At 68.0% G+C, this 176,910-nt stretch carries 185 protein-coding genes, 3 tRNA genes and 2 pseudogenes; 99 read left to right on the plus strand and 91 right to left on the minus strand.

Annotated elements, in window-relative coordinates:
* Nucleotides 1–122 precede the first annotated feature (122 nt).
* The gene (locus DVH23_RS12140) at nucleotides 123–1,307 is read right to left on the minus strand and encodes a pyridoxal-phosphate dependent enzyme (RefSeq protein WP_114577705.1); all 1,185 of its coding nucleotides are present in this window, start codon (nucleotides 1,305–1,307) and stop codon (nucleotides 123–125) included.
* A gap of 136 nt (nucleotides 1,308–1,443) precedes the next feature.
* Between DVH23_RS12140 and DVH23_RS12145 the strand changes: the two genes are divergently transcribed.
* Complete coding sequence (locus DVH23_RS12145) at nucleotides 1,444–1,635, plus strand: hypothetical protein (protein WP_114577706.1); 192 nt, start codon at nucleotides 1,444–1,446, stop codon at nucleotides 1,633–1,635.
* Nucleotides 1,636–1,686: 51 nt separating this feature from the next.
* Entirely contained in the window at nucleotides 1,687–2,955 is a 1,269-nt protein-coding gene (locus tag DVH23_RS12150) for an NAD(P)/FAD-dependent oxidoreductase (RefSeq protein WP_114577707.1), read from the plus strand.
* On the opposite strand, the gene DVH23_RS12155 is transcribed toward DVH23_RS12150, so the two are convergent.
* Entirely contained in the window at nucleotides 2,952–3,653 is a 702-nt protein-coding gene (locus DVH23_RS12155) for a metallophosphoesterase (protein WP_114577708.1), read from the minus strand. The genes DVH23_RS12150 and DVH23_RS12155 overlap by 4 nt on opposite strands.
* 142 nt (nucleotides 3,654–3,795) lie before the next feature.
* Here DVH23_RS12155 and DVH23_RS12160 point away from each other — a divergent pair, with 142 nt between their 5' ends.
* Nucleotides 3,796–4,578 carry a MarR family transcriptional regulator gene (locus DVH23_RS12160; RefSeq protein ID WP_114577709.1) on the plus strand — a complete coding sequence of 261 codons (783 nt, stop codon included), beginning with the start codon at nucleotides 3,796–3,798 and terminating at the stop codon, nucleotides 4,576–4,578.
* A 108-nt stretch (nucleotides 4,579–4,686) separates the two neighbouring features.
* A complete protein-coding gene (locus DVH23_RS12165) occupies nucleotides 4,687–5,106 on the plus strand; it encodes a hypothetical protein (RefSeq protein ID WP_198667920.1) in 420 nt (139 codons plus the stop codon).
* Nucleotides 5,107–5,228: 122 nt separating this feature from the next.
* Here the strand turns inward: DVH23_RS12165 and DVH23_RS12170 are convergent, their stop codons facing one another.
* The 8 genes from DVH23_RS12170 to DVH23_RS12205 form a co-directional block, all read right to left on the minus strand.
* Nucleotides 5,229–5,855, minus strand: coding sequence for a J domain-containing protein (locus DVH23_RS12170; RefSeq protein WP_198667921.1), 627 nt, complete (start codon nucleotides 5,853–5,855; stop codon nucleotides 5,229–5,231).
* 67 nt (nucleotides 5,856–5,922) lie between these two features.
* On the minus strand, nucleotides 5,923–6,693 hold the full coding sequence (locus tag DVH23_RS12175; RefSeq protein ID WP_114577710.1) for a proteasome assembly chaperone family protein: 771 nt from the start codon (nucleotides 6,691–6,693) through the stop codon (nucleotides 5,923–5,925).
* Nucleotide 6,694: 1 nt separating this feature from the next.
* A complete protein-coding gene (locus DVH23_RS12180; RefSeq protein ID WP_114577711.1) occupies nucleotides 6,695–6,883 on the minus strand; it encodes an RNA-protein complex protein Nop10 in 189 nt (62 codons plus the stop codon).
* A 4-nt stretch (nucleotides 6,884–6,887) separates the two neighbouring features.
* Nucleotides 6,888–7,688, minus strand: coding sequence for a translation initiation factor IF-2 subunit alpha (locus tag DVH23_RS12185; RefSeq protein ID WP_114577712.1), 801 nt, complete (start codon nucleotides 7,686–7,688; stop codon nucleotides 6,888–6,890).
* Nucleotides 7,685–7,897, minus strand: a complete 213-nt coding sequence (locus DVH23_RS12190; RefSeq protein ID WP_114577713.1) for a 30S ribosomal protein S27e — start codon at nucleotides 7,895–7,897, stop codon at nucleotides 7,685–7,687. The genes DVH23_RS12185 and DVH23_RS12190 overlap by 4 nt, the downstream gene beginning before the upstream one ends.
* Nucleotides 7,898–7,899: 2 nt before the next feature.
* Complete coding sequence (locus DVH23_RS12195; RefSeq protein ID WP_114577714.1) at nucleotides 7,900–8,181, minus strand: 50S ribosomal protein L44e; 282 nt, start codon at nucleotides 8,179–8,181, stop codon at nucleotides 7,900–7,902.
* A 150-nt stretch (nucleotides 8,182–8,331) separates the two neighbouring features.
* Nucleotides 8,332–10,065, minus strand: coding sequence for a carbamoyltransferase C-terminal domain-containing protein (locus tag DVH23_RS12200; protein ID WP_114577715.1), 1,734 nt, complete (start codon nucleotides 10,063–10,065; stop codon nucleotides 8,332–8,334).
* 69 nt (nucleotides 10,066–10,134) lie between these two features.
* Entirely contained in the window at nucleotides 10,135–11,322 is a 1,188-nt protein-coding gene (locus tag DVH23_RS12205) for a Xaa-Pro peptidase family protein (protein WP_114577716.1), read from the minus strand.
* Nucleotides 11,323–11,408: 86 nt separating this feature from the next.
* On the opposite strand from DVH23_RS12205, the gene aroA reads away from it, so the two are divergent.
* On the plus strand, nucleotides 11,409–12,698 hold the full coding sequence (aroA, locus tag DVH23_RS12210) for a 3-phosphoshikimate 1-carboxyvinyltransferase (protein WP_114577717.1): 1,290 nt from the start codon (nucleotides 11,409–11,411) through the stop codon (nucleotides 12,696–12,698).
* A gap of 48 nt (nucleotides 12,699–12,746) precedes the next feature.
* Nucleotides 12,747–13,832, plus strand: a complete 1,086-nt coding sequence (locus tag DVH23_RS12215) for an aldo/keto reductase (RefSeq protein ID WP_114577718.1) — start codon at nucleotides 12,747–12,749, stop codon at nucleotides 13,830–13,832.
* On the opposite strand, the gene DVH23_RS12220 is transcribed toward DVH23_RS12215, so the two are convergent.
* Nucleotides 13,833–14,747, minus strand: a complete 915-nt coding sequence (locus DVH23_RS12220) for a type II CAAX prenyl endopeptidase Rce1 family protein (RefSeq protein WP_114577719.1) — start codon at nucleotides 14,745–14,747, stop codon at nucleotides 13,833–13,835.
* 147 nt (nucleotides 14,748–14,894) lie between these two features.
* On the opposite strand from DVH23_RS12220, the gene DVH23_RS12225 reads away from it, so the two are divergent.
* Entirely contained in the window at nucleotides 14,895–15,515 is a 621-nt protein-coding gene (locus tag DVH23_RS12225; RefSeq protein WP_114577720.1) for a class I SAM-dependent methyltransferase, read from the plus strand.
* Nucleotides 15,516–15,593: 78 nt separating this feature from the next.
* On the opposite strand, the gene DVH23_RS12230 is transcribed toward DVH23_RS12225, so the two are convergent.
* The 4 genes from DVH23_RS12230 to DVH23_RS12245 form a co-directional block, all read right to left on the minus strand.
* A tRNA-Arg gene (locus DVH23_RS12230) sits at nucleotides 15,594–15,666 on the minus strand.
* 50 nt (nucleotides 15,667–15,716) lie between these two features.
* Complete coding sequence (locus DVH23_RS12235) at nucleotides 15,717–16,046, minus strand: hypothetical protein (protein ID WP_114577721.1); 330 nt, start codon at nucleotides 16,044–16,046, stop codon at nucleotides 15,717–15,719.
* A 104-nt stretch (nucleotides 16,047–16,150) separates the two neighbouring features.
* Nucleotides 16,151–17,161: a TIGR03557 family F420-dependent LLM class oxidoreductase gene (locus DVH23_RS12240; RefSeq protein ID WP_114577722.1), complete on the minus strand. Its 1,011-nt coding sequence runs from the start codon at nucleotides 17,159–17,161 to the stop codon at nucleotides 16,151–16,153.
* A 74-nt stretch (nucleotides 17,162–17,235) separates the two neighbouring features.
* Complete coding sequence (locus DVH23_RS12245) at nucleotides 17,236–17,778, minus strand: D-lyxose/D-mannose family sugar isomerase (protein WP_114577723.1); 543 nt, start codon at nucleotides 17,776–17,778, stop codon at nucleotides 17,236–17,238.
* Between the two features lie 91 nt (nucleotides 17,779–17,869).
* Between DVH23_RS12245 and DVH23_RS12250 the strand changes: the two genes are divergently transcribed.
* Nucleotides 17,870–19,147 (plus strand): DNA double-strand break repair nuclease NurA, encoded by a 1,278-nt coding sequence (locus DVH23_RS12250; protein WP_114577875.1) that lies wholly within the window; start codon nucleotides 17,870–17,872, stop codon nucleotides 19,145–19,147.
* 25 nt (nucleotides 19,148–19,172) lie between these two features.
* Here the strand turns inward: DVH23_RS12250 and DVH23_RS12255 are convergent, their stop codons facing one another.
* The 3 genes from DVH23_RS12255 to DVH23_RS12265 all read right to left on the minus strand — a co-directional run bounded on the left by DVH23_RS12255 (nucleotide 19,173) and on the right by DVH23_RS12265 (nucleotide 20,251).
* Entirely contained in the window at nucleotides 19,173–19,346 is a 174-nt protein-coding gene (locus DVH23_RS12255; RefSeq protein WP_114577724.1) for a DUF1059 domain-containing protein, read from the minus strand.
* Nucleotides 19,343–19,741 carry a carboxymuconolactone decarboxylase family protein gene (locus tag DVH23_RS12260; RefSeq protein ID WP_114577725.1) on the minus strand — a complete coding sequence of 133 codons (399 nt, stop codon included), beginning with the start codon at nucleotides 19,739–19,741 and terminating at the stop codon, nucleotides 19,343–19,345. The genes DVH23_RS12255 and DVH23_RS12260 overlap by 4 nt, the downstream gene beginning before the upstream one ends.
* Nucleotides 19,742–19,900: 159 nt before the next feature.
* On the minus strand, nucleotides 19,901–20,251 hold the full coding sequence (locus DVH23_RS12265) for a hypothetical protein (protein WP_114577876.1): 351 nt from the start codon (nucleotides 20,249–20,251) through the stop codon (nucleotides 19,901–19,903).
* A gap of 176 nt (nucleotides 20,252–20,427) precedes the next feature.
* On the opposite strand from DVH23_RS12265, the gene DVH23_RS12270 reads away from it, so the two are divergent.
* Nucleotides 20,428–22,206, plus strand: coding sequence for an ATP-binding protein (locus tag DVH23_RS12270; RefSeq protein WP_114577726.1), 1,779 nt, complete (start codon nucleotides 20,428–20,430; stop codon nucleotides 22,204–22,206).
* A gap of 18 nt (nucleotides 22,207–22,224) precedes the next feature.
* On the opposite strand, the gene DVH23_RS12275 is transcribed toward DVH23_RS12270, so the two are convergent.
* Nucleotides 22,225–22,470 (minus strand): amphi-Trp domain-containing protein, encoded by a 246-nt coding sequence (locus DVH23_RS12275; RefSeq protein WP_114577727.1) that lies wholly within the window; start codon nucleotides 22,468–22,470, stop codon nucleotides 22,225–22,227.
* A 146-nt stretch (nucleotides 22,471–22,616) separates the two neighbouring features.
* On the opposite strand from DVH23_RS12275, the gene DVH23_RS12280 reads away from it, so the two are divergent.
* Nucleotides 22,617–23,444: an NAD(+)/NADH kinase gene (locus tag DVH23_RS12280; protein WP_114577728.1), complete on the plus strand. Its 828-nt coding sequence runs from the start codon at nucleotides 22,617–22,619 to the stop codon at nucleotides 23,442–23,444.
* 45 nt (nucleotides 23,445–23,489) lie between these two features.
* On the opposite strand, the gene DVH23_RS12285 is transcribed toward DVH23_RS12280, so the two are convergent.
* Nucleotides 23,490–24,917: an ATP-binding protein gene (locus tag DVH23_RS12285; protein ID WP_114577729.1), complete on the minus strand. Its 1,428-nt coding sequence runs from the start codon at nucleotides 24,915–24,917 to the stop codon at nucleotides 23,490–23,492.
* Between the two features lie 116 nt (nucleotides 24,918–25,033).
* Here DVH23_RS12285 and DVH23_RS12290 point away from each other — a divergent pair, with 116 nt between their 5' ends.
* Both DVH23_RS12290 and DVH23_RS12295 read left to right on the plus strand, forming a co-directional pair.
* The gene (locus tag DVH23_RS12290) at nucleotides 25,034–25,402 is read left to right on the plus strand and encodes a universal stress protein (RefSeq protein WP_114577730.1); all 369 of its coding nucleotides are present in this window, start codon (nucleotides 25,034–25,036) and stop codon (nucleotides 25,400–25,402) included.
* Nucleotides 25,399–25,965, plus strand: a complete 567-nt coding sequence (locus DVH23_RS12295; RefSeq protein ID WP_114577731.1) for a GNAT family N-acetyltransferase — start codon at nucleotides 25,399–25,401, stop codon at nucleotides 25,963–25,965. Before DVH23_RS12290 ends, DVH23_RS12295 begins: the two co-directional genes overlap by 4 nt.
* A 5-nt stretch (nucleotides 25,966–25,970) precedes the next feature.
* Here DVH23_RS12295 and DVH23_RS12300 read toward each other — a convergent pair whose 3' ends face one another.
* Complete coding sequence (locus DVH23_RS12300) at nucleotides 25,971–26,429, minus strand: universal stress protein (protein WP_114577877.1); 459 nt, start codon at nucleotides 26,427–26,429, stop codon at nucleotides 25,971–25,973.
* A 162-nt stretch (nucleotides 26,430–26,591) separates the two neighbouring features.
* Here DVH23_RS12300 and DVH23_RS12305 point away from each other — a divergent pair, with 162 nt between their 5' ends.
* Both DVH23_RS12305 and DVH23_RS12310 read left to right on the plus strand, forming a co-directional pair.
* On the plus strand, nucleotides 26,592–27,059 hold the full coding sequence (locus tag DVH23_RS12305) for a universal stress protein (RefSeq protein WP_114577878.1): 468 nt from the start codon (nucleotides 26,592–26,594) through the stop codon (nucleotides 27,057–27,059).
* 47 nt (nucleotides 27,060–27,106) lie between these two features.
* A complete protein-coding gene (locus tag DVH23_RS12310; protein ID WP_114577732.1) occupies nucleotides 27,107–28,306 on the plus strand; it encodes a DHH family phosphoesterase in 1,200 nt (399 codons plus the stop codon).
* 1 nt (nucleotide 28,307) lies between these two features.
* Here the strand turns inward: DVH23_RS12310 and DVH23_RS12315 are convergent, their stop codons facing one another.
* From DVH23_RS12315 to DVH23_RS12330, 4 genes are all read right to left on the minus strand, one after another.
* Nucleotides 28,308–28,991: a hypothetical protein gene (locus tag DVH23_RS12315; protein ID WP_114577733.1), complete on the minus strand. Its 684-nt coding sequence runs from the start codon at nucleotides 28,989–28,991 to the stop codon at nucleotides 28,308–28,310.
* 129 nt (nucleotides 28,992–29,120) lie between these two features.
* The gene (locus DVH23_RS12320) at nucleotides 29,121–29,537 is read right to left on the minus strand and encodes a DUF5807 family protein (protein ID WP_114577734.1); all 417 of its coding nucleotides are present in this window, start codon (nucleotides 29,535–29,537) and stop codon (nucleotides 29,121–29,123) included.
* 42 nt (nucleotides 29,538–29,579) lie between these two features.
* Nucleotides 29,580–30,014: a hypothetical protein gene (locus DVH23_RS12325; protein ID WP_114577735.1), complete on the minus strand. Its 435-nt coding sequence runs from the start codon at nucleotides 30,012–30,014 to the stop codon at nucleotides 29,580–29,582.
* Between the two features lie 5 nt (nucleotides 30,015–30,019).
* Nucleotides 30,020–30,430, minus strand: a complete 411-nt coding sequence (locus tag DVH23_RS12330; RefSeq protein ID WP_114577736.1) for a 30S ribosomal protein S6e — start codon at nucleotides 30,428–30,430, stop codon at nucleotides 30,020–30,022.
* Between the two features lie 156 nt (nucleotides 30,431–30,586).
* Between DVH23_RS12330 and DVH23_RS12335 the strand changes: the two genes are divergently transcribed.
* The 6 genes from DVH23_RS12335 to DVH23_RS12360 all read left to right on the plus strand — a co-directional run bounded on the left by DVH23_RS12335 (nucleotide 30,587) and on the right by DVH23_RS12360 (nucleotide 36,497).
* Complete coding sequence (locus DVH23_RS12335) at nucleotides 30,587–31,210, plus strand: TetR/AcrR family transcriptional regulator (protein WP_114577737.1); 624 nt, start codon at nucleotides 30,587–30,589, stop codon at nucleotides 31,208–31,210.
* The gene (locus DVH23_RS12340; protein ID WP_114577738.1) at nucleotides 31,203–31,958 is read left to right on the plus strand and encodes a hypothetical protein; all 756 of its coding nucleotides are present in this window, start codon (nucleotides 31,203–31,205) and stop codon (nucleotides 31,956–31,958) included. Before DVH23_RS12335 ends, DVH23_RS12340 begins: the two co-directional genes overlap by 8 nt.
* A 49-nt stretch (nucleotides 31,959–32,007) precedes the next feature.
* Nucleotides 32,008–33,276, plus strand: coding sequence for an MBL fold metallo-hydrolase (locus tag DVH23_RS12345; RefSeq protein ID WP_114577739.1), 1,269 nt, complete (start codon nucleotides 32,008–32,010; stop codon nucleotides 33,274–33,276).
* 136 nt (nucleotides 33,277–33,412) lie between these two features.
* Nucleotides 33,413–34,564 (plus strand): N-methyl-L-tryptophan oxidase, encoded by a 1,152-nt coding sequence (gene solA, locus DVH23_RS12350; RefSeq protein WP_114577740.1) that lies wholly within the window; start codon nucleotides 33,413–33,415, stop codon nucleotides 34,562–34,564.
* 24 nt (nucleotides 34,565–34,588) lie between these two features.
* On the plus strand, nucleotides 34,589–35,995 hold the full coding sequence (locus DVH23_RS12355) for a hypothetical protein (protein ID WP_198667922.1): 1,407 nt from the start codon (nucleotides 34,589–34,591) through the stop codon (nucleotides 35,993–35,995).
* A gap of 85 nt (nucleotides 35,996–36,080) precedes the next feature.
* A complete protein-coding gene (locus DVH23_RS12360) occupies nucleotides 36,081–36,497 on the plus strand; it encodes a hypothetical protein (RefSeq protein ID WP_114577741.1) in 417 nt (138 codons plus the stop codon).
* A gap of 368 nt (nucleotides 36,498–36,865) precedes the next feature.
* On the opposite strand, the gene DVH23_RS12365 is transcribed toward DVH23_RS12360, so the two are convergent.
* Nucleotides 36,866–38,833: an aconitate hydratase gene (locus DVH23_RS12365; RefSeq protein ID WP_114577742.1), complete on the minus strand. Its 1,968-nt coding sequence runs from the start codon at nucleotides 38,831–38,833 to the stop codon at nucleotides 36,866–36,868.
* A 168-nt stretch (nucleotides 38,834–39,001) separates the two neighbouring features.
* Between DVH23_RS12365 and DVH23_RS12370 the strand changes: the two genes are divergently transcribed.
* From DVH23_RS12370 to DVH23_RS12380, 3 genes are all read left to right on the plus strand, one after another.
* Nucleotides 39,002–39,484 (plus strand): deoxyuridine 5'-triphosphate nucleotidohydrolase, encoded by a 483-nt coding sequence (locus DVH23_RS12370; RefSeq protein ID WP_114577743.1) that lies wholly within the window; start codon nucleotides 39,002–39,004, stop codon nucleotides 39,482–39,484.
* Nucleotides 39,485–39,982: 498 nt separating this feature from the next.
* Complete coding sequence (locus DVH23_RS12375) at nucleotides 39,983–40,426, plus strand: hypothetical protein (RefSeq protein WP_114577744.1); 444 nt, start codon at nucleotides 39,983–39,985, stop codon at nucleotides 40,424–40,426.
* Between the two features lie 41 nt (nucleotides 40,427–40,467).
* Nucleotides 40,468–41,364 (plus strand): decarboxylating 6-phosphogluconate dehydrogenase, encoded by an 897-nt coding sequence (locus DVH23_RS12380; RefSeq protein ID WP_114577745.1) that lies wholly within the window; start codon nucleotides 40,468–40,470, stop codon nucleotides 41,362–41,364.
* A gap of 90 nt (nucleotides 41,365–41,454) precedes the next feature.
* On the opposite strand, the gene DVH23_RS12385 is transcribed toward DVH23_RS12380, so the two are convergent.
* Both DVH23_RS12385 and DVH23_RS12390 read right to left on the minus strand, forming a co-directional pair.
* Nucleotides 41,455–42,066 carry a DJ-1/PfpI family protein gene (locus DVH23_RS12385; RefSeq protein WP_114577746.1) on the minus strand — a complete coding sequence of 204 codons (612 nt, stop codon included), beginning with the start codon at nucleotides 42,064–42,066 and terminating at the stop codon, nucleotides 41,455–41,457.
* A 39-nt stretch (nucleotides 42,067–42,105) separates the two neighbouring features.
* Complete coding sequence (locus DVH23_RS12390; RefSeq protein WP_198667923.1) at nucleotides 42,106–44,262, minus strand: beta-glucosidase; 2,157 nt, start codon at nucleotides 44,260–44,262, stop codon at nucleotides 42,106–42,108.
* Between the two features lie 89 nt (nucleotides 44,263–44,351).
* Here DVH23_RS12390 and DVH23_RS12395 point away from each other — a divergent pair, with 89 nt between their 5' ends.
* The 4 genes from DVH23_RS12395 to DVH23_RS12410 all read left to right on the plus strand — a co-directional run bounded on the left by DVH23_RS12395 (nucleotide 44,352) and on the right by DVH23_RS12410 (nucleotide 48,187).
* Nucleotides 44,352–45,203, plus strand: coding sequence for a YqcI/YcgG family protein (locus tag DVH23_RS12395; protein ID WP_114577747.1), 852 nt, complete (start codon nucleotides 44,352–44,354; stop codon nucleotides 45,201–45,203).
* The gene (locus DVH23_RS12400) at nucleotides 45,200–45,784 is read left to right on the plus strand and encodes a cysteine hydrolase family protein (protein WP_114577748.1); all 585 of its coding nucleotides are present in this window, start codon (nucleotides 45,200–45,202) and stop codon (nucleotides 45,782–45,784) included. The genes DVH23_RS12395 and DVH23_RS12400 overlap by 4 nt, the downstream gene beginning before the upstream one ends.
* Nucleotides 45,785–45,953: 169 nt before the next feature.
* On the plus strand, nucleotides 45,954–46,550 hold the full coding sequence (locus DVH23_RS12405; RefSeq protein ID WP_114577879.1) for a 2Fe-2S iron-sulfur cluster-binding protein: 597 nt from the start codon (nucleotides 45,954–45,956) through the stop codon (nucleotides 46,548–46,550).
* Nucleotides 46,551–46,618: 68 nt separating this feature from the next.
* Nucleotides 46,619–48,187 carry an MATE family efflux transporter gene (locus DVH23_RS12410; RefSeq protein WP_114577749.1) on the plus strand — a complete coding sequence of 523 codons (1,569 nt, stop codon included), beginning with the start codon at nucleotides 46,619–46,621 and terminating at the stop codon, nucleotides 48,185–48,187.
* Here DVH23_RS12410 and DVH23_RS12415 read toward each other — a convergent pair.
* Nucleotides 48,184–50,664, minus strand: a complete 2,481-nt coding sequence (locus DVH23_RS12415) for a DNA topoisomerase I (RefSeq protein WP_114577750.1) — start codon at nucleotides 50,662–50,664, stop codon at nucleotides 48,184–48,186. The genes DVH23_RS12410 and DVH23_RS12415 overlap by 4 nt on opposite strands.
* A gap of 267 nt (nucleotides 50,665–50,931) precedes the next feature.
* Here DVH23_RS12415 and DVH23_RS12420 point away from each other — a divergent pair, with 267 nt between their 5' ends.
* The gene (locus DVH23_RS12420) at nucleotides 50,932–51,315 is read left to right on the plus strand and encodes a hypothetical protein (RefSeq protein ID WP_232833755.1); all 384 of its coding nucleotides are present in this window, start codon (nucleotides 50,932–50,934) and stop codon (nucleotides 51,313–51,315) included.
* 126 nt (nucleotides 51,316–51,441) lie between these two features.
* Nucleotides 51,442–51,891 carry a universal stress protein gene (locus DVH23_RS12425; protein ID WP_232833756.1) on the plus strand — a complete coding sequence of 150 codons (450 nt, stop codon included), beginning with the start codon at nucleotides 51,442–51,444 and terminating at the stop codon, nucleotides 51,889–51,891.
* Nucleotides 51,892–51,962: 71 nt separating this feature from the next.
* On the opposite strand, the gene DVH23_RS12430 is transcribed toward DVH23_RS12425, so the two are convergent.
* Nucleotides 51,963–53,012: a glycoside hydrolase family 88 protein gene (locus tag DVH23_RS12430; protein WP_114577751.1), complete on the minus strand. Its 1,050-nt coding sequence runs from the start codon at nucleotides 53,010–53,012 to the stop codon at nucleotides 51,963–51,965.
* 117 nt (nucleotides 53,013–53,129) lie between these two features.
* Between DVH23_RS12430 and aroE the strand changes: the two genes are divergently transcribed.
* From aroE to arsB, 4 genes are all read left to right on the plus strand, one after another.
* The gene (gene aroE, locus DVH23_RS12435) at nucleotides 53,130–53,927 is read left to right on the plus strand and encodes a shikimate dehydrogenase (protein WP_114577752.1); all 798 of its coding nucleotides are present in this window, start codon (nucleotides 53,130–53,132) and stop codon (nucleotides 53,925–53,927) included.
* A 201-nt stretch (nucleotides 53,928–54,128) separates the two neighbouring features.
* On the plus strand, nucleotides 54,129–54,524 hold the full coding sequence (locus tag DVH23_RS12440; protein ID WP_114577753.1) for a metalloregulator ArsR/SmtB family transcription factor: 396 nt from the start codon (nucleotides 54,129–54,131) through the stop codon (nucleotides 54,522–54,524).
* Nucleotides 54,521–54,958, plus strand: coding sequence for a low molecular weight phosphatase family protein (locus tag DVH23_RS12445; protein WP_114577754.1), 438 nt, complete (start codon nucleotides 54,521–54,523; stop codon nucleotides 54,956–54,958). Before DVH23_RS12440 ends, DVH23_RS12445 begins: the two co-directional genes overlap by 4 nt.
* A 30-nt stretch (nucleotides 54,959–54,988) precedes the next feature.
* The gene (gene arsB / locus DVH23_RS12450) at nucleotides 54,989–56,149 is read left to right on the plus strand and encodes an ACR3 family arsenite efflux transporter (RefSeq protein WP_114577755.1); all 1,161 of its coding nucleotides are present in this window, start codon (nucleotides 54,989–54,991) and stop codon (nucleotides 56,147–56,149) included.
* A 31-nt stretch (nucleotides 56,150–56,180) separates the two neighbouring features.
* Here arsB and gatB read toward each other — a convergent pair whose 3' ends face one another.
* Nucleotides 56,181–57,680 carry an Asp-tRNA(Asn)/Glu-tRNA(Gln) amidotransferase subunit GatB gene (gene gatB / locus DVH23_RS12455; RefSeq protein WP_114577756.1) on the minus strand — a complete coding sequence of 500 codons (1,500 nt, stop codon included), beginning with the start codon at nucleotides 57,678–57,680 and terminating at the stop codon, nucleotides 56,181–56,183.
* A gap of 108 nt (nucleotides 57,681–57,788) precedes the next feature.
* Between gatB and DVH23_RS12460 the strand changes: the two genes are divergently transcribed.
* From DVH23_RS12460 to DVH23_RS12470, 3 genes are read left to right on the plus strand one after another with little or no spacing between them, the layout of a single operon-like run.
* Nucleotides 57,789–58,100 (plus strand): hypothetical protein, encoded by a 312-nt coding sequence (locus DVH23_RS12460; protein WP_114577757.1) that lies wholly within the window; start codon nucleotides 57,789–57,791, stop codon nucleotides 58,098–58,100.
* Between the two features lie 33 nt (nucleotides 58,101–58,133).
* Nucleotides 58,134–61,709: a chromosome segregation protein SMC gene (gene smc / locus DVH23_RS12465; RefSeq protein ID WP_114577758.1), complete on the plus strand. Its 3,576-nt coding sequence runs from the start codon at nucleotides 58,134–58,136 to the stop codon at nucleotides 61,707–61,709.
* Nucleotides 61,702–62,805, plus strand: coding sequence for a ScpA family protein (locus DVH23_RS12470; protein ID WP_114577759.1), 1,104 nt, complete (start codon nucleotides 61,702–61,704; stop codon nucleotides 62,803–62,805). Before smc ends, DVH23_RS12470 begins: the two co-directional genes overlap by 8 nt.
* On the opposite strand, the gene mtnP is transcribed toward DVH23_RS12470, so the two are convergent.
* Entirely contained in the window at nucleotides 62,802–63,656 is an 855-nt protein-coding gene (gene mtnP / locus DVH23_RS12475) for an S-methyl-5'-thioadenosine phosphorylase (RefSeq protein ID WP_114577760.1), read from the minus strand. The two genes, DVH23_RS12470 and mtnP, sit on opposite strands and share 4 nt — an antisense overlap.
* A 121-nt stretch (nucleotides 63,657–63,777) precedes the next feature.
* Here mtnP and DVH23_RS12480 point away from each other — a divergent pair, with 121 nt between their 5' ends.
* Together DVH23_RS12480 and DVH23_RS12485 are read left to right on the plus strand one after the other, a co-directional pair.
* Entirely contained in the window at nucleotides 63,778–65,088 is a 1,311-nt protein-coding gene (locus DVH23_RS12480) for a digeranylgeranylglycerophospholipid reductase (protein WP_224828587.1), read from the plus strand.
* Nucleotides 65,089–65,172: 84 nt separating this feature from the next.
* Nucleotides 65,173–66,612, plus strand: a complete 1,440-nt coding sequence (locus tag DVH23_RS12485) for an MATE family efflux transporter (protein WP_114577761.1) — start codon at nucleotides 65,173–65,175, stop codon at nucleotides 66,610–66,612.
* A 10-nt stretch (nucleotides 66,613–66,622) separates the two neighbouring features.
* Here DVH23_RS12485 and DVH23_RS12490 read toward each other — a convergent pair whose 3' ends face one another.
* Nucleotides 66,623–67,315: a phosphoribosyltransferase gene (locus tag DVH23_RS12490; protein ID WP_114577762.1), complete on the minus strand. Its 693-nt coding sequence runs from the start codon at nucleotides 67,313–67,315 to the stop codon at nucleotides 66,623–66,625.
* A gap of 97 nt (nucleotides 67,316–67,412) precedes the next feature.
* Here DVH23_RS12490 and thiC point away from each other — a divergent pair, with 97 nt between their 5' ends.
* Nucleotides 67,413–68,852, plus strand: coding sequence for a phosphomethylpyrimidine synthase ThiC (gene thiC / locus DVH23_RS12495; protein WP_114577763.1), 1,440 nt, complete (start codon nucleotides 67,413–67,415; stop codon nucleotides 68,850–68,852).
* A gap of 288 nt (nucleotides 68,853–69,140) precedes the next feature.
* On the opposite strand, the gene DVH23_RS24260 is transcribed toward thiC, so the two are convergent.
* The gene (locus tag DVH23_RS24260; RefSeq protein WP_174811710.1) at nucleotides 69,141–69,284 is read right to left on the minus strand and encodes a hypothetical protein; all 144 of its coding nucleotides are present in this window, start codon (nucleotides 69,282–69,284) and stop codon (nucleotides 69,141–69,143) included.
* Between the two features lie 53 nt (nucleotides 69,285–69,337).
* On the opposite strand from DVH23_RS24260, the gene DVH23_RS12500 reads away from it, so the two are divergent.
* On the plus strand, nucleotides 69,338–70,654 hold the full coding sequence (locus DVH23_RS12500; RefSeq protein ID WP_114577764.1) for an RNA-guided endonuclease TnpB family protein: 1,317 nt from the start codon (nucleotides 69,338–69,340) through the stop codon (nucleotides 70,652–70,654).
* 59 nt (nucleotides 70,655–70,713) lie between these two features.
* Nucleotides 70,714–71,208: an AAA family ATPase gene (locus DVH23_RS12505; RefSeq protein ID WP_114577882.1), complete on the plus strand. Its 495-nt coding sequence runs from the start codon at nucleotides 70,714–70,716 to the stop codon at nucleotides 71,206–71,208.
* 30 nt (nucleotides 71,209–71,238) lie between these two features.
* Here the strand turns inward: DVH23_RS12505 and DVH23_RS12510 are convergent, their stop codons facing one another.
* The gene (locus DVH23_RS12510) at nucleotides 71,239–72,255 is read right to left on the minus strand and encodes a hypothetical protein (protein ID WP_114577765.1); all 1,017 of its coding nucleotides are present in this window, start codon (nucleotides 72,253–72,255) and stop codon (nucleotides 71,239–71,241) included.
* A 684-nt stretch (nucleotides 72,256–72,939) separates the two neighbouring features.
* Here DVH23_RS12510 and DVH23_RS12520 point away from each other — a divergent pair.
* The 4 genes from DVH23_RS12520 to metG all read left to right on the plus strand — a co-directional run bounded on the left by DVH23_RS12520 (nucleotide 72,940) and on the right by metG (nucleotide 79,412).
* The gene (locus tag DVH23_RS12520; RefSeq protein ID WP_114577767.1) at nucleotides 72,940–73,482 is read left to right on the plus strand and encodes a GrpB family protein; all 543 of its coding nucleotides are present in this window, start codon (nucleotides 72,940–72,942) and stop codon (nucleotides 73,480–73,482) included.
* Between the two features lie 135 nt (nucleotides 73,483–73,617).
* Complete coding sequence (locus DVH23_RS12525; protein WP_114577768.1) at nucleotides 73,618–74,520, plus strand: PhzF family phenazine biosynthesis protein; 903 nt, start codon at nucleotides 73,618–73,620, stop codon at nucleotides 74,518–74,520.
* Between the two features lie 228 nt (nucleotides 74,521–74,748).
* A complete protein-coding gene (gene ppsA, locus DVH23_RS12530; protein ID WP_114577769.1) occupies nucleotides 74,749–77,091 on the plus strand; it encodes a phosphoenolpyruvate synthase in 2,343 nt (780 codons plus the stop codon).
* 239 nt (nucleotides 77,092–77,330) lie between these two features.
* Complete coding sequence (metG, locus tag DVH23_RS12535) at nucleotides 77,331–79,412, plus strand: methionine--tRNA ligase (protein WP_114577770.1); 2,082 nt, start codon at nucleotides 77,331–77,333, stop codon at nucleotides 79,410–79,412.
* Between the two features lie 317 nt (nucleotides 79,413–79,729).
* Here the strand turns inward: metG and DVH23_RS12540 are convergent, their stop codons facing one another.
* From DVH23_RS12540 to DVH23_RS12555, 4 genes are all read right to left on the minus strand, one after another.
* Nucleotides 79,730–80,056, minus strand: coding sequence for a CTP synthetase (locus DVH23_RS12540; protein ID WP_114577771.1), 327 nt, complete (start codon nucleotides 80,054–80,056; stop codon nucleotides 79,730–79,732).
* Between the two features lie 2 nt (nucleotides 80,057–80,058).
* Nucleotides 80,059–80,976, minus strand: coding sequence for a glutamine-hydrolyzing GMP synthase (guaA, locus tag DVH23_RS12545; RefSeq protein WP_114577772.1), 918 nt, complete (start codon nucleotides 80,974–80,976; stop codon nucleotides 80,059–80,061).
* Nucleotides 80,976–82,622, minus strand: a complete 1,647-nt coding sequence (gene pyrG, locus DVH23_RS12550; protein WP_114577773.1) for a glutamine hydrolyzing CTP synthase — start codon at nucleotides 82,620–82,622, stop codon at nucleotides 80,976–80,978. Before pyrG ends, guaA begins: the two co-directional genes overlap by 1 nt.
* A 61-nt stretch (nucleotides 82,623–82,683) precedes the next feature.
* Nucleotides 82,684–83,277 (minus strand): alpha/beta hydrolase, encoded by a 594-nt coding sequence (locus tag DVH23_RS12555; RefSeq protein WP_114577774.1) that lies wholly within the window; start codon nucleotides 83,275–83,277, stop codon nucleotides 82,684–82,686.
* Between the two features lie 108 nt (nucleotides 83,278–83,385).
* Here DVH23_RS12555 and DVH23_RS12560 point away from each other — a divergent pair, with 108 nt between their 5' ends.
* A complete protein-coding gene (locus tag DVH23_RS12560; protein ID WP_114577775.1) occupies nucleotides 83,386–84,213 on the plus strand; it encodes a PspA/IM30 family protein in 828 nt (275 codons plus the stop codon).
* Between the two features lie 86 nt (nucleotides 84,214–84,299).
* Here DVH23_RS12560 and DVH23_RS12565 read toward each other — a convergent pair whose 3' ends face one another.
* A complete protein-coding gene (locus DVH23_RS12565) occupies nucleotides 84,300–84,653 on the minus strand; it encodes a hypothetical protein (protein ID WP_114577776.1) in 354 nt (117 codons plus the stop codon).
* Nucleotides 84,654–84,976: 323 nt separating this feature from the next.
* Complete coding sequence (locus tag DVH23_RS12570) at nucleotides 84,977–85,510, minus strand: inorganic diphosphatase (protein WP_114577777.1); 534 nt, start codon at nucleotides 85,508–85,510, stop codon at nucleotides 84,977–84,979.
* A gap of 234 nt (nucleotides 85,511–85,744) precedes the next feature.
* Between DVH23_RS12570 and DVH23_RS12575 the strand changes: the two genes are divergently transcribed.
* Complete coding sequence (locus tag DVH23_RS12575) at nucleotides 85,745–86,101, plus strand: PadR family transcriptional regulator (protein WP_114577778.1); 357 nt, start codon at nucleotides 85,745–85,747, stop codon at nucleotides 86,099–86,101.
* Here DVH23_RS12575 and DVH23_RS12580 read toward each other — a convergent pair.
* Nucleotides 86,098–86,739, minus strand: a complete 642-nt coding sequence (locus tag DVH23_RS12580) for a rnhA operon protein (RefSeq protein WP_114577779.1) — start codon at nucleotides 86,737–86,739, stop codon at nucleotides 86,098–86,100. The genes DVH23_RS12575 and DVH23_RS12580 overlap by 4 nt on opposite strands.
* A gap of 37 nt (nucleotides 86,740–86,776) precedes the next feature.
* Nucleotides 86,777–87,367, minus strand: a complete 591-nt coding sequence (rnhA, locus tag DVH23_RS12585) for a ribonuclease HI (RefSeq protein WP_114577780.1) — start codon at nucleotides 87,365–87,367, stop codon at nucleotides 86,777–86,779.
* A 159-nt stretch (nucleotides 87,368–87,526) separates the two neighbouring features.
* Between rnhA and DVH23_RS12590 the strand changes: the two genes are divergently transcribed.
* Entirely contained in the window at nucleotides 87,527–88,492 is a 966-nt protein-coding gene (locus DVH23_RS12590; RefSeq protein WP_114577781.1) for a transcription initiation factor IIB family protein, read from the plus strand.
* Nucleotides 88,493–89,112: 620 nt separating this feature from the next.
* Here DVH23_RS12590 and DVH23_RS12600 read toward each other — a convergent pair.
* The 4 genes from DVH23_RS12600 to DVH23_RS12615 form a co-directional block, all read right to left on the minus strand.
* On the minus strand, nucleotides 89,113–90,201 hold the full coding sequence (locus DVH23_RS12600) for a hypothetical protein (protein ID WP_114577782.1): 1,089 nt from the start codon (nucleotides 90,199–90,201) through the stop codon (nucleotides 89,113–89,115).
* 281 nt (nucleotides 90,202–90,482) lie between these two features.
* Nucleotides 90,483–90,872: a hypothetical protein gene (locus tag DVH23_RS12605; protein ID WP_114577783.1), complete on the minus strand. Its 390-nt coding sequence runs from the start codon at nucleotides 90,870–90,872 to the stop codon at nucleotides 90,483–90,485.
* Between the two features lie 63 nt (nucleotides 90,873–90,935).
* Nucleotides 90,936–91,241 (minus strand): hypothetical protein, encoded by a 306-nt coding sequence (locus tag DVH23_RS12610; RefSeq protein WP_114577784.1) that lies wholly within the window; start codon nucleotides 91,239–91,241, stop codon nucleotides 90,936–90,938.
* The gene (locus DVH23_RS12615; RefSeq protein WP_224828884.1) at nucleotides 91,238–91,576 is read right to left on the minus strand and encodes a winged helix-turn-helix domain-containing protein; all 339 of its coding nucleotides are present in this window, start codon (nucleotides 91,574–91,576) and stop codon (nucleotides 91,238–91,240) included. The genes DVH23_RS12610 and DVH23_RS12615 overlap by 4 nt, the downstream gene beginning before the upstream one ends.
* A gap of 94 nt (nucleotides 91,577–91,670) precedes the next feature.
* Here DVH23_RS12615 and nreA point away from each other — a divergent pair, with 94 nt between their 5' ends.
* Nucleotides 91,671–92,969, plus strand: a complete 1,299-nt coding sequence (nreA, locus tag DVH23_RS12620) for a DNA repair protein NreA (protein WP_114577785.1) — start codon at nucleotides 91,671–91,673, stop codon at nucleotides 92,967–92,969.
* Nucleotides 92,966–93,547 (plus strand): annotated as a pseudogene (locus tag DVH23_RS12625) (YjiH family protein); the annotation flags it as partial. The gene nreA and the pseudogene DVH23_RS12625, both read left to right, overlap by 4 nt.
* A 37-nt stretch (nucleotides 93,548–93,584) precedes the next feature.
* On the opposite strand, the gene DVH23_RS12630 reads toward DVH23_RS12625, so the two are convergent.
* Nucleotides 93,585–94,229 carry a helix-turn-helix domain-containing protein gene (locus tag DVH23_RS12630; RefSeq protein WP_114577786.1) on the minus strand — a complete coding sequence of 215 codons (645 nt, stop codon included), beginning with the start codon at nucleotides 94,227–94,229 and terminating at the stop codon, nucleotides 93,585–93,587.
* A gap of 85 nt (nucleotides 94,230–94,314) precedes the next feature.
* Here DVH23_RS12630 and hutU point away from each other — a divergent pair, with 85 nt between their 5' ends.
* The 3 genes from hutU to hutI are packed head-to-tail and all read left to right on the plus strand — an operon-like array spanning nucleotide 94,315 to nucleotide 98,287.
* Nucleotides 94,315–96,078, plus strand: coding sequence for a urocanate hydratase (gene hutU / locus DVH23_RS12635; protein WP_114577787.1), 1,764 nt, complete (start codon nucleotides 94,315–94,317; stop codon nucleotides 96,076–96,078).
* Nucleotides 96,075–97,025 (plus strand): formimidoylglutamase, encoded by a 951-nt coding sequence (gene hutG, locus DVH23_RS12640; protein ID WP_114577788.1) that lies wholly within the window; start codon nucleotides 96,075–96,077, stop codon nucleotides 97,023–97,025. The genes hutU and hutG overlap by 4 nt, the downstream gene beginning before the upstream one ends.
* Nucleotides 97,022–98,287: an imidazolonepropionase gene (hutI, locus tag DVH23_RS12645; RefSeq protein ID WP_114577789.1), complete on the plus strand. Its 1,266-nt coding sequence runs from the start codon at nucleotides 97,022–97,024 to the stop codon at nucleotides 98,285–98,287. The genes hutG and hutI overlap by 4 nt, the downstream gene beginning before the upstream one ends.
* A gap of 20 nt (nucleotides 98,288–98,307) precedes the next feature.
* Here hutI and DVH23_RS12650 read toward each other — a convergent pair whose 3' ends face one another.
* The 8 genes from DVH23_RS12650 to DVH23_RS12685 form a co-directional block, all read right to left on the minus strand.
* Nucleotides 98,308–98,577: a HalOD1 output domain-containing protein gene (locus DVH23_RS12650; protein ID WP_114577790.1), complete on the minus strand. Its 270-nt coding sequence runs from the start codon at nucleotides 98,575–98,577 to the stop codon at nucleotides 98,308–98,310.
* A 107-nt stretch (nucleotides 98,578–98,684) separates the two neighbouring features.
* Complete coding sequence (locus DVH23_RS12655; RefSeq protein WP_114577791.1) at nucleotides 98,685–99,176, minus strand: Lrp/AsnC family transcriptional regulator; 492 nt, start codon at nucleotides 99,174–99,176, stop codon at nucleotides 98,685–98,687.
* A 62-nt stretch (nucleotides 99,177–99,238) separates the two neighbouring features.
* Nucleotides 99,239–99,574: a hypothetical protein gene (locus tag DVH23_RS12660; protein ID WP_232833758.1), complete on the minus strand. Its 336-nt coding sequence runs from the start codon at nucleotides 99,572–99,574 to the stop codon at nucleotides 99,239–99,241.
* A 183-nt stretch (nucleotides 99,575–99,757) separates the two neighbouring features.
* A complete protein-coding gene (locus tag DVH23_RS12665; protein ID WP_114577792.1) occupies nucleotides 99,758–100,453 on the minus strand; it encodes a type II CAAX prenyl endopeptidase Rce1 family protein in 696 nt (231 codons plus the stop codon).
* Nucleotides 100,454–100,460: 7 nt separating this feature from the next.
* Nucleotides 100,461–100,751 carry a DUF5789 family protein gene (locus DVH23_RS12670; protein ID WP_114577793.1) on the minus strand — a complete coding sequence of 97 codons (291 nt, stop codon included), beginning with the start codon at nucleotides 100,749–100,751 and terminating at the stop codon, nucleotides 100,461–100,463.
* 42 nt (nucleotides 100,752–100,793) lie between these two features.
* Nucleotides 100,794–101,300 carry a metal-dependent hydrolase gene (locus tag DVH23_RS12675; RefSeq protein ID WP_114577794.1) on the minus strand — a complete coding sequence of 169 codons (507 nt, stop codon included), beginning with the start codon at nucleotides 101,298–101,300 and terminating at the stop codon, nucleotides 100,794–100,796.
* Nucleotides 101,297–101,911 carry a GNAT family N-acetyltransferase gene (locus tag DVH23_RS12680; RefSeq protein ID WP_114577795.1) on the minus strand — a complete coding sequence of 205 codons (615 nt, stop codon included), beginning with the start codon at nucleotides 101,909–101,911 and terminating at the stop codon, nucleotides 101,297–101,299. Before DVH23_RS12680 ends, DVH23_RS12675 begins: the two co-directional genes overlap by 4 nt.
* A gap of 39 nt (nucleotides 101,912–101,950) precedes the next feature.
* The gene (locus DVH23_RS12685; RefSeq protein ID WP_114577796.1) at nucleotides 101,951–102,463 is read right to left on the minus strand and encodes a CinA family protein; all 513 of its coding nucleotides are present in this window, start codon (nucleotides 102,461–102,463) and stop codon (nucleotides 101,951–101,953) included.
* Between the two features lie 115 nt (nucleotides 102,464–102,578).
* Here DVH23_RS12685 and DVH23_RS25030 point away from each other — a divergent pair, with 115 nt between their 5' ends.
* Entirely contained in the window at nucleotides 102,579–102,713 is a 135-nt protein-coding gene (locus DVH23_RS25030; RefSeq protein ID WP_255565247.1) for a hypothetical protein, read from the plus strand.
* Here DVH23_RS25030 and DVH23_RS12690 read toward each other — a convergent pair whose 3' ends face one another.
* Nucleotides 102,714–103,733 carry a low specificity L-threonine aldolase gene (locus DVH23_RS12690; protein ID WP_114577797.1) on the minus strand — a complete coding sequence of 340 codons (1,020 nt, stop codon included), beginning with the start codon at nucleotides 103,731–103,733 and terminating at the stop codon, nucleotides 102,714–102,716. It lies immediately after the preceding gene.
* Nucleotides 103,734–103,858: 125 nt separating this feature from the next.
* Here DVH23_RS12690 and DVH23_RS12695 point away from each other — a divergent pair, with 125 nt between their 5' ends.
* The 4 genes from DVH23_RS12695 to DVH23_RS12710 all read left to right on the plus strand — a co-directional run bounded on the left by DVH23_RS12695 (nucleotide 103,859) and on the right by DVH23_RS12710 (nucleotide 107,755).
* The gene (locus DVH23_RS12695) at nucleotides 103,859–104,941 is read left to right on the plus strand and encodes an aminopeptidase (RefSeq protein ID WP_114577798.1); all 1,083 of its coding nucleotides are present in this window, start codon (nucleotides 103,859–103,861) and stop codon (nucleotides 104,939–104,941) included.
* A 196-nt stretch (nucleotides 104,942–105,137) separates the two neighbouring features.
* On the plus strand, nucleotides 105,138–105,548 hold the full coding sequence (locus DVH23_RS12700; RefSeq protein ID WP_114577799.1) for a universal stress protein: 411 nt from the start codon (nucleotides 105,138–105,140) through the stop codon (nucleotides 105,546–105,548).
* 332 nt (nucleotides 105,549–105,880) lie between these two features.
* Nucleotides 105,881–107,083, plus strand: a complete 1,203-nt coding sequence (locus tag DVH23_RS12705; protein WP_114577800.1) for a thioredoxin domain-containing protein — start codon at nucleotides 105,881–105,883, stop codon at nucleotides 107,081–107,083.
* An 81-nt stretch (nucleotides 107,084–107,164) separates the two neighbouring features.
* The gene (locus DVH23_RS12710; protein WP_114577801.1) at nucleotides 107,165–107,755 is read left to right on the plus strand and encodes a hypothetical protein; all 591 of its coding nucleotides are present in this window, start codon (nucleotides 107,165–107,167) and stop codon (nucleotides 107,753–107,755) included.
* A 168-nt stretch (nucleotides 107,756–107,923) separates the two neighbouring features.
* Here DVH23_RS12710 and icd read toward each other — a convergent pair whose 3' ends face one another.
* Entirely contained in the window at nucleotides 107,924–109,201 is a 1,278-nt protein-coding gene (gene icd, locus DVH23_RS12715; protein WP_114577802.1) for an isocitrate dehydrogenase (NADP(+)), read from the minus strand.
* Nucleotides 109,202–109,287: 86 nt separating this feature from the next.
* Nucleotides 109,288–110,919, minus strand: coding sequence for an alkaline phosphatase family protein (locus DVH23_RS12720; RefSeq protein ID WP_114577803.1), 1,632 nt, complete (start codon nucleotides 110,917–110,919; stop codon nucleotides 109,288–109,290).
* Nucleotides 110,920–111,027: 108 nt separating this feature from the next.
* Between DVH23_RS12720 and DVH23_RS12725 the strand changes: the two genes are divergently transcribed.
* The 4 genes from DVH23_RS12725 to DVH23_RS12740 all read left to right on the plus strand — a co-directional run bounded on the left by DVH23_RS12725 (nucleotide 111,028) and on the right by DVH23_RS12740 (nucleotide 114,521).
* Nucleotides 111,028–111,771 (plus strand): prephenate dehydrogenase/arogenate dehydrogenase family protein, encoded by a 744-nt coding sequence (locus tag DVH23_RS12725; protein ID WP_114577804.1) that lies wholly within the window; start codon nucleotides 111,028–111,030, stop codon nucleotides 111,769–111,771.
* On the plus strand, nucleotides 111,768–113,198 hold the full coding sequence (locus DVH23_RS12730; protein WP_114577805.1) for a small ribosomal subunit Rsm22 family protein: 1,431 nt from the start codon (nucleotides 111,768–111,770) through the stop codon (nucleotides 113,196–113,198). The genes DVH23_RS12725 and DVH23_RS12730 overlap by 4 nt, the downstream gene beginning before the upstream one ends.
* A gap of 43 nt (nucleotides 113,199–113,241) precedes the next feature.
* On the plus strand, nucleotides 113,242–114,057 hold the full coding sequence (gene surE, locus DVH23_RS12735; protein WP_114577806.1) for a 5'/3'-nucleotidase SurE: 816 nt from the start codon (nucleotides 113,242–113,244) through the stop codon (nucleotides 114,055–114,057).
* Nucleotides 114,058–114,152: 95 nt separating this feature from the next.
* On the plus strand, nucleotides 114,153–114,521 hold the full coding sequence (locus DVH23_RS12740) for a hypothetical protein (protein WP_114577807.1): 369 nt from the start codon (nucleotides 114,153–114,155) through the stop codon (nucleotides 114,519–114,521).
* 84 nt (nucleotides 114,522–114,605) lie between these two features.
* Here DVH23_RS12740 and DVH23_RS12745 read toward each other — a convergent pair whose 3' ends face one another.
* A complete protein-coding gene (locus DVH23_RS12745) occupies nucleotides 114,606–115,787 on the minus strand; it encodes a bifunctional oligoribonuclease/PAP phosphatase NrnA (protein ID WP_114577808.1) in 1,182 nt (393 codons plus the stop codon).
* Between the two features lie 163 nt (nucleotides 115,788–115,950).
* On the opposite strand from DVH23_RS12745, the gene DVH23_RS12750 reads away from it, so the two are divergent.
* Entirely contained in the window at nucleotides 115,951–116,652 is a 702-nt protein-coding gene (locus DVH23_RS12750) for a phosphoglycerol geranylgeranyltransferase (RefSeq protein WP_114577809.1), read from the plus strand.
* Between the two features lie 565 nt (nucleotides 116,653–117,217).
* Here the strand turns inward: DVH23_RS12750 and DVH23_RS12755 are convergent.
* Nucleotides 117,218–118,180, minus strand: a complete 963-nt coding sequence (locus DVH23_RS12755) for a MoxR family ATPase (RefSeq protein ID WP_114577810.1) — start codon at nucleotides 118,178–118,180, stop codon at nucleotides 117,218–117,220.
* 81 nt (nucleotides 118,181–118,261) lie between these two features.
* On the opposite strand from DVH23_RS12755, the gene DVH23_RS12760 reads away from it, so the two are divergent.
* Nucleotides 118,262–118,717 carry a Tfx family DNA-binding protein gene (locus DVH23_RS12760; RefSeq protein ID WP_232833759.1) on the plus strand — a complete coding sequence of 152 codons (456 nt, stop codon included), beginning with the start codon at nucleotides 118,262–118,264 and terminating at the stop codon, nucleotides 118,715–118,717.
* Nucleotides 118,718–118,864: 147 nt separating this feature from the next.
* Nucleotides 118,865–119,380, plus strand: a complete 516-nt coding sequence (locus DVH23_RS12765) for a hypothetical protein (RefSeq protein ID WP_114577812.1) — start codon at nucleotides 118,865–118,867, stop codon at nucleotides 119,378–119,380.
* An 85-nt stretch (nucleotides 119,381–119,465) separates the two neighbouring features.
* Here the strand turns inward: DVH23_RS12765 and DVH23_RS12770 are convergent, their stop codons facing one another.
* From DVH23_RS12770 to lrpA1, 4 genes are read right to left on the minus strand one after another with little or no spacing between them, the layout of a single operon-like run.
* Nucleotides 119,466–120,443: a succinylglutamate desuccinylase/aspartoacylase family protein gene (locus DVH23_RS12770; RefSeq protein ID WP_114577813.1), complete on the minus strand. Its 978-nt coding sequence runs from the start codon at nucleotides 120,441–120,443 to the stop codon at nucleotides 119,466–119,468.
* Nucleotide 120,444: 1 nt separating this feature from the next.
* Complete coding sequence (locus DVH23_RS12775; protein ID WP_114577814.1) at nucleotides 120,445–121,002, minus strand: NAD(P)/FAD-dependent oxidoreductase; 558 nt, start codon at nucleotides 121,000–121,002, stop codon at nucleotides 120,445–120,447.
* Nucleotides 121,003–121,062: 60 nt separating this feature from the next.
* The gene (locus tag DVH23_RS12780; RefSeq protein WP_114577815.1) at nucleotides 121,063–121,554 is read right to left on the minus strand and encodes an SRPBCC family protein; all 492 of its coding nucleotides are present in this window, start codon (nucleotides 121,552–121,554) and stop codon (nucleotides 121,063–121,065) included.
* Between the two features lie 42 nt (nucleotides 121,555–121,596).
* Nucleotides 121,597–122,025, minus strand: coding sequence for an HTH-type transcriptional regulator LrpA1 (lrpA1, locus tag DVH23_RS12785; RefSeq protein ID WP_114577816.1), 429 nt, complete (start codon nucleotides 122,023–122,025; stop codon nucleotides 121,597–121,599).
* A 205-nt stretch (nucleotides 122,026–122,230) separates the two neighbouring features.
* Between lrpA1 and DVH23_RS12790 the strand changes: the two genes are divergently transcribed.
* Nucleotides 122,231–122,596, plus strand: a complete 366-nt coding sequence (locus tag DVH23_RS12790; RefSeq protein WP_114577817.1) for a group 1 truncated hemoglobin — start codon at nucleotides 122,231–122,233, stop codon at nucleotides 122,594–122,596.
* Between the two features lie 115 nt (nucleotides 122,597–122,711).
* Entirely contained in the window at nucleotides 122,712–122,906 is a 195-nt protein-coding gene (locus tag DVH23_RS12795; RefSeq protein WP_114577818.1) for a hypothetical protein, read from the plus strand.
* Between the two features lie 51 nt (nucleotides 122,907–122,957).
* Here DVH23_RS12795 and DVH23_RS12800 read toward each other — a convergent pair whose 3' ends face one another.
* From DVH23_RS12800 to aroC, 4 genes are all read right to left on the minus strand, one after another.
* Entirely contained in the window at nucleotides 122,958–123,728 is a 771-nt protein-coding gene (locus DVH23_RS12800) for a hypothetical protein (RefSeq protein ID WP_114577819.1), read from the minus strand.
* Nucleotides 123,729–123,878: 150 nt separating this feature from the next.
* Nucleotides 123,879–124,811: a thiamine pyrophosphate-dependent enzyme gene (locus tag DVH23_RS12805; RefSeq protein ID WP_114577820.1), complete on the minus strand. Its 933-nt coding sequence runs from the start codon at nucleotides 124,809–124,811 to the stop codon at nucleotides 123,879–123,881.
* A gap of 2 nt (nucleotides 124,812–124,813) precedes the next feature.
* A complete protein-coding gene (locus DVH23_RS12810; RefSeq protein WP_114577821.1) occupies nucleotides 124,814–126,712 on the minus strand; it encodes a 2-oxoacid:acceptor oxidoreductase subunit alpha in 1,899 nt (632 codons plus the stop codon).
* A gap of 121 nt (nucleotides 126,713–126,833) precedes the next feature.
* On the minus strand, nucleotides 126,834–127,985 hold the full coding sequence (aroC, locus tag DVH23_RS12815; RefSeq protein WP_114577822.1) for a chorismate synthase: 1,152 nt from the start codon (nucleotides 127,983–127,985) through the stop codon (nucleotides 126,834–126,836).
* Nucleotides 127,986–128,121: 136 nt separating this feature from the next.
* Between aroC and DVH23_RS12820 the strand changes: the two genes are divergently transcribed.
* On the plus strand, nucleotides 128,122–128,475 hold the full coding sequence (locus DVH23_RS12820) for a hypothetical protein (RefSeq protein ID WP_114577823.1): 354 nt from the start codon (nucleotides 128,122–128,124) through the stop codon (nucleotides 128,473–128,475).
* A gap of 111 nt (nucleotides 128,476–128,586) precedes the next feature.
* On the opposite strand, the gene DVH23_RS12825 is transcribed toward DVH23_RS12820, so the two are convergent.
* From DVH23_RS12825 to DVH23_RS12835, 3 genes are all read right to left on the minus strand, one after another.
* Entirely contained in the window at nucleotides 128,587–129,420 is an 834-nt protein-coding gene (locus tag DVH23_RS12825) for an NAD(P)-dependent oxidoreductase (RefSeq protein ID WP_114577824.1), read from the minus strand.
* A 25-nt stretch (nucleotides 129,421–129,445) separates the two neighbouring features.
* Nucleotides 129,446–130,327: a dihydrodipicolinate synthase family protein gene (locus DVH23_RS12830; protein WP_114577825.1), complete on the minus strand. Its 882-nt coding sequence runs from the start codon at nucleotides 130,325–130,327 to the stop codon at nucleotides 129,446–129,448.
* A 69-nt stretch (nucleotides 130,328–130,396) separates the two neighbouring features.
* Nucleotides 130,397–131,674 carry a hypothetical protein gene (locus DVH23_RS12835; RefSeq protein WP_114577826.1) on the minus strand — a complete coding sequence of 426 codons (1,278 nt, stop codon included), beginning with the start codon at nucleotides 131,672–131,674 and terminating at the stop codon, nucleotides 130,397–130,399.
* 164 nt (nucleotides 131,675–131,838) lie between these two features.
* Here DVH23_RS12835 and DVH23_RS12840 point away from each other — a divergent pair, with 164 nt between their 5' ends.
* The gene (locus tag DVH23_RS12840; RefSeq protein WP_114577827.1) at nucleotides 131,839–132,975 is read left to right on the plus strand and encodes an FAD-binding oxidoreductase; all 1,137 of its coding nucleotides are present in this window, start codon (nucleotides 131,839–131,841) and stop codon (nucleotides 132,973–132,975) included.
* A 201-nt stretch (nucleotides 132,976–133,176) separates the two neighbouring features.
* Here the strand turns inward: DVH23_RS12840 and DVH23_RS12845 are convergent, their stop codons facing one another.
* Nucleotides 133,177–133,467 (minus strand): hypothetical protein, encoded by a 291-nt coding sequence (locus DVH23_RS12845; RefSeq protein WP_114577828.1) that lies wholly within the window; start codon nucleotides 133,465–133,467, stop codon nucleotides 133,177–133,179.
* A 356-nt stretch (nucleotides 133,468–133,823) separates the two neighbouring features.
* Between DVH23_RS12845 and DVH23_RS12850 the strand changes: the two genes are divergently transcribed.
* Together DVH23_RS12850 and DVH23_RS12855 are read left to right on the plus strand one after the other, a co-directional pair.
* Nucleotides 133,824–135,251: a sugar porter family MFS transporter gene (locus DVH23_RS12850; RefSeq protein ID WP_114577829.1), complete on the plus strand. Its 1,428-nt coding sequence runs from the start codon at nucleotides 133,824–133,826 to the stop codon at nucleotides 135,249–135,251.
* Nucleotides 135,252–135,429: 178 nt separating this feature from the next.
* Nucleotides 135,430–135,807 (plus strand): hypothetical protein, encoded by a 378-nt coding sequence (locus DVH23_RS12855; RefSeq protein ID WP_114577830.1) that lies wholly within the window; start codon nucleotides 135,430–135,432, stop codon nucleotides 135,805–135,807.
* A 562-nt stretch (nucleotides 135,808–136,369) separates the two neighbouring features.
* Here DVH23_RS12855 and DVH23_RS12860 read toward each other — a convergent pair.
* A tRNA-Ala gene (locus DVH23_RS12860) sits at nucleotides 136,370–136,441 on the minus strand.
* Between the two features lie 222 nt (nucleotides 136,442–136,663).
* Between DVH23_RS12860 and DVH23_RS12865 the strand changes: the two genes are divergently transcribed.
* Genes DVH23_RS12865 through DVH23_RS12880 form a run of 4 tightly spaced genes read left to right on the plus strand, consistent with a single transcriptional unit; the run spans nucleotide 136,664 to nucleotide 139,182 of the window.
* Nucleotides 136,664–137,131: a 30S ribosomal protein S15 gene (locus tag DVH23_RS12865; RefSeq protein WP_114577831.1), complete on the plus strand. Its 468-nt coding sequence runs from the start codon at nucleotides 136,664–136,666 to the stop codon at nucleotides 137,129–137,131.
* Nucleotides 137,132–137,138: 7 nt separating this feature from the next.
* A complete protein-coding gene (locus DVH23_RS12870; protein ID WP_114577832.1) occupies nucleotides 137,139–138,272 on the plus strand; it encodes an exonuclease in 1,134 nt (377 codons plus the stop codon).
* On the plus strand, nucleotides 138,269–138,559 hold the full coding sequence (locus DVH23_RS12875; RefSeq protein ID WP_114577833.1) for a KEOPS complex subunit Pcc1: 291 nt from the start codon (nucleotides 138,269–138,271) through the stop codon (nucleotides 138,557–138,559). Before DVH23_RS12870 ends, DVH23_RS12875 begins: the two co-directional genes overlap by 4 nt.
* Nucleotides 138,556–139,182 carry a 30S ribosomal protein S3ae gene (locus DVH23_RS12880; protein WP_114577834.1) on the plus strand — a complete coding sequence of 209 codons (627 nt, stop codon included), beginning with the start codon at nucleotides 138,556–138,558 and terminating at the stop codon, nucleotides 139,180–139,182. Before DVH23_RS12875 ends, DVH23_RS12880 begins: the two co-directional genes overlap by 4 nt.
* 45 nt (nucleotides 139,183–139,227) lie before the next feature.
* Here the strand turns inward: DVH23_RS12880 and DVH23_RS12885 are convergent, their stop codons facing one another.
* Nucleotides 139,228–139,662, minus strand: coding sequence for a plastocyanin/azurin family copper-binding protein (locus DVH23_RS12885; RefSeq protein WP_114577835.1), 435 nt, complete (start codon nucleotides 139,660–139,662; stop codon nucleotides 139,228–139,230).
* A gap of 90 nt (nucleotides 139,663–139,752) precedes the next feature.
* The gene (locus DVH23_RS12890; protein ID WP_114577836.1) at nucleotides 139,753–139,998 is read right to left on the minus strand and encodes a hypothetical protein; all 246 of its coding nucleotides are present in this window, start codon (nucleotides 139,996–139,998) and stop codon (nucleotides 139,753–139,755) included.
* A 207-nt stretch (nucleotides 139,999–140,205) separates the two neighbouring features.
* Here DVH23_RS12890 and DVH23_RS12895 point away from each other — a divergent pair, with 207 nt between their 5' ends.
* Both DVH23_RS12895 and DVH23_RS12900 read left to right on the plus strand, forming a co-directional pair.
* Nucleotides 140,206–141,522: a HEAT repeat domain-containing protein gene (locus tag DVH23_RS12895; RefSeq protein WP_114577837.1), complete on the plus strand. Its 1,317-nt coding sequence runs from the start codon at nucleotides 140,206–140,208 to the stop codon at nucleotides 141,520–141,522.
* Nucleotides 141,523–141,547: 25 nt separating this feature from the next.
* Nucleotides 141,548–142,096, plus strand: coding sequence for a hypothetical protein (locus DVH23_RS12900; protein ID WP_114577838.1), 549 nt, complete (start codon nucleotides 141,548–141,550; stop codon nucleotides 142,094–142,096).
* Between the two features lie 4 nt (nucleotides 142,097–142,100).
* Here the strand turns inward: DVH23_RS12900 and DVH23_RS12905 are convergent, their stop codons facing one another.
* Entirely contained in the window at nucleotides 142,101–144,002 is a 1,902-nt protein-coding gene (locus DVH23_RS12905; RefSeq protein ID WP_114577839.1) for a DHH family phosphoesterase, read from the minus strand.
* Between the two features lie 364 nt (nucleotides 144,003–144,366).
* Here DVH23_RS12905 and DVH23_RS12910 point away from each other — a divergent pair, with 364 nt between their 5' ends.
* The 5 genes from DVH23_RS12910 to DVH23_RS12930 all read left to right on the plus strand — a co-directional run bounded on the left by DVH23_RS12910 (nucleotide 144,367) and on the right by DVH23_RS12930 (nucleotide 147,866).
* On the plus strand, nucleotides 144,367–144,867 hold the full coding sequence (locus tag DVH23_RS12910) for a Mov34/MPN/PAD-1 family protein (protein WP_114577840.1): 501 nt from the start codon (nucleotides 144,367–144,369) through the stop codon (nucleotides 144,865–144,867).
* 75 nt (nucleotides 144,868–144,942) lie between these two features.
* The gene (locus DVH23_RS12915; RefSeq protein WP_114577841.1) at nucleotides 144,943–145,371 is read left to right on the plus strand and encodes an adenylyltransferase/cytidyltransferase family protein; all 429 of its coding nucleotides are present in this window, start codon (nucleotides 144,943–144,945) and stop codon (nucleotides 145,369–145,371) included.
* Nucleotides 145,372–145,414: 43 nt separating this feature from the next.
* Nucleotides 145,415–145,831, plus strand: a complete 417-nt coding sequence (locus tag DVH23_RS12920) for a cobalamin B12-binding domain-containing protein (protein ID WP_114577842.1) — start codon at nucleotides 145,415–145,417, stop codon at nucleotides 145,829–145,831.
* The gene (gene meaB, locus DVH23_RS12925; protein WP_114577843.1) at nucleotides 145,828–146,871 is read left to right on the plus strand and encodes a methylmalonyl Co-A mutase-associated GTPase MeaB; all 1,044 of its coding nucleotides are present in this window, start codon (nucleotides 145,828–145,830) and stop codon (nucleotides 146,869–146,871) included. The genes DVH23_RS12920 and meaB overlap by 4 nt, the downstream gene beginning before the upstream one ends.
* Nucleotides 146,872–146,945: 74 nt before the next feature.
* Nucleotides 146,946–147,866: an alpha/beta fold hydrolase gene (locus DVH23_RS12930; protein ID WP_114577844.1), complete on the plus strand. Its 921-nt coding sequence runs from the start codon at nucleotides 146,946–146,948 to the stop codon at nucleotides 147,864–147,866.
* Between the two features lie 7 nt (nucleotides 147,867–147,873).
* On the opposite strand, the gene DVH23_RS12935 is transcribed toward DVH23_RS12930, so the two are convergent.
* The 3 genes from DVH23_RS12935 to DVH23_RS12945 are packed head-to-tail and all read right to left on the minus strand — an operon-like array spanning nucleotide 147,874 to nucleotide 150,869.
* Complete coding sequence (locus DVH23_RS12935; RefSeq protein ID WP_114577845.1) at nucleotides 147,874–149,214, minus strand: PQQ-binding-like beta-propeller repeat protein; 1,341 nt, start codon at nucleotides 149,212–149,214, stop codon at nucleotides 147,874–147,876.
* A 40-nt stretch (nucleotides 149,215–149,254) separates the two neighbouring features.
* Entirely contained in the window at nucleotides 149,255–149,656 is a 402-nt protein-coding gene (locus DVH23_RS12940; RefSeq protein WP_114577846.1) for a Zn-ribbon domain-containing OB-fold protein, read from the minus strand.
* A 46-nt stretch (nucleotides 149,657–149,702) separates the two neighbouring features.
* A complete protein-coding gene (locus tag DVH23_RS12945; RefSeq protein ID WP_114577847.1) occupies nucleotides 149,703–150,869 on the minus strand; it encodes a thiolase domain-containing protein in 1,167 nt (388 codons plus the stop codon).
* A gap of 162 nt (nucleotides 150,870–151,031) precedes the next feature.
* Between DVH23_RS12945 and DVH23_RS12950 the strand changes: the two are divergent.
* The 3 genes and pseudogenes from DVH23_RS12950 to DVH23_RS12960 all read left to right on the plus strand — a co-directional run.
* Nucleotides 151,032–151,928: pseudogene (locus DVH23_RS12950) on the plus strand (M42 family metallopeptidase); the annotation flags it as partial.
* A gap of 284 nt (nucleotides 151,929–152,212) precedes the next feature.
* Nucleotides 152,213–152,473 (plus strand): hypothetical protein, encoded by a 261-nt coding sequence (locus DVH23_RS12955; RefSeq protein ID WP_255565248.1) that lies wholly within the window; start codon nucleotides 152,213–152,215, stop codon nucleotides 152,471–152,473.
* A 50-nt stretch (nucleotides 152,474–152,523) separates the two neighbouring features.
* Nucleotides 152,524–153,186 carry a plastocyanin/azurin family copper-binding protein gene (locus tag DVH23_RS12960; protein WP_114577849.1) on the plus strand — a complete coding sequence of 221 codons (663 nt, stop codon included), beginning with the start codon at nucleotides 152,524–152,526 and terminating at the stop codon, nucleotides 153,184–153,186.
* 1 nt (nucleotide 153,187) lies between these two features.
* Here DVH23_RS12960 and trkA read toward each other — a convergent pair whose 3' ends face one another.
* A complete protein-coding gene (trkA, locus tag DVH23_RS12965; protein ID WP_114577850.1) occupies nucleotides 153,188–154,525 on the minus strand; it encodes a Trk system potassium transporter TrkA in 1,338 nt (445 codons plus the stop codon).
* 76 nt (nucleotides 154,526–154,601) lie between these two features.
* Nucleotides 154,602–155,126 (minus strand): SRPBCC family protein, encoded by a 525-nt coding sequence (locus DVH23_RS12970; RefSeq protein ID WP_114577851.1) that lies wholly within the window; start codon nucleotides 155,124–155,126, stop codon nucleotides 154,602–154,604.
* Between the two features lie 82 nt (nucleotides 155,127–155,208).
* On the opposite strand from DVH23_RS12970, the gene DVH23_RS12975 reads away from it, so the two are divergent.
* From DVH23_RS12975 to hpt, 5 genes are all read left to right on the plus strand, one after another.
* The gene (locus DVH23_RS12975; RefSeq protein WP_114577852.1) at nucleotides 155,209–156,033 is read left to right on the plus strand and encodes an FAD-dependent oxidoreductase; all 825 of its coding nucleotides are present in this window, start codon (nucleotides 155,209–155,211) and stop codon (nucleotides 156,031–156,033) included.
* Nucleotides 156,034–156,075: 42 nt separating this feature from the next.
* Complete coding sequence (locus DVH23_RS12980; RefSeq protein ID WP_114577853.1) at nucleotides 156,076–156,453, plus strand: hypothetical protein; 378 nt, start codon at nucleotides 156,076–156,078, stop codon at nucleotides 156,451–156,453.
* Nucleotides 156,454–156,494: 41 nt separating this feature from the next.
* Nucleotides 156,495–157,685: a bifunctional phosphopantothenoylcysteine decarboxylase/phosphopantothenate--cysteine ligase CoaBC gene (coaBC, locus tag DVH23_RS12985; RefSeq protein WP_114577854.1), complete on the plus strand. Its 1,191-nt coding sequence runs from the start codon at nucleotides 156,495–156,497 to the stop codon at nucleotides 157,683–157,685.
* Between the two features lie 87 nt (nucleotides 157,686–157,772).
* The gene (locus DVH23_RS12990) at nucleotides 157,773–158,336 is read left to right on the plus strand and encodes a hypothetical protein (RefSeq protein ID WP_114577855.1); all 564 of its coding nucleotides are present in this window, start codon (nucleotides 157,773–157,775) and stop codon (nucleotides 158,334–158,336) included.
* 45 nt (nucleotides 158,337–158,381) lie between these two features.
* On the plus strand, nucleotides 158,382–158,954 hold the full coding sequence (gene hpt, locus DVH23_RS12995) for a hypoxanthine/guanine phosphoribosyltransferase (RefSeq protein ID WP_114577856.1): 573 nt from the start codon (nucleotides 158,382–158,384) through the stop codon (nucleotides 158,952–158,954).
* Between the two features lie 51 nt (nucleotides 158,955–159,005).
* Here hpt and DVH23_RS13000 read toward each other — a convergent pair whose 3' ends face one another.
* The 4 genes from DVH23_RS13000 to DVH23_RS13015 form a co-directional block, all read right to left on the minus strand.
* Complete coding sequence (locus DVH23_RS13000) at nucleotides 159,006–160,025, minus strand: hypothetical protein (RefSeq protein WP_114577885.1); 1,020 nt, start codon at nucleotides 160,023–160,025, stop codon at nucleotides 159,006–159,008.
* A 688-nt stretch (nucleotides 160,026–160,713) separates the two neighbouring features.
* A tRNA-Met gene (locus DVH23_RS13005) sits at nucleotides 160,714–160,788 on the minus strand.
* 60 nt (nucleotides 160,789–160,848) lie between these two features.
* Nucleotides 160,849–161,304, minus strand: a complete 456-nt coding sequence (locus DVH23_RS13010; RefSeq protein WP_114577857.1) for a GtrA family protein — start codon at nucleotides 161,302–161,304, stop codon at nucleotides 160,849–160,851.
* The gene (locus DVH23_RS13015; RefSeq protein ID WP_114577858.1) at nucleotides 161,297–162,079 is read right to left on the minus strand and encodes a glycosyltransferase; all 783 of its coding nucleotides are present in this window, start codon (nucleotides 162,077–162,079) and stop codon (nucleotides 161,297–161,299) included. Before DVH23_RS13015 ends, DVH23_RS13010 begins: the two co-directional genes overlap by 8 nt.
* 94 nt (nucleotides 162,080–162,173) lie before the next feature.
* On the opposite strand from DVH23_RS13015, the gene DVH23_RS13020 reads away from it, so the two are divergent.
* Nucleotides 162,174–164,459, plus strand: a complete 2,286-nt coding sequence (locus DVH23_RS13020) for a DUF2298 domain-containing protein (protein ID WP_114577859.1) — start codon at nucleotides 162,174–162,176, stop codon at nucleotides 164,457–164,459.
* On the opposite strand, the gene DVH23_RS13025 is transcribed toward DVH23_RS13020, so the two are convergent.
* Nucleotides 164,456–164,722 (minus strand): HAH_0734 family protein, encoded by a 267-nt coding sequence (locus DVH23_RS13025; RefSeq protein WP_114577860.1) that lies wholly within the window; start codon nucleotides 164,720–164,722, stop codon nucleotides 164,456–164,458. The two genes, DVH23_RS13020 and DVH23_RS13025, sit on opposite strands and share 4 nt — an antisense overlap.
* Nucleotides 164,723–164,812: 90 nt before the next feature.
* Between DVH23_RS13025 and DVH23_RS13030 the strand changes: the two genes are divergently transcribed.
* Nucleotides 164,813–165,718 carry an isoaspartyl peptidase/L-asparaginase gene (locus DVH23_RS13030; protein ID WP_114577861.1) on the plus strand — a complete coding sequence of 302 codons (906 nt, stop codon included), beginning with the start codon at nucleotides 164,813–164,815 and terminating at the stop codon, nucleotides 165,716–165,718.
* Nucleotides 165,719–165,760: 42 nt separating this feature from the next.
* Nucleotides 165,761–166,660 carry a type II methionyl aminopeptidase gene (gene map, locus DVH23_RS13035; RefSeq protein WP_114577862.1) on the plus strand — a complete coding sequence of 300 codons (900 nt, stop codon included), beginning with the start codon at nucleotides 165,761–165,763 and terminating at the stop codon, nucleotides 166,658–166,660.
* Between the two features lie 18 nt (nucleotides 166,661–166,678).
* On the opposite strand, the gene DVH23_RS13040 is transcribed toward map, so the two are convergent.
* On the minus strand, nucleotides 166,679–166,879 hold the full coding sequence (locus DVH23_RS13040; protein WP_114577863.1) for a hypothetical protein: 201 nt from the start codon (nucleotides 166,877–166,879) through the stop codon (nucleotides 166,679–166,681).
* A 226-nt stretch (nucleotides 166,880–167,105) separates the two neighbouring features.
* Between DVH23_RS13040 and DVH23_RS13045 the strand changes: the two genes are divergently transcribed.
* From DVH23_RS13045 to DVH23_RS13055, 3 genes are read left to right on the plus strand one after another with little or no spacing between them, the layout of a single operon-like run.
* Nucleotides 167,106–167,666 carry an HIT domain-containing protein gene (locus tag DVH23_RS13045; protein WP_114577864.1) on the plus strand — a complete coding sequence of 187 codons (561 nt, stop codon included), beginning with the start codon at nucleotides 167,106–167,108 and terminating at the stop codon, nucleotides 167,664–167,666.
* A 52-nt stretch (nucleotides 167,667–167,718) separates the two neighbouring features.
* Complete coding sequence (locus DVH23_RS13050) at nucleotides 167,719–168,633, plus strand: cation diffusion facilitator family transporter (RefSeq protein ID WP_114577865.1); 915 nt, start codon at nucleotides 167,719–167,721, stop codon at nucleotides 168,631–168,633.
* 43 nt (nucleotides 168,634–168,676) lie between these two features.
* Nucleotides 168,677–169,543: a mechanosensitive ion channel family protein gene (locus DVH23_RS13055; RefSeq protein WP_114577866.1), complete on the plus strand. Its 867-nt coding sequence runs from the start codon at nucleotides 168,677–168,679 to the stop codon at nucleotides 169,541–169,543.
* A 429-nt stretch (nucleotides 169,544–169,972) separates the two neighbouring features.
* Here the strand turns inward: DVH23_RS13055 and DVH23_RS13060 are convergent, their stop codons facing one another.
* Both DVH23_RS13060 and DVH23_RS13065 read right to left on the minus strand, forming a co-directional pair.
* Complete coding sequence (locus DVH23_RS13060; RefSeq protein WP_114577867.1) at nucleotides 169,973–171,226, minus strand: tRNA (N(6)-L-threonylcarbamoyladenosine(37)-C(2))-methylthiotransferase; 1,254 nt, start codon at nucleotides 171,224–171,226, stop codon at nucleotides 169,973–169,975.
* A gap of 58 nt (nucleotides 171,227–171,284) precedes the next feature.
* Nucleotides 171,285–172,304, minus strand: a complete 1,020-nt coding sequence (locus DVH23_RS13065) for an AI-2E family transporter (RefSeq protein WP_114577868.1) — start codon at nucleotides 172,302–172,304, stop codon at nucleotides 171,285–171,287.
* Nucleotides 172,305–172,471: 167 nt separating this feature from the next.
* On the opposite strand from DVH23_RS13065, the gene DVH23_RS13070 reads away from it, so the two are divergent.
* Both DVH23_RS13070 and DVH23_RS13075 read left to right on the plus strand, forming a co-directional pair.
* The gene (locus DVH23_RS13070; RefSeq protein ID WP_114577869.1) at nucleotides 172,472–173,194 is read left to right on the plus strand and encodes an HD domain-containing protein; all 723 of its coding nucleotides are present in this window, start codon (nucleotides 172,472–172,474) and stop codon (nucleotides 173,192–173,194) included.
* A 6-nt stretch (nucleotides 173,195–173,200) separates the two neighbouring features.
* Entirely contained in the window at nucleotides 173,201–173,743 is a 543-nt protein-coding gene (locus tag DVH23_RS13075; RefSeq protein WP_114577870.1) for a hypothetical protein, read from the plus strand.
* On the opposite strand, the gene DVH23_RS13080 is transcribed toward DVH23_RS13075, so the two are convergent.
* The gene (locus DVH23_RS13080) at nucleotides 173,738–174,514 is read right to left on the minus strand and encodes a LysE family translocator (protein WP_114577871.1); all 777 of its coding nucleotides are present in this window, start codon (nucleotides 174,512–174,514) and stop codon (nucleotides 173,738–173,740) included. The genes DVH23_RS13075 and DVH23_RS13080 overlap by 6 nt on opposite strands.
* Between DVH23_RS13080 and gpmI the strand changes: the two genes are divergently transcribed.
* Complete coding sequence (gpmI, locus tag DVH23_RS13085; protein ID WP_114577872.1) at nucleotides 174,513–176,051, plus strand: 2,3-bisphosphoglycerate-independent phosphoglycerate mutase; 1,539 nt, start codon at nucleotides 174,513–174,515, stop codon at nucleotides 176,049–176,051. The two genes, DVH23_RS13080 and gpmI, sit on opposite strands and share 2 nt — an antisense overlap.
* The last annotated feature ends 859 nt before the right edge of the window (nucleotides 176,052–176,910 follow it).

The following is a 176,910-nucleotide window of genomic DNA, read 5'->3' on the forward strand; positions in this document are numbered from 1 at the left end:
TCTTACTACCTTCTTCGACCGCCGAGGTAGTAAGGATGCCGATTCGTGCGAAAACAAGAGGTGCGGGCGCTGTATCCCCTCCCTGCTCGCTGAGGAAGGGGGCTTAGCGCCCTCAATTACAGCTAAATTCCCTTGCCCATCAGGTGGCTCCGGAGGACGTCGGCCTCCTTGTTCGCCGAGGCGGTGTTGACGATCACGACCGTTTCGTCCCCATCCCAGGTTCCCTGCTCGGCGAGTTCCCAGGCCCCGCTCGCGGCGCTCGCGGCGCTGGGCGAGAACTCCAGACCCTCGCCTTTCGCGACCGCGATCGCGGCCTCGAGGATCTCCTCGTCGTCGGTCGCGACCCCGCCGCCTCCCGATCGGGAAAGCGCATCGATGACGTGGGCTCCCGCCGTCGGGTCGGGGATCTCGATGTCGCCACAGATCGTGTCGGGGTGTTCGACCGGCTCGGGTTTGTCCGCGCCCGTGGCGACGGCCTCCGCGATCGGTGCACAGCCCGACGCCTGGGCGGCGTAGATCGAGGGAACCCGATCGACGAAGTCCAGGTCCACGAGTTCTCGAAACCCCTTCTCGATGCCGACTACGCCGGCACCGTCACCGGTCGGGACGACGACGGCGTCGGGGGACTCCCACTCCAGAGATTCGGCGATCTCGTAGGCGACGGTCTTGACGCCCTCGTGGCGGTAGGGCGTCTCGAAGGCGCCCATCGGGTACCACTCCTCGCCCTCGCTCGCGTCGGCGTACGCTTCCTCGGCCTCCCTGATCCGCCCCCCCGCGACGGTCATCTCGCCGCCGTGGACGTTCGTCATCGCCTTCGCGGTAAACCCCGAGCGGGCGGGAACGAAGACGTTCGCCGCGAGGTCGGCTCGGCCCGCGGCCGCGGCGACGGCCTGACCGTCGGTTCCCGTCGAAGCGAGGCCGACCGCCTCCACTCCGGCCTCGCGAGCCATCGAAGCGCCCAGGTAGGCGCCCCGGTCGGCGATCGACCCCGACGGATTCCGCCCCTCGTCCTTGACGAACACGCGCTCGATCCCGAGTTCGTCGGCGAGTTTTCCACAGTCGACCAGGGGGGTTCCGCCCTCGTCGGCCGTCACCGCCCGCTCGCGCGGGAGGGGGAGCAGGTCCTCGTAGCGCCACTGGCCGTTCGTGCGACGCGAGTCGAGGGCGGCCGGCTCGACGCCGATCGCGTCGTAGTCGTAGCGCGGATCGAGCACGCCCCCACACGCCGGACATCGGCCCGCTTCCGGCCCGACTTCCTCCCCGCAGTCGAGGCAGGCGAGGCCGGAAAACGCCTCGGTCGTCTCCATACCGGCCGTCCGGGCGGCGGCGACTAATCGCTGTCCATCCCCGGACGGCGCTCGCGCCGGGAGTATTGTGATCTCGGAAGGGGGCACGCATCCACAGGGAATTACCATATCAAATCTCATCACCCCCTCCGAACGAGTGGGCACCAGGGGTGACGATCCCGACCGCGGCTGTTCGAAACGAACGACCCCACGGACCGAGCGCGGACGCCGGGCGAGCGACCGGAGTCACGTCTACGCCTTCGAGAACGGCGACCTCCTCGAGCTTCCCGTCGCCTACGACGGCTTCACGCTGAAGGCGACCATCGACTCGGACGCCGGCGGCGACTGACCGGGTTGCCGCGAGGGAACGGCCCTTGGGCCCGGGCCCCGAACTGGGGCCATGAGCAACCCGCCCCAGGTCGCCGTCGTCGGCGGCGGCCTCGCCGGCCTCGTCGCCGCCCGCCACCTCGCGGCCGCCGGCGGTGACGTCACCTGTTACGAGCGTGCAGACCGGGTCGGTGGCCGCGTCCGCACCGAAACACGCGAGGGCTATCGCTTCGATCGGGGCTTCCAGGTGCTGTTCACGGCGTACCCCGCCGTACAACGCGAACTCGACCTCGCCGCCCTCGACCTCCGACGGTTCTCCCCCGGCGCGACTCTCGCCCGCCCCGGGCAGCGCTCGACGCTCGCCGACCCGCTCAGGTCGCCGAAACGGTTCCCGGCAACGCTGTTCAACACCGAGGTGACCGTCGGCGACAAGCTCCGGGTGCTCGCCCTTCGATCGCGGCTCGCGCGGACGGAGTTCGACGAGCTGTTTTCGGGTCCCGATCGATCGATCGCCGAGAGCCTCCGCGATCGGGGCTTTTCCGAGCGTTTTCTCGAGAACTTCGTCGCGCCCTTCTACGGCGGGATCACCCTCGATCGCTCGCTCTCGACCTCCGGACACGTCTTCGAGTACACGTTCAAGGCGCTCTCGGCGGGGTCGATCGCGGTTCCCGCCGCGGGGATGGGCGCGATTCCCGAGCAGCTCGCCGAACGCGCCCGGGAGGCTGGGTGCGAAATCGAGATCGGACGCGAGGTCACGGCTGTCTCGTCCGACGGGGAGGGCGCGAGGATCACGACGGCCGACGGCGACGACGTCGGGGCCGACGCGGTCGTCGTGGCGGCCGATCCCCCGACGGCCCGCTCGTTGACCGGAGTGAGATCGATCCCGACCGAGGCACGCTCCTCGGTCACCCAGTACTACGAACTCGGCGCCGACCTCGACACCGGGCGCCGGCTGGTGGTCAATCTCGAGGCGGAGGGACCGAACCACGTCGCGCCGACGACGGCGGTCGCCCCCGAGTACGCTCCCGGTGAGACGACGATGGTGAGTGCGACCTTCCTCGGCGAACCCGAAGCAAGCGACGAGGAACTCGCCGAGCGAGGGCGACGAGCCCTCGAATCGTGGTTTCCCGCCCGCCGGTTCGACGGCTTCGACCTCCGCTCGACCGTCCGGGTCCCGTTCGCGCAGTTCGACCAGCCGCCGGGATTCCGCGAGGGGCTTCCCGGCCCCCGCACGCCCGACGGACCGGTCTACCTCGCCGGCGACTACACCCGCTGGTCGTCGATCCAGGGCGCCATGGAGAGCGGACGGGAGGCGGCCCGGGCGGTCGTCGCCGACCGTTAGAGCAGCCGGCGACACTCGGCGAGAGGGGGAAACCAGAGCGTCTCGCCCTCCCCGTCGCCGACGCCCGGATGCCAGCCCCCGGCGTCGGCGACGAGCGGCGACTGGAAATCGCTCCCTGACATCCCGTTTATCGTGCTCCCGGGTGCGAGCCGGGTGAACGCGGGCAGCATCAGTACGTCCGCGCCGTCGAGGGAACCGGGTCCGTAGAGAAAGCAGGGCCGTTTCCGCCCCTCAATCTCGATGGCGGGGTGGTCGTGGCCGACGACGTACCGTTTTGCGGGTAGCTCGGGGACCTCGTGGCCGTGGGCGACCACGGTCTCGCCGTCGGCGAGGCGGTACTCGGCGTGGATCTCGCCGTCGTAGACTCCGGAAAGCATCGTGTCGTGGTTTCCGCTGACGACGACGGGCCGGGCGCCTCCGTCCTCAATCGTCTCGAGGAAGGCGACGAGATCCCTCTCGACGCCCCGCGGAACCCGCGAAAAGGAGTGGAGGATGTCGCCGGCGACGACGACCTCGGCGAGGTCGGTCCCCTCAAGGAGCGCTTCGAGCCGGTCGATGGCGTCCCGGCCCCCGCCGAGGGGAGCCTCCACCCGGGAGGCGACGTCCCGACCGAGATGGACGTCGGCGATCACGAGCGTCTCGCTATCGGGGACGTAGACGGCCCGTCCGACGGTCGACAGGCCGTCGGGATCGGTCACGGGCCGACTCCACGGGCTGTTCGGCGGGCGGCGATCGCCGGGGGAGACTGGGTGGGCGTCACTGACGGCGGGAGGCGCTCGCGGGGGATCAAGCTTCTCCCGGAGGCCTACCTTTTTGCCGGACTCGGGCGAATCAGGGGGCATGGTCGACGTCCTCGACGACAAGCGGACCGCGACGCGGTTCCGGATCCTGGTCGAGATCGCAAAGCGCCAGCCGGCGGTCAGCCAGGGCGAGATCGCCGAGGAGGTCGGCGTCACCAGCCAGGCCGTAAGCGAGTACGCCCGCGCGCTCGTCGACGACGGGTTGGTCGAGAAGGAGGGTCGCTCGCGCTACCGGGTCACCAACGAGGGCGTCGACTGGCTGTTCGGCGCCGCCGAGGACGTCAGCCGCTTCGCCGAGCACGTCACCGAGGACGTCCTCGAGGCGATGAGCGAGGACGCCGCGATCGCGGCCGACGGCATCGAGGAAGGCGAGACCGTGACGCTTTCGATCGAGGACGGCCTCCTCCATGCGACCTCCGGGGATGCGGGGCCGGCGACCGGAACCGCGACGACCGACGCCGCCGCGGGCACCGACGTCGGCGTCACCGGCTTCGAGGGCGTCATCGACCTCGAGGCCGGCTCCGTGACCGTCGTCCAGATCCCCTCGGTGCGCTCGGGCGGGAGCCGGGCGGCCGACCCGGAGGCGGTCGCCGACGCCTGCGAGGGGGCGGATCTGGTGGCCGCGGCGGGGATCGAGGCGGTCGTCGCGCTCCGGGAGGCGGGCGTCGAGCCCGCGGTCACGGTCGCCGCCGGCGAGGTCGCCGCCGCCGCGGCCGAACGGGGGCTCTCCGTCGTCGTCCTCGCGACGACCGACGCCGTCGGCCGGGTGACCGACGTGCTCCGGGACGGCGAGGTCGCCTACGAGGTCCGAGAAAGCCAGTAACGACCGAAGCGGGTCGTCGAACCACAGCCAGCAGTTCGATCCGTTCGTCGCGGTGACAGTGTCGCGCGTCGCGGATAGGACTTTACTGCAGGGGAGCCTACAGGAGATATGACGACGGCAAACTGGGTTTTTGCGGCCCTGTTGGTGCTCCAGGGCCACTTTGCGGCCTCGTACCTCGTTCCGCTGGACGGCGAGGCCCAGGAGGAGTTCGGCGGCCTCCTGGCGTGGCTCTGGCCCTGGAGCGACGGTGACGGCGGGCTGATGGGCCAACTCGCGGTGGGCGGGAACCTGCCCCTCGCCGGGCTGTTCCTCGCGATGACTTCGGCGACGCTGTTCGTCTGTGGCGCCTTGGCGGCGGTAGAGATCGGGGTCCCGTTCGGCTGGTGGCGGTTCCTGGCCGGGGGCGGAGCCGTCCTGTCGCTCACCTTGATGGCGGGCTTTTTCGGCGCCACGAAACTGCTGCCGATGATCCTCGCCGTGGCCGTGCTGTGGGCCGTGGCGACGAATTGGCTCCAGCCTCCCGGATAGGGACGGCCGCGGAAGTCGGTAACGCTCCGATCCGATTGCTCTCTGGGTTGGAGACGAATCAGTGCACCGTCGATCGCCGTACGGCAAGACGATCGGTCGGTGAATAGTCAGATCCGACCGTATCAGTCGCCCCCGCGGCCGTCGGCGTGGTCCCTGGCCGTCGCGTACGCCTCCCGGAGTTCCCGGAACGCCGCCTCGTCGCCGCCGTGGTCGGGGTGGACCTCCTTTACTCGCTCGCGGTAGGCCGACCTGACCTCCCCCGAACTCGCGGTCGTCGGCAGTCCCAGCGTGCCGTATGCGTTTCCGACCCGCTCGGCGAACGCGGATCTCGCCGGCTCCGGCGACAGGTCGGGCGTCTCGAAGGGGAGTCTCGCGCCGAGGTGGGCGACCGGCATCTCGTGTTCGACGAGGACCACCGCCGTCCCGGTCGTGTTCCGAAGCCGGAAGAACGCGTGGGCGTCGAACGTGATCGCGACGTCACGTTCGGGCAGGTAGAACGCGACCGGATGGCCCGCGATCGGGTGGTCCTCGGCGTACCGCTCGCCGATCTCGCCCAGATACTCCCGGATCTCCCGCCGCCGTCGACCCTCGCCCGAGTACCGCGGCTCGCTCGCCCGGCGGGTCGGAAACCACCGCTCGCCGAGGACGAAGAGGATCGCGGCGACGGCCGCGAAGGCGGCCCCGAGGGCGAGTCCCGCGAGTACCGCCGGCGGGATCGTCTCAAGCCCCTCGACGACGCGTCCTGGCACGGGGAGAGGTAGGAAACGACGGGTAAAGAATCGCTCGTCGCGGACCGGGAGAGGTCGAGGGTCTCGCTTACCCGATGTACCGCAGGTCGTCGTCGCTCGGTAGCTCCATCGACTGCTGTTGTTGCTCCATCTCCTGGATCTTCCCGATGACCTCCTCCATCTCCTCGGCGCGCTCGTCGAGCGAGTCGTAGCCGACCTCGAGGTCGAGGCGGTCCTCGAGGAGTTCGAGGATCGCCCGGGCGCTTTTCGGATCGACGAGATAGCCGCTGGTCTCGCCCATCAGGCAGGCGGCGTCGAACCCGCGCCGACCGCCCAGACCCAGCAGGAGGCCGCTGACGCCGACGATCCCGCCCGCGGGCTCGTCCTCGCGGAACTCGACGCCGAGTTCCTCTAACTCCTCGCGCAGGTCGGCGTCGCTTACGGCGCCGATGACGTCGTACTCCTCGATGAGTTCACCGGTCGGGACGCCCCCGAGCGCGTAGATCTCGCTCACGTCGAACTCCTCGGCGACGTCGAGGAAGGCCTCGGTCAGCGCGTAGTGGCCGGCGTTGCTCTGGGCCTGGTGGTCGCCGGTCAGCACCAGCATGTCCCGGCCCGCCTCGGGAGAGATCGCGTGGAGCTTCGCACACGTGAGCTCGGCGACCCCCTCCTCGACGCTCACCTGCGGGGGGAACTCCCGGGAGTAGAGCCGCCGGACCAGCGTCGTCTCGGCGTCGAGTTCCTCCACGAGGTGTTCGGCGGCCAGCGTCCCGACGTGGCCGACGCCGGGCAGCCCCTCGATCAGGACCGGCTCCTCTACGTCGGCCTCGGCGACCGCGTCGATCTCGAGATCGTCCATCCTACCTCCCTTCGGGGCCGCCGTACTTAAGAGAACGTCGGTACTCGCCGTGGGGGTCCGCGGGGGAAAACGGTGCTGGCGCACTGTTTTCGGCGTCTGCGCCACACTCCGGGCAGCGCTCCGCGAGGGTGTAGATCGGCCGGTCGTGGGCCTCGCGCCAGGCCGAACACACCCGAACGTCCGACTTCACGGCGTTACTCCTCGTCGGTGCGCCGCTCACGGTGGAACTCGCCGCTGCCGCCCTCGGCCTCGATCGCCGACACCGCTCGGGAGGCGCTCTCCTCTAGGGCGTCCTCGGCGGTCTTGTAGTTGGGCGCCCGGACGGTGATCCGGTACTCGGGGGCGCCGACGTAGCCCACCGAGAGTTCGACGCCCTCGGGGACCTCGCCGTTGCCCTCGGCGGCCTTCAGGGCCTCGCGGACGCCGTCGACGCCCGATGCAGAGGGGTTCTCGAGGTCGACGTAGCCGCTGACGTCGACGTAGGGCACCGAGACGTTCTCGCGGGCGGTCTCGACGATCGCCTCGCGGTCGTCCTCGGCGAGGTCGGTTCCCTCGAGGGCCTCCCGTCCGTGGATCGCCGCCTCCGAAAAGCCCTCGTACAGCGAGCCGTGAGCAGCGAGGAGTTCGTCCGCGACCTCGACGTAGCGCTCGTCGGGGACGTCCTCGCCGAAGGCGATCCCCATCCAGTTGTCGGCCTTCTGTTCGTTCTTCCACTCCTGGATCTTATCGGAGCGCTGGTGGTCGTTGACGTCCTTCAGGGAGAGGTCGATCTGTTCGTGTTCCTCGTCGACGTCCAGGACCTTGCAGACGGCGATCTGGCCCTCGCGGACGTGGTCGCGGACGTTCTTGATCCAGCCGTTTGCGACCTCCGAGATGTGGATCAGCCCGCGTTTGTCCCGGTACTCCTCTAAGTCGACGAAGACACCGAAGTCCTCGATCTCGTCGATCTTGCCGACGACGAGTTCGCCGGCGTCGGGCCATCCACTGTACTTCATTGTTCGACGGTCTCCCCGTCGGTCGGGCTCCCCGCCGAGCGCCGCTCGACGGTCTCTATTACCTCGTGGTCGATCTCGGCGTTACCGCCGGTGGGACGGGCGAGCGTCGTCCCACAGACCGCACACGCCACGTCCGAGGAGGCCTTTCCGAAGACGACCTGTTCGTTCTCGCAGTCCCCACAGCGGACGAGATAGAAGTTTCCGGCCATGATTACTCCTGGAACTCGAGACGGCCCGCGCGCCATCCCTTCCGGAGGTGGGCCTTCCCACACTCGTTGCAGCGGTACTTCAGGTCCGTGCGCTTGGTCGGCTTCTCGCCGACCGGGACCTTCGAGAACCGGCCGCTGTTCCCGATCGAACTCGACGCCCGCCGCGAGCGGCGGGTGTCCCACTTCATCCCGCTCGAGCGGCCGGTGCGGGACTTCTCTACTTCGTGTTCGTGGTGTTCGTGACAGTGCGGACAGTACGTATTGAACCGGCGTGGCATCTGCATGGGTAGTTCTTGGCCGGAGTTGGTCGTGCCCGCTTAAAACCCGTTTGGTTTTTCGCCCGCCCGCCTGCCGGCCGGCCGGCGGTCATCGGGATTCCGGGACGTTCGCCGCGGCCGTCCGGGCAGTCCCCCGGTGGTCCGACCGGCCGCGGATCAGGCCTCGAGGGCGTGTTTCTCGACGACGACGTCCTCGATGGCCAGCACGTCCAGGCCCATCCCGTAGAAGTCCTTGATCGCCTCGGTGGGCGTGTTGACGATCGGCTCGCCGTGGTCGTTAAAGGAGGTGTTGAGCACGACCGGCACCCCCGTCAGATCGCCGAACGCCGAGATGAGCCGGTGGTAGCGGGGGTGTTGGTCCTCGCGAACGGTCTGGGGCCGGGTCGTGTCGTCGCCGGGATGGAGTACGGCCTCCAGGTCCTCGCCGCGATCCGGGTTCGCGTCGTAGCCGTTGATCATGAACGGCGCGGGGCCGCCGTCGACGAGGTACTCCTCGGCGGCCGCTTCGGTCATCGAGGGCGCGAAGGGGCGCCACTCCTCGCGGTGTTTGACGTAGCGGTTGACCCGATCCCTCGATTCGACGGTCCGGGGATCGGCGAGGATGCTCCTGGCACCCAGGGCCCGGGGCCCCATCTCGAGACGCCCCTGGAACCAGCCCACCAGCGCGCCGTCGGCGAGCCGGGAGGCGACGTATTCCTCGAGGTCCTCCGGCCGATCGTAGGCGATCTTGTTCGTCTCCAGCAGCGCATCGATCTCCCGGGTGTCGTAGGCGGGCCCGAGGTAGGCGTCGGTCATCTCGGGGACGTCGGCGGGCCGGGACTCGAGCCAGCCGGCGCCCAGCGGGAGTCCGGCGTCGTGGGCGACCGGCTGGACGAACAGTTCCGAGACCGCCGGCGACTCCCGGAGCCGTTTGTTGAGCTTGCAGTTCAGGGCGACCCCGCCCGCGAGCGCGAGCCGATCGGTGCCGACGGCGTCGAGCGCCTGGACGGCGATCTCAAGGACGGTCTCCTCCAGGAGCTTCTGGGCGGTGTGGGCGAAGTCCTTCTCCCACCGGTCGAACTCCCGCTCGCTGCCCCGGTCTACCTGCTCGCGGCCGAAGGCCTCCTCGAGACGGGAGACGCCGTAGTCGGTGCCCCAGCGCTTGGTGAGCGGCGTCACGTCGTAGTCGACGCCGAACTCGACCAGCTCGCGGAGGGTTCGCTCGATCTCGGGGTTTCGCTCGCCGTAGGGAGCCAGTCCCATCACCTTCCCCTCGCCGTTGAACATCCGGTAGCCCAGGAACTCGGTGACGATCGCGAAGAAGATCCCGAGGCTGTTGGGGTGGTCGTACGTTCGCAGCCGTTTGAGGCCCCGGTCGGTTCCGTGCCAGACGACCGTCGAGTCGTACTCGCCTTTCGCGTCGATCGTCAGGACTGCGGCCTCCGAAAAGCCGGAGGGATGAAAGGCGCTTGCGGCGTGGCACTCGTGGTGGGAACGGGTTTCGATCTCGGGGACCGGCCCGCCGATGTCGGCGAGTTTGGACTCGATCTCCCGGGTGGGGAGAAACCGGCTGCGAAGCTGGGTCACGGTCACGTTCTCGAGGCCGGTCAGCTTCGGGAGCAAGCCGGGGATGGTCGCGGCGTCCCGGAGGTAGTGGGTGAGGATCTTCCGGCGGAGCGTCGGGTCGTAGGGGAGGACGATCCGGTCGACGTCGGCGAGGTCGAGGTCGCGGTAGTCGAGACACGTCCGGATCGCGCGGGTCGGAAAGGTGTCGGGCGCGTGTTTCTCGCGGGTGAGTCGCTCCTCCTCGATCCCGTAGACGAGTTCGCCGTCCTCGAACAGCGCGGCCGCGGGATCGTGTTGCCCGTAGAGACCGATCGCGGGCTTGAACGAAAGGAGGTACTCGGACACTACACCGAAGAGGGTCCGTCCCTCAAGTAAGGATTACGATCCGATGGCCGTCCGATGCGGCCCCGTCCCCTATCGCTCGCGCGATTCGGGTGCGATCGCCATCGGGTACTCCGTGAGGTTCTCGTACCCTCCCTCGGTGACGACGACGAGGTCCTCGAGACGGACGCCGCCGACGGCGGGATCGTACAGTCCGGGCTCGACCGTGATCACGTGACCTGCCTCGAGTTCGCCCCCCGACGGCGAGAGGCTCGGCCGCTCGTGGATCTCGAGACCGACGCCGTGGCCGGTGCTGTGGATGAATCCGGTCTCGGCGGCGGGATCGCTCCGGAGCGTGTCGTAGCCCGCCGCCTCGATGACGTCACACGCCGCGTCGTGGACCGCGGCGCCCGTGACGCCCGCCTCGACGCTTTCGAGGGCGGCCTCGTAGGCGTCCTCGACGACTCCGTACCGCCGTTCGATCTCGTCGTCGGCCTCGCCGCGGACGAACGTCCGGGTCATGTCGCCGAAGTATTTGGTCCGTTTGTCCCGGGGAAAGATGTCGATCACGATCGCCTCACCGGCGAGCAGCGGCCCGCTCCCGCGGTCGTGGGGATCGGCGGCGTCGGCACCGCAGGCGACGATCGTCTCGTCCAGCGCACAGCCCCGCCGGAGGAGGGCGATCTCGATCTCGGTCGTCACCCGCTCGCTCGTGAGCGGTTCGCCCTCGTGGTACAGCACTCCGTCCTCGACGTCGGCCCCGGCGAGCAGCGATTCGGCGACCGCCATCGCGGCCTCGTTGGCCCGCTGGGCGTCGTGGACGTACCCCTGCTCCTCGTCGCTCTTGACGGCCCGGATCTCCTCGACGACCCCCTCGCGGTCGACGGTCACCGAGACGCCCTGCTCGCGGAGGCCATCGGCGGTGCCCGCGGGAAAGCCGTGGGGGACGACGACGCTCCCGGCGCCGTGGTCTCCGAGAAAGCGCGCGATACACCGCACCGTCCCCTCCTCTGGACCGTGTTCTGCGACCAGCGTCCGGTAGTCGTAGTCGGCGTGTCGGGAGACGGTGTCGGCGCGTGACTCCCGACTGGCGCGGCCGTACTCGAGCCCCGAGACGAGCAGGTGGGTCCCTTCGCCGGTCACGAGCGTCCGGTAGGGGTCCGGCGCGCTAAAGCCCGAGAGGTAGTGCTGGTCGGCGTCGTCGCCGTCCTCGCTGACGAGATAGCCGTCGGCGTCCCGGTCGGAGAGCAGTTCCCGGACCGGCGAGAGGTCGATCTCCATGCCGGCCACTGGGGCGGGGGAACCATATAATGGCGCGAATCGCGGCCACCGACACCGGTATAGGCGGGCCGTTCGAGAGAGCGGGTATGTATGTCACTATCGCGCCGTCGTCAGTCGGCGGGCGGGTCCGGGCGCCCCCATCGAAGAGCTACACCCATCGGGCGATCCTCGCGGCGGGCTACGGCGAGGGCGCCTTCGTCCGGGACCCGCTCCGGAGCGCCGACACCCGCGCGACCGCCCGCGCCGTCGAGGCCTACGGCGGGAGCGTCGCCGAGCGCGAGGAGGGGTTCGAGGTCGAGGGTTTTTCGGGCGAACCCGCGGTCCCTGACGACGTCATCGACTGTGCGAACAGCGGGACGACGATGCGCCTCGTCACCGCGACCGCCGCGCTTGCCGACGGGACGACCGTCCTCACCGGCGACGGGTCGCTTCGCTCGCGCCCGCAGGGACCCCTGCTCGATGCCATCGAGGAGCTGGGGGGCGAGGCGGCGAGCACCCGCGGAAACGGTCGGGCGCCCCTGGTCGTCACCGGCCCCATCGCTGGAGGGGGAGTCTCGATCCCCGGCGACGTCTCCTCGCAGTACATCACCGCCCTGTTGATGGCCGGCGCGGTAACCGAGCGGGGGATCGAGATCGACCTGGAGACCGAGCTCAAATCCGCACCGTACGTCGAGATCACCCGCGAACTCCTCGCGGCGTTCGGGGTCGAGACGACCGAAACCGGAGGAGGGTTCGCGGTCGCGGGCGGCCAGCGCTACGACCCCCCCGAGGGAGAGTATTCGGTGCCGGGCGACTTCTCCTCGATCTCCTACCTCCTCGCGGCCGGCGCCGTCGCTGCCGCCGAGACGGTCGAGATCGAGGGCGCCCACGAGAGCGCCCAGGGCGACCGTGCCATCGTCGATATCGTCTCCGGGATGGGCGCGCCCGTCGAGTGGAATCGTGCCGAGGGAACCCTCTCGGTCTCGGCGGCAGATCTCTCGGGGATCGAGGTCTCGGTCGCCGACACCCCCGACCTCCTGCCGACGATCGCCGCCCTGGGCGCGGTGGCCGACGGCGAGACCCGGATCACGGACGCCGAACACGTCCGCTACAAGGAAACCGATCGGGTGTCCGCGATGGCGGCGGAGTTAGGAAAGATGGGCGTCGAGACGACCGAGGAACCCGACGCGCTGACCGTCCACGGTGACCGATCGACTCTCGAGGGCGCGGCCGTGGACGGTCGCGGCGACCACCGGATCGTGATGGCTCTCGCAGTCGCCGCCCTCGCCGCCGACGGCGAGACGACGATCGCCGGAAGCGAGCACGTCGACGTCTCCTTCCCCGGATTCTTCGGGACGTGGGCGGATCTCGGCGTCGATCTCGAGGAGCGAGAGTAAGGGGCGGGCCAACCGACCACGTTTCAGTCCGGACCCCGTACCGCCGCCATGCTCACCGGCTCGGCAACCTGGGACTACCGCGACGCCCGCCACGAGCGCTTCGGACGGACCCACTTCCGGCGCTACGGCGACGGCCTCGTCTCGAGTCTCGGTCTGGGCACCTACCTCGGGGAACCGACCGACGACGTGGACGAGGCCTACCGCGAGGCGATCGGGCTGGCCCTCGAGTCCGGGTGCAACGTCGTCGACACGGCGATCAACTACCGCTGTCAGCGAAGCGAGCGGGTCGTCGGCCACGCGGTAGCGGAGAGCGACGTCGGCCGCGAGGCGGTGCTGGTCGCGACCAAGGGTGGCTTCCTTCCGTTCGAGGGCGAACGTCCCGACGATCCCGGTCGATTCGTCCGCGAAGAGTACGTCGAGCCCGGGTTGGTCGATCGTGACGACCTGGTGATGGGCAGTCACTGTATCGCTCCCGACTTCCTCGACGACCAGCTCGACCGTTCGCGTGCGAATTTGGAGACCGATCCCGATCTCTACTACGTTCACAACCCCGAGACCCAGCTTCGCGAGCGCTCCCGCGAGGAGGTCTACGACCGGCTCGAGGAGGCGTTCGTCCGGCTGGAGGAACGCGCTTCCGACGGCGACCTGGGAGGCTATGGCGTCGCGACCTGGGAGGCGTTTCGGGTTCCCCAGGACCACGACGCGTATCTCTCCCTGCCGGAGGTCGTAGACCGCGCGCGTGCGGCCGCCGACCGGGCGAGAACCGGCGGAACCCACTTCCGGGCGATCCAGCTTCCGTTCAACGTCTCGATGGCCGACGCGTTCACCGTCGAGGCCCACGAGACTCCCGACGGAGAGAAGAGCGCGCTCGAGTTCGCCGCCGACGCGGGCCTCGCGGTGTTTACGAGCGCGAGCATCGCCCAGGGTACCCTCGCCGACCGGCTTCCCGAGGCCGTCGCCGCCCGACTCGGCGGCGAGACGCCCGCCGGGCGCGCGATCAACTTCGCCCGGTCGGCGCCGGGGGTGACCGCCTCGCTGGTCGGGATGCAGTCGATCGAGCACGTTCGGGAGAACCTCGAGGCCTGCGAGGAAGACCCGATGGGCGCGGCGGCGTTCGACGAGGTCTTCGAGTAGTCACCACGGCGACAGGGGTCCGCCGTCGGTGATCCGTTCGTCGGCGAGGCGGTCGTGGACGAGGCAGGCCCCGACCGCGAGGACGGCGGCCCCGATCCCGGCGACTCCGACGGGTGCGATCACCAGGTTCGGGGCGCCCGCGAGGTAGAGAACGGCGAGCCCGCCGACGGCGTTGTAGGTCCCGTGGAGGATCGTCGGCGCGAGGGCGGTCTCCGCGCGGACGGTGACGTAGGTGTAGACCGGCGCCATGGCGACGGTCGCGACGGTCATCACCGCGACCCCCACGACGGGGAACTCGGGGAAGTTGTAGCCCTGGATGATGACCGGCGCGTGCCAGACCCCCCAGACCACCCCCGTGAGAAGGGAGACCGGCCAGAACCCCAGTTCGGAGAGCTCCGAGAGGAGGAGTCCCCGCCAGCCGAGTTCCTCGCCCGCGGCCGCGAGGGCGTTGATCGTCGCCCCCGCGACCAGCGCCTGGCCGACGAAGACCGCCGCCGCGGGGACCGGCAGCGCCTCGAGTTGCTCGACCGTCGCCGCGGCGTCGGCCTCCGAGAGCCCGGCCTCGAGGAAATAGGTCGCGTAGTCGGTCGTCAGCGAGACGCCCGGGATCGCGGCCCCGACGCCGATCGTGGCCCCCAGTAGCCCGACCGGAAGGAGCCATGCAAGGACGATCCACCGGGGACGCCCGCGTGCGATCCCACAGCGCGCCCGGATCGACTCGCCACGTCGGCGGGCGACGACGATCGCGGCGACGGCAGGCCCCCACATGAACGTCACGACGAGGAGGGCGGTTCCGACGACCGTATCGAACCCGATCCCGGCCAGAAAGAGCACAAGCGCGCCGGTCCACGAGATCCCGAACGCGAGCGCGAGGAACTCCCCGACGACCCGCGTCCGTACGTCGGTCGCGTCCATATCCTCTCGCTCGAACGAGTCCGATAAAAACGTTTGGCGAACTCGACGGCGTCCGAACCGCTCGTGGCCGCGATCGGACGACGGGAGGAAGGCATACGTGACCGGTCCGTGAAACCCGCCCATGAACGATCCAGCTCGAGGGACGCGATGAGCGCTCCGGAATCGCGGCCACCGCGGACGAGCCGCCCGGTTGCCCACGTCTACGACGCCGCCTACGCGGGCGTCCCGAACTGGGACATCGGCCGCCCCCAGCGCGCGTTCGTTTCGCTTCTCGAGGCCGGTCTCGTCCGGAGTCCGGTTCTGGACGTCGGCTGTGGAACCGGCGAACTCTCCCTGTTTCTCGCCCGTCACGGCCACGACGTCCTCGGGATCGATCTCTCGGCGCTCGCGATCGGCCAGGCCAGGGAGAAGGCCCGCTGGCGGCGGGTCTCAGCGCAGTTCCTCCAGTGGGATGCCCTCCGGATCGGGGAACTCCGGGCCGCGAATCTCTCCTTTCGGACGGTCGTCGATTCGGCGATGTTTCACGTGCTGGGCGACCGCGAACGCGACCGGTTCGTTGCCGCGCTGGGCGAGGTCGTCCGACCCGGCGGGCTCTACTGCGTCCTTGGGGACGCCCGGCGGGACGAGAACGAGGTGTACGGAATCACGCCCGCGGAGATCCGGCGGCGCTTTCGCGGCGACTGGGAGGTCGTCTTCGCGAACCGGACGGTGTTCGAACGGCGCTGGAGTTCGAACCCGGCGTACGTCGTCGGCGTCCGGCGGCAATGACAGGGCGCGACGGGAGTGAGCGAACGCTTCGCGTTCGCGAGCTACGTCGCGCTCGTGAGGTGAGCGAAGCGAACCGAACGGGCGCGACGGGATTTGAACCCGCGACATCTTGGTCCGGAACCAAGAACTCTGTCCACTGAGCTACACGCCCTCACCCGAAGAGAGCGCCGGGGGACTCATAACAGTTGTTGATTCACTCGATCAAAAGGAGAGCTGGTCGTCCCGCCGGTCCTCGCCGTTTGCGGGCGGGGTCCGATCGGAGTAGAACCGCCGGCCGACCGCCCGGCTGTCGACCATCGTGAGGACCGCCTCGCGGACGTCCGCGGGCGACTCGTAGGTCTGTCCCGCCCCCTCGCCGAGGACCCCCCGGAGGGTTTCGCTTCCGTTCGGGAACTCGAGGGCGTGGTCGCCCTCGGCGGCGAGGAGGTCCTCGTCCGTGATCGGGTACGATCGCTCCTCGAGAGCGTCGCTCAAGGTCCCGAACTCGATGCCGAACTCGCGGCTCGCGGGCGTGTTTCGGTTCGGTGTCATCCCGGCTCCGTACGTCGCGGAGCCATATACGTGTGGGACCAACACCCACGGTCCTCTGACCGTCATCGAACGAGGAGAGTCACTGCGAGGGACTCGTCCGCCGGTCAGTCGAACTGCGGGAAGACCTCCTCGCTCAGGACGTCACAGAACGCCGCCTGGTCGGGGCTGTGGCTCTGGTAGACGATGTGGTTGAAGCCGGCGTCGACATACTTCTGGGTGACCTCGTGGATGTCCTCGGGGTCGGTGGTGATCGTAAACGCCTCCTTCAGGTAGTCGGGGTCGACCTTGTCGCCGTGGGCCTGGACCGTCCGGGGGTCGGCGATGTCGGCCTCGAAGAAGATCGGAAGCTGGGTGCCCCGCCAGGGGAGACACGGCCGGAGGGCAGCCTCCTCGCTGTCGGGGTCGTAGGAGACGTGGAGGTGGATCGAGCGGTCGAGTTCCGAAAACGAGGAGTTCCGGTCGGACTTCTCGACTCCCTGCTCGACCGCGGGGAACAGCTCCTCCTTGACGCGCTCTGGCTCCTCGAAGACGGTGATGTAGCCGTCACCGAGGTCGCCGGCCATCCGGGCCAGCGTCGAGCCGTTCGAGGCGATGTAGATCGGCGGCGCCTCGTCGGGGCCGGTGTAGAGGTTCGCTTCGTTCAGGTCCCAGTAGGTGCCGTCGTAATCGACGAACTCGCCTTCGAACAGCGTCCGGATGATCCGGACGCCCTCGGCGGTCCGGCGGGCGGACTCGCCGAACTCGGGCATCGGGAGCCCGAGGGGACTCTCGTTCAGGGCCTCGCCCGAGCCGAGCCCCAAGAAGATCCGGTCGGGGTAGAGCTCCGCCAAGGTCGCCAGGCGGTGGGCAACGTTCGCGGGATGGTATCGGTGGATGATCGCGCTGACGCCGGTGCCGATGACGAGGTCGTCGGTGCGTTCGAGCGCCGCCGGGAGCCACGACCAGCAGTTCCCGCCGTTGGCCGAGGAGCCGTCCTCCAGGTGGTCGAACCAGGGGTGGAAGTGATCGTTGACCCAGGCGGTGTCGAACCCGGCGTCTTCCGCGAGCTCGACCTGATCGAGACACTCCGCGGGCGAAAACTCCTCGAGGGACGCGAACCAGCCGAAGCGAACCATGTGGAATAGGGTCGCGGCGGTATCCCTATACGTGTTTCTCTCCGCGCGTCTCTCGCCGCTCGCCGATCGGGCGATCAGTAGTCGATGTTCGAGAGCCGATCGACGGCGGGATCGGTGAACACGTCCTTCTCGTCGACGCTCCGCGACGAGAACTCCGAGATCACGGCACCCTCCGGCCCGCCCCGAAACCAGTGGTTCGTATCGGGTGGGATCGTGTACTGCTCGCCCGGCTCTAAGGCGACCTCGTGGCCCGCCGTGTAGTGTTCTTCTCGTTCCGGCGGACTCACTGCCGGCTCCTCGGTCTCCTCTCCCTCGACGTAGAGGTACACTTTCCCCGCCCGACACCGGAACGTCTCGCGTTTTCCGGGGGTGCCGTCGAACGGCGGATGGCGGTGTTCGGGACAGGTCTGGCCCGGCAACTGGACGAGTTCCTTCGCACAGTAGCGGTCGGTGTTGACGTAGGTGTGGATCTGGGTCCCCACCCGCACCAAATCGTCGAACCCGAAGTCCACGATCTCGAGGCCCGCCTTCTCCTCGTCGGTGAGGACGATCCCGGCCTCCTCGATAAGTTCCAGGGCGTGGCGTCCGGCCTCCTCCCTGCTTGTGTTGGTAGCCATGATCGGGGCGACGGACGGGGAGGAAAAAAAGCCGCGGGTCCAACAGGGGAGATCGACGGGGTTTTTCCCGGCGTCGAACGTGACGGCGGATATGACGCTCGATCCGGTCCACTTCGAGGGGATCGCCGATCTCGCGGGGCGGATCGACCAAGGCGCCGACGAGCGCGACCACCGCGCGTTCGCCGAGACCGTCTGGGAGGACTTCCTCGATCCGCTCGTAGACGACCGCGGGCGGACGGTGATCGAACCCGTCGGTTCGGTCTCCCGCCACCGGGTCGACTGCGAGGCCGTCGCGCTCGCCGAACCCGCCTTCGAGAGCTGCCACGGCCTCGACGCGGGGACGATCAACCCGACGACGTTCACGAACGGCCTCGTCATCGACGTCGCCCAGGCCGCGATGGCCGCGACGCCCAGCGACCTCGACCTCCACCGCTCGAGGACCGCCGTGATGACGGTCCACGCAAGCGACGCGACCGGCGGCGTCACCGACGACGGCTGGGATCGGTTCGACGACGGTTACAGCCGTCGACGGGCGGTAAACGCGCCGTCAGGCGTCCCCCGGTTCGCCGAGGGGATCGTCCACGCGCTCGCGCTCTACTCCGCCGAGAGCGAACACGCCTTAGAACACGCCGAGGCGGTGTCGGACCTGCTCGTCTTAGACGGGCCGCTGTACCCGCGGGGGCTCCTCCGGTGGGCCGACCAACACCCCGAACTCGCCTCGCTCTTGGCGGAAGAGCCCCAACCCGAGACGGTCGTCGAAAACTACGTCCGGCTGGTCGAGCGGTTCGTCTCCCGGGACGTTCCGCTCGTCGGGTTCGTCAAGAACCCCTCGACGCGGGCGATCACGCGGACACTGCGCGGGAAAGACGGGGTGGAAACCCCCTGGACCGACGACGCGGCCTTCTTCACCCGCGTTCTGGAGCGCGGCGAGTACGTCCCGGACGTCTCCGGCGAACGCTGGGAGCGCGACCGGGAGGCGCTCACGTACACCGGCTGGTTCCGCTCGCGGGCCGGCGTCGATGGACCGATGTCGAGGGAGGGTGACGCCCTCGGGGTCGGCCGCGAGCTTGAGCCCGAGGCCTACGAAGTCACCTTTTTCGTCCTCTACGACCCCCGCGAGGACCTCGCCTACCGGATCGAGGCCCCCTACGTGTTCACCCGCGACCCCGAGGTCCGCGAGCGATTGGCCCGCCAGGTCCTGGGGGAGGTCGCCACGTCCCGGGGGCCGCCGACGATCGTCGGCAAGGCCGACGAGCTGGCCCGGATCGGCGCGGCCGAGAAGGCCTCGCTCCGGGAGGCCTTAGAGGAGCGCTTCGACACCGAAGAGGACCGCAGCTACGACGACCTCCGGTGGGAAGCCTACGACTGAGTCGTACGTTCAAAAAAGGGGCGGGTCAGACGACCTGCAGGTACTCCTCGCGGAGTTCGTCGTCGCCGACCTCCCGCCCGTGGACCTCGTGCATGTGGGTTCGTGCCAGTTTGATCGCCTCGCCTTCGTCCTCGGACTGGACGATGAACCGGCAGTCCGATTCGGCCGCCTCGCAGTCGAGTTTGTGTGCGTCCATCAGTGGGTCTCCTGGATGTGTTCGGCTATCCGTTCGGTCTCCTCGTAGAACGTTTCGAGGTCGTAGTCCTGGGCCTGGATCAGCGCGCTGTAGCGGGGCGTGTAGCTCGCAAGGAAGGACAGCTCCGCGAGTTCGTCCTCCGTCGCCCCGTGAAGCCGTGCCGCGCCCCTGTGGAAGTGCCGGCAGTACTCACAGCCGATCGCCGCCGCGACCGCGAGTCCGACAAGTTCTCGGGTCTTCGGCTCGAGCGCTGACTCCTCGAAGAGGAAGTGTCGCATGTTCGGCCACTCGGTGACCAGATCCCCCTCCGGGAGCGCCTCGAGATAGCCCGGGACGAACCCGAACGACTCCTCGATCTCCGTTCTCGTTTCGTCGTACGGTCTCTGTTCGGTTGCCATGTTCGTACCCCCGACGGCGGCCGGTAGTGTGCCCTATGCCACCGACCACCACGCTGTCTACCACGAACCGTTACTTAGCGTTTTTCGGCGAAACCGATTCATAACCGCCGCTGACCGTCGGACCGGCGATCCGGTTCCGGATTCCGGCCACGGCGGCCGTCAACGGCCGTCCGCGGAGCGAAACTCCTCCTTTGTCGTCTCGACCTCGACGGCCTCGGAGGCGACCCCGATCCGGACGAACTGGGTCCGGACGTGTTCCTTTGCCGCCTCGAGGGCCTGTTCTTTCGTGTCGAACCCGCGGGGCAGGGGGGACTCGAAGGCGATCCGGATCTCGCGGCCGTCGACGGTCTGGGTGCTCCCGCCGCTGTCGACCTCGTAGAACTCGTCGCAGATCCAGACGTAGGCGGCCTCCTCGTCGGGCGAGCCGCTAAAGGAGGGGGCCTCCTCGCCGCGCTCGTAGATCGTCCCGGTGAGTTCGGCTCCGCCCGCCCTGGCTCTGACGATGATCATCGCGCCCGGGCGCCCACCGGGTTCGGTACCGCCGCCGACTCCCGACACGACGCCGCCTCGCACGCACGACCGGAGACAGTTTCCATGGCTCGGTTCTAGCGTTCGGGGACCCAAAAGGACGATGAAATCGCGCCGGGAGGGAAACGGGTTAGTGGATCGCTCCGGATAGACCGGACATGACGGACCTGGGCGACTTCGGGGACCACACCGCAGAGGGGGCCACCCGACGGGCGGGCACCGAGGACGACGACCGATTCGAGCGGACGTCGGTCGAGCCCGCGGGCGAGGACCGGGGGATCGGCGCGCTCTGTGTCTCCCGGGGGCTTCGCGTCGCCGAGGACGGCGACGAGACCGACCTCCAGGCCTACATCACGAGCGGGAACCGATCCGGGATCCGGATCGGGAGCTACCTGATCGCGCCGTACCCCGACGGCGAGAGTCTCTTCTGTCGGATCACCGCCCTCGAGTACGCCCAGGAGTACCACGCCGACGACGCGACCGAGATCCATGCCCGACGCGCGATGCGCACCGAGGGGGTCGAGGAGGGAGACTACAAGTTCATCGCGGGGCTCGAGCCCGTCGCCGTCCTCTACGAAGACGGGGAGGACCTCAAGCGCCGGATGACCGACCGGGTTCCCAAACCCCGAACCATCGTCCGGGAGGCGAGCGACACGGAGGAGATCAAGACGGGCCTGAAGATGCCCGGCGAGGGGGTCTTCCTGGGCCATCTCGCGGTCGGCGGCCAGAAGGTCCGGACGGCGGCGACGCCGCCGACGATCGACTATCGGCTGAAAGACGACTACGAGGCCGGCGACCCGCTGGTCTTTCGTCACACCCTCGTCGCCGGCGGCACGGGGTCGGGGAAGACCCACGCCGCGAAGAACGTCCTCCGGCAATACCTGGCCGACGAGCGCCGGTATCCAATGGACGACGGCCGGACGGTGACCCCCGCAGTGGTCGTCTTCGACCCCCAGGACGAGTACGCCCAGATGCACGACGACGGCGACCTCCCCGACGACTTCGCGCGCGGACTCGATCGGGAGGGGGTCGCCCACGGCGGCCACGACGACACGACCGCGTTCGTCCCGAAGGTGAGCACGGCCGACTACGACCCGGCCCACCACCGCGCGGCGTGCGTCGAGTTCACCATCCCCTTCTCGATGGTCCACGACAACCCCTGGCTCGTCGCGGGCAGCGGGCTGAACGACAACCAGTACGGCGCGCTGACGGGCGTTCTTCTCCCCATGTTCCGCGAGCAGTACGGCCGGAACGGGACCTACGAGGAGTTCACCACCTTCCTCGACGACCCCGCACTCCGCGAGGAACTCGACGAGTCGGGCCGGGTCCACGAGGCGACCTACGACGCCGTCCGCCGGCGCGCGTACGGCTTCAGCGACGTCTTCGACCAGGACGCCCGCCCGATCACCGATCTCGTCCACGACTTCGTCCGGCCCGGCGGGCTCTCGGTCGTTCCCACCTATCACATCACGAACAGCCGGGCGACCGAGACGGTCGTGCTCGCGCTTTCTTCCCTGCTGATCGACCAGAAGCTCTCGAACGATCCCGCCCACGACCGGATCAAGGAGACGCCCCTCGTCGTGGGGATGGACGAGGCCCACAACTTCCTGACCGACGCCGACAGCGTCCAGGCACGGAAGGTCATCGGGAAGTTCACCGAGGCCGCAAAACAGGGCCGCAAGGAACGGCTGGGCCTCTTTCTGATCACCCAGGACCCCCAGGACATCGCCGATCCCGTTTTCAAGCAAGTGAACACCACCGTCGTCCTGAACCTGGGCGACGAGGACGCGATCAGGAGCGTCAACATCCCCTCGAACCTCGAGTCGAAGGTGCCCTACATGGAGAAAGGCCAGATGGTCGTCTACTCGCCCGACAACTCCGAACCCGTCGAGCTGATCGGGCTTCCACACTGTCTCACCCGGCACGGCCGGGACTGACGCCGGCCTCTCCCGCGATCACTCCCCCTCGACCGCCCAGTCGAGGACGACCGTGACGGTCTCGTGGTCGGCGCCGATCATGGGTGAGCGTTCCTCGACCGTGACGTCGTAGGTGATCGAGGCGGGCGGCGAGAGATCGACGGTCTTGTTGCCGACCCTGGGGGTTATCCCTCCCTCCGCACGGAGATCGCGGGCGAGCTCCTGGAGTCGGTCGGCGGCGTCCTCGCGGGCGATCTCCCGTTTGTCCCTGGTCTTATCGGACATGGACGAACTATCGTGGCTCGAACGGTTAAGCGATTTTTCACGGCCGGGACACTGTCATCGAACCCTGATAGGGTCGGGCGAGTCCCTCCGACCGGTCCCTGCCTGGATAGGGGCCTTTTTCCTCGCGGGGAGGGAACCCCCGCCCGATGGACCCCTCGATCGGGATCGTGGCACAGCGGGGAAACGACCGCGCCCAGGCGCTCGCGGCCTCGATCGTGGAGGCCGTCGGCGCCGACGCTCGAGCGGTCGTCGACGAGGAGACCGGCCACGTGTTGGATCGGAAGGGCGTTCCGGTGGCGGCGATGGCCGACTGCGACCTCGTCGTCAGCATCGGCGGCGACGGCACCTTCCTGTTCGTCGCCCGGGAGGCCGGCGGCGCGCCGATCCTCGGGGTCAACCTGGGCGAGGTCGGCTTCCTCAACGCCGTCGCGCCCGACGACGCCGTCGAGACCGTCGTCTCGCTGGTCGCCGACCGCCGCCGGGGCGAGCCGATCGCGGGCCGAACCGTCGACCGGCTCCGGGCGGAGGGCGAGGGGTGGGAACTCGCACCCGCGGTCAACGAGGTCGTCGTCCACGGCCGCCGGCGGGGCCACGGCGGCGGCGCCGAGATCGAGATCCGCGTCGACGGCGAGCGCTACGCCGAGAGCCACGCCGACGGCGTCCTCGTGGCGACACCGACGGGATCGACCGCGTACAACCTGAGCGAGGGCGGCCCGCTCGTCCGCCCCTCCGTCGGCGCGCTCGTCGTCACCCAGATGTGTGCGACCGAGCCGATGCCGCCACTCGTAACCGATGCCGAAAGCGAGATCGAGCTCCGCCTGACGGGCCCCGAAGGTGGGTACGCGATCAGCGACGGGCGAAACCGGCGCCGGCTCGAGTCGCCTGCGACCGTGCGGGTCGCCGTCGCGGACGATCCGATCGTCATCGCCGGTCCTCGGGGGAACTTCTTCGAAGCTCTCGAGAAGTTGGAGTAGCCGGCCGTAGACGGGGCCGTCGTCGGACCGGTGCCGCCCCGGCGGTCAGTGGTCGTGGTCGTGGCTGTGGTCGTGGCCCCCCGGCTCCCCGCCGTCGCTGGCGGCGTCCACGTCGCCGCCGGCGACGAGCGTCTCGTGGTCGCCCTCGATCATGTCCATGTTCTTCAAGTTGTCGCGCTCCTCGAAGTCGGCGACCGCGTCGAGCAGATCGTCCTGGGTCAGCGTCGTCCGGTTTTCCGTCAGTGCTTCCAACACTGCTTCCCGGAGCACCATCCGGAGGTCGCTGCCGGTGAGCCCCTCGGTGGCTTCCGCGACCGTCGCGGGGTCGAACTCGTCGATCTCCATCGCGCGGGTGATGACCCGGAGGATGTCCGCGCGCATCCCGTTGTCCGGCTTGGGGAAGTTGACGATCTCGTCGAAGCGACGCCAGGCCGCGGCGTCGAGCTGATCGGGGTGGTTCGTCGCCCCGATCAGGAGCACGTCGTCCTGGATCAGCGAGACGTTGTCGATGCTCTTCAGCAGGGTGTTGACCGCACGCTTGAGGGCGGCGTGTTCGTCGCTCCGGCGGGTCTTGGCGACGAAATCGAACTCGTCGATGAAGAGGATACACGGCGAGAGCCGTTTTGCGACCTCGAAGGTCTTGTCGACGTTCTTGGCCGTCTCCCCGAGGTACTGAGAGGTGATCATCGACAGCTTGACCTCGACGAACGGGAGGTCCATGTCGTGGGCCAGCGCGCGCGCGGTCGATGTCTTTCCAGTACCCGGAGGACCGACGAACAGCAGCTTCCCGATCTCGCGGAGGCCGATCTCGGCGAGATAGTCGCGGTGTTCGATCGCCTTCGCGATCTTGTCGATCTCGGCCTCCTGGTCGGCAGTGAGAACGATCTCCTCTAAGGTGACGTCGATCTCCTCGGGAGCCTGGATCTCCACCAGGTCGAGCATCTCCTCTTCGTCCTCGCTCTCGAAGTACTCCTCGAGGAGGCCGTCGATCCAGACCCGGTCGGCCTGGATCGGGCGGTTCATCTCGCGGGCGAGGTCGTACTCGACCTCCTCGCTCACTCCGTCCTGGCCCTCGAAGTGGGCGGCGAGCGTCGGGTTCGTGAGCAGCCGATCGGTGTCGGCACGCTCTAGGAACCAGCGTTCGGCCAGCTCGCGCTCGGTCAGCGAAATCGTTCCCGAGAACTCCTCGCGGTCGGTGAACATCAGCTCCGAGACGGCCTGCCAGGGCCGGTCGACGCCCGTGGCCGCCCGGGCGGTGGTCGTCGTCGCCGACAGCGGGCGCTCGATGCCCTGCTCCCGGGAGCGAGCCCTCGATCCCCCCTCGCTCGACTCCTCGCCTCCCTCGCTCTCCGACCCGGACCAGAAGACCCGTCGGATCCGCGGCGGGAGGTCGTTTGCGTCGAGCGATCGGTCCGCCGAATAGACGCTCGTCGTGAGCAAGAACTCGACGACGTCGAGCGCCGCGTCACTCATTCTCCGGAGCTAGCTCCCACATCGTCTTAACGCCGTCGTCCGGCGGGACGTGTGCCCCGCGCTGGCACGCGGTGGTCCGACACAACCGTTTTCTTCCGGGGGTGCGATCCGGGCATATGAACGTGTTGCTCGGGATCGCGGGCAGCGACGAGGGGATCGAGGCCCTCGAGAAAACCGTCGAGCGCACCCTGGAGGCCGGCGACGACCTCACCGTCGCCGTCGTCGACAAGCCCGAGGCCGAACGCTCCCAGGAAGCGACCGTCGAGCGAGCCGAGGTGGTCCTCGCCGAAGCCGACCTCGAGGCGACGGTCCGCACGCTGGAGGGCGATCCGGGGAGCTCGCTGGTGGACTTCGCCGAACACGGCGGGTTCGACCGGCTGGTGATCGGCGGCGGGACCGAGAGCCCGATGGGGAAGATCAGACTGGGACCCATCGCGGAGTTCGTCCTGTTGAACGCGACGACGACGGTGACGCTCGTCCGATGACCGACGGCCGTCTCTACCCCGAGGAGCCCGCCGGATCCTTCCCGACCCCGCCGGCGACTGTCGCCGACCGCGAGGGCCGGTCGATCGAGCTCCGGACGATCGACGGGGGGGACGCCGACGACCGCGAGGCCCTGGTGGAGATGTACGTCCGGTTCGATCCGACCGACAGGGCCCAGGGGATCCCGCCGACCGGCGAGGACCGCGTCAGAGACTGGATCGAGACCATCGCCCCCGAGGGGATCCACGTCGTCGCCGTCCACGAGGGGGAGGTGGCGGGCCACGCGACGCTGGTTCCCGAAAGCGATGACCCCGAGGCGATCGAGGAGCCCGCCGGGATCACCTGGGAGCTCGCGATCTTCGTCCTCGCGGCCTACCAGCAGGCCGGGATCGGGACTCACCTGCTGGAGCACTTGCTCGGCCACGCCGAAGGGCTGGGCGTCGAGCGGGTCTGGCTGACCGTCGAGCGCTGGAACGCGCCAGCGATCGGGCTCTACGAGTCCGTCGGCTTCGAGCGCTGTGGCACTGAGAGCTTCGAACAGGAGATGGCGATCCGGCTGGCGTAGTCCGGCTACACCGAGAGCACGGGCTGGCTCGCGTACGAGAGGACGTACTCGGCCGTTTTCTCCAGTACTTCGGCGGGCCGTTCGATCACCGACTCGCGGGGGATGACGATGAAGTCGGCGCCGACGGTGTCGGCGGCGTCGAGGACGACGCTGCCGGGATGGCGGGTCTTCCGGCTCGTCGAGAAGCCGTGGGTCATCGACGTCGAGAGGGGGACGCCGTAGGCGTCGGCGACGCCGCCGACCTCGTCGAGAAAGCGCTGGGCGTTGTCGGCGACCTCCCCTTCTTCGACGGTGCCCGCGTCCATTCCCTTGACGACGCCCCGGCCGAGGACGAACAGGACGTGGACCGAGGCGTCGTAGCGGTCGGCGACCGCGACGGCGAACTCGACCGCGCTCGCGGACTCCTCGCTGCCGTCGACCGGCGCGAGAACGGTCTCGACGGAAAACGGCTCCCGGTCGTCCAGATCCATGTCGGGTGATCCGAGGCCGGCCATCAAAAAGGCTCGCCCCCGCAGGGCCGGCTCCCCGTCCACTTTCGCCCGTCGAGCGCCAATCAAGCGGTCGCCGAACGGTCGCCGGCGCCGTCGTCCGTGAGGACTATGCGGGTGGCCCTCGAAGCCCGATCCATGTTCGATACGGTCGTCGTCGCCACCGACGGATCCGACAGCGTCGAGCGAGCCGTCGACGTCGCGCTCGATCTGGCCGCACGCTTCGACGCCTCCGTCCACGCCCTCTCGGTGGTCGACGAGGGCGAAGTCGACGCCTCGCCGCCCCAGCTTCGCGAGGAGCTGACGACGGCCTTAGAGACCCACGCCGAGGCCGCCCTCGGGACGGTCCGCGACCGGGCAGGCCCCGGGATCGAGACCGCGGTCCGGGAGGGCCAGCCCGCGACCGAGATCTGCGAGTACGCCCGCGCCACCGACGCCGACCTGATCGTCACCGGCACCCGCGGGCGCCACGGCGAGAACCGCCTGCTCCTTGGCAGCGTCGCCGAACGCGTCGTCCGGACTGCCCCCATTCCGGTGCTCACGGTCCGCCAGCTCGAGGAAGTCGCCGAGGACGAGTCCGCACGCGACGAACGCGCCGCGGCCTGAGCGGGGAGATCGGCGGGTTCTTGCCGCTCGGCGCCCGAGACGGGGCCATGTACGACGATCTCGTCGACGCCGACCTCCCGATCGCCCGCAAGTCGGTCGTGCCGGGCGCGGGCTTCTTCCGGCCCGACTCCGTAAGCGAGGAGGCAACCGATCAGCGGGTCCGGGCCGCACTCGACGGCGCGGAGGCCGCTGTGATCGCCGACCCCGACGCGGACGGTCTGGCCTGTGTCGCCCTGATCCGGGAGTTCTACGACGACGTGAGGGTGGTGCCCGAACCCGAGGGCGACGGAGAGGACGACGAGACTGATGGTTCCGAACCGAAGGGCGACGACGCCGAACCCGAACCCACGCCCCACCGCGTCGCGCTCGTCCCTGCCTCGCCCCACGACGTCGAGGACGCCCTCGCACGGGTCGCGGTCTACGCCCCCGAGGGGATCGATCTCTACGTCTGTGACCTCGCGCCCGATCGCTTCGAGTACGTCGAGGACGAACTCGCCGACGCGATGGCGGTCGCGGGGAGCGTCTCGTGGTACGACCACCACCAGTGGAACGATGGGGTCCCCGAGGCGGTCCGGACGGCGGGCGCCGAACTCGCCATCGGCGACTCCGAGGAGGAGTGTTCGGCCGACGTCGTCGCCCGCTCGCTCGAGTACGACTTCGACCCGGTCCACGAGGAGCTCGCGGCGGTCACCCGCGACCACGACCTCTGGCTCCGGGAGGACCCCCGCAGCGACGACCTGGCCGACTACGCCTACTGGAGCGATCCCGCCGACTACGTCGAGGTCGTCCGCGCCCACGGCGCCGACCTCCCCGAGTGGGTCGAGGCCTATCTCGCCGAGCGCCGGGTCGAGAAGACCCAGCTGATCGACCTCGCCGTCTCGCGGGCCGAGTACCGCGAGATCGGCGGCTACACCGTGGGCGTGACCTACGGCCGCTGTTCGCAAAACGAGGTCGCCGAGGCGATGCGCGAGGACGGCGCCGACGCCTCGGTGATCGTCAAGCCCGCCGGCAGCGCCTCGATCCGCGGGACCGACGCGTTCGAGCGGTGTCACGAGGTCGCCGGGCGGGTCAACGGCGGGGGCCACCCGAAGGCCGCGGGCTGTAAACCCGACATCTACGACGACGCGCTCGACTACGCGACCCACTGGACGAGCCGTGGCGCGGTCACCAAGCAGGTGATCCTCGACGCGTTCCGGGCAGTGGTCGCCGACGAAGGCGAAGCGGAAGGGAGCGACGCGGAGGCCTGAGCTACCGGCGGGCGAGCACCCGCATCACGAGCTGGAGGACGTGGACGAAGACACCGGCAACGGCGATGTAGACGCCGATGGTCTGGAGAGCGACCGATCCCCGGCGATCGCGGACCTTCCAGATCTCCCAGCCGAGTCGGAGCATGAACCCGAGGAAGATCAGGACGAAGCCGGCGAGCAACACCGGTGGAACGAACGTCCCGATCGCGACGGCGACGATCCCGCCGATGAAGGCGTAGTTCGCGTACGACCCCCAGCTCTCGAAGGACTTCGAGCGGACGTAGACGTAGCCCGCGATCACGGCCGTCAGGAGGGCGACGACGATCGCCGTGACCCCCAGGATCGGGAGCTGGGCGTCTCGGGGCGCAAAGCGGAGCACCCCGGCGCCGAAGACCCCGAACGCGAGCTGGAGGACGACCGTTCCGACGAGCGCGAGGCCCGTACTGTCCCCCGAGATTCCGCGTTCGGCGATCATCTGACCGACGGTGATCGCCGCACCGTAGACGAGGACGCCGACGATGGGGTAGGCAAAGAGGGCGTCGTTGAGCGCCGCGAGCGGCGTGGCGACGACGAGATACATCACGGCGACGTTGACCGCCATCAGGACGCTCGCGCCGCCGATGACGGTCACCTCCCGCGAGCCGAATCCTCGGCCCGTGTCGTGGGGCGTTTCGAGGGAACTCATGGCTACCGGCTATGCCGCTGTCGGGGAAAAGCCCTCGCCATGGACATCTCGAACGATCCGCCGTACGATTGCCCGGTGAAACCGTGTGTCGTCCGCGAGTTCGCCGGAGCCGACGGACGGGAGCGGAGGTCAGTCCTCGACGACCCACCGGTCCGAGTAGGACGATCCACAGGAACACTGCGCGTAGGCATGGATCACGTCGCCCTCGGCGTAGATCCCGCCGACGTCCTCGTTTCGCTCCTCGGCGAACGCGAAGACGAACTCCGGGGCGCCGTCCTCGCAGTCGGGACAGACCCCGTCCGTGAGGTCGTCGTCGATCTCGCTTTCGGTCGCCATCGCCGACCGCGCGAACTCCATCGCGCCGGTGCCGGTCGCGGCCTCGAAGGCGCTGCGCCCGCTCTCGCCGTCGACGACCATCAGGACGCCGCCCTCGACGCGCTCGCCGAACTCCTCGAGTTGTGGGTCCTCGACGAACGAGTCCGCGAGGAAAAGCGCCACGTCGTCGGGCCGTTCGGCGGCCCGGAACTCCGAGAGTACGTCGCTCATGGTCGAGAGTGCTCCCGAAGACTCAAAAAGGGCGCGAACCGGTCAGTCCTCCAGGTCCTCGGCGATCGCGGATAGGCTGTCTGCGGGGGGTTCGCGGGCCTCGTAGTAGGCCGTCTCGCCGGGCGCCCGGATCCCGTAGAGGAAGTCGGGTTCGACGATATCGAGCAGGACGGAGCCGCCCGGGCGGGCGTCGCCCTCGGCGACCCACCCGGCCAGACGATCTTCACACCCTCCGGGATCGCGGGCGTATCCCGGCGCGTCGTAGAGGCCGGGGATCCGGACGCCGTCGCCGCCCAGCGTCCGGTCGGGCCGGGCGAACAGCTCGTCCCCGTTACAGGCGACCCGAACGACCTCGCCGACGGGAAGCCGGTCAGCCTCCTCTGCGGGCACGTCGATCCGGACGCCGGTCGGCGTCTCCGCGAGGGTCGCCCGAACGGTCTCGATGGAAGGGTGGTCGCTGGCGAGTCGGTCCGCCATCCTCCTTACTCGTCGTCCGCGTCCTCGCCGTCCTCGAGACCCAACAGCTCCTCGACGTCGGTCTCGCCCCGATCGACGATCGCGGCGTTGACCTGGGCGACCGCGTCGCTTACCTCCCGACCCCGAACCGTGATCCGGCGGCGCTCGCCGTCCCGGCTCGGCTTGTAGCCCGTCTGGCGTCCCGTCATCAGGACCTCCCGGAGGGTCGCCCCGGCGACGGAGTCGTTGAGCGGTCGGCCCGCCTCGTCGGAGCCGCCCGTGATCTCCAGGGTGTAGCCGTCGAGACCGACGGAGTCGCCCTCGACCTCCTCGCCGACCGACCGGCCGAGAAAGCGGTTGGCGTCCTGGTCTTCGGCCTCAAGCTGGTACGACGTCCCGCTCTCGGGATCGCCGACGACGACAGTGAACGTTGCCATGTCCGGGACGAACGGGTCCGCGGCAAAAAGCACGTCGGATCGCCGATGGGTCGCTCCGGGACGTCGCCACGGCTCCGAGGAGCGGCGCCCGGCCCCGCCCTCGAGGAACCTGTCGTTTCGAAACGACTAAGCCCCGTCTGACCGTACAGTCAGCCAGTGACCGAACCGAGCGCCCGCGAGGAGATCATGGAGGCAACCTACGACGCGCTCTGTGACAGGGGGTACTCCGAGCTGACCGCCCGGGCGATCGCCGACCGAACCACGAAGAGCAAGTCCCATCTGTTCTATCACTACGACTCGCTCGACGACCTCGTCGTCGACTTCATCGACTACCTTCTCGAGAGATTCGACGACTGGGTCGAGACCACCCGGGAGCGCCCGCCCGTCGAGCGGCTGACGGCGTTTACCGACTGGTTTCTCTACGGTCCCGGCGACGACGAGCAGGTCTCCTTTCACACCGCCATGCTCGAGCTCCGCGCCCAGGCGCCGTACAACGACCGCTACCGCGAGCGCCTCCGGGACGGCGACCGCCGCCTCCGGGCGGTCGTAGAGGAGATCCTCGAGGCGGGGATCGAGTCGGGGCAACTCCGCGAGCACGACCCCGAGCGGACGGCCGCCCTGCTGATCGCCGCCTTCGACGGCGCGCGGGTCCGCCAGCTCACCACCGGACGCGACGCCTACCCCGCCCAGGTGCGGGAGGCGGTCGTCGCCGACCTCCTCGCGGATCTCGTGGCCGAGGGCGTCAGCCTCGACGTAGAGGGGAGCGACGGGGATGCGTGAGGTCGTCGTCGGAGGGCGGACCCGGGCGCTCTCGCCAGCCGTCGAGCGGGTCGTCGACGATGCCCTCGACTCGCGGACGGTCTCGCTCCCGACCGCGCTCACCCGGGCGAGCGCGGAAGCCGTCGGCGACGGCGGCGAGCCCCCCGGAACCGACGCGGCGAGCACGGCCGTCGCCTCGCTGTCGGGCTACGCCCACCTCCGGCGGACCCTGCTTTCGGCACCCGACCACGAGAGGCGGGCGGTCGCCCTCCTCGCCAGCGACTACCTCCTCGCCTCGGCCCACGCGGCCCTCGGGGTCGCTGCCGTCCCGCCCGACCGCCGCCGCGAGCTGTACGCGACGCTGACCGCCGGCTCGGCGGAGCTCGCGGCGGCCCTGTTCGCGGTGTCGACGGACCGTTCCGAGCGGGACGTCGATGGAGAGCCGCCGGTCGCCGCGACCCTCGCGGAGACCGGCTGTGCGCTGGGCGCGGCCGTCGGGGCCGCCTCCCGGGGGACCGTCGAGGCGATGGCCGACTACGGCCGGTCGCTGGCGACGGCCGCGGCCCGTACCGACGGGGAGGCCGCACTGGCCCGGATCGAGGCCGCCGTCTCCGACGATCACCCCGACATCGACCGGGGGCCGGCCGAGGGACCGATCGGGGACCACACGAAGCGGGCGCGGGCCGCCCTCGAGGCCCTCCCCGAGGGCGAGGCCCGCGAGCGCCTCGAGCGGGCGACCTGGGTGGTCGGGGGACGGTCGTCGGGGTGACTCCGGCGGGAACCGATGGAGGAAAAGCCCTCCACGCCCGACGGTCGGTGTGCGACTCGAGTTCCTGGGCGGGGCCCGCGAGATCGGCCGCAGCGCCGTCCTGATCGATGACGCCCTCCTGATCGATTACGGGATGGATACGGGCACCCCGCCCGCGTTCCCCGTCGGGGACGTAGAGCCGGAGGCAGTCGTCGTCAGCCACGGCCACCTGGATCACGCTGGCGCGGTTCCCGCGCTGCTGGCAGGGCAGCCCCGCCCCGAGATCCACTGGACGCCCTCGACCGCCGACCTCTGTACGGTTCTCGCCCGGGACACCCTCGAACTCCACGGCGGGAGCTACGCCTGCCCGTTCACGGAGGCCGACGTCGCCCGCCTCGCCCAGCACTCACACACCCACGGCTACGGCGAGCCCTTCGAGGCCGCGGGCTACGAGATCACGTTCTACGACGCCGGCCATATTCCGGGGAGCGCCCACGTCCTGATCGACAGCGCGGGGCGAAGCCCGCGAGAAGACGACGGCGACACCCGCCTGCTCTATACGGGCGATTTCAACACCGAGGACCAGCGCCTCGTTTCGGGGACGACCGCCCGACCCGACGCCGACGTCGTGGTCTGTGAGAGCACCTACGCCGACACGACCCGACCGCCGCGGGCGGAGATCGAGGGGGCGTTCGCCGAGCGCGTCGAGCGAACCCTCTGGGAAGGAGGGACGGCGGTCGTCCCCGCGTTCGCGATCGGCCGGACCCAGGAGGTCCTCTCGATCCTGGCCGAGGCGGGCGTCGAGTGTTACGTCGACGGGATGGGCAAACGCGTCACCGAACTGTTCGACCGGCCCCGAAACCGCGACTCGCTCCGCGACCCCGACGACCTCCGCCGGGCGAAGGGCCACGCCCGGTTCGTCTCCGGTCGGGACGGCCAGCGGGAGCGAATCGCCGACTCGAACACCGCCGTCGTCACCACGAGCGGGATGCTCCAGGGAGGGCCGGCGATGACGTACGTCCCCGCGGTCCGGGCGAACCCGACGAACCTGATCGCGCTCTCGGGCCATCAGGTCGAGGGTACGCCCGGTCGGGACCTCGTAGAGACCGGCAGCGCCGAGATCGACGGCCGGCGGATGCCTGTGAGCGCCCGGGTCGAGGCCTACGACCTCTCGGCCCACGCCGACCGCGACGGACTCGAGGCGTTCCTCGACGCCTACCGGGCGGCGACGGTCCTGACCGTTCACGGCGACCGCCCCGAGGCGTTCGCGGCCGACCTCCGCGGGGAGGGGTTCGACGCGCGGGCCCCCGAGCTGGGCGAGCGGGTCGTCGTCGAGTAGCGCCGACGTCAGGTCCGGGGACGTATCAATCGAGATTCTATTTCAGCTCCGATAGGGGTTTCGCAGGCCCCACCGAGGGCGTCCGATCGCCGGTCGGACCATAGCTATTCGTACGTGTATCCCGTAGCGCCGAGCAATGACACCGGACCGATACGACGCGATCGTCGTCGGCGTCGGCGACGCGGGGGCGGCGGCGGTTGCCCACCTCGCCGACCGTGGCGTCGACGTCCTCGGGCTCGAGCGCTTCGACATTCCACACGGCTACGGCTCATCGCCCGAGCCGGGGGCGATCCGGCTCGCAGCCGGCGAGGAGGACGTTCCCCTCTACGAGCGGGCCGTCGACCTCTGGGAGGAACTGGGCGTCGAGCGGGGCGAGCGCCTCCGCTACCGGGGCGGTGCCCTCGACGTCGGCCTCGAATCGGAACTCGAGGAGCTTGCGGCGAGCCTCGCCTCCCACGACGTCGCACACGAACGGCTCTCGGGGGCGACGCTCACGGAACGGTATCCCGCATACCGGCTTCCCGACGACGAGAGCGGCGACGGCGAGGAGTACGCCGCGATCTATCAGCCCGACGGCGGCCTCCTCCGGCCCGACCGGGCGATCGTCGCCCACGTCGAGCGCGCCCACGACGCCGGCGCGACCATCCGGGCCCGCGAGCGGGTCACCGACTGGGACCGCGTCGGCGACGACGTTCGAGTACGGACCAACCGGGACGAGTACCGGGCCGACGAGCTCGTGGTGACCGCCGGCCCGTGGACCGGCGGGATCGTCGAGGATCTCGAGGACGTTCTTCGGCCCGAACGGCGGGTCCGGACGTGGCTCCAGCCCGACTCCCCCGCGGCCTTCGCCCCCGAGCGGTTCCCTCCCTTCGCGTTCCGGACGGATGAGGGCCGCTACTACGGCGGGCCGGTCCTGGGGGTTCCCGGCTTCTCCTTTGGCCGGCGCCACCACCGCGGGGAGACCGCCGACCCGACCCATCTCGAGCGCGAGCCGATGCCCCAGGACGAGCGCGTGCTCCGCCGGTTCGCCGACCGGTACTTCCCGGGCGGAACGGGGCCGACGATGGGGCTTCGGACCTCGCTTGCGACCGCGACCCCCGACGACCGCTTTCTCGTTGGAACCCTTCCCGACGACGACCGGGTCACGGTCGCCGCCGGGCTCTCGGGGGGCGAGGCGCCCCTGGCGAGCGTCGTCGGCGAGATCGTCGCCGACCTCGTCACTGAGGGGGAGACCGACCACGGGATCGAGCCGTTCGCCCTCGATCGGTTCCCGGCGCCAAACGCTTAACGCCGACCTCGCCCAACCCCCAGTATGGCCGACGAGGAGGATCTCCCGGATCGGCTCGTTCCCAACCGGGTCGACGGCGACGAGGTCTCCCGGCGCCGACTCATCCGCGGGACGGCCGCCGCGGGCGCGACGGTCGGGAGCGCCTCGACGGCCGGCTGCACGGACCTCCTCGACGAGGAGGACGCCGACGAAACGACTCCCGAGGACGACGAGGAGGAGACACCCGACGGCGCCGCGGACGACGACGAAGGGAGTCCCGACGATGCGGACGACGGGGACGAAGCTACGCCCGAAGCCGACGACGCCGACGGGGAGACGCCCGAAGCGAACGATGACGAGGCGGCCACCCGCCAGGGGTACGTCTTCGTCTTCAACACCGGCGACATGTCCGTCAGCGTCGTCGATGCCCTGACGGACGAACTGCTGGAGACGGCCTACATCGGCGCGACTGCCTCATTTCCCGCCAACCAGTACGCGACCCGCGAGGAAGGGATCGAGACCCTCTGGCTCAACGTCGAGGGCGGGGTCAAGGGGTACGATCCCGGGACCCTGGAGGAGGCCGTCGATCTGGAGACGGGGTCGGACTCGAATTGGCAGGAGGTCACCCCCGACGGCGAGCATCTGGTGGTCAGCGCCCGCGAGCCGACCCACGCCCAGTACCGGATCGACGCCGATCCCGATTCGGAGGGCTTCGGCGAGGTCACCGGCGAGATCGACCGGGGCGAGGCCGCACCCTGTGACGTCACCATCGGCCCCGACGGCGAGTACGCCTATGTCCCCGACCTCCAGGGCGATACCCTCACCGTGATCGACGTCCCCGCCTTCGAGATCGCGGCCCAGGTCGAGGTAGACCCCGTCATGGAGGGCGCCGACGCCGCCCAGCCCTACATGGACACCGCCTCCTGGGGCGGGGAGTACCTCGCCGTCGAGTATCTGGAGGGCGATCACGGCACCGAGGGGATCTGGGACATCAGCGATCCGACCGACCCCGAGGAACTCGTCCGGCTCACCGAGGAGGACGGCATCGGCGCGGGCGGCACGACCAGCGAGTTCAGCGCCGACGGCGACCTGCTCTACCTCTTCACGCCCGACACCGAGGATATCACGGTCATCGACGTCGAAGCCCGCGAGGTCGAAGACCGCCTCGACGTCGGCGGCGAGACCTTCGCCGGCACCTGGGATCCCGGCCTCGAGAAGCTGTACGTCCCGGTCCAGACGACCGACGAGGTGGTCGTCCTCGCGGAGGGCAAGATCCACGAACGGATCGGGGTCGGCTCGGCGCCCTACGGCGCGACCGCCCGGGACGTCCGGCCCGACTCCGGTGCCATGGACCGGCTGCTCGCGACCTTTGCGAACATGGGCGTCCCGCTGGGCGGCGAGGGGACGACCTACTGCATGGGCGACTGTTACTGTCCGGGCGACTGCGACTGACCGGAGGACGATCGCCGACATCGGGAACCGGAACCCGTTGCCGGGCCTGAAACGCCTTTTCGGATTCTCCTCGTTGGTTTGTGAGATGCCTCCCGAACCGGACAACGATCCCGACCTCGACGCCCTCGAGCTGAGCGACCTCGAGGAAGAGGCGTTACACGACCTCCAGCTCGGCATCGAGTACGTCCACCGAGCCAACGGAAGCCTCCTCCAGTTCCACCACGAACTCGGCCACGCGATGGACCGCATCGGCGCCGCCGAGGAACAGCTACGCGAAGCCGGCCACAAGGAGTGGGCCGACCAGCTACGCGACGAGCACCTGCCCGCGGGGGCGATCAGCGACCGCTGGACCTACGAACTCGTCGAGGAGTTCGACGGAAGCTTCCTCCCGGACGTCGATCGCTTCGAGAGCGAGGTCCGCGACGAGTTGGCCGACGGTGTCGGTCACATCACCGAGCGCCGGCAGCAAAACCGGATCCGCGAGCGCGCCCGGCGGGACTGATATGCGTTTTCGAACGCGTGCCCTGCCCCGCGAACGGCCGGTCGGACGCGATCCACCTCGGAGCGGGTGAGCCGACGGCGCCGCGACCACCCGGCCGACGCAGTCGTTCGACCCTGATGTCGGAGATATAAGTGTTCGGTGTCCCCTTCTCGCGTATGGAGGTTCCGTCCGACGGAGCGGCATGGCCCTCGGGACCGCGATCGGTATCTCCCTCGCTTCGTTCGTCTTCGCGAATCGGACGGGCGCCGGCCCGCTATCCCGGCTTTCGGCCTCGCTGCTGTTCGGAGCGCTCGCGTTCGCCTCAGTTGGACGCTCCGTCGGTACGTCTGAGCGCCGCGGGCTCGCGGCAAAAAAGGCGGGTCAACGAATCAGTCGTCTGCCGTCGCGGCTCCGCCGGGCGCTTGCTCCTTGGTCCAGGAGAGCTTCCCGCCGGCGGCGAGGATATCGCGCTCACGCTCGGAGGCGTCGAGGTGGGCGGTGACCTCCTCGTCGCCGTTGACGCGGACGGTGAACTCCTCCTGGCCGCTCTCGACTGCCTCGCGGACGTCGTCGACGATCTCGATCTCGTCGCCCTGCTCGATCGACTCGTAGCCGTCGTCGTCGATCGAGAGCGGGACGATCCCGAAGTTGAAGAGGTTCGCCTTGTGGATCCGGGCGAAGCTCTGGGCGAGCACCCCTTCGACGCCGAGATACATCGGACAGAGCGCGGCGTGCTCTCTCGAGGAGCCCTGACCGTAGTTCTCGCCGGCGACGAGGAAGCCGCCGTCGGCCTCTAAGGCGCGCTCGGCGAAGGTGTCATCGACCCGGGAGAGGGTGAACTCCGAGAGCTTGGGGACGTTCGACCGATACATCAGGATGTCCTGGGTCGCGGGGATGATGTGGTCGGTCGTGATGTTGTCCTCCATCTTGAGGAGCGCCTCGCCCGCGAGGTTCGACTCGAGGGGATCCTTCAGCGGGACGTCGCCGATGTTCGGGCCCTTGACGAGCTCGTCGTCGACGGCCTCGTCGGGACCGATGAGGTCGGCCTTCGAGCCGTCGTACTCCTCGGGGAGCTCGAAGCCGGGGTCTTCCAGATCGCCGAGCTCGTCGGCCAGATCGCGGGGGTCGACGAGTTCGCCGGCCAACGCCGTGGCGGCGGCGACCTCGGGACTACAGAGGAAGACCTCGTCGTCCTCGATGCCCGAGCGGCCCTCGAAGTTGCGGTTGAACGTTCGCACCGAGACCGAGTCCGAGGCGGGGACGTGGCCGATTCCGATACAGGCCCCACACGTCGCCTCCGAGAAGTTGACGCCGGCGGCCATCATCTCGGCGACCCAGCCCTCGCGGGCGAGCATCTCGCTTGCCTGTTTGGAGCCGGGCGCGACGATCATCTCGGTCTTGCGGTCGATCGTCCGGCCTTCCAGCATCTTCGCCGCGGGGAGGACATCCTCGTAGGCGCCGTTCGTACAGGAGCCGACGATGACCTGGGAGACGTCGGTGCCTGCGACCTCGCTGACGGGCACGACGTTGTCGGGCATCGAGGGCTGGGCGACCAGCGGCTCGAGCTCGGAGAGATCGAGAACCATCTCGTCGTCGTACTCCGCGTCGTCGTCGGGGGTGAGCTCGACGTACTCCTCGCCGCGGCCGACCTTCTCCAAGTACTCCTCGGTGCGCTCGTCGGTCGGGAACAGCGAGGAGGTCGCGCCGAGTTCCGTGCCCATGTTGGTGATCGTCATCCGCTCGGGCGCCGAGAGGGTCTCGACGCCGGGGCCCGTGTACTCGAGGATCTTGCCGACGCCGCCCTTGACCGAGAGCCGGCGGAGCATCTCGAGGATGACGTCCTTCGCGGTCGCCCACTCAGGGAGTTCGCCCTCGAGGCGAACCTCGACGACCTCGGGCATCTCGATGTAGTAGGGTGCCCCGCCCATCGCGACGGTGACGTCGATGCCGCCGGCGCCGATGGCGAGTTCGCCGAGGCCGCCGGGCGTCGGGGTGTGGCTGTCCGAACCGAGGAGCGTCTTCCCGGGCGCGGCGAAGTTCTCGCGGTGGACGTTGTGGCAGATACCGTTGCCGGGGCGAGAGAAGTGCGCGCCGTAGGTGCCCGCCGCGGAGCGAAGGAAGCGGTGGTCGTCAGTGTTCTTAAAGTCGAACTGATAGGTCTGGTGGTCGCAGTACTGGGCGGCGATCTCGGTCTGGACCTCGTCCAGCCCCATCGCCTCGAACTGCAGCCAGACCATGGTCCCCGTCGTGTCCTGTGTGAGGACCTGGTCGATCTCGATCCCGATCTCCTCGCCGGTCTCGAGTTCGCCCTCGACGAGATGGTCGTCGAGGATTTTCTCGGTGAGCGTCTGTCCCATAGCATCCGAAATTCGGCCGTCCGTCCTGATAAATCCAGCGTGTCTCTGTCGTGGACGTCCATGTAGAACCGGGAAAACGGTCGGAACCGCCGCAATCCTTGCCGTAGAACCGAACGGACGGAAGCCGTGACGACACCCTTTTGACCCCCGCGAGACCCACTCGCGGGCATGTACCGTTCCGGCGCGTTCGTCGCCGACCACGTCTCGCCGACCGAGGACGAACAGGTCCAGCCAAACGGCGTCGATCTCACGGTCGACGTCGTCTTCGAACAGCGAGAGCCCGGCCGGATCACCAGCGAGGAGAGCCAGGTCGGCGAACGGATCGCCCGGCCCCTGGAGGAACTCGATCGAAAGGCCCCCGACACCTACTACCTGCCCGAGGGGAGCTACATCGCCCGCTACGGCGAACGCATCGCGGTCCCGGAGGGCCACGTCGGCTTCGTCTACCCCCGGTCGTCGCTGATGCGAAACTCCTGTATGCTGAACACGGCGGTCTGGGACGCCGGCTACGAGGGCCGCGGCGAGGGCCTCCTCCAGGTCCACCACGACGTCGAACTCGAGCGCGGCGCCCGGATCGCCCAGTTCGTCCTCGCGAAAGCCGACCACGAGGAACTCTACGACGGGAGCTACCAGGGCGAGCACGTCGTCTGATAGAAATTCAAGCGCATACCTCCGTCTTCAGGCGGAGGTCAAGCGACACTCGGTCCGTTTGTCCCGGAATGGTTATGACTGTGGCCCCCGTTCACACGGATGCTACGGAGTCGGTGAGATGCCGTCCCCGAACCACAAGGGGTGGCGAACCGGCGGTGGTTCGCACGGCGATGACATGGACTCCGACGGGGCCTGTTTGGCCGGGCCACAGCCCTACGAGGGAGACAAACGAGAGTTCCTCCGGTGTGTCGCCGGTTCCCTCCGAGTGCGGGTTGGAACCGAAGGACTGCGACAGTCCGAATCCGATGGTCGGATTCCCGCGTCTTCAGGCGCGGGAGGAGGTCAATCGTTCCACCGCCCTGCCGTGATCGCCCGATGGTGTAGGAGGCGATCGAACCGAAACCGCCGCGACGGCGACGGAAACGCGAACCGGCAGTTCTGATAACTCCTCTTACAGCTTTCGAAAACTACTTGGTCGATTGCTGTAAGGTGCGAACCATGAACGTACGGGGGAGGGACGTCGCCGTCTCGCTGCTCGTGGTCGGCACCGCGGCCGCGGCCGGCTACGTCATCCAGCGAGGACAGGGTCGAGCCGAGCACGGACCCTCCAGCGCGGAGGTCGGTGCCCGGGTCGTCGATGCCGAGGACGTACCCGTCGGGGCGACGGTCGTCGACGCCTCGAGCCGGCGCCTCCGGGAGCTTCCAGGCGCGGGCCGGGCGATCGACCGGGCGATAGCCGACGACGCCCGCGAGGAGTGGGCTGGCGTCGAGATCGACCGCGAGGGCGCCTGGGGAGTGGTCGACGCCCTCCACCGGTCGCTGCCCTACTACGAGGGGAGCGGCGGGGAGTACAATGGCGTCTACGTCGCCCGCGAGGACCGGGTGGTCGTGGTGGACGCGATCGGCTGGGCCCGCGTCGAGGAGTCCTCGCCCGAGGCGTAGAACCGGAAACCACTACCACCTCGAACGCGCCAGCTTTTCCCATGCAACTGGGCGTGCTCGGACTCGGACGCATGGGACGGATCGTCGCCGACCGCTCGATGGCCGCGGGCCACGACGTCGTCGCCTTCGATGTCGCCGAGGAGGCCGTCGCCGACGCCGCCGACGCCGGCGCCGAACCCGCCGACTCGATTTCCGATCTGGCGGATCGTCTGGACGGGGACAAACGGATCTGGCTGATGGTTCCGGCGGGCGAGCCGGTCGACGCCGCCCTGGCGGAACTCGAGGCCCACCTCGGAAGCCGGGACGTCGTGATCGACGGAGGGAACTCCCGCTTTCAGGACTCGGTCCGGCGCGCCGAGAGCTGTCCCGCGGCCTACCTCGACTGTGGCACCTCCGGAGGCCCCGCGAGCGCCGAGGAGGGGTTCTCGCTGATGGTCGGCGGGCCCGAGTGGGCCTACGAGGCGATGGTGCCGGTGTTCGACGCCGTCGCGACCGGCCCCGCGGGCCACGACCGGATGGGGGCCGCGGGGTCGGGCCACTACGTGAAGATGGTCCACAACGGCGTCGAGTACGCGCTCATGCAGGCATACGGGGAGGGGTTCGAACTGCTCGCCGACGGCCGCTACGACCTCGATCTCGAAGCCGTCGCCCGCACCTGGAACAACGGCGCGGTGATACGGTCATGGCTCCTTGAGCTCTGCGAGGAGGCCTTTCGGGAAGAAGGCACGAACTTGGGAACCGTCGCCGACCGCGTCGAAGGAGGGTCGACGGGGACCTGGACCGTCCAGGAGGCTCTGGAACAGGAGGTCCCCCTCCCGCTGATCTACACCGCCCTCGCCGAACGGTTCGGCTCGCGGTCGGAGGGACGGTTCTCGCGCCGGCTCGCAAACCGACTTCGGTACGGGTTCGGGCGTCACGAGGTTGCTCGGAACGACTGAGGAACGAGTAAGAGTCACGGCCGTCGAGCGGGGAGCCCCGCGACCCGCGAGACGAGGTGGCTCGAGCCGACTGCACGTACGGGAGGAGACTCAGGACCGGTAGACGTCGCTCGGCCGGTCGTGCTCGAGCGTCGTCGCCGTCGCCCGCGCGACGTCGTCGCCGCAGATCCGGGCGACGAGATGGAGTGCCAGATCGATCCCCGCGGTGACGCCGCCGGCGGTGAGCAGGTCGCCGTCGTCGATGACCCGGGCGTCGACGACCTCGGCGCCGGTTTCGCGCAGGTCCGAGAGCGCGCTCGCGTGGGTCGTGGCCGGACGGCAGTCGAGCACCCCCGCCTCGGCGAGGACCATCGCGCCGGTACAGACCGACGCGATCATCCGATCCTCCCTTCCCGCCTCGAACCAGTCGGCAAGAGCCGCCGGCAGGCGGCCGTTCTCGACGACGGTCCGGACGCCACCCTCTCCCGACGTCCAGCCCCCGCCCGGGACGACGATCAGGTCCGCCCCGCCGGACAGTTCGCCGTCCGGCTCGATCCGGAGGCCGTGGGCGCAGGTCACCCGATCGGTGGGCTCGAGCGTCCGGAGAGAAACGTTGAGGTCGCCGCCGGAGTCCCCGGCGACCGAGAAGGTTTCGTAGGGGCCGATCGCGTCTAGTTCCTCGACGCCCTCGAAGACGGCAATCGCGACGGTCGAGACGTCCATATCCTCCCGTCGGGCGGGGACACGAAGTAGCTACGGCATCTACGGCTCGATCTCGACGGCAACCGTCGTCCGGAGATCGCCCGAGGAGCGGCCGACCTCGACGGTATAGGTTCCGGGATCGACCGTCCACCCCTCCTCGCCATCCCACCGCGAGAAGGCCCTGCCCTCGAGGCCCATTTCGACCGCCCGCTCCTCGCCGGCGCCGATCTCGACGGAGGCGAAGCCGGCGAGTTCCCGGACCGGCCGGTCGTCGTTCCGGGGCGGACGGACGTAAACTTGCACGACCTCCCGGCCAGGCCGGTCGGCGACGTTCTCGACGGGTACCCGGACCGCGACTCCCGGTCCCGCTCGGTCGCCCTCGACGAGTTCGGGCTCGCCGTAGGCGAACTCGGCGTAGGACTCGCCGTGGCCGAAGGGGTAGGTCGCCTCGGCGTCGGCCGCGTCGAAGTGGCGGTAGCCGACGAAGAGTCCCTCCTCGTAGTGAGCCTCGCCGTCGACGCCCGGATACCGGCGCTCGTCGCTCGTGGGATACTCCCCCTCGGGAGCGAACGTCACCGGGAGCCGCCCGCCCGGTTCCTCGTCGCCGTAGAGGACGGCGGTCAGCGCCGCGCCGTCGGCCTGGCCGGGGTACCACGCCGCGGCGATCGCGTCGACCTTCTCGCGCCAGGGCACCTCGACGGGGCCACCGGAGTTGACGACGACGACCGTCCGCCCCCCGGCGTCGGCGACGCGGGAGACGAGTTCGTCCTGGCGGCCGGGAAGCCGGAGGTCCTCGCGATCCCGGCCCTCGGTGGTCGTGTCCCCTACGACCACGACCGCGACCTCCGCTCGCTCGGCGGCCGCGACCGCATCGTCCATTTTCGGCTCCCGGCCGTCCGACTCCACCTCCTCCTCGCCGTCGCCGTCGAACAGGTCGAACAGGTCCGCGCCCTCGACCGGTGGGAGCCCCTCCTCGACGGTCACCGAGGGCTCCCGGTCGGAGAACGCGGTCGCCGGACTGCGCTCGCGGACGGGGGTCACCGCCGAGGAGCCCCCGCCGCCGAGGGTCGCGCCGTCGACGTTCGGACCGATCAACGCGACGTCCGCGTCGTCTGCAAGCGGGAGGACCCCGTCGTTTTCGAGCAGGACCGTCCCACGGACGGCGATCCGTTCGGCGAGCGCGCGGTGGTCGTCGGTGTCGATCGCGCCCTCGCGATCCGGGCGTTCGGTCGTCGGCCGCGGGTCCCCGAGCAACCCGATCTCCTCCATCGCGCGCAGGACGCGGGCGACCATGTCGTCGAGGCGCTCGAGGGGGACCTCGCCCTCCTCGATGGCCACCGCGAGATCAGCGCCGAAGACCCCGCCCTGGTCGGGGCCGGGCATCCCGCCAGGGTCGATGGCGTCGAGGTCGGGTTCGCCCTCGTACTCGCCGAACGCCTCCCGGACCGACGTTCCGGGCATCTCGAGGTCGAGGCCGCCGTTGGCCGCGCTCGCGGCGTCCCGAGTGGCGAACCAGTCCGAGACGGTGTATCCCTGAAAACCCCATTCCTCCTTGAGAACGTCCCGGATCAGATGGGCGTGATCATTGGCGTCGATCCCGTTGATCCGGTTGTAGGCGGTCATCACGGAGCCCGCGCCGGCGTCGACTGCCGCCCGGAACGCGGGGAGGTAGAGTTCCCGCAGGGTTCGCTCGTCGACCTCGCTGCTCACGGTCACCCGATCCGTCTCCTGGCTGTTCGCGACGTAGTGTTTCGGCGTCGCGATGGCGTCCTCGCCCTGGATCCCCCGCACGACCGCCCCCGCCTGGGCCGCCGAAAGCGTCGGCTCCTCCGAGAGGTACTCGAAGTTGCGCCCGCCCTGCGGGACTCGAATGAGATTGACGCCCGGCCCGAGGACCGCGTCCTGGCCGCGGGCCTTCGCCTCGCGGGCCATCGCCGCCCCCTGCTCGCGGGCGAGTTCGGGGTCGAACGTCGCGGCCAGCGAGATCGAGGCCGGGAACGCCGTCGCCGCCAGTGGGTCCTCGAAGCCGCCCGCCCGGATCCCCATCGGCCCGTCGACCAGCCGCAAGGGCGGGACGTCAAGCCGGGGAACTCCGGGGAGGTAACCCGTCGACGTTCCCTCGGGGTCGGGTGCGCCCCGTACGAGATCCAGTTTCTCCTCGCGGGTGAGGTCGTCGAGGAGGCTCTCGACCGTCTCGCTCGTCCGGCGTCCGTCCATACCCCCGTTGGGTCCACTGTCAGGATAAATCCCGATGGTCGTGTCGAGCGGGCGAAGGATACAAGCCCGCTGCGACCCGCACGTCGAACATGGACGAAGCCGGCGCGGGGCGGCTCATGGACCAGAAGACCCTCGCCGCGTGGGTCGAATCCGGGGAGGCCCCGGACTGGGTCGGCGCTCACTGGCGGACGTTCCGTGGGGCGCTGCTGGGCGAGCGAACCGAAAACCCGTTTCCCTGTTTCTTCGGCGCCGAATCGGTCCGGGACGGCGAACCGCTCTATACAGTCGTCCCCTCGACGACCGACAAGGACGCGCTGCTCGACCTCGGCCGCGTTCTCCTAGAGTACCTCGAGGTCTGGCCCGACCACAGCGACCGTGCGTCGCTGGTCGCCTTCTTTCGCCCGCCATCTCGGGAGCTCTCGGAGGCCGAGTACCACGAAACCCTCTGGCATATCCTCCAGTTCCTCCACGTCCACGATCCCGAGCCCTGGCCCGAGGCGATCCCCACCGACCCCGACGATCCCCGTTGGGAGTTCTCCTTTTCGGGCGAGCCGATGTTTCCGACCTGCCGGGCACCCTTTTACGACGAGCGCCGAAGTCGCTACTGTCCGGTCGGTCTCGAAATTACCTTCCAGCCTCGGGCGCTGTTCGAGGGCCTCGACGTCACCGCCGACACCGAGGCCGGCCAGCGCGCCCGGGACGTCATCCAGGATCGCCTCTCGGAGTACGACGGCGTCTGTCCCCACGCCGATCTGGGCGACTGGGGCGTCGAGGGCGACCGCGAGTGGGTCCAGTACATGTTCTCGGCCGACGACGACCAGTTCCCCGAGGAGTGCCCGATCACGACCACCCGCGAGCATCCCAAGTCCGACCGTCTCCGCCGGGAGAACTCGACCGGCGAGCCCGACGGCAACGCGACCGACCCGTCGAGGGCGCGATGACCGACCGACGGAGAGGTCGGAGCGGACACGAGGGCGACGACCGCCCGGGACCGGCGCTCGTTCTCGTCGACTTCCAGCGGGGGTTCGACGATCCCTCGTGGGGCGAGCGGAACAACCCCGACGCCGAGGCGGTCGCCCGGGACCTCCTCGAGAACTGGCGCGAGCGGAGACTCCCCGTGATTCACGTCCGCCACGACTCGACCGAACCGGACTCGCCGCTGCGGGGCGATAGTTCGGGATTCGCGTTCAAGCAGGGACTCTCCCCCCGCGAGGGCGAGACCGTCTTCGAGAAACGGGTCAACGGCGCGTTCGTCGGGACCGGCCTCGAGGACTGGCTCCGCGAGCGAGCGATCGGGGAGGTCGTCGTCTGTGGACTGACGACCGACCACTGCGTCTCGACGACCGCGCGGATGGCCGAGAACCGCGGGTTCGACGTCCGCGTGGTCCGGGATGCGACCGCGACCTTCGGCCGGGAGCTGGCGGGCGAGCGGTTCGACGCCGACCTCGTCCACCGAACGGCCCTCGCCCAGCTCGAAGGCGAGTTCGCGACTGTCGTCGCGGCGGCCGACCTCCTCCGATAGGGTCGGTCGTAGTCCGTTACCGGCGATCACCCGGACGTCGGTACAACCGACCCTCTGAGTGAAACACAATACAGTTAAACCACCTGCCCCAAACGCGAGCCATATGGAGATCAGCGCACTCGGGATCGCCACGACGGTCGCCGCCGCGGGGGGCGGCACCGAAGGGACGATGGAGTTCAGCGCGACCGCGTTTCTCATCGGCGTCGCGTTGGCCGTCGGGGCCGTCGTCCTCCACTACCTGAAGGGGACGCCCTGGACCCCGAGCGAGGACCTCTCCGGGGAGGTCTTAGAGCGTCGTGCGGAGACGGTCCCCGAGACCGACTTCCCCGAGCCGATGAACCGCTCGATCGGGGGCGGCGGCGCCGTCGCGGTCGGCGGAGGCGAGGCCGGCGGCGAACTCGCCGAGGGCGAGGAGGGCGAAGGGAGCGAGGGGGACGGAGCCACCGCCTCGGGTCCCGGCGACATCCCCGAGGACGAGATCGAGTACTACGAGGTCGAGTGGGTCAAGGAAGGCGAGACGATCGAGGTCGCGAACAACGAGCCTCTCCTCGACCAGGGCGAAGAGCAGGGCTGGGACCTCCCCTACGCCTGTAGAGAGGGGTCGTGTGTCTCCTGTGGCGCCCGGGTCGACGGCGACGCGAACGACCTCGTCGAACACGACAACCAGCAGATGCTCGACGAGAACGAGATGAGCGACGGCTACGTGCTCACCTGCGTCGCCTACCCCCGCGGCGAGTTCTCGATCGAGACCAACGAGACGCCGTAGGCCGGGTTCTCTCGCACCCCCGGATCGAATCACAACGTTGATCCCCTGACGTTTCGTTTCGAAAGCCAGTGAGCGACGACGCCGACGGGCCGGACCGCGACCGGTCTACGGCGGGTTCGCCGCCGGAAAGCGACGGCCCCGACGACGAGTCGATCACCGAGGGCAGTCTCGTCCGGCCGCTGTTTCGGCTGGCCTGGCCGATCGTCGTCATCCAGCTGCTGCAGGTCACCTACAACGTCGTCGACACGCTCTACCTCGGCCGGCTGTCGGCCGACGCAGTCGGCGCGGTCAGCCTCGCTTTCCCGCTGATCTTCCTGCTGATCGCCATCGCCGGCGGGTTCACCGCCGCGGGGGCGATCCTCGTCGCCCAGTACACCGGCGCTGAGGGCGATCGCTCGGCGGGACTGGTCGCCGGACAGACGTTCACCTTCGTCGGCCTCCTCTCGGTGGTCATCGGGGTCGGCGGCTACTTCTACACCCGCCCGGCCCTCGAGCTCCTCCCGAGCGACGCCGACACGGCCGCCGAGGTCATCCCGCTGGCGGCCGACTACATGGAGGTCTTCTTCGTGGGGATCCCGCTGATGTTCGGCTTCTTCGTCTTCTCGGCGCTCATGCGCGGCTACGGCGACACCCGGACGCCGATGGTCGTGATGGCCGTGAGCGTCCTCGCGAACGTCGTCCTCGACCCCTTCTTCATCTTCGGATTCTCCGGCAACCCCCTGTTCGTCTGGCTCGACGCCGCCCCGCTCGGTGTCGACTTCGCGGCCGTCGAGGCCTCGCTGTACGGCTCGGTCGGCTTCGCGGGGTGGGGGATCGAGGGCGCCGCGGCGGCGACGATCCTCGCCCGGGGGATCGCGACCGTGATCGGGCTCTGGCTGCTCTTTGCCACCACACGCGGGCCGAACGTGGAGCTCGGACACCTGGCGCCCGACCTCGAGTTCATCGCCGACATCGTTCGCCTCGGGGTGCCGACGATGGTCGAACAGACCACGAGCGCGATGGCGATGATCACGCTGACCGCGATGATCGTCACCTTCTCGCCGCCCGTCGTGGCGGCCTACGGCCTGGGCAACCGGCTGATCTCGCTCGTCTTTCTCCCCGCGATGGGATTGGGGCGGGCGATCGACACGATGGTCGGCCAGAACCTGGGCGCGGGCCGGAGCGATCGCGCCGCACGCGCGGTCCGGCTCGCGGCCGCGACGGGCGCCGGCGTCATGTTGCTGGTCGCCGTCGTGATGGCCGTCTTCACCGAACCGATCGTGAGCGTCTTCCTCGGGGACGTGCCCGACGCCCCGGAGACGATCGCCCACAGCGTCGAGTACGTCCGAACCCGGTCGGTCGAGTTCGCCTTCATCGGCGTCACCCAGGTGATCCTCGGCGGGTTCCGGGGCGCCGGCAACACCAAGATCGCGATGGTCATCTCGATGCTGACGCTGTGGGTCGGCCGGGTGGCCAGCGTCTTCGCGCTCGTCTTCGTGTTCGGGTGGGACGAGAGCGGGGTCTGGGTCGGGATGGCCGTCGGCAATATCCTGGGTGCGATCGTCGGCGTCGCCTGGTTCTCGCGGGGGACCTGGAAGGAAGCCTACATAGACCGCGAGGAGAAAGGTCCGGCGCCGGCAGCGAGCGCCGAGGACTAAGCCTTCGCCTGCCAGCCACGCACCCGGTCGGCGCTGACCCCCTCTACGTCGTCGGCGATCGCGTCGGGGTCCGCCGTCGAGAGGTCCTCGATGCTCTCGATGCCGGCCGCCGCCAGCTTCTCGACCGTTTTCTCGCCGACCCCCTCTATGGCCTCGAGTTCCGAGCCGTTCTCTCTGGCCTGGAACTCCCGGTAGTTACAGATCGGACAGCCCAGCTCCCAGGGTTCCTCGCCGTTGTGGACGAGCAGTTCGGGGAGGTCGTGTTCCTCACAGCGGTCGTCGGTGACCTCGATCTCCCCGCGCCGCGGGAGCGGAAGCGAGTACTCGCAGTCGGGGTAGCGGGTACAGCCGACGAGCCGGGAGCCGTTCTGGAGGGTCTTGACGGCGAGTTCTCCACCCTCTTGCGTTCCACAGTCGGGACACTCCCCCAGCACTGGTCCCTCGCCGGCCTCTTCTGCCTTACAGAGCGGACAGCCATGGACGAACGTCTGTCTGCCGGCGAGCATCTTCACCTCGTGGAGCCCGTGCTCGTCGCACTCTTCTTCGAGGATGAGCGGCTTCCCCGTCGAGGGCAGGGGCAGGGTGTTCTCGCAGTCGGGGTAGCCGTCACAGCCGACGAAGTACGAACCGTGGCGGCTCCGGCGAACCAGGAGGTCCTCGCCACACTCGGGGCAGGGTCCCAACCGCTTGTCCGCCTTCAGGGACTTCCGGAGGTGGTCGCCGATCTCCTCCCGGGAGTCCGCGAGGTTCTCGAATATCTCTTCTAACATCTCCCGGGACTCCTGGGTGACGTCCTCGAGCTCGGCCTCGCCGCTCGCGATGGCGTCCATGTCGGCCTCCAGTTGGGCGGTCATCTCCTCGCTGACGACCCGGTCGGCGAACTCCTCTGCGGCCTCGACGACAGCCATCGCCAGCTGTGTCGGCCGGGGCGGATCGCTCTCGATGTAGCCCCGGTCGTAGAGCTTCTGGATGATCTCGTGACGGGTCGCCTTCGTCCCGATCCCCATCCCCTCCATCGTCTCGATGAGCCGCGACTGGCCGTATCGGCGCGGGGGCTGGGTCTCCTTGCCCGTACACTCGACCTCGCCGACGGCCAGCTCCTCCCCGACCTCGACGTCGGGGACGTAGTTCTCGCTCGTCGAATAGTAGGGGTAGACGGCGTGGTAGCCCGCCTTGACCAGCCGTTTGCCGTTCGCCTTCAGCGACCGGCCGGCGGCCTCGCTCTCGACGCGGAGGTGCTCCCAGCGGGCGTCGTCGGCGACGGTCGCGAAAAAGCGCCGGACGACGAGTTCGAACACCTTCCACTCGTCGTCGTCGACGTCGCCTCGAGTCGGAATCTCGCCGGTCGGGTGGATCGGCGGGTGGTCGGTCGTCTCCTCGTCGCCCTCGGTGGGCTCGATCTCCTCGCTCTCGAGCAGCGAGTCGGCGTCCTCACCCAGCGTCGGGTGGCCCGAGAACTCCCCCAGCAGCTCCTCGGGATCGAGGTCGTCGGGGTAGACGGTGTTGTCGGTCCGGGGATAGGTGATGTAGCCTGCGGTATAGAGGTCCTCGGCGATGCTCATGGCTCGCTTTGCCGAGATGCCGATCGCGCTCGCCGCGCGGATGAACTGGGTCGTGTTGAACGGCGCTGGCGGTGCGTCGGTCCGGCTCCGGCGGTCGACATCGACGACCGTCGCCGTCGTCGCACCCTCCAGATCGGCGGTTGCGGCGTCGGCGGCCTCCTCCTCCCAGACTCGTTCCGCCTCGTTGCCCTCCTCGTCGAGATAGAAGTACTGGGACTCGAAGTCCTCGCCGCCCTCGGTCTTTTCCAGGTCGGCGACGATCTCCCAGTAGGACTCGGGATCGAACGCCTGGATCTCGCGTTCGCGATCGACCAGCAGCTTCAGTGCGGGCGACTGGACCCGCCCCACCGAGATGAAGTCGTTGCCGAGTTGGCCTGACGACAGCGAGAGAAAGCGCGTGAGTGCAGCGCCCCAGACGAGGTCGATCGTCTGGCGGGCCTCGCCGGCGGCCGCCAGATCGAAGTCGAGCTCCTCGGGTTCGGCGAAGGCGCTCCGGACCTCGTTTTCGGTGATCGAGGAGAAGCGCACGCGACGGATCGGCATCTCCCCGTCTACCTCCCGGATGATCTCGTAGGCCTCCTTCCCGATCAACTCGCCCTCGCGGTCGTAGTCGGTCGCGATCGTCGCCTCCTCGGCCTGGCGGGCGAGGATACGGAGGGTGGCGACGATGTTTTCCTTGGTCGCGGTCTTCTCGACGCTGGCGTCGATCAACTCGACGGGTTCGACGTCGCGCCAGTCCGAATACTCGGGCGGGAAGTCGACGCCGACGACGTGGCCCGAGAGACCCACACAGCGCGTGCCCCCCCACTCGTAGACGTTGACCCCGTTCTCCCGGCTCGAGTCGTAGCTCTCCCCGCTCAGGATGTCGGCGATCCGTCTCGCAGCGTTGTCCTTCTCGGTGACGATCAGCTCCACACCGGTTCACCTCCCGGTAGCCGGCTGTCGGTCATTGGCGAGCGATACGCCCGTATCCCGCATAACCCTTTCGCCGAAACGCCGACGAAACCGGGAGACTGCGCGGGTGTGCGCGCGTTCGCGGGCGCCGGAACCGGCCGGGATTCCCGCGTCGATCGCCATGACCCGACTGCGAGTTCGACCCGGCGATTCGACCGCCGGAGGGGAACGGGGGACCCAATCTGTTTTGGCGTCAGGTGTAATAGCCGTCGGTGCGTTTCGGGGGACATGGCATCGTGGACGAACGACGGTGACCGGATGGACGCGATCTACACCCTGCTCGGTGATCGCCGGCGTCGGTACCTGCTCTATCTCCTCTCGGGAACCGACTACGCCAGCGTCCCCGAACTCGCGGCCCGGATCGCCGCCTGGGAGCGCGAGGAGCCGACCGAGACTGTCCCCGAGTCGGCGCGCCGGTCGGTCCACGTCTCACTCGTCCACACCCACCTCCCCATGCTCGCCGACCACGCCGTCGTCGACTACGACCTCCGGAGCGGCGACGTCGTTCTCGGGGAGGACTTCGAGGAAGTGGAGTCCCTCCTCGAGCAGTTCCGGTCGACCGAGGAGATCCCCGAGCCCCGGCTCTCCTCGCCGTCGGTCGACCGCCCGTAGCGCGGTCGGCCGCGTTGGGCTCCCCGCGTCCGGCAGGCTCACGACTCGCGGGCGGTTCGGCCGAGTGACCGGACCCCGGAGAAATGGTTATACGTCCGGGGTTCGCAGCGATAGTCGTGTCGAACAGTGAGTGATATCGTGATTATCCCGACGGATGGAAGCGAGTACGCGGACAACGCCGCCGACGTCGGCTTCGATCTCGCCAGGAAGTCCGGCGCGACGGTCCACGCGCTCTCGGTCGGCGACACGAGCATGACACACCGCTCGTCGATCGGCGCCGGCCCCGGGAAGACCAGCGAGGAGGTAACCGAGATCGCCGCGGAGTGGGCAGAAGAACTCGCCGAGGCCGCCCGGTCGGCGGGCCTCGACGCCGAGGCCGTCGTCAAGACCGGCATCCCCGCCGAGGAGATCGCCGACTACGCGGCCGAGACCGACGCGAGCATGGTCGTGATGGGGACGGCGGGACGGAGCGGGTTCGAGCGCCGCATCGTCGGGAGCACTACCGACAAGGTCGTCAGTACGGCGCCGGTCCCGGTCGTGACGGTCCGGCCCGACGGGGCGGTCGACGCCGCCTGATCGACCGGCGGTTTCCCTTCGGCTGCCTTCCTCGAGTCCCGAGGGCACGGATCCGTCCTGGACCCCCGTGATCAGGCGTCGATCTCCGACTCGAGGAGGCGCGTCCCGGTGATCAGGAACCAGCCCTGGCCGTAGAGGTTGACCGCCTGGGGGGCCTCGGGACCGCCGGGCATCGCCGCGTTTCGCTGGACCGCGCCGTCGTCGGTGACGACGGTCTTGGCGGCACCGATCGCGCGCTCGGCGGTCTCGAGGTAGTCGTCGTCGAGCAGTCCGCGCTCGACGGCCTCGACGAACGCGAAGGCGTACTGGAGGGTGCCCGAGGTCTCCAGGTACATGCTCGGGTCGTCGATGAGGTGGTGCCAGAAGCCGCTGCGGTCCTGGTACTCCGCCATGCTTTCGAGGTGGTCCACGAGAAGTTCCTCCAGACGGTCGCGTTCGGGGTGGTCATCGGGGACGTATCGCAGGGTATCGAGGACGCCCGTCGCGAGCCAGCCGTTGCCCCGGAGCCAGAGCGAGCCGTCCGGGTAGCTGTTGGGCGTCTCGCGCCAGATGTGTCTGTAGAGATCGGTGTGGAGATCCCGAAGGCGGTCGTCGTGGACGAGGATCTGATCGACGGCCTCGTCGATCGCCTCCGGACGGTCGGCGAGTTGGCCGTAGCGGGCCATGAACGGACACATCATGTAGACCGCGTCGATCCAGAGCTCGATCTCCTCGGTGTGATGGGAGAGTCCTCCCTCCGTGGTCCGCAGGGCTTCCTCGTGGAAGGACTCGAACTGGCGGCGACAGGCGTCGAGATAGAACTCCGGTCCATCGTTCTCGTAGACCTCCAGGGCGAGGTAGGCCACGGCGCCCGCGTCGGGTACCGGACGGAAGATCCGGTGTTCGTCCCACTCGGGGACGACGTCGATCGATCCGTAGGCCATCTGGCCCGCACTCGACTGCGAGCGGACCGCCCGATCGACGTACCGTTCGGCGATCTCGGTGTGTTCGTCGTCGTCAGTCGCGAGCAGTCCCCGAAGGACCATCGGGCGCTCGCCCTGGATGAACTCCTCGAAGTCGAGTTCGAGGGTGTAGTCGGCGACCGTCGGTACCAGCTCCTCGAGCGACCGTTGTTCGACCATGCCCGAGCGTGTGAGCGACTGGCTCATAAGTGTGGACGTCTCCGGAATCCTCGCCGGGATGTGCGCTTCGCAGGCACCGAAGCCGTTTTGGATCCCCGTTTGAGATACAGCACAGCCATGGACGTTTACGGAATCATCGGAAACCCCGTCTCCCACTCGCTGTCGCCGCCGATGCACCAGGCCGCCTTCGACGAGCTGGGGATCAATGCCGCTTTCGTCACCTTCGAGGCCGACCCCGACCGGATCGAGGAGGCCTTCGGCGGCGCGGAGGCCCTGGGCGTCTCCGGGCTGACCGTCACCCTCCCGTTCAAGGGTGACGCCCTCGCGTTTTCCGAGCCCGATGACCGGGCCAAACGGGTCGGCGCGGTCAACACGATCGACTTCGGCGAGCGCGTCCGGGGCTACAACTACGACCTCTCGGGCGCGATGCGGGCGCTCGAACATCACGACGTCGACCTCGAGGGCGCGAGCGCCGTCGTCGTCGGCGCCGGAGGAGCCGCCCGCGCGCTCGCGTTCGGGTTCGAGGAGACCGGTGCCAAGGTGGCAGTCGCGAACCGGACCGCCTCGCGCGCCCACGACCTCGCCGAGGACGTTCCCGGCGCGACCGGCCACGGACTCGACTCCCTCCCCGACCTGATGGCCGAGGCTGACGTCGTCGCCAACGCCACCAGCGTCGGGCTGGAGTCCGAGGAGTCGGTCGCCCCCGCCGACGCCTGGCACGCCGACCTGGTGGCGTTCGACGCGGTGTACACGCCCCTCGAGACTCGGTTCCTCCGGGACGCGGCGGCCGCGGGCGCGGAGACGGTCGACGGCGCCTGGATGTTGCTGTTCCAGGGCGTCGAGGCCTTCGAGACCTGGACCGGTCGGGAGGCGCCGGTCGAAACGATGAACGAGGCGCTGCGCGCACACCTTTAACTACCGCCGACGCCCCGCTACCCCGGCATCGACGACTTCCCGCGCCGGTTCTCCCGGTCTCGGTCGGGCTCGACCTCCGGACACACCCCGTCCACAGCACAGCAGCCGTCTACCCGGCGGAGTACGGGGTGCCGAGCGGCCTCGGTCCCCCCAATCCGGAGTCCACAACATCCATATGAATGAGTGTTCATCTACTCAATCATGGGACAACGATCCGAACGCCTCGAGCGCCTCGTCGACGGTCGGGAATGCGAGTGCTGTGACGACGACCTCGAGACGCACGTCGAGACCCTCGAGGGGCTGGTCGCCGCCTTCCCCCCGGACGCCGCGACGGACCGGGCGGCGCTCAAGGCCCTGGGCAACGACACCCGCTACACGATCGTCCGCCTGCTCGCCGCCGCCGGGCGCGAGCTCTGTGTCTGTGAGATCACGCCCGTCCTCGACGTCAGCGACAGCGCGGTGAGCCACGCGCTCTCGGACCTGTACGACGCCGGCCTCATCGCGCGTCGCAAGGACGGCACCTGGCACTACTACGAGCCGACCGAGCGGGCCACCGCGCTCCTCGAGGCGCTCGACGGAACCAGGGGGGAGCGATGACGGACGAGCGCCTTCGCGTGGCCTTCGTCTGCGTCCGCAACGCCGGCCGGAGCCAGATGGCGACCGCGTTCGCCGAGCGGGAGCGCCGGGAGCGGGGGCTCGAGGAAGAGGTCGAACTCCTCACCGGCGGCACTCGTCCCGCAGAGCACGTCCACGACGTCGTCGTCGAGGCGATGGCCGAGGAGGGGATCGACCTCGAAGGGCGGACGCCACGGGAGATCACGACGGCCGAACTCGAGTCCTGTACCTACGTCGCCACGATGGGCTGTTCGACGCTCGAACTCGACGCCGCGGCCGTCGAGGTCAGGGATTGGGCGCTCGACGACCCCGGCGAGGAAGGCCTCGAGACCGTCCGGGAGATTCGAGCGGAGATCCGCGGGCGGGTCCACGATCTCTTCGACGAGATCGAAGCCGAGGTGGACGGGCCTGCCTGATCCAGAGCCGGACGAATCGGGAGGAGCGGAATGAGCGACGCCACACACGTCCACGGCCCGGACTGTGACTGTGCGAGCTGTGGCGACCCGCGGTCGATGGATTTCCTCGACAAGTACCTCACCCTCTGGATCTTCGGGGCGATGGCCGTCGGCGTCGGGCTCGGTTTCGCCGCCCCGTCGGTGACGGAACCGATCCAGGACCTTCACTTAGTCGAGATCGGGCTCGTGCTCATGATGTACCCGCCGCTGGCGAAGGCCGACTACTCCCGGCTCCCGACCGTGTTCCGCAACTGGCGCGTGTTGGGGCTGAGCCTCGTCCAGAACTGGTTCATCGGGCCGACCTTGATGTTCGCCCTCGCGGTGGTCTTCTTCGGCGGCGTCGTTCCCGGCCTCCCCGCCCGTCCCGACTACTTCCTCGGACTCGTGTTCATCGGAATGGCTCGGTGTATCGCGATGGTGCTGGTCTGGAACGAGCTGGCCGAGGGCTCGACCGAGTACGTCACCGGTCTCGTCGCGTTCAACAGCCTCTTCCAGATCCTGACCTACGGGGCCTACGTCTGGCTGTTCGGGCTCTTCCTCCCGCCGCTTCTGGGCATGGAGACCCTCGTCGCCGGCATCGAGACGTTTGACGTCACGCCGGCCCAGGTGTTCCGGGCGATCGTAATCTTCCTGGGCATTCCGTTCGTCGGCGGATACCTGACCCGCTACGCTGGGACACGGGCGAGAGGCGAGGCGTGGTACGACGAGGAGGTCGTCCCGAGGATCGATCCGCTGACGCTGGTCGCGCTCCTGTTTACCGTCGTCGTGATGTTCGCGACCCAGGGCGGGGCCATCGTCGCCGCGCCCGGCGACGTGCTCCTGATCGCCGTCCCGCTGACGATCTACTTCGTGGCGATGTTCCTCGTGAGCTTCGGGATGGGGAGAGGGATCGGCGCGGACTACTCGACGACGACCGCGATCGGCTTCACCGCCGCCTCGAACAACTTCGAGCTGGCGATCGCCGTCGCGGTCGCCGTCTTCGGCGTCGGCTCGGGCGTCGCCTTCGCGACGGTCGTCGGGCCCCTGATCGAGGTCCCCGTGTTGCTCGCGCTGGTCAACGTCGCGCTCTACTTCCGGCGTCGGCTGGACTGGGGCGAAACGGCCCCACAGAAGTCGATCCCCTCCACGTCGGCCGTCTCCGAGGACGACTGACGAACGCCGTCGGAGAACCCGAATCGTCGTCTCAGCCCTCGATTTCAGCCCGGAGCAGCCGGTTGACCTCGCCGGGGTCGGCGCTGCCGCCGGTCTTGCCCATCACCTGGCCGACCAGGAAGTTGATCGCGCCGTCGTCGCCCCCTTCGACGTCCGCGACGGCCTCGGGGTTGTCCTCGATGGCCTCCTCGACCGCCCGCTGGACCTCGCCCTCGTCGGTCTTGCCGAGGTCCTCGCGGGAGACGATCGTCTCCGGATCGTCGCCGTCGTCGAGCATCCCCCGGAGGACGACCTCCTTTGCGTTCTTGGCGGTAATCTCTTCGTCGGCAACGAGGGCGATCAGTCGCCGGACCTCCGCTAACCTGTCCTCGACCGCGGTGATCTCGGTCCCGCGGTAGTTGAGTTCGCCGAGCAACTCGTCTGCGACCCAGGTCGCCGCGAGGTCGGGGTCGTACTCCCGGGCGACGTCCTCGTAGAAGTCCGCGACCTCCTTCCTCGAGGTGAGCTTCGAGGCCGCCTCCTCGCTCAGGCCGTACTCCCCCTGGAAGCGTTCGCGGCGGGCGCTGGGGAGTTCGGGGATCGAGATCTCCTCCTTCCAGTCGGCGACCCGCAGGGGCGGGAGGTCGGCCTCCTCGAAGTAGCGGTAGTCCTTCTCCTCTTCCTTCGAGCGCATCGAGACGGTGATTCCGCGGGACTCGTCCCAGTGGCGGGTCTCCTGTTCGATCGCGCGCCCGCGCTCGATCGCGTTCTTCTGGCGGGTCTCCTCGTAGGCCAGGGCCTTCTCGGCGCCCCTGTGACTCGAGATGTTCTTGACCTCGGTGCGGTTCGCGGCTTCCAGTGCGTCGGTACCGATCTCCGTGGCGTCGCCCTCGATCTCCTCGCCGGGAATCATCGAGAGGTTGGCGTCCACCCGGAGGCTGCCGTCGCGCTCGGCGTCGAACACGCCCAGATACTCGAGGACCTCGGTGAGTTCGGCGAGGAAGGCCCGGACCTCGGCGGGCGAGCGGAAGTCCGGTGCCGTCACGATCTCCATCAGGGGGACGCCGGCGCGGTTGTAGTCGACGAGGGTGTACTCCGCGCTGTCGATTCCCCCGCCGCCGCCGACGTGCTGGAGGCTTCCGGGATCTTCCTCCAGATGCGCGCGCTCGATGGTGACGGTCCGGCGGTCGCCCTCGACGGTGATCTCGAGTTCGCCGTCGGCACAGATCGGCTCGTCGTACTGCGTGATCTGGAAGTTCTTCGGGAGGTCGGGGTAGTAGTAGTTCTTGCGGTGAAATCGGGTCTCCTCGGGGATCGTCGCGTCGATCGCCTTCCCGATCCTGACGGCCGATTCGACGGCGCCCTCGTTGAGGACGGGGAGGGCACCGGGCAGACCCAGACAGACCGGACAGACGTTCTCGTTCGGTTCGTCGGCGGGCTCGGTCGGACAGCCACAGAAGATCTTCGTTTCGGTCTCGAGTTGGACGTGGACCTCGAGGCCGATGACGGTGACGAGGTCGCCTTCGCCCCGCTGGACGGTTCGAGCGGTCATTGACGCGGGTTCGAGGCGGGGAAGGGAAAAGTTACCGGAGGCGGTCCTGTAAGTCGAATTGAACGTGTCTGACTCACGTTTAAGTACGCGGACGGGTCCCTAGGCGATATGCCAGCCAATCGCGTCGAAGAGCTCGAGCGAACCGTCGAGGAGATGCAGTCGACGGTGGGAGGACTCACCGACGAACTCGTCGAGGCCAAAGAGCGGATCCGCGTGCTCGAGGCCGAACTCGACACCGACGCGCCGACGAGGGTGCCCGAGCGCCGCGAAGGGAGAGAGGATGGGGAGGACGACGTCGGCGGCGAGACGGCCCCGACCCGGACCGAATCGGTGTCGACCGAGACCCCGTTCGACGACGAGGACGAAGACGAGGAGGCGGAAACGGAAGACTCAGGTACGAGCGACATTATCGTCGCATAACCAGCGACCCGGCGGACCACGGAGCCGACGAGAATGCACATCAAGGCGCTCATCCTAGACGATTTCAAGAGCTTCGGGCGGCGGACGAAGATCCCCTTCTACGAGGACTTCACGGTCGTCACCGGCCCGAACGGCTCGGGGAAGTCGAACATCATCGACGGGGTCCTGTTCGCGCTCGGCCTGGCCCGCACGCGGGGAATCCGCGCGGAGAAGCTCACCGACCTCATCTACAACCCCGGTCACGAGGACGGCGACCGAAAGGGGGGCGCCCGCGAAGCCAGCGTCGAGGTCGTCCTCGCAAACGACGACCGCACCCTCGATCGCTCCCAGGTCGTCAGCGCCGCGGGCAGCGACGACGTCGGCGACGTAAGCGAGATCCGCATTCGCCGGCGGGTCAAGGAGACCGAGGACAACTACTACTCCTACTACTACCTGAACGACCGCTCGGTGAACCTCGCCGACATCCGGGACCTACTCGCCCAGGCCGGAGTCACCCCCGAGGGGTACAACGTCGTCATGCAGGGCGACGTCACCGAGATCATCAACATGACCCCGCGCGCCCGCCGGGAGATCATCGACGAGATCGCCGGCGTCGCGGAGTTCGACGCGAAAAAGGAAGACGCCTTCGAGGAACTCGCCACCGTCCAGGAACGGATCGATGAGGCCGAACTCCGGATCGAGGAGAAGCGAGATCGGCTCGAGCAACTCGAGGACGAACGCCGGACCGCCCTCCGATACCGCCGGCTCCGCCGGGAACGCGAGACCTACGAGGGCTACCGGAAGGCGAGCGAACTCGAGGACAAACGCGAGGACCTAGAGCAGGCCCGGAGCCGCGTCTCCGGACTCGAGGAAAAACTCGAAGAACGCCGGCGGGAACTCGACGAGCGCCAGGGAGCAGTGGTCCGCCTCCAGGAGGACTTGGAGGACTTGAACGCCGAGATCGAGCGCAAGGGAGAGGACGAACAGCTCCGGATCAAAGGCGAGATCGAGGAGGTCAAAGGCGATCTCTCCCGACTCGAAGACCGGATCGAATCCCACGAAGAGAAGATCGAGGACGCCGAGGGAGACCGGCGGGAGGCGTTCGTCCAGATCGACCGGAAACAGGAGCGTCTCGAGGAGCTGGAGGGAGAGACTCGCGAGATAAAGCTCCAGAAGGCCTCGATCCGTTCGGAGATTCAAGAGCGCGAGGAGCGGTTGGAGGAACTCGAAGCCGAGATCGAGGCGGTCGACACTGCCTTCGACGAGTTGAAGGACAATCTGGCCGACCGGAAGGAAGTCCTCGAGGAGGCAAAGACCGAGCGAAACGAACTCCAGCGCGAGCAGGACCGCCTCTTGGACGAGGCCCGGCGGCGATCGAACGCCGTGACCGAGGCCGAGGAGGCGATCGAGGAGGCCGAGGCGCGGCTTCCCGAACTCGAGGAGCGCCGCGAGGACCTGGAGCGGGAGCTCTCGAAGGCCGAGACGAACCGGGAGAACATCGCAGAGGTCGTCTCCGACCTCACCGCCGAAAAACGCCGGCTCCAGAGCGACGTCGACGAACTCGACGACGAGATCCAGGCCGCCCAACAGGAGTACGCCGAGCTCGAGGCGAACGCCGAGGAAAGCGGCGACTCCTCCTTTGGCCGCGCGGTGACGACGATCCTCAACGCCGGGATGGAGGGCGTCCACGGCGCGGTCGCCCAGTTGGGGACCGTCCCCAGCGAGTACGCGGTCGCCTGTGAGACCGCAGCAGGGGGTCGGCTCGCGAACGTCGTCGTCGACGACGACGGCGTCGGCCAGCACGGGATCGACTACCTCAAATCCCGGAACGCGGGCCGGGCAACCTTCCTCCCGATGACCGAGATGCACGAGCGGGGGCTCCCGCAGGCGCCCTCGGACCCAGGGGTCGTGGACTTCGCGTACAACTTGGTCGAGTTCGACCCCCAGTACGCGGGGATCTTCTCCTATGTCCTCGGGGACACCCTCGTCGTCTCCGACATCGAGACCGCCCGGTCGTACATGGGCGACTACCGGATGGTCACCACCGACGGCGATCTCGTCGAGAAAAGCGGCGCGATGACCGGCGGCTCCCGGAAGGGCTCTCGGTACTCCTTTACCGGCGGCGGCGAGGGGCAGTTAGAGCGCGTCGCCGCCCGGATCACCGAACTCCAGGAGGAACGCAAGGAGGTACGCGACGATCTCCGGGACGTCGAGGAACGCCTCGACGACGCCAGAGAACGCCGGAGCGACGCCGCCGACGAGGTCCGGTCGATCGAGAGCGAACTCGAGCGCGTCGCCGAGGAACGCGAGGAGCTCGAAGAGGAGATCGAGGAGTTGGAGGACGAACTCGAAAAGCTGGAGGACGAACGCGAGGAGGTCGACGAGCGGATGACCGAGATCTCGGGGGAGATCGACGAAAAGACCGGGGAGATCGAGGCGTTGGAGGACGAAATTGCCGACCTGGAGGAAGAACTCGCGGACTCGAAGATTCCTGAGCTCACCGCCGAGATCGAGGACATCGAGGGCGAGATCGACGACCGCGAGGGGCGGATCGACGAACTCGATGGCGAACTGAACGAGTTGCGCTTAGAACAGGAGTACGCCGAGGAAGCAGTCGAGGAGCTCCACGACGAGATCGAGACCGCCCAAAACCGGAAGGCGGAGCTAGAGGAGCAAATCGAGGAGTTCGAGGACGGGATCGAGGAGCAACGCGAGCTCTTGGACGAAAAGCGGGAGGCCGTCGCCGACCTCGAGGAGGAGCTGACCGAGCTCAAAGGGGAACGCACGGAGCTCAAGGAGGAACTCGCCGGGGCCAAGGAGGCCAGGGACGACCAGCAGGACCGGGTCACCGAACTCGAGGGCAAACTCGAGAGCTACCGCGGCCGGGTCCGGAGCCTGGAGGGCGAGATCGAGGATCTGGAGGTCGAAGTCGGTGAGTACGACGCCGAGGAGGTTCCCGATCACGAGACGGTCGTCGAGATGCTCGAGTTGCTCGAAGGCGACATGGAGGCCCTCGAACCCGTCAACATGCTCGCGATCGAGGAGTACGACGAGGTCAGCGAGGATCTGGAGAGCTTAGAGGAGGGTCGGGCGACGCTGGTCTCCGAGGCCGACGCGATCCGCGATCGGATCGACCGCTACGAGGCCCGGAAGAAGGAGACGTTCATGGAGAGCTACGAGGCGATCGCGGGCTACTTCACGGAGATCTTCGAGACGCTCTCGGAGGGGACCGGCAGTCTCCAGTTGGAAGACGAGGCCGATCCCTTCGAGGGCGGACTGACGATGAAGGCCCAGCCCGGCGACAAGCCGATCCAGCGCCTGGACGCGATGAGCGGCGGCGAGAAATCGCTGACCGCCCTCGCCTTTATCTTCGCGATCCAGCGACACAACCCCGCTCCGTTCTACGCTCTCGACGAGATCGACGCCTTCCTCGACGCGGTCAACGCCGACCGGGTCGGCGAGATGGTCGACGACCTGGCCGAGGAGGCCCAGTTCGTCGTCGTCTCCCATCGCTCCGCGATGTTGGATCGCTCGGAGCGCGCCATCGGCGTCACGATGCAGGAGAACAACGTGAGCGCGGTGACCGGGATCGATCTGAGCGGGGAGATGGAGGTTCCGGCCGATGACTAGGGAGCCACGTAGTGGCTCCAATAGGCCGAGCGGCGAGGGTACCGAGCCGCGAGAGAGGGAGTCGCGCAGCGACTCCAGTAAGTCGAGTGGGGAACGGAGTGAGCCGCGAGAAAGGAAGTGGCTGAGAGCGGACGGCTCGGGTCGGCCCGACGACGCGACGGGCGAGGACGCCGACGACTCGGAGGAGATCCCGCTCTCGATCGCCGGCCACGAGGAGCGCGAGCCGCCGGGAGAGGGGACGGCCCTCGAGTTCGACGCGGGCTCCGAGGAGTCCGAAACTGAGGGCGAGGACGCCGACGGGGAAGACGTCGAACCCGTCGAGCTCCTGGTCTCGCTCGCGAAGGAGGGCGAGATCGACCCCTGGGACATCGACATCGTCCGGGTCACGGATCGCTTTCTCTCGGCGCTCGACGAGGCCGATCTCCGGACGTCGGGGCGGGCGCTCTTTTATGCAAGCGTCCTTCTGCGGATGAAAAGTGACGTGTTGTTCGACCCCGACGAACCCGACGAGGAGGAGCTCCCGCCGTGGGAGGCCCCGATGGGCGGGATGGAAGGTGGCGAGCCCGCCGACGCCGGAGGCTTCGATCCGGTCGAGCGCCTCGAGGCCGAGATGGATCGCCGGCTCGAGCGAAAACAGGCCCGGGGAAGCCCCGAGACGCTCGACGAACTCGTCCGGGAGCTCCGGGACGCAGAGCGGGGGTCGTGGTGGAAGGAGTCCCGGACCTACGACACCAGTGACTCCCCGCAGGGGTACAGCCGCGGGACTCAGGAGCTGAGTTACCACTCCGGCGACGAACTCCGGGTGGACGAGGAGCCCACGGCCGACGACGTCACCCACACCGCCCACGGCGAGGACATCGAGGACGTGATCGAGGACGTCGAGGGAGCCCTCGAAACCCAGTACGAGCGCGGGCGCTCGGAGGTCCTGTTCGCCGAGATCGCCGAGGTCGGCGGCTCGCGGGTGATGAGCTACCTCGCCGTGCTCTTCTTGGCCCACCGGGGACGGCTCCACCTGGACCAGGACGAACTGTTCGGCGACCTCTGGGTCCAGCAGGCGCCGACCGAGGCCGACCCCGAGGAAGCGATCGCCGGTTAGTCGAGGTACTCTCCGGCGAGCAACTCGACCCGATCCTTCGTTTCGTCGGGAATCGCCTCGGTCGGGGTGTTGATCGTTCCCTCGAGGGCCGTCCAAGCGTCGCTCTCGAAGTCGGCGGGCATCGTCCGGATCGCGCGCTCGATGGTCGCGTTCATCGCCTCGCGGTTTTCCGCGGCGTTCTCCAAGACCTCCCCGAGGGTGACCTCGGAGTCCTCCTTCCAGACGTCGTAGTCGGTGATCCCGGCGACGGTCGCGTAGCTTATTTCGGCCTCGCGGGCGAGTTTCGCTTCGGGGATCGCGGTCATGCCGACGACGTCCCACCCCTGGGAGCGGTAGAACTCGCTTTCGGCGCGCGTCGAGAACTGGGGGCCCTCGATACAGACGTAGGTACCGCCCTCCTCGATCCCGGTTTCGGTGGCCTCACGGGCGCTCTCGGCGAGATGGGAGGCCAGCGCGGGGCAGTAGGGTTCGGCAAACCCCATGTGGACGACCATCCCGTCGCCGAAGAAGGTGGGTGTGCGGTGTTTAGTCCGGTCGAACGTTTGGTCAGGAATCACGAGGGTTCGGGGCGGGAGGTCCTCTCGAAGGCTGCCGACGGCGTTCGTCGAGATCACGCGATCGACGCCGAGGGACTTCAGCGCGTAGACGTTCGCGCGGTAGGGGACCTCGGTAGGGGTGTGGCGGTGGGCCTCGCCGTGTCTCGGGAGAAAGACGACCTCCCGGCCCGCCAGGTCGCCGATCGTCGCCTCGTCGCTCGGCTCGCCGTAGGGCGTCGAGACCGACTCCGTCCGGGTGTTCTCGAGTGGGAGCGCCTCGTAGACGCCGCTGCCGCCGATCACGCCGATGGTCATGGCCCATCCTACCGAGTCCGGGAAGTAAACGCTACGGGTCACTGTCCTCGCAACCGGAACAATTTACGTGGGGGATCGCAAACGGGCGGACATCGACGGACGCGTGAGCCGAGTTTAATCCATGACCGAGACATATGACGCAGTGATCGCCGGTGCGGGACCTGCGGGGGGACAGTGTGCCCGCGACCTCGCGGCCCGGGGCTACGACGTGGTGGTGTTGGAGACCGAGTCCGAGGACGTCTTCCCGAAGACGAGCAACAAATCGACCGCGGGAACGTTCCCCTCGACGATGGCCTCCTTCGGGATTCCCGACGAGGTGGTGATGAACTTCACCGACAGCGTCGTCATCGAGTCGCCCAACGACCACTACCGGACCGACCAGCCCGGCGCCGTCCTCGAGTTCGCCGACTACAAGAAGTGGCTGGTCGCCGAAAGCGAGGTCGACGGCGCGGAGTACCGCTTCGACGCCCGGGCGACGAGGCCGATCGTCGAGGACGGTGACGTCGTCGGGGTGACGTACAACGGCAGCGAGGAGGTCAGAGCCGAGGTGGTCGTCGACGCGACGGGACCGGGCGCGCCGCTGGCGAAGGCTCTGGACGTCACCGACTTACAGCGGGACCGCCAGGCGATCGGCATCGAGTACGAACTCGAGGGGATCGAGATCGACCACCCCGACTTCGCGGACCTGACCGGCGCGATGATGCTCCGGCTGGATCACGACCTGGCGCCCGGCGGCTACTCCTGGATCTTCCACACCGGCGGGAGCGAGGCCAAGGTCGGGCTCTGTTACATCCAGAACGACCGGTATCGCGAGCAGTCCCGCGAGGGGTTCGTCATCGACGACTACCTCGAGTACTGGCTCGATCGTGACCCCCGCTTCGCCGAGGCCGACCGTCTCGAGGGCAAACAACACCGTGGCTCGGCCCACATCCAGCCTCCCGGGAAGATGACGACAGATAGCTTCATCGCGATCGGCGACACCGTTCCGACGGTAGACCCCCTCTGGGGCGAGGGGATCGACAAGTGCATGCGCTCGGGCCGGGCCGCCGCAATCACGATCGATCGCTGTCTCTCCCGGGCCACGCCGGATACCTCCGCCTCCGAGACCGCGATCTACAACCAGCTCTGGCGCGACACCGTCGCCCCGAAGGTCCGGGCCCGACTCCTGATGACCGAACTCCTCTATCTGGCCGGAAACGACCGCTACGACCGGCTGATGGCCGACCTCCGGCGACTCGACTCCGAGACCCTCGCGGCGGCGAACTCCGCCAACCTGCGGGGGATCCTCTCGCTGTTGCACGTCGACGACGCCGACCTCCTCCGACGGTTCGCCCGCGAGCGGATCGCCGAGCACTCCGAGGCCCTCCCGGACGCCGCCGATCTCCCGGCGCCGGTCGCCCGCGTCGTCGGCCGTCTCTCCTCGCTGCGGTAGCTCTCCCCGTCCTCGTTTTCGGCGTATGTGGCGTGATACCAACTCCTGCGAGCGTTGAAATACCCGCCCCGTCTCCTGAACCCTATGGCCTCCGGGGAGCACGCAGAGGAGTTGACCGAGGGGACTCTCCTGAAGCCGATGGTCCGGCTGGCGTGGCCCCTCGTCGTGATCCAGCTCCTGCAGGTCGCTTACAACGTCGGCGATACGTTCTGGCTGGGGATGCTCTCGGAGACGGCGGTCGGCGCGATCAGCCTCGCCTTTCCGCTCATCTTCCTGTTGATCTCCGTCGGCGGCGGCTTCACCGCCGCGGGCGCGATCCTGATCGCCCAGCACACCGGCGCCGAAAGCGGCGAGGACGGACTGATCGCGGGCCAGACGCTCTCCGTTATCTCGCTGGTCGCGATCGTCCTCGGGATCGCCGGCTACTTCGCGACCGATCCGATGCTCGCCCTGTTGCCCGCGGACGCCGAGACCGCAGTCGAGATCGTTCCCCAGGCGGCGGCGTACATGCGCGTGTTCTTCCTCGGGCTCCCCTTCCTCTTCGGTTTCTACGTCTTCGTTTCGCTCATGCGGGGCTACGGCAACACCCGCGCTCCGATGCGCGTGATGGCCGTCAGCGTCGCGATCAACCTCGCGCTCGACCCCCTCTTGATCTTCGGGGTCGGACCGCTCCCGGCCCTGGGGATCCAGGGCGCGGCCGTCGCGACCGTCGCCTCGCGGGGCGTCGCGACCGCGATCGGATTTTATGTACTCTTTGCGACCGACGTCGGGCCGGCGATCAAGGCCGAACACCTGTGGCCCCGTCTCGAGTACGTCGGCGAGATCACCCGGCTGGGCGTGCCCACTGCTCTGGAACAGTCGATGAGTTCGCTCGCGATGATCTCGCTGACGGCGATGGTCGCGACGTTCCCGCCGGCAGTCGTCGCCGCCTACGGGCTTGGCAATCGGCTGATCTCGCTCGCCTTTCTCCCCGCGATGGGGATGGGACAGGCGACCGATACGATCGTCGGAAAGAACTTGGGCGCGGGCGAACCCGAGCGCGCCGCGCGGGCGACCTGGGTCGCAGGCGGGGTGGTCGCGGCGGTGATGCTCGCGGTCGCGCTCGTCGCCATCGCGGTCCCCGAACCGATCGTCGGCGTCTTCATGATGGCCGACACGCCGGGAGCGGCGGCGACGATCGACTACGGCGCGACCTACCTCCGGTTCGCCGCCACCATGTTCGTCTTCATGGGCGTCCTCCAGGTGATCCTCGGGGCCTTCCGGGGCGCGGGTAACACGAAAACCGCCCTCGCCTTCTCCGTGGTCACCCTCTGGATCGCCCGCGTCCCCGTCACCTACTACCTCGTCTTCGTGGCGGGGTGGGGGACGACGGGGATCTGGCTCGGGGTCGTCGTCGGCGATATCGTCGGTGCGATCGCCGCGATCGCCTGGTTCCGGCGGGGCACGTGGAAGGAGTCGCTCGTCGAGAGCGGAGGAGAGCGCGATTCGACCGACTCGACCACCCCGGCCGATCCGACCGACTGAGCGAGACCGGCTACGCGAGGCGCCACTCGCCGGGCGCGGCCATCTCGATCTCGCCGCGGCGTTCCATCTCGGTCAGGATCTCCGAGAGCCGGTTGGGCTGGGCGATCTCCATGCTGATCCGGTCGATGTCGTGGAACTCCGCGAGTAGGCCCCGGATCTCCTCGTCGGAGAACTCCTCGCCGTCGGCGCGTTCGATCGCCGTCGAGACCAGATCGACCATGTCCTCGATGAAGTTCCAGGGGTAGACGACCCAGGTCCACTCCTCTAACCGCTCGCCGACGTAGTCGGGTTCGAACTCGCTGGTTCCCAGGAGCTGGAGCGTTGCCGTCCGCACGTCGCCGGCGTTCCGGTCGGTGACGTACTCCTCGGCCCGCCGGATCGAGCCGCCGGTGTCGGCGATGTCGTCGATGATCAGGACGTCCTTGTCCTCGACGCTGCCCTCGGGCATCGGGTACCGGATCGTCGGCTCGCCGCTTTTCTCGGCGGTGCCGACGTAGTGTTCCATCTTCAGGCTCGTCAGATCGTCGAGACCGAGGAAGTCACAGAGGCATCGCCCGGCGAACCAGCCCCCGCGGGCGAGCGCGACGATGACGTCCGGCTCGAACTCGTCGCGGCGGACCTCGTCGCTGACGTCCCGACAGAGCCCGTAGATGTAGTCCCAGTTCGTGATCGTACAGTCGAAGTCCTCGGGGAGGTCGGCCATTCTCGTGGCCGGACCGAGGGCACGAGCCCCCTTAACTGGGGGTGAAGCCGCCGACCGAGGACCGGATTTATTATCCAGTAATACAATCGAGTTATCGATGGCACGAACCCAACTGGAGGCCGCCCGGGATGGGGAGATCACGCCGGAGATCGAACGCGTCGCCGACCGCGAGAACCGCGACCGCGAGTTCGTCCGCGAGCGCGTCGCCGCGGGCGAGGCGGTGATCCCGGCCAACCGGAATCACGGGACCCTGGATCCGATGATCATCGGCGCCGACTTCGCGACGAAGGTCAACGCCAACATCGGCAACAGCGAGGAGACGAGCGACCTGGAGGGCGAACTCGAGAAGCTCCACGTCGCGGTCCACCACGGCGCGGATACGGTGATGGACCTGGGCACCGGAAGCGATCTCGACCGGATCCGGGAGGCCAACGTCGCCCACTCGCCGGTACCCGTCGGGACCGTCCCCCTCTACGAGGCCGTCAAGCGCGCGGGCGATCCGGAGGATCTCACGACGGACCTGCTCCTCTCCGTGATCGAGAAACAGGCCGAACAGGGCGTCGATTACATGACGATCCACGCGGGGATCCTGCTCGAACACCTCGCGCTCACCGAGGGCCGAAAGACGGGGATCGTCTCGAGAGGTGGGTCGATCATGGCCGCCTGGATGGAGGCCCACGGCGAGCAGAACCCCCTGTTCCAGATATTCGAGGAGATCTGCGGTATCTTTCGGGAGTACGACGTCACGTTCAGCCTCGGCGACAGCCTCCGGCCGGGCTGTCTGGCCGACGCCTGTGACGAGGCCCAGTACGCCGAACTCGATACGTTGGGGGCGCTCACCCAGGTCGCCAGAGAGCATGGCGTCCAGGTCATGGTCGAGGGACCGGGTCACGTCCCGATGGACCGGATCGCCGAGAACGTCGAGCGCCAGCGGGAGGTCTGTGACGGCGCGCCGTTCTACGTCCTCGGGCCGCTCGTGACCGACGTCGCGCCGGGGTACGACCACGTTACGAGTGCGATCGGGGCCGCGATCGCCGCCCGGGAGGGCGCGGCGATGCTCTGTTACGTCACCCCCAAAGAACACCTCGGGCTCCCCGAGCGCGAGGACGTCCGGGAGGGGCTCGCGGCCTACCGGATCGCCGCCCACGCGGGCGACGTCGGAAACGGCCTGCCGGGCGCCCGCGACTGGGACGACGCCCTCTCGGAGGCCCGCTACGCCTTCGACTGGTCCGAGCAGTTCGAACTCTCGCTCGATCCCGAACGCGCCCGTTCCTACCACGACCAGACGCTCCCCGGGGATAACTACAGGGAGGCGCGCTTCTGCTCGATGTGTGGCGTCGAGTTCTGTTCGATGCGGATCGACCAGGACGCCCGCGCGGAGCGAGAGGAGGGGGAACTCGAGGAACTGAACGGAGAGACCGATCTCGCGGAGTCGTCGGCTGCGGAGGTCAACCTCCCGCCCGTGGGCACCCACGAAACGGGGGGCGATCTCGATCGCGAGTATCCCCGACCTGAAGAGTTATCTGCTGACGACTGACTCCCGTCAACGGGATGTCGGAGAACCGCTTCCGAGGTGCTTTCCGAGCGAGTGGGTCGATTGACTGGGTACGTACGGAGGATCGCGTCTCACTCGGCCCGGGCGAGCGATAGCAGTCAGTGAACGTCAATACACACCTGATCGCATGACTGTGCTCGGTGTGTGATTTGTTTCGCTGACTACTATCGCCACCGACCGAACGATCACGTACGATATGACACAAAATAAAGCGCATGCCTCCGCCTTCAGGCGGGGGTCGAGCGGTAGGCACTGCCGAACAACCGCCGACTACTGGCCGTCTGGGGTCTCCTCGCGGACGCGCTTCTCGCCTTCAAGGAGCAACCCCTTCCACGTCAGCCCGTGGTGTTGCTTCAGTTCCTTCAGACGCTCGTACTGTTCATCGTCGTCGAACTCGATTCGGATCTCAACCACACACCATCACATAAACCACACGCATATGTGTATTGCGCTACAAGAGATAGTTGATGAAGCGGACCAACCAGTTCGTCGTTCGCCCCCGATCCGAACAGGACCGGGAGCTACTGCACGAACTGTTGGACGCTTCTGCCAGCCTCTGGAACGAACTCACCTACGAACGACGCCAGCAATACTTCAACGGCGAAAGCATCTGGGACACCGCCGACTACCGCAAACAGTACGTCGGCGTTCTCGGAAGCGCAACCGCTCAACAGCTCATTCGCAAGAACAAGAGCGCGTGGAACTCGTTCTTCTCGTCAAAAGAGAAGAGCGAGGAGTGTTCCCCACCCGGCTACTGGGGCAACGAGGACGACGGTCGAACGTTGCGGACCTACGTTCGAAACGACCAGTACACACTGGAAATGGGCGACCGCTCTCGACTCGAGATTCCCGTCGGGAAGGAACTCAAGGAGAAGTACGGCCTCGGACACACCGAGCGTCTTCGCCTCGAAGTTGCGGGCGATCCGAAGTGGGACGGCAAACAGGGCCGGTTGGAACTGTACTACGACGAATCTTCGGGCCAATTCAGGGCCTTTCAGCCAGTCACCGTCGTCCATTCTCGACTGGATTCACCACTGGCGGACGAAACCGCCGCTCTGGATATCGGTGCGAACAACATCGTCGCCTGTACGACCACGACCGGCAAGCAGTACCTGTACAAGGGCCGCGACCTGTTCGAACGGTTCCGCGAGACGACGCGAGAGATCGCCCGGTTACAGTCGAAACTCCGCGAGGGCCGGCACTCCTCGAACCGGATTCGACACCTGTACCGACGCCGGACGCGACGGCGCGACCATGCGATGGACGCGCTTGCCCGCGACTTGATCGAACGACTGTACGACGAAGGTGTCTCGACGGTGTACGTCGGCGAGCTCACCGACGTTCTCGAGACCCACTGGTCGGTGCGGACGAACGCGAAGACGCACAACTTCTGGGCGTTCCGCACGTTCATCGACCGGCTCGCGTGTACTGCCGAAGAGTACGGAATCACGGTCGAACTCCGCCCCGAAGCGTGGACAAGCCAGACGTGTCCAAACTGCGGTTCGACCACGGACACTACTCGGCACCAGGACACGCTGATCTGCCAGTGTGGCTTCGAGGGCCACGCGGATCTTTCGGCAAGCGAGACGTTCCTGAGACGGCACGAAACAGACGTACCACGGCCGATGGCACGGCCCGTGCGATTCGAGTGGGGCGACCACGACTGGTCGGAGATATCACACTCTCGCGAACGTCCCAAAGAAGCGCGCACGAACCGGAGTATCCACGGGGAGGAGAAAGTCGCTCGCGTGGTGGTTCGGCATGAGCCGAGACCCCCAACGTGAGGATTCCCGCGCCTTTAGGCGCGGTGAGGATGTCAATCTCGCGTACGTGCCTCGCAAGTATGAATAGAATTGCGGTGATGGGACCTCCGGGCGCTGGAAAATCCACGTTTTCGCGCCGGTTGGGTGAGCGGACGGAGCTTCCCGTCATCCATCTCGATGCGCACTATTGGGGGCCGAACTGGGAGGGGCCGCCGACCGACGAATGGCGGCAAACCCATCGGGAACTCATCGAAGGCGACGCATGGATAATCGATGGAAACTACGGCTCGACGGCAGCGGAGCGGCTCGATGCCGCAGATACCGTGATCTTTCTGGAATCCTCGCGGTACGTTTGCCTGTTTCGTGTCCTAAAGCGCAGACTCCTTCGGGACAACCCCGCTATGGCAGAAGGCTGCTCGCCCAAAGTCGAACCGAGTTTCCTTCTGTACACGTGGCGGTTCAACACGGAGAAACGTCCCTCGCTAAAAGAGATGGCACGGACCCGTGAAGCGACAGAACTCATAACCCTCCGCTCCAGTCAGGACCGCGAGGGGCTTCTTACTCGTCTCGGCTAAGCCACGATGTCGTAACAGTCCACGACGGTACTACGGTCCGTTAAAATTCTCCGTCGGAATCGTCCCGGTGGTCCATGCCAGGTTGCCCTCAACGGTGACATCGATGCCATTGTACGCACCAAATCGATCGGATTCCGATTGGATGTAGTCCGCCAGTTCGCCGCTCTCCGCCGTCTCGGCATCAGGATAGGTGTTGGCCCACGTGAGATGGGTCGTCTCGGATCCGAACCGCCACGATTGGAGTTTTCCCGTGATAACGTCCTTCCGGAAGCCACGCGACGTCGACCCGTCCACCGCCTCTGGATAACACCAAAGCGCATCTGGGTCCTCAACGACCCCCATCATTGCTGCAACATACTCATTGCCGTCATCATAATAGCCAGAATCCCCACTCGGTGCATCGATCACGGTTTTCACGTAGACAGTCGTGGGATCGTCTCTCGTTGGCGACACCATCGGCGACGCATCTATCAGGACGTCTTCCGAGATAGCGTAGATGAGGCTTGAGCCGTATAGATCGAAGCCTTCGTACGATTCTGGCTCCGACCACGAAGGCTCTGTCGTCTGTGACGACGTTGTATTGGACGAAGATGACTGTGAGTCCGAGCTGACGTTCTCGGCGATTGCCTCACGATCGAACGATCCAAAAATCACGTTAATGTTGCCGATTTTCATTGCGGCCCTGACGGCAGCGACATCGACGTACTCGCGGCGCCATACGGGGCGTAACATTTCCTCTTCGAGCTGAGAGTAGGCGTTCTCGTGAATGGACTCTTGCTTGGAGCGAATGCCCTCAATGTCAAAGTACAGGAACCCGATACCGTCCCGCAGGGGGGTGTTTTGAGGATTTGGGATCCACTGCATAGCTTCCGTCGCTGTGGGTTTCTCTGATACGTCCGACGTAGATGATGAAGACGATGATGAGTTTGTTGTGGTATTGTCACTGCCGGCCAGCGAGTCGCTGAGACAGCCTGACATGGAGGCAAGCGTCCCACTACCGAGTGTGAAACCTGCGGTTTTGAGGAGGGCCCGTCGTGAGCGGGGCATGACAATTCCATGTTTCAACCCCATCATAATCGTTCTGTTGATTCTCTACCCCTAAGGGTTCGTCAAAGGTACAAGAAACGTCAAAACCAGCCCGAATTTCGCCGGGTGAGTTGGACTTCCATCCGAGACCAATCGATCTGAGCCACGAACGCGCGTGTGCTATGTTCGATACGATCGAGGACCGGAAACCACGCCTATCGGCCGCTCTATACCACAGGATACGTTCTCGGGAAGCTCATCGCGTTCAAACTCTCCCGAACCGACCCCGCTCTCGCTGCGACCGCCCTCGAGCGAATCCGGTCGCTCTTTCGGATTCAGGTAGTCTCCCCCGATTCGGAGGCGTTCGGCCGCGTTTGTGAGGATTTCCACCGCACCTCAATGTAACGCGCTTGTGAGACCCGATCGCGCGAATCCGACTGGCGACCAGTCGCTCCATCCGCACTCGGATGTAACGCGTGGGTTGGCTCAAGCCGATCAGACGAGTTGTCGTTACATACAGGTCAAGCAGGTGACGGAGCAGCTATCGACTCACCCAACGACTGCCAAATTATTCATTCATCATGACGTCAGCACTAGACTTTCCGAAAGAGTTAAATTTGCAAACTTCGAAATAGTAAGTATAGGGTAAACTAAATCTAACAGATAAATCTTTTCCGATAGCAGCCGCTACGTTCTTGTCCAGCGATGGACCCCGATGAAGATATCACACTGGTCGAAGATCCGGTCTGGACAGAGAAATACGAGCGCGAGGAACAGCGACTTCGAGCGGCAGCTGGTGAGGGACTACTCGGAATACACCACGTAGGGAGTACTGCGATTCCGGACGTCCCTGGCAAACCCGCACTAGACGTCCTTGTCGCCTTCGACGCGTTTGAACAAATGGACGCAACCGGAGAGCAGATCGAGGAGGAACACAAAGAGTTCGAGCGTTTCTCCGAGACTGACACCTCGATTTTGCTCATCAACTGGGCCGACGACCACGCTGTCTTCCACAGGATGCATACCATGGACGACGAGGACAAGATTAGAAACCAGATTCTCTTCCGCGATTACCTTCGCGATCACGCAGACGCACGCAGGGAGTACGAGGAAATCAAGCGCGAGGCTGTCGAGAACCACGCCGATGACCCCGGCGACTACACCAAAGCAAAGTCGGATGTCGTTGCGGATCTGATCCAACGTGCCGAAGCGGCCGACTACGAGGAGGGTCTGCCTGACTACCTTTAGGCACCACAGCCCCTCAATATCCATATTTTCTGACGGAAGTATCCACGTTACGTACGCACACGGATGTAACGCCGATGGGATTTCGCTGGCGGCCCTTCCGTCACCCCTATTGGACCACGCTGCGTCGGATCCGCCATGACTGACGATCTGGAGGTCGCGCTCGTCGACGCGTTCACCGACGACCCCCTCACCGGGAACGCCGCGGGGGTCGTCCCCGATGCCGGCGAGCTCTCGGAGCCGACCATGCAGGCGATCGCCCGCGAGCTCTCGGTCAGCGAGACGGCCTTTCTGTCGGCGAGCGCGGAGGCCGAGCGCCGGATCCAGTACTTCACGCCGACCCAGGAAGTCGACCTCTGTGGGCACGCGACCATCGCCTCCGGTTCGTACCTTCACGAGACGGGCGACGTCGAGACGGGGACGACGACCCTCGAGACGAACGTCGGCGTCATCGAGGTCGACGTCGAGGACGATGGAACGGTCTGGATGAGCCAGGACGACCCCGAAATCCGCGAGGCCGACGCCAGTTACGGGGCGGTCGCCGACGCACTCGGCGTCGAGCGCGCGGCTCTGGAGGGCGCCCGCGAGGACCTCCCGCTCGCGGTGTCCTCGACCGGCCTCCCCTTCCTCATGGTCCCGATCACCTACCTCTCGGACCTCGGCGACGCGGACCCCGACATGGCCGCGATCGAGGCCCTCGCCGACTCGGTAGGCGCGACGGGGATCTACGCGTTCACGTTCGACACCCTCCAACCGGAGTCGGCGCTCCACGGGCGGATGTTCGCCCCCGGTGCGGGCGTCCCCGAGGATCCCGTGACTGGCACCGCGAGCTGTGCCGTCGCGGCCTACCTCGAGGCGTACGACGCCTTCGATCCCACGCCCGAGGAGCTCCGCCTCGAGCAGGGCCACTACGTCTCCCGTCCGGGGACGGTCCTCGTCCGGATCGACGACGAGGTCCGGATCGGCGGGCGTGCGGTCACCGCCCTCGAGGGGATGGTTCGAGCGCCCGAACGGGGCGACGACGGGATCCTCGAGGCCTGATAGGGCCGGAAGGACGTCATTGCGCCATCGATCGCGATACGGGCCGTGATCGCCGGTAAATGGGTTCTTCCGGCTCTATGACCCGGCCGAACGTATCAGATATCGAAAAACCGTGAGGGATCGTCTCACGGGCCGACCGGTGCGAAGAACGTTAATTCGCCATCGAGTTGTGAATTTTGTGATTCTTTCACAAGGCTCATTAGGGCGAGCGTGGACCCTCCGGTAGAGATGGCAGTACTCTGGCTGGACGAGATCGGTGCCGACGACCTCCCCCGGGTCGGCGGCAAGGGCGCCTCCCTCGGCGAGCTCACCGGTGCCGACCTCCCCGTTCCGCCCGGGTTCGTGGTCACCGCAGACAGCTATCGCGCGTTCATCGAGGAGGCCGGGATCGACGACGCGCTGTTCGAGGCCGTCGACGTCGACGTCGAGGACTCGGCGGCGCTCTCGACTGCGGCCGAGCGCGCCCGCGAGCTCATCGTCGAGACCCCCTTCCCCGAGGAGCTCCGCGAGGAGGTCCTCGGCGCTTACGCCGACATGGAGGGCGAGCCGTTCGTCGCGGTCCGTTCCTCGGCGACCGCCGAGGACCTCCCCGACGCCTCCTTTGCGGGCCAACAGGAGACCTTCCTCAACGTCACCGACGAACGCCTCTTAGAGCGCGTTCGGGAGTGCTGGGCGTCGCTGTTCACCCAGCGGGCGATCTACTACCGGACCAAGCAGGGCTTTTCCCACGACGACGTCGACATCGGCGTCGTCGTCCAGCGGATGGTCGACGCCGAGAAAAGCGGCGTGATGTTCACCAGCCACCCCTCGACGGGCGAGGCGACGATGATCGTCGAGGCGGCCTGGGGATTGGGTGAAGCGGTCGTCTCGGGATCGGTCTCCCCGGACAACTACGTCGTCGAGCGGGAGAGCGGGGACGTCGAGGCGACCGTCGCCGAGAAGAAGCTGCTCTGTGAGCGCGACGACGAGACGGGCGAGACCGTCGAGCGCGAGGTCCCTGAGGACAAACGCGACGAGCGGGTCCTCTCTGCCGACGATATCGAGGCCTTAGTCGAGATCGGCGAGCGCGTCGAGGACCACTACGGCGAACCCCAGGACGTCGAGTGGGCGATGGTCGGCGACGAGGTCTACATGCTCCAGTCCCGACCGATCACGACGATCAGCGAGGCCGACAACCCGCCCGCGGGCGGGGTCGCGGACTTGGAGGACGCCGGAGCGGGGGCGACCGCTCCCGGAGTCACCGACGGCAGCGGCGCCGTCCGCTCGGAGTCGAGTGGCTCCGCCGGGACCGGCCCGGCGACCGGCGATCTCCTCGTCGACGGCCTGGGCTCGAGTCCGGGGACGGCCTCGGGGGCCGCCCGGATCGTGACGAAACTCGACGAGCTCGACAAAGTCGGTGAAGGGGACGTAATCGTCACGGAGATGACCACCCCGGACATGGTCCCCGCGATGAAACGCGCCTCGGGGATCGTCACCGACGAGGGGGGGATGACCTCCCACGCGGCGATCGTCTCCCGGGAACTGGGCGTCCCCGCGGTCGTCGGGACGACGAACGCGAGTCGCGTACTGGAGGACGGCCAGGCGATCACGATCGACGGCGAGAAAGGCACCGTCGTCGCGGGCCGGGACGGGGAGGACGAACGCGAACCCGTCGAGGAGGTCCGCCCGCAGTCCCCGGTCAAGCCGATGACCGCGACGGAGGTGAAAGTCAACGTCTCGATCCCCGAGGCCGCCTCCCGGGCAGCGGCGACCGGCGCCGACGGCGTCGGCCTGCTCCGGATCGAGCACATGATCCTCTCGCTGGGCCAGACCCCGGCGAAGTACATCGAGGAGAACGGCGTCGACGCCTACGTCACCGAGATCGTCGAGGGCGTTCGAACGGTAGCCGACGAGTTCTACCCCCGGCCCGTCCGGGTCCGGACGCTCGATGCGCCGACCGACGAGTTCCGTCAGCTCGAGGGGGGCGAGGACGAGCCCGACGAGCACAACCCGATGCTGGGCTATCGCGGAGTGCGCCGGAGTCTCGATCGACCGGACGTCTTCGCCCACGAGTTAGAGGCGTTCCGGCGGCTGTACGGGATGGGCTACGACAACGTCGAGATCATGTTCCCGCTGGTCAACGACGCAGAGGACGTCCACGCCCTGAAAAACTGTATGGAGGAAGTCGGGATCGATCCCGGGAAACGCCGCTGGGGCGTGATGATCGAGACGCCCGCCGCCGCCCTCGGCGTGGCCGACCTCGCCGAGACGGGGATCGACTTCGCTTCCTTCGGGACGAACGACCTCACCCAGTACACGCTCGCGATCGACCGGAACAACGAACGCGTCGCCGACCGCTTCGACGAGCTCCACCCCTCCGTGCTCAGGCTGATCGGGGACGTGATCGAGACCTGCCGCGAGGAGGGCGTCGAGACGAGCATCTGCGGGCAGGCGGGCTCGCGCCCGGAGATGGTCGACTTCCTCGTCGAGGAGGGGGTCAGCTCGATCTCGGCGAACATTGACGCCGTCCGGGACGTCCAACACGAGGTCAAGCGGGTCGAACAGAAGCTGGTGCTCGACTCGATCCGCTGATCGCGTCTCGCCCGGGGTCAGTAGGCTTTTGTCCGCCCGAGCCTATGAGTCGACCGTGACGGTTCCTTCCGCCCCCGAGGCTCGTTCTATGCGGATGCGGCGGTAGCGCCGGGTGGAGGGGCCACGCGTCGCCGGTCATGCGGCCCGGACGTGGCCACCGAAACCCGGACCAGGGATTTCGAACCGGACCATCGACCGAAACCGGCGGGTTTTACGCCCGCCACCGACTGACCACAGCCATGAGCCACGACGACTTTCCGACGGACCGACCGGCGGTGGTGACCTGCGGGTTGCCCTACGCGACGGGCGACCTGCACGTCGGCCACCTCCGGACGTACATCAGCGGCGACGTCCTCTCACGGGCGCTCGACACGCTCGGCCAGAACAACGCCTTCGTCTCCGGGACGGACATGCACGGGACCCCGGTCGCGGTCCAGGCCGCAAAGGAGGGGGTAGACCCCGAGACGTACGCCCTCCGGCTCCACGAGAAGTACGCCGACACGTTCCCCGAGTTCGGGATCGAGTTCGACAACTACAGCCACACACACGACGAAACCAACGCCGAACTCACCCGCGAGTTCGTCCGGGCCTGGATCGACAACGACCACGTCTACGAAAAGGAGATCGAGGTCGCCTGGGACCCGGAGGTCGACGAACCACTCCCCGACCGGTTCGTCGAGGGCACGTGTCCCTACTGCGGGGAGAAAGCCCGCGGTGACGAGTGCGACGAGGGCTGCCAGCGCCACTTAGAGCCCGGCGAGATCGAGGATCCCACCAGTACGCTCACGGGCAACCCCGCTGAGTACCGCACCCGTTCGCACAAGTTCCTCCGGCTGAACGACTTCAAGGAGTATCTCGGAGAGTTCCTCGACCGTCTCGAGGGGACGAGCAACGCCCGGAACCAGCCCCGCGAGTGGGTCGAGGGCGAACTCCAGGACCTCTGTATCACCCGCGATATGGACTGGGGGATCGACTATCCGGGCGAAAGCGAGGAGGACCTCGTGCTCTACGTCTGGGTCGACGCCCCGATCGAGTACGTCGCCAGCACGAAGCAATACAGCGAGCGCGTCGGCAGCGACGAGTACGATTGGGAACGCGCCTGGAAGGAGGACGGCGAGATCGTCCACATCATCGGTCGGGACATCATCCAACACCACACCGTCTTCTGGCCCGCAATGTTGCGTGGTGCGGGCTACAACGAGCCCCGCGCGGTGATGGCCAGCGGATTCGTCAACCTGAACGGAAAGGCGTTCTCGACCAGCCGGAATCGGGCGATCTGGGCCGACGACTACCTCGAGGAGGGCTTTCACCCGGACCTCCTTCGATACTACCTCGTGACGGCAGGGGGGTTCCAGCAGGACGTGGACTTCGCCTGGGATCGGTTCCAGGAACGGGTCAACGGTGAACTCGTCGGAACGGTCGGCAACTTCTGGTACCGCTCGCTGCTGTTCGCCTACCGCAACTACGAGGGCACCCCAGACGCGGAGCTCTCGACGGAGGTGCGAGACAGGATCGAGGACGCCATCGCGGAGTTCCGCGAGGGGCTCAACGACTACTCGCTCCGGGAGACCGGGGCGGCCGCCACCCGCCTCGCCCGCTTTGGCAACGAGTACATCCAGCGCAACGAACCCTGGAAGCTCGAGGCCGAAAGCGACGAGGCCCGGCAGGTCATCCGCGACTGCATCCAGATCGCCAAGGCCGTCGGCGTCCTCATAGAGCCCATCGCGCCCGGAAAGGCCCAAGCGCTGTGGGACCAGCTCGCCGAGGACGGTAGCGTCCACGACGCCCGCCTCGAGGCCGCCCTCGCGGCGCCACCCCGGAAGTTCGACGAACCCGACGAACTGTTCGAGAAGATCGAGGACGACCGCGTCGCCGAACTCGAGGCGAAACTCGAAGAGCGGGTCGCGAGCTTCGATGACGGCGAGAGCAGTGAGGACGCCGAGGAGGGCGACGGCGAGACCGGCGAGGCGGGAGGCGATGCCGACCTCGAACCCCTCCTCGCCGACCGGATCGGGTTCGAGGAGTTCCAGGACCTCGATATCCGCGTCGGGCGGATCGAAGTCGCCGAGGGGATCGAGGGCGCCGACGACCTCGCGCGCCTCGAGGTGGACGTCGGGCTCGAGCGTCGCCAGGTCGTTGCGGGGATCAAACAGCTCCACGACCTCTCGGAGCTGCCCGGCGAGAAATGTATCCTGCTCGCGAACATGGAGCCCGCGGAGCTGTTCGGCGTCGAATCGAACGGAATGATCCTCGCGGCCGGCGACGAAGCGGATCTGCTGACGACACACGGCGACGCGGAGCCGGGCGAGCGCATCCGCTGATCGGGGTCGAAAACGCCGACGCGGGTGGTGGGGACCCGCGTCGGAAACGACAATGGGTGGGTGGGGAATGCCGGCGGTAACCGGCGCGGGGCGGCCGGGGAGCCGCCCCGTGGGTGGTGTGGAAGCCCCAGGACCGCGCGAGCGATCCCGCCGGCCTCCACTCACCCCTACCTGCCACACCCACTTCAACCGGGCCGATGCTACAGGTGATTGACCCGGGTTTGGCCCCGATTCACTCCAGTTTAACGGTCGAAACCGACCGCAAACGAACGCTTCCGACCGACAGTGAACGAACGTGTCGAATGCGGTCAGTCCGGTCAGTCGGCCGTTCCCGCGAGTTCCTCGGCAACGATCGAAGGGCCGGCGACCCGCGGGTCGACCGCCAGATCGAGTTGGGCCTTGACGAACTCGGGGGTCGAGTCCCGCGCGTAGACGACCGTCCTGATCTCCGTGAGGTCCCTGACGATCGGGATCGACGTCGCCTGGGAGACGTCGGTCAACACGTAGAGGTCCGCGTCGACGATCCCGGCGTCCTCCAGGGCCGGACGGGTGATCACCCCGTCGAGACGGGAGACGGTGACGCCCTCCCCTTCGAGGGCGTCGGCGATGCCCTCCTCGTCGGGGCCGGCGACGATTGCACGCATGGTCACTCGTACTCGATGGTCGCGGGCGGTTTGTGGGTGACGTCGTAGACGACCCGCGCGACCGACTCGTTCTCGCCGGTGATCCGCGACTGAATCCGCTGGAGGGTCTCCCAGTCTACCTCCTGGGCGCGGGCGGTCATCCCGTCCCGGGACTCGACGGACCGAACCGAAACGACCCAGCCGTGGACCCGGTTGTCGCCCTTGACGCCCGTGGCCTTCCCGATCACCGCCGCCAGCGCCTGCCAGGGCTCGTACTCCTCGAGTTCGTCCTCGACGACGTGACAGGCCTCGCGGGCGACCTCCAACTTCTCCTCGGTGACCTCGCCGATGACTCTGACTGCCAACCCGGGCCCCGGAAACGGCATCCGTTCGGCGACCAGGTCGTCGAGTCCGAGGTGGCGGGCGACCTCCCGGACCTCGTCCTTGTAGAGGTCGCGGACGGGTTCGACGATCCCCTCGAAATCGATCACGTCGGGGAGCCCGCCGACGTTGTGATGGGACTTGATCCCGCCCTCGCTCTCGATCCGGTCGGGGTAGATCGTCCCCTGGACGAGGTAGTCGGCGTCGGCCTCGCGGGCCTCGCGCTCGAACTCCCGGATGAACCCCTCGCCGATGACCTTCCGTTTCTCCTCGGGGTCGGTGACACCCTCCAGAGCGTCCAGAAACCGGTCTTTGGCGTCGACGACACGCAGCGACTCCATGTAGTCGAACGTCTCGCGGATCTGGGCGGTCTCGCCCTTTCGCATCAGTCCGGTGTCGACGTAGACGGGCGTCAGCCGGTCGCCGATCGCCTCGTAGGCCAGCGCGGCGGCGACCGAGGAATCGACCCCGCCCGAGAGCGCGATCACCGCGTTCGCATCGCCGACCTGATCGCCGATCTCCGCGACCGCTTCGGGGGCGAACTCCGCGGCGTCGACCATCAGGCGGTCACCCCCTCGCGGGCCTCGGCACGATCCATCACGGCGTCGAGGAAGCCGACGAACGGCGGGCTCGGCCGGCCGGGCCGTGAGCGGTACTCGGGGTGAAACTGGGTGCCCAGGAAGAAGGGATGGTCCTCGAGTTCGAGGATCTCCATGCGGTTGCCCGCCGACCCGGAGAAGACGAGGGTGCCGTCCTCGAACGCCTCGAAGTAGTCGGGATTGACCTCGTAGCGGTGGCGGTGCCGCTCGTGACAGCTCTCCGCGCCGTAGAGGTCGTGGGCGAGGGTTCCGGGCTCGATCTCGGTTTCGTGGGTGCCAAGGCGCATCGTCCCGCCCATGTCCTCGACCTCGTACTGCTCGGGGAGGATGTCGATGACGGGATGAGGCGTGTCGGCGTCGACCTCCGCCGAGTGGGCGCCCGCCAGGCCGAGGACGTTGCGTGCGTATTCGACGACGGCCATCTGAAAGCCCAGACAGAGTCCGAGGAACGGGACGTCGTTCGCGCGGGCGTACTCGACGGCGTCGATCTTCCCCTGGGTCCCCCGCATCCCGAAGCCGCCGGGGACGACGACGCCGTCGGCGTCCTCTAGCCGACGGGCGTGACGTGGGGCCATCTCGTCGGCGTCGACCCAGCGGACCGTGACGTCGACCCCGAGGTCGAAGCCGGCGTGTTTCAGCGATTCGTGGATCGACATGTAGGCGTCCTCCAGATCGTACTTTCCGACCAACGCGACCTCGACTTCTCCCTCCTTCTCGCTGGTGACGACCTCGCGCCACTCGTTTGCGCGCTCTTCGCGGGGCAGGGCCCGCTCGGCGAGCCCGAACCGGTCGATGACGTACTCGTCTAACCCCTCCTCCTCGACGACCAGCGGGACGTGGTAGACGTCCTCGACGTCGGGGTTCGAGAACACCGCTTCGGTGGGGATATCACAGAACAGCGCGATCTTCTCTTTCGTGTGGGGTTCGAGTTCGTCGTCACACCGGCCGACGATGATGTCGGGCTGGAGGCCGATCGACCGGACTTCCTTTACCGAGTGCTGGGTGGGTTTGGTCTTCTGCTCGCCGTTTTTCGAGTAGGGGACCAGCGTGACGTGGGTAAAGAGGATGTCCTCGTCGTCCTCCTCGTGGGCGAACTGCCGGAGGGCCTCGAGGTAGGGCATCCCCTCGATGTCGCCGACGGTGCCCCCGACCTCGACGAGACAGACGTCGCTTCCCTCGGCGGCCTCCCGAATGCGGCGTTTGATGTCGTCGGTGATGTGGGGGATGATCTGGACCGTTTTTCCGAGGTAATCCCCCGAGCGCTCGCGCTCAATGACGTGCTGGTAGGTCTTGCCCGTCGTGACGTTGTGGTCGGAGGTCATGTCGACGTCGAGGAACCGTTCGTAGTTCCCCAGATCGAGGTCGACCTCGCCGCCGTCTTTCAGAACGTAGACCTCGCCGTGCTGGTAGGGGTTCATCGTCCCCGCGTCGACGTTGAGGTAGGGATCGATCTTCACCGCGGTCACGTCGAAGCCGGCGTTCTTCAGCAGTCGGCCCGTGCTCGCGGCCGTGATCCCTTTCCCCAGGCCCGACATGACCCCGCCGGTCACGAAAATGAACTTGTTTCCGAGCGAGGGGTCGTACTCGGAGTCAGAATCGGTCGGCATACCGACTGTCCGCGCGACCGGTTGAAAACGATTTCGGGAACCTTCCCGGCAGGTAGACGGATCACTCGAGACGGCTCCCGAGGAACACTCCGACCGCCTCGGCGACGTTCGGATGCTGTCCGACGAAGAAGTGGTCGGCGGAGAACCCCCGGATCTCGAACCCGAGTTCGCGCGCCCGCTCGACCACCGGTTCCCAGTCGGCGGTCGAGTCGCGCTCGCCGTAGCAGATCTGGACCGAAGCGTCGAGCGTCTCGAGGGCCGCCACGGCGTCGAGGTCCGCAGTCAGCCGCGCCGGGGGCGCGAGCGCGGATATCGCATGGACATCGCGACCGACGGTCGCGCTCGCGATGATCGCCAGCGCGGCCCCGAAGCTGAAGCCGAAGACGCCGACCCGGTCGTATCGATCGGCCGCCCACCGGATCGCGTTGCGGGCGTCCTCGCGTTCGCCGTAGCCCTCGTCCCATTCTCCGTAGTCGAACCGAAGGCAGGCGACCCCCCGTTCTGCGAGCGCGTCGCTGACGGCGACCAGCCGCCGGTCGCCGCGGTGGCCACCCTGCTGTGGATGGGGTGGACAGGCGACGACGACTGCCGACGATTCGCTTGCGTCGAGGGTCCCCCTAACGTCTCGCCCGCCGGGGATCGGGACGTCGGTCACGGTTCCAGTTCGGGGGCGATCGGTATGAATCGTCCGCGTTCGGCGCCCCACCGACCGGACTGTTGAAGAGGTGATGTTTTTAAGGGGAACGAACGACACGTAGGTAGTATGGGCATCCTCTCGCGGACGTCGTACGTCATCCGGTCGAAGATCAACGCGATCCTGAATCGCAGCGAGGACCCCACGGAGACCCTGGACTACTCCTACGAGCAGATGCGAGACCAGCTCCAGCAGGTCAAACGCGGGATCGCCGACCTCACGACCCAGAAGAAACGCCTCGAGATGCAGAAGAAACGCCTCGAGGAGAACGTCGACAAACACAACGACCAGGCCCGCCGCGCGGTCGCACAGGACCGCGACGACTTGGCGCGGAAAGCCCTCGAGAAAAAGAAAGCGAAGATGAGCCAGATCGAGGAACTCGAAGGTCAGATCGGGAAACTCCAGAGCCAACAGGACCAGCTCATCGAGCAGAAGGACACCCTCCAGAACCGCATCGAGGAGTTCCGCACGAAAAAGGAGACGATGAAGGCCCGTCACCAGGCGGCCAAGGCGAGTTCGACCGTCTCGGAGGCGATGACGTCGACAGGCGAACAGTTCGAGGACGTCGGCCGGGCGATCGAACGCGCCGAAGAACAGACCGAGGACATGGAGGCACGGGCCGCGGCTCTCGACGAACTCCACGAGTCGGGCGCCTTCGAGGACGTCATGTCGGACAAGGATCAGATCGACCGCGAACTCGAAAGCCTCTCCTCGGGCAGCGAGGTCGACGCCGAACTCGAGACCCTCAAGTCCGAGATGGGGAAAGGCAGCGAGACCGAGGAACGCGACGTCGAGGCGGATCTCGAGAACGAGGCGGACTTAGAGGACCTGGAGGATGCCGAGGTGGACGAGGACGTCGAGGCCGACCTCGCGGAACTGCGCGAGGAAGAGCGCTGAGGCGGACCACCGTGCGTCGCCTCCAGCGAAGCCGCGATTCGTCCGCGGTTTCCCGGTAACGGCCCGTCCTCGCGGCCGACGGACCATCATTCCGCGGCGAGTCGCCGTCCGACCGACGCGAGAGTCGCCGTCGCGACCGCGAGGAGATAGTAGAAGCAGACGAGGGTCGCCAGGAGGACGATCTCCGCCGTGACCGGACTTCCGGCGACCAGTTCGGGGATCCCGAGCGGTTCGAGGACGAAGGCACCGACGACCGCGACGGGGAGATAGACGAACACCGCGTACAGCGGTTCCAGGGCGGAGATCGCCGGTTCCGGAAGCCGGTTCGAAAGGAGGATCTCGACGACGGCGAGTCCGAGCGGAACCGAAACGAGCAGGGCGAACCCGCGGACGACGCGACGGTCGGCGACCGTCGAACGCAGACTTGCGGCGGTTCCCATGGCCAACGTATTGGTGTTTTGGATAAAAACGGTCGGGGAGTCGCGATTTCGTGAGGCACCGAAGCCATGGGCTGGGCCGGAGGCTGGATGCCCACCCAGCAACCACGGCCGCGGGTCAGTCCGAGCGGCCGTTGGGAGAGTCGGGGTCGAAGTTTCGTGGAACCACCGTGGGGTGGGCCATTCCCGGGGAATCGGGGCTATCGGCGTCGGGGGATCGGTCGCTCGCGGCCATGCGAGAACGTAACGCTCTCCCGTCCAATAAAATTACCCATGCTCATAACACATCCGCGAGCGAACTGTAATTACTCGCGGGAATCGCCGGTTCAGCCGAAGTGTTCCTCGTAGAGGTCCTGGGCGTGTTCGATCGCGTCGTAGGCGGCCTGGCGGTCCTCCCAGCCCTGGGTCTCGACTTCCTTGCCCTCCTCCAGGTTCTTGTAGGTCGAAAAGAACTCGTCGATCTCGTCTAACTGCTGTTGGGGGATGTCCGCCAGGTCCTCGATGTGGTCGTAGCGGGGGTCCTCGCTCGGGACGGCGATGACCTTGTCGTCCTGCTCGCCGTCGTCGTCCATCTTCATCAGCGCGACGGGACGGGCCTCGATGATACAGCCGGGGAACGTCTGATCCTCGACGAGGACCAGCACGTCGAATGGGTCCTCGTCGTCGTAGTAGCTTCGGGGAATGAAGCCGTAGTCGGAGGGGTAGTGGACGTTGCTGTGGAGCACGCGGTCGAGGACGACGCCGGGGACGTCCTTGTCGTACTCGTACTTGTTGCGTTCGCCTTTCAGGCACTCGACGACGGCGTAGATCTCTTCGGGCGCGTTCGGTCCCGTTTCCAGGTCTTCCCAGAGGTTCGTCATGCGTGGGGGAGTTCCGCGGTCGGGGGAAAAGTACTTTCGTAATCGGCGTCAGGTACGGATGACGGCTGCCATATACGATCGGTCGCGACGAACGACCGACCGTATACAACCGTCGGCCACGTCACCGAACGAGACTCCGCCGTTCGACGATCGCTGACCGATCGTCCACCGAGAAACCGGAACTAGACGAATGGTTGAGAAGTCTTAAATAGTTCGGTGACATTACAAACACCTATGTCAGAGGCACAATCGGTCACCGGATCGAAAGGCATCGCGCGCGACTTGACCGCGTTCCAGCACAACATCCTCGTCATCCTCGCCCAGGAGCCCATGTACGGCCTGGCGATCAAACGCGAACTCGAGGACTACTACGGAACCGAGGTCAACCACGGTCGGCTCTACCCCAACCTGGACGAGCTCGTCGAGCTCGGCCTCGTCGAGAAGAGCGAACTGGACAAGCGGACCAACCAGTACGCGCTGACTGACGACGGCTACGACGCCGTCCTCGATCAGGTCGGCTGGACGCTCTCGAACGTCGTCGGCGAGGACGACGGCGAGGACATCCTCGAGCGCATCGAGGAGCACCGCTAGTAGTCGGGAAGCGGTTCGTCGGCCGTCTCGAAGACCAGCCGGATCGACTCCGCGAGGACGGCCCGCTGGTCGTCGGTCGGCCAGGCGTTTCTCACGAAGTACTCGGAACGGAACTCCGATAGCTCCGCGGCCGTCGCCTCCGTCATCGGCCGGGCGTAGTGATTGCCCATGAAATCGGCGAGGGCGGCGGCGTTGTCGGCGTGGACGTCGCCGTGGATTTCCCGGACGTCCGCGACGAGCGCCCGGTTCTCGCTTTCGACGTCCTCCCAGTCGTCGGGCGAGCCCGCTCCCTCGAGGCGGACCTCCCTCGCCCGCGAGAGATCCTCGATCCGGTCGGTTCGGATCACTCCCTCGGCTTCGTCGTGCCACTCGGCCGGGTGGACGACGAGGACGTCACCGGTGTCCTCCTCGCGGACCCGCGCGGTAAACTCGTGGTCCTCAAGGAGTTCCTCGCGGTGGCCGCGGTAGGCCGCGCGCTCGTCGTCGTCGGTCGCCGCCCTGGCGAGTCGGGTCAGTCGTTCGGCCTCCTCGACGGCCGACTCGGGGAGTTCTTCGCCGTCGTGGCTGTCGCCGTCGCTACCCTCGCTTCCGTCGTCGGGTCCGCTCCCGGGAACCGGTTCCGGCTCGGGATCGCTCATGGTCGGAATAGCGTCCCGCCGGGCTTTGGCCTGTCGGTTACCGGTCTAAGGCCTCGTTCGCGAGTTCGTCGGCCCGGTCGTTTACCTCGCGGGGGACGTGCTCGATCGACCAGGCGTCGAACGTCGAGAGCAGTTCGAGCGCGCGCACCCGGCGCTCGCGGAGTTCGGGGTTGTTCGTGTCGTACTCGCCCCGGATCTGTTTGACGATGAGTTCGGCGTCGCCCCGGACGTCGACCTCGCTGTAGCCGTAGTCGTCGGCGGCTTCGAGGGCGGTGATCAGCGCCTCGTACTCCGCGCGGTTGTTGGTCGTCTCGCCGATCCGTTCGCCTCCTTCGGCGACGATTCCCTCGCTCGTGACGATCAGCCAGCCGATCGCGGCCGGACCGGGATTTCCCCGACAGGCGCCGTCGAAGTAGACGTGGGCGCGTCCGCCGCCCTCCCGGAGGAGCGCCTCGATGTCGCGTGGGCGTTCGCCCTGGATCACGACCTTGCCGTCGTAGGCGACCGCGGTTGCACCGCCGTGGCTGGCGCGCCAGCGTTCGTGATCGGTGTTTCCGGGTTCGACTTCGACGCCTGCGTCCTCGAGACGCTCGCGGGCGTCGGCCACGTCGCATTCGATCACCGGCATGGGTGGGAGTCGCCGGATCCGGGCTAAAACCCTTGTCCTTTTGATCCGGAATTCGACGGAAGGGTCGCCCGAAACCCCTCGTTTCGGGCGATTCGAGCCGCCGGATTTTGGGGCTTGCCAAAGGTTTATGTGTGGTTATCGTACTACTATAAAAGTGCGATGACACGGTCCACCCGCCAGCGGGAGCGACTGCGCGAGACCGACGAGGAGACCGAGGATCAGGAGGACGTTCACGTCTGTCCCGAATGTGACTCGGAGAACCTCGTGAAGGATTCCGACCGGGGTGAGCTCATCTGTGAGGACTGTGGGCTCGTCGTCGAGGAGGAAAAGATCGACCCCGGGCCGGAGTGGCGGGCGTTCAACCACCAGGAGCGCCAGGAGAAGTCCCGCGTGGGCGCGCCGACGACCCAGACGATGCACGACAAGGGGCTGACGACCACCATCGACTGGAAGGACAAGGATGCCTACGGCCGGTCGATCTCCTCGGAGAAACGCTCCCAGATGCATCGGCTCCGAAAGTGGCAGGAGCGCATCCGGACGAAGGACGCTGGCGAGCGAAACCTCCAGTTCGCGCTCTCCGAGATCGACCGGATGGCGTCGGCGCTGGGCGTTCCCCGATCCGTTCGAGAGGTCGCGAGCGTGATCTACCGGCGCGCACTCAAGGAGGACCTGATTCGGGGCCGGTCGATCGAGGGCGTCGCGACCTCGGCACTGTACGCGGCCTGTCGCAAGGAGGGTATCCCCCGCTCGTTAGAGGAGATCAGTGAGGTCTCCCGGGTCGAGCGAAAGGAGATCGGCCGAACGTATCGATACATCTCCCAGGAACTCGGTCTCGAGATGCGTCCCGTCGATCCGAAGAAGTACGTCCCCCGGTTTTGCTCCGAACTCGAACTCAGCGAGGAGGTCCAGTCCAAGGCAAACGAGATCATCGAGAAGACCGCCGAGGAGGGGTTACTGTCGGGCAAGTCCCCAACGGGGTACGCCGCCGCGGCGATCTACGCCGCCTCCCTGCTCTGTAACGAGAAGAAGACCCAGCGCGAGGTCGCGGACGTCGCGCAAGTGACCGAGGTCACGATCCGGAACCGGTATCAAGAACAGATCGAGGCGATGGGGATCCACAGCTGACGGTTGACGCCCTCCACACGACTGAAGTCGTGGGATTCCTCGTCCGCACGCTCGGGGTCAGTCACTGCAACCGACCTCCGACGGAGGCAACTTCCCGTCCAACGGTTGGACGGTCTCGGTTCGTATGCTCCACGTCGGGGCGGAAAACGCATGGGAACACCGACCGCGACAGTCCGTCGCGGTCGCCCCGCTTGTGGCACACAGGCCGCGCCATCGGCCGTACTTGCGGCGAGCCGGATCGACGCAAGCCCCACCGGGCAGGGGTGCTGTAGTTGTTGACGGGGAAGCCCAAACCAGCCCCAGGTTTCCCGGTTGAGTTACGCCAACAAACGACCCCTGCGGGCCTAAACCGTGCGGTTGTGGCCGATTCGTCCGCTCGGACCCACCCGTGAATTGTCGAAGGCAATCCGAGCGAGGACTCGCTGGAAGTCCTCGCTCAAATATGTGGCGTTAGCAGCGATTCCAAACTCAAGTTCAGGAAACAGCGGTTACGACACTGCGCGAGTCACCTGCGTTGCCTCAGCTGTCTCGACCATATCGAGACAACGGGGACAACGACAATCGTCACTTGGTCACTTCAGCAACTACTGTGAACGGGCGGGGTTCCGCTCGATTAAGGCTCACTCGCAGGGAACTCCCTCCGCGAGCTCGAGCAGCCCCTCGACGTCGAACGGCCCGCTGAGTTGGACCTGCAACCCGCCACACTCCCAGGTGAGAAGCGTCGGCCCGTCGAGTTCGAGGACCGTCGCGTTCACCGTGCCGACGTTCTCGCGGTCGGGTTCGGCGGGCATCAGCCCCTCCTCGGCGACGCTGTACCAGAGGAGGTCGGAGCCGACCGCGTACTCCTCGTGGACCGTGATCCGTCCCTCGTACTCGTCGGCTCTCACCGCGCGCAGTTCGTAGTCGTCGGGGAACTCGGCGTCGGGAAGGTCGAAGGCGACGTGATCGTCGGCCTCCGCGCGGTCGGCGAACTCCCACTGCTGGGGGTCGGGATCGACGACGTCCGCGTCGTCGGGCAGTTCGAACCGGTCGTCGTCGATCCGCTCTCCGAAGGAGACCTCCTCGAACGTGGACGTGACCTCGAGTTCGGTCCCGTCGGGGTCCTCGTAGATCTCGCGCTGTTTGAGGACGTAGCCGTACTCCTCGTCGATCCAGAGGCGCTGGTGCTGTAAGGCGATGTCGCGCTCCTCGATCGCTACGGGATAGACGAAGCGGGTGTCGCCAACGACGACGTCGATCGCCCGCTTGACGGACTCGTTGCGGACGTCGACGTCGACGACGTGGACGTCCCGGCCGGCGACGGTGTCGGTCCCGACGTAGGTGGACTCGAGGCCTTCGGTTACGTTCGCGGTCGTCGAGGGATCCCGGACGATCGCCTCGTCCGTATCGGCGTCGTAAGAGAGGATCGACGTCCCGTTGTCGACGACCACGTCCCCGTCATACTCGCCCTCGGGGGAGCTGACGGTTTCGAGACGGTAGCGGTCGCCCGTCTCCCAGACCCGCTCGGTGGTCGTTTCGTTCCCGTTTCCGTCGGCGTACTCGACCGTCCGTTCGCCGACGACGGCTTCGGCGTCGTCACCCTCCATCGCGTCCGCGACCAACGCGTCCGCGTCGGGACTCGAATCGTTCGAGAGGGTCGTGGTACAGCCGGCGAGGGCAACGACGGCGAGGACGACGACGGCCGCGAGAGCGAGCCGCGTGGAGGCCATTGTCGTCGTGTTATCAGACGGGGATAAAGTGATTACTATCGACACGCGGGCAGGTACGCGGCCGTGGGTCGGGGAAGCGGGGCGGCCCCTCCCGGCGACCGTGATGTCAGAGGCACGTTCGGGGGGAGAGGGCGTCCGGGGGTGTCCACCGACGGGCCGCAGTCGGGTCTTTCCGCCGGGGGAGTATCAATCGTCGAGGGCGTGTTCAGGGACAGAAAACGCCACGCCGCTTTTATCAGTTCGGCCGCCGGAACCGGTCGCAACTTCCCGGCGCTCCCGGCTCATCGGGCATCGGGGAGCCACCGCGCAAGCAGGAGGCGGGACCAGACGCCGACGGCGGCCGCGAGCTGGATCCCCAGCCCGACGTTCGCGGTGAGAGCCGCGGGGAGACGGTGGCGGGCGAGGACGAGCGACGCGAGGACGACCACGGCAACGAGCCATCGGGAGATGGTTCCGTCGGTCCGGTCGCCGGCCGGGGCGCGGAGTTCGGCCGCCGCTCCCACGGTGATCAACGCTCCGGCGGCGGCGAACGCGATCAGCCACGGCCGTATCGGCTCCAGGGTAACGATCCAGTACGGGACCGCGACCAGCAGAAGCCATCCCAGGAGGGCTTCGGCCCGCGTCGGCCGCCGGGTAGCGACCCGGGCGGCCACGGACTCGATCGCGCTCATAGCCGTCGTAACGTGGCTGGCGACAAAAAAGTTCACTCACCTGACCGCTTCGAACCGGGCCCGTCAGTCGATCCCGTACAGCGAGTACGTGATGGCGAGAAGCCCCAGGAGCCGGGCGACGTTCTCCGCGAGGGCGATTTCGACCCTGTCTACGCCCGTGGTCGCAAGGGAGACGTTCAGGAGGAAGGGCACGAGCGTCAGCAGCCAGAGACCGACGGCCAGATACAGCATCGGTCGGCTGTCGTTGCGCCGGTAGCCCCGGTAGGCCTGGACGGCGATCACGGTCCCCAGAAGCGCGACGAGAAGGAGGCTTGCCACCGAGAGCAGTTCGACGAGCGGCGCCTGATCGAGCCGGACGACGTCGGTCACCGCAACCCCTCCCAGAGCCGGGTGAACCTGTCGGCGACGTCCTCCTCGCGGGTGACCTCGACTGCGAGGGCGCCCTCCTCCAAGGTGACCTCCAGGCGCTCGAGGCGGGCCTCGTAGACGCTGTAGTGGTTGCCGTCCGGTGCGATCTCGGTTCGGTCGCCGATCAGACCACACTCCTCGAGCCGGTCGAGCCGGCGGTAGATCGTCGGGAGGGAGGCGTCACAGCGCTCGCTCAGTGTGCGTGCGGACATGGCTCGGTCGCTGGTCTCGGTGAGGATCGCTCTCGCGTACTCGTCGTCGAGGAGGGCGAACAGCTCCGACGGATCCTCACTCACGGATGTATTTTCGTCTCGTCGACACGAGCAAAAGTGGTCCGGTTTGGCTCCCCGAACTCAACATTAATACTCCGGGATCGCCTACCGGAGACGAATGCGCCTCGACGACTATTTCGAGGACTTAGAGCCCGACGAGGAGGCAGAACGCCGCCGGCTCGCCCGGGAGAAGTCCTACGAGATCACCGACCACTTAGAGCGGTTCGAACGCGAGTTCGAGCGGGCGCTATCGGGAGACACCCTCGTCGGCTCGACCTCGCCCTCGATCTTCGTCGGGCGTTCGAACTACCCTGACATCCCGGTCGGCCTGCTCTCGCCGGTCGGCGAGGAAGCACGCGCCGAGGAGTACGTCACCGACAGCGGCTGGTACCAGGATGGATACGGCATCGACGACGTGCTCGGCCGCCGGACGGGCCTGCTGAACTCGAACAAGCGCGCGAACGTCGACTCGCCGGGGATCGCGAGCCGACTCGCCCCCTCGGTCCACGACGAGTGGGAGGGGTTCGTCGGCGTCCAGCGCGAGGTCGCCATCGCCGACCGGCCCGTGGACGTCGAGATCGGTCTCGACGGCAAACCCGACCTCGGACTCGACGCGGGGACCGACGTCGCCACGCCGCGGGGGCCGCGTGCGTCCGCCGAGTCGGCGGACCTGACCGAAAACCCCCACGTCCCCCGACCGGTGAAGAAGACCCTGGAGGACGACGACTGGCAGGCCGAGGGTGCGATGACCTACCTCTATCGGCGCGGGTTCGACGTCTACGAGATCAACTCGATCCTCTCTGCCGGTGCCCTGGGCGAGGCCGCCCAGCGCCGGCTGGTTCCCACGCGGTGGTCGATCACCGCCGTAGACGACACCGTCGGGAAGTTCCTCCGGGGGTCGATTCGCACCGAGCAGAGCATCGACACGGTCCAGGTCTGGGAGAACGAGTACATGGGCAACCGCTACTGGGTCGTGCTCTCCCCGGGGAGCTGGGAGTTCGAACTCGTCGAGATGAAAGCCCCGGGCAGCATCTGGAACCCCGATCCCGCCGGGGGCGTCTGGATGGCCAGTGCCTCGGAGGGCTACGAGGGCCGGACGGGCTACGTCGAGGAGACCGCGGGCGCGTACTACGCGGCGCGCCTCGGTGTGCTCGAACATCTGGAGTCGATCGGCCGGCAGGCGAAGTGTCTCGTCCTCCGCGAGGTCAGCGACGACTACTGGGCGCCCGTCGGCGTCTGGCAGGTCAGAGAGAGCGTCCGGAACGCCTTCGAGGGCGAACACGGCGAGGCCGAAACGTTCCACGGCGCCGTCTCAGCGATCGCAGAGCACCTCCCCGTGTCGGCCGACCGCCTCCGTCGGAAGTCCGAGCTCGCCGCGGGGGTCCAGTCGAACCTCGCGGCGTTCGGGCGGGATTGAGCCGGGTGCCCGAGGAGTACGTCGCCGAACCTAACCCCGAAACTCCCTTCGAAGGGGCGCCCGTCGACTACCTCCGCTTCGGGCTCTCGGAGGCGGTCGCGAAGGCCGAGGAGGGCGGGACGATCGTCGGCGCCTCCGTCCGGGGGTTCATCGACGGGCTCAAACTCGCTGTGCTCATCCTCGGAACGATCCTCTCGATCGGGCTCGCCGCGGTCGTCATCGCCGAGTTCACGCCGACGTTCGAGATCATCGCCCAGCCGCTCGTGCCGGTGATCGAACTGCTGGGCATCCCCGACGCCGACGTCGTCGCGCCGGCGACGATCATCGGGATCACCGAGATGTTCATCCCCGCGCTGCTGGTCGCCGAGGCCGCGCCGATGGCCCGCTTTTTCATCGCCGTGCTCTCGATCTCTCAGCTGATCTTCTTCTCGGCGGTCGGCCCGATGATGATGGACATGTTCAGTGATATCCCGATCCGCTTTCGGGATCTGGTCGTCCTCTTCGTCCTGCGGACGATCATCCTCGTACCCGTCATCGCCCTCATGACCCACGTCGTGGCCGCCGCCGGCCTGCTGTAGGGAATCGTTCGGAACGGCTCGCCAAACGCGACCCGTTTCAGTACAGATACGAGACAAGCGCGGGAAGCAGCTTTCCCTCGGCCCGCCGGAGGTGGTCTTCGGCGGTCCGGCGACCGACCCCCAGCTCCGCCGCCAGCTCGGCGGTCGTCGTCTCCCGAGGGAGTTCGTAGTAGCCCCGGGAGACGGCGAGGGCGAGGACCTCCCGCTGGCGGGCGGTCAGTTCGGGGAGCACGCCCTCTACGGATACCAGCGGCGAGGAGGGAGTGGGGGCGTGGACCTCGCGTTTCGACCGGACGTCGATCGAGAGGCCGTCATCGACGAGGGCGGCGTAGAGGTCGGCGAGGCTCGCGGAGTCGAGCGCCAGCACCCGGCAGTGTTTCGCGCCGTCGGCGTACCGGAGCGGCGGAAGCAACAGGCAGCCGTGGGGCTGGAGATATCTCTCGATCGTGGGTTCTTGCTCGCGGAGGCAGGCGCTCGTGACGACGACGGCTTCGGTTCCCGTACGGATCTCGCCGTCGATCCCGACGTCGGTCCGGACCCGCTCGACGACGGCCCCGACCTCGCCGCGGACCGAGAGCAGGTCGGCGTGGTCGTTACACCAGAGGTCGATACGGCAGTCCGTGCCGTCGGTCGGCTCGGTGTAGGGGCTCGAGTCGGGAATCGAGAAGGTGGCCTCGTACACGCGGGGCGGTAGGCGCGCTCGTCATATAAATAACCCTCCGAACGGAACCCCACTGGCCTTGGATCCGCGCGTGGTTTGCAATGGCATGGACGCCGAGAACGATCCGGAGACATTCCTCGGGAGCGGAGAGCCAAGCGAGCAGTGGAAGAAGTACCGGGGTGCGCCCACCGGGACCGACCTCGAATGTGAGGGGTGGCGCCAGGAGGCGGCCCTCCGCCTGCTGAACAACAACCTCGATCCGGAGGTCGCCGAGGGCCCGGAGGACCTAGTCGTCTACGGCGGCACGGGCCGAGCAGCCCGGTCGTGGGACGCCTACGACGCGATCCTCGCCGAACTGCGCGAACTCGGCGATCGGGAGACCCTGCTTGTGCAGTCGGGCAAACCCGTCGGCCGGTTCGAGACCCACGAGCGGGCGCCGCGGGTGCTGATCGCGAACTCCAATCTCGTCGGAAAGTGGGACAATTGGGAGCACTTCCACGAGCTCGAGGCGGAGGGAAAGATCATGTACGGCCAGATGACGGCGGGCTCGTGGGCCTACATCGGCACCCAGGGGATCATCCAGGGAACGTACGAGACGCTCGCGGAACTCGCCCGCCAGGAGTACGGGGATGAGGACGGCGAGGCGGATCTCGAGGGAAAGATCGTCGCGACCGGCGGCCTCGGCGGGATGGGCGGCGCCCAACCCCTCGCGGTGACGATGAACCGGGGGGTCTGTATCGCCGCCGAGGTGGACGAAGCACGGATCGATCGCCGGATCGAGACGGGCTACTGCGAGGAGAAGGTCGGTAACGTCGCGGAGGCGATCGACCGCGCCGAGGCGGCGGCCGAAGCAGGCGAGCCCTACAGCGTCGGCGTCCACTGTAACGCCGTCGATCTTCTGGAGGGGCTGCTCGAACGGGACGCCGTTCCGGACGTCGTCACCGACCAGACCAGCGCCCACGATGCTCTGGAGGGGTACTATCCGGTCGGCTACACGGTCGGGGAGGCAGACGCACTGCGCGAGCGCGATCCCGAGACGTACCGCGTGGAAAGCCTCGATACGATGGAGCGCCACGTCGAGGCGATCCTCGACCTACAGGAACGGGGCGCGATCGCCTTCGAGTACGGCAACAACATCCGGGGACAGGTCAAAGACGAACGCGGGATGGACCGCGCGTTCGATTTCCCGGGATTCGTCCCCGCTTACATCCGCCCGCAGTTCTGCCGGGGCAAGGGCCCCTTCCGCTGGCTCGCGCTGTCGGGCGACCCCGCGGACATCCACCGGACCGACGAGGCGGTCCTCGAACTGTTCCCCGGGAAGGGCCACCTCCAGCGCTGGATCGAACTCGCCCGCGAGCGGGTCCGGTTCCAGGGGCTGCCCTCGCGGGTCTGCTGGCTCGGATATCAGGCGGGAGATAATGAGGAGAGTCTGACCGAGCGCGCCCGCTTCGCGCTGCGGATCAACGACCTTGTCGCCGACGGCGAGATCTCGGCGCCGATCGTCGTCACGAGAGACCACCTCGACGCGGGGTCGGTCGCGAGTCCGAACCGCGAGACCGAGGCGATGCGGGACGGGACGGGCGCGGTCGCCGACTGGCCGATCCTGAACGCCCTGCTGAACTGTGCGGCGGGCGCCGACATCGTGAGCGTCCACGACGGCGGCGGCGTCGGCATCGGGAACGCGATCCACGCGAACAACCACGTCGTCCTCGACGGTACCGACCTCGCCGCCGAGAAAGCCAGACGAGTGTTCACGACCGACCCCGGCATGGGCGTGATTCGTCATGCCGACGCCGGCTACGAGGAAGCCATCGAGGAGGCGGCGGAATCGGACGTTGCGATCCCGATGGAAGAACGGGGATCGAGATGAGCTACCGGGAACCCGCCTTCGAATGGACGGCTCCCTCGTCGGATCCGAACGACCGTCAGTTCGGGGACGTCGTCGAATCCATCGAGTTCGCCGACGCCGACGACTACGACGCCGTCATCGTCGGCGAACCGTTCGACGACGCCGTCATCGGCCGGACGGGAGCCGCGGAGGGACCGACGGCGATCCGCGAACGGCTGGCGGCGACGAAGACCCATCACTTCGACGCCGACCCCGTCGGGTCGATCGGCGACCTCGGAGATCTCGGCTTCGCGGGTGACGCCGGCGACCCCCTCCCGGAGACCGTCGCCGAGAAGCAAGACCACCTCCAGCGGTTCGCCACACGGAAGATCCACGCCTCCGACGCGCTCCCCGTGTTCCTGGGAGGGGACAACTCCCTGACATATCCGAACGCCGCTCCGTTACTGGATCGAGGCAGCCTCGGCGTCGTGAACTTCGACGCCCACCTCGACGTCAGGGAGGTCCGGGACGGCCCGACAAGCGGGACCCCGTATCGACAACTGTTCGAGGCCGGACTCGACGCCTACGCCTGCATCGGCGCCAGACACTTCGAGACGTCGAGCGCGTACGCCGACTACGTGGACGAGCGGGGCGGCGAGGTGGTGACCGCCGAGGAGGTCGGCGAGGATCCAGTTGTCGCGGCCGAACTCGCGATGGACGCGATGGGCGATCTCGACGCCCTGTACGTCAGCGTGGACCTCGACGTGCTCGACGAGTCGGCCGCGCCGGGCGTGAGTGCCCCGACCCCTGGGGGGCTTTCGACCCGAGAACTATATCGGGCGGTGCGGCTGATGGCGAGCGACGACCGGCTCGCGGGGTTCGAGATCGTCGAGTGTGCGCCGCCGCTCGACCGGGGCGGTCGGACCGTAGACGCCGCCGCACGGGCCGTCGCCCACGGACTGGCGGGCTACCTGGAGGTCGAACGATGAGCACGAACGCGAACTATACGATCGTCCACGGGATCGGCGAACTGGTGACCGGACCGGCCGACCGCGAGGGAGAAAGAGGTCCGGAGCCGCCCGACGAGCCCGTCCTCGTCCGCGAGGAGGGCGCGGCGGTCGTCGCCAGCGGCGGCAAGGTGGTCGCGACGGGTCCGTCCGACGAACTCGTCCGGGAGTACCCCCCGGAGAACGCGGCGACGGCGATCGACGCCGAGGGGAACCCCGTCCTGCCGGGATTCGTCGATCCCCACACCCACGCGGTCTTCGCCGGCGACCGCTCCGACGAGTTCGAGGCCAAACTCCGCGGGAAGAGCTATCAGGAGATCCTCGCGGAGGGCGGCGGCATCCTCCGGACCGTCCGGGCGGTTCGGGAGGCCGAGGAGGACGACCTCGTCGCCTCCCTCCGGGAGCACCTGGACGTCATGCTCGCCCACGGGACGACCACGGTGGAGGTCAAATCGGGGTACGGGCTCGAAAGCGAGACCGAACTCGAGCTCTTGTCGGCGATCGAGCGGGCGGGCGCCGGCCACCCCGTGGACGTCGTCCCGACGTTCATGGGCGCCCACGCGGTTCCCGAGGGAAGCGAGGCCGACGCCTACGTCGAGCGGGTCGTCGAGGACCAGCTTCCCGCCGTCGAGAAGCAGGGGATCGCCGAGTTCTGTGACGTCTTCTGCGAGGAGGGCGCCTTCTCGGTCGAACAGTCCCGACGCGTCCTCGAGGCCGGGATCGATCACGGGCTGACGCCGAAGATCCACGCCGACGAGTTCACGACCATCGGCGGGACGGACCTCGCTGCGGATCTCGGGGCCGCGAGCGCCGATCACCTGCTCCAGTCCGAGAGCAGCGACGTCGAGCGGTTGCTCTCGGCGGGCGTGACCCCGGTCGTCCTTCCGGGGACCGCCTTCGGACTCGGGGGCGAATATCCCGACCTCGAACCCTACCGCCGCCGAGGGACGGTCCCTGCGGTCGGGACGGACTTCAACCCGAACTGTTACGCCCGGAGCATGGGCTTTTCGGCCACCCTCGCCTGCGTTGGGATGGGGATGACGCCCGCGGAGGCGGTGGTCGGGATCACGTCGCGGGCCGCAGGAGCGATCGACCGTCCGGAGCGGGGAATCATCGAGCCGGGCGCGCCCGCCGACCTGGTGGTCCTCGGGGCGCCTTCCTACCGCCACCTCGCCTACGACTACGACGGCAACGCCGTCGATCGGGTCCTGAAGGGCGGGAAACTCGTTGTCGGTGGCGGATGACGTGGCGGCGCCCGCTCGCCCTACTCGCAGGGGGCGACGGCGACCGTCACATCGCCGTCGTAGCGCACGGAGACCTCACAGCCGTCGTGTTCGAACTCGACACGCCCGCGGCGCCGACCCCGGCGGGTCGGGTCGAACAGTTCGTCGAGGGAAGCGGGATCGACGCTGTGGTGGAGCGGCGAGACCTCCCCGACGGTGGAGCCAGTGACACATGCGACCGCGGTGACGACGACCCCGGTCGGCGTCTCGTCGTCGGCGACCGTCCGGCTGACGGCGTCTCCGATCTCCATGGCTGCGGTGTATTTCGTTATTCTGTAAAAACGCTCCGGTCGGGACAAACGAATCCGGTTCGACGGCGCAGTCGTTGTAATTTTCTCACCGTGGAGGGAGAATCGAGCTACGGCCGCTCCTCGTCCGGATCGGCCCGGTCTCCCTCGAGGGTGCCACGGGGCCTTCGGCGTTCCTGCCGGAGGAGCCGCTCGTTCCGGACCTCGAGGCCCACCTCGTGGAGACGGCGAGCCGTCTCCGTGATGTCGGCGACGCCCTCGGCGACCGCGGTCACCTCGACGTCGCCGCCGCCGGTCGCGAACTCCCGGACGGAGACGACGCCGTCCGCCTCGAGGGCGTCGCCGGCGAGCGACCCGCGGTCGGCGATCGGCGCGTCACAGGTGAAGACGACGGTCAGGGGGTAGCCGGCCGACTCGTGGTCGATCACCGGCAGATACTCCCGGATGACGCCCGCCTCCTCCATGCGCTCGATCCGGTTGCGGACGGTGCCGTCGGAGACCGGGAGCCGGCGCGCGATATCGACCGGCGTGGTGTGTCTGGCGTCCTCGGCCAGCAGGCGGAGGATCGCCCTGTCGGTCTCGTCGAGTTCCGACTCGGACATCTCTCGGAAGGTGACAGTCCCGTCCGTAAGGGTGTTGTGGCACGTCCTGCTCTCGAACCCGTCTACGCTCGAGTCGCCACCTCGAGGAGGTCCGAGACGAGGTCGTCGCCGTCGTAGCGGACGGTCGACGACCGGGAGTCGTACTCGATGAGCCCGGCGTCGGCAAGCGCCGGGAGGTCGGCGTGGCGAAGCGAGATCGCGGCCTCCGACGTGGCCGTGCCCGTCTCCTCGCTGACGATGGCGGCCAGTTCCCCGACGGTGACGACCGGTCGGTCCTCTACGTATCGGAGGAGGACGCGTCGGCGGTGCTCCGAGAGGAGTTCGAAGAGGCGATCGTGGCGCGACCGCTGGCCGACCGTTCGTTTCTCCAGTCGGCCGCTGTAACCATCGTCAGACATGTGCCTACCCGGGTACATCACGGGGCTACATATTGATTGCGGTCGGTAATTTTCGAACGCCGTACGGCGCGGCGAACGTCCCCTCGACCCTCGCGCTCGTCCTCTCCGAAGTCCTCCCCCGAACGGGCCGTCCGACGGGACCACGACCCGGCGGGGGTTCCGGCATCGATACCGCGGACCCCATCACAACGGAACCGGGAGCCAGTCGAGGTGTCGGAGGATCGGAGCGGGATCGAACAGCGGGTCGTGGAGGACGAGCCAGTCGAGCAGGACGAGGCCGGCCCCGTGGGCGATCACGGAGGGGAGAATCGAGTTCGAGCGGTAGTCGACGGCGCCGAAGAGGACGTCCGTCGGCCCCGAAAGCAAGAACTCGAGCAGCGGCTTCTCCCAGTGGTGGAACATGTAGAGGACGGGGCTGATGAACACCGCGACGAACCCGATCTCCCTGATTCCGACACAGAGCAACCCTCGATAGTACGTTTCCGAGGCCAGCGCGAGAAAGAATAGGCCGAGCGCGTGGGGGACGAACTCGACGGGAGCCGTCGAGGTCTCCCAGATCGGGTAGTAGGTCCGGATGGTCGGCAGCGTCGAGCCCACGAGGTAAAAGGGGAGGACGAAAAGCGAGAGCAAGAGGGCGTTCCGGACCGCCAGGCGGTCGATCCGCCAGCCGATCCGTCTCCCGTGGGTCAGGGCCAGCGTCAGCGGCCCGCCGAACAGGAGGAGGCCGTCGTAGAGCAGGCGGTTGGTCAGCCCCGATTCGACGACGTTCATCCAGACGACGGTACAGGCCGCGCCGACGAGCAGCGACCGCTGGACCCACGTCAGTCCGGCGAGGCGTTCCCGGAGACCCGATCCGGCGGCGGTCTCGTCGGTCGCCACGGCGTCGCTACTCCTCTGTGGTCTCGACGGGGCCGGTCCCGACGACCTCCCGGACGTAGCCCTCGAACTCCTGGCTGCGCTCGAAGTAGGTCTCGTCGATCTCGCGAATCACCGTCGAGAGCTCGCGGGGACCGTCGGGGGTTCGGATGACGCTTTCGCCCTCGAGCCGGTCGACCTCGCTCGCCTCCTTGGGCCAGGTCAGCCGGGAGGTCACTCGGGCAAGCGGGGCGCCCTCGACGGCCGGCCCCTCGCCGAGTTCGACGGTCGGCTCGGTCTCCTCGTCTTCCTCGTCGCTCATGGCCGGGCGTTGGCCGGGCCGTCGATTCAACCTTTCGTTTCCCTACCCGACGGCGGTCCACACCGCGGCTCGGATCGCCGCCTCGCCCAGTTCGATCGCCCGCTCGGGTGGCCAGTGGAGGACGACGGCGGCGACGGCGAGCTCGAGGGCCGTCACGACAACGGTCACGACTCCCGCTCCCCTGGTTCCGACCGAGACACCCATCGGAAGGCCGAACTCCCGGTCCCAGAGCGGGTAGAAGAGGGCGATACCGCGTTTGCTTCCCGCGGCATCGAGCACGTAGTGGGTGAAGATCCCGATCCAGACGAACTCGAGGTTGCCGAAGACGACGGGAAAGGCGAGAAAGCCGACGAGCACCGGCAGGTTGTGGAGGGTCTTGCGATGACGGCCGAAGGCGGTGTCGACGTCGGGAAAGAGCGCGCCGAGGACGACCGGGACCCCGACCTCGAGGACCGTCACGTAGGTCTCGACCGAGCCGGCGGGCTCGACGAGGAATCCGAGGCCGACCGAGAGCAGGGCCGCGTTCAGGACGTGGCCGCGCTTGTTCATGGCTCGAGTGCCGCCTCGCCCGTGGCCAATGCCTCCCCCCAGCCCGGCCCCCGCCGGACGTCGGGGAAGGGGAGCGGTTCGTCGGGTTTCGAGTCGCCCTCCGGCTCCCCGATCGGGCGATAGAGCCACCGGACGTCCCGCCAGGCGCCCTGCGTGTAGCCCACCCGCGGGAACGTCCCGACGGGCTCGAACCCCATCCGCTCGTGAAAGGCGACGCTCTCGGGGTTTGGAACCACGAGCGCGGCGTAGGCGCTCCGATACCCCTGCCGGTCGAGTAGCTCCAGGAGGGCGGTGTAGAGCCCGGTCGCGACCCCCGACCGGCGTGCCTCGCCCGCGACGTACACCGTGAGTTCGACGGTCCAGCGGTAGGCGTCCATCGACCGCAGCGGTCCCGCCTTCGCGTAGCCGACGACCTCGCCGCCGCGTTCACAGACCAGCCACGGGTAGGCAACGAGGGTGGATTTGATCCGGTCGACGATCTCCTCCTCGCCCGGCGCACGCTCCTCGAAGGAGATCGGCGTCTCCTCGACGAACGGTGCGTAGATCGCCGCGATCGCCGCCGCGTCCCCCGGTGTGGCGGCCCGGATCCGCCCCCCGCCCTCGCTGTTCATGCGGGGAGGCGGCAGGCGACCCCCAAAAGTCCTCCGTCGTTACCGCGCGTCGACCTCCGCCAGGAGGAGTTCGAGCGCCCGGTCTACGGTCTTCGCGCGCACCTCCGCCCGGTCGCCGTCGAACTCGATGCGCTCGACTGTCGCGTAGGAACTCTCGCTGCCCCACGGGCCCGCGTAGGCGACCGCGACGAAGACGGTGCCGACGGGGGTCTCCTCACTGCCGCCGGTCGGGCCCGCGACCCCCGTCGTCGCGACCCCCCAGGTGACGTCGGTCGTGTCCCGGACTCCGCGGGCCATCTCGCGGGCGACGGGTTCGGAGACCGCGCCGTGTTCGTCCAGGTGCTCGCGGCTCACCCCGAGGTGGCGGCGCTTGGAATCGTAGGCGTAGGTCGTAAGCCCCGTATCGAAGTAGTCGGTCGCGCCCGGGATCGCCGTCAGGGCCGCGCCAATCAGCCCGCCCGTACACGATTCGGCGACCGCGACCGTCTCCTCTCGGTCGCGGAGCGCGTCGGCGACCGCCATCGGGAGCTCGCGGTCGATGTCGTCGTTCATGGGCGAGCAGAGGCAACGAAGGATCCTGAAAGGCGGGGTTGCGTTGGCCGCTTCCGGCGGCCGACCCCACCGCTCGGGCGAAACGTCTTTGCGCTCGCCCCGTATACCTGCGGGTATGCCGACTGGCCTCCTCCCGGACGACCCGGTGATCCTCGTCGTCGTCCTCGTCTTGCTCGCGCTCGTGTTCTTCCTCTACTTGCTGCTTCGCCGGACCGTCCTCGAGTTCCGCGACGGAATGCGCGGGAAGTAATCAGGCGAGCGCGCCCGACACACCCTCGACCGCCCGCTCGACGTCCTCGCGGTCGACGTCGCGATGGGTACAGAACCGGACGGTCCCCGGGCCGAAGGGGGTCGCCCGGACCCCGCGGTCCTCGAGCCGGTCCAGAACGTGGTCGGGCTCGAGGCCGGTCCCTGAGACGTCGGCGAGCACGATGTTGGTCTCGGGCTCCTGAACCGACAGCCCCTCGACGTCCGCGATCCCCTCCGCGAGCGCGCGGGCGTTCTCGTGGTCAGTCGCGAGGTCGGAGACGTTCTCCAGGGCACGGAGCCCCGGACCGGCGACGACACCGACCTGGCGCATCCCGCCGCCGAACAGCTTCCGGGTCCGGCGGGCCTCCTCGACGAACGCCTCGCTTCCGGCGAGCATCGACCCGATCGGCGCACCCAGCCCCTTCGAGAGACAGAACATCACCGAGTCGACGTGGTCGGTGATCTCCGTGACGGACACGTCGAGCGCCGTCGCGGCGTTGAACACCCGCGCGCCGTCGAGGTGGACCGGCACCCCCAGGTCGCGGGCGGCCGCGGCGGCCGCCCCGATCCTCTCGGGGTCGATCGCGACCCCGCCCTTGCTGTTGTGGGTGTTCTCGAGGCTCAGGAGGCCGGTCCCGGGCCGGTGGACGTCCTCCGCGACGTACGCCCCGCGGACCTGCTCTCCGGTCGGCACGCCGCGGGAGCCCCCGTCTACGGGGCGCAACTGGAGGCCGGAGTGCTGGGCGAACCCGCCGAGTTCCCACTTGTAGACGTGGCTCTCGCGTTCGACGACGGCCTCCTGGCCGCGGTCGGTGTGGACCCGGGCGGCGACCTGGTTGCCCATCGTCCCCGTCGGAACGAAGAGGGCCGCCTCCTTGCCGACCGCCTCGGCTGCACGATCCTCGAGTTCGTTGACCGTCGGGTCCTCGCCGTAGACGTCGTCGCCGACCGCGGCGCCGGCGGCCGCCTCGCGCATCTCGTCGTCCGGTTTCGTGACGGTGTCCGACCGCAGGTCGATCATGGACGCGGTAGCGCGGGGAGGCGCAAATAGTCGGCGGTCACGGCACCCGGATGGGGCGAGAACGGGGACGCCGGAGTCCGAACCGGTTCCAAAAGGAGTATGACGGCCTCGGGCGATGGACGACCATGGACCCGCGCATCCGCGAGCACGCCCGGATCATCGCGAACCACTCCGTTTCCCTCCAGGAGGGCGACGACGTGGTCGTCGACGCCCATCCCGTCGCCGAGGACCTCGTCGTCGCCCTCCACGAGGAGATCGGCGAGGTCGGCGCGAACCCGATCAGGACGAGCCAGCGCACGGGCAAGCGCGCCCACCGGGCGTTCCTCCGTGCGTCCGACGGGGAGTTCGAGACCCCCGACCACGAACTCGCGCTCATCGAGGAGACGGACGTCTACATCGCCATCCGGGCGACCGACAACGTCACCCAGACCAGCGACGTCTCCCCTGAGACGAGTTCGGCCCACCGCCAGGCCCACGGCCCGATCCTCGACGAACGGCTCTCGACGCGGTGGTGTCTCACCCAGTTTCCCGCGCCCGCCAACGCCCAGCTCGCCGAGATGAGCACCGAGGGCTACGAGAACTTCGTCTGGGACGCGGTTAACAAGGAATGGGACGACCAGCGGGAGTTCCAGGCGAACATGGTCGAAATCCTCGACCCCGCCGACGAGATCCGGATCGTGAGCGGCGAACACACGGACGTCACGATGAGCCTCGCGGACAACCCCACGATCAACGACCACGGCGAGCACAACCTGCCCGGCGGCGAGGTCTTCACCGCGCCGGTCCCCGACAGCGTCGAGGGCGAGGTCCTGTTCGACATGCCGCTGTACCACCAGGGCCGAGAGATCACGGACGTCTCCCTCGAATTCGAAGCGGGCGAGGTCGTCGCCCACTCGGCGGCGAAAAACGAGGAGCTGCTGACCGAAGTCCTGAATACCGACGACGGCGCCCGGCGGCTGGGCGAACTCGGGATCGGGATGAACCGCGACATCGACCGCTTTACCTACAACATGCTGTTCGACGAGAAGATGGGCGACACCGTCCATATGGCGGTCGGCCGGGCGTACGAGGACACCGTTGGCGAGGGTAACGAGCGAAACGACTCGGCGGTCCACGTCGACATGATCGTCGACATGAGTGAGGACTCGCGGATCGAGGTCGACGGCGAGGTCGTCCAGGAGGACGGCACCTTCGTCTTCGAGAACTGAGCGAGCCCCTTTTGCTCCAGCTTTTGCGAGCGAGTGCTGCGGGCGCGAGCGAGATAAAAGGTGGGCGTAGGTCGTCTAGGAGGACGGCACCTTCGTGTTCGAGAACTGAGCGATCGACTCCGGCGCTGCGGCGGCGTCCACTGCCGGTTGTCGAAGCGATCGGCGGAGCTTAGACGGTCGAGTTCGTACGGCAGGTATGACCGTCCTGGTCGCGTACGACGGCTCGGCACCCGCACGGAAGGCCGTGGAGTACGCGTTCGACGAGTACGACGACGACATCGTCCTGTTGCGCGTCGTGGAGGTCGCCGACAGTTTCACGAGCATGAGCCTCCAGGCCGTCCAGGAGGTGCTCGGCCGGCGGCGCGCGGACGCCTCCGAGGAGCTCCGCGAGGAGGTCACGGACCGGATCGACGCCGACGCGGAGTACGAGATCGACGTCGTCAGCGGCGAGCCGGCCCGCGAGATCGTCACCTACGCCGAGGACCACGACGTCAATCGGATCGTCGTCGGGAGCCACGGCCGGGAGGGCGTCTCCCGGGTTCTGCTCGGCAGCGTCGCCGAGGGGGTCGTTCGTCGGGCCCCCGTCACGGTGATCGTCGTCCGCTGACTCACTGTCGGTTATCCCGCAGTCTACGACCTACGCCTCGGCGGTGACTACCCTCCGCGGCGAACCGGCGGGCGCTCTCTCGGCCGTTGACCCGATCCGCCCGTGACGACCGCCGCGTCGTCCGTGAGCATCGGTGACATTGCCCAGTACCCTACCACGCCGTCGCCGTACACGTTGTTCGTCGGTCGGACCGATTGTCGGCGGAGTCGACTGAACGATATCACCGTCGGCCCCAGGAGGGAATTACCCCGGGAGAGCGATCAACGAGCGGGTATATCGGGGAGAGGGGAGAATCAGGTCACTTATCACTGTGGCTCCGATTTCAGCCTCCAATGGTCGATGAGCGACGTGTCGGTCCACAGGACGGGGCCTCGGAGTCCCGACCGGGACCGACCAGACGACGGCTCCTCGCGACGGCGGGGGCGACGGCAGTTCTTGCCGGCTGTACCGACGCGATATCGGACGACGACGAGGGCGCGAACGTCGCCGACCCGGAGACGCTCGAGGACAACTCGAGCGACGAGGCCACCGGCGAGTCGACGGAGACCGACAACGAGACCGACGAAACGGAAACCGAAACCGAGGCGAGAACCAACAACGAAACCGAACCACCCGAAACCACGGAGGGGACCGACAACGAAACCGTGGGGGAAACGGATAACGAGACGGGCACGGAGACCGAAAACGAAACCGAGACCGAGGAAGAGACGGAGACGGACGAGGGAACCGAGACCGAAGAAGAGACCGAGACCACTGAGGAGACCGAAGAGGGAACGGAAACGGACGAAGAGACGGAGACGGACGAGGGAACCGAGACCGAAGAAGAGACCGAGACCACTGAGGAGACCGAAGAGGGAACGGAGACGGACAAGGAAACCGAAACCGAAGAGCAGACCGAGACCGAGGAACAGACGGAAACCGAAGAGGAGACCGAAACCGAGGAGCAGTCGGGGAACCCGCCGCTGAGCGAGGTCATCGACCACCCCTCGACGCGCAACTCCGATCACTCGCCGGTGATCGGCCCGTACCCGACCGAGACCGACGCGGCGATCGTGATGTTCGACGATCCGGGCTGTCCGGCGTGTGCCGACTTCGAGGCGGAGGTCATGCCCGACCTGCGCGAGCATACCGATGCCGGCGAGCTCTCGATCGTCTGGCGCGGATTGGGCGTCATCTCGGAGTGGTCGGAGGCGGCTCTGGCGATCCAGTGGGCGACCTACGACCGCGATCCCGACGCCTTCTGGGACCTCCGGGAGCACGTCTTCGAGAACCGAGAGTCGATCGACAGCGACGAGGGTGCCATCGAGGAATCCGTGGCCTTTCTCGAGGAGAACACCGACCTCGATACCGACGCGATCCGGGAGGACGCCGAGTCCGGCGCCTACGAGCAGCGCATGGCCTACGACGAGGACGCGGCCGGGCGCTCGAACGTCGATGCCACCCCTTACTTCCATCTCTTCCGGGGAGGCGAACACCGCACCGAGATCCGGGGCTACCAGGAGTACCAGGTCTTCGCGAACACCCTCGAGCTGTAACCACGACTGGAAGTCAGCCGAACGGGACCGACAAGATTGATGGGACCCGAGACCGATCACCCAGTATGGACGTGAGACGCGATGTTCGGTAACCGTCTGCTTCCGCGGGGCCGCGAGGACGTCCGACTCGTCGGGCGGACCGTCGGCGCGGTCCTCTCGGGACCCGCCTACGCCGCCCTCGCGCTCGTCGCCGCTGTCGTCTCGCTTTTGGGAATCGTCGTCGCACAGAACATGTCGCTTTTCACCGACGTGGTCGTCTTCGGGCCGCTCCCGATCGAGGCCCGCCTCGAGATCCTCTACTACATGCTCCCGTTCGTCAGCGGCGGAACCGATCCCGTCACCGGCACCGGGATGGTCGTGACGAGCCTCCTCGTCGGGGTCAACGTCGCCATGCTGGCCTACCACCTGAGTACCCAGGGACTCTCGGTCGTCCACGGGAGCGGCAGCATCGCCGGCATCATCCTGGGGACGATGGGCGCGGGCTGTGCGGCCTGTGGCGCGGCGATCGCGAGCGCCGTCCTCGGCCTCTTCGGCGCCGCCGGGCTCATGACGGTGCTCCCTTTCGGCGGCCTCGAGTTCCTGCTCGCGGCGATCGTTTTCGTCCCGCTGTCGACGTTCTGGCTCGTCCAGGGGATCCAGTACGGCGACGCCTGTCCCGTCGATCTCTCCTGACGTCGGCTCCGAACCCGCGGGTTCGGCTCCTCACTCGTTTCGTCGGACTCCCCTCGCGATCATCCCGGGTAGAAGCCGCCGCTTCCGGCCGTTAGTGATGGAATCGATCGGCCCGCGACGGAGAGCCGACATCTGGAGCGTCGAAAACGAGTCGGGTCGAGACCGCGATCAGGAGAGCCGTTCGACGGTGTCGACGATCTCGTCGGCGAACTCGCTGGTCGAGACCTTCTCGACGCCCTCGAGCTGTCGTTCGAGGTCGTAGGTGACCTTTCCGCCGGAGATGGTCTCCTCGACGGCGTCACGGACGAGGTCGGCGGCGTCGGTCCAGCCGAGGTACTCGAGCATCATCCGGCCCGAGAGGATCATCGCGGTCGGGTTGGCCATGTCCTGGCCCGCGCGCTTGGGCGCCGAGCCGTGGACGGGTTCGGCCAGCAGGCGGCCGTCGCCGAAGTTCGCGCCGGGCGCGATGCCTAAGCCGCCGATCTGTGCGCCCGCGGCGTCGGAGATGTAGTCGCCGTTCAGGTTCGGCATCGCGAGGACGTCGAACTCGTCGGTGCGAAGCTGGATCCACTGCAACATTGCGTCGGCGAGGCGTTCCTCGACCATGACGGCGTCCTCGGGGATGTCGACTTCGTCCTCGGTCTCCCACAGCGAGTCCGGCGCCGCGAAGACCTCCTCGTCGGGGTACTCCTCCTCGGCGACTTCCATGCCCCAGGTGCCGAACTGGCCCTCGGTGAACTTCATGATGTTGCCCTTGTGGACGAGCGTGACCTTCTCGCGGTCGTGCTCCAAGGCGTAGTCGATGGCCTTCCGAACGAGCCGTTTCGAGCCCGTCTCGGAGATGGGCTTGAGGCCGATCCCGATGGGGCCGTCGTGCATCGTCTCGTCGAAGCCCATCTCCTCCTCGACGAACTCCCGGACCTGCTCGACTTCCTCGGTTCCCTGCTCCCACTCGATGCCGGCGTAGACGTCCTCGGTGTTCTCCCGGAAGGTGACCATGTCCATCTCCTCGGGGGCCTTCATCGGCGAGGGGACGCCCTCGAGGTAGAACGTCGGGCGGACGTTCGCGTAGAAGTCGAGCGTCTGGCGGAGCGCGACGTTCAGCGAGCGAAAGCCCGAGCCGACGGGCGTCGTCAGCGGGCCCTTGATCGCGACGCGGTGTTCGTCGATGGCGCGGACGGTGTCCTCGGGAAGGTTCTCGTCGTAGCGTTCGCGGGCGCTCTCGCCGGCGTAGAGTCGCATCCAGGCGATCGACCGGCCGGTCGCGTCGGCGGCGGCCTCCAGAACCCGCTGGGCCGCGGGCGCGACGTCTTGCCCGATCCCGTCGCCGTGGATGATCGGGACGATCGGGTTCTCGGGGACGTCGATCTCGTCGTCGCTACCCTCGGCGAGCGTAATCGGTTCCCCGTTCTCCGGAACGTCGACCTTCTCGTACTCGTGGCTCATCTTGGTATACAGTTCTCGCAGACTCGCCTAAAAGGCCTCCCATTTCGTCGCCGGCGTCGCCTGCGGAGAACGGATCCCGGAAACTCCTACTCGAGGTAGCCCAGATCGCTCAGCCGGTCCTCGACGTCGGCCTCGGAGCTACCCTCCCCGTTGGCGCCCGAATAGGAGGGGTAGGACTGGCTTCCCGCGTCGTCCACGCAGGGGATGACCTCCCCGTCCATCCGGTCGCTGTAGGGAACCCCCAGCGCGGCCATGATCGTCGGCGCGACGTCGTAGAGGTGGGCCCGGTCGACGTCGGCGTCGGTATCGATCCCCTCGCCGGTCGCGACGAAGACGCCGTCCAACTTGTGGTTCCAGGGCTCGGTCGCCGAGCTAAAGAGGTCCTCGCGCAGCTCCGCCGAGAGGAAGTACTGGAAGTCGTTCGGCACCGTGAGAATATCGACCGCGTCCTCGGTGAAGGGGCCGTCGTAGTACTCCTCGCGGGGGACGACCTCGCCGAAGACCGGTTCGCCGTCGGGGCCGGTGACCCCCGAGAGGTCCGAGATGAGTTTCTCGCGAACGGCGTCGTACTTCTCGGGGGGGACGACGCCCTCGGGATCCCGACCTTGTAAGTTGATCCGGACACCGAGTTCGGTCCGCGAACGCATGTACGCCGTCGAGGCCGCGAAGTCGACCTGCTCGTTTCCGGTCCGGACGACCCCGCTCGGAACGTGTCTGGCCGCGACGTCGGCGAGACCGACGGCCTCGAGGAGGTTGCCGACCTTGTTGGTCGTGACCCCCGCCTTCGCGGCGATGCTCGCGAGACGTTCGACCGTTCCGGGCTCCCACTCGGTCTTGTCCTCGCCCTCCCGGAGGTCGTCTCTCAGGACGTTCCAGGTCGGCATCCCCTTGCCGCCTTTCTTGGTCTCGATGTAGCCCTTCCGCTGGAGGTAGGTGTTGACCCGGAACTCGCCGCTCTCCATCGGGCCCATCCCGTGGTCGCTGGCGACGAACACACGGTCGGGATCGCAGTCCTCCAGCACTTCGCCGATCCGTTCGTCGGTCGCCCGGTAGACCTCCCGGACGGCGTCCCAGTCGCCCTCGAACTCGTGGAAGACGGTGTCGGGCTTTTGAAACTGGAGGAAGCCGAAATCCGGGTCGAACCGGTCGGCGAGGTAGCGAAAGGCGTCGGCGCGCATCCCGACCAGGTGTCTGTACTCTTCGAGTTTCTCCTCGTCGGAGATCGTGTCGTCGCCGCGGGTGTAGTTGGGGTAGACGTAGTACTCGCCGATCGCTTCGCGGACGTCCGAAAGCAGCCCCTCGGGATGGCAATCGGGGTTTTCGGGGCCGATGAAGCCGGGGACGATCGCGCCGTCGAACTCGTCGGGCGGGTGGGTAACCGGGACGTTGACGACGACGCTCGAGCGGTCGTGGTCGTCGAGCAGGGTCCAGAGGCGGTGTTCGCGGACGTCGCGTGCAGAGACGACGTGGAAGTCGTAGCCGTCGAAGCCGGTAAAAGTGTAGACGCCGTGCTTGCCGGGGTTGACGCCCGTGTACATCGAGGGCCAGGCGCTGGGCGTCCAGGGCGGGATCTGGGACTCGAGGGGGATCGAGAGTCCCTCCGAGCAAAGCGCCTCGAGGTTGGGAAGGTCGCCGTCCGCAAACAGCCGCTCGAACACCGGTAGACACCCCGAATCGATCCCGATGAGAAGGGTGTCGACCCCGGCAGAGTCGCTCATATGTCACACCCAAGGACCCCCATGGGGGAAAACGATACCGGTTCGACTGGATCCCGTCACCGGGATCGAACGCCTTTTGGACGGCCGCCGGCTAGTTGTCGGGAGCGAATGGAGGTACTGATCGTCGGTGCGGGCGCGATGGGTCGGTGGTTCGCCGGCGCCGTCGATGCCACGACAACGTTCACGGACGTCGACGGCGCCGCCGCCCGCAGGGCTGCCGACGCATGTGGCGGCCGTGCGTGCTCGACCGGGGAACTCGAGGGCGGGTTCGACGCCGTCTGTCTCGCCGTCCCGATCCCCGAACTCGCCGACGCCGTTGAGCAGTATTCCGCGTACGCAGACGACGCCGTCCTCGACGTCTCGGGCGTGATGGGGCAAGCCGTCGAGGCGATGGCGGCGGCCGCACCCGGCCGCGAGCGGGTCAGCCTCCACCCGCTTTTCGCCCCCGAGCGCGCGCCGGGGACCGTCGCGGTCGTCCGCGACGCGCCCGGCCCGACGACCGAGGTGATCCTCGGGGACGTCGAGCGAGCGGGCAACGAACTCGTCGAGACCACGCCCCGGGAGCACGACGAGGCGATGGAGACGGTACAGGCCGCGACCCACGCCGCCGTCCTCGCGTTCGCGCTCGCGGCCGACCCCGCCCCGGCGTTCTCGACGCCCGTCTACGACCGCATGGCCGAGCTCGCGGGAATCGTGACGGGGGGCACCCCGCGGGTGTACGCCGACATCCAGGAGAGCTTTCCGGGAAGTGATCGAGTCGCCGAGGCCGCCGCCGAACTCGCCGCCGCCGACCGCGGGGAGTTCGAGACCCTCTACGGCGAGGCAACGGCCCGCTGGGAGGGGAAGCGATGACCGACCGCGAGGCCGTCCGGTCGAACGCGAAGTACCTTCGGAACGTGCGCCCGATCGACCCCGAGGAGATCAGCGACTACGTCGAGGGCAGAGCCCACCCCGCCGTCGTCCGCAGGATCCTCCGTGAGGAGGCGACCGATCTCGGGCTGGTCGAGCGCGAGGACGGCCGGTTCGTCCCCGTCCCCGACGACCCCGTCGCCCCGCTTTCGGGACCGATCGAGGCGTTTCCCGAGCGGTACGCCCGCGCCCTCGAGGACGTCCTCGTCGATCGCTACGGCCCGGACTGGCAGACGGGCGCCAGCGGCGACCTCCTCCGGAGCGTGATCCGGCAGGTCAAAGCCGAGTATCTCGAGAGCCAGGGGCGGTCGGTCGAGTACGATGCGGACGTCGCCGCCGGCTACGCGATCTACCACCTGCCGGCGTACTACGCCGCCGTCCAGTACGCCCTCTCGGATCTCGCCGACCGGGGCCTGCTCGGCCGGCACCTGCGGGTGCTTGACGTCGGCGCAGGCGTCGGTGGTCCCGCGCTGGGGCTTGCGGACTTCCTGCCCGACGACGCCCTCCTCGAATACCACGCCGTCGAGCCGAGCCCCGCCGCCGATATTTTGGAGACGCTGCTCGAGGAGGCCGGCCGGAACGTCCATCCGACGATCCGGCGCGAGCGGATCGAGGACGCCGACCCGGACGAGGAGTACGACCTCGTGCTCGTCGCGAACGTGTTGAGCGAACTCGACGACCCCGAAGCCGTCCTGAGGGAGCTGTTCGACCGCGTCGCCGACGACGGCTCGCTGCTCGCGCTGGCGCCCGCCGACAGGGAGACGAGCATCCAGCTTCGCGAGAGAGAGCGGGCCCTCGAAAGGGAGGGAGCGACCGTCTACGGACCGACCGTCCGGCTCTGGCCCGACCACCGTCCCACGGACCGGGGCTGGTCGTTCGACGTCCGCCCCGACCTCGCGGTCCCGGGGTTCCAGCGCCGGCTCGATGGGGCCGACCGCGAGAACGCCGGCGACGGCGAGTTCGAAAACGTCGACGTCCAGTACACCTACTCGATCCTCCGGCGGGACGGGAAACGGCGGATCGAGCTCTCGCTCGACTCGGGCCGGTGGGCGAGGATGGCCGACAGCGAGCGCCACGTCACCAACCGGGTCGACCTCGTCGCCGCGAAGCTGAGCCGGTCGCTGTCGGGCGACCCGTTCGTCACGGATCCCGGTCCAGAGGACTCCAATCCGATCTTCAAGATCAGCGACGGCAGCGAGTCGGTCGATCACTACGCCGTCTGTCCCTCGGTGACGGCCCTGAACCGCCCGTTGCTCGAGGCGGGCTACGGCGACGTCTGTGTCTTCGAGGGCGCGCTCGTGCTCTGGAACGACGATGAGGAGGGGTACAACGTCGTCGTCGACGAGGAAACGGTCGTAGACCGGGTGTAAGGCGGAGGGCTTTTCGCGCCCCGCTCCGAGGCCCCGACAGAGAATGAGCCAGCCGACCGAGCCGGAGATCCTGCTCACGAACGACGACGGGATCGAGACGCCGGGGATCCGCGTCCTCTACGACGCTCTCTCGGACGTCGGGAACGTCACCGTCGTCGCACCCTCCGACGACCAGAGCGCCGTCGGGCGATCGCTGTCGGGCGAGGTCGGCGTCACCGACCACGACCTGGGCTACGCCGTCGCGGGAACGCCCGCAGACTGCGTCGTCGCCGGCCTCGCCGAGCTGGGTCCGTTCCCCGACCTGGTCGTTGCGGGTTGCAACAAGGGGGCGAACCTGGGAGAGTACGTCCTCGGGCGTTCGGGGACGATCAGCGCGGCCGTCGAGGCCGCCTTCTTCGACGTCCCCGCGATCGCGACGTCGATGTACGTCCCCGTCGGCGACCTCGCCTTCGAGGACGTCGAGACCGGCCGGAGCGACTACCGGGAGGCCGCCCGCGCGACGACCTACCTCGTCGAGCACGCTCTCGAGGCCGGCGTCTTCGAGGAGGCCGCCTACCTCAACGTCAATGCGCCGGTTCCCGAAGAAGCGGCGGGCGACCCCGCCCCGATGGAGATCACCCGGCCCTCGAGGCGCTACGAGATGGACGCCGTCCGCGAGGGCGAGCGGGTCGTCCTCCACGACAGGGTCTGGGAGGAGATGGAAGCCGAGTCGATCCCCGACCCGGCCGGCACCGACCGGCGGGCGGTCGTCGAGGGCCGGGTCAGCGTCTCGCCGCTTACGGCACCCCACTCGACGCGCCACCACGACGCCCTCGACGACCTCGCCGAGCGCTACCCGGGAACCTCACTCAGTTCGTGAACGACGGCGGTAGGCCCATATACCCGGTCGGGCGTAACACCAAGGGAGAAGTGCGTGGACGCGGTGACGTATTCCACCAGCGGTGACACAACAACATGGTACTGGACACACTCAGATCCCTGCTCGCCGATCTCCGGGAACGAGAGCCGGCCGACGTATCGTCCGAGAACACCACGGAAGCGGGCCACGAATCCTACTACGCCGACCGGGTCGAGTACGGCGTCAACGACCGCGACCTCCCCGAGGACGACCGCGTCCTCCGCCTGCTGGTCGAACGCGGCGGTCGCGTCGAGCGCTCGACGATCGTCGGCGAGACCGGCTGGTCCGAGGAACGACTCGAGGCCTGTCTCGACCGGATGGAACGGGAGGGTCAGGTGAGCGCGATCGACGTCGGCGGCCGCCGGGTGGTCTGCCGGCGCGGGTTCGAGCCCAAGGGGTATCGCCCGCACTTGACCAGCGACTGATAGGGGCGGAGGCGACGATGTACCGTTCGGTCGCGACAACGGACTCCGACCGACGGTGGAACGACTCGTCTCCGCCGCTATGAGTCACCGCTCGCCCGAGAGCACCGAGAACAGTTCTTCCTCGAGGTCCGCCTTGCTCATCCCATCGCCGCCCGCGCCCCGCATGTGTTCGACCGGGAGCTGACCGCCGCCCATCCGGGCGTGGCCCCCGGCGTTGGCCATTGGGACGTCGCCGACGGCGTGTCGAAGGCTCTCGCCCATGTGGACCCGGTCGTCCCGGGAGCGCCCCGAGAGGTGGAGCGTGCCGTCGGTCTCCCCGAAGACGACGACCGCCGTCACTCCCTCCAGGTGCATCAACTCGTCTGCGGCCTGTGGGATCGCGTCGACGTTGTCGATCCGGCCGACGTCACAGACCGCAAACGAGCCCTCGACGCGTTTCCCGGTGATCGCCTCGGCTTTGGTCTGCAGGACGTCGTCGCTGACCTGAGGGTTCGCGACCCGATCGAGGAGGTCCTCGTCGATCCCCGGAAAGAGGTAGGCGCTGGCGGCGAACTCGGCCTCCGAACAACCCGTCGTGAGGTGGTTCGTGTCCGACTGGATGCCGTAGACGAGCCCGGTCGCGATCTCGGGGGAGACGACGATCCCCTCCTCGTCGCTCCCGGCGCCGACCGTCGCCCCCAGGTCCTCCAAGTACTCGGCGACGATCGTCGACGTCGCGCCGTAGCCCGTCCGGACGTCCGTAAAGCGGGTCCCCGTCCCGTTTCCGGGGTGGTGGTCGACGACCGCGACGGGCTCGACCAGCTCCGAGCCGGTAAAGCCGCGGGGCGTGTTGTGATCGACGAGCACGATCGCGTCGCTCGCGAGCTCGGTCGCGGCCTCGAGCTGGCCGAGCTCGAGGCCGAGCACCGTCCGGAACGCGCGGTTCTCCTGGTGGCGGATCTCGCCGGGGTACTGGAGGGTCGCCTCGGCGCCGACCGACTCGGCGATCGCCCCGACCCCCATCGCCGCGCCCATCGCGTCCGGGTCCGGGTTCGGATGGAGCAACACCGTCACCTCCTCGTACTCCTCTAAGACCTCCCGGAGCCGGACGGCAGGAGGACGTCGTACCCACCGGAGGAGCCACCAGAGCCCGACGACCGTGGCGGCCAGCCCGACGACGAGGACGAGCGAGAGCGGGTCGACCGGTCCGACCGCCCCCTCGGCCGCGTCGTCGCCGGCCGCGAGCGCGTCCCTACCGACGGCGAGCGGGACGGCTCGAACGCTCATGGCCCACACTCAGACGCGACCGGCAAGAAGGTTCCCCCTCAGGTGCTTGCTATGTACGGTTACCGGTGTCCCGTTCCGGGAAATTAGAACGTTCCGGAGCCGCCGGCTGCGGGCGACCCGGGCTTTCGCAGGGCTTTTGCTCGGTACCGAGAAACGAGGCGGTATGACTGCACCCTGGGACGACTGGAACCACGTCCTGAAGCTAGACCCCGACAAGGAGCTTCCGGACGGGGTCACCTATGGCGACCTCTGTGCGACGGGGACCGACGCGATCGAGATCGGCGGCACGACGGGGATGACCGAGGAGAACATGTCCGCCGTGATCCGGGCGTGTGCGGAACACGACGTTCCCCTCTACCAGGAGCCTTCGAACCCGAGCGTCGTCGTCGAGGAGGAGGCCCTGGACGGCTACCTCGTCCCGACGGTGTTCAACGCCGGCTCGCCCTTTTGGATCACCGGCGCCCACAAGGAGTGGATCCGTCTCGAGGGCGACCTCGAGTGGGACCGGACCTGGACGGAGGCCTACATCGTGATGAACCCCGCGGCCGACGTCGCAGAACTCACCGAGGCCGACTGTGACCTCTCGGCCGACGACGTCGCCGCCTACGCGACCGTCGCCGAGCGGATGTTCGGCCAGGAGATCGTCTACCTCGAGTATTCGGGCACCTACGGCGACGAGGAGGTCGTCGCGGCCGCCGGCGACGCCGTCTCCGACTCCGCCCTCTTCTACGGCGGCGGCATCCACGACTACGACTCGGCCCACCGGATGGCCGCTCACGCCGACGTGATCGTCGTCGGCAACCTGGCCCACGACCGCGGGGTCGAGGCCGTCCGCGAGACCGTCGAGGCCGCGAACGACGCCTGAAAGCGTTGGGGACCCCTCTCACGACGGTATTCGATACCCAGGGGGGTATCGAAACTCGTTCGGGGTGATCGTTTTCGACCCGATCGGTTCGGTTCCCGTATTCGGATAACTGAGCGAGCTACTAGATCATCGTTCTCTCTCCAGCAGCTACCAAAATCCCCAGGACACAGAGGGGAAGCTCGTGTGAGGAAAAGTAAGTCGAACGATCCCATACCTTCTTGCGTTTGGAGTTTTACATCAATCGTATGTCCAGAAATATAGACCATAATGAGATGATTCCGACCACAGCTGTCCTAAGTGTTCTCGCTATTTTCGGTTTAGTAGTCGGAATCGGATTTGGAATGCTAGGGGTTGTAGTACGGTTGTTGTGGATCGGTCTCGGGTTAGTTTCAGTATATCTTCTCTATCGGATTTCCGTAGCTGTTGAACACATAGCCTATGATTCTTGACCAGTAAATCACTCGGTACCGTTGGCCTGAACCAGGCTATTGATCGGTTCGCACCCTCAGTGACCGGATTCCGAAGCCGACAGCAGGCATGCGAAGGTTCCAGAACACTCTAGCGGTTACTCCGAATTTGCATCCATCGCGGGCACCGGAACGCTCGTGACCGCGCTCTCGACGACCGCCCCCTTCTCGACGCCGCGGACGTCGGCCTCCGTCGTCAGCACGATCCGGTGATCGAGGACGGGATGGACCACCCGCCGGACGTCCTCGGGGGCGACGTACTCCCGGCCGGCGAGGGCCGCCCGCGCACGGGACGCCTCGAACAGCCGCTGGATCCCCCGCGGGGAGACGCCGACCTCGACGCGGCCGTCCTCGCGGGTCTCTCTGCAGACGTCGACGACGTACTCCCGGATCGCCTCGTCCACTCGAACCGTCTCGGGGACCTCCTGGAGCGCGAGGACGGTCTCCCGGTCGGCGACCGCCTCCACTTCGGGGACGCGGCTCCGGCGCTCGGCGCGCCGGTCGAGCAACTCGAGTTCGCCCGCCCGATCGGGGTAGCCCAGGCTCGTCTTGATCATGAACCGGTCGATCTGGGCCTCCGGCAGCGGGAACGTGCCCTCCTGTTCGATCGGGTTCTGGGTCGCGATCACGAAGAACGGCTCGGGAAGCTGGCGGGTCTCGCCGGCGACCGACACCTGCTTCTCGCCCATCGCCTCGAGCAGGGCGGCCTGGGTCTTGGGAGGCGCCCGGTTGATCTCGTCGGCGAGCACCACGTTCGCGAAGACCGGCCCCTCGTTGAACTCGAAGGTGCCCCGGCCCTCGTCGTAGACATGGGTCCCGGTGACGTCGTTGGGAAGCAGGTCGGGGGTGAACTGGATCCGGGTGAACTCGAGGTCGAGCGCGGCGGCGATCGTTCGGGCAGTGAGGGTCTTTCCGGTTCCCGGCACGTCCTCTAGGAGTACGTGGCCCTGGCCGACGATCGCGGTGAGGATCGTCTCGAGGCGCTCGTCCTCGCCGACGACGGCCGTCGCGGCCTCCGCGAGGACCGCCCGGCAGGTCGCGGCGGCGTCGGTGACGTCCATACCCCGCATCCGGCGGCGAGGTGGTTATAGGTTCGGCTCCGCGCCCGAGGCTATATGGTTCGGGGCGGGCGAGGGTCGGTCATGGACTCCCAGGACGGCGGGGACCTCCTCGCGGGTTTCGACCCGGCTGAGCACGTCCTCACCGCCCGCCAGGCCCAGGTGCTCGCGCTCCGGGCCGAGGGCTGTTCGCAGGCCGAGGTCGCGGATCGGATCGGGACCTCGCGGGCGAACGTCGCCTCGATCGAGGGCAGCGCCCGCGACAACGTCGCGAAAGCGAGGGAGACCGTCACCTTCGCCGAGACGCTCGCCGCGCCGGTCCGGGTGACGGTCCCGTCGGGGACCGACCTCTATGACGTTCCCGACCGGGTGTACGACGCCTGCGACGAGGCGGACCTGACGGTCGCCCACGCCGCCCCCGAGCTGCTGAAGCTGATCCACGACGCCGCGGGCGGGGCGGTCGCCGACCGCGAGGTTCGGACGCCGATCGTCGTCGGCGTTGGCGAGGACGGCTCGGTGCGCGTGCGACGCTCGGGATGAGCACGAACTCGGGGGCGATCGAACCAACGGCCCCCACGCGGCCGGCACTTGCCGGCTGCGCCTCCCCCGTTCGGTGTGACGTATCTTATCATACGGAGATAAATACAGCAGACTTAACAGTCGGTGTCGGATCGACAGACGTGCAACATGACTGACTCGGATCTCTCGCGACGACGGTTCGTACTGCTGTCGAGTACCGCTGCTGCGGTCGGGCTGGCCGGCTGTAGCGACAACGGCGGGAACGGTGGCAACGGGAACGGCGACGCCGAGGAGAACGACACGGAAAACGAGACGGACACCGAGGAGGAAGAAACCGAGTCCGAGATGGACAACGAGTCCGGTATGGGCGAAGACAACGAATCCGGCATGGACAACGAGTCCGGTATGGGCGAAGACAACGAGTCCGAGATGGACAACGAATCCAGCATGGGCGAGGATAACGAATCCGGCATGGGTAACGAGTCCGAGATGGACAACGAGAGCGACGGTCTCGGCGACGACAACGAGTCCGGTATGGGCGAAGACAACGGGTCCGAGATGGACAACGAGTCCGAGATGGACAACGAGAGCGACGGTCTCGGCGACGACAACGACACCGGCATGAACGAGACCGAGGACAACGAGAGCGGCGGCCTCGGCGAGGACAACGACTCCGACGAGTAAACCGAATCGAGAACTACGTTTTCTTTCTTCAGGAGACTGCGAGCATCGTGCGCCTATCGCCTCGAGTCGCACCCTCCTCGAGCCCTCACTCCAGGGGAAGCGCGACGTTCGCGAGCGTGTCGCCGGCGACGACCGTCGCCTCCCGGGTCAGCGCGTAGAGGACGCCCTCGCGGTCGGCACGGACCTCCTGGCGAACGCCGTAGTCGGTCGGGCCGTACAGCGTGCCGAGCCGGTCTCCTTCGGTAACGCGGTCGCCGACGGCGACCTCGCCGGGGACGAACAGTCCGGACTCGTCGGCCCGAACCCGGCCGAGGTGGTTTCTCGCCCGCTCGGTCCGTCCGTTCCCGACGGGGTCGCCGGGGAGAACCCCCAAGTGGCGGAGGGCGTTCCGGAGCCCGACGAGACCGGTCTCGACGGCCGACTCCTGGACACGGGTGTGGGAACCGAGTTCGGGCGTGATACACGGGATCCCTCGTCGAGCGGCGGTCACCCGGAGCTTCCCCGAGAAGTTCCTACGGTGCCACTCCTCGTCCGTATCCTCGTCGCCCTCGCTGTCCCCCGGCAACGGCTCGACCAGCGTCAGGTCGGTACCGAACGCCTCCGCGAGCGCGATCGACTCCCGGTCGCCCTCGGTGACCACGACGTGGGAGAGCGCGTCGGGACTCATCGTGTGGAGGTCGACGACGGCGTCGGCCGCCGAGGCGTGTTCCCAGAGAGCGGCGGCGATCCGCCCGTGGGCCGACCCCTCGCTATCGCCGGGCCAGACCCGGTTCATGTTCGGGTTCGTCTCGTCGATTCCCCGTGAGGCGGTATAGCTCGCGTGATCGAACGTGAGCGGGTCGGCGACCGGCACCGCGATCACCCGCCCGGCGATGTCCGCCTCGACCAGCTCGTCGTGAAGCCGCCGGAGGACCTCGGTGCCGTTTACCTCGCGGCCGTGCTGGGCGGCCTGGACGTAGACGGTCGGCCCCTCGCTTCCCTCGTACTCGTGGATCGAGAGCGAAACGTCACCGCCGGCGGGGAGTTCGAGGGGTGTTATCGTCCGCCGGCTGTGAGTCACCATCTCACTCGGCGTCGTCGGGCACGTCGAAGTCGTGGAAGTGTTCGCCCTTCTCCTTGCTCAGGATGTCGAGGGCGGCGGCGGCACCGTCGCCCGCCGAGATGATCGCCTGCCACTCCTCGGCGCGGGCGGTCGCACCCGTCGCGTAGGCGCCGGAAACGCTCGTCTCCATGTCGATCCCGACGTCGACCGGTCCGTCGTCGGTCGTCTCACATCCCAACTCTTCGGGCAGCGAACGTTTCGCGCCGGTCGCGAAGACGACGTAGTCGGCGTCGTGGCTCCCCTCCTCGGTCTCGACGGTAAAGCCGTCGCCATCCTCCTCCACACTGAGGACCTCCTCGCCCTGAACGCGTTCGACGCCGAAGGAGTCGACCTGCTCGCGTGCGTCCTCCATGAACGCGGAGCCGTCCTGGCTCTCGATCCCGAGGTAGTTGAACAGGTGGGCCTTGTGCATCCAGGTCTCGTCGGTGTCGAAGACCGTCGTCTCGAGGCCGTTTTTCGCCGTGAACAGCCCGGCGCTCAGTCCCGCGGGGCCGCCGCCGACGATGGCTACGTGTACCATATCCGGAACGATGGCCCCACGGCTGATAAAGGCTATGCGCAACCACGATGGGTGCCCGTCCTACTCGCGTTCCAGAACGGCCTTCGCCTTCGCGTGGCGCCCCCGGAACATCGGCTCGAACCCGAGTCCGGTCACCGACGGACACCGTTCTCCAAGGGGGCCGAGCAGGGACGGGAGTTCGTACTCGACCCGGTCCCGACAGACCGTCTCCCGGCCGTCGGCGAAAAAAGAATGGGTGTGGACCCACCGGTCGAACGGGCCATCGACCATCTCGTCGCGGAAGTACGCGACCCCGTCCTCGCGCTCGCGCTCGGTGATCACCGATGTCCAGTGCTGGCGCGGGCCGACACCGCCCGGCCGGATCGAGAGCGTGATCTCCGAGCCGACATCCAGAACCGCCGGCTCGCGCTCGCCATCGGGGCCGATCACCGACTCGACGCGAAGCTCCATCCACGCCGGCGTCAGCGTCTCCAGACCCGATACCCGCGAGTGAAACTCCCAGACCCGCTCGAGAGGGGCCCGGATCCGCGTCTCCCGTTCGTACGTCGCCATATCGGAACGACGCTCTCGTGACCCAAAACTCCGCGGCCTACGTCACTTCAGGCGTTCCTGGAGAAACGAGGGGTGGGCCTCGGTCACGCCTTCGACCGCGAGGATCTCCTCGTTTATGACCCGCCCGACCGCGCCGCTGTCTTCGGCACGCACTTCCGCCATCAGCGTGTGATCGCCACTCGAGCTGTACAGCGCCTCGACCTCCTCTAAGTCCCGCAACGCCGCGGTCGCGTCGACGTAGCGCTCGCTCGCGACCTCGAGGCCGACCATCGCGATCGTCTGGCCCGAGAGTTTCTTGGGGTCGACGTCGGCCGAGTAGCCGACGATCACCCCCTCCTCCTCGAGCTGGTTGATGTACTTGCGGACCGTCGGCTTCGAGACCTCCGCACGCTCGGCGATATCGGCGTAGGAGGCCTGGGCGTCCTCCTCTAGGACCTGTAAAACGCGCTCTCCCGTAGACCGGCTACTCATGACCAACTGTTTTGCGCCGACGGGAAAATATCTTGTGTATCCGAAAACCCGACCGTCGCCCGCCGATCCGGGAACGGGTTCGGGCGACCCTCCGGTCGGCCTCCACCGGACGGGAGACCGCGTTCCCCGAGCGATTCCCGGGAGCCGGGAACCGTCGCAGGTATCGTACGTGGCGAGCGATCACGTCCACGTGTAGAACCCGACAATGACCGACGAAACCCTCTACGAGCGGTTGGGCGGACGGGAATCGATCGCTACCGTCGTCGACTCGTTCTACGAGAAGGTGCTCGACGACGAGCGGGTCGCGGGCTATTTCGACGGGATCGACATGGAACGCCAGCGCATACACCAGACGCAGTTCCTCTCGGCCGTCACGGGCGGGCCCGTCGAGTACACCGGCGATGAGATGGCATCGGCTCACGACCACCTCGACATCGCACCCGAGGAGTTCGAGGCCATCGCGACCCATCTCGACCGGACGCTCGCGGAGTTTGAGGTCTCGGAGGACGACCGCGAGGCGGTGATGGATGCGGTCTACGGCTACGAGGAGGCGATCGTGACGGCACGGTAGCGGGCGCCCGGTTCGGGACGATCGACGTACCTCTCCGTATCTCTCCGTACGACCCCGGACCGACACGTTCCCCTCCTAGAAACGCGCTTACGTCCGGGCGTCGATCCATCTCTCGATGGCACAGCGCACTGTCGAGGCCGCGGACCGAACGGTGGCCGAGGAGACGAACGCTCGAACGACGACGCCGGGAGAGCGCCGTACCTGTCCGCTCTGTGCGTTCGCCGCCGACGGCGACGGCGGGATCTACGACCACTTACAGGCCAGCCACCGGAAGAGCGCCCTCTCGCGGCTCGTCGCCGACGAGCTGTAGGGCCTGATTCCGTCGAAAAGACCCGGCAAGGACGATGCATCCTAGCGGCGGCTACTCGACGACGGCCAGCCGCCGGTCGATCGTCCGGCGGCCCTCCTCGATGCCGGCACAGACGGCGGCGATGGCGGCGAGGACGGGATGAGTCGTCCGACAGGAGCCATAGAGGTATCGAGCCGTGTCGTCGATCCCGGCCACCGAGACGGAGTGCTCCCGGCGGATCCGGGCCTGGCGCTCCTCAAGAAGGACCCCACACCGATCCTCGAGCGAGTCGAGGCGGTCGCGACTCGATATGAGGACGTGAAAGCCCGCCCGATCGAGGGGCTGGGCCACGACCGACTCGAGGTCCCCGACGATCCCCACGAGGCGCTCCTCGGCGTCCGTGATCGCCTCCGACTCGGCCTCGAGGAACTCGAGCAACGACTCCCGCGCGTCGATGGCCCGATCGACGCAGTCGGCGAGCGAGCGCTTGAGTCCTGGCGAGAGCCCCTCAGACCTCGTGATCGCGGTCGCGAGCTCCGGGGTGAGCTCCCGTTCGAGGTTCTCCCGGTAGGACTCGCCGTACGCCTCCTCGTAGTGGGGGACGCACATTACCGTCCGGACGTACGCCTCGCGGACCTGATCCGGTGTCGTCCGCCCGGGCGCCGTCCGGGTCCGGTCGGTGAGCAGCGTCGGAAAGCGCGCCGTCGAGGCGGTCGTCTCAAGCGCGCCGACCCGCGTCCGGAACTGCGAGAACGCCTCGCGTTCGTCGGCGAGTTCCCGACGCTCCGAGCGAAGCACGCGGGCGGCCTCGTGGAGGACGGCCAGCGGGTCGTCGTCGGTCACGAACGGATCAGGCCGGACGATCCTCTTAACTCCGTATATGTGGCGTCCGACCCGCTATAGGCCGCTATGGCCACCTCCGAGCGCTATGGGGGACTATGGAGTTCGGTCCGTCGAGTTCGAACGCTCGAAAACGAGAGATCGCGAAACGGGTTACTTGTGGCGCTCGAGGAGGTCGTAGCTGCGCTCCCAGTCGTAGTCGTCCTCGAAGTAGCGCTCGGCGAGCGGTTCCTCGGGCATCTCGCCGAGTTCCTTCTTCTCGTCCTGGTAGGAGGGACGTTCGTCGACGAAGTAGCGTCCGGTGAGGACGGTGCCCTCGTGGAGGGCGTTCTCGGTCTCGAACATCATCTCCTGGGCCTCCTCGCGGCTGTTGACGTCGAAGTCGTAGTCCTCGGACTCCTGGACGTCCACGTAGGGGACGTACTGCTTTGCGTCCTTGTTCCAGGTCGGACACTGGGTCAGGAAGTCGATGTGGGCGAACCCGTCGTGGTCGATCGCCTCCTTGATGATCTCCTTTGCCTGGTTCGGGTTGACTGCGGCGGTCCGGGCGATGTAGGTCGCCCCCGAGGTCAGCGCGAGCGACAGCGGCCGGATCGGCGACTTCGCATTGCCGTGGGGCGTCGTCTTCGACTTGTGACCCTTCGGCGAGGTCGGCGAGGTCTGGCCCTTGGTGAGCCCGAAGACCTCGTTGTTGAAGACGATGTAGGTCATGTCGTGGTTCTCCCGGGCGGTGTGCATGAAGTGGTTCCCGCCGATCCCGTAGCCGTCGCCGTCACCGCCGGCGGCGATCACTTCGAGCCCGTCGTTGGCCAACTTCGCCGCGCGGGCGACCGGCAGCGACCGGCCGTGGATCGTGTGGAACCCGTAGGTGTCAAGGTAGCTGTTCAGCTTGCCCGAACAGCCGATCCCCGTCACCGTCAGCACCTCCTCGGGGGTCTTGCCGACCTCCGGGAGCGCCTGTTTCAGCGCCTTCAGGACGCCGAAGTCGCCACAGCCCGGACACCACGTCGGCTGGGGTTCCAGACCCGGCGTGAACTCGTCGCGGTCGATCTCTCGTTCGTCTCCGATGGCGTTGAATGCACTCATTGTCAGTCACCTGCAGCGGGCTCGAGCCGGACCTGTGCGGACGGGTCGGTCCCCGAGCCCTCGACGTTCAGTTCGTACCCCTCGACGACCTCGGCGGGTTCGAAGGGGTTGCCGTTGTACTTGAGCAGGCTGGTCAGCTTCTCGCCGTAGCGGCCGAGTTCCTTCTGGAGCAGCCCCCGGAACTGCGCGGAGGCGTTCATCTCGACGACCATCGCCTCCTCGACGCTCTCTATGAACTCCGCCAGTTCGGCTTCAGGGAACGGCATCATCTCGGAGACGCCGACGGCCTTGACGCTGTGGCCGTCGGCCTCGAGTCTGGCGACTGCCTCCTCGACGACGCCCTGCGAGGAGCCCCAGGTGATGATCCCGTAGTCGGCGTCGTCGTCGCCGACGTACGTCTGGTGGGTGTCACCCTCGTCCAGGTCAGCCCGGATCGCCTCCAGCTTGCGGAGGCGGCGGTTGACCTGTGCGACGCGGTTGTCGGGGTCCTCGCTGATGTGACCCGCGGGCGTGTGTTCGTTGCCCGTCGCGAGGTAGCGTCCGTCCTGCTGGCCGGGCAGCGAGCGGGGACTGACGCCGTTTTCGGGGTCGTGCTGGAAGCGGTGGAACTTCCCGGAGGCGTCGTGGACGGCGTCCTCGAGTTCCTCCTCGGTCATCGTCGAGCCCAGGTCGGGTGCGGGCTCGCGGTCGAAGAAGCTCACGTCGACGTTGGTGTTCTCGCCGGAGAGCTTCTGGTCGTAGATGATGACCGTCGGGATCTGGTACTCGTAGGCGATGTAGAACGCCGTCCGGGTCTGCTCGTAGGCCTCCTCGACGGTGCCCGGCGCGAAGACGACGCGGTTCGAGTCGCCCTGGCTCGTATAGAGGGTGAACTCGAGGTCGGCCTGCTCGGGCTTGGTGGGCATCCCCGTCGAGGGACCCGCACGCATGGATTCGAGCAGGACCAGCGGGGTCTCGGTCATCTCCGCGAGGCCGAGCGGTTCGCTCATCAGCGCGAAGCCGCCACCGGAAGAGCCGGACATGGCCTTGACGCCGGCGTGGCTCGCCCCGACGGCGAGTGCGGCGGCGGCGATCTCGTCTTCGACCTGCTCGGAGACCCCGCCCATCTCCGGGAGGTGCTGGGACATGAGCGTGAAGACGTCGGTCCAGGGCGTCATCGGGTAGCCCGCGATGAACCGACAGCCCGAGTCGATCGCACCGAAGGTGATCGCGTTCGACCCCGAGAGCAGCGCCTGCTCGTCGTCGTGGTCGCCCTCGGGAACCCGGAGATCATGGGTGAACTCGTACTCCTCGCTCACGATCTCGTGGGCCTCGTGGAGGATCTCGATGTTGGGCTCTAAGATCTTCTCGGGCATCGCGTCTTCCATCAGGTCCTCGATGTGTTCGAGGTCCATGTCGAGCAGCGCCGCCGTCGCGCCGACGCCGGCGGTGTTTCGCATGACCTCGCGGCCGTGTTCGCGGGCCAGCGACCGGAGGTCCATCGGGTAGAGGTGCCAGCCGTTCTCCTCGGCACGCTCCTCCAGGTCGAGTTCGGCGACGTCCTCCTCGCTCAACAGGCCCTCGTCGTAGATGATGACCCCGCCCTCGCGCAGGTCCTCTAAGTTCTCAGAGAGGGGTTTGACCTCCTCGTTGCCGTAGTAGGCCTCTTCCTGTGGGTTCCGGGCGAAGGAGTCGCCCAGCGCCAGCAGGAAGTTGTAGCCGTCCCCCCGTGACTGTACCTCCTCGGCTGCGGCCCGGATCTCGACGTAGGTGTGGCCGCCACGGATCCGCGAGGGATAGTGGCGATGGGTAAAGACGTCGAGCCCCGAGCGCATCAGCGCTTTGGCGAAGTTCTGGCTCGTCGAGTCGATCCCGTCTCCGGAACCGCCGGCGACGCGCCAGATGAGTTCGTTGTCGCTCATAGGTGGATGCGGCCCCTCCTGGGCCAGCAGTAGTCACGAGTTGGCTCCACCGAACCTAAAGCCTTTGCTATACATTACCAAGGATCTTTCGTGAAAGACTTGCCGGAAGGTTGTCGGGCGGCTACTCGTTGTGCGGGTTGCTCGGGTGGTAGGCGGTATCGTACTCGCCGGGATCGTTGTCGAGCCGGTCCGGGTTCAGCCGACCCGACAGGAGCATGAAGTCTACGAGCGTGAGCGCGAGCATCGCCTCGACGACGGGCACCCCTCGGGGCGGGAGGACCGGATCGTGGCGGCCGATCACCTTCTCTTCTTTCAGCTCGCCGGTCTCCCAGTCCGCCGTCTGCTGGCTCTTGGGAATCGACGTCGGCGCGTGGAGGGTCACCTCGCCGTAGATCGGTTCGCCCGAGCTTATCCCCCCCTGGATCCCCCCGTGGTCGTTTTCAACGGGAACCGGATCGCCGTCCTCGCTGAACTCCCAGTCGTCGTTTCGTTCCTTGCCGGTCCACTCCCGAGCTTCCGTCCCCAACCCGAACTCGAAGGCCGTCGTCGCGGGCACGGCCATCATCGCCTGGCCCAGACGCGCGGACAGCGAGTCGAAGCGGGGCGCGCCGAGTCCGACCGGCACGCCTCGAGCCTCGAAGTAGATCGAGCCGCCGATCGAGTCGCCTTCCTCCTGGTAGGCCTCGATCAGCTCCTGCATCTTCGCTGCGGTCTCGGGATGGGCACACCGAACGTCGTTTTCCTCGCTGTGCGCTTTGATCTCCTCGAAGCTCACCTCGGGGGCGGAGACGTCACCGATCTGGTTGACGTGGGCCTTCAGCTCGATCCCCTCACTTGCGAGCAGTTTCTTCGCGATGGCGCCCGCGGCAACCCAGTTGACCGTCTCCCGGGCCGAGGACCGCCCGCCGCCGCCCCAGTTTCGGGTACCGAACTTGGCTGAATACGTGAAGTCGCCGTGGGAGGGCCGGGGCGCGGTGATGAAGGGTTCGTACTTCCCCGAGCGGGCGTCCTTGTTTTGGATCACCATCCCGATCGGCGTCCCCGTCGTGTAGCCGTCCTGGGTGCCCGACTTGATCGAGACGTCGTCGGGCTCTCCTCGACTCGTGGTGATCATCGACTGGCCCGGCTTCCGTCGATCGAGGTCGGCCTGGACGTCTTCCTCGGTGAGCTCGAGGCCGGCGGGACATCCGGATATAGTGCAGCCCATCGCCTCGCCGTGGCTCTCGCCGAAGGTGGTCACCTGAAAGAGCCGTCCGAAGCGGTTACCGTTCATGTCCGCCCCTCGGGGACGGGGCTACTTAGCGCTACAGGAACGCGCAACGTCCACGGCTGGACGCTCGTGGAACCGGAGCCGGCAGGGTGAAAGAAAGCAGTCGGTTCAAGGAGCCGGGGGCCCTGTTTCTTCACCTATGCCATACGACGAAATCGAGTCGACCTCGACCGCGATCACCCGCCCAATGTGTGGCGTCTTCCGGGGCCCATGCCCCAGATTGCCCCCGAGCTACATCGACTCCCCGCCCGACGAGTTCCCCAGCGAGGACCGGGACGACCCCTCGCTGCGGCTGTGGTTTATCGACGAGGACGACGAAACGGGCCGGATCGGCGACGACCTCGAACTCGAGTACGATGGCGAGTTCGAGTCGGAAATCGAGACGGCGATCGACGGCGCCGACGCCGGCCCGGATCCGATCGATTTCGACTGCTTTTCCGTTCGACTCTATACCGAGATCGGGCTTCGCCGTCTCGTCCACGTCAGGTCCTGAGCGGGTCGGATAGACGATTTACCGACGATCGAACCGGAGTAGTGCGATTAATAGCGCAAGGACTGACAGCCGACCCTACGACGCGAGCAGCGCCGCCCCGAGCGATCCCGATCACTCCGGCGGCGCATCCCACTCCTCGCCGTCGTCCGCCGGCTCGTATCCCAGGACCTCGCGGGCGTGGTCGATGTCGAACCACCGCCGGTCGTTGTCGCTGACGCCGTAGAAAACGTCGTACTCGACGGTGTCGTCGGAGAGACAGCACTCGACCTGCTTGGCGAGATCCCGGCGGGACTGCCACATCGCCTTCAGCCGGGCGACCTGCTCGTCGTAGGCGTCGCCTCCCCGGTCGAACTTGCCGCGATCGACCCCGCGCTCGGCGTCGCCGTAGGGGTGGTCGTACTCGCGGTCGCGAACCGCACAGATCCGGAGGGCGTAGGCGCGGACATCGTGGGCCTCCGCCGCGAGCCGACAGCACCCCTCGCCGTACACCTTCTCGACGCCGTACATCGAGTCCGGCCGGGGCGCGACGGTGTGATCGACGGTCAGTCCGTACTCGGGGTAGTAGATCTCGGGTGCGTGATCGTCCTCGTAGCGCCCGACCGCATGGTTCGAGGACGCGTAGACGATCGAGTCAACCCCCGCTTCGGCGGCCGCGCCGACCGCGTCGGCGTGGAGCGCGAGGTTCTCCCGGTGGGCTTCGAACGGCGTGATCTCGGTGTCGCCGGGATTCCCGTGCTCTTGAGGGACGTGAGCCAGGTGGATCAGCGCGTCTTTGTCTTCGAGGTGGGGCCGGAGGTCGGTCTCCCGAAGGTCCGCGACGACCGACTCGACGTCCGGGTCGGAATGCGCCTCGACGTCGACGCTCGTGATCGTGTGCTCCTCGGCGAGGTGGTCCGTGATCGCGGTACCGACCGTGCCCGCGCCGCCGGTTATCACGACGTTCATGGGTCCCGTTCGCGTCCCTCCGGTATTACGTTTCGGCGCCGACCTCGAGGGCTCGCTCGACCGCCGACTCGATCGGCTCGGGATCCTCGATGGGGACCAGCGGCGGCCGGACGGCATCGCTCTCGATGACGCCCCGGGAAACGAGCGCGGCCTTCGCCGCCGGCGCGAAACCGTACTCGAGACAGGCCTCGAAAACGGGCGTGATCGCCTCCCGCTGGAGGACCGCGCCGCGTTCCTCTCCGGCGTGCTCGACCGCCTCGGCGAAGACCTCGGGGAGGGCATTCGAGAGGGCGTTGACGCCGCCGTCGATCCCCATCCGGAGGGAGGGCACGAGCAGCGCATCGTACCCCTGGAGGAGCGCGAAGTCCGCAGGGACCTGCGACTGCACGGAGAGCAGGTACGAGAGGTCGCCACTGGAGTCCTTCAGGCCAACGATCCGCTCGTGGTCGGCGACCGCCGCGACGGTCTCGGGCTCGATCCGGGCGCCGGTACACTGGGGGATGTTGTAGAGCAGGAGGGGGAGCGCCGACCGGTCGGCGACCCGCTCGAAATACCGCTGATTTCCCGCGGGCGCGTTCGCGGTGTGGAAATAGGGCGGGACGACCACCGCGGCATCGGCGCCCGCGTCGGCCGCCACCTCGACGGCTTCGACCGTGCCGGCGACGCTCGTCGCCGCCGCGCCCGCGACGACGGGGACCGACGCGTGGTCGGCCGTGACCTCGATGACGTCCCGGCGCTCGCCCGGAGAAAGGCTCGCGAACTCGCCGGTCGTCCCGCAGGGAAAGACGCCGTCGACGCCCGTCTCGACGTGCTCGATCAGGTTCCGGAGCGCGTCGTCGTCGACGGCACCCTCGCCGTCGAACGGAGTCACGATCGGGCAGGTGAGGCGGCCGACGGGATCGGTCATGGCTCCGTCTGGGGCCGGCTCCGTATAAAAGGCGTCGGCCGGAAGAGCCGACCGGCGACGGGATCCGGACTACCCGGAGCGCCCGAGGAGCCCCGCGACACCCTCGACCGTGCCGCCGCCGTCGCCGAACGCGAGCAGCCACCGCGTTCCACCGCCGGCGGAGAACAGCTCCTCGCCGTCGGGAGATCGGACGACGACCGTGACCCGGTCGATCGCCGAGCGCAGCGCCTCCCGATCCGAGACCGCGTCGGCCGTGGCCGCGAGGGCGGCACCCACCTCCTCCAGGACGAAATCATTGGAGGCGTCGGCCGGAACCGCCGTAATTATCAGCTCCGACCCGCGGCGCTCGGCTCCGATCTCCGCCAGGACCTCGCCGTCGGCGACGAGAGCATCGGGCTCGAGGCCGGGGATCTCGCCGGGTGTGGGCTCGGAGGCGTCCGTCCCGTCCTCCTCGTCGGTTCCGTCGTCACCGTCGTCGTCCTCGACCGAGCTCTCGTCGCTCGTGCCCTCATCGCCCGTGTCCTCGTCGCCCGTGTTCTCGCCACCGTCGGCGTCGTCGGTCCCGGAGCCGTCGTCCTCCTCGGTCCCGTCCCCGTCGCTGTCGGTCCCGTTGCTGCCGGTGTCGTCGCCTTCGGTTTCGTCCTCGCTGTCGATCCCGTCGGTATCCGTCCCGTTGCCCGTCTCGTTCGTCTCGTTCGTCGAGTCCTCGCCGTCCGTTCCGTCGGAATCCGCCGTCGTGTCGTCGTCCGCTCCGGTGGCGTCTCCGTCGTCCGTCCCGTCGCCGTCGGATTCGTTGCCCGAACCCTCCTCGTCGCTCTCGTTCCCCGCCATCTCGTCGTCGGACTCGTTGGCGGCGACGTCGTCGGATTCGTTGTCCGTCATCTCTCCATCCGATTCATCGCCATCGGGGTCCGCCGATTCGTTACCCGTCCCCTCGTCGGAGCCGTTGCCGGCGTCCCCGGATTCGTTGGCAGCATCGTCGCCGACCCCGTCATCGGATTCGTTGTCGGCAGCGTCGCCCGATTCGTTCTCGGCGGCGTCATCGGACTCGTTGTCCGCCATCTCCTCCGACTCGTTGGTAGTATTACCGTCTGACTCGTTGTCCGCCATCCCCTCATCGGACTCGTTGTCGGCGGCGTCGGCGGACTCGTTGCTCCCGACGTCCCCCTCGTCGGATCCGTCGTCCTCCTCGGTGGCGTCCGTCTCCTCGTCCGTCTCGTTCTCCTCGTCCGTCCCGTCCGTATCGTCGGCGGGTCCCGATCCCTCGGTCGCGTCGTCGAAGGCACAACCCGCGAGGGCCACCGCGACCACGCTCGATCCGCCGGCCAACAACTCCCTTCGTTCCATACCGCTCCGGTGAGCAACTACCTCCAAAAGTGTTTTGTTTATAAAAAGTAATAATTCGGTGACTGTCGGGGTTGGATGGTCACGCCCGGCGACGGACGAGCGAAGCGGGATCGGCCGCGGTCCACGCCCGAAACCGTTATTCGCCCCGCGTTCGCGGCCCCGGTATGGACGCCTACGACGCGGTCGTCGTCGGGGGTGGCATCGTCGGGAGTTCGGTTGCCTACCATCTCGCGCGTGGGGGCTCGAGGACCCTCCTCGCCGACCGCGAGGACGAGGGGCGGGCGACCGACGCCGGCGCCGGCATCGTCTCGCCGCTCACCAGTAGCCGCTCGCGGGATCCCGACTGGCTCGAGTTCGCGACCGGAGCCGCCGACTACTACCCCGAACTAGCCGACCGCCTCGACGACGAGGGAGCGGGGCCGACGGGGTTCGACCGCCCCGGCCTGCTCGCGGTCGCGGTCGACGAGGGGGAGGTTCCGGAGTACGAGCGGAGCCTCGAGGCAATCCGGAGCCGCCGGGACCGACTCGACGATGGGCCGGAGATCGAGGAGATCGGCCCCGACAACGCCGCAAGCGAGTTCCCCCCGCTGGGGGACGCCGTACGGGCGTTCCGGTATTCGGACGCCGGCCGGGTCGAGGGCCGGCGGTTCGCCGCCGCCCTCAGGGACGCCGGCCGCTCACACGGCCTGGAGACCGTCGAGGCCGACGTGACGGAGATCCGGATCGACGGTCGGGTGACCGGCGTCCGGACCGCCGACCGGCGGACGATCCCCACAGAAACCGTCGTCGTCGCCGGCGGCGCCTGGTCGCCGGCGTTCGCCGACCAACTCGAAATATCGCTTCCGATCTCCCCCCAGCGGGGCCAGATCGTCCACCTCGGACTCCCCTCCGGATCGTCGGAGCCGGAGGAGTGGCCGATCGTGAAGGCCTTTCGCGACCACTACATGGTTCCCTGGCCCGACGGCCGCGTCGCGGCGGGTGCGACCCGCGAGACGGGGTCCGGCTTCGCTCCCCGCACGACCGCCGCCGGCGTCCGCGAGGTGCTGGAGGAGGCCCTGCGGGTCGCACCCGGGCTCGCCGACGCCGCCCTCGAGGAGGTCCGGGTCGGGCTGCGGCCGGCCTCGCCCGACGGCCGGCCCGTCCTCGGAGCGGTGCCCGATGTCCCGGGCGCGTTCCTCGCGACGGGTCACGGTCCGACGGGACTCACATTCGGCCCGTACAGCGGCAAGCTCGTCGCCGACCGCGTTCGGGGGGAGAGCCGCGGGCTCGAGGCGTTCTCGGTCGACCGGTTCGAGGAGTGACGGTCCGGCCGCCGTCGTCCGCCGCGTGTCCGCCCATCGTCAGACGCACGTCAGCCACTCGTCCGACGGAGCGGTTCGAGTGGTTCGGGTGGAGAACGCGTTTCGACTGGAACGGGTGGATCGGGTGGAGAGCGAGTCGGGGCCGACCGAGAGGAGGCGAAAGGGCGTCCACCGGAACTCGAGGGGTTCACGCCCTCGGAGCTAGAACCCGCGACGAGGGGTGTGGCTACCTCGGGACTGGCGAACCCGGGACGCGAGGTCGATGCCGTCCGACCGGAGATACCAGACGACCGAGAGGACGAACAGCGCCGTCACGAACACGCTTACCAGCACCGTGTTCACCGCGAACGGGACGAAGACCGACACGAGGCTGATCCCGGCGCCGTTGACGAACAACAGTGAGCCCAGACCGATGAGGCCGGCGTTCAGGGCGTGGACTGGTTCTCCTGCTGGCGACCCGTCACGGCGCGGGCGTCGGGCAGGTGACTCCATACCTCCGCGTCGTATCCACCCCATAAAAAACCCGGTCAGACGGCCGTCAGACGCAAGCCCGGTGTACATGGGCGGATCGAGCGTCTGGACGGATCGGCTCCGGAAACACGCCGACCAGACGGGTCGCGACCGGGGGACGAGATCCGACACCCCCATTTCGTTCCGGACGACGTTTATCATTGTAGATTTTCATATTTAGTTTGCAAGCAACGACTTACATATCTGTAGTACGGAGTCGGCGTGTAGAAAATGACACGGGATCCGAGACGCATCCATCGTAGCGAGGACCGCGCGGATCGGGACCGCGCGCCGATGCTCGACAGCAACCGAACGACTCCTGTGGACGCCGGTGAACGATGAACACCGTCGGCACGCTGCTCAACGCCGAACGCGAGCACAGCAGCTACGTCTACGCGATCGCCGCGATCGCGGCGCTCAACGGGTTGCTGTTCGGGTTCGACATCGGCGTCATCTCCGGGGCGCTGTTGTACATCAACGAGACGTTCGCGCTGACCCCGTTCCTCGAGGGCGTCGTCACCAGCAGCATGCTCATCGGGGCGATGATCGGCGCGGCGATCGGCGGGACCCTCTCCGACCGGTTCGGTCGCCGGCGGGTGACGTTCGCGGGCGCCGTCGTCTTCTTCGTCGGCTCGTTCGGGATGGCGCTCTCGCCGACGCTCGCGTGGCTCGTCTTCTGGCGGGTCGTCGAGGGGGTTGCCGTCGGCGCCGCCTCGATCGTCGGCCCGCTGTTGATCGCCGAGACGGCCCCGCCGGACATCCGGGGGGCGCTTGGCTTCCTCCAGCAGCTGATGATCACCATCGGCATCCTGCTGGCCTACACCACGAACTACCTCTTCGCGCCCGACCTCTTCGGGATCATCGGCTGGCGCTGGATGCTGCTGTTCGGGGCCGCACCCGCAGCGGTGCTCGCGATCGGGACCTACTTCCTCCCCGAGACGCCACGCTGGCTCGTCGAGAAAGGGCGGATCGACGAGGCCCGGGACGTCCTCTCGCGGCTCCGGGCGACCGACGAGATCGACGAGGAGATCGCCCGGATCCGCGAGGTCAGCGAGACCGAGGCCGAGGGCGGCCTCGCAGACCTGCTCGAACCGTGGGTCCGCCCGGCGCTCGTCGTCGGCGTGGGCCTAGCGATCATCCAGCAGTTCGCCGGCATCAACACGATCCTCTACTACGCACCGACGATCCTCACCAACATCGGCTTCGGGAACGTCGCCTCGCTCGTCGGGACTCTGGGGATCGGGGTCGTCAACGTCGTCCTGACCGCCGTCGCGATCCTGCTGGTCGACCGCGTCGGCCGGCGACCGCTCTTGCTCGTCGGAACCGCCGGAATGGCCGTCATGCTCGGCGTGCTCGGCCTCGGCTTCTTTCTCCCCGGGCTCTCGGGAATCGTCGGCTACGTGACCCTCGGAAGCATGTTCCTCTACGTCGGCTTCTTCGCGATCAGCCTCGGCCCCGTCTTCTGGCTGATGATCTCCGAGATCTACCCGCTGCACATCCGGGGCACCGCCGAGGGCGTCGCGAGCGTCACCAACTGGGGCGCGAACTTCGTCGTCGGCCTCACCTTCCTCCCGATGGTCGATCTGATCGGCGAGGGCTACTCCTTCTGGATCCTCGGAGCGTTCTGCGTGCTCGCCTTCTACTTCATCTACACTCGAGTTCCCGAGACGATGAACCGCTCGTTGGAAGAGATCGAGGACGACCTCCGTGCGAACACCGCCGTCGGCGCCGACGCGGACCGAGCCAGTCCCCAGCAGACGGACTGAGACCGGGCCCGGTTCTCCTCTCCATGGAGACGCCCTGTTTCGCGCGGGAGGCGACGTCCGCGGCTGTCTGAACCGAGAACCCGGGCGGAACCCGCCCGAAGGAGGGTACGGGCTCGCCGACGCGCGGCTCGAGCCGGGAATCGAACGATTAACACGGCATCCGACGTACCGATCGCCAATGGTCGTCGTACGGACCGCCGTCGTCCTCGCGGTCGCCGTCCTCGGCGCGCTCGCCCAGGCCGCGATCACCGTCCGCTGGTACGAACCGCCGACGATCGATGACCGCGAGCCGAACCCGCTGTTCGAGGCCGGGCTCTTCTTCGTTGTGTTCGGTGTCGCGTTCGCGGTCGCCGGCTACGCCGTGGCCGCCGCCGGGGAGTTGGTGCCCCCCTATAGCCGGATCGCCCTCCTCGCACTGACCCCGATCGGCTACTACGCGGCCTACGCCTGTACCACGGGCCGCATGGGAACCGGACGCGACCGGGCGACGCGGCTGATGGGTGCCGTCAGCGGTGCCGTCGTCGGCACGTATCCGATCGTTTTGCTCGCGGTGTAGACCCTGGCCGCATCGGGTCTCTCGAGTCGATCTTCGCTCTCGCACGGACGGCAGATCGCGAACTGACCGACTCGGGCGTGGTTTTTCAGGCTCGGAAAACGCTCACGGGGGATATTACGCCTGTCATCCAAAGCGAGAACTGCCGGCACGGTGACCATCCTCGTGAGCCCGTCGGCAAGCCACTCTCTCGCGATCCGCCGTCTCTCCTCTAGGACGGCGGAACTCGCATCGAACTCGACGAGGGCCCGCCGAGGGCCGAGTCGGTCCGAGAGCGAAACGACCCCACCGGACGACCTTCGGGTTCGTACGAAGAAATGAACCCTGAAGAGGGCCGATTGCCGGTAGAGCGGCGGGAAGAGGCAGGATCGTGGGATTCTGACTCGGTCGTTTCGCCTCACTCACACCCTGTTCGAATCCTGGCTCATGTAGCGAACTCGCCGCTCACGGGTTTGCTCGCGCCGCAAAAACACGGACTCGCCGGGACTGAGCAACGGGAAGCGTTTGCTCGGTACGGCGAGTTCACGACTGAGCGAGTGAAACGAAGTGAAACGAAGTGAAAAAGTGGACTCGCCGGGATTTGAACCCGGGGCCTCTCCCATGCCAAGGGAGTGATCTACCACTGATCTACGAGCCCGCATCCCTTCGTTCCCCTCGGGTCCAGATAAACCCCTCGAAAACCGGCCGCACCGACAGCTCCGACGCCGTGTAGAAACCCTTTAGTCCGCGACGGCAGAACGGACGGTGGGAAGCGCACGGCCGCAAATCCGACTCGCTGCCGTTGGCAGCTTGGGATTGCGGAAGTGCACCGGTCCACCCGGACCGACGACAGCGGTCAGTGCGGTTCCTATCCTCACTAATGGCACGAATGCATACCCGCCGTCGGGGCTCGTCCGGTTCGGACAGACCCACGGCAGACGAACCGCCGGAGTGGAGCGACGTAGACAGCGACGCGATCGAAGACCGGGTCGTCGAGCTCGCCGAGCAGGGCCATGACCCGAGCCAGATCGGGATGAAACTGCGCGACGAGGGCGTCACCGGAACCCCGATCCCGGACGTCAAACTCGCGACCGGAAAGAAGGTCGGCGAGATCTTGGCGGAAAACGACGCCTCGCCCGCCCTCCCCGAGGATCTCCGGAACCTGATGGAGCAGGCAGTCCGCCTGCGCGAGCACGTTCGGGAGAACGGCCAGGACTACCAGAACAAGCGCGCGCTCCAGAACACCGAGTCAAAGGTGCGTCGTCTAGTCGACTACTACCGCGGCGATGAGATCGACCCCGAGTTCACGTACACCTACGAGGTCGCGGCGGACCTCTTAGAGGAGTAGCCACCGAATGACCGCGACTCGCGCCGCCGTCGAGGCCGACACCGGGCTCGCCGCCGCCATCGAGAGCGCCGGCTTCGTCCGCGTGCTCGCCCGGGCCGACGGCGACGCGGTGGCCGCGAGCGGTCTGCTCGCGCGGGCGCTGGCCGACCGCGCGATTCCCTACCAGGTTTCGGTCGCCCCGACGGTCGCCGACCGGACGGCCCGCCTCGAGAGTGACGGAGACGACGTGACCGTCGTCGTCGGTGACGGCCCCGAGAGCGGCCACCGGCTGGCGCCCGAGGGCCCCGCGACGCCGCGGGCCTGCGAACTCGTCGCCGATCTCGGAAGCGAGCCGGAGCCGATCCTCGCACTCGCGGGAGCGGCGGCGGCCGGGATCGATCCCGAAAGCGGGGAACTCGCCCGGCTTCGCGAGTCCACCGTCGACGACGGGCTGATCGAGCCCCGTCCGGGGATCGCGACGCCGACCGACGCCACCGACGCTCTGGCCCACACGACGCTGTGTCGGGGCCCGTGGTCGGGCGATTCCGACGCGGCCGAGTCGCTGGTCGAAGCGGCCGGCGGGGAGCCGACCGCGACGGCCTCCGCGGTGGCCATCGACGCCGTCGGAGGGGAGGCCTCTCGACGGGCGGCCCACGCGGTCGAGCGGGTCCTGCGACCGGCCCGGATCGCCGGCGACCACCCCTTCGCGACCGTCGAGGGCTACGCGGACGTCCTCCGTGCGCTCGCACGGACGGCCCCGGGTCTGGGCGTCGCGCTCGCCGCGGGCGACCCCGGCCGCGTCCGCGAGGCGGCCCTCGAAACCTGGCGCGAGCACGGCCGGCGGGCCCACGCGGCCCTCGACCGTGGGGCGACGCGGCGGTACGACGGGCTGGTCGTCGTCGAGACCGACGACGCGGTCGAGGCAGTCGCCCGGATTGTCGCCGACTACCGTTCGCCCGAGCCCACGGTGTTAGCGATCGACGGGGAGAACGGCGAGGCCGCACTCGCGACGACGGAGGCGCGCCCGCTCGGAGAGCCACTCGCGGCTGCAGCAAAAGAGCTCGGCGCGGGGAACGCCTACGACGCGGGGCCCCGCCGGGGCTACCTCCGGATCGAGGGCGACCGGGACGCGGTCGTAACCGCCGTGCGGGGGACACTATGACCGGGCACGAACGCGCCCGCGCGACGATCCGGACGGCCCACGAGGACGGCGAGACGATCGCCGCCGCGATCGCGCCCGACAACACCGCGGAGATGGAAACCACAGTCGAAGGCAGGGGAATCCGGACGCGGATCGCCCGCGACTCGACGGCCGGCCTGCGCTCGACGACCGACGACTACGTCGTCAACCTCGCGGTAGCCATCGAGACGGTCGCGCTCGCTGACGGCACCGACGAGAGCGAAGAATCGAACGACGGAACGACCGCGGCAGACGATACACAATCATGAGCGAACGATCGGTTTCACGATCCAGACAGGAGAAGCGATGGTACACCGTGCTCGCCCCCGAGCAGTTCGACCGGGCCGAGCTCGGCGAAACGCCAGCTGACGAGCCCGAGCAGGTCTACGACCGGACGATCGAGACCACGCTCGGCGAACTGACCAACGACGCGAGCGAGAACAACACGAAGCTCACGTTCCGGATCACGGACGTCGGCAGCGACGCGGCCTACACCGAGTTCGAGCGCCACGCGCTCGCCAGGGACTACCTCCGCTCGCTGGTCCGCCGTGGCGCCTCGAAGGTCGAGGCCTACGTCACCGTGCTGACGACCGACGACTACCGGGTCCAGATCCAGCCCGTCGCCTTCACGACCAAGAAGGCCGACGCGAGCCAGGAGAAGGCGATCCGCGAGAAGATGGTCGAAATGGTCGAGGAAGCCGCCGCCGAGCGGACCTTCGATTCGCTGATCGACAGCGTCGTCGAGGGGCGACTCTCCTCGGGGATCTACGGCGAGGCGAAGACGATCTATCCGCTTCGCCGCGTCGAGATCCAGAAGACGACCCTCGAGGCCCACCCCGAGGAGGTCGCCGAGGAAGAGGAGACCGCAGTCGAGGTCGACGACTCCGAATAAGCGGTTTTTCGAGTTCTTCGATCTCCGGGACGAGTACCAGCGGCGTCACTCGACCACGACGACCGTCCCGACCATCCCGGCGCCGACGTGAGGGATACAGATGTAGTCGTACGTCCCCGGAACCTCGAAGGTGTGGCCGTAGGTCCCGCGGGGCTCAAGGCGACCCCCGCGGGAGTCGCGCCAGGCCTCGCGGGCGGCCTCCTCGCCGTCGAAGCCGCCGGTCGCGAAGTAGTCGGCGCCCTCGGGGAGGGAACCCTCGAGGGCGGTGATGGTGTGATCGGCACCGCTCGTGTTCTTCCAGACGACCCGGTCGCCGACGCTCGCCTCGTACTCGGCAGGATCGAACGCGTTGCGAGACATTCCGACCTCGTACTCCTCGCCGCCGGAGAGGCGTTCGCCGACGTCGGCGAGGGTCGTACAGCCCGCGAGGGCGATCGAGGACGCGCCAGCGAGCGCCCCGAGGTAGCCACGCCGGTCCATATCGGGGCTTGGGACGAACGCGATATAACGGCCGTGGTTCGGACGCCGGGCTCGCTCGAGAACTGGGCAGTGGAGACGAGGTCGCGTAATTCAGCGGCGAACGAGCACGAAACCGAGCATGACGATTCCGAGCGGGAGCAACACCGGTCCGACTCCGGCCGTGCACTCCGAGCCGTTGGTGCAATAACTGATCATCACGCCCGTGAAGGCGGTGATCTCGGTGCCGAACAGCGAAACACCCTCGCCCCCACAGTGGTCCGAACACGACCTGAAGAAGAGCGCCGGGCTCGCGAGGACGAACAGTCCCCCGACGAGGAGCAACAGGCGGTTTTTCATCCTTTCGGAAGGTTCGTGTCAATCCAGATAAAACCCGTGCCGCCCGGCGGGCACGTACGGTGTCGAACGGTCCGTTCTCGAGGGCGAAGGGGTCCCGCGGCGAGCGTCGAACACCCTCCCGGACATGGAAACGCTTAGGAGCGTCCTGGTCCGAACCCCTCCCATGAACGCGGCTACGAGCACGTCGGCGTCCGGCCGGGTGAACCCATGAGCGACGAACCGGACGGGGACGACGGAGCCGACGCGGACGCCGGGGAAAACGGCGAGAACGGCGCGAGCGAGGGAGGGGTCGAACCCCTCCAGGAACGGACCGAGGAGCTCCGCGAGCGCCTCGAGAGCGCCGAGACCGAGAGCGACCTCGACGAGATCGAGACCGAACTCGAGGCGATCGAGGCCGACTTAGAGCCGCTCGTCGAGGCCGAAGCGGAGGACGCCGAGGAGGGAGACGACGAGGACGAAGAGGGCCCCGCAACGACGCTTTCGAGCGACCTCGAGACCCTCGGGACCGACCTCGAGGAGTCCAGAGGACCGTACGCCGAGGACGTCGTCCGGGAACTCGACGAGGCCACCGAGGAGGTCGCCGAGACCCGCTGGACCGACCAGGGCGAGGCCGAACTCGAGGCGGCAGTCGAGGCCTACGTCGCCGAGGTCGAGGAGTTGCTCGCGGGCGAGGAGAGCGTCGAGGGGATCGAGGACGCCGAAACCTTAGACACCGTCGAACGGCTCACCGCCCAGCTCGAGGCGGTCGGGAGCGCGATCGAAGCCGCAGACCTCGATCCCGACGAGGACGGCGAGACGCTCGCCGGGCTGGTCGAGGCGACCGAGGAGCTTCGAGCGGCGATCGAGGACGCCCAGACCTGGGACGACCTCTCCGTGCGCGAACAGCTCGACGCCCAGGGCTACTACGACGTCCTCTCACACAACAAGGACTACCCCCCCGAGTGGGGCGCGCTGAAGGTCCACGAGAAGCAGGGCAACGTCGAGATGGTCCTGCTCGCCCTCGAGACCTTCGAGTCCGACTTCATGGAGGAACACGCCCTCGAAGCCCTCGAACGGATGGGCGACGAGGCCGCCCTGGAGACGATGGCCGGGCGCGCCGAGAAGCGAAATCGGCCCGCGATCCGGATCCTCGGGAAGATCGGCGTCGCCGACGAGGCCGTCGTCGAGACCCTCACCGAATACATCGACGCCGACTCCGACCCCCTCCTCCAGAAGGTCACCTTCCGCGCGTTGGGAGAGATGGGCAGCGAGGCGGCCGTCCAGCCGCTTGCGAACAAGCTCCTGGCCGACGATCCCGACACCCGGAGCCGGGCCGCCCGCGCGCTCGGACTGATCGGCGACACCCGGACGATCGATCCCCTCGCGGACGTCGTCGCCGACGACGAGGAAGACACCGTCCGGGCCAGCGCCGCCTGGGCCCTGAACCGGATCGGCACCGAGGAGGCTCTCGACGCGCTCGGCGAGTACGACGACGACCGCTCGTACCTCGTCCAGTCCGAGGCCGAGCGCGCGGCACAGGTTTAAATAGGGGAACGCGCCAGACCCGGCGATGCACGCCGGGCCGGCGGTCGCCGTCTCCGTATTGCTCGCCGTCAGCGTCGTCGCCGTCTCGGGGGTGTTCGCCATCGGCCCCGGAGCCGCCACCGTCGATCCGGCGGCCGAACCCGCCGACCGCTGTCCGACCGGCCCGACCGAGGAGACCAGGGAGCGAGCCGACGAGTTGAACGCGAGCGACGGCCCCCGGATCGCGGGGCTCTATCCCGATCCGACGGCCGACGGCAACGTCGGCGAGTTCCTCGTCCTCTCGGTGCCCGATCCCTCGGTGCTGGCCGCCCACGAGTGGACGATCACCGACGGCCACAGGACCGCCGCCCTCCCGAACGAGACCGACGCCGGCCGGATCGCGCTCGTGGTCGCCGTCGGCGCCGTCCGCCCGTACGTTCCGTTCGGAGCGCCCGAACGCAGGGAGGTCGATTCCCGGACGGAGAGCGACCGCGAGGAGGGTTCGGGGCCGGGCGTCGGACCGCCCATCGAGCGGTCGGCCGGGAGCGATCGGTCCGGAGACGAGAGGGAGAGAACCGAGGTCCGGAAGAGATAGCCGCTCAGTCGTCGATCGCGCCGGCCGCCGAGAGCTCGTCGTCGATCTCCGCGGCGGCCATCTTCTCGACCAACGCGTCGATGACGGCCTCGCGTTTGCCCTTGACGAACTTGATCGAGCCGACGACGAGGTGGCCGCCGCCGGAGACGCCCGCGCCCTCGACTTCCTCGGCGAGCTCCGAGACCATGTTCGGGATGTCGAGCCGGACGCCGTCGCTCCGGAGGACGGCGAAGTCGGGACCGTAGCCGACCGTGATGACGGGATCGCCGGTCGCCTCGATCTTCCGGTCGTGGAGTTCGCCGGTGGTCTTGCCCGGTGCGGGGTAGGTAAACCGGTGGGCGTGGTTCTCGACGTCGAGGCGATAGAGGTGGGCGTCGTTGGCGAGGCGTTCGTGTTCGACGTGGGGTTCGGCGGCCTCGAGTTGCTCTTCGACGTCCTCGCGGGCCCGCTCGGAAAAGAAGTCGACGAGTTCGTCGTGGGGGTCCTCCCCGTCTCCGAGCCCGAGCAGGTCCCGGATCAGCCGGTCGCCGGAGTTGTATCGCAGCCAGTGGGCCGCGTAGTCTAGGGCCTCGCTTACGTCCCCGAGGCGGTCCTCGTCGTAGCCCGCCTCGCTCGCGAGTTCGACGTACCGGGCCATCGCGTCGGCCTTCGAGCGGTCGGCGAGGCCGGCGACGGCGGGGACGTGGCGCAACTGCTCGCCGAAGGCGGGGTCGATCATCCGCGCGAGTTCGACACAGCACATCCCGGTCGTGATCCGGTAGTCCTCGCCGTGGAGGTAGGGGTTGACGTGGGCCGCGAGGGAGTCCTCCACCGCGTCGGGATCGGGATGGTGGTGGTCGATGGCGACGATCGGGATGTCGTAGTGGGCCAGCGTCTCGTATGCGGGGACGTCCTCGGCCGTCGAGCCGTTGTCGAGCATGAGGAGGAGCGGAAGCTGGTGGCCGTGGCGCTCCCGATCCTCGAGGGCGTAGTTCAGGTCCCGGGTGGCGTCCTCCATCTCGTAATACGGCGCCTTCGCGGGCAGGCGCTTGATCAGGTGCCGGGAGGCGTCGTCGGCCTCGTGGACCTCCTCGATGAACCGCTCCAAGGCCATCTGGACGGGGACGGCGGCACACATCCCGTCGCCGTCGGCGTGGTGGCGGATCCGGATCGGCCGGCCCTCCAACACTGTTCGGCGGAGCTTCTTCGCGACGGCCTCCAGATCGGGCCGCAGTGCCTCGAAGGCGGGCCAGTCGATCAGGGGCTCGACTGTATGGGGCTCGGCACGCTCCTCCAAGGAGTGCTCGATGCGCTCGCGGGCCTCGGCCTCGTCGTCACCCTCGAGGGTGGAGAGCCCGTCGACCTCAAGCTGGATCGAGCCCTCCCGGCGTTCGGGGACGCCGGTGATCCGGACGACGTCGCCGACCTCGGTCGCGGGGTAGGCCCGGACCCCTGCCTCCTCGAACGCCGCACAGGGGACGACGCCGTACTCGTCGGTGACGTGGAAGATCGTCGGCCCGCCGGTCTGTTTGATCTGGACGACCTCGCCCTCGAGGTGGATCTGCTCGCCGACCGACGCCTCGAGGCGGTCGGTACCGGTCAGCGAATACTCGTGACCGATCGGCTCGAGGTCGTAGTCATCGGAGCTCTCCGCGGGCACGAACGCGAGGTCGCCGTTGTCGCGGACGGCCTCGAGGGAGACGACGAGTTCGTCGCCGACGCGGTAGGTGCCATCGAGGACGGACTCGTGGACGAGCCCCGAGATCGAGTCGGAGAGATCGACGAAGACGCCGTAGTCGACGACGCCGTTGATTTCGGCGAGATAGAAGCGCTCTTCCTCGATATCGTCTGCGGTACAGTCTGCATCGAGATCGTAGACGACGGAAATCCCGTCTTCGCCGGCTCCGCCGGCGGACTCACGTGTCATCGGTATCCGTGGTTCGTGTCGGCCCGGTATAACCCTTATCAAGACGGTTCGGGCGCCCTCCACGCGGAATCGGGCCCGACGTTGTGGGCCTCGGTCGCCCGCCTTCGGCGACTGTCGTCGCCCTCTTGACGGCCTCGCCGTCTCGATTCAGGTGGGCACCGTTCGCTACCGCTCGCTCTGCCCACTCCTTCGGCGAACTTCGTTCGCGCCCTCGGCTGACGAAGTCCGCCTCATTTTCCGTGAATTCCGCTCGCAATCGCTCGCATCGTCCACCCTCTTCGGCGGCTAGCGCCGCCTCCGTTTCGGCGAACTTCGTTCGCCCTCCTTCCGCAACGTTTAGCAACACCACGCCCCCATCCAGGGCATGGGCCTGCTCGACGCGTTGTTCCGATCGAGCGGGATCCTCGGCATCGCCGAGGAAACCCTCGACTTCGCCCTCGAGTCCGCCGGGGAGAGCCACCCCGACGAGTACATGGGCCTGCTCCGCGCGTCGGAGGCGAGCCGGCTCGGACTCGACCGCGAGGGGCTCGTCGTCACCGACGTGCTCGTCATCCCTGGGACCGAGACCAACAGCGTCAGCGCGACGGTCCGGACGAGCCAGGTACCGAACGACGTCAACGCCGTCGGCAGCGTCCACTCCCATCCCAACGGCGTCTTGGAGCCGAGCGTCGAGGACCTCGCTTCCTTCGGGCGGGGCTCGGTCCACCTCATCCTCGGGGCGCCCTACCGGAACCACGACTGGCAAGCGTTCGACTCCGCCGGCGAGCCCCGCGACCTCGAGGTGATCGACGTCTCCCTTCCCGACCCGGAGGACTTCTTCGACTTCGACCAGGCCGACATCGACGAGGAGCTACGCGAATGGTAGACACAGACGGAAACCGACGGCCACGAACGGAGAACCGATGAGAGAGCCACGGAAACCAGGGGCCGCCGATCGGCCATGACCCGCGTCGTCGCCCAAGGAACGTTCGACATCCTCCACCCGGGCCACGTCCACTACCTCCGGGAAGCCGCCGCGATGGGCGAGGAGCTGTACGTCATCGTCGCCCGCGCCGAAAACGTCGACCACAAGGAGGCCCCGATCTGTCCGGGCGCCCAGCGCCGGGACGTCGTCGCGGCCCTCGAGATGGTAGACGACGCCCGCCTCGGGGACGAAGCGGACATCTTCGCGCCGATCGAGGCGCTCCGGCCCGACGTCATCGCGCTCGGCCACGACCAACACCACGACCCCGAAGCGATCGAGCGCGAACTGGGAGAGCGGGGGATTGACTGTGCGGTCCGGCGGGCGAGCGGCCGCGAGCCGCGCCATCCCGACGAGATGCTCTCGACGCGGCTGATCGTCGAGCGGGTGCTCGAGCGTCGTTCTTAAAGCTTCCGTTAGAGTCAAACGTTCGGCGGGAGAACAGGGGGGTATGAGCGGACAGGCCCAGCGGTCGATCCGGTGTCTCGTCGCCAAGGTCGGCCTCGACGGCCACGACCGGGGCGCACACGTCATCGCGCGGGCGTTTCGCGACGCCGGCTTCGAAGTCGTCTACTCGGGGCTCCACAAGGCACCCGAGGAGATCGTTCAGGCGGCGGTCCAGGAGGACGTCGACGTCCTGGGGATCTCCATTCTCTCGGGGGCCCACAACACCCTCGTCCCGAAGATCATGGACGGCCTGGCGGAGTACGGCGCAAAAGAAGACACCCTGGTCCTCGTCGGCGGCGTCATCCCCGAGGAAGACCGTCCCGACCTCAGAGAGCAGGGCGTCGCCGCCGTCTTCGGTCCTGGGACGCCGATCGAGGAGACGATCGAGTTCGTCCGCGAGAACGCGCCCGAACGGCGATGACCTCCGGGACCGCGGGAAACGACGACCTGCTGGAACGAGTTCTCGCGGGCGACCATCGCGCGCTCGCCCGGACGATCTCGCGGATCGAGGACCGCGCGCCGGGCTACCGCGAACTGGTCGCCGGCCTCTACGACCACGCGGGAACCGCCGACGTCATCGGGATCACGGGGAGTCCCGGCGCCGGGAAATCGACGCTGGTGGACAAACTCGCCGAGACGTATCGCGAGCAGGGAAAAACCGTGGGGATCGTCGCCATCGACCCCGCCTCTCCCTTCACCGGGGGCTCCGTCCTGGGCGATCGGATCAGAATGGCCTCCACGGTCGGAGATATGGACGTCTTCGTCCGGTCGATGAGCGCCCGGGGCGCCCTCGGCGGGCTCTCTGCGGCCACCACGGAAGCCGTCACCGCGATGGACGCCTTCGGGAAGGACGTCGTCATCGTCGAGACCGTCGGCGCGGGCCAGAACGAGATCGACGTCGTGAAGGCCGCCGATACGGTCGCCGTCCTCGTCCCGCCGGGGTCGGGCGACTCCGTCCAGACCCTGAAGGCGGGGATCCTCGAGATCGCGGACGTCTTCGTCGTCAACAAGGCAGACAGGGAGGGCTCCGACCGGACGGTCCGGGAGCTCCGGGAGATGATCGAACTCGGCGAGGACGGCCCCGACGCCTCGCCCGACGCGGGCGACCTAGAGGAACGCGGGGGCTGGAGCCCGCCGATCGTCGAGACCGTCGCCACCGAGGGGGAGGGCGTCGCCGACCTCATGGTGGCGTTCGACGACCACCAGCGACATCTCGCCGAATCGGGCGACGGCGCCCGCCAGGCCCGCCGCCGGCACGCCGAACAGATCCGGACCCTGCTCCGCGAGGACGTCCACGGCCTGCTCGAGGAGGAACTCGCGGCCCGCGGCGGGGTCGAGGAGTTCGCGGAGGCCGTCCGGCGGGGCGAACGCGACCCCTACGCGGTCGTCGAGGAGCTCCTCGAACCCCTCGAGCGCCGTCTCGCCGAGCGAGAGGCCGGCTCGCCCGAGCCCCCGCGGTGATCGCCAGCCAGGCCCCCTCCGGGCTCGCTTCCCGAAACCCACACCACTAATGGCGATCCCGCCCAACGACGGGTATGAACCTACGCAGGGCGATCGGCGGGGCCGTCGCCGCCGCCGGGGCCGCCGCGATCGGGCACCGTCTACAGCGCCGGCGGGCAGGCGAGTTAGAGAACCCGCTTCCGGGGGTTTCCCGAACCTACCGCTGGCGCGGGATGGACGTCGCCTACACCGTCGCCGGCGATCCGGAAAACCCCGATCTGGTCTGTTATCACGGGCTCCACGCCGCCGCGAGCAGCGAGGAGTTTTCCCCGATCTTCGAGGCGCTGGCCGAACACTACCACGTCGTCGCGGTCGATCTCCCCGGGTTCGGCCGGTCGGACCGCCCGCCGCTGGTCTACTCCGCCAACCTCTACACGGAGTTCGTCCGGGAGTTCGCCGCCGACGTTCTCGAGACGCCGACCGTGCTGGCCTCCTCGCTGACGGGCTCGTTCGTGCTGTCGGCCGCCGAGGAGGGAGCCTTCGAGCGGCTCGTCCTCGTCTGTCCGACCGCCGACACAGGCCCCGAACGGCCCTGGCTTCGAACTCTGGTTCGCTCGCCTCTCGTGGGAACGGCGCTGTTCGACCTGCTCGCGAGTCGTCCCTCGCTTCGATACTTCCTCCGGCGTGAGGGCTACTACGACCCCGACTCGATCCGGCCCGAGGAGGTCGCCTACGCCTGGGCGACGACCCACCAGCCCGGCGCGCGCTTCGCTCCGGCCTCGTTCGTCTCGGGCTCGCTCGATCCCGATTTCGACCTGGCGACCGAACTCTCGGCCTGTCCGGTCCCCGTCACCCTGCTGTGGGGCCGGGAGGCCGAGATCGTTCCCCTCCGGGAGGGCCGACGGCTCGCGGAGGCCGCCGGATGCGACCTCGCGGTCGTGGACTACGCGACGCTGCTGCCCCACGCGGAGCGACCCGCGGAGGTCGCGGAGTACCTCGCGGGGCTCGTCGAGTAGCCCCCGGTCAGTCACCGATGAGACAGTAGACGTGGCCCGGCGTCTCGACTTTGGTCTCCTCGCCCTCCTCGAAATAGCCCGAAACGTCCGCGCGCTCGGCGAAATAGATCCGCCCGTCGCGGGGAACGGGCTCGCTCGTGACCTGTCCCGCAGCCTCGACCCACCAGCGTAGCTCCCCTGTCTCCTTTTCCAGCGCACAGAGTTCGCCCGCGGTCGTCCCCGCGAGCACCGCGTCGGCGGTGACCGTCACGGCGCCCATCACCCGCCCCTGGACGTCCGTCGCCCACCGCTGGTCGCCGGTGGCCGCGTCGAGGGCGTAGACGTGGTGATCGTCGCTGCCGACGTAGACCGTCCCGCGCTCGGGACCGATCCCGGGCGCCGACATCACGACGCTCCCGGTCTCGAAGCGCCACTCCTCTTCCCCGTCGGCGAGCCCGATCCGGTAGACGTTGCCGTCCCAGGAGCCGACGAAGGCGCTCCCGTCGTAGGTCGCGATCGGTCCCTTGACCTCGGCGCCGGTCTCGAACTCCCAGGCGAACTCGAGCGAGGGAAACTCCCAGCAGTAGACCACACCGTCGTTCGACCCCGAGAGCAGCCGGCCGGCATCGGGATCGATCGCGACCGTCGGGTGGGGCATCCCCTCGATCCGGTCGTCGCTCGAGAGGGGAGCGCCGGTTTCGGCATCGAACACCCACAGCGCGCCCTTCTGGATCGGGTTTCGGTACTCGACGATGACGTAGAGATAGCCGTCCCAGTAGCCCGCCGAGGAACCGATCGCGACCGAGCCGTCCATCTCCTCGGTTCGCCAGAGCACCTCGCCGCTGGCGACGTCGATCGCGTACATCGCGGCCTCCTGGCCCCGGTTCGCGCCGTCGTACCCCCCGAGGTAGGCGACGCCGTCGGCGATCACGGGCGTCGCGTGAAAGCCCTGGCGGGTCGCGGGGGTCTCGGTGACCCACCGGTGGCGCCCCTTCGGGCCGAAGGCGTGGATCCGCCCCGTGTCGGCGGGGACGACGACCGTCTCGCCGTCGGGCGAGAGGAGGGGACTCGCCTTCGCCGCGTTGTGGCCCGCGTAGTTGACCGGCGCCCGCCAGTTGATCGATGGCGACTCGGGAACGGTCTCGTCGGGATAGTAGCCGAGCCGACGGAGCCCGCCCCGGAACATCGTGATCGCGTCGTCGTCGGGGTAGGTCTCGTCGTAGGGCAGCGACGCGCCGACGTCCTCGGGGGGTTCGTAGGTGTGGGAGCCAGCCCGCGGCGCGAGACAGCCCGCCAGGCCGGCGCCGACGCCGGCCCCCGCCACGGCGAGCAGCCGCCGTCTGGTGGGCGGGGAGAGCGACGGAGTCATACCGAGAGATCGGGCGGAGCCGACAAAGAGCCTACGCTCGCTACCGGGGTCGGAAGGCGACCGCGCGATCGACCGTCTCGGAGCCCGGGGTCGCGAGTTCGAGGGAGACCGTCGTTCCGATCTCCGCGTCCTCGGACTCGATCCCCCGGACCTGTCCCGTCAGGGAGACCGGGCCGAAGTCGGCGACCGCGAGGGCGAACGGTGCGTCTGCCTCGAATGCGGGCGTCGCCACCGAGACCACCGTGACCGATTCGATCCGTCCGGTCTCGGGAAGCGAGCGCTCCTCGAGATCCGTCGAGTCACAGCCCGGTTCCGGGCAGACCCGGCGGGGCGGGAGCGAGCCGTGCCCGTGTTCGCACTCGAGGAAGTACGGGTCGCCGTCGCCCAGAGCGTCGAGCCAGTCGTCGAAGCCGGCGTCCCGGACCGGCTCGTCGTCACTCATTCTACTACCTCCGGAACGAGTTCCGGCGTCGCCGCGTTCGCGGGACTCACGCGACCACCTCCAGTACGTGGACGACCGCGCTCGCGACGGTACCGCCCGCGTTGTGGGCGACGCCGACGTCGGCGTCTTCCACCCTGTCTCCGTGGGGATGGTCGCCCCGCAGGAGCTTCGTCAACTCGGCGAGCTGTGAGACCCCCGTCGCGCCGACGGGGTGGCCTTTCGCCTTCAGCCCGCCCGAGAGGTTTACGGGGACCTCGCCCTCGACCGTCGTCCGGCCCTCGCGGGCGGCGGCGATCCCCTCGCCCTCGCTCGCGAGTCCGATCGCCTCGATGGCGAGCACCTCCGCGATCGTAAAGCAGTCGTGGACCTCCGCGACGCCGACCTCCTCCGGACCGATCCCGGCGTCGTCGTAGGCTTTCTCGCTCGCCTCGCTGGCCGCGGGGGTCCGCGCCATCGTCTCCCGGTCTTGGAGGGCCATTCGGTCGCCGCCCTGGCCCGAGCCCGTGATCGCGACCGACGCGTCGAGACCCTCCCGGTCGGCGTAGGACTCGCTGACGAGCACCAGTGCGCTCGCGCCGTCGGAGATCGGACACGAGTCGTAGAGCCCGAGGGGGGTGGCGACCCGCGGGGCCTCGAGAACGTCCTCGACGGTGATCTCGCGCTGGTACTGGGCGTAGTCGTTTTCGACGGCGTTGGCGTGGTTCTTGACCGCGACGTGGGCCAGATCCTCGCTATCGCCGCCGTAGGTCTCGAAGTAGGCCTCGGCCATCAGGGCGTAGGCCGCGGGAAAGGTCATCCCCGCGCGGACCTCCCAAAGGTCGTCGGCGGCGATGGCCAGCGCCTCGGTCGCGCCGCCGGTCCCGAGGTTGCTCATCCGCTCTGCGCCCCCGACCAGGAGGACGTCTGCTTGCCCTGACCGGATGCGGGCTACGGCGTCCCTGACCGCGGTGGCGCTCGAGGCGCAGGCGGCCTCGTAGCGGGTCGCCGGCGCGTCGACGCCGGCGGCGTCGGCCATCAGCGGTCCCTGATGGCCCTGGTGTTCGGCGATCTCGCCCATGAAGTTGCCGTAGAGGACTTCCTCGACGTCTTCTCGGGGGACGGAGGCGTCCTCGAAGGCCGCGATCGTCGCCTCGGCGAACAGGTCCCGGCCCGTCCGCTCGGGGCTGTTCCCGAACGGAGTGAGGCCGACGCCGGCCACGCGTACCTCGCTCATACCTCCCATAGAGAGCCTGTCGGTTAATACTCCGTGGTTCGGATGGAAACCTGGGACTCGGTCATCCGAACGAACACGAACGCCGATACATTCGACCGATCCCCGGGCCGAAACCCGGACTCGTTCCCCGTTCGTTTAAGTCTGCCGACCCAAACTGGGGGTATGGACCCCGTTCCCTTCGACTTCGACCTCCTGTCCGAACTGACCGAGACGAGCGGCGTTCCCGGCTACGAGGACCGGATCCGCGACTTGGTCCAGGAAGAACTCGACGGCGTCGTCGATCGCGTCCGGACCGACGCGATGGGGAACGTCGTGGGCACCGTCGAGGGCGAGGGCGACTACTCGGTCGCGGTGGCCGCCCACATGGACGAGATCGGCTTCATGGTCAGACACGTCCGCGGGAAGAAGACCGACTACGGCTTCCTCGAACTCGATCCGCTGGGCGGCTGGGACCCCCGCGTCCTGAAGGCCCAGCGCGTCACGGTCCACACGGACGACGGCGACCTCCCCGGCGTGATCGGCTCACCGCCGCCTCACACCCAAAGCGAGGAGGAACGCGAGGAGTCCCCGACGGTCGAGGACGCCTTCGTCGACGTCGGCCTCCCGATCGAGGAGGCCCGCGACCGGGTGTCGCCCGGTGACCTCGTAACGATGGATCAGCGAACCGAGCGCGTTGGCGAGACGATTACCGGAAAGGCGCTCGACGACCGGGTCTGCCTGTTCGCGATGCTCGAGGCCGCCCGGCGGATCGACGACCCCGAGGCGACGATCCACTTCTGTGCGACGGTCCAGGAGGAGGTCGGGCTTCGGGGCGCCCGCGCCCTCGGGGTCGACATCGACCCGGATCTCGCGATCGCACTCGACGTCACCGTCGCCAACGACGTCCCTGAGTTCAAGGAAGGCGAGCAGGTCACCCGCCTCGGCGAGGGGACGGCGATCAAGCTGAAGGACGCGAGCGTCATCACGAACCCGAAGGTGACCCGCCGGCTCAGGGACGTCGCCGAGGAACGAGGGATCGACCGCCAACTCGAGATCCTCCCGGCGGGCGGAACTGACACGAATTAAGCGGGAGCCCACGACTGAAGTCGTGGGTCTAAGCGGTAGGCAGAGACTCGAAACCGCAAGACTTAGGCACTCTGGGGCCGTTTATGAGTCTAACTCGACTGGGAAAACTGGGGTTGGATTGGGGTCCCCATCAACAAAAAGCAACCCTGCCTGATTGAGTGTGGCTGATGGCACCGCCCGTAGGGTGTTAGCGAGGCAGTCCGAACGCGTTCGGACTGACGTTGCCATGCGTTCATCGCCTCGACGCACTGCCTACAAACCGGGACCAACCACTGGGGTTGGGACGTTGCCTCCGTCGGGGTGGTCAGCGTGACCGGCCCCGAGCGCGAGGAATCCCACGACTTCACTCGTGTGGAGGATGTCAAACGGCTGGGTTCCAGCACACGAACGGCGCGAAACCCGTCGGCGCCATCTCGATCCCGACGCGCTATCTCCACACTGTCACCGAGACTGCCCACGTGGACGACGTCGCGGCGACGATCGACCTGCTCTCGGCGATCTTGGAGACCGAGGACGGCGATCACGACTACCGGCTGTGATCGACGGGCGAATCGAAGATTTCAGTACCGGGCCTCCCCAACCTCCGGCCATGAACCCAGATGACGATCCGCTCTCCCGGCGCCGGTTCGTGGTCGCGACGGCCGCCGCCGTCGCCGCCGCGGGCGCGACCGGAACCGCAGCCGCCCAGGAAGAGGGCGGGAACGAAAGCGGCGGTGGCGGAAACGAGAGCGGCGGCGCAGGAGGTGGCGGAAACGAAAGTGGCGGTGGTGGCAACGAAAGCGGTGGCGGGAACCAAAGCGGCGGCAACGAGAGCGGTAGCGGCGGGGGCGGCGCCACGGAGACGGTCAACGTCGTCGACAACGCCTTCGAGCCAGCCGACCTCGCGGTCGAGCCCGGAACCACGGTCGAGTGGGCCTGGCAGGGAACCCAGGCCCAGCACAACGTCGTCCCCGACTCCCAGCCCGAGGGCGCCGGCTGGGAGGGACACACCTCCCTCGAGAGCGGCGACTTCTCGTTTACCTCGACGTTCGACACCGAAGGCACCTACGAGTACATCTGTGAACCCCACGTCTCCCAGGGGATGACCGGCACCCTCACCGTCAGCACCGACGCGGGCCAGCAGGCAAGCGGTCCGGTCCAACTCGTCCCCGACGCCGCCTGGACGCTCGTCATCGCGACCGTCGCGGGAATGGTTTCGACGCTGTCGCTGGTCTACGCGTTCATGCGGTTTGGCGGCTCCTCGGAGCGGTAACTCAGAGCGCGTCGTCGACCGCGTCGATGACTTCGATGTCGGCGAAGACGACGACGTGGTCGCCGCGTTCGACGACGGTGTCCCCGCGGGGCGTGATCAACTCCCCGTCGCGGGTGATCGCACCGATGACGACACCGTCGGGGAGGTCGGGAACGACGTCCCTGATCCGGTTGCCCGCGAGGGCGCTGTCGGGATCGACCTCGATCTCTAAGACCTCCGCGCAGTCGGCCTCGAGGATCGCGACGTTTTCGGTGTGTTCCCGGTAGGTAAAGCGGATGATCTCCTCTGCGGTGACCACGCGAGGGTTGACGGCGACGTCGACGCCGACGGCCTCGAAGAGGTCGACGTAGTCGCCGAACTCGACGACCGCGAGGGTCCGGTCGACGCCGATCCGTTTCGCGAGCAGCGACGCCAGGAGGTTCTTCTCGTCGCTGTCGAGGGCGGCGACGACGATGTCGCTCTCGTCGACGTGCTCGCGCATGAAGAAGTCGATGTCGGTGGCGTCGCTCTCCAAGACGAGGGTGTCGGGGAGCCGTTCGGCGACCTCGCGGGCCCGGTCGTGATCGCGTTCGACCAGCCGGGGGGAGATCCCTTCGGCCTCGAACAGCCGGGCGGTCTGGTAGCCGATCTCGCCGCCGCCGACGATGACGACCTCGTTGGCTTCCTCCAGGGTCGGGGCGGGGGCGAGCGAGCCGGCGAAGCCCCGGACGCTCTCGAAACTCCCGATGACGACGACGGCGTCGTCCGGCGCGATCGCCGTCCCCCCCTGGGGGATGACGACGTCGCCGTCCCGGATGATCGCCGCGAACGTAAGCGACTCGAAGCGGTCGGCCTCCGAGACGGTCTGGCCGGCGATCGGGCTCCCCTCGGGGACCGAGAACTCGGCCATGTAGACGACTCCGCCGGCGAACGTGTCGACGTCGCGGGCGCCGGGCAGACCCGCGATCTGGACGATCGTCTCGGCGGTGTGGAGGTCCGTACAGACCATGAAGTCGACGCCGAAGGCGCCCTCCGAGTGCTCCCAGGTCCGCAGGTAGTCGGTCTTCTTGACCCGTGCGATGGTAAAGGGGTCGTCGACGGTCTTTGCGGCGCCACAGACGACGATGTTCGTCTCGTCGCTGTCGGTACTCGCGATCACCATGTCCGCCCGGTCGACGCCGGCCTCCTCTAGGGTCTCGAGGGAGGTGCCGTCGCCCTCGATCGCGAGGACGTCGTGGGAGTAGGTCATCGTCTCGACGCGCTCGGAGTCGGTGTCGACGACGACGACCTCGTGGTCGGAGGCGAGCGTCGCGGCGATGGTCGAACCGACCTCGCCGGCCCCGACGACGATCACGCGCACGGTCGGCTCACCCCGAGCACCCGTCTCGATCTCGGCAGCATTGACGGCCGTTTTTCGGCGAGCGGTAAGTGGGTTGCTATTGGGGCGACTCGTGGACCGCGAGGTCGACCTCGCGGCGCTCGCCCTCGATGTCGGCGACCAGTCGGGCGACGACCTCCTTTGCCTCGCCGAGCAGGCGGGGCTGGATCTTGGAGACGAGCCAGTCCAGCGAGATGAAGGTGGGGAGCGAGATCGCGTCGCCGTCCGCGGAGTGGGGGTCGTAGATCGCCTCGAAGTAGACCCGGGAGGCGGTTTCCTCGCCCTCGGGGGCCGCCTCGGGCGCGGGCTCGACGCGCCACTCGCCGCGGGCGTCGACGTCCTCCATGAGCCGCCAAGAGAGCGTCTCGGGTTCGGCGATTTCGGTCACTTCCGAGTGGGCGGTGTAGCCGAACTTCCGCCAGGAAAGCCGGAGGTCGTACTCGGTGCCGGCGCCGCCGTCGCCGCGCTGGTCGACTGACTCCAGATGCTCGGAGTAGCGGGGGTACCGCGAGAACGACTCCAGATACGGAAACACCTCCTCGGGCGACCGGTAGACGACCGTGCTGAGGACGATTCTGTCCACGACCGCCGTATGCGGGGAGCCGAAGGTAAGGGTTGCTATCCCCCGTCGGCCCTTTGAAGACGGATCGCCGGCTACCCCCCGTATGGAGACGACCGACGCGACCGACGGAGCCGGTGAAACGGGGGCGACCGGAACCCACGAAACGGCCGATGCCGTCGCCTTCGCCGACCCCGAAGAACCGGCCGAGGTCTGTATCGTCGGCGGCGGCGTCGCCGGCCTCGCCGCGGCCATCTTCACCGCACGCGCGGGCCTGGGGACCCTCGTCGTCGACGGCGGCGAGTCGATCCTCGCGCGCAACGCCAGCCTTGAGAACTATCCCGGCTTCCCCGACGGGGTGGACGCGCGCCGGTACCTCGAGATGGTCCGCGAGCAGTCCCGGGCCGCGGGCGCGACATTCGAACTCGGACGGGTGACCCGCGTCGAGAGCCTGGAGGACGAGCCGGGCTTTCGCCTCAAGACCGACGGCGGCGATCCCCTCCGGGCGCGGCGGGTGATCGCGGCCTCCTGGCCCGACAGCGACTACCTCGTCCCCCTCGACGTCGGCCGCCGGGAGCGGGGGAGCAAACACGTCGTCGCCGTCGACGAAAACGGCCGGACCGCAGTCGACGGGGTGTACGCCGCGGGAAAGATCGCGGACGAACCCCACCAGGCGATCGTCGCGGCGGGCCACGGCGCGAAGGTCGGACTCGCCGCGATCCAGGACTCCGAGGTCCCCTTCTACCACGACTGGGTCGCTCCCGAAGGCTACTTCACGGGTCGCGGCCGGGCGGTTCCGCCGGCCTGCGAGGAGATCGGCGACGAGGAACGGCGGCGACGGGACGCGGCCGCCCGCGAACGCCTCCGGGAGTGGCTCGCCGAACCGAGAGAGGAGGCGCCGACGATGCATCCGAGCGTCGAGATCGAGTAGGAAAAGCGAAAGCTATACTCCCCGCGTTCGAAAACATCGGGTATGGCGAACGCTACCGAGCAGACCTACCTCGCGGGCATCGCGGCCGGAACGCTGCTGGTCGTCCTCGGCGTGGCCGCCTACGTCCTGACGGACTTCTCGAGCGTCACGGCGCTGATCCCGTCGCTGTTCGGACTCCTCTTCGTCGTGCTCGCGCGGCTGGGCCGGGACGCCGGCCGCCGCGAGGTCGCGATCTACGGGCTCGCGATCGCGGCGCTGGTCGGACTGGCCGGCAGCGCGATGGGCGTCGGCGACGCCGTCGCGCTCGCGGCCGGCGAGGACGTCGAACGGCCCGCCGCGGCGATCAGTCAGGCCGTGATGGCCGTCGTCTCGATCGTCGTCCTCGCCCTGGCAGGGCGGGCGATCGCCGCCGACCGCTAGGACCGCCAACGCTTAGGTCGGGAGGGCCGAACCGGAGGGCGATGCTCGAGGGAGTCAATGTCGCTGTCGGCGTCACCGGCTCGATCGCCGCGGTGAAGACGGTCGAACTCGTCCACGAGCTCCGGCGCCAGGGAGCGTCGGTCCGGGCCGTGACGACCGATAGCGCCCGCGGGATCGTTCACCCGTGGGCGATCGGGTTCGCGACCGGCGAGCCCGTGGTCACCGAGATCACCGGGCAGGTCGAACATGTCTCCCTCTGTGGCCGGGAGGGGTGGGCCGACGTCTTCCTGATCGCGCCCGCGACCGCGAACACGGTGGGAAAGGTCGCCGCCGCCGTCGACGACACGCCGGTGACGACGTGTGCGACGACCGCGATCGGGGCAGGGGTGCCCGTCGTCGTCGCCCCCGCGATGCACGAGCCGATGTACGACCACCCCGGGGTGCTTTCGTCGATCGAACGCGTCGAGGAGTGGGGCGTCTCCTTCGTCTCGCCCCGCATCGAGGAGGGGAAAGCCAAGATCGCGGGCGAGGAGGCAATCTGCACGGCCGTTGCCCGCGCGGCCGGCGACCGACCCCTCGAGGGGACACGCGTCGTCGTCACGGCGGGCGCGACGGGGGAGGCGATCGACCCGATCCGGGTCCTCACGAACCGGTCGTCGGGACGGACCGGGCGGGAGGTCGCGCGGGCGTGTCACGTCCACGGAGCCGAGGTCGTCCTTGTCCACGGCCCCGTCGGCCCCCGGCCGTTCGGCCGCGACGACGGCTCCGGGGAGGCCCCCTACGCCGACGTCCGCCGCGTCGAGAGCGCCGAGGAGATGACCGAGACGACGGTCGATGCCTGCGAGGGAGCCACGGCGTTGGTTTCGGCGGCGGCGATCGGCGACTACACGGTCGACACTCGGCCGGAGAAGATCCGCTCGGGCGGCGAACTCGTCCTCGAGTTGGAGCCGACCCCGAAGCTCGTCGATACCGTTCGGGAGGAGTATCCCGAGCTCCCGATCGTGGGCTTCAAAGCCGAGACGGAAGGCGGCGACGAGGCGATGGTCGCGGCCGCCCGGGAGCTGGGAGAGCGGGTCGGGCTTGCCTTCGTCGTCGCCAACGACGCGGGCGTGATGGGCGAGACGGAGACGCGGGCGATCCTCGTAGACGGCCAGGAGACGACGACGGTGACGGGATCGAAAGGAGAGCTGGCCGCGGCAGTCGCCGACGCGCTCGCGGGCGAACTCGACTGAGAACCGGTAGCTCGAACATCTTTCTTTCTTAACTGATCGGAACTTATATAGAGGATCGGTACGAGAAGGGAACCGACCGGCGACGACATGGGTGACTACGGGGAGACGCTGACGAAAGGCGAGGTATTCGACGTCCTGCGCAACCAGCGGCGGCGCTACGCCCTCCATGCCCTCAAACGGGAGGGGCGGACGATGTCGCTCGGCGATCTCGCCCAGCAGGTCGCCGCCTGGGAGTACGAGACGACCCCCGAGGCGGTCACGCCCGCACAGCGAAAGCGGGTGTATACGACCCTCCAGCAGACCCACCTCCCCCGGATGGACCGGGCGGGCATCCTCGAGTTCGACGACGAGGAGGGGGTCGTCGAGCCCACCGACCGGGCCGACGAGATGAACGTCTACCTCGAGATCGTTCCCGGCGACGAGATCCCCTGGCGAGAGCTCTATCTCTCGCTGGGTGCGATCAGCTGTGCGCTCGTCGCCGTCCTCTGGGGCGAGGTCGCGCCGTTCGCCCGCCTCCCGACCCTGACGTGGACGGCAGTCATCGCCGTCACGTTCACGGCGACGGCCGCGGTCCACGTCTTCTATGAGCGCCGGATGCGCATCGGCGAGGGCGAGCGACCGCCCGAACTGCGGTACGGAACCGACGAGTAGGCGGCGTACCGTCAGCTTTTACTCCGTTACCGGTCCAGCCACGACATGGATCAGCTGGAGCGGTCGCTGCTCGAGGCGCCGATCATCGAGAAGGAAGGCTACCAGTACTTCGTCCACCCGATCAGCGACGGCGTCCCGAAGCTCGACCCGGGCTTGCTCCGGGAGATCGTCATCCGGATCATCCGGAAGGCCCGCCTGGAGGAAGTCGACAAGATCGTCACCCCCGCGGCGATGGGAATTCACATCTCGACCGCCGTCTCGCTGATGACCGACATCCCGCTGACGGTGATCCGGAAACGCGAGTACGGCCTCGACGGCGAGGTCGCGATCGCCCAGCGAACGGGCTACTCCGAGAACGAGATGTACATCAACGACGTCCGCGAGGACGACCGCGTGCTCGTCTTAGACGACGTGCTCTCGACGGGGGGCACCCTCGCGGCTGTCTTGGACGCCCTGGGGGACATCGGCGCCGAGGTCGTCGACACCGTCGCGGTGATCAAGAAGGTCGGCGGCGAGAACCGCCTCGAGGGAACCGACCACGACGTCAAGACCCTCGTCGACGTCGACGTGGTCGACGGCGAGGTCGTCATCGTCGACGGGACCGAGGACGGCGTCTAAAGGCGGTTGGAAGCGGGCGAGGAACCACGCCGGGGGGATTCGACGGGAGTCCTAGAGTCGAGCCCCCGCGTCCGAGGCCCTCCGTTCGACGGCGTCGGGGTCGAACTCCAGCAGCGGGGACTCACACTCCTCGCAGCCGAGCGTGGCGACCTCGTAGGACCGACAGCAGGACTCGACCGTGTCGGAACTCATCGAGATCGGCCCGCCACAGGAGGGACACCGCTCGTGAAACGCCCGCAGCGCCTCCAGGATCTCGACGCGCTGTTCCAGGGGTACCGCCCGCCAGCGGTCGGTCCGGTCCTCGATGGCCTCGGCGGTCGCGAGGTCGGCCACGAGCGCCCCGTCGCTCGGCCACTTCCGGATCCGTTGGCCGACCGCTATCGCGGGGTAGTCGCGGTCCTTGACCGTCACCGCCGCCCGATCGACGTCGAAGAGATCGGCGAGCGCCTCGAGGTCCCGTGGCTCCTCGCGGTGGCGCTCGAGACCGGCCTCGACGCTCTCGGCGAACTCGTCGGTCAGCCGGAGGTCCGTGCCGTCCGCGGTCGGCTCGACGGCGTCGATCGACGCAAGGAACGCCTCGGGATCGACCTCGTTCTCCCGGCGGTACTCGATCCGTTCCATGGTCTCTCGCTCCCGGTTCCCTTCGTCGGCGTCGGTATCGCCGCCCATGTCGTCCTCGGTCGCAGCGTCGTCGCTCCCGGAACCTCTCTGCTCGGCATCCCCGGTCTCGACGTCCACGGTGTCGTCGTCGATTGGCTCCCAGCCGCCGTAGCGAGTCCCCTCGCGGGTCGGCTCCTTGCCGAACGCCGCGAGCACGCGCTCGGGCAGGTACCGTTTCGTTAGCTCGGGCGTCCCAGGAACGAGATACCCCCGGAGGTAGATCGTCGCGAGCGACCCGGCGAGGGTTCCGGTGGCGAACAGCCGACCCCGGCGGTTCCTCGAGCGGGCGACGAGGGCGCTCCCCGCGAGCGCGACCGCGACGTTGACGACGGTACAGGGAAGACACCGGTTCTCGCCGACGTACTCCGGCCGGCGAAGGGCGTCGATCAGCTCCGACGCTCGAGCTCTCATACCCGTCGGTTGGACCGAGACGACTAAAATCCGTGTGGCCGTCTCCCCCCGGTCGACGCCGATGGTCTCGAGAGAGATTTGAACCACGCGGACTTCGGTCGCTGGGCTCCCTCGTTCTCTCGTTCAACAGGCAGTAGCGCGGAGTCCCCTTCCTCACCGAGCGGCGAAGCCGCGAGTAGGGAGGGGAGGAATCGCGTTGCGAAGGTGGGCGAAACAGTTAGTATCGCCCGGTTCGTCGTCCTCTGTCGTCCGAAGCGGGCTTCAGACAGCCCAGCAATGGGTGCCGAACCAACACGTCGGTGTGGGAAAGGTTTGGTTCCTCGCTCCGGACGGGCCGCCGTCAACCGGCCCCGAAGACGACGCGACCGCTCCCAGCACGCTCGACTTGCCGCGACGTCGCCGAGGTCACGTCCAATTACATTGCCACTGCCGACCGACCGCACCGGCACACAAGTCGATCCGGGACCACAACTCCCGACCGAAGCCACGCAAGCCCCGTCCGCAGAACGCCGAAGGCGTTCAGGGCGGGGTAGTTGACACGACCACTATACCGTTTTCGAGGCGAACGATAGCGGGAGGTAGATTTGAACTACTCCCGAGAACCTGCGCGAAGCGCAGACCCGCGGTATCGTTCAAATCGACTCGTCGTGCTACGGATGGCGCTCAGGGGTTCGTTCGCGCCAAAACATAGCGGGAGGTAGATTTGAACTACCGGTCTGCGGGTTATGAGCCCGCCGGAATCTCCTGGCTATCCCATCCCGCTACCGATTCGTAGCTCGGTCCGCTAGTTAAGGATTGTGATTCGACTACCGGATGCGGGTTTCTACCGCTCGCCGTACTGGACCCGCCAGGTGTAGAGGCTCTCGGCGACGTAGTTGACGACGAAGCCAACGCCGATCCCGACCACGTTGGCCGCGGGATACCAGACCCCCGCGCCGTAGACGAGTCCCGCGAGGACCCCGAGGGTGACGAGCAGGCCGGCCAGCCGAACCGCGTTCGACCGGAGGAATCGCCGGGCGAGCGCCTCCCGATCCCCCGAGGCGAACGTCGAGAACGTCCAGCGCTCGTTGATCGCGAAGATGACCACGATGGCGGCCTCCCAGGCGATCACCTTCCCGACCACCGGCGAGAGCCCCGCGAACTCGACGAGAGAGACTAAGACGGCGTTGTCGACGGCCATGCCGACGAGCCCCGCCGACACGAACTGGCCGAGGCGGGTCCCCGAACGGAGCGCGACGACCCCGTCGTGGACAGCCTCGAGCGGGCCCGGATCACTCATGATCGGATCGCCGTCGATCGCCGGCCGCTCGACGGTCCACGCCGGCGTCGTCCCCTCGCGGATCGGCCACTCCGTCGATCCCCTCTCGCCGGCGCCGGAGGGCGACCCGGAGGAGAGTTCGGGCGAGTTCCAGGGGCGTCCCGACGGGCGCGACCGTCGAGCGCGGGTCGTCCCGCCAGCGGACCGGGACCTCCCCGACCCGGTAGCCGGCGGCGTCGGCGGCCGCGACGAGGTCGACGTCCCAGCCGAAGCCGGGCTCGCGGAGCCGTCCCCGGACGTTGCCCCAGGCCTCGGCCGTGATCGCCTTCGCGCCACACTGGTAGTCCGACAGCGCCACGGGGAGGAGCCGACGGGCGCTCCAGGCGAACAGATCGCCCAGCCGGCGCCGGACGCGGGTCTGGTGGCACTCCACGACCGCGTCGGGGTGGCGCCGCGAGCCGACCGAGAGCGCGAGTGATCCCTCGAGGACGGGAGCGACGACCTCGGAAAGCGACGCCGCGGGCGTGCTGCCGTCGGCATCGGCGAAGGCGTAGACGTCCGTCTCGAGGGCGTCGAACCCGTCGGTGATCGCCCTCCCCTTGCCCCGTCGGCTGGAGACGGCGTTGACCGTCGCGGGAGCCCGTTTCAGGGTAGCGACCGTTCCCGGAAGAGGGTCGTCGAGTTCGATCCGGACCGCCTCGGGCTCTACGTGCCGGACGACGCGCTCGGCGTAGTCGGCGAGCCGGTCGGCGTCGGGCCGGTAGGCGGGGACGACGACGCCGACGGTCGGGTTCATTCGTTCCTATCGCCCCGGTGCTCGGACAAAAGGGTTCGGTCCCCGGCGGACGAAGCCAAAAGGGGTTTCGGGGGCGTCCCTGTCCGTTCGGGTGATGGTCGTCGGAACCGAGGTCGCCCTCGCCGTCCGCTGGCTCGTCGCCGTCCTCGGGCTGGGAGCGCTCGCGCTTCCGCTCGCGGCCGCCGTCTTCCGGGACGGGGAGGGGAGAGGCGCCGGACTGGCGATCCCGCTCGCGCTCGCGGCCGTCGGCCTCGGCGGATTCTGGGTCGGCCGGCTCTCCTTCGGCCGGCTCTCGGTCGCCGTCGCCCTCCTCGCGCTGTGCTGTGGCTCGGCGCTCGCCCTCCGTCGTGGCGTCGAGATCGACTCGCGACGGTACGCGGAGGTCGCGGCCGTCTTCGCCGCCGCCTTCGCCTTCCTTCTGGCCGTCCGGGCCGTCGATCCGGGCATCGTTCCGTGGGGCGGGGAGAAGTACCTCGATTACGGCCTGCTAACCCGCCTCTCGAAGGCCGGGACGCTCCCCCCCGAAGACCCCTGGTTCGCCGGCGAACCCGTCCGGTACTACTACGGCGGCCACCTCCTCGCGGCCTCCCTCGCACGACTGACCGCGACGCCGCCCCACTACGCCTACACCCTCGCGCTCGCGGGCATCTACGCGACGCTGGTGAGTGCGGCCTACGGGCTCGCGGGCGCGATCGCGGCGAGCCGGGGGGTCGCTCGGCTCCCCGCCGCCCTGCTCGGGGCCGTCCTCGTCGGGTTCGCGAGCAACCTCGCGACTCCCGTGCGCACACTCGCCTGGCTCCTTCCCGGCGGCCGGGCCGTCCTCGAGGCGGTCGGGGTCCCCATGGAGCGCGCCGGCGGGGAGACCGTCGCCGCCGGCCCCGACGCCTTCGGCTACTGGGACGCGAGCCGGCTGATCCCGGGCACGATCAACGAGTTCCCGCTCTTTGCCTTCCTGAACGGCGACCTCCACGCCCACATGCTCGCGACGCCGTTTCTCCTCCTCGCCGTCGGCATCTGTCTGGCTTACTGGGAGACCCCCGCCGCCGAGCGACGGCGCCGCCGGCTGCTGGCCTTCCTCGCGCTCCCGCCGGTCGCGGGCTGGCTCGCGGTCGTCAACGCCTGGGACCTGCCGACCGCCCTGGGACTGGCCTGGCTGACGCTCGCGCTCGCGCCGGCGCCTCCCCGGACGCTGCTCCCCGAACGGCTCGCTCGCCCGTATAGAAACCGCCTCGAGAACGCACCCGACGGCGCGGCCGAACTCGGTCGGCCCCTGCTGGCCGCCGTCCTCGTCGCCGTCGTCGGTGCCGGGGCCCTCGTGGCCGTCGCGCCCTTTCTCCCGACGCTTTCGGGCGGGGCCGAGCGGTCGCTCGCCCTCGTCGCCGACCGGAGCCCCCTCCCCGCCTTCCTGCTGGTCCACGGCGCCTTCCTCGCCGTCGCCTACCGGTATCTCGCCGCCCGCGTCCCCGTTCCGGCGGGGGCGAGGACGGCCGGCCTCGCCGCCGTCCTCGTCGCCGCCGCCTGGGCCGCCGGACTCCTTCCGGTCCTCGTCGTCGCCCCCCTCCTCGTGCTGGGCTGGCTCGCGGCCCGACGCGGCGGGTTCGAGAGCCTCCTGTTCGTCGCCGGCGCCGGGATCGTCGCGACCGTCGAACTGGTCTACCTCGCCGACCCCGCGGGCCCGGGCCGGCTCAACACGGTGTTCAAGAGCTACGTCCACGTCTGGCTCCTGTGGGCGCTCGCGGCCGGGATCGCGCTTGCCTGGCTGCTCGAGCGGACCGGGAGCACCGGCGGGGTCGACGAGAAGCCGCGGGCGGACGCCCGGCGGACCTACGACGGGCTCGCCGCGATCGGAATCGTCCTCCTCGTCTGTAGCCTCTCGATCTACGGCGGGCTGGCGCTTTTGGCCCACGCCGAGAACGCCGACGGGCTCGGGCTGGACGCCAGGGCGGAGCTACAGGAGACCGAACCCGACGTCGCCGCGGCCGTCGGCTGGCTCGCCGACCGAGAGCCGGGAGCCAGGATCGTCGAGGCGCCCACGCCCCCGGAATACACCTATGGGACGGCCAGCGACGGCGAACCCCCGCCCTCGCGGGCGGTCTCGGGCGCCTCGACGTTCTCGGGACTCCCGACGCTCGCGGGCTGGACTCACGCGGCCGACTACCACGGCGAGGACGCATATCGAGAACGAGTCGCCGACGCCGAGACCGTTTTCGAGGGGAGCGACGCCGAGCGGGCGACCGTTCTCGAGAACTACGGGATCGACTACGTCTACGTCGGGCCGAACGAGCGGGCGTGGTACGACCTCACCGTCGAGGACGACGACTCCCTGTCGGTCGCGGCCGAGTTCGGGGCGGTACGGATCTACGAGGTAGAGGGGAGTTAAACGGAGAGCGGGCTCTTCTCGGAGACGACCTCGATCTCGCTTGCGTCCGCACGGACGACCTCGAGGAAGTGGGGGACGAAGTTTCGCTTCTCGAAGTCCTCGCGTTCGCCGGCGGCGCCGACGGTACACCAGAGTTGGACCTGCTCGGGGCCGTGCCACTCGCCGTTGCGGTTGATCCCGAAGCAGGTCAGCTCCTCGCCGTCGTACTCGATGACGGCGTCCTTGCGGATCCCCGGGTCGCCGTGGACGATGAGCCGTTTCATTGTCGGCATTTCGGCCGACGGGGAATTAATACTGTCGGGTTCCCCGGCGCCGACCGGAAGCTTCCTCCCTCCCGAGGGGCCCGTCCCTGCATGCAGCTACTTGTCCACGGCGGCGCGGGCACGGAGCCCGACGAGCCCGAACCCAGACGGGAAGTCCTCGACGAGGCCGCGGCGGCGGGCGCCCGCGAGCGCTCGGTCGTAGACGCGGTCGAGCGGGCAGTTCGTGTCCTCGAGGACTCCCCGCGCTTTAACGCGGGCGTCGGGAGCGCGGTCCAGAGCGACGGGGCGATCCGAACCGACGCCGGGATCATGACCCACCGTCGAGACGTCGGCGCGGTCTGTTCGGTTCCCGGGGTCGCACACGCCGTAAGCGCCGCCCGCGTCGTCATGGAGGAGACGCCCCACGTGCTCCTCAGCGGCGAGCGGGCCGCGGAGCTCGCGGGCGCGTACGGCGTCGAGACCGGGGTCGATTGCTGGAGCGAACGAACCCGAAAGCGGTGGGACGACCTCGAGGCACCCGAGGGCGGCCCCCGCGAACAGCTCGCGTGGCTCGAGGAACGCTTCGGCGAGAGCGATCCCGGGGGTCGCGACCGGGAGGGCGAGAGCACGGATGACGGCACGGACCACGACACCGTCGGCGCGGTCGCCCGGGCGGGCGACCGGCTGGCGGCGGCGACCTCGACGGGCGGACGCTGGCTCGCGCTCGCGGGCCGGGTCGGGGACGTCCCCCAGGTCGGCTCGGGCTACTACTGCTGTCCTGAAGCGGCGGTCTCGGCCACGGGTGCCGGCGAGGACATCGCCCGGACGACCCTCTCCCGACGAGTTGCGGACCACATCGGGGATGGCCGGAACGCCCGCAAAGCCTGCGAGGCCGCGATCGAGGAGTTCGAGGAGCTCACGGGCTCGACGGCGGGCGTCATCGCCGCGGACGGCGACGGCGGGCTCGGATCCGCGTTCAACAGTTCGGCGATGCAGACCGCCCGCGCCGAACGCTGACCGAGACGCAACCTCTTTTTGCCGATCGGCCCAAACGGGGGTATGGCTGACACCGTCGATCTCGAGGGCGAACAGTACCAGAAACACCGGGAGGCAGGGGAGATCCTCGCCCAGGTCCGCGAGGAGACCGCCGACCGCGTCGAGGTCGGCGTGACCCATTTAGAGATCGCCGAGTACGCCGAAGACCGCATCCGCGAACTCGGCGGGACGCCCGCGTTCCCGGTCAACATCTCGATCGACGAGGAGGCCGCCCACGCGACGCCCGCCATCGACGACGAGGAGACCTTCGGCGAGGAGATGATCAACCTCGACATCGGCGTCCACATCGACGGCTGGCTCGCCGACACCGCGATCACGGTCGACCTCTCGGGCCACGACGACCTCGCGGAGGCCCCCGAAGCCGCCTTGGAGGCCGCGATTGACCTCGTCGAACCCGGTGTCGAGACCGGCGAGATCGGCCGGGCGATCGAGGAGGCGATCGACGGCTACGGCTACAACCCCGTCGTCAACCTCACCGGCCACGGCCTCGGCCACTGGGAACAACACACCAGCCCGAACATTCCAAACCGCGCCGTCGACCAGGGGACGACCCTCGAGGTCGGCGACGTCGTCGCCCTCGAACCGTTCGCGACCGACGGCGGCGGGAAGGTCAACGAGGGCTCCAGCGAGGAGATCTTCTCGCTCCAGGACGACCGGTCGGTCCGAGACCGGGGCGCCCGCGAAGCGTTGGAACAGATCAAAGAGGAGTTTCGAACCCTTCCCTTCGCGACCCGGTGGCTCGAGACCGCCCGTCCGGAGATGGCCCTCCGGCGGCTGAAGTCTCGTGGAGTAATTCACGGTTACCCGGTCCTCAAGGAGGACGAGGGCCGGCTGGTGAGCCAGAAAGAACACACGGTGATCGTCACCGAGGACGGCTGTGAGGTGACGACCGCCTCCCGGTAGCGGCCCGGACTACGGGCCCTAGGCGTTGTTCATTCGCTTGCTCCGACGGAACCCACACCGCTGGCACTCGGTGACCCGGTAGGGTTCCCGGGAGAACCGGGCGTTTTCGCCGTCGCGACTCTCCGTCCGGATCTGGACGGAGACGTCGTGGAGCGTCTCGAGCCCGCAGCGTTCGCACGGTTCCGTCATCCCTCCACCGGCCCCATCCGTCGTTGCCATCGAGGAGAAGGTTCCCGGGATCGGTCATAAACCCCCATCTCGTTTCGCGATTGAACGGCGAAAACGGTGCGAACGAAACGGTATTGCCACCCCTTCGGCGCGTATCGCCGACTGATACCCCGCTGGATCCGTATGCCGGCGACGCCGTCAACGGGGCGGTCCTCAGCGGAACCGGCGTACGGGGATCGTATGAAAGACTTTAGGGCGGGCTCGAGTGCTCCCGGGTATGGACCGGCTGTTCGCCCCTTGGCGCATCGAGTGGGTGAGACGCGAGGAGAAGAATCCCGACGTCGAGTCGTGTGTCTTCTGTGAGCTTCCCGAACGGAGCGACGACCGCGAGAACCGGATCGTCGCCCGAAGCGACCACGCCTTCGTCCTGCTGAACAACGCGCCGTACAACCCCGGTCACGCGATGGTGATCCCGCGCGCCCACACCGGCGACTACGCCGACCTTGGGGACGAACAGTTGCTCGACCACGCCCGGCTCAAGCAACGGACCCTGACCGCCCTGACCGAGGCCTTCGACCCCGACGGCTTCAACGTCGGGTTGAACCTGGGCGAGGGTGCCGGCGGCTCGATCGACGACCACCTCCACACCCACGTCGTCCCCCGCTTCGAGGGCGACACCAACTTCATGCCCGTGACCGGCGAGACGAAGGTGATCGTCGAGGCCATCGAGGAGACCTACGACGGGCTCCACGAGGCCTTCGCCGGGCTCGAGGGCGCGTCGATCTCCACCTCGGGCGCGGTCGTCTTCGACGGAGCGAGCCGAACCGACGGCGAGTGATACCGGCGGCCGTTCGGAACGTCCTTACCGAACCCTGCCGTAGGCCGTCGTGATGAACCGGATGCGGGCGGTCCGGCGGGTCGGCCTCGTCGTTCTCGTGGTCAACCTGCTGTTGCTCGCGATCAAGGCCGCCGTCTGGTGGCAGTCGGGGAGCCTCGCGGTCGGCTCCGAGGCCGTCAACAGCGCGACCGACGTCGGCTACAGCGTCGTCGTCCTCGCGGGGCTCTACCTGACGACCCAGCCCCCCGACCACCGCCACCCCCACGGCCACGAACGCATCGAGCCGTTCGTCTCGCTGTTCGTCGCCATCGCCATCTTCGCCGCCGGCGGACTCATCCTCTGGCGGGCGGTCGGGTCGCTGCTCTCCGGCGAGATCGGCGTCGCGACCGGCCCCTGGGCGGCTCTTGTGCTCGCCGTCTCCGCCGGCGGAAAATACCTGCTCTACCGCTACTGCCTGCGGGTCGGGGAGGTCCACGACTCCCCCGCGATCGTCGCGACCGCGACCGACAACCGAAACGACGTCCTCACCGCGGGCGCGGCGCTGGTCGGCGTCGCCGGCGCCCAGGCCGGCCTCCCGGTGCTCGACCCGATCGCCGCCTCGGTCGTCGCCGTCGGGATCCTCTACTCGGGGGTCGAGGTCGTCCGGGACAACCTCGACTACCTCGTCGGGGGCGCTCCGCCCGAGGACCTCCGCGAGGAGATCGTCGCCCGGGCGACCGCCCACCCCGAGGTCTACGGCGTCCACGACGTGATCGCCCACTACGTCGGCCCCGAGATCGACGTCAGCCTCCACGTCGAAGTCGAGGGCGAACACACGCTGCTCGCGGCCCACGACATCGAAAGCGAGATCGTCGAGGCGATCCGTTCGATCCCGGAGGTCGACGACGTCTTCGTCCACGTCGATCCGAAGGAACTCGGGGAGTGGAAGGTCGAATCCGGGCCCGTCGATCGGCCCGGGCGCTCCTAATGCCGGGGGAACATTTGAGTCCGTCGGGCGCCCTGGGAAGAACGTGACGGACGCGACAGCAACGACCCGGGTCGAACGGCTGCTCGCCGAGTACGTCGCCCTCGCCGACAGCGTGGCCGTCTTCGCCCTCACCTTCCTCGCTCTCTACGTACTCGGCCGCGGGCTCGTTGCCCTCGCCGACCGCTGGATGGAGTTCCGCCGGACCGACCCCACCCTCAGGCGGGGCGCCGGGAAGGCCCTGTCGCTGGCCGTCGTCGCCGTCGCCGTCCTGCTCGCGCTCTCGACCGCCGGCTTCGAGTACGCCCTCCAGCGGTCGGCGATCCTCGTCGCCGCGCTCACCGTCGCGCTCGGTTTTGCCGCCCAGGACGTCATCGGCAACCTCGTCAGCGGCGCGTTCATCGTCACCGACCCGACGTTCAACATCGGCGACTGGATCCGCTGGGACGACGAGGAGGGCGTCATCGAGGACATCAGCTTCCGGGCGACCCGCGTCCGGACGTTCGACAACGAGGTCGTCACCGTCCCCAACTCCGTGCTGACGAACTCGGCGGTGACCAACCCCGTGCTCAACGACACGCTCCGTCTCGAGGTCGCAGTCGAGACCGGCTACGACGACGTCGGCGAGGCCGTGGGGATCATGCGCGAGGAGGCCGATGCCCACACGGAGATCCTCGACGATCCGAAGCCGACCGTCCTGATAACCGACCTCGGCGAGACCGTCCGGCTCTCGGCGCGGATCTGGATCGCCGAGCCCAACCGGCTCACGTTCGCTCGCGTCCGCTCCGAGTACGCCGAGGCGGTCGTCGAGCGCTTCGAGGAGTCCGGGATCGACCTCGGACGGTCGAACGCCCGGGTTCTCGAGGGCGAGGTCGGCGTGGTTCCGAAGGCGATCGACTTCAACAGGCAGTAGCGAGGAGTCCCCTTCCTCACCGAGCGGCGAAGCCGCGAGTAGGGAGGAGAGGAATCGCGTTGCGAAGTTGGGCGAAACAGTTAGTATCGCCCGGTTCGTTGTCCTCTGTCGTCCGAAGCGGGCTTCAGACAGCCCAGCAATGGGTGCCGAACCAACACTTCGGTGCGGGAAAGGTTTGGTTCCTCGCTCCGGACGGGCCGCCGTCAACCGGCCTCGAAGGACGGACCGACGACGCGACCGCTCCGAGCAAGCTCGACTTGCCGCGACGTCGCCGAGGTCACGTCCAATTACATTGCCTCTGCCGACCGACCGCACCGGCACAAAAGTCGGTCCGGGACCACAACTCCCGACCGAAGCCACGCAAGTCCCGTCCGCAGAACGCCGAAGGCGTTCAGGGCGGGGTAGTTGACAGACGAGTGAATCGGGGACTCAGACCGGCTCGCCGAACGCGTAAACGGTGTTCTGACCCGTGACCTCGCAGTCGATGAAGTCACCGGGCTCTATGCCGTACTCGCCGGCGTCCTGAACGATGATCTGACGGTACGCCGAGTCCCGACACTTCACCGAGTCGCCGGTGCCCTCCTCGACGACGAGGATGTCCTCGCGGCGTTCGCCGACCATCCCCTCGTAGGCCGCACCGACGACCTCGCTTTTGAGTTCGCTCATCTCCTTCGAGCGCTCCTTCTTGATCGTCCCGCCCAGCCCCTTCAGGTCGGCGGCGTCGGTTCCGGGACGCTTCGAGAAGCGGGTGACGTTGACCTTCTCGGGCCGCGTTTCTCGAAGCAGGGCCATCGACTGGGCGTGGTCGCGGTCGGTTTCGGTGGGGAAGCCGACGATGAAGTCAGTCGAGAGCGTCCAGTACTCTAGAACTGAATCGAAGGTTTCGACGACTTCGACGTACTCGCCCACCTGGTGCTGGCGGCGCATCTCCCCCAAAACGTCGTTGCTGCCCGACTGGACGGGCGCGTGGAGGAAGTCGTAGAGTTCCTCGTTGTCGGCGAACACGCGGACTAGGTCCTCGCGGATGCCGTGGACGCCCTTCGGGTTCGCCATCCCGACCCGAACCCGGAACTCGCCCTCGAGCGCACAGATCCGCGAGAGGAGTTCGGGCAGTTTTCGCTCGCCCTCCTCCCAGCCGTAGACGCCGGTGTCCTGGCCCGTGACGCGGATCTCCGTTGCACCCGCGTGGAGCAGCGCGCGGGCCTTCTCGACGTTTGCCTCGATGGGTGGAGAGTCGATCTTGCCGGTTGCGTGCTTGGTGATGCAGTACGAGCAGTCGGACATACAGCCCCGCGCGATGGGGAGGATGCCGACGACGCCGTCGAGAACGGGTTCGGCGTCGGGGGTCGTCGTCGGACATTCCCCGTTGGTGACCGCCTCGGGGACCTCGTCCCAGTGGAGGACCTCCCCGTCGACACCGGCCTCGCGGAACGCCTCGCTCTGGGCGATGGCCATACAGCCCGTGACGTAGAGGTCGGCGGTCTCCTCGCTCAACTCCGCTGCGCGCCGGAGCATGTTCCGTTCGGTCTTCTCGACGACGGTGCAGGTGTTGAGGATAGCGACGTCGGCCTCGGTGGCGCCTTCGACCTTGCGATGGCCCGCGTCGCGGAGCCGACGCTCGATCGCGGCGCTCTCGCCGCGGTTCGAGGTGCAGCCGTAGGTCTCGATGTGGTAGCGGGCCACGGCGGGAGTGGGGGCTCGCCGGTCAAAAACACGACGGTCCCGCTCGGCGGTCGCCCGGTCAGATGTCGGCGCGCTCGTAGTCGAGTTCGTCGTAGTAGTCGGCGACGACGTTCAGGGTCGCGAGCAGGGCTCCGAGGACGACGGGTCCGAAGAAGAGACCCATGATCCCGAAGGCGTAGACCCCGCCGAGCACCCCGAGGATGATGATCGCGGGATTGAGGTCGGCGTAGCGATCGACGAGGACCGGCCGGAGGTAGTCGTCAGAGAGGCTGACGACGATCAGACAGTAGACGGCGAGCCCCGCCGCGAACACGGGCTCGCCGGTAACGAACAGGTAGGCGATCGCGGGCCCCCAGATGAGAAAGGAGCCGACCAGCGGGATCAACGCGAGGATTATCATCACGAACGTCCAGAAAGCGGCGTTGGGGATCCCCGTCACGAACAGGCCGATTCCGGCGATCCCGCCCTGGATGAGCGCGATCAGGACGTGACCGAGCAGGACGGCGGCCATCACGGCGTCGAGTTCCTCGTAGAGTTCCGACTGGACGTCGTCGGGAAGCGGCGAGGTCGCGTGGAGCCACCCCATGAGCTCGCGGCCGTCACGGAGGAAGTAGTAGATCAGGAACAGCGCCAGCCCGAGCCCGACGGCGGCGTGGGTCGCGGCGCTGAACCAGGTCGTCGACTGCTCGACGACGACCATCCCGATCTGCTGGCCGGAGTCCCCGACCGCGCCCGCGATGTCGACCTCCCGGCCGGTCAGGTTCTGGATCCGGCTCTCGACCATGCCGACCTGGAGTGCCTCCGGGTCGAGGTTCGAAACGATCGAGGCGGCGTCGCCGGCGACCGCCGCGATGACGACCGCGAACGGGACGAAAAAGGCGGCGATCGCGAACACGATCAGCACGAACGCCGAGATCGTCGGCGACGTCCGGGGGGCGAGACGCCGGTGGAGGGGCGCGAGGACGTACGCGACGAGGATCGCGAGGAGGACGTACTGGACGAACGGGATCACCAGTAGATAGGAGAGAACGGCGAAGACGGCGACCAGCGCAAGCAGGTATCCCTTGCTCAGGTTCACACGAAACCGTTCAGCCGACGGACGCATAAGGCCACTGCAGTCAATACAACCGCCTCGACTCCGAGAGCGGACTTCCCGTCGGGAGTGACCTGAACCAAAGGCTAAAGAGTGAAACCGACCATCATTCGGGTAATGACTATCGTTCGTACGCCGCGGAGGGATCCATCGTGGGCGTCGAGATAACCGAAACCGAGGTGAGCGACGCGGAGTTCGAGGCGATGACGGCGTTCGTCTTCGAGTATCTCGCCGCCAGCGTCGAGAAGGAAACCGAGGGCGGCCGGATGCGGTGGTATCCGTGGCACTCCGCGGAGTACCGCCATAACCATATCCTGAACGTCGTCTCGCTCGCGACGGAGATCGCCGAACGGGAGGGCGCCGACGTCGACGTCACCCGGGTCGCCGCCGTCTTCCACGACGTCGCCAAACTCGAGGCCGACCAGGAACTCCACGCCGAGGCCGGCGCCCGGGTCGCCCGGGAGTACCTCGAGTCCCGCGGGGAGTACCCCGAGTCGTTCGTCTCACAGGTGTGTCGCGCGATCGAACACCACTCCTACCAGGGTTCCGTCGGCGACGTCCCCCTCGAGGCACAGTCGCTGATCGAGGCCGACCTGCTCGACAAGATCGGTGCCAACGGCACCGTCCTCATGCTGTTGCGGATGGGCTACGAGGCCCGCACGCATATGGAGGCCGACGAGATGGTCGATCGGGTCCTCGAACGCGGGCGGACGGCCGCCGACCGGATCGAGAGCCCGACCGCCGAGAGCATCGCCCACCAGCGACTCAAACGGGTGAAGTGGTTCCGCGAGTGGCTCGGCGAGGAGATCGCAGGAATGGACGGCTACCGCTCCGACCGTGGCGACCGCGGCGACTCCACCGGCGACGAGACGTAAGCGCCCGTGGGCCTCCCCGATCGGGAACTCGGCGCGGCGATCGAGTCCGCGCTCGAGGACGACGCCCGGCGTCCCCGTCGGGTCCACGCGCTGTTCGAGGACTACCCGCCCGCGCCGGCGCTGTACGCCGAGTTCGACGTGGATAGCGCCGGCGACGGCGTGGAAAACGACGACGGCGTGGCGCGGGAGGTCGCTCCGGGCGAGGACGGCGAAGAGGTCGCGGTGATCGTCCACAACTTCCGGTACTACCCCCTCGGGATGGAGCGCTGGGGCGTGGGCGTCGTCGAACTCCTCGTCCTGAACGAGCTTCACGAACTCACACACTGGGCGATGACGGGCGGCGAACGCGAGTACTTCGACGACCGGAGCCGGCGCCACCACCGCGGGGACGGCTACTGGCTCAACCCGCCCTTGCTGGAGGTCATCGACTGGCTCCCCCGCGACCACCCCGACGTGCTCGAGGCGGAGACCCCGGTCACGGCACTGGGGCGGCTCCGGCGACGGGTCGCCGGCTGGCTCGGCCGCCAGCGCGCACGCCTGAAGCTATAGCAAACCCGCGACGCCGAGCCAGCAGAAGACGAGCCCGAAGCCCGCGAGCACGAGGGCGCTGCCGGCCGAGACGATCGGCGCGAGCGCGTCGATCCGGTCGCCGGCCGCGACCAGGGCCGCGGGGTAGGCGACGACCCAGATCGCGATCCCGGCGAAAAACCCCAGGAGCAGCGCCGGGCTCCCGGTCTCGATCGGGACCGAGCCGACGAGGTTGCCCAGCGGGACGTGGTCCGCGAGGTCGATCGTGCCGGGCCGGACGAGGCCGACGCCGGCGGTGAGCCAGAACGCGAGCTGGTAGGGGTTGGTCAGCGAGAGGACGAACGTCTTCCGAAAGCCCGCTACGGGCCGCTCGGCCGGGACGAACGAGCCCGAAAGCGAGCCGACTGCGTCGGCCGCGAAGACGAGCATGAGCAGCCCGCCGACCAGAAAGAGGAGGGCCTCGAGGGCGCCCGACCGGGAGACGACGCCCGCGAGCCCGCCGATCGTGAGGACGAACAGCAGAAGGTCGGCCGACATCGCACCGACGCCGGCCCGGAAGCCAGCCACCCAGCCCCGGGTGACGCTCTCGGCGGCGATGATCGCGTTCATCGGACCGGGCGGCGCCGCGAGCGCGACCCCGAAGACGACGCCGACGGCGAGGGAGACGAGGGCAGCCACGCCGTGGGGTCGGGAACGAAGGGAGAAAAACCGCCCGCCATCGGGCCGGACCGTGCCGGCCCGCCGAGCCGCGAGCGACAGGTAGTTAGGGCCGCCAGCCGACTCGCCGGACATGGACGGGGCACTCATCGTCCTCGACGGCTGGGGGCTCGGCGGGGCCGACGATCCATCGGGCCGGAAGGCCGGACGCGACGCGGTCGAAACCGCCCACACCCCCGTGATGGACCGCCTCACACGAGCGGGTGCCGCAGGCAGACTCGAGGTCGCCGGCCGCCGGGTCGGACTCCCCGACGGCCAGATGGGAAACAGCGAGGTCGGCCACCTGAACATCGGCGCCGGCCGGGTCGTCCACCAGGAGTACACCCGGATCGGCGACTCGATCGCCGACGGCAGCTTTCGAGAGAACAGCGCGATCACCGACGCCTTCGAACACGCCCGCGAATCGGGCGGGCGGGTCCACTTTCTGGGACTCGTCAGCGACGGCGGCGTCCACTCGGATCACCGCCACCTCCACGCGTTGATCGGGATGGCGGCCGACCGCGACGTCGAGGCCGTCACCCACGCGATCACCGACGGCCGGGACACCTCCCCGACCGGCGGCCGCGAGTATTTGGGAGCGCTCGAGGACGTGATCGAATCCGAGGGGACCGGCGACGTCGCGACCGTGACGGGCCGGTACTACGCGATGGACCGCGATCACAACTGGGAGCGGACGAAGCGGGCGTACGACGCCATCGTCTCCCGGGAGGCCCCCCACTCGGCGGCGTCGGCCGTCGAGGCCGTCGAAGCGTCCTACGATCGGGGGGAAACCGACGAGTTCGTCGAGCCGACCCTGGTCACGGGAGGAAAGCCCCTCGAGGAGGGCGACTCGGTCGTGTGGTTCAACTTCCGGGCCGACCGGGCCCGCCAGCTCACCCGACTGCTCGCGGATATCGATCCCGAGTGGGAGTTCGCGACCGCCCCGCCGGAGGTGGAAGTCGTGACGATGACCCGGTACGACGCCACGTTCGACCTTCCGGTGGCCTATCCGCCGAACCAACCCTCGAAGGTCCTGGGGGAGGTACTCGCCGACGCCGGGCGGACGCAGCTCCGGACCGCCGAGTCCGAGAAGTACCCCCACGTCACCTACTTCCTCAACGGCGGCCGCGAGGTGGCCTTCGAGGGCGAGCGTCGGGAGATCATCGAGAGCCCCGACGTCCCGACCTACGACCACCAGCCCGAGATGAGCGCGCCCGAGCTGACCGACGCGGCGATCGACGCGATTCGAGGCCCCGAGAGCCCCGACGTGATGGTGCTCAACTACGCGAACCCCGATATGGTCGGCCACACCGGGGACTACCGTGCGGCCGTCGCGGCCGTCGAGGCCGTCGACACCCAACTGGGTCGCCTCGCCGACGCCCTGGCGGACGCGGGCGCCCACGTTCTGGTTACCGCAGACCACGGCAACGCAGACGACATGGGCACCGAGGAAGAGCCCCACACGGCCCACACCTACAACGAGGTCCCCTTCGTCTACGTCGCCCCCGACGGGACCGACGGCGGGCGGACGGTCCGCCCCGGCGGAACGCTCGCCGACATCGCGCCGACCCTGTTGGAACTGATCGGCGTAACCCAGCCCCCCGAGATGACCGGGGAACCGTTGCTCGAGTAGCGACGACACATCGCGGGAGACAGCGGTGTCGTCGTTCTCCCGTTTGTTTCGAGGCGGCGAGAACGCGGACCTCCCTCTCGGATCGAGGACTCCGGTCGAATCTGTGGCGAGAGTGGATCCGTGACGCGGAGAGGTCCGTGAAAAATCACGGTCACTTCGATGACCGTGATGTGTGACGGCCGGAGCGAGAGATTCCGGACGAGAGGTTGTGGAGGAGTATCCTCCACAAAAGGAGATAGGCAGCTACAGCCTCGTAAATATGTCCTATCCTACAGGAGAATATGGCGAAACTCCGAATTTCTTCACGGAGAGGGTCAGGCAGTACGACCGGCGCGACCGATACGTTCTCGGTGGTATCCCGTTGTGGACAACGGTCGTCGTTTCGCCTACTAGAGGCACAAACCCCCGTTCTCAGTGGGCTCCGAAGTTCGAATAGGAGGAGGATACAGCGGCGCGCGGCTCTCGTCCGTGTTCGGTAGGACACTGCTATAGATCCCCGACTGCGACCGAGTGGAGGGAAGCAAAAGTCGAATCCGGAGAGATCGGGCTCACGAACTGTAGAGACAGCCTAGCGCGCTGTAAGGCGTCCCTATTCACGGCTCGGAGAGCGCTGATGGAGTCGGAGCCGAGAACGGTACTACAGGAGGCCTTCCATCCGCTGAGCCCCCCGAGAGCGTTTCGGGGGCGAGAGGAACCGCGTTCAACCGATCGCTGTTGGGTGGAACAGTAGGCGCCCTTTATTCTAAAATCCGGTCAAGGAATCGGACGCCCCACCACGGGGCGAGAGAGACAATGAGCGACGAGATATCGACCGACGACTCGAGACGATCGTTTATGAAAAAGGGCGCGCTCGCCGCCG

It is taken from the genome of Saliphagus sp. LR7 (assembly GCF_003344565.1).
In the GTDB taxonomy this organism is placed as follows: Archaea; Halobacteriota; Halobacteria; order Halobacteriales; family Natrialbaceae; genus Saliphagus; species Saliphagus infecundisoli.

Coding starts and splice junctions, on each gene's coding strand:
- DVH23_RS12560 (WP_114577775.1), top strand. CDS start 83,386: ATGGGCATCCTCTCGCGGACGTCGTACGTCATCCGGTCGAAGATCAAC.
- DVH23_RS13080 (WP_114577871.1), bottom strand. CDS start 174,514: ATGTCCGGCGAGTCGGCTGGCGGCCCTAACTACCTGTCGCTCGCGGCT.
- DVH23_RS12190 (WP_114577713.1), bottom strand. CDS start 7,897: ATGGCCGGAAACTTCTATCTCGTCCGCTGTGGGGACTGCGAGAACGAA.
- DVH23_RS12160 (WP_114577709.1), top strand. CDS start 3,796: ATGGTCGACGTCCTCGACGACAAGCGGACCGCGACGCGGTTCCGGATC.
- DVH23_RS12890 (WP_114577836.1), bottom strand. CDS start 139,998: ATGAAAAACCGCCTGTTGCTCCTCGTCGGGGGACTGTTCGTCCTCGCG.
- thiC (WP_114577763.1), top strand. CDS start 67,413: ATGGCACGAACCCAACTGGAGGCCGCCCGGGATGGGGAGATCACGCCG.
- DVH23_RS12385 (WP_114577746.1), bottom strand. CDS start 42,066: ATGGACGTCTCGACCGTCGCGATTGCCGTCTTCGAGGGCGTCGAGGAA.
- DVH23_RS12285 (WP_114577729.1), bottom strand. CDS start 24,917: ATGAGTGACGCGGCGCTCGACGTCGTCGAGTTCTTGCTCACGACGAGC.
- DVH23_RS12685 (WP_114577796.1), bottom strand. CDS start 102,463: ATGAACGACGACATCGACCGCGAGCTCCCGATGGCGGTCGCCGACGCG.
- DVH23_RS12980 (WP_114577853.1), top strand. CDS start 156,076: ATGGCGAACGCTACCGAGCAGACCTACCTCGCGGGCATCGCGGCCGGA.
- DVH23_RS12730 (WP_114577805.1), top strand. CDS start 111,768: ATGACCGACCGCGAGGCCGTCCGGTCGAACGCGAAGTACCTTCGGAAC.
- DVH23_RS12745 (WP_114577808.1), bottom strand. CDS start 115,787: ATGAGCGTTCGAGCCGTCCCGCTCGCCGTCGGTAGGGACGCGCTCGCG.
- DVH23_RS12205 (WP_114577716.1), bottom strand. CDS start 11,322: ATGGAGATCGACCTCTCGCCGGTCCGGGAACTGCTCTCCGACCGGGAC.
- DVH23_RS12305 (WP_114577878.1), top strand. CDS start 26,592: ATGTTCGATACGGTCGTCGTCGCCACCGACGGATCCGACAGCGTCGAG.
- DVH23_RS12310 (WP_114577732.1), top strand. CDS start 27,107: ATGTACGACGATCTCGTCGACGCCGACCTCCCGATCGCCCGCAAGTCG.
- DVH23_RS12710 (WP_114577801.1), top strand. CDS start 107,165: ATGTTCGGTAACCGTCTGCTTCCGCGGGGCCGCGAGGACGTCCGACTC.
- DVH23_RS12600 (WP_114577782.1), bottom strand. CDS start 90,201: ATGGCCTCCACGCGGCTCGCTCTCGCGGCCGTCGTCGTCCTCGCCGTC.
- DVH23_RS12240 (WP_114577722.1), bottom strand. CDS start 17,161: ATGGTTCGCTTCGGCTGGTTCGCGTCCCTCGAGGAGTTTTCGCCCGCG.
- DVH23_RS12705 (WP_114577800.1), top strand. CDS start 105,881: ATGGTCGATGAGCGACGTGTCGGTCCACAGGACGGGGCCTCGGAGTCC.
- DVH23_RS12165 (WP_198667920.1), top strand. CDS start 4,687: ATGACGACGGCAAACTGGGTTTTTGCGGCCCTGTTGGTGCTCCAGGGC.
- DVH23_RS12990 (WP_114577855.1), top strand. CDS start 157,773: ATGGGTGACTACGGGGAGACGCTGACGAAAGGCGAGGTATTCGACGTC.
- DVH23_RS12220 (WP_114577719.1), bottom strand. CDS start 14,747: ATGGACGCGACCGACGTACGGACGCGGGTCGTCGGGGAGTTCCTCGCG.
- DVH23_RS12720 (WP_114577803.1), bottom strand. CDS start 110,919: ATGAGCGACTCTGCCGGGGTCGACACCCTTCTCATCGGGATCGATTCG.
- DVH23_RS12900 (WP_114577838.1), top strand. CDS start 141,548: ATGCACGCCGGGCCGGCGGTCGCCGTCTCCGTATTGCTCGCCGTCAGC.
- DVH23_RS12675 (WP_114577794.1), bottom strand. CDS start 101,300: ATGAACAAGCGCGGCCACGTCCTGAACGCGGCCCTGCTCTCGGTCGGC.
- icd (WP_114577802.1), bottom strand. CDS start 109,201: ATGAGCCACGAGTACGAGAAGGTCGACGTTCCGGAGAACGGGGAACCG.
- DVH23_RS12755 (WP_114577810.1), bottom strand. CDS start 118,180: ATGGACGTCACCGACGCCGCCGCGACCTGCCGGGCGGTCCTCGCGGAG.
- hutG (WP_114577788.1), top strand. CDS start 96,075: ATGAGCTACCGGGAACCCGCCTTCGAATGGACGGCTCCCTCGTCGGAT.
- DVH23_RS12830 (WP_114577825.1), bottom strand. CDS start 130,327: ATGACCGATCCCGTCGGCCGCCTCACCTGCCCGATCGTGACTCCGTTC.
- aroC (WP_114577822.1), bottom strand. CDS start 127,985: ATGAACGGTAACCGCTTCGGACGGCTCTTTCAGGTGACCACCTTCGGC.
- hutU (WP_114577787.1), top strand. CDS start 94,315: ATGGACGCCGAGAACGATCCGGAGACATTCCTCGGGAGCGGAGAGCCA.
- pyrG (WP_114577773.1), bottom strand. CDS start 82,622: ATGCCGACCGATTCTGACTCCGAGTACGACCCCTCGCTCGGAAACAAG.
- DVH23_RS12360 (WP_114577741.1), top strand. CDS start 36,081: ATGCCTCCCGAACCGGACAACGATCCCGACCTCGACGCCCTCGAGCTG.
- DVH23_RS12915 (WP_114577841.1), top strand. CDS start 144,943: ATGACCCGCGTCGTCGCCCAAGGAACGTTCGACATCCTCCACCCGGGC.
- DVH23_RS12390 (WP_198667923.1), bottom strand. CDS start 44,262: ATGGACGGACGCCGGACGAGCGAGACGGTCGAGAGCCTCCTCGACGAC.
- DVH23_RS13010 (WP_114577857.1), bottom strand. CDS start 161,304: ATGAGTGATCCGGGCCCGCTCGAGGCTGTCCACGACGGGGTCGTCGCG.
- DVH23_RS12975 (WP_114577852.1), top strand. CDS start 155,209: ATGGAGACGACCGACGCGACCGACGGAGCCGGTGAAACGGGGGCGACC.
- DVH23_RS12395 (WP_114577747.1), top strand. CDS start 44,352: ATGGACGAAGCCGGCGCGGGGCGGCTCATGGACCAGAAGACCCTCGCC.
- arsB (WP_114577755.1), top strand. CDS start 54,989: ATGAGCGACGCCACACACGTCCACGGCCCGGACTGTGACTGTGCGAGC.
- DVH23_RS12280 (WP_114577728.1), top strand. CDS start 22,617: ATGGACCCCTCGATCGGGATCGTGGCACAGCGGGGAAACGACCGCGCC.
- hutI (WP_114577789.1), top strand. CDS start 97,022: ATGAGCACGAACGCGAACTATACGATCGTCCACGGGATCGGCGAACTG.
- DVH23_RS12490 (WP_114577762.1), bottom strand. CDS start 67,315: ATGGCCGACCTCCCCGAGGACTTCGACTGTACGATCACGAACTGGGAC.
- DVH23_RS13015 (WP_114577858.1), bottom strand. CDS start 162,079: ATGAACCCGACCGTCGGCGTCGTCGTCCCCGCCTACCGGCCCGACGCC.
- rnhA (WP_114577780.1), bottom strand. CDS start 87,367: ATGCCGGTGATCGAATGCGACGTGGCCGACGCCCGCGAGCGTCTCGAG.
- DVH23_RS12275 (WP_114577727.1), bottom strand. CDS start 22,470: ATGTCCGATAAGACCAGGGACAAACGGGAGATCGCCCGCGAGGACGCC.
- DVH23_RS12580 (WP_114577779.1), bottom strand. CDS start 86,739: ATGAGCGATCCCGAGCCGGAACCGGTTCCCGGGAGCGGACCCGACGAC.
- DVH23_RS12805 (WP_114577820.1), bottom strand. CDS start 124,811: ATGAGTGCATTCAACGCCATCGGAGACGAACGAGAGATCGACCGCGAC.
- DVH23_RS12440 (WP_114577753.1), top strand. CDS start 54,129: ATGGGACAACGATCCGAACGCCTCGAGCGCCTCGTCGACGGTCGGGAA.
- DVH23_RS12725 (WP_114577804.1), top strand. CDS start 111,028: ATGGAGGTACTGATCGTCGGTGCGGGCGCGATGGGTCGGTGGTTCGCC.
- DVH23_RS12470 (WP_114577759.1), top strand. CDS start 61,702: ATGACTAGGGAGCCACGTAGTGGCTCCAATAGGCCGAGCGGCGAGGGT.
- smc (WP_114577758.1), top strand. CDS start 58,134: ATGCACATCAAGGCGCTCATCCTAGACGATTTCAAGAGCTTCGGGCGG.
- aroE (WP_114577752.1), top strand. CDS start 53,130: ATGGACGTTTACGGAATCATCGGAAACCCCGTCTCCCACTCGCTGTCG.
- DVH23_RS12760 (WP_232833759.1), top strand. CDS start 118,262: ATGGACTCCCAGGACGGCGGGGACCTCCTCGCGGGTTTCGACCCGGCT.
- DVH23_RS12520 (WP_114577767.1), top strand. CDS start 72,940: ATGGACCCCGATGAAGATATCACACTGGTCGAAGATCCGGTCTGGACA.
- mtnP (WP_114577760.1), bottom strand. CDS start 63,656: ATGACCATCGGCGTGATCGGCGGCAGCGGCGTCTACGAGGCGCTCCCA.
- DVH23_RS12245 (WP_114577723.1), bottom strand. CDS start 17,778: ATGGCTACCAACACAAGCAGGGAGGAGGCCGGACGCCACGCCCTGGAA.
- DVH23_RS12540 (WP_114577771.1), bottom strand. CDS start 80,056: ATGCGTGCAATCGTCGCCGGCCCCGACGAGGAGGGCATCGCCGACGCC.
- DVH23_RS13020 (WP_114577859.1), top strand. CDS start 162,174: ATGGTCGTCGGAACCGAGGTCGCCCTCGCCGTCCGCTGGCTCGTCGCC.
- DVH23_RS12820 (WP_114577823.1), top strand. CDS start 128,122: ATGCCATACGACGAAATCGAGTCGACCTCGACCGCGATCACCCGCCCA.
- DVH23_RS12320 (WP_114577734.1), bottom strand. CDS start 29,537: ATGAGCGACGTACTCTCGGAGTTCCGGGCCGCCGAACGGCCCGACGAC.
- DVH23_RS12380 (WP_114577745.1), top strand. CDS start 40,468: ATGCAACTGGGCGTGCTCGGACTCGGACGCATGGGACGGATCGTCGCC.
- surE (WP_114577806.1), top strand. CDS start 113,242: ATGAGCCAGCCGACCGAGCCGGAGATCCTGCTCACGAACGACGACGGG.
- DVH23_RS12430 (WP_114577751.1), bottom strand. CDS start 53,012: ATGGTCGAACAACGGTCGCTCGAGGAGCTGGTACCGACGGTCGCCGAC.
- DVH23_RS12185 (WP_114577712.1), bottom strand. CDS start 7,688: ATGAAGTACAGTGGATGGCCCGACGCCGGCGAACTCGTCGTCGGCAAG.
- DVH23_RS12355 (WP_198667922.1), top strand. CDS start 34,589: ATGGCCGACGAGGAGGATCTCCCGGATCGGCTCGTTCCCAACCGGGTC.
- DVH23_RS13040 (WP_114577863.1), bottom strand. CDS start 166,879: ATGGCAACGACGGATGGGGCCGGTGGAGGGATGACGGAACCGTGCGAA.
- DVH23_RS13030 (WP_114577861.1), top strand. CDS start 164,813: ATGCAGCTACTTGTCCACGGCGGCGCGGGCACGGAGCCCGACGAGCCC.
- DVH23_RS12835 (WP_114577826.1), bottom strand. CDS start 131,674: ATGGAACGAAGGGAGTTGTTGGCCGGCGGATCGAGCGTGGTCGCGGTG.
- DVH23_RS12575 (WP_114577778.1), top strand. CDS start 85,745: ATGTCAGAGGCACAATCGGTCACCGGATCGAAAGGCATCGCGCGCGAC.
- DVH23_RS13050 (WP_114577865.1), top strand. CDS start 167,719: ATGAACCGGATGCGGGCGGTCCGGCGGGTCGGCCTCGTCGTTCTCGTG.
- DVH23_RS12225 (WP_114577720.1), top strand. CDS start 14,895: ATGAGCGCTCCGGAATCGCGGCCACCGCGGACGAGCCGCCCGGTTGCC.
- DVH23_RS12845 (WP_114577828.1), bottom strand. CDS start 133,467: ATGGAGTCACCTGCCCGACGCCCGCGCCGTGACGGGTCGCCAGCAGGA.
- DVH23_RS12855 (WP_114577830.1), top strand. CDS start 135,430: ATGGTCGTCGTACGGACCGCCGTCGTCCTCGCGGTCGCCGTCCTCGGC.
- DVH23_RS12840 (WP_114577827.1), top strand. CDS start 131,839: ATGGACGCCTACGACGCGGTCGTCGTCGGGGGTGGCATCGTCGGGAGT.
- DVH23_RS12405 (WP_114577879.1), top strand. CDS start 45,954: ATGGAGTTCAGCGCGACCGCGTTTCTCATCGGCGTCGCGTTGGCCGTC.
- DVH23_RS12795 (WP_114577818.1), top strand. CDS start 122,712: ATGGCACAGCGCACTGTCGAGGCCGCGGACCGAACGGTGGCCGAGGAG.
- DVH23_RS12930 (WP_114577844.1), top strand. CDS start 146,946: ATGAACCTACGCAGGGCGATCGGCGGGGCCGTCGCCGCCGCCGGGGCC.
- DVH23_RS12880 (WP_114577834.1), top strand. CDS start 138,556: ATGAGCGAACGATCGGTTTCACGATCCAGACAGGAGAAGCGATGGTAC.
- DVH23_RS12940 (WP_114577846.1), bottom strand. CDS start 149,656: ATGAGTGACGACGAGCCGGTCCGGGACGCCGGCTTCGACGACTGGCTC.
- DVH23_RS12825 (WP_114577824.1), bottom strand. CDS start 129,420: ATGAACGTCGTGATAACCGGCGGCGCGGGCACGGTCGGTACCGCGATC.
- DVH23_RS12315 (WP_114577733.1), bottom strand. CDS start 28,991: ATGAGTTCCCTCGAAACGCCCCACGACACGGGCCGAGGATTCGGCTCG.
- DVH23_RS12400 (WP_114577748.1), top strand. CDS start 45,200: ATGACCGACCGACGGAGAGGTCGGAGCGGACACGAGGGCGACGACCGC.
- DVH23_RS12790 (WP_114577817.1), top strand. CDS start 122,231: ATGACCGACGAAACCCTCTACGAGCGGTTGGGCGGACGGGAATCGATC.
- DVH23_RS12260 (WP_114577725.1), bottom strand. CDS start 19,741: ATGGCAACCGAACAGAGACCGTACGACGAAACGAGAACGGAGATCGAG.
- DVH23_RS12215 (WP_114577718.1), top strand. CDS start 12,747: ATGCTCACCGGCTCGGCAACCTGGGACTACCGCGACGCCCGCCACGAG.
- DVH23_RS12510 (WP_114577765.1), bottom strand. CDS start 72,255: ATGCCCCGCTCACGACGGGCCCTCCTCAAAACCGCAGGTTTCACACTC.
- DVH23_RS12340 (WP_114577738.1), top strand. CDS start 31,203: ATGCGTGAGGTCGTCGTCGGAGGGCGGACCCGGGCGCTCTCGCCAGCC.
- DVH23_RS12605 (WP_114577783.1), bottom strand. CDS start 90,872: ATGAGCGCGATCGAGTCCGTGGCCGCCCGGGTCGCTACCCGGCGGCCG.
- DVH23_RS12910 (WP_114577840.1), top strand. CDS start 144,367: ATGGGCCTGCTCGACGCGTTGTTCCGATCGAGCGGGATCCTCGGCATC.
- DVH23_RS12810 (WP_114577821.1), bottom strand. CDS start 126,712: ATGAGCGACAACGAACTCATCTGGCGCGTCGCCGGCGGTTCCGGAGAC.
- DVH23_RS12485 (WP_114577761.1), top strand. CDS start 65,173: ATGGCCTCCGGGGAGCACGCAGAGGAGTTGACCGAGGGGACTCTCCTG.
- DVH23_RS12480 (WP_224828587.1), top strand. CDS start 63,778: ATGACCGAGACATATGACGCAGTGATCGCCGGTGCGGGACCTGCGGGG.
- DVH23_RS12330 (WP_114577736.1), bottom strand. CDS start 30,430: ATGGCAACGTTCACTGTCGTCGTCGGCGATCCCGAGAGCGGGACGTCG.
- DVH23_RS12660 (WP_232833758.1), bottom strand. CDS start 99,574: ATGTCTGACGATGGTTACAGCGGCCGACTGGAGAAACGAACGGTCGGC.
- DVH23_RS13045 (WP_114577864.1), top strand. CDS start 167,106: ATGGACCGGCTGTTCGCCCCTTGGCGCATCGAGTGGGTGAGACGCGAG.
- DVH23_RS12695 (WP_114577798.1), top strand. CDS start 103,859: ATGGACCCGCGCATCCGCGAGCACGCCCGGATCATCGCGAACCACTCC.
- DVH23_RS12565 (WP_114577776.1), bottom strand. CDS start 84,653: ATGGGAACCGCCGCAAGTCTGCGTTCGACGGTCGCCGACCGTCGCGTC.
- lrpA1 (WP_114577816.1), bottom strand. CDS start 122,025: ATGAGTAGCCGGTCTACGGGAGAGCGCGTTTTACAGGTCCTAGAGGAG.
- DVH23_RS12895 (WP_114577837.1), top strand. CDS start 140,206: ATGAGCGACGAACCGGACGGGGACGACGGAGCCGACGCGGACGCCGGG.
- DVH23_RS12680 (WP_114577795.1), bottom strand. CDS start 101,911: ATGAACAGCGAGGGCGGGGGGCGGATCCGGGCCGCCACACCGGGGGAC.
- DVH23_RS25030 (WP_255565247.1), top strand. CDS start 102,579: ATGCCGACTGGCCTCCTCCCGGACGACCCGGTGATCCTCGTCGTCGTC.
- DVH23_RS12525 (WP_114577768.1), top strand. CDS start 73,618: ATGACTGACGATCTGGAGGTCGCGCTCGTCGACGCGTTCACCGACGAC.
- DVH23_RS12765 (WP_114577812.1), top strand. CDS start 118,865: ATGACTGACTCGGATCTCTCGCGACGACGGTTCGTACTGCTGTCGAGT.
- DVH23_RS12420 (WP_232833755.1), top strand. CDS start 50,932: ATGGCATCGTGGACGAACGACGGTGACCGGATGGACGCGATCTACACC.
- DVH23_RS12270 (WP_114577726.1), top strand. CDS start 20,428: ATGACGGACCTGGGCGACTTCGGGGACCACACCGCAGAGGGGGCCACC.
- DVH23_RS12875 (WP_114577833.1), top strand. CDS start 138,269: ATGACCGGGCACGAACGCGCCCGCGCGACGATCCGGACGGCCCACGAG.
- DVH23_RS12325 (WP_114577735.1), bottom strand. CDS start 30,014: ATGGCGGACCGACTCGCCAGCGACCACCCTTCCATCGAGACCGTTCGG.
- DVH23_RS12370 (WP_114577743.1), top strand. CDS start 39,002: ATGTACCGTTCCGGCGCGTTCGTCGCCGACCACGTCTCGCCGACCGAG.
- DVH23_RS13025 (WP_114577860.1), bottom strand. CDS start 164,722: ATGAAACGGCTCATCGTCCACGGCGACCCGGGGATCCGCAAGGACGCC.
- DVH23_RS12850 (WP_114577829.1), top strand. CDS start 133,824: ATGAACACCGTCGGCACGCTGCTCAACGCCGAACGCGAGCACAGCAGC.
- DVH23_RS12460 (WP_114577757.1), top strand. CDS start 57,789: ATGCCAGCCAATCGCGTCGAAGAGCTCGAGCGAACCGTCGAGGAGATG.
- DVH23_RS12505 (WP_114577882.1), top strand. CDS start 70,714: ATGAATAGAATTGCGGTGATGGGACCTCCGGGCGCTGGAAAATCCACG.
- DVH23_RS12945 (WP_114577847.1), bottom strand. CDS start 150,869: ATGAGCGAGGTACGCGTGGCCGGCGTCGGCCTCACTCCGTTCGGGAAC.
- DVH23_RS12935 (WP_114577845.1), bottom strand. CDS start 149,214: ATGACTCCGTCGCTCTCCCCGCCCACCAGACGGCGGCTGCTCGCCGTG.
- DVH23_RS12150 (WP_114577707.1), top strand. CDS start 1,687: ATGAGCAACCCGCCCCAGGTCGCCGTCGTCGGCGGCGGCCTCGCCGGC.
- DVH23_RS12375 (WP_114577744.1), top strand. CDS start 39,983: ATGAACGTACGGGGGAGGGACGTCGCCGTCTCGCTGCTCGTGGTCGGC.
- DVH23_RS12655 (WP_114577791.1), bottom strand. CDS start 99,176: ATGTCCGAGTCGGAACTCGACGAGACCGACAGGGCGATCCTCCGCCTG.
- ppsA (WP_114577769.1), top strand. CDS start 74,749: ATGGCAGTACTCTGGCTGGACGAGATCGGTGCCGACGACCTCCCCCGG.
- DVH23_RS12700 (WP_114577799.1), top strand. CDS start 105,138: ATGACCGTCCTGGTCGCGTACGACGGCTCGGCACCCGCACGGAAGGCC.
- DVH23_RS12690 (WP_114577797.1), bottom strand. CDS start 103,733: ATGATCGACCTGCGGTCGGACACCGTCACGAAACCGGACGACGAGATG.
- DVH23_RS12195 (WP_114577714.1), bottom strand. CDS start 8,181: ATGCAGATGCCACGCCGGTTCAATACGTACTGTCCGCACTGTCACGAA.
- metG (WP_114577770.1), top strand. CDS start 77,331: ATGAGCCACGACGACTTTCCGACGGACCGACCGGCGGTGGTGACCTGC.
- meaB (WP_114577843.1), top strand. CDS start 145,828: ATGACCTCCGGGACCGCGGGAAACGACGACCTGCTGGAACGAGTTCTC.
- DVH23_RS12365 (WP_114577742.1), bottom strand. CDS start 38,833: ATGGGACAGACGCTCACCGAGAAAATCCTCGACGACCATCTCGTCGAG.
- DVH23_RS12780 (WP_114577815.1), bottom strand. CDS start 121,554: ATGGCGACGTACGAACGGGAGACGCGGATCCGGGCCCCTCTCGAGCGG.
- DVH23_RS12670 (WP_114577793.1), bottom strand. CDS start 100,751: ATGAGCGACGAGGAAGACGAGGAGACCGAGCCGACCGTCGAACTCGGC.
- DVH23_RS12650 (WP_114577790.1), bottom strand. CDS start 98,577: ATGGAGATCGGAGACGCCGTCAGCCGGACGGTCGCCGACGACGAGACG.
- DVH23_RS12290 (WP_114577730.1), top strand. CDS start 25,034: ATGAACGTGTTGCTCGGGATCGCGGGCAGCGACGAGGGGATCGAGGCC.
- nreA (WP_114577785.1), top strand. CDS start 91,671: ATGCGCCTCGACGACTATTTCGAGGACTTAGAGCCCGACGAGGAGGCA.
- DVH23_RS12570 (WP_114577777.1), bottom strand. CDS start 85,510: ATGACGAACCTCTGGGAAGACCTGGAAACGGGACCGAACGCGCCCGAA.
- DVH23_RS12445 (WP_114577754.1), top strand. CDS start 54,521: ATGACGGACGAGCGCCTTCGCGTGGCCTTCGTCTGCGTCCGCAACGCC.
- DVH23_RS12590 (WP_114577781.1), top strand. CDS start 87,527: ATGACACGGTCCACCCGCCAGCGGGAGCGACTGCGCGAGACCGACGAG.
- DVH23_RS13000 (WP_114577885.1), bottom strand. CDS start 160,025: ATGAGAGCTCGAGCGTCGGAGCTGATCGACGCCCTTCGCCGGCCGGAG.
- DVH23_RS12870 (WP_114577832.1), top strand. CDS start 137,139: ATGACCGCGACTCGCGCCGCCGTCGAGGCCGACACCGGGCTCGCCGCC.
- DVH23_RS12885 (WP_114577835.1), bottom strand. CDS start 139,662: ATGGACCGGCGTGGCTACCTCGGGGCGCTCGCTGGCGCGTCCTCGATC.
- solA (WP_114577740.1), top strand. CDS start 33,413: ATGACACCGGACCGATACGACGCGATCGTCGTCGGCGTCGGCGACGCG.
- DVH23_RS12960 (WP_114577849.1), top strand. CDS start 152,524: ATGAACCCAGATGACGATCCGCTCTCCCGGCGCCGGTTCGTGGTCGCG.
- DVH23_RS12175 (WP_114577710.1), bottom strand. CDS start 6,693: ATGGACGATCTCGAGATCGACGCGGTCGCCGAGGCCGACGTAGAGGAG.
- hpt (WP_114577856.1), top strand. CDS start 158,382: ATGGATCAGCTGGAGCGGTCGCTGCTCGAGGCGCCGATCATCGAGAAG.
- DVH23_RS12500 (WP_114577764.1), top strand. CDS start 69,338: ATGAAGCGGACCAACCAGTTCGTCGTTCGCCCCCGATCCGAACAGGAC.
- DVH23_RS12905 (WP_114577839.1), bottom strand. CDS start 144,002: ATGACACGTGAGTCCGCCGGCGGAGCCGGCGAAGACGGGATTTCCGTC.
- aroA (WP_114577717.1), top strand. CDS start 11,409: ATGTATGTCACTATCGCGCCGTCGTCAGTCGGCGGGCGGGTCCGGGCG.
- DVH23_RS12750 (WP_114577809.1), top strand. CDS start 115,951: ATGACTGCACCCTGGGACGACTGGAACCACGTCCTGAAGCTAGACCCC.
- gatB (WP_114577756.1), bottom strand. CDS start 57,680: ATGACCGCTCGAACCGTCCAGCGGGGCGAAGGCGACCTCGTCACCGTC.
- gpmI (WP_114577872.1), top strand. CDS start 174,513: ATGGACGGGGCACTCATCGTCCTCGACGGCTGGGGGCTCGGCGGGGCC.
- DVH23_RS12770 (WP_114577813.1), bottom strand. CDS start 120,443: ATGGTGACTCACAGCCGGCGGACGATAACACCCCTCGAACTCCCCGCC.
- coaBC (WP_114577854.1), top strand. CDS start 156,495: ATGCTCGAGGGAGTCAATGTCGCTGTCGGCGTCACCGGCTCGATCGCC.
- DVH23_RS12265 (WP_114577876.1), bottom strand. CDS start 20,251: ATGATCATCGTCAGAGCCAGGGCGGGCGGAGCCGAACTCACCGGGACG.
- DVH23_RS12140 (WP_114577705.1), bottom strand. CDS start 1,307: ATGGAGACGACCGAGGCGTTTTCCGGCCTCGCCTGCCTCGACTGCGGG.
- DVH23_RS12740 (WP_114577807.1), top strand. CDS start 114,153: ATGGTACTGGACACACTCAGATCCCTGCTCGCCGATCTCCGGGAACGA.
- map (WP_114577862.1), top strand. CDS start 165,761: ATGGCTGACACCGTCGATCTCGAGGGCGAACAGTACCAGAAACACCGG.
- DVH23_RS12250 (WP_114577875.1), top strand. CDS start 17,870: ATGACGCTCGATCCGGTCCACTTCGAGGGGATCGCCGATCTCGCGGGG.
- DVH23_RS12920 (WP_114577842.1), top strand. CDS start 145,415: ATGAGCGGACAGGCCCAGCGGTCGATCCGGTGTCTCGTCGCCAAGGTC.
- DVH23_RS12235 (WP_114577721.1), bottom strand. CDS start 16,046: ATGACACCGAACCGAAACACGCCCGCGAGCCGCGAGTTCGGCATCGAG.
- DVH23_RS12295 (WP_114577731.1), top strand. CDS start 25,399: ATGACCGACGGCCGTCTCTACCCCGAGGAGCCCGCCGGATCCTTCCCG.
- DVH23_RS12775 (WP_114577814.1), bottom strand. CDS start 121,002: ATGGTACACGTAGCCATCGTCGGCGGCGGCCCCGCGGGACTGAGCGCC.
- guaA (WP_114577772.1), bottom strand. CDS start 80,976: ATGGTCGACGCCGCGGAGTTCGCCCCCGAAGCGGTCGCGGAGATCGGC.
- DVH23_RS12865 (WP_114577831.1), top strand. CDS start 136,664: ATGGCACGAATGCATACCCGCCGTCGGGGCTCGTCCGGTTCGGACAGA.